The 230,686-nt window shown below is 43.8% G+C and carries 196 protein-coding genes, 1 pseudogene and 1 riboswitch (2 of these 198 running past the window's edge); of the genes and pseudogenes, 115 read left to right on the top strand and 82 right to left on the bottom strand.

Going from position 1 to position 230,686, the window contains the following annotated elements; genetic code table 11:
* Positions 1–787, top strand: the 3' portion of a protein-coding gene (locus tag L3V33_RS04130; RefSeq protein WP_237289263.1) for an autoinducer 2-binding periplasmic protein LuxP. Its footprint begins 308 nt before the window's first position; only the last 787 of its 1,095 coding nucleotides appear in the window; its start codon lies beyond the left edge, outside the window; the stop codon is at positions 785–787.
* A complete protein-coding gene (gene luxQ, locus L3V33_RS04125) occupies positions 787–3,381 on the top strand; it encodes a quorum-sensing autoinducer 2 sensor kinase/phosphatase LuxQ (protein WP_237289255.1) in 2,595 nt (864 codons plus the stop codon). The genes L3V33_RS04130 and luxQ overlap by 1 nt, the downstream gene beginning before the upstream one ends.
* A gap of 37 nt (positions 3,382–3,418) precedes the next feature.
* Here luxQ and L3V33_RS04120 read toward each other — a convergent pair whose 3' ends face one another.
* Positions 3,419–4,078, bottom strand: a complete 660-nt coding sequence (locus tag L3V33_RS04120; protein WP_054547115.1) for a PilZ domain-containing protein — start codon at positions 4,076–4,078, stop codon at positions 3,419–3,421.
* A 194-nt stretch (positions 4,079–4,272) separates the two neighbouring features.
* Between L3V33_RS04120 and L3V33_RS04115 the strand changes: the two genes are divergently transcribed.
* Entirely contained in the window at positions 4,273–4,623 is a 351-nt protein-coding gene (locus tag L3V33_RS04115) for a HopJ type III effector protein (protein WP_017082477.1), read from the top strand.
* Positions 4,624–4,743: 120 nt separating this feature from the next.
* On the opposite strand, the gene L3V33_RS04110 is transcribed toward L3V33_RS04115, so the two are convergent.
* A complete protein-coding gene (locus L3V33_RS04110) occupies positions 4,744–5,052 on the bottom strand; it encodes a DUF1289 domain-containing protein (protein WP_017079638.1) in 309 nt (102 codons plus the stop codon).
* A gap of 159 nt (positions 5,053–5,211) precedes the next feature.
* Here L3V33_RS04110 and yegD point away from each other — a divergent pair, with 159 nt between their 5' ends.
* From yegD to L3V33_RS04090, 4 genes are all read left to right on the top strand, one after another.
* Complete coding sequence (gene yegD / locus L3V33_RS04105) at positions 5,212–6,564, top strand: molecular chaperone (RefSeq protein ID WP_029405163.1); 1,353 nt, start codon at positions 5,212–5,214, stop codon at positions 6,562–6,564.
* 491 nt (positions 6,565–7,055) lie between these two features.
* Complete coding sequence (locus L3V33_RS04100; RefSeq protein WP_237289247.1) at positions 7,056–8,093, top strand: porin; 1,038 nt, start codon at positions 7,056–7,058, stop codon at positions 8,091–8,093.
* A 349-nt stretch (positions 8,094–8,442) separates the two neighbouring features.
* A complete protein-coding gene (locus L3V33_RS04095) occupies positions 8,443–9,075 on the top strand; it encodes a fumarylacetoacetate hydrolase family protein (RefSeq protein WP_102444995.1) in 633 nt (210 codons plus the stop codon).
* Positions 9,076–9,225: 150 nt separating this feature from the next.
* Entirely contained in the window at positions 9,226–9,858 is a 633-nt protein-coding gene (locus tag L3V33_RS04090) for a LysE family translocator (RefSeq protein ID WP_004730073.1), read from the top strand.
* Between the two features lie 130 nt (positions 9,859–9,988).
* On the opposite strand, the gene L3V33_RS04085 is transcribed toward L3V33_RS04090, so the two are convergent.
* Entirely contained in the window at positions 9,989–11,713 is a 1,725-nt protein-coding gene (locus tag L3V33_RS04085; protein WP_237289246.1) for a phospho-sugar mutase, read from the bottom strand.
* Positions 11,714–12,213: 500 nt separating this feature from the next.
* On the opposite strand from L3V33_RS04085, the gene coxB reads away from it, so the two are divergent.
* Genes coxB through L3V33_RS04065 form a run of 4 tightly spaced genes read left to right on the top strand, consistent with a single transcriptional unit; the run spans position 12,214 to position 16,668 of the window.
* A complete protein-coding gene (coxB, locus tag L3V33_RS04080; RefSeq protein ID WP_237289244.1) occupies positions 12,214–13,446 on the top strand; it encodes a cytochrome c oxidase subunit II in 1,233 nt (410 codons plus the stop codon).
* Positions 13,443–15,104: a cytochrome c oxidase subunit I gene (gene ctaD / locus L3V33_RS04075; RefSeq protein WP_017075835.1), complete on the top strand. Its 1,662-nt coding sequence runs from the start codon at positions 13,443–13,445 to the stop codon at positions 15,102–15,104. Before coxB ends, ctaD begins: the two co-directional genes overlap by 4 nt.
* A gap of 11 nt (positions 15,105–15,115) precedes the next feature.
* On the top strand, positions 15,116–15,745 hold the full coding sequence (locus tag L3V33_RS04070) for a cytochrome c oxidase assembly protein (protein WP_237289242.1): 630 nt from the start codon (positions 15,116–15,118) through the stop codon (positions 15,743–15,745).
* A gap of 38 nt (positions 15,746–15,783) precedes the next feature.
* Entirely contained in the window at positions 15,784–16,668 is an 885-nt protein-coding gene (locus L3V33_RS04065) for a cytochrome c oxidase subunit 3 (RefSeq protein WP_017075833.1), read from the top strand.
* 37 nt (positions 16,669–16,705) lie between these two features.
* Here L3V33_RS04065 and L3V33_RS04060 read toward each other — a convergent pair whose 3' ends face one another.
* Positions 16,706–16,936 carry a DUF2909 family protein gene (locus tag L3V33_RS04060; RefSeq protein ID WP_029225153.1) on the bottom strand — a complete coding sequence of 77 codons (231 nt, stop codon included), beginning with the start codon at positions 16,934–16,936 and terminating at the stop codon, positions 16,706–16,708.
* Between L3V33_RS04060 and L3V33_RS04055 the strand changes: the two genes are divergently transcribed.
* The 4 genes from L3V33_RS04055 (at position 16,824) to cyoE (ending at position 20,494) form a co-directional block, all read left to right on the top strand.
* The gene (locus L3V33_RS04055) at positions 16,824–17,771 is read left to right on the top strand and encodes an SURF1 family protein (RefSeq protein ID WP_346730217.1); all 948 of its coding nucleotides are present in this window, start codon (positions 16,824–16,826) and stop codon (positions 17,769–17,771) included. The two genes, L3V33_RS04060 and L3V33_RS04055, sit on opposite strands and share 113 nt — an antisense overlap.
* Complete coding sequence (locus tag L3V33_RS04050; protein WP_237289239.1) at positions 17,764–18,372, top strand: hypothetical protein; 609 nt, start codon at positions 17,764–17,766, stop codon at positions 18,370–18,372. Before L3V33_RS04055 ends, L3V33_RS04050 begins: the two co-directional genes overlap by 8 nt.
* A 102-nt stretch (positions 18,373–18,474) precedes the next feature.
* Positions 18,475–19,530 carry a COX15/CtaA family protein gene (locus L3V33_RS04045; RefSeq protein ID WP_108118094.1) on the top strand — a complete coding sequence of 352 codons (1,056 nt, stop codon included), beginning with the start codon at positions 18,475–18,477 and terminating at the stop codon, positions 19,528–19,530.
* Positions 19,520–20,494 (top strand): heme o synthase, encoded by a 975-nt coding sequence (gene cyoE, locus L3V33_RS04040; RefSeq protein ID WP_237289238.1) that lies wholly within the window; start codon positions 19,520–19,522, stop codon positions 20,492–20,494. Before L3V33_RS04045 ends, cyoE begins: the two co-directional genes overlap by 11 nt.
* Before the next feature lie 111 nt (positions 20,495–20,605).
* Here cyoE and gbpA read toward each other — a convergent pair whose 3' ends face one another.
* On the bottom strand, positions 20,606–22,072 hold the full coding sequence (gene gbpA, locus L3V33_RS04035) for an N-acetylglucosamine-binding protein GbpA (protein WP_237289236.1): 1,467 nt from the start codon (positions 22,070–22,072) through the stop codon (positions 20,606–20,608).
* Between the two features lie 72 nt (positions 22,073–22,144).
* Positions 22,145–22,234: riboswitch (cyclic di-GMP riboswitch) on the bottom strand.
* A 323-nt stretch (positions 22,235–22,557) separates the two neighbouring features.
* Between gbpA and L3V33_RS04030 the strand changes: the two genes are divergently transcribed.
* The 4 genes from L3V33_RS04030 to aroG all read left to right on the top strand — a co-directional run bounded on the left by L3V33_RS04030 (position 22,558) and on the right by aroG (position 25,275).
* On the top strand, positions 22,558–22,911 hold the full coding sequence (locus L3V33_RS04030) for a hypothetical protein (protein ID WP_054547100.1): 354 nt from the start codon (positions 22,558–22,560) through the stop codon (positions 22,909–22,911).
* A gap of 98 nt (positions 22,912–23,009) precedes the next feature.
* Positions 23,010–23,681, top strand: a complete 672-nt coding sequence (locus L3V33_RS04025; protein WP_054547099.1) for a DUF3313 domain-containing protein — start codon at positions 23,010–23,012, stop codon at positions 23,679–23,681.
* 12 nt (positions 23,682–23,693) lie between these two features.
* Entirely contained in the window at positions 23,694–23,909 is a 216-nt protein-coding gene (locus L3V33_RS04020; protein WP_004730103.1) for a DUF3820 family protein, read from the top strand.
* 313 nt (positions 23,910–24,222) lie between these two features.
* Entirely contained in the window at positions 24,223–25,275 is a 1,053-nt protein-coding gene (aroG, locus tag L3V33_RS04015) for a 3-deoxy-7-phosphoheptulonate synthase AroG (protein ID WP_237289227.1), read from the top strand.
* Positions 25,276–25,396: 121 nt separating this feature from the next.
* Here the strand turns inward: aroG and L3V33_RS04010 are convergent, their stop codons facing one another.
* The 3 genes from L3V33_RS04010 to L3V33_RS04000 all read right to left on the bottom strand — a co-directional run bounded on the left by L3V33_RS04010 (position 25,397) and on the right by L3V33_RS04000 (position 29,627).
* A complete protein-coding gene (locus L3V33_RS04010) occupies positions 25,397–26,818 on the bottom strand; it encodes a phosphomannomutase CpsG (RefSeq protein WP_237289225.1) in 1,422 nt (473 codons plus the stop codon).
* A gap of 22 nt (positions 26,819–26,840) precedes the next feature.
* Complete coding sequence (locus L3V33_RS04005; protein ID WP_171307991.1) at positions 26,841–28,370, bottom strand: mannose-1-phosphate guanylyltransferase/mannose-6-phosphate isomerase; 1,530 nt, start codon at positions 28,368–28,370, stop codon at positions 26,841–26,843.
* Positions 28,371–28,457: 87 nt separating this feature from the next.
* On the bottom strand, positions 28,458–29,627 hold the full coding sequence (locus L3V33_RS04000) for a mechanosensitive ion channel family protein (protein ID WP_017094663.1): 1,170 nt from the start codon (positions 29,625–29,627) through the stop codon (positions 28,458–28,460).
* 184 nt (positions 29,628–29,811) lie between these two features.
* Between L3V33_RS04000 and L3V33_RS03995 the strand changes: the two genes are divergently transcribed.
* Both L3V33_RS03995 and L3V33_RS03990 read left to right on the top strand, forming a co-directional pair.
* Positions 29,812–30,468 carry a TrkA family potassium uptake protein gene (locus L3V33_RS03995; protein WP_017079662.1) on the top strand — a complete coding sequence of 219 codons (657 nt, stop codon included), beginning with the start codon at positions 29,812–29,814 and terminating at the stop codon, positions 30,466–30,468.
* Positions 30,469–30,494: 26 nt separating this feature from the next.
* Positions 30,495–31,862 (top strand): TrkH family potassium uptake protein, encoded by a 1,368-nt coding sequence (locus L3V33_RS03990; RefSeq protein WP_237289223.1) that lies wholly within the window; start codon positions 30,495–30,497, stop codon positions 31,860–31,862.
* Positions 31,863–31,978: 116 nt separating this feature from the next.
* Here L3V33_RS03990 and msrB read toward each other — a convergent pair whose 3' ends face one another.
* A complete protein-coding gene (msrB, locus tag L3V33_RS03985; RefSeq protein WP_237289221.1) occupies positions 31,979–33,121 on the bottom strand; it encodes a peptide-methionine (R)-S-oxide reductase MsrB in 1,143 nt (380 codons plus the stop codon).
* Between the two features lie 363 nt (positions 33,122–33,484).
* Here msrB and L3V33_RS03980 point away from each other — a divergent pair, with 363 nt between their 5' ends.
* A complete protein-coding gene (locus tag L3V33_RS03980; protein WP_114635540.1) occupies positions 33,485–33,883 on the top strand; it encodes an OsmC family protein in 399 nt (132 codons plus the stop codon).
* A gap of 145 nt (positions 33,884–34,028) precedes the next feature.
* Here L3V33_RS03980 and L3V33_RS03975 read toward each other — a convergent pair whose 3' ends face one another.
* The 4 genes from L3V33_RS03975 to phnW form a co-directional block, all read right to left on the bottom strand.
* On the bottom strand, positions 34,029–35,099 hold the full coding sequence (locus tag L3V33_RS03975; RefSeq protein WP_146456157.1) for an OmpA family protein: 1,071 nt from the start codon (positions 35,097–35,099) through the stop codon (positions 34,029–34,031).
* A 349-nt stretch (positions 35,100–35,448) separates the two neighbouring features.
* The gene (phnX, locus tag L3V33_RS03970) at positions 35,449–36,267 is read right to left on the bottom strand and encodes a phosphonoacetaldehyde hydrolase (protein WP_237289219.1); all 819 of its coding nucleotides are present in this window, start codon (positions 36,265–36,267) and stop codon (positions 35,449–35,451) included.
* A 111-nt stretch (positions 36,268–36,378) separates the two neighbouring features.
* Entirely contained in the window at positions 36,379–37,818 is a 1,440-nt protein-coding gene (locus L3V33_RS03965) for an aspartate aminotransferase family protein (protein WP_237289217.1), read from the bottom strand.
* Positions 37,818–38,921, bottom strand: coding sequence for a 2-aminoethylphosphonate--pyruvate transaminase (gene phnW, locus L3V33_RS03960; protein WP_237289207.1), 1,104 nt, complete (start codon positions 38,919–38,921; stop codon positions 37,818–37,820). Before phnW ends, L3V33_RS03965 begins: the two co-directional genes overlap by 1 nt.
* A 325-nt stretch (positions 38,922–39,246) precedes the next feature.
* Between phnW and L3V33_RS03955 the strand changes: the two genes are divergently transcribed.
* The 12 genes from L3V33_RS03955 to gntR all read left to right on the top strand — a co-directional run bounded on the left by L3V33_RS03955 (position 39,247) and on the right by gntR (position 53,062).
* Complete coding sequence (locus tag L3V33_RS03955) at positions 39,247–40,257, top strand: putative 2-aminoethylphosphonate ABC transporter substrate-binding protein (RefSeq protein ID WP_017104203.1); 1,011 nt, start codon at positions 39,247–39,249, stop codon at positions 40,255–40,257.
* Between the two features lie 120 nt (positions 40,258–40,377).
* A complete protein-coding gene (locus L3V33_RS03950) occupies positions 40,378–41,799 on the top strand; it encodes an FAD-dependent oxidoreductase (protein ID WP_171315716.1) in 1,422 nt (473 codons plus the stop codon).
* A 209-nt stretch (positions 41,800–42,008) separates the two neighbouring features.
* Positions 42,009–43,118: a putative 2-aminoethylphosphonate ABC transporter ATP-binding protein gene (locus tag L3V33_RS03945; protein ID WP_154723729.1), complete on the top strand. Its 1,110-nt coding sequence runs from the start codon at positions 42,009–42,011 to the stop codon at positions 43,116–43,118.
* A 6-nt stretch (positions 43,119–43,124) separates the two neighbouring features.
* Positions 43,125–44,849, top strand: coding sequence for a putative 2-aminoethylphosphonate ABC transporter permease subunit (locus L3V33_RS03940; protein ID WP_171315718.1), 1,725 nt, complete (start codon positions 43,125–43,127; stop codon positions 44,847–44,849).
* A gap of 68 nt (positions 44,850–44,917) precedes the next feature.
* Positions 44,918–45,622 (top strand): phosphonate utilization transcriptional regulator PhnR, encoded by a 705-nt coding sequence (phnR, locus tag L3V33_RS03935; RefSeq protein WP_171315720.1) that lies wholly within the window; start codon positions 44,918–44,920, stop codon positions 45,620–45,622.
* Positions 45,623–45,735: 113 nt separating this feature from the next.
* Positions 45,736–46,638 carry a multidrug transporter gene (locus tag L3V33_RS03930; RefSeq protein ID WP_237289204.1) on the top strand — a complete coding sequence of 301 codons (903 nt, stop codon included), beginning with the start codon at positions 45,736–45,738 and terminating at the stop codon, positions 46,636–46,638.
* Between the two features lie 200 nt (positions 46,639–46,838).
* Positions 46,839–47,855 carry a TRAP transporter substrate-binding protein gene (locus L3V33_RS03925; RefSeq protein ID WP_009845626.1) on the top strand — a complete coding sequence of 339 codons (1,017 nt, stop codon included), beginning with the start codon at positions 46,839–46,841 and terminating at the stop codon, positions 47,853–47,855.
* 65 nt (positions 47,856–47,920) lie between these two features.
* Entirely contained in the window at positions 47,921–48,478 is a 558-nt protein-coding gene (locus L3V33_RS03920) for a TRAP transporter small permease subunit (RefSeq protein ID WP_017082453.1), read from the top strand.
* Positions 48,471–49,793 (top strand): TRAP transporter large permease subunit, encoded by a 1,323-nt coding sequence (locus L3V33_RS03915; RefSeq protein ID WP_237289202.1) that lies wholly within the window; start codon positions 48,471–48,473, stop codon positions 49,791–49,793. The genes L3V33_RS03920 and L3V33_RS03915 overlap by 8 nt, the downstream gene beginning before the upstream one ends.
* Positions 49,794–49,911: 118 nt before the next feature.
* Entirely contained in the window at positions 49,912–50,409 is a 498-nt protein-coding gene (locus L3V33_RS03910) for a gluconokinase (RefSeq protein WP_017059513.1), read from the top strand.
* Positions 50,410–50,412: 3 nt separating this feature from the next.
* On the top strand, positions 50,413–51,921 hold the full coding sequence (gene gndA, locus L3V33_RS03905; RefSeq protein ID WP_237289201.1) for an NADP-dependent phosphogluconate dehydrogenase: 1,509 nt from the start codon (positions 50,413–50,415) through the stop codon (positions 51,919–51,921).
* A 139-nt stretch (positions 51,922–52,060) separates the two neighbouring features.
* Positions 52,061–53,062 (top strand): gluconate operon transcriptional repressor GntR, encoded by a 1,002-nt coding sequence (gene gntR / locus L3V33_RS03900; RefSeq protein WP_154723734.1) that lies wholly within the window; start codon positions 52,061–52,063, stop codon positions 53,060–53,062.
* A gap of 115 nt (positions 53,063–53,177) precedes the next feature.
* Here gntR and L3V33_RS03895 read toward each other — a convergent pair whose 3' ends face one another.
* The 3 genes from L3V33_RS03895 to L3V33_RS03885 all read right to left on the bottom strand — a co-directional run bounded on the left by L3V33_RS03895 (position 53,178) and on the right by L3V33_RS03885 (position 57,576).
* On the bottom strand, positions 53,178–53,960 hold the full coding sequence (locus tag L3V33_RS03895; protein ID WP_237289198.1) for a siderophore-interacting protein: 783 nt from the start codon (positions 53,958–53,960) through the stop codon (positions 53,178–53,180).
* A 285-nt stretch (positions 53,961–54,245) separates the two neighbouring features.
* Positions 54,246–55,724 (bottom strand): peptide MFS transporter, encoded by a 1,479-nt coding sequence (locus tag L3V33_RS03890; RefSeq protein ID WP_146456130.1) that lies wholly within the window; start codon positions 55,722–55,724, stop codon positions 54,246–54,248.
* 481 nt (positions 55,725–56,205) lie between these two features.
* Entirely contained in the window at positions 56,206–57,576 is a 1,371-nt protein-coding gene (locus L3V33_RS03885; RefSeq protein ID WP_054547076.1) for an L-serine ammonia-lyase, read from the bottom strand.
* A 311-nt stretch (positions 57,577–57,887) separates the two neighbouring features.
* Between L3V33_RS03885 and L3V33_RS03880 the strand changes: the two genes are divergently transcribed.
* Positions 57,888–58,766, top strand: coding sequence for a YdcF family protein (locus tag L3V33_RS03880; protein ID WP_146456128.1), 879 nt, complete (start codon positions 57,888–57,890; stop codon positions 58,764–58,766).
* A gap of 4 nt (positions 58,767–58,770) precedes the next feature.
* Here the strand turns inward: L3V33_RS03880 and L3V33_RS03875 are convergent, their stop codons facing one another.
* Positions 58,771–59,448: a hypothetical protein gene (locus tag L3V33_RS03875; RefSeq protein WP_146456126.1), complete on the bottom strand. Its 678-nt coding sequence runs from the start codon at positions 59,446–59,448 to the stop codon at positions 58,771–58,773.
* A 230-nt stretch (positions 59,449–59,678) separates the two neighbouring features.
* Positions 59,679–59,933: a DUF333 domain-containing protein gene (locus tag L3V33_RS03870; protein WP_102442190.1), complete on the bottom strand. Its 255-nt coding sequence runs from the start codon at positions 59,931–59,933 to the stop codon at positions 59,679–59,681.
* A gap of 370 nt (positions 59,934–60,303) precedes the next feature.
* On the opposite strand from L3V33_RS03870, the gene L3V33_RS03865 reads away from it, so the two are divergent.
* The 7 genes from L3V33_RS03865 to L3V33_RS03835 all read left to right on the top strand — a co-directional run bounded on the left by L3V33_RS03865 (position 60,304) and on the right by L3V33_RS03835 (position 68,775).
* The gene (locus L3V33_RS03865; RefSeq protein WP_237289197.1) at positions 60,304–60,822 is read left to right on the top strand and encodes an NUDIX hydrolase; all 519 of its coding nucleotides are present in this window, start codon (positions 60,304–60,306) and stop codon (positions 60,820–60,822) included.
* A 500-nt stretch (positions 60,823–61,322) separates the two neighbouring features.
* Positions 61,323–63,434, top strand: a complete 2,112-nt coding sequence (locus L3V33_RS03860) for an LruC domain-containing protein (RefSeq protein ID WP_237289195.1) — start codon at positions 61,323–61,325, stop codon at positions 63,432–63,434.
* Between the two features lie 13 nt (positions 63,435–63,447).
* Positions 63,448–63,948: a hypothetical protein gene (locus tag L3V33_RS03855; RefSeq protein WP_237289194.1), complete on the top strand. Its 501-nt coding sequence runs from the start codon at positions 63,448–63,450 to the stop codon at positions 63,946–63,948.
* A gap of 216 nt (positions 63,949–64,164) precedes the next feature.
* On the top strand, positions 64,165–65,928 hold the full coding sequence (locus L3V33_RS03850; protein WP_237289192.1) for an ABC transporter ATP-binding protein: 1,764 nt from the start codon (positions 64,165–64,167) through the stop codon (positions 65,926–65,928).
* On the top strand, positions 65,922–67,706 hold the full coding sequence (locus L3V33_RS03845; RefSeq protein WP_237289190.1) for an ABC transporter ATP-binding protein: 1,785 nt from the start codon (positions 65,922–65,924) through the stop codon (positions 67,704–67,706). The genes L3V33_RS03850 and L3V33_RS03845 overlap by 7 nt, the downstream gene beginning before the upstream one ends.
* A gap of 233 nt (positions 67,707–67,939) precedes the next feature.
* On the top strand, positions 67,940–68,206 hold the full coding sequence (locus tag L3V33_RS03840; protein ID WP_054547069.1) for a hypothetical protein: 267 nt from the start codon (positions 67,940–67,942) through the stop codon (positions 68,204–68,206).
* Positions 68,207–68,340: 134 nt separating this feature from the next.
* Positions 68,341–68,775 (top strand): hypothetical protein, encoded by a 435-nt coding sequence (locus L3V33_RS03835; protein WP_054547068.1) that lies wholly within the window; start codon positions 68,341–68,343, stop codon positions 68,773–68,775.
* A gap of 138 nt (positions 68,776–68,913) precedes the next feature.
* On the opposite strand, the gene L3V33_RS03830 is transcribed toward L3V33_RS03835, so the two are convergent.
* Positions 68,914–69,405: a cytochrome b/b6 domain-containing protein gene (locus L3V33_RS03830; protein WP_081279975.1), complete on the bottom strand. Its 492-nt coding sequence runs from the start codon at positions 69,403–69,405 to the stop codon at positions 68,914–68,916.
* Positions 69,406–69,705: 300 nt separating this feature from the next.
* Between L3V33_RS03830 and L3V33_RS03825 the strand changes: the two genes are divergently transcribed.
* Positions 69,706–70,545, top strand: a complete 840-nt coding sequence (locus tag L3V33_RS03825; RefSeq protein ID WP_065205922.1) for an alkyl sulfatase dimerization domain-containing protein — start codon at positions 69,706–69,708, stop codon at positions 70,543–70,545.
* Between the two features lie 144 nt (positions 70,546–70,689).
* Positions 70,690–71,967, top strand: a complete 1,278-nt coding sequence (locus L3V33_RS03820; protein WP_237289188.1) for a peptidoglycan DD-metalloendopeptidase family protein — start codon at positions 70,690–70,692, stop codon at positions 71,965–71,967.
* 185 nt (positions 71,968–72,152) lie between these two features.
* Here L3V33_RS03820 and L3V33_RS03815 read toward each other — a convergent pair whose 3' ends face one another.
* Both L3V33_RS03815 and L3V33_RS03810 read right to left on the bottom strand, forming a co-directional pair.
* Entirely contained in the window at positions 72,153–72,473 is a 321-nt protein-coding gene (locus L3V33_RS03815) for a heavy metal-binding domain-containing protein (RefSeq protein WP_004730185.1), read from the bottom strand.
* 58 nt (positions 72,474–72,531) lie between these two features.
* Complete coding sequence (locus L3V33_RS03810) at positions 72,532–73,458, bottom strand: LysR substrate-binding domain-containing protein (RefSeq protein ID WP_114635518.1); 927 nt, start codon at positions 73,456–73,458, stop codon at positions 72,532–72,534.
* 91 nt (positions 73,459–73,549) lie between these two features.
* On the opposite strand from L3V33_RS03810, the gene L3V33_RS03805 reads away from it, so the two are divergent.
* Entirely contained in the window at positions 73,550–74,587 is a 1,038-nt protein-coding gene (locus L3V33_RS03805; RefSeq protein ID WP_237289186.1) for a DMT family transporter, read from the top strand.
* A gap of 42 nt (positions 74,588–74,629) precedes the next feature.
* Here L3V33_RS03805 and L3V33_RS03800 read toward each other — a convergent pair whose 3' ends face one another.
* A complete protein-coding gene (locus L3V33_RS03800; RefSeq protein ID WP_237289184.1) occupies positions 74,630–77,653 on the bottom strand; it encodes an HD domain-containing phosphohydrolase in 3,024 nt (1,007 codons plus the stop codon).
* Between the two features lie 346 nt (positions 77,654–77,999).
* On the opposite strand from L3V33_RS03800, the gene L3V33_RS03795 reads away from it, so the two are divergent.
* The 4 genes from L3V33_RS03795 to L3V33_RS03780 all read left to right on the top strand — a co-directional run bounded on the left by L3V33_RS03795 (position 78,000) and on the right by L3V33_RS03780 (position 81,650).
* Entirely contained in the window at positions 78,000–78,746 is a 747-nt protein-coding gene (locus L3V33_RS03795) for a phosphatase (protein WP_237289182.1), read from the top strand.
* Positions 78,747–78,912: 166 nt separating this feature from the next.
* Positions 78,913–79,308, top strand: a complete 396-nt coding sequence (locus L3V33_RS03790) for a cytochrome b562 (RefSeq protein ID WP_004730193.1) — start codon at positions 78,913–78,915, stop codon at positions 79,306–79,308.
* 344 nt (positions 79,309–79,652) lie between these two features.
* Positions 79,653–80,003 carry a hypothetical protein gene (locus L3V33_RS03785; RefSeq protein WP_017082430.1) on the top strand — a complete coding sequence of 117 codons (351 nt, stop codon included), beginning with the start codon at positions 79,653–79,655 and terminating at the stop codon, positions 80,001–80,003.
* A gap of 111 nt (positions 80,004–80,114) precedes the next feature.
* Complete coding sequence (locus tag L3V33_RS03780) at positions 80,115–81,650, top strand: PepSY domain-containing protein (RefSeq protein WP_237289180.1); 1,536 nt, start codon at positions 80,115–80,117, stop codon at positions 81,648–81,650.
* Between the two features lie 113 nt (positions 81,651–81,763).
* On the opposite strand, the gene L3V33_RS03775 is transcribed toward L3V33_RS03780, so the two are convergent.
* On the bottom strand, positions 81,764–82,147 hold the full coding sequence (locus L3V33_RS03775; protein WP_237289178.1) for a VOC family protein: 384 nt from the start codon (positions 82,145–82,147) through the stop codon (positions 81,764–81,766).
* Positions 82,147–83,079: a LysR family transcriptional regulator gene (locus L3V33_RS03770; protein ID WP_004730200.1), complete on the bottom strand. Its 933-nt coding sequence runs from the start codon at positions 83,077–83,079 to the stop codon at positions 82,147–82,149. The genes L3V33_RS03775 and L3V33_RS03770 overlap by 1 nt, the downstream gene beginning before the upstream one ends.
* 380 nt (positions 83,080–83,459) lie before the next feature.
* Between L3V33_RS03770 and L3V33_RS03765 the strand changes: the two genes are divergently transcribed.
* Together L3V33_RS03765 and L3V33_RS03760 are read left to right on the top strand one after the other, a co-directional pair.
* The gene (locus tag L3V33_RS03765) at positions 83,460–84,053 is read left to right on the top strand and encodes a cysteine dioxygenase family protein (RefSeq protein ID WP_017079740.1); all 594 of its coding nucleotides are present in this window, start codon (positions 83,460–83,462) and stop codon (positions 84,051–84,053) included.
* A 191-nt stretch (positions 84,054–84,244) separates the two neighbouring features.
* Positions 84,245–85,003: a helix-turn-helix transcriptional regulator gene (locus tag L3V33_RS03760; RefSeq protein WP_237290163.1), complete on the top strand. Its 759-nt coding sequence runs from the start codon at positions 84,245–84,247 to the stop codon at positions 85,001–85,003.
* A gap of 21 nt (positions 85,004–85,024) precedes the next feature.
* Here the strand turns inward: L3V33_RS03760 and L3V33_RS03755 are convergent, their stop codons facing one another.
* A complete protein-coding gene (locus tag L3V33_RS03755; RefSeq protein ID WP_032546067.1) occupies positions 85,025–85,756 on the bottom strand; it encodes an EAL domain-containing protein in 732 nt (243 codons plus the stop codon).
* A 383-nt stretch (positions 85,757–86,139) separates the two neighbouring features.
* On the opposite strand from L3V33_RS03755, the gene L3V33_RS03750 reads away from it, so the two are divergent.
* From L3V33_RS03750 to L3V33_RS03735, 4 genes are all read left to right on the top strand, one after another.
* Positions 86,140–87,333 carry a glycine C-acetyltransferase gene (locus L3V33_RS03750; protein ID WP_237289174.1) on the top strand — a complete coding sequence of 398 codons (1,194 nt, stop codon included), beginning with the start codon at positions 86,140–86,142 and terminating at the stop codon, positions 87,331–87,333.
* Positions 87,334–87,443: 110 nt separating this feature from the next.
* Positions 87,444–88,475 (top strand): L-threonine 3-dehydrogenase, encoded by a 1,032-nt coding sequence (gene tdh, locus L3V33_RS03745; protein ID WP_004730216.1) that lies wholly within the window; start codon positions 87,444–87,446, stop codon positions 88,473–88,475.
* Positions 88,476–88,680: 205 nt separating this feature from the next.
* Positions 88,681–93,384, top strand: a complete 4,704-nt coding sequence (locus L3V33_RS03740; protein WP_237289172.1) for a DUF3320 domain-containing protein — start codon at positions 88,681–88,683, stop codon at positions 93,382–93,384.
* Positions 93,385–93,601: 217 nt separating this feature from the next.
* Complete coding sequence (locus L3V33_RS03735; RefSeq protein WP_237289170.1) at positions 93,602–94,462, top strand: hypothetical protein; 861 nt, start codon at positions 93,602–93,604, stop codon at positions 94,460–94,462.
* Between the two features lie 99 nt (positions 94,463–94,561).
* Here the strand turns inward: L3V33_RS03735 and L3V33_RS03730 are convergent, their stop codons facing one another.
* The 3 genes from L3V33_RS03730 to L3V33_RS03720 form a co-directional block, all read right to left on the bottom strand.
* Positions 94,562–95,788: a DUF819 family protein gene (locus L3V33_RS03730; protein ID WP_171307935.1), complete on the bottom strand. Its 1,227-nt coding sequence runs from the start codon at positions 95,786–95,788 to the stop codon at positions 94,562–94,564.
* 541 nt (positions 95,789–96,329) lie between these two features.
* Positions 96,330–98,255 carry a monovalent cation:proton antiporter-2 (CPA2) family protein gene (locus L3V33_RS03725; protein WP_102571233.1) on the bottom strand — a complete coding sequence of 642 codons (1,926 nt, stop codon included), beginning with the start codon at positions 98,253–98,255 and terminating at the stop codon, positions 96,330–96,332.
* Between the two features lie 3 nt (positions 98,256–98,258).
* Positions 98,259–98,873 (bottom strand): NAD(P)H-dependent oxidoreductase, encoded by a 615-nt coding sequence (locus tag L3V33_RS03720; RefSeq protein WP_054547052.1) that lies wholly within the window; start codon positions 98,871–98,873, stop codon positions 98,259–98,261.
* A gap of 303 nt (positions 98,874–99,176) precedes the next feature.
* Between L3V33_RS03720 and L3V33_RS03715 the strand changes: the two genes are divergently transcribed.
* Positions 99,177–100,253: a beta-eliminating lyase-related protein gene (locus L3V33_RS03715; protein WP_237290162.1), complete on the top strand. Its 1,077-nt coding sequence runs from the start codon at positions 99,177–99,179 to the stop codon at positions 100,251–100,253.
* A 122-nt stretch (positions 100,254–100,375) separates the two neighbouring features.
* Here L3V33_RS03715 and L3V33_RS23160 read toward each other — a convergent pair whose 3' ends face one another.
* A complete protein-coding gene (locus L3V33_RS23160; protein ID WP_017060906.1) occupies positions 100,376–100,501 on the bottom strand; it encodes a hypothetical protein in 126 nt (41 codons plus the stop codon).
* 247 nt (positions 100,502–100,748) lie between these two features.
* Here L3V33_RS23160 and L3V33_RS03710 point away from each other — a divergent pair, with 247 nt between their 5' ends.
* Positions 100,749–101,183: a YccF domain-containing protein gene (locus L3V33_RS03710; RefSeq protein ID WP_004730224.1), complete on the top strand. Its 435-nt coding sequence runs from the start codon at positions 100,749–100,751 to the stop codon at positions 101,181–101,183.
* A gap of 162 nt (positions 101,184–101,345) precedes the next feature.
* Here L3V33_RS03710 and L3V33_RS03705 read toward each other — a convergent pair whose 3' ends face one another.
* The 3 genes from L3V33_RS03705 to L3V33_RS03695 form a co-directional block, all read right to left on the bottom strand.
* Positions 101,346–102,269, bottom strand: a complete 924-nt coding sequence (locus L3V33_RS03705; protein ID WP_154723784.1) for a hypothetical protein — start codon at positions 102,267–102,269, stop codon at positions 101,346–101,348.
* A gap of 216 nt (positions 102,270–102,485) precedes the next feature.
* Positions 102,486–103,634: an L-threonine dehydrogenase gene (gene yiaY, locus L3V33_RS03700; RefSeq protein ID WP_009845589.1), complete on the bottom strand. Its 1,149-nt coding sequence runs from the start codon at positions 103,632–103,634 to the stop codon at positions 102,486–102,488.
* 260 nt (positions 103,635–103,894) lie between these two features.
* Positions 103,895–104,047 carry a hypothetical protein gene (locus L3V33_RS03695; protein WP_171310668.1) on the bottom strand — a complete coding sequence of 51 codons (153 nt, stop codon included), beginning with the start codon at positions 104,045–104,047 and terminating at the stop codon, positions 103,895–103,897.
* A 225-nt stretch (positions 104,048–104,272) separates the two neighbouring features.
* On the opposite strand from L3V33_RS03695, the gene yjjG reads away from it, so the two are divergent.
* Entirely contained in the window at positions 104,273–104,947 is a 675-nt protein-coding gene (gene yjjG / locus L3V33_RS03690; RefSeq protein WP_065205935.1) for a pyrimidine 5'-nucleotidase, read from the top strand.
* 180 nt (positions 104,948–105,127) lie between these two features.
* Complete coding sequence (gene yddG, locus L3V33_RS03685; protein WP_019825760.1) at positions 105,128–106,057, top strand: aromatic amino acid DMT transporter YddG; 930 nt, start codon at positions 105,128–105,130, stop codon at positions 106,055–106,057.
* A gap of 50 nt (positions 106,058–106,107) precedes the next feature.
* Here the strand turns inward: yddG and L3V33_RS03680 are convergent, their stop codons facing one another.
* The gene (locus tag L3V33_RS03680; protein WP_237289168.1) at positions 106,108–107,004 is read right to left on the bottom strand and encodes a cation diffusion facilitator family transporter; all 897 of its coding nucleotides are present in this window, start codon (positions 107,002–107,004) and stop codon (positions 106,108–106,110) included.
* A 327-nt stretch (positions 107,005–107,331) separates the two neighbouring features.
* Here L3V33_RS03680 and L3V33_RS03675 point away from each other — a divergent pair, with 327 nt between their 5' ends.
* A complete protein-coding gene (locus tag L3V33_RS03675) occupies positions 107,332–107,682 on the top strand; it encodes a hypothetical protein (protein WP_004730237.1) in 351 nt (116 codons plus the stop codon).
* Positions 107,683–107,743: 61 nt separating this feature from the next.
* On the opposite strand, the gene L3V33_RS03670 is transcribed toward L3V33_RS03675, so the two are convergent.
* Positions 107,744–108,622, bottom strand: coding sequence for a LysR family transcriptional regulator (locus L3V33_RS03670; protein ID WP_004730238.1), 879 nt, complete (start codon positions 108,620–108,622; stop codon positions 107,744–107,746).
* A gap of 161 nt (positions 108,623–108,783) precedes the next feature.
* On the opposite strand from L3V33_RS03670, the gene L3V33_RS03665 reads away from it, so the two are divergent.
* The 3 genes from L3V33_RS03665 (at position 108,784) to L3V33_RS03655 (ending at position 112,277) form a co-directional block, all read left to right on the top strand.
* Positions 108,784–109,383 (top strand): methyltransferase, encoded by a 600-nt coding sequence (locus tag L3V33_RS03665; protein ID WP_065205939.1) that lies wholly within the window; start codon positions 108,784–108,786, stop codon positions 109,381–109,383.
* Positions 109,384–109,749: 366 nt separating this feature from the next.
* A complete protein-coding gene (locus L3V33_RS03660; RefSeq protein WP_237289167.1) occupies positions 109,750–111,306 on the top strand; it encodes a YjjI family glycine radical enzyme in 1,557 nt (518 codons plus the stop codon).
* A 56-nt stretch (positions 111,307–111,362) separates the two neighbouring features.
* Entirely contained in the window at positions 111,363–112,277 is a 915-nt protein-coding gene (locus L3V33_RS03655) for a YjjW family glycine radical enzyme activase (protein ID WP_171315765.1), read from the top strand.
* A 58-nt stretch (positions 112,278–112,335) separates the two neighbouring features.
* Here L3V33_RS03655 and L3V33_RS03650 read toward each other — a convergent pair whose 3' ends face one another.
* The 5 genes from L3V33_RS03650 to yccS all read right to left on the bottom strand — a co-directional run bounded on the left by L3V33_RS03650 (position 112,336) and on the right by yccS (position 117,899).
* The gene (locus L3V33_RS03650) at positions 112,336–113,247 is read right to left on the bottom strand and encodes a LysR family transcriptional regulator (RefSeq protein ID WP_237289165.1); all 912 of its coding nucleotides are present in this window, start codon (positions 113,245–113,247) and stop codon (positions 112,336–112,338) included.
* A 78-nt stretch (positions 113,248–113,325) separates the two neighbouring features.
* On the bottom strand, positions 113,326–114,585 hold the full coding sequence (locus L3V33_RS03645) for a hydroxymethylglutaryl-CoA reductase (protein WP_054547176.1): 1,260 nt from the start codon (positions 114,583–114,585) through the stop codon (positions 113,326–113,328).
* A gap of 170 nt (positions 114,586–114,755) precedes the next feature.
* Complete coding sequence (locus tag L3V33_RS03640) at positions 114,756–115,076, bottom strand: hypothetical protein (RefSeq protein ID WP_004730251.1); 321 nt, start codon at positions 115,074–115,076, stop codon at positions 114,756–114,758.
* Between the two features lie 121 nt (positions 115,077–115,197).
* Positions 115,198–115,383 carry a hypothetical protein gene (locus tag L3V33_RS03635; RefSeq protein ID WP_004730253.1) on the bottom strand — a complete coding sequence of 62 codons (186 nt, stop codon included), beginning with the start codon at positions 115,381–115,383 and terminating at the stop codon, positions 115,198–115,200.
* A gap of 332 nt (positions 115,384–115,715) precedes the next feature.
* Positions 115,716–117,899, bottom strand: a complete 2,184-nt coding sequence (gene yccS / locus L3V33_RS03630) for a YccS family putative transporter (protein ID WP_237289163.1) — start codon at positions 117,897–117,899, stop codon at positions 115,716–115,718.
* 177 nt (positions 117,900–118,076) lie between these two features.
* On the opposite strand from yccS, the gene helD reads away from it, so the two are divergent.
* Both helD and L3V33_RS03620 read left to right on the top strand, forming a co-directional pair.
* A complete protein-coding gene (gene helD, locus L3V33_RS03625) occupies positions 118,077–120,152 on the top strand; it encodes a DNA helicase IV (protein ID WP_054547042.1) in 2,076 nt (691 codons plus the stop codon).
* 152 nt (positions 120,153–120,304) lie between these two features.
* Positions 120,305–120,655, top strand: a complete 351-nt coding sequence (locus tag L3V33_RS03620) for a VOC family protein (RefSeq protein WP_237289153.1) — start codon at positions 120,305–120,307, stop codon at positions 120,653–120,655.
* A 134-nt stretch (positions 120,656–120,789) separates the two neighbouring features.
* Here L3V33_RS03620 and L3V33_RS03615 read toward each other — a convergent pair whose 3' ends face one another.
* Together L3V33_RS03615 and torT are read right to left on the bottom strand one after the other, a co-directional pair.
* A complete protein-coding gene (locus L3V33_RS03615; RefSeq protein WP_009844869.1) occupies positions 120,790–121,245 on the bottom strand; it encodes a methylglyoxal synthase in 456 nt (151 codons plus the stop codon).
* Positions 121,246–121,305: 60 nt separating this feature from the next.
* Positions 121,306–122,253, bottom strand: a complete 948-nt coding sequence (gene torT, locus L3V33_RS03610; RefSeq protein ID WP_237289151.1) for a TMAO reductase system periplasmic protein TorT — start codon at positions 122,251–122,253, stop codon at positions 121,306–121,308.
* Here torT and L3V33_RS03605 point away from each other — a divergent pair.
* Both L3V33_RS03605 and torS read left to right on the top strand, forming a co-directional pair.
* Positions 122,198–122,362: a hypothetical protein gene (locus L3V33_RS03605; protein ID WP_228010435.1), complete on the top strand. Its 165-nt coding sequence runs from the start codon at positions 122,198–122,200 to the stop codon at positions 122,360–122,362. The two genes, torT and L3V33_RS03605, sit on opposite strands and share 56 nt — an antisense overlap.
* A 64-nt stretch (positions 122,363–122,426) precedes the next feature.
* On the top strand, positions 122,427–125,444 hold the full coding sequence (gene torS / locus L3V33_RS03600) for a TMAO reductase system sensor histidine kinase/response regulator TorS (protein WP_237289142.1): 3,018 nt from the start codon (positions 122,427–122,429) through the stop codon (positions 125,442–125,444).
* 206 nt (positions 125,445–125,650) lie between these two features.
* Here torS and L3V33_RS03595 read toward each other — a convergent pair whose 3' ends face one another.
* The 3 genes from L3V33_RS03595 to L3V33_RS03585 form a co-directional block, all read right to left on the bottom strand.
* A complete protein-coding gene (locus L3V33_RS03595; RefSeq protein ID WP_237289139.1) occupies positions 125,651–128,005 on the bottom strand; it encodes a fatty acid cis/trans isomerase in 2,355 nt (784 codons plus the stop codon).
* Positions 128,006–128,162: 157 nt separating this feature from the next.
* Positions 128,163–129,827: a VRR-NUC domain-containing protein gene (locus L3V33_RS03590; protein ID WP_237289137.1), complete on the bottom strand. Its 1,665-nt coding sequence runs from the start codon at positions 129,825–129,827 to the stop codon at positions 128,163–128,165.
* Between the two features lie 57 nt (positions 129,828–129,884).
* Complete coding sequence (locus tag L3V33_RS03585; RefSeq protein ID WP_017079765.1) at positions 129,885–131,123, bottom strand: OFA family MFS transporter; 1,239 nt, start codon at positions 131,121–131,123, stop codon at positions 129,885–129,887.
* 594 nt (positions 131,124–131,717) lie between these two features.
* On the opposite strand from L3V33_RS03585, the gene L3V33_RS03580 reads away from it, so the two are divergent.
* Positions 131,718–132,098 carry a hypothetical protein gene (locus tag L3V33_RS03580; RefSeq protein ID WP_054547036.1) on the top strand — a complete coding sequence of 127 codons (381 nt, stop codon included), beginning with the start codon at positions 131,718–131,720 and terminating at the stop codon, positions 132,096–132,098.
* A gap of 189 nt (positions 132,099–132,287) precedes the next feature.
* Here the strand turns inward: L3V33_RS03580 and L3V33_RS03575 are convergent, their stop codons facing one another.
* Positions 132,288–132,632, bottom strand: a complete 345-nt coding sequence (locus L3V33_RS03575) for a YajD family HNH nuclease (RefSeq protein ID WP_004730279.1) — start codon at positions 132,630–132,632, stop codon at positions 132,288–132,290.
* Between the two features lie 275 nt (positions 132,633–132,907).
* Between L3V33_RS03575 and yghU the strand changes: the two genes are divergently transcribed.
* The 5 genes from yghU to L3V33_RS03550 all read left to right on the top strand — a co-directional run bounded on the left by yghU (position 132,908) and on the right by L3V33_RS03550 (position 137,423).
* Complete coding sequence (gene yghU, locus L3V33_RS03570) at positions 132,908–133,765, top strand: glutathione-dependent disulfide-bond oxidoreductase (RefSeq protein WP_237289135.1); 858 nt, start codon at positions 132,908–132,910, stop codon at positions 133,763–133,765.
* A gap of 316 nt (positions 133,766–134,081) precedes the next feature.
* Positions 134,082–135,212, top strand: coding sequence for a hypothetical protein (locus L3V33_RS03565; protein ID WP_237289133.1), 1,131 nt, complete (start codon positions 134,082–134,084; stop codon positions 135,210–135,212).
* Between the two features lie 16 nt (positions 135,213–135,228).
* Positions 135,229–136,134 carry a zinc ABC transporter substrate-binding protein gene (locus tag L3V33_RS03560; protein ID WP_237289130.1) on the top strand — a complete coding sequence of 302 codons (906 nt, stop codon included), beginning with the start codon at positions 135,229–135,231 and terminating at the stop codon, positions 136,132–136,134.
* 2 nt (positions 136,135–136,136) lie between these two features.
* Positions 136,137–136,934 carry a metal ABC transporter permease gene (locus L3V33_RS03555; RefSeq protein WP_237290161.1) on the top strand — a complete coding sequence of 266 codons (798 nt, stop codon included), beginning with the start codon at positions 136,137–136,139 and terminating at the stop codon, positions 136,932–136,934.
* A gap of 165 nt (positions 136,935–137,099) precedes the next feature.
* Positions 137,100–137,423, top strand: coding sequence for a DOPA 4,5-dioxygenase family protein (locus L3V33_RS03550; RefSeq protein WP_017085490.1), 324 nt, complete (start codon positions 137,100–137,102; stop codon positions 137,421–137,423).
* A 148-nt stretch (positions 137,424–137,571) separates the two neighbouring features.
* On the opposite strand, the gene fruA is transcribed toward L3V33_RS03550, so the two are convergent.
* From fruA to fruB, 3 genes are read right to left on the bottom strand one after another with little or no spacing between them, the layout of a single operon-like run.
* The gene (gene fruA, locus L3V33_RS03545; protein WP_010428980.1) at positions 137,572–139,332 is read right to left on the bottom strand and encodes a PTS fructose transporter subunit IIBC; all 1,761 of its coding nucleotides are present in this window, start codon (positions 139,330–139,332) and stop codon (positions 137,572–137,574) included.
* Positions 139,333–139,347: 15 nt separating this feature from the next.
* Positions 139,348–140,325 carry a 1-phosphofructokinase gene (gene pfkB / locus L3V33_RS03540; RefSeq protein ID WP_237289111.1) on the bottom strand — a complete coding sequence of 326 codons (978 nt, stop codon included), beginning with the start codon at positions 140,323–140,325 and terminating at the stop codon, positions 139,348–139,350.
* A gap of 9 nt (positions 140,326–140,334) precedes the next feature.
* On the bottom strand, positions 140,335–141,468 hold the full coding sequence (gene fruB, locus L3V33_RS03535; RefSeq protein WP_237289109.1) for a fused PTS fructose transporter subunit IIA/HPr protein: 1,134 nt from the start codon (positions 141,466–141,468) through the stop codon (positions 140,335–140,337).
* A gap of 373 nt (positions 141,469–141,841) precedes the next feature.
* Here fruB and cra point away from each other — a divergent pair, with 373 nt between their 5' ends.
* On the top strand, positions 141,842–142,846 hold the full coding sequence (gene cra, locus L3V33_RS03530) for a catabolite repressor/activator (protein ID WP_237289107.1): 1,005 nt from the start codon (positions 141,842–141,844) through the stop codon (positions 142,844–142,846).
* Positions 142,847–142,924: 78 nt separating this feature from the next.
* Here the strand turns inward: cra and L3V33_RS03525 are convergent, their stop codons facing one another.
* The 4 genes from L3V33_RS03525 to nirB form a co-directional block, all read right to left on the bottom strand.
* Positions 142,925–144,715, bottom strand: coding sequence for a bifunctional protein-serine/threonine kinase/phosphatase (locus tag L3V33_RS03525; protein ID WP_237289105.1), 1,791 nt, complete (start codon positions 144,713–144,715; stop codon positions 142,925–142,927).
* Positions 144,716–144,913: 198 nt separating this feature from the next.
* Positions 144,914–146,383, bottom strand: coding sequence for a NarK family nitrate/nitrite MFS transporter (locus L3V33_RS03520; protein ID WP_237289096.1), 1,470 nt, complete (start codon positions 146,381–146,383; stop codon positions 144,914–144,916).
* 142 nt (positions 146,384–146,525) lie between these two features.
* Entirely contained in the window at positions 146,526–146,870 is a 345-nt protein-coding gene (gene nirD / locus L3V33_RS03515; RefSeq protein WP_065205959.1) for a nitrite reductase small subunit NirD, read from the bottom strand.
* Between the two features lie 80 nt (positions 146,871–146,950).
* Positions 146,951–149,533 (bottom strand): nitrite reductase large subunit NirB, encoded by a 2,583-nt coding sequence (gene nirB, locus L3V33_RS03510; protein ID WP_237289084.1) that lies wholly within the window; start codon positions 149,531–149,533, stop codon positions 146,951–146,953.
* A gap of 501 nt (positions 149,534–150,034) precedes the next feature.
* Between nirB and L3V33_RS03505 the strand changes: the two genes are divergently transcribed.
* A complete protein-coding gene (locus tag L3V33_RS03505; RefSeq protein WP_237289082.1) occupies positions 150,035–152,590 on the top strand; it encodes a nitrate reductase in 2,556 nt (851 codons plus the stop codon).
* Between the two features lie 99 nt (positions 152,591–152,689).
* Here the strand turns inward: L3V33_RS03505 and L3V33_RS03500 are convergent, their stop codons facing one another.
* Positions 152,690–153,622: a LysR family transcriptional regulator gene (locus L3V33_RS03500; RefSeq protein WP_237289069.1), complete on the bottom strand. Its 933-nt coding sequence runs from the start codon at positions 153,620–153,622 to the stop codon at positions 152,690–152,692.
* Positions 153,623–153,780: 158 nt separating this feature from the next.
* On the opposite strand from L3V33_RS03500, the gene L3V33_RS03495 reads away from it, so the two are divergent.
* The 13 genes from L3V33_RS03495 (at position 153,781) to L3V33_RS03435 (ending at position 163,510) form a co-directional block, all read left to right on the top strand.
* Positions 153,781–154,791, top strand: coding sequence for a D-cysteine desulfhydrase (locus tag L3V33_RS03495; RefSeq protein ID WP_145565790.1), 1,011 nt, complete (start codon positions 153,781–153,783; stop codon positions 154,789–154,791).
* Between the two features lie 108 nt (positions 154,792–154,899).
* Positions 154,900–155,889, top strand: a complete 990-nt coding sequence (gene dctP, locus L3V33_RS03490; protein WP_145565789.1) for a TRAP transporter substrate-binding protein DctP — start codon at positions 154,900–154,902, stop codon at positions 155,887–155,889.
* Positions 155,890–155,900: 11 nt separating this feature from the next.
* Positions 155,901–156,434, top strand: a complete 534-nt coding sequence (locus L3V33_RS03485) for a TRAP transporter small permease subunit (protein WP_237289067.1) — start codon at positions 155,901–155,903, stop codon at positions 156,432–156,434.
* Between the two features lie 3 nt (positions 156,435–156,437).
* The gene (locus L3V33_RS03480; protein ID WP_145565787.1) at positions 156,438–157,742 is read left to right on the top strand and encodes a TRAP transporter large permease; all 1,305 of its coding nucleotides are present in this window, start codon (positions 156,438–156,440) and stop codon (positions 157,740–157,742) included.
* A 5-nt stretch (positions 157,743–157,747) separates the two neighbouring features.
* Positions 157,748–158,488: an alpha/beta hydrolase gene (locus L3V33_RS03475; protein ID WP_237289055.1), complete on the top strand. Its 741-nt coding sequence runs from the start codon at positions 157,748–157,750 to the stop codon at positions 158,486–158,488.
* Between the two features lie 453 nt (positions 158,489–158,941).
* Positions 158,942–159,433 carry a GNAT family N-acetyltransferase gene (locus tag L3V33_RS03470; RefSeq protein ID WP_171307906.1) on the top strand — a complete coding sequence of 164 codons (492 nt, stop codon included), beginning with the start codon at positions 158,942–158,944 and terminating at the stop codon, positions 159,431–159,433.
* Positions 159,434–159,530: 97 nt separating this feature from the next.
* Positions 159,531–159,887: a DUF6404 family protein gene (locus tag L3V33_RS03465; RefSeq protein WP_237289053.1), complete on the top strand. Its 357-nt coding sequence runs from the start codon at positions 159,531–159,533 to the stop codon at positions 159,885–159,887.
* Between the two features lie 59 nt (positions 159,888–159,946).
* Positions 159,947–160,270 carry a hypothetical protein gene (locus tag L3V33_RS03460; RefSeq protein ID WP_102442418.1) on the top strand — a complete coding sequence of 108 codons (324 nt, stop codon included), beginning with the start codon at positions 159,947–159,949 and terminating at the stop codon, positions 160,268–160,270.
* A gap of 140 nt (positions 160,271–160,410) precedes the next feature.
* Complete coding sequence (locus tag L3V33_RS03455) at positions 160,411–161,001, top strand: GNAT family protein (RefSeq protein ID WP_065681367.1); 591 nt, start codon at positions 160,411–160,413, stop codon at positions 160,999–161,001.
* A gap of 15 nt (positions 161,002–161,016) precedes the next feature.
* Positions 161,017–161,445 (top strand): VOC family protein, encoded by a 429-nt coding sequence (locus L3V33_RS03450; RefSeq protein ID WP_102446736.1) that lies wholly within the window; start codon positions 161,017–161,019, stop codon positions 161,443–161,445.
* A 222-nt stretch (positions 161,446–161,667) separates the two neighbouring features.
* On the top strand, positions 161,668–162,018 hold the full coding sequence (locus L3V33_RS03445; protein WP_171307904.1) for a cupin domain-containing protein: 351 nt from the start codon (positions 161,668–161,670) through the stop codon (positions 162,016–162,018).
* Between the two features lie 292 nt (positions 162,019–162,310).
* On the top strand, positions 162,311–163,081 hold the full coding sequence (locus tag L3V33_RS03440; protein WP_171307903.1) for an alpha/beta hydrolase: 771 nt from the start codon (positions 162,311–162,313) through the stop codon (positions 163,079–163,081).
* A gap of 111 nt (positions 163,082–163,192) precedes the next feature.
* Positions 163,193–163,510, top strand: coding sequence for a heavy metal-binding domain-containing protein (locus tag L3V33_RS03435; protein ID WP_017082406.1), 318 nt, complete (start codon positions 163,193–163,195; stop codon positions 163,508–163,510).
* A gap of 106 nt (positions 163,511–163,616) precedes the next feature.
* Here L3V33_RS03435 and L3V33_RS03430 read toward each other — a convergent pair whose 3' ends face one another.
* The 3 genes and pseudogenes from L3V33_RS03430 to L3V33_RS03415 all read right to left on the bottom strand — a co-directional run bounded on the left by L3V33_RS03430 (position 163,617) and on the right by L3V33_RS03415 (position 168,455).
* Positions 163,617–164,015 carry a hypothetical protein gene (locus L3V33_RS03430; RefSeq protein WP_237289050.1) on the bottom strand — a complete coding sequence of 133 codons (399 nt, stop codon included), beginning with the start codon at positions 164,013–164,015 and terminating at the stop codon, positions 163,617–163,619.
* A gap of 203 nt (positions 164,016–164,218) precedes the next feature.
* Positions 164,219–166,681, bottom strand: a complete 2,463-nt coding sequence (locus tag L3V33_RS03425; protein WP_237289048.1) for a CHASE3 domain-containing protein — start codon at positions 166,679–166,681, stop codon at positions 164,219–164,221.
* A gap of 193 nt (positions 166,682–166,874) precedes the next feature.
* Positions 166,875–168,455: pseudogene (locus L3V33_RS03415) on the bottom strand (EAL domain-containing protein).
* A 339-nt stretch (positions 168,456–168,794) separates the two neighbouring features.
* On the opposite strand from L3V33_RS03415, the gene L3V33_RS03410 reads away from it, so the two are divergent.
* Both L3V33_RS03410 and L3V33_RS03405 read left to right on the top strand, forming a co-directional pair.
* Entirely contained in the window at positions 168,795–169,226 is a 432-nt protein-coding gene (locus L3V33_RS03410; RefSeq protein WP_114635465.1) for a lysozyme inhibitor LprI family protein, read from the top strand.
* A gap of 155 nt (positions 169,227–169,381) precedes the next feature.
* Positions 169,382–170,185 carry a carbon-nitrogen hydrolase family protein gene (locus L3V33_RS03405; RefSeq protein WP_114635464.1) on the top strand — a complete coding sequence of 268 codons (804 nt, stop codon included), beginning with the start codon at positions 169,382–169,384 and terminating at the stop codon, positions 170,183–170,185.
* 138 nt (positions 170,186–170,323) lie between these two features.
* Here L3V33_RS03405 and L3V33_RS03400 read toward each other — a convergent pair whose 3' ends face one another.
* The 7 genes from L3V33_RS03400 to L3V33_RS03370 all read right to left on the bottom strand — a co-directional run bounded on the left by L3V33_RS03400 (position 170,324) and on the right by L3V33_RS03370 (position 177,238).
* Positions 170,324–171,325 (bottom strand): substrate-binding domain-containing protein, encoded by a 1,002-nt coding sequence (locus L3V33_RS03400; protein WP_017074037.1) that lies wholly within the window; start codon positions 171,323–171,325, stop codon positions 170,324–170,326.
* Positions 171,326–171,430: 105 nt separating this feature from the next.
* Entirely contained in the window at positions 171,431–172,375 is a 945-nt protein-coding gene (gene rbsK, locus L3V33_RS03395) for a ribokinase (protein WP_237289031.1), read from the bottom strand.
* Positions 172,376–172,567: 192 nt separating this feature from the next.
* Positions 172,568–173,446, bottom strand: a complete 879-nt coding sequence (rbsB, locus tag L3V33_RS03390) for a ribose ABC transporter substrate-binding protein RbsB (protein ID WP_054547007.1) — start codon at positions 173,444–173,446, stop codon at positions 172,568–172,570.
* Positions 173,447–173,573: 127 nt separating this feature from the next.
* Complete coding sequence (gene rbsC, locus L3V33_RS03385; RefSeq protein ID WP_237289030.1) at positions 173,574–174,566, bottom strand: ribose ABC transporter permease; 993 nt, start codon at positions 174,564–174,566, stop codon at positions 173,574–173,576.
* Positions 174,563–176,068: a ribose ABC transporter ATP-binding protein RbsA gene (rbsA, locus tag L3V33_RS03380; RefSeq protein WP_135456724.1), complete on the bottom strand. Its 1,506-nt coding sequence runs from the start codon at positions 176,066–176,068 to the stop codon at positions 174,563–174,565. The genes rbsC and rbsA overlap by 4 nt, the downstream gene beginning before the upstream one ends.
* Positions 176,069–176,182: 114 nt before the next feature.
* Positions 176,183–176,602 (bottom strand): D-ribose pyranase, encoded by a 420-nt coding sequence (rbsD, locus tag L3V33_RS03375; protein WP_065206271.1) that lies wholly within the window; start codon positions 176,600–176,602, stop codon positions 176,183–176,185.
* A 234-nt stretch (positions 176,603–176,836) separates the two neighbouring features.
* Positions 176,837–177,238 (bottom strand): winged helix-turn-helix domain-containing protein, encoded by a 402-nt coding sequence (locus tag L3V33_RS03370; RefSeq protein ID WP_114635460.1) that lies wholly within the window; start codon positions 177,236–177,238, stop codon positions 176,837–176,839.
* Between the two features lie 390 nt (positions 177,239–177,628).
* On the opposite strand from L3V33_RS03370, the gene L3V33_RS03365 reads away from it, so the two are divergent.
* Complete coding sequence (locus L3V33_RS03365; protein ID WP_237289023.1) at positions 177,629–178,261, top strand: porin family protein; 633 nt, start codon at positions 177,629–177,631, stop codon at positions 178,259–178,261.
* Positions 178,262–178,465: 204 nt separating this feature from the next.
* Here L3V33_RS03365 and L3V33_RS03360 read toward each other — a convergent pair whose 3' ends face one another.
* Positions 178,466–179,518 (bottom strand): endonuclease/exonuclease/phosphatase family protein, encoded by a 1,053-nt coding sequence (locus L3V33_RS03360; RefSeq protein ID WP_237289020.1) that lies wholly within the window; start codon positions 179,516–179,518, stop codon positions 178,466–178,468.
* A gap of 341 nt (positions 179,519–179,859) precedes the next feature.
* Here L3V33_RS03360 and L3V33_RS03355 point away from each other — a divergent pair, with 341 nt between their 5' ends.
* The 14 genes from L3V33_RS03355 (at position 179,860) to L3V33_RS03290 (ending at position 199,365) form a co-directional block, all read left to right on the top strand.
* Positions 179,860–181,755, top strand: coding sequence for an extracellular solute-binding protein (locus tag L3V33_RS03355; RefSeq protein ID WP_237289017.1), 1,896 nt, complete (start codon positions 179,860–179,862; stop codon positions 181,753–181,755).
* Between the two features lie 12 nt (positions 181,756–181,767).
* On the top strand, positions 181,768–182,856 hold the full coding sequence (locus L3V33_RS03350) for a microcin C ABC transporter permease YejB (RefSeq protein WP_004730359.1): 1,089 nt from the start codon (positions 181,768–181,770) through the stop codon (positions 182,854–182,856).
* A 31-nt stretch (positions 182,857–182,887) separates the two neighbouring features.
* Positions 182,888–183,910 carry an ABC transporter permease gene (locus L3V33_RS03345; protein WP_237289016.1) on the top strand — a complete coding sequence of 341 codons (1,023 nt, stop codon included), beginning with the start codon at positions 182,888–182,890 and terminating at the stop codon, positions 183,908–183,910.
* Between the two features lie 9 nt (positions 183,911–183,919).
* Positions 183,920–185,569 carry a microcin C ABC transporter ATP-binding protein YejF gene (gene yejF / locus L3V33_RS03340; RefSeq protein ID WP_237289013.1) on the top strand — a complete coding sequence of 550 codons (1,650 nt, stop codon included), beginning with the start codon at positions 183,920–183,922 and terminating at the stop codon, positions 185,567–185,569.
* Between the two features lie 376 nt (positions 185,570–185,945).
* Complete coding sequence (locus tag L3V33_RS03335; RefSeq protein WP_017074025.1) at positions 185,946–186,971, top strand: ABC transporter permease subunit; 1,026 nt, start codon at positions 185,946–185,948, stop codon at positions 186,969–186,971.
* Positions 186,972–186,973: 2 nt separating this feature from the next.
* Positions 186,974–188,017 carry an ABC transporter permease subunit gene (locus tag L3V33_RS03330; protein ID WP_146453876.1) on the top strand — a complete coding sequence of 348 codons (1,044 nt, stop codon included), beginning with the start codon at positions 186,974–186,976 and terminating at the stop codon, positions 188,015–188,017.
* 16 nt (positions 188,018–188,033) lie between these two features.
* Positions 188,034–189,857: an extracellular solute-binding protein gene (locus L3V33_RS03325; RefSeq protein WP_237289011.1), complete on the top strand. Its 1,824-nt coding sequence runs from the start codon at positions 188,034–188,036 to the stop codon at positions 189,855–189,857.
* A gap of 13 nt (positions 189,858–189,870) precedes the next feature.
* Positions 189,871–190,740, top strand: a complete 870-nt coding sequence (locus tag L3V33_RS03320) for an ABC transporter ATP-binding protein (protein ID WP_171310623.1) — start codon at positions 189,871–189,873, stop codon at positions 190,738–190,740.
* 2 nt (positions 190,741–190,742) lie between these two features.
* A complete protein-coding gene (locus tag L3V33_RS03315) occupies positions 190,743–191,576 on the top strand; it encodes an ATP-binding cassette domain-containing protein (protein ID WP_171330069.1) in 834 nt (277 codons plus the stop codon).
* A 55-nt stretch (positions 191,577–191,631) separates the two neighbouring features.
* A complete protein-coding gene (locus L3V33_RS03310) occupies positions 191,632–192,471 on the top strand; it encodes a hypothetical protein (protein WP_237289008.1) in 840 nt (279 codons plus the stop codon).
* 72 nt (positions 192,472–192,543) lie between these two features.
* Positions 192,544–196,488 (top strand): zinc-dependent metalloprotease, encoded by a 3,945-nt coding sequence (locus L3V33_RS03305; protein WP_237289007.1) that lies wholly within the window; start codon positions 192,544–192,546, stop codon positions 196,486–196,488.
* A gap of 236 nt (positions 196,489–196,724) precedes the next feature.
* Positions 196,725–197,429 carry a response regulator gene (locus tag L3V33_RS03300; RefSeq protein WP_145565444.1) on the top strand — a complete coding sequence of 235 codons (705 nt, stop codon included), beginning with the start codon at positions 196,725–196,727 and terminating at the stop codon, positions 197,427–197,429.
* Between the two features lie 18 nt (positions 197,430–197,447).
* A complete protein-coding gene (locus tag L3V33_RS03295; RefSeq protein ID WP_108123152.1) occupies positions 197,448–198,737 on the top strand; it encodes an ATP-binding protein in 1,290 nt (429 codons plus the stop codon).
* Positions 198,738–198,816: 79 nt separating this feature from the next.
* Positions 198,817–199,365: an RNA-binding S4 domain-containing protein gene (locus L3V33_RS03290; protein WP_237289003.1), complete on the top strand. Its 549-nt coding sequence runs from the start codon at positions 198,817–198,819 to the stop codon at positions 199,363–199,365.
* A 180-nt stretch (positions 199,366–199,545) separates the two neighbouring features.
* Here the strand turns inward: L3V33_RS03290 and L3V33_RS03285 are convergent, their stop codons facing one another.
* The gene (locus tag L3V33_RS03285; RefSeq protein WP_237289001.1) at positions 199,546–200,421 is read right to left on the bottom strand and encodes a LysR family transcriptional regulator; all 876 of its coding nucleotides are present in this window, start codon (positions 200,419–200,421) and stop codon (positions 199,546–199,548) included.
* Between the two features lie 105 nt (positions 200,422–200,526).
* Here L3V33_RS03285 and L3V33_RS03280 point away from each other — a divergent pair, with 105 nt between their 5' ends.
* Positions 200,527–201,489 (top strand): nitrilase family protein, encoded by a 963-nt coding sequence (locus L3V33_RS03280; RefSeq protein WP_237288999.1) that lies wholly within the window; start codon positions 200,527–200,529, stop codon positions 201,487–201,489.
* A 162-nt stretch (positions 201,490–201,651) separates the two neighbouring features.
* Here the strand turns inward: L3V33_RS03280 and L3V33_RS03275 are convergent, their stop codons facing one another.
* From L3V33_RS03275 to L3V33_RS03230, 10 genes are all read right to left on the bottom strand, one after another.
* Positions 201,652–202,095, bottom strand: coding sequence for a F0F1 ATP synthase subunit epsilon (locus L3V33_RS03275; RefSeq protein ID WP_004730391.1), 444 nt, complete (start codon positions 202,093–202,095; stop codon positions 201,652–201,654).
* A gap of 14 nt (positions 202,096–202,109) precedes the next feature.
* Complete coding sequence (atpD, locus tag L3V33_RS03270) at positions 202,110–203,495, bottom strand: F0F1 ATP synthase subunit beta (RefSeq protein ID WP_004730394.1); 1,386 nt, start codon at positions 203,493–203,495, stop codon at positions 202,110–202,112.
* A gap of 44 nt (positions 203,496–203,539) precedes the next feature.
* Positions 203,540–204,409 (bottom strand): F0F1 ATP synthase subunit gamma, encoded by an 870-nt coding sequence (gene atpG / locus L3V33_RS03265; protein WP_012600781.1) that lies wholly within the window; start codon positions 204,407–204,409, stop codon positions 203,540–203,542.
* Positions 204,410–204,456: 47 nt separating this feature from the next.
* Positions 204,457–205,998, bottom strand: a complete 1,542-nt coding sequence (gene atpA, locus L3V33_RS03260; RefSeq protein ID WP_009844932.1) for a F0F1 ATP synthase subunit alpha — start codon at positions 205,996–205,998, stop codon at positions 204,457–204,459.
* Positions 205,999–206,007: 9 nt separating this feature from the next.
* Complete coding sequence (locus L3V33_RS03255) at positions 206,008–206,559, bottom strand: F0F1 ATP synthase subunit delta (protein ID WP_009844933.1); 552 nt, start codon at positions 206,557–206,559, stop codon at positions 206,008–206,010.
* Between the two features lie 11 nt (positions 206,560–206,570).
* Positions 206,571–207,041, bottom strand: coding sequence for a F0F1 ATP synthase subunit B (locus L3V33_RS03250; RefSeq protein WP_004730401.1), 471 nt, complete (start codon positions 207,039–207,041; stop codon positions 206,571–206,573).
* A gap of 54 nt (positions 207,042–207,095) precedes the next feature.
* Complete coding sequence (gene atpE, locus L3V33_RS03245) at positions 207,096–207,332, bottom strand: F0F1 ATP synthase subunit C (protein ID WP_004730405.1); 237 nt, start codon at positions 207,330–207,332, stop codon at positions 207,096–207,098.
* A 46-nt stretch (positions 207,333–207,378) separates the two neighbouring features.
* Positions 207,379–208,149 carry a F0F1 ATP synthase subunit A gene (gene atpB / locus L3V33_RS03240; RefSeq protein ID WP_017082381.1) on the bottom strand — a complete coding sequence of 257 codons (771 nt, stop codon included), beginning with the start codon at positions 208,147–208,149 and terminating at the stop codon, positions 207,379–207,381.
* Position 208,150: 1 nt separating this feature from the next.
* Positions 208,151–208,552, bottom strand: coding sequence for a hypothetical protein (locus L3V33_RS03235; protein WP_004730409.1), 402 nt, complete (start codon positions 208,550–208,552; stop codon positions 208,151–208,153).
* Between the two features lie 896 nt (positions 208,553–209,448).
* On the bottom strand, positions 209,449–210,330 hold the full coding sequence (locus tag L3V33_RS03230) for a LysR family transcriptional regulator (protein WP_004730410.1): 882 nt from the start codon (positions 210,328–210,330) through the stop codon (positions 209,449–209,451).
* A gap of 157 nt (positions 210,331–210,487) precedes the next feature.
* Here L3V33_RS03230 and L3V33_RS03225 point away from each other — a divergent pair, with 157 nt between their 5' ends.
* The 7 genes from L3V33_RS03225 (at position 210,488) to L3V33_RS03195 (ending at position 220,094) form a co-directional block, all read left to right on the top strand.
* On the top strand, positions 210,488–210,886 hold the full coding sequence (locus tag L3V33_RS03225; protein ID WP_004730412.1) for a RidA family protein: 399 nt from the start codon (positions 210,488–210,490) through the stop codon (positions 210,884–210,886).
* Between the two features lie 199 nt (positions 210,887–211,085).
* Complete coding sequence (locus tag L3V33_RS03220; protein WP_065206003.1) at positions 211,086–212,546, top strand: aldehyde dehydrogenase family protein; 1,461 nt, start codon at positions 211,086–211,088, stop codon at positions 212,544–212,546.
* Between the two features lie 210 nt (positions 212,547–212,756).
* The gene (locus L3V33_RS03215) at positions 212,757–213,752 is read left to right on the top strand and encodes a membrane dipeptidase (protein ID WP_237288997.1); all 996 of its coding nucleotides are present in this window, start codon (positions 212,757–212,759) and stop codon (positions 213,750–213,752) included.
* 231 nt (positions 213,753–213,983) lie between these two features.
* Positions 213,984–215,591, top strand: coding sequence for a BCCT family transporter (locus L3V33_RS03210; RefSeq protein ID WP_054546992.1), 1,608 nt, complete (start codon positions 213,984–213,986; stop codon positions 215,589–215,591).
* 279 nt (positions 215,592–215,870) lie between these two features.
* Complete coding sequence (locus L3V33_RS03205) at positions 215,871–217,682, top strand: hypothetical protein (protein ID WP_237288995.1); 1,812 nt, start codon at positions 215,871–215,873, stop codon at positions 217,680–217,682.
* A complete protein-coding gene (locus tag L3V33_RS03200; protein WP_114635447.1) occupies positions 217,679–218,416 on the top strand; it encodes a DUF3726 domain-containing protein in 738 nt (245 codons plus the stop codon). Before L3V33_RS03205 ends, L3V33_RS03200 begins: the two co-directional genes overlap by 4 nt.
* Positions 218,417–218,801: 385 nt before the next feature.
* Complete coding sequence (locus L3V33_RS03195) at positions 218,802–220,094, top strand: alpha/beta fold hydrolase (RefSeq protein ID WP_237288992.1); 1,293 nt, start codon at positions 218,802–218,804, stop codon at positions 220,092–220,094.
* 268 nt (positions 220,095–220,362) lie between these two features.
* Here the strand turns inward: L3V33_RS03195 and L3V33_RS03190 are convergent, their stop codons facing one another.
* The 6 genes from L3V33_RS03190 to L3V33_RS03165 form a co-directional block, all read right to left on the bottom strand.
* Complete coding sequence (locus L3V33_RS03190; protein ID WP_004730424.1) at positions 220,363–220,545, bottom strand: hypothetical protein; 183 nt, start codon at positions 220,543–220,545, stop codon at positions 220,363–220,365.
* A 284-nt stretch (positions 220,546–220,829) separates the two neighbouring features.
* A complete protein-coding gene (locus L3V33_RS03185; RefSeq protein ID WP_004730426.1) occupies positions 220,830–221,057 on the bottom strand; it encodes a PAS factor family protein in 228 nt (75 codons plus the stop codon).
* A 253-nt stretch (positions 221,058–221,310) separates the two neighbouring features.
* Entirely contained in the window at positions 221,311–223,467 is a 2,157-nt protein-coding gene (locus tag L3V33_RS03180) for a cytochrome c (RefSeq protein WP_237288981.1), read from the bottom strand.
* Positions 223,464–224,078 carry a cbb3-type cytochrome c oxidase subunit II gene (locus L3V33_RS03175; protein WP_004730430.1) on the bottom strand — a complete coding sequence of 205 codons (615 nt, stop codon included), beginning with the start codon at positions 224,076–224,078 and terminating at the stop codon, positions 223,464–223,466. The genes L3V33_RS03180 and L3V33_RS03175 overlap by 4 nt, the downstream gene beginning before the upstream one ends.
* Entirely contained in the window at positions 224,079–225,503 is a 1,425-nt protein-coding gene (gene ccoN / locus L3V33_RS03170; protein ID WP_237288979.1) for a cytochrome-c oxidase, cbb3-type subunit I, read from the bottom strand.
* Positions 225,504–225,570: 67 nt separating this feature from the next.
* Positions 225,571–225,963 carry a cytochrome c gene (locus tag L3V33_RS03165; RefSeq protein WP_237288977.1) on the bottom strand — a complete coding sequence of 131 codons (393 nt, stop codon included), beginning with the start codon at positions 225,961–225,963 and terminating at the stop codon, positions 225,571–225,573.
* A gap of 487 nt (positions 225,964–226,450) precedes the next feature.
* Between L3V33_RS03165 and L3V33_RS03160 the strand changes: the two genes are divergently transcribed.
* Both L3V33_RS03160 and L3V33_RS03155 read left to right on the top strand, forming a co-directional pair.
* Positions 226,451–226,906, top strand: coding sequence for a hypothetical protein (locus L3V33_RS03160; RefSeq protein WP_065206011.1), 456 nt, complete (start codon positions 226,451–226,453; stop codon positions 226,904–226,906).
* A gap of 9 nt (positions 226,907–226,915) precedes the next feature.
* Positions 226,916–227,941, top strand: a complete 1,026-nt coding sequence (locus L3V33_RS03155; RefSeq protein ID WP_065206012.1) for a diguanylate cyclase — start codon at positions 226,916–226,918, stop codon at positions 227,939–227,941.
* Positions 227,942–228,289: 348 nt separating this feature from the next.
* Here L3V33_RS03155 and L3V33_RS03150 read toward each other — a convergent pair whose 3' ends face one another.
* Positions 228,290–230,686: the 3' portion of a bifunctional diguanylate cyclase/phosphodiesterase gene (locus L3V33_RS03150; protein WP_065206013.1), read on the bottom strand. It continues 36 nt past the right edge of the window; 2,397 of the gene's 2,433 nt are visible here — the last part of the coding sequence; its start codon lies beyond the right edge, outside the window — the gene reads right to left on this strand; its stop codon occupies positions 228,290–228,292.

The raw sequence follows: 230,686 nt of genomic DNA, 5'->3' as shown, positions 1-230,686 counted from the left end.
CCAAGTGTTTACACGTGTAAATGCAGATGTCTCTCAACAGAGCATTTCTTTGCAAGAGGCGATTGAAAACAAGACGGACTATCTGATTTTTACGTTAGATACGACGCGTCATCGCAAGTTTATTGAGCACGTGTTGAATTCTACTGACACTAAACTGATTCTTCAAAATATTACGACCCCAGTCCGAGCGTGGGCCGATAGACAGCCATTCATGTACGTGGGCTTTGATCATGCGACCGGTAGTTTGAAACTTGCAAATTATTTTAAAGAAGTTAGCCAACCAGCCAGTAAGTATTCTGTTTTATACTATTCGCAAGGTTACATCAGTGATGCGCGTGGAGATACCTTTATCCATGAAGTGAATACCGGTACTCATTTTGATCTTAAGTCTTCGTTCTACACAAGATCTGATAAAGAAAGTGGTTATCAAGCGGCTAAAATCGGCATAGCGAACGATAAGGATCTAGACTTTATCTATGCGTGTTCAACCGATGTCGCTTTGGGCGCAGTAGAAGCCATTCGTGAATCTGGTCGAGATATCTTAGTTAATGGCTGGGGAGGCGGATCCGCTGAACTTGAAGCCATTGCAAGGGGCGACCTAGATGTCACTGTTATGCGCATGAATGATGATACCGGTATCGCTATGGCAGAGGCAATAAAGTGGGATCTAGCCGGATTGAAAGTTCCTACCGTTTACTCTGGCGAATTTGAAGTAGTGACCAAGGAAGATTCTCCAGAACGTATTTCAGAACTTAAGCAGCGAGCATTTAGGTACTCAGGCCAATAATGAAGAAAAGTTACGCCAGTACACCTAGAAACACTTTAGCTAGACTCATTACGCGTATCATTATTTTAGTGATAGGTGTGATGGCACTTGGCGTGCTTATTCATACTTATGAGACCAGTAGTACCATCGTAAAGCAAGAGACGAATCGAACGGTTAAACAAACCTCAAGCCTCATCCAAAATATGTTTGATTATCGTTTGTCGGTGCTACAAATTCATCAAGACAGTAGCTCACACAGTGAAACACTAAGAGCGTATTTTGCTACTGGCAATAAAGAGGCTTTGAGTTACTTCTTTTTTGGTGTTGACCAAAGTGAACCTGATCATGCACCGGATTTGCGTTTTGTGTCTACTCATGATGGTTTGGCTTGGGACGATGGTAATGGCCAGTTTTATGGATTGGACGAGTCCAACTTAAAACATATCTCTGATGAGGTTTCATTTAGTAGTAACTGGCATTTCATTAAAGTGATAACCGATATTGGTAAGCGTCATTTGTTGGCTCGCCGAACCCCTATTGTGGATAACAAAACAGGGGAGGTTCTTGGCCAGCTCTATATCGCGATCGTACTCGATAATAACTTCTCGCTCGCAGAATCGATCCAACAGGGAAGCAATTGCGAGAACATCGTTATTGAAGCGCACGGTACACCGGTTACGTCAACATTCAGTGGCGATGAAAGTTACACAATAACGGATATTCTCAACTACAAAATGTACGAGCAATTGCCTCGCCATTTCGTCACCATCGCAACTATTAAAATCAATGCTGTTGAAACGCCTCTCATCATTCGAGCTGTCCAAAAGAACACGAACTTCATTGCGTTAGAAGAGAACTATGAGCGTGCGATCATTGTTGTGATTGTGGTGATCATATTGATGTCTTTCTTTGCGCGAACTTGGATTCAAAGAAAGGTGGCGGCTGAACTCGATAAGTTGATGGACTTTACTCGCTCAGCAAGTGACGGCGAAGAGTACAACAAGTTCGATGGCTCCAATATTTTCGAGTTTCATCATATTGGTTGTACACTTGAGGACACTTTTGAACGTTTATCCGAACAGAACCAAAAGTTCCAAGATCTCTTTAACTTTGCTCATTCACCTATCTTGGTTTGGTCTGATAAAGGTGACTTAATTCAGATGAACCCCGCTGCTCGTATGGCGCTATTTGACGCCGATGATAACTACGGAGCAGTGGCTCAAGAGTTTGAGCATCGCATGCTACCGAATATCCATATGGTGGTTCAAGGTTCAAAGCTGACGGGCATTAACGTGCCAATTGGTGGGAAGGTATTTCGTTGGAACATGTCTGCAATTCGCGTTGAACACGGCATCACAGGTGTCGTGGTACAAGGCCAAGACATTACTAAGCTCATTGAAGCCGAGAGGCAGGCCGATCGAGCAAGAGAAGAAGCTGAGCACCTTGCGAATGTACGTGCAGATTTTCTAGCTAAGATGAGCCATGAAATCCGTACACCGCTTAATGGTATTCTTGGTGTTTCTCAGTTGCTGAAGCGCTCTATACACAGTGAAGATAACCGTGAACAGGTGGATGTACTTTGCAATAGTGCGGAACATTTGCTGGCGGTACTTAACGATATCTTGGACTTCTCAAAGATAGAGCAGGGGCAGTTCAATATTCAAAAGAAAGACTTCCGTTTGGGTGCACTGGTTAATACATTAGACAGTATCTATCGTCCGCTTTGTGGCGATAAATCGATCGCATTTACTATTGTGAATCATTTGGCTGATGACATTGAAATAAACACCGACCAAGTGCGCCTGAATCAAATCATGTTTAACTTGGTGAGTAACGCTCTTAAGTTTACTCACCAAGGCGGTATTTCCGTTAGTTTTGAACTCGAAAGTATCTTTAACTCAGACCATGCGAGTTTGATCGTTCGAGTGAAAGATACCGGTATTGGTATTGATGAAAGCAAGATTGACGCTGTGTTTGAACCCTTTGTTCAAGCAGAAGAAACTACAACTCGTGAATATGGTGGGACAGGGTTGGGCTTAACGATTGTAAAAAATCTGGTCGATATGCTGGAAGGGGACATTCAAGTCCGCAGTGAGATAAATCAAGGTTCGGAGTTCATTATAGAAATTCCAGTGGAAGTGCACTCTAAGCCGCTATTGGGCGTGAAGCAACAAGCTGATATCGAACCAGAGGCGTTGTTTAGTCGATCTTTGAGCGTATTGCTGGTGGAAGACAATCACACCAATGCCTTTATTGCGCAGGCTTTCTGCAAAAAATATGGCATGGTGGTGACATGGGCAAAAGACGGTTTAGAAGCGCTAGAAAGGGCTAAGGCGACAACCTATGATCTTATTTTGATGGATAACCAACTTCCCAACCTTGGTGGCGTTGAAACTACTCAGCAACTTAGGGATGATATTGGCGTTACAGCCCCGATTTATGCGTGTACCGCTGATGCTCAAGCGTCGACAAGAGACAGCTTTATGGCTGCTGGGGCTAATTACGTGATTGTAAAACCCATTAAAGAAGAGTCGCTACACCAAGCATTTGTTCATTTTAAAAACTCACATTGGGATGTAACGAACGACTGTTCTAAACCTTTGAAAGTGCGATAGAACAAGTGCTGTGAATAAACTTTACTTGAACACGCTTTTATACAAAGCCGGCAACAAAGGCTTGCTCCAACAGCAGCGTTTTTAACTCGTCACTCATATCTAGGTGTTCAGGGAACTGAATGCCTAATAGCCAACCTTGGCCTTGTCTTTTTTTGCTCACTACGTTGTAGATTAGTTCGCTATCTAAGTACTCACTTAAGACAGAGTTTACTTGTATCTTCCAACCGACATCGATATCGGATTGCTGGGTAATATAGACGCCGCAGCCTGAGACTGAAAAATCGACCAGGGTGGCATCTAATGACAAAGTATCAAAAGTAACTTCACAGCTGAGTCGTACCTTATATCTTTCGTGTTCACGGATAGGCTTGGTCGCAAAGCTTGAAGGCGGACGAAGGAAAATAAGGTGTGCAGGCGAGGTGATATGAGCCAGTACGTTGGTTTTAAACGCGACAATGTGCCCAAGTTCGGTGTCGGTGATGGCACGAACAATAATATCCACGTTGATGAGTTTTCTTAGCGTCAGTGCTTCTGTCGCTTTTTGTGACAGCTCAAGGATAAGGTATTGTTCTTCTTTGTGTCCGATATAGAGTGTAGTGATCTGGATCGAGTCGTCTGGGCCAAATTCTAATACACCTGCTGTTTTTGTACCGGGTTTGAGGTATCTAAACAGTTCTAAGTTTTTATCTTTATGCATATTCGTTACTGAACAATGTTAATCGTCTGATAAAATAATATAACGTCCTGATAAAACTATGTCATTAGTTTCATTGAGGTAATTTGCATTGTTTGTTCAAAAAGTGAATCGCTGTCCCAAGTAAACAACGGCTTACTCTTGTCGTAAAACAAGATACACTGCTGACAGATATATACTTGATGGAGAAATTGTAAATGGAACTGGAAACCTTATTAAATACTCTGGCTGAAACCCCAGAAAGCGTGCAATTTGAAGATACAATGCAAGTGATCGAAGCTCACTATGTTTTTGCGGAGAGTGAATTTCGCAATGGTGAAGTGGTGAATACTGCAGGGCAGAATAATGGTTCGTGTAAGATTTTTGCTTTTGGTTTGGAGCAAGGTTTATCTGCGGAGCAAACACTTGCTTGTTTTGGTCAATTTTATCGTAACGACGTGCTAGGTTTTCCAGAGAACACAGACCATCAAAATATTCGTAACTTCATGGTTCATGGTTGGAACGGTATACAGTTTTCTCAGCCTGCGCTGGTTGCAAAAACGAAGTAGGCACTAACCAAATAAATCTCAGTATTTTGAAGCGAGAAAATAACCTCTCGCTTTTTTGTCTATGTTGAACCGGTACGTAACTTGCGGAATAGGTTCTAAACTACTTAACAGGTTCGAAAACTACTGAATAGGCAGTTCAGACAAGCATTTACGGCACAGACATACTCCAGCTTTTGGAATATCGCTAGTATCACGTTTTTCTAGTTCAAAACACCAACACGTCTCTTTACCCGCACTGATATCGCATTGAGCTGGCTCATTACACTGCGGACATTGGTGAGTCGAACTAACACCAGTAAGATTATCCATAACCGACGTTTGCTCTTCTTCAGATAAGCCTTTCCAGCCTATAATTTCATCCATTGTTCGAAAGCAGCCACTGCACATTCCGCCATTATTTTTACAAGCCGCTCGGCAAGGTGTTTTCATTTATCTAACCTGTGATTCATTTGGGCTGAAATGTAGCATATTTGTTTGCCTATTAAGAGCCGTTAGGCTAAGAAATTACTCAGTTAAATTTAGAAATGACCTCGTAATTTTTAGGCTTTTCATGTAGCATCTCGCCCCTTTTGTTGAGTGGGGGATATTATGTTTATTGGATTTGATTATGGAACAGCGAACTGTTCTGTCGCGGCAATGGTTGATGGAAAACCAAGCCTGTTACCGTTAGAAGGTAACAACCACTATATTCCCTCAACCGTGTTTGCTCCAACTCGAGAAAGCGTTTCTGAGCATCTATTTCGCCATTTGAATATCAAACCGAGTGATGCGGTTGGTGAGCAAGTGTTACGACGTGCTATTGCTTTGAATCGAGAAGAGAGTATCGATTTGGTGCCAGAAGATATGGCGTTTGGTCAGGCGGCGTTGGATCTTTACTTAGAAGACCCTCGCGATGTTTATTACGTAAAATCCCCCAAGTCTTTTCTTGGCGCAAGCGGGTTGCATGATGTTCAGGTGAGTTTCTTTGAAGATTTAGTGTGCGCCATGATGGCAAATATTAAACACCAAGCAGAACTCACGACTCAAGAGCAGATTAAACAAGCTGTTATCGGTCGACCAATTAACTTCCACGGTCGAGGTGGTGAAGAAGCAAACCGACAAGCTGAAGACATACTCTCACGCGCAGCTAAGCGTGCAGGCTTCCTTGATATCGCTTTTCAATTTGAACCAGTAGCCGCAGGCCTTGATTACGAAAGTACCCTGACTGAAAACCAAACGGTATTGGTTGTGGATATTGGCGGTGGTACCACCGATTGCTCATTGCTAGAAATGGGGCCAACTTGGTCGGGTAAAGCGGACCGAACCCAGAGTTTGTTGGCTCACAGCGGGCAAAGGGTAGGGGGTAATGACCTTGATATCTACCTTGCCTTCAAACAACTGATGTCACCTTTCGGTATGGGCAGCAAAGGCATTTCGGGTATCGATATGCCACTGACTCAATTCTGGAATCCAATTGCGATCAATAATGTCGAAGCTCAAAAGAACTTCTATTCTCGCGAAAACCTAGCGGCCTTGAAGTTACTTCGTAAAGAAGCGTCAGACCCTCAAAAGCTAGAGCGTTTGATGAGGGTTTATCATGACACTCTAGGCTATAGCATTGTACGCAGAGCGGAAGAAGCCAAGATTGCACTAGCAGAATCTTCTCAATATCGAGCCGCGATTAATGTTGCTTCTGAATTAGTCGAAGTGGACATTTCCGTTGAGCAGATGGTTGAAGCTATTGAATCGCCAAAGTCTAAGATGATTGAGTTGGTTAAAGAAGCCATGCAACAAGGCCAGAAAAAGCCAGACGTAATTTACATGACGGGTGGTTCAGCTCGTTCACCTATACTTCGTGAAGCCGTACAACAAGCAGTGCCGAACGTACCTATCGTGAGTGGTAATTACTTCGGTTCAGTAACTTCAGGTTTAGCTCGTTGGGCTGAGGTTTGCTTCAAATAAGAGTCCAATGATGAGTTATTAGGGTAACCAGTCGCTGATTGGTTGCCCTTTTTTTGTGTTTGGCTTTAATGAATTTTCGCTAAGGTACTTTTATCTTCTCTAAAGTGGGAATTGTTTCACACGATTAAATATTTCAATCGGATTCTCATTGTTACAAAATGTTTCAAGGTTAAGGTTTTGTCATGTAATGGTCTGACGAGTAAATTTTAATTTTGATTTTTAATGTTTATTTGATGACTAGAAAATCAAAAACACTGATAGATTTATCTCAATAAATACCAAGTTACGCTTGTGATTTTATTTGTATGATATTGTTTATAAAGTTTTTTTTGATTTTTATAGTGTGATTTTTTTTATTTTATATATTTTAATGCAACTTTTTTGTCATTCGTATATTAGTGTTTGCCTACTTGTTAAATGCAGGTAACAACTTCTCCGTAAGCACGAGGTTGTTAGTGAATAACTCACCCAGTTACATAATGGATATGACAATGAATAAGAAACTTTTAGCGCTAGCAATTTCTGGTGCAGTATTTGGTACACAGGCAGTTGCTGTAGAACTTTACAACGAAGACGGCACAACATTCTCTGTTGGTGGTCACGTATCAGTTGCAGTTGGTGACGTAAACAGCGATGACCGTCAAAACAGCGATGACATCGGTGTAGAGTCTGTTTCTCCACGTATCAACTTCGGTGCAACTCACGAGCTTGGCAACGGCTTTACTGCTGACGCTAAAGGTGAATGGGCGCTAAACATGCTTGACGGTGGTGAAGAGTCATTCACAACTCGTCTTGGCTACGTTGGTCTTTCTCACGACGATTACGGTCGTGCAGCAGTAGGTACTCAATGGGCACCTTACTACAACGTTGCTGGCGTAGCAGATATGCCAATCGCATTCGCGAATGACTTCATCTACGAAGATCACGGTAACCTAGGTACTGGTCGTGGTGAAGAGATGGTGAGCTACGGCAACGCTATCGATTTCGGTAACGCTGGCTCTCTAAGCGCAGCTGTTGCTTGGCAAGGTCGTAAGGTTGATGGCGCAACTACATACGGTAACCGTGGTCAAGTTGCATTGAACTACGCGATTGCTGACGTTACTGCAAACTACGCTTACAACACCGGTGATGTTAAGTACTTTGGTGCTGGCTCACAAACTGCTGACTCTCACGTATTGAGTGCAACTTACGGTTCATACGGCGCGGAAGGTCTTTACCTTGCTGGTGTATACGCAATGAATAACTACATGAACTCTGGTAACGGCCAGATTCTTGAAGAGTCAGTTGCAGTTGAATTGCTAGCTTCTTACGCATTATCTAACAGCCTTAACCTAAGCGTTAACTACGAAGCTGTAGAAGATGACAAGATGAGCGAAACAGTATTTGCTACAACTGCTCTACAAGCTGAATACAACTTCACATCTCAGTTCGTAGGCTTTGCTGGTTACCAGTTCGATCTACAAGGTTCTGGCGTGTACAAAGAAAAAGCTGACGACCAGTGGCTACTTGGTGCTCGTTACTACCTATAAGTCGCAGACTTATTTAGCATAGTGTTTACTCCTTAAGTTTACCTTTTAGGATACTGTCCTAGACACCATGCTAAGCCCTCTCAAGCCTTTTGGTTTGAGAGGGCTTCTTTCGTTTTAATGCTCTTCAAATTTAACTGCCTACTTTAGTTTCATTTTCTCTAATTTATGTAAGCCGATGACTCTATTTCTGGTGGGTAGGTCGAGATATACACCGATATTGACCTAAAAGTATTCAAATCAATGAATTGAGCTCAAGATCAGAATTTAGAGATCGGTAATCATCTTGTCGAAGACTCTCATTTTATGATGCGCTAAACTCTGCTCTCTAAAAATAGTTCAGGGATAAACTATGAGCAGCGTTGTAGATCAGAAACAATTGATGAATTCGAAACGAACAGCAACCCCAACAAAAGTACTGTGTGTTGGGCGTAACTATGTCGATCACATTGAAGAACTTAACAATGCGATCCCTGACTCTATGGTGGTTTTCAATAAGCCGAGCACCAGTGTTACTTCCTCTCTGTCTTCTTTTCATCAAGAAGCGCTGCACTACGAAGCAGAGATCTGTTTTATTGTTGAAAACGGTGAATATTCTGCAGTGGGATTCGGCTTAGACCTTACCAAGCGTGAGTTGCAAAGCAGTTTAAAAGCCAAAGGTTTACCTTGGGAGCGTGCCAAAGCCTTTGATGGTTCGGCTGTCTTTAGTCGCTTTGTTCCCGTTGATAATTTTGATCTCTCTGACTTAAACCTAGAATTATTTATTAACTGTGTCCGCGTTCAAAAGGGTCACGTTGAGCAGATGCTGTATTCTCCACAAACTATCCTAGAAGAGCTCTCTTCTTACACGACTTTGCTTGATGGTGATGTTGTAATGACAGGTACCCCAAAAGGTGTTGGTGAGGTCCATCGAGGTGATATCTTCCTTGGCCGTCTAAAGTGTGGTGAAACGACATTGATTGAGATCGAGTGGGTAGCAAGTTAAGTAGTCTTTTCTATTTGGTTAATAAATTTGCTTTATTGTTCATTGATGGTGTTTAATTCGAATCTTTTACTATCTTACAACTAATTGCATCTGGAATGGTGTTGGTAATTGATATAAAATCCGCCTCCGTTTTTATCAATACTGAAACCCATGATCGACTTAGCCATCCTACCTGTTTACCTGACTGCCGTTGTTGCACTTCTCCTTTTGCCGGGCCCTGATATGTTACTCATCGCGAGCTCAAGTATGAGCTATGGCCGCAAGGTTGGTGTGTTTGCAAGTTTGGGTAACGCGACTTCCGGAATTATCCTGACAGTATTGGCAGCAATGGGTGTTTCAGCATTGATTGCGATGAGTCCAGTGGCGTTAAAAGCTCTTCATCTGTTAGGCGGTACCTACTTATTAAAAATGGGGTGGGATTGTCTTCGAACAGAGCAGGGCAATGCGCCTGAGTTAAGCGACAACTTTGCTGCAAAAGCCTACTATCAACGAGCATTGATTAGTAACCTGCTTAACCCTAAAGCGTTGGTTTTCTTTGTGATGTTCTTACCACAGTTTGTGTCGACGAATATTGAAGCGACTTCTGGTGAACAGATGCTCGTTCTGGGTTTATTGTTGAATGTTCTCGGCTTAACGTTCAACTTTTTGCTGGTGGCTTTAGTGGGTACGATTGGTAAGTCTCTCGTAGAGAATGCTAAGTTTCGTACCTATCAGCAGAAAGTGATGGGCGGAGTCTTCATCGTGCTGGCTATCTGGATGTTGTCCTCTTTCTTTACTTCGTAGACGAATCAACCCAAACATCTTCTCGCGGTTAGCCGCTGAGACAAAAATGGACGCTTTGAGCGTCCATTTTTTATTCCTAGCAGTTACATATTGCACTTTATAGAACTGATGTTTTGAAAACGATGATTCACTAAGCGTTCAACTCTTGCTGGTGTTGTTCAATCAGTTTATTCATGTCTTCTTCACCGCGTAGGCGAGTGTCTTCGTATGTTTCTGTCCCTTCGAACTTTGTTACCGTCTCATAATAGACTTTCACTTTTGGTTCTGTGCCTGAAGGTCGGACGATAATGCGTGTGCCATCTTCTAGGTGATAGATGAGAACATCACTTGAAGGCAGGTTAATCGCTTCAGTATTGCCACCAATGACGAAGCGCAAAGAAGACTGCAGATCTTCAATCACAGAGATAGCAACACCGTTTATTGCTTTAGGTTGTGCCGTTCTGAGTTTAGAACCTATTGATGGTGAATCTGGGTCAAGAGCAATGCTTCGCTGCGCGTTGGTATGAACACCATGTTCAAATGAAATTTGAGCGAGAAGATCCCAAACGGTTCGGCCTTGAGATTTTAACTCCTCAACTAATTGAGCAAACACGACGATAGCCGATAGCCCATCTTTATCTCGTACCTGAGTGCCGATTGTGTAACCAAGGGCTTCTTCATAGGCGAACAAGAACTCATTCTGCTCATCCTCCAACTGCATCCCAATATTCGCCAACCATTTAAAGCCCGTTAGCGTTTGAAAGTAAGTCGCACCGTGGGATTGAGCCACTTTTTCAAGCAGAGTTGAAGACACGATGCTGTTACCAACTAACTGGTTTTTGGTATGCGGCTTCGACAACAAGTAATGTGCGAATAGCACGCCGACTTGATCGCCTGTTAGCATTTTATAGGAAGCATCATCAGTTCTAGCTGTATCGTCAGTTCTGACCGCAACGGCGAATCGATCTGCATCTGGATCGTTGGCACAAGCTATGTCGGCATCGACACTTTTTGCGAGGTTAATAACGAGATCCATTGCCCCTTTTTCTTCGGGGTTCGGGAAGTTAACGGTCGGGAAGTTACCATCAGGCTCTCTTTGTTCAGCCACACTGAATACTTTGTGGAATCCAGCATCGTGAAGAAGATCTTCCGCCATTTTTGCCCCCACCCCATGCATTGCCGTGTAGGTGATGGTGGTATTCGCCGATTCAAGAGTGTTATTCACGTACGGACTTTGATTAATAGCAGCACGGTACGTTTGATAATAACCCTCAGTTAACCACACCAGTTTACCTTGCGTTTCGGCATCACTTAGGCTCATTAATGGGATTGGCTTGGTTGAAGCGACATCGATTTCGCCGGCAATACCTGCATCGTGAGGGGGAATGATTTGAGCGCCATTCTCCCAGTATACTTTGAACCCATTGTATTCCGGCGGGTTGTGGCTCGCCGTAACAACAACAGCGGCAGCCGCATTGAAATGCTCAATACCAAAAGCAACAATAGGGGTTGCTGCGACATCGGAGGTTAGGTAAACCTTAATCCCCAAAGCTGTAAGCACAGAAGCGGTATCAATGGCGAACTGCTTTGAATCTAAGCGCCCGTCATAGCCAATAACGACGCCACGGATGGTGGCATTGGCAACATGTTCTATTAAATAGTGACCAAGCCCGGTCGCAGTTTCTTGTATCACCAAGCGGTTCATTCTATTTGGACCGCATCCGACTTTGCCTCGTAAGCCCGCCGTTCCGAATTCCAATCGTTGACTAAAGCGGTCTTCTAATTCGTCGTGCATTCCCTCATCGATGAGGTGTTGAAGCTCTTCACGAGTTCTTGGGTCTGGGTCTCTCGCTAACCAGTTCATTGCATCTTGCATAATCACTAAACCTTTTAATGTCGGTATGACTTACTGTTGAACTAATTTAAGTGATATTGATTATCATTTCCATGAAAGCAATCGTAAAACTCAATATAAAATAATTTATAACGGCGAGGGCGCGTGGATTAAGCCACTCTCAATAATTGACTGTTTAATAAGTAAACTTACCTTGAACAATTGGATATCACTAACTAGCCTTTTACATAAATATAACAAAACTTAACAAATTCGCCGTTTTTGAATCTTTCATGGAAACTTCCAACGCTTATGAGCCGTATTAGTTCTTAGGTTGAGATGAGGTCAGCAGCCCGTTTACAGGCAAGTTCCTGTGAGTTGTAGATTGAGATTCAGTCTTTCATGTGCAGCTGGAGTAACAATGAATGTTGTTCAGCTCGCAATGACATATAGCTAGTAATTAAACATAGCTCGCAACGATATATGGCTCGCACGACATTTAGGTCACAAGTATCCAATTAGGAAGGATAAGGAGAGATCTTTTGAAAAGATTACTGGTTAGGCTAGGGTGGCTTTTGAAAAGTTTTGTTGTGGTTTTGGTATCGCCTTTGGTGCATGCCAGCACTGAATACAACATGACTCAAGGTGTCACTGAGATCAGCGGTAAGGTGTATGAACTTCATATGTTGATCTTCTACATCTGTTGCGCGATCGCTTTCGTTGTTTTTGGTGTGATGTTTTATTCGATTCTGAGACACCGTAAGTCGAAGGGAGCGGTTGCAGCTCATTTTCACGAAAGTACCAAAGTCGAAATTCTTTGGACCATCATTCCTATTATCATCCTCATCGCTATGGCGATACCCGCCACTAAAACCTTGATAGCGATGGAAGACACCTCCCAATCAGATCTGACCGTTAAAATCACAGGGTCACAATGGAAATGGCATTACAGCTATTTTGGTGAAGACGTTGAGTTTTTCAGCCTCCTAGCAACCAGTGACAAAGAGATTGAAGGCATCGAAGTGAAAGGCGCGCATTACCTGCTAGAGGTTGATAAGCCGCTTGTACTGCCTATCAATCGTAAAGTCCGCTTTTTGATGACTTCCGATGATGTTATTCACTCATGGTGGGTGCCTGCTTTTGCGGTTAAGAAAGATACCATTCCCGGTTTCATTAATGAGGCGTGGACAAAGATCGATGAGCCTGGCGTATACCGAGGTCAGTGTGCTGAATTGTGTGGTCGTGCTCATGGCTTCATGCCGATTGTGGTACGTGCTATGGAAGAAGACGATTTTGACGCATGGTTAGCGGAGCAGAAAGAATTGGCGATAGCCGCACAACAAGCTGCGCAAGATGCGCTAGATGCGTCACTTTCCTTAGAAGAATTGAATGCCATCGGTGAAGAAGTTTACAAAACCCGTTGCGCCGTTTGCCATCAAGTCAACGGAGAGGGTATTCCCGGCGCATTTCCTGCCATTAAAGGAAGCCCTATAGCACTTGGTGATGTGGGTGTTCATATCGATACCATTGTTTATGGTCGCGGAGGCACCGCAATGCAGGCATTTGATAATCAATTAACCGAGAAAGAGATTGCTGCGGTAGTGACTTATCAAAGAAATGCTTGGGGTAATGACACTGGCGATGTGGTTCAGGCTTCAGATGTGAACGCTTATAAGGCGAAGCAAGAAGGAGGGTCTGACAACGAACAAAGTGAAACGAACAGTGAACAAGGCTCAACGGATGAGGCACAAAACGATGCTAAGGAGCAGTTATGAGTTCGCCAATCAATAAGCCGGTGAAATCGGCTCCCGCAGAAGATCAAGCACTGAGTCATTCAGCTGAAGGTTCATTGGACAGCCATGATTTACCTCATGATGATCACGACTCACATGCTGCTCCCAAAGGTTGGGCACGTTGGCTTTACTCAACCAACCACAAAGACATAGGTACACTTTACCTTTGGTTCAGCTTTGCCATGTTCTTAACAGGCGGCGCCATGGCGATGGTGATCCGTGCGGAGTTATTCCAACCGGGGTTACAGCTCGTTGAGCCAGACTTCTTTAATCAGATGACTACCGTACACGGTTTAATAATGGTGTTTGGTGCCGTAATGCCTGCATTCACAGGTTTGGCTAACTGGATGATCCCAATGATGATTGGTGCTCCAGACATGGCGCTGCCGAGAATGAACAATCTCAGTTTCTGGATTCTACCTTTTGCTTTCTTGATCTTAATTGGTTCTTTGTTTACTGAGGGAGGCGGCCCGAGCTTTGGTTGGACATTTTATGCGCCGCTCTCGACAACTTATGGTCCTGATAGTACGGCGCTGTTTGTGTTCTCAGTTCATATTATGGGGATCAGTTCGATCATGGGGGCGATTAACGTCATCGTAACCATAGTGAACATGCGCGCGCCGGGCATGACTTGGTTCAAGTTACCGATGTTCGTATGGACTTGGTTGATTACCGCTTTCTTATTGATAGCCGTCATGCCTGTACTCGCGGGAGCCGTAACCATGGTACTAACGGATAAGTACTTTGGGACGAGCTTTTTTGATGCTGCGGGTGGCGGGGATCCGGTGATGTTCCAGCATATATTCTGGTTCTTTGGACACCCTGAAGTATACATCATGATTTTACCGTCTTTTGGTATTGTCTCTGCCATAATCCCGGCATTCAGTGGCAAGCGTTTATTTGGTTATCACTCGATGGTGTACGCAACATGCAGTATCGCACTGCTGTCATTCTTAGTGTGGGCGCACCACATGTTCACTACCGGTATGCCAGTATTTGCCGAGCTGTTCTTCATGTATTGCACCATGTTGATCGCAGTGCCTACGGGAGTGAAGGTGTTTAACTGGGTGGCGACGATGTGGCGGGGTGCTTTGACCTTTGAAACACCAATGCTGTTTGCTATTGCCTTTATCGTTCTATTCACGATTGGTGGGCTATCTGGATTGATGCTTGCTATCGTACCTGCCGATTTCCAATACCACGATACCTACTTTGTTGTGGCTCACTTCCACTATGTTCTGGTGACAGGTGCTGTGTTCTCAATTATGGCCGCCGCCTATTATTGGTTGCCGAAATGGACAGGGCATATGTACGACCACAAGCTCAGTCTGTGGCATTTCTGGACATCGGTAGTATCGGTCAATGTGTTGTTTTTCCCAATGCACTTTTTAGGGTTAGCCGGAATGCCGCGTCGTATACCGGATTATGCGATTCAGTTTGCTGATGTTAACCAAGTCGTGTCGATAGGTGGCTTTGCCTTTGGTTTGTCTCAGCTGATCTTCTTATGGTTAGTTATCAAGTGTGTGAGAGGCGGGGAGACTGCGCCAAGCAAGCCTTGGGACCGAGCTGAAGGTCTAGAGTGGACAGTTCCTAGCCCTGCCCCTCACCACACCTTTACTCATCCACCTAAAGTTGATTAAAGGGAATAGCCATGAGTGATAAACAAAGCGACCTAAATTCAGAGAAGCAGCAGCCAAAGCACCCGTCTAAGAAGCGCTCGACTAAGAAGTTGACAGGTTATTTAGTTTTGAGTGTGGTTGCGATGTTTGGTTTCGGCTTTGCTTTGGTGCCGCTCTACGATGTGATGTGTGATGCTTTGGGGATTAATGGCAAGACTAATAGCGTTTCTGTGGTTCAACCTCAAGGAATGCAACCTGACTACTCTCGTACTGTTCGAGTGGAGTTCATGTCGCACATTAAGCCTGATATGCCTTGGCAATTTTCGCCCGAAGTTCGTGTTTTAGAGGTTCACCCCGGTGAGGTGGTTCAGACTAACTACATTGCCAAAAATCTTTCTGGATCCTCATTGGTTGGCCAAGCTGTACCATCGGTTTCTCCAGGTATGGGGGCAACTTACTTCAATAAGATGGAATGCTTTTGTTTCAATCAGCAGCCATTGGACGGACACAAAACCGCTGAAATGGGGTTGATATTTTACATTGAGCCCGACATTCCAGAATCAATACATACGCTTACGCTCTCTTACACGTTGTTTAACATCACGAGTCAGGTGAGTGGAGAGGCAAATAAGCCTGAGCCTAACGTGCTCGCAAGTAACTAGGGATTTACAGAACCAGTATCAACATAAGGAGTTGAGCGATGAGTTCTAAAAAGGAAGTTTATTTCGTTCCACATCAAAGCCACTGGCCATTAGTGGGTGCCGTTGCATTGTTTTTGGTCGCGGTTGGCGCTGGCTTGACGGTGCAAAACATGGGTACCGATTCCGCTGGTGGTGTGTTTGGAAAAGCAGTGCTGTTAGTTGGGTTTTGTGTGTTGCTTTACATGCTCGCAGGTTGGTTTAGCAATGTGATCACCGAATCGCTAAGCGGCCTCTATTCTGAGCAGATATCTCGTTCGTTTCGACAAGGTATGAGCTGGTTCATCTTCTCTGAAATTATGTTTTTCGGTGCTTTCTTTGGCGCACTTTTTTATGCTCGTATGATTTCTGTGCCTTGGATTGGTGGCGCAGGCAACAATGCAATGACTCACGAAGTGCTGTGGCCGATGTTTCAGTCGATATGGCCGCTGACCACCACACCAGATGGTGTGACGACGCAAGCAATGCCTTGGCAAGGTATCCCGCTTAAGAACACCATTATCCTACTGCTTTCCTCTGTGACGCTGCATATGGCACATATCAGTCTTGAACAAAATAAGCGTATGGCTTTGATCGTGTGGTTAGAGATAACCATTGTTCTGGCTGGCTTCTTCCTGTTCTTCCAAGTTGAAGAGTACCTTCACGCTTATCAAGAGATGGGGCTGACGCTTCAATCCGGCATCTACGGCAATACCTTCTTCTTACTGACCGGATTCCATGGTTTGCATGTGTGTTTAGGAACGATTTTTTTGATTGTGTTACTGGCGAGAGTTGCGAAGGACCACTTCACTCCGAAAGACCACTTTGCGTTCCAAGCGGGCAGTTGGTATTGGCACTTTGTCGATGTGGTTTGGTTAGGTCTGTTTGTGTTTGTTTATGTGCTCTAACGAAATATATCGGTCTAGCTGTTAGGTTTGTATGGGCTTAATAAGGGCGAGGGTTGGGAGTTATCATTCCTGAACCTAACGCCAGTAATAACAGTAGCACGACAACGGCTGACCACATGACTCGACGACCCAAGAAGTGACTCAGTCTTTTGCCATTGTGTTTACCTGAGGCGATTTGGATTAGACCTTTCATCAAATTGAAAGCGATAAAAAACAGCAAAGCGACCAATACAATTTTAAACAACAACACAAAGGTAGATGACGCCATAGTGATAACTCCAAACCGATTGATTGATGATGAACACAAGTTCCGCAGTAAAGGTTTTTGGATAGCGGTTGTTTTAACTGTGGTTTCAGTCGGCATTTTAATCAAGTTGGGTTTGTGGCAGTTAGAGCGTGGTAACGAGAAATTGCGTTATGAACAACAGCTATCAGAAAGAGCGCAGCAATCGCCGAGGTCATTGGATGCGGTTATCTCTGAATGGAAGGACTCGCGTATACAAGCGCAAGGTGCATCTGAACAGCTGTCTTTAAATGGTTTGAAGGTTGATGTGGAATTGGAAACACCAAGTGGTTTAGTGGTCTTGTTAGACAATCAGGTTAACCAAGGAGCGGTGGGGTATGTGATTTACATGTTGGGTGAGGTTCGCTTTAAAGATGAAAACGAGTCTTTAGTGGCCGAAAAGCAGTTATTGATCGATCTGGGGTTCGTTGCGGCAAGTAATGACAGAAAAGAGCTTCCACAACTAGGAAACATAACACTACCAACCAATATGTCAGGGCGTTTGTACACTCGTTCAGTGAATCCTCTAAGTCATGAGCTGGGTTTAGAAAACACAACGCCTAAAAGAATTCAAAACATCAACATCACAGCGTTATCAGAGTACACAGGACAAGCCGTTTTACCCTTTGTCTTCCAACCGCAAAGCTTAGAATCGTGGCCTTATGAGTTGTTATGGCGGCCGACGGCAATGAAATCTGAGAAGCACTTCGGTTACTCATTTCAATGGTTTGTAATGGCAGCGGTACTTTTGTTTTTGATGTTGTTAATTGGCTATCGGTACCTAAAAGCGACACCTATCACGGAGAACAACGATGGATAAGTCTCAAGCACAAGTGAACAGGGAAAGTACCGAGGCAAACATGGCTGAGCTCAGAAGCCGTCGTACTAAAGGGCGCTTGGTATTAATTGGACTTGTTTTAATTTTCGCTTTGCCAGCCATTATCGCCAAAACTGTATTGGACCAGAATTGGTATACCTCGGGTGTCACTAACTCAGGCGAATTGGTAGAACCAAGAATTACATTAGCGGATTTCGGCGTAACGGTACCCATGGCAGGAGAGGATTGGGTTGTGGGTTATATCGCACCGATGGAGTGCGAAAGCTTGTGTGAACAACAACTCCATTATTTGAATCAAAGCTACTTAGCGTTAGGGAAAAACAAAGAGCGAGTGACCGCCGTTGTTTTCGTCTCAGAAGGTAACTCGTTGTTGGGTTCGCTCAACAAGCCTGATTTGTCGTTTTTAGCTGGTGGTGATCAATTAAGTACTGAGTTTGCACCCGCTTCTATTGTCATAATTGACCCACTCGGGCAATTGGTTATGGAATACAAAAGTGTTTCTGATCCTTCGCAGCTAGTCAGCCAATCTAAAGGCATGATTCATGATCTAAGAAAGCTGCTTAAGCTGTCACGAGTTGGGTAGTTAATCAGCTTAAGTTGATAAGCTTGAGTTGATGAGCTTTAGCAGATTGCGTTAATGCTGAGTGTTGTTAGTGAAAAGGGAATAAGTATAGGGAGATAAACGATGCAGAATAAAGCCCCTGATTTGCTCATACACATGATGAGATTAACTATCTTGTTAACCCTTACCGTGATTGTGCTCGGCGCTTATACCCGTTTGTCTGATGCTGGCCTTGGCTGTCCTGACTGGCCTGGGTGCTATGGAAAGATCACCGTTCCCTCGAATACCCAAGCCGTTAATCAAGCCAATCTACAATTTCCAGAACGAGCTCTCGAAGCAGACAAAGCTTGGATAGAGATGATCCATCGCTACTTTGCAGGAACATTAGGGCTGCTTATCTTTGTCGTTGTTGCTTGGTGTATTAAAAAGAATATAACAGCTGCTGGTCTTCCGTTACTTATCTCTGCAACCGTGATATTTCAGGCTTTGCTTGGAATGTGGACGGTGACTCTCAAGTTGATGCCCGTTGTGGTTATGGCGCATTTGATGGGGGGCTTCACGTTGCTGTCACTGTTGTGTCTGCTCTACTGCCGTTTGTCTCAATTCCAAAACCGTTTCGGCGAGGCTTCCTATTCTTCACCACTTAAAGTCTCGGCACTATTCGGATTACTCATTGTGGTCGGGCAGATACTGCTCGGTGGCTGGACATCGTCAAACTATGCCGCTCTGGTGTGCACCCAATTACCCATCTGTGAGGGAAACTGGGTAACTTATCTCGATTTCAAAAATGCTTTCGATTTTGCTCAACACGGACATGATAATTATGAGTTTGGTGTGTTGGAGTATCCAGCAAGACTTACCATACATGTCATGCATCGTTTTGGTGCTATTGTTGCCACATTAACTGTGTTGATGATTGTGTATCAACTTTGGAAGTTGGGTAAAGCACCTCAACAGAAGCTGAGTATCATTGTTGCGATGGTGTTGTTTGCTCAAGTCAGTTTGGGGATTAGCAATGTCTTGTTCCACCTGCCGATATCCGTTGCGGTTTTGCATAACCTAATGGCGGCAATGTTGCTTGTGAGTATGGTTGTGACTAACTTTGTGGTGTGGCAGTACAAACCAAGCGAGTGTTTGGCTAAGAACAATGTATTACAAGGAGGTAATCATGGTCAGTAGAACGTCGACACAAAATAGAGTGGTGGTTCAAGACGCAGCTTCAAGTCAAGAGATAGCTGCCAGCGGTGAAAGTGCTCTAAAAAATGAGCTGGCCTCGAAAAGCAAAACCACTTGGAAGGTCTATTTAACACTGACCAAGCCCAAGGTGGTTGCTTTGATGCTGCTAACTGCACTGGTTGGGATGTGCTTGGCCGTGCCGAATGGATTGCCTTTACAACAAACTGTGTTCGGAATGATTGGGATAGGGTTAATGGCAGGTTCAGCGGCTGCGTTTAACCACTTGATCGATAAAAAGATCGATGGGCAAATGACTCGCACTAATCGACGACCTTTACCGTCGGGTGAACTGAGTAGTGTGCGTGTGTTCAGTTTTGCGTCTGGTATCGGCTTACTTGGGTTTGCCACGTTAGTGGTGTGGGTCAATCAACTGACCGCTTGGTTAACCTTTGCAAGCTTATTAGGTTACGCAGTGATTTATACCATGTATCTGAAGCGAGCGACGCCGCAAAACATTGTGATTGCAGGGATCGCAGGCGCAATGCCACCTCTACTAGGCTGGACGGCGGTTACCAATGAGTTGCACTCAAATGCTTGGTTGTTGGTGATGATCATCTTTATTTGGACGCCTCCGCACTTCTGGGCGTTGGCAATTCATCGTCGTGATGAGTATGCCAAAGTGAATATCCCCATGCTGCCTGTGACCCACGGAATCGAATACACTAAGACTTCTATTTTGCTCTATACCTTGTTGTTGAGCATCGTATGTATATTGCCGGTGTTAGTCGGCATGAGCAGCTGGATATATTTGAGCGCTTCATTGGTGCTCAACGCTGGGTTTGTTTACCACGCTTGGGTACTTAAGTATCGTGATGAGCCTAATATGGCGATGAAGACCTTTAAGTTCTCCATCTATCATCTCATGATCTTGTTTGTTGCTCTGTTGGCAGACCACTATCTACTTTAACAACTGGCGTTTTTACTTTTACTGAACAAGAAAACGGATGCTTTGGGCATCCGTTTTTGTTTGGTTGATGACTAAAACTCACTTAATACAAAGTAAGTATCTAGCGAGTACTTAGTCCACTTTGTTCCAAGCACTTTGCCAGTGTGAACCGACACCTGGTTCGTACTGAGTTGCTGTTGGAGCCCATTGAACACAGTAACCAGAGTATGGGAACTCTTTACACTGATAAACGCCGCCGTCGCTGCTCAGAACCTTAGTTCCTGCTGTGTAAGACTCAATGCTTTCAGGGAATATGAAGTCATAATCGCCGGCTGGTGGAGGCGTTTGCTCGTCCATTAGATGGAAATCAAGCGTATTTTGATCTACTAGGTTACCTTGGTCATCTTTCGTCACAACTACAAGCATGTGGTGGCCTGCTTCCGACTTAGATAGAGTGAGTTGAACATCTTCAACTTGTCCGTCTGATAACTCAGATTTCTGAGATGCAAGTGCTTCACGGTGATGGTTGTAAACGGTCAGTTCTGCTTGAATATCGCCAGTTGCCGCTAATGTAAGATCAAGCTGTGTAGGTTGGTTCTCATCAATAACATACTCAGACTCTAGGCCTGTGACTTCTAACTCATGATCTGGCTCTGGAGTATCAATCTTGTAACCGATTTCTACGCTCTTAAAGCCTGAACCTGATTTTAGATAAACAGGGTTAGTGCCGTACACTGGCGCGAAATCGTTTTGATCGTTTAACTGGCCCGCTTTGATTTGCGTTTGCTCTTGATTGATCTTAGAAGCAAGCGCGTAAGACCAGTTGTTTGCTTTACCTTGCTCGTTGTTCTCAATCACTAGCTCTGTACTGTATGAAGCGTTCTCACCAGATTGGTCGAAGACACGAGTGTAAACTGCGTCGCCTACATTCAGGTCTTGAGTTGGATTGATTTGACCGCCTTGATCCCAATCCGGGATAACAGGGCCATCGCCGTCAAATTTTACATCGATAACGTTGTAGAAAGCCGCTGCAGTATCACCCACATCCCATACAGCAAGAATCATTTGATAACCTTCACGCTCTGGTACATTACACAAGTGGCTGACTTGCATCGGTGGTTGTTCCATATTGCCTTCAACGACGCAGAATGGCGTTAAATCAAAAGAACTGCGTGCTAAAGGTTGGTTTGGGTTCCAGTCGGGTTGCGTAATGTAATATTTCCAATCACGGGTTTTGTGGTTCGCTGTGAACGTCCACTCAAAGTACTGAGATCCAGATTTGATAGGGCGCTTAACCCAGCGGTCTGCGGTTTGCTCATCTAGCGCTGCCGCTAAAGAAGATTGTGCACTAGCGATTTTTCCATCGGCAGGGCCGACTTCAGGGAAGCCCTCAGGGCCTTCTACACTTTGTGGTTCATATTGAATACCACCACAGCCTGTGTTTTTTTGTTGTGTATCACTCGCTGGGAATTTACACAACGCGACACGGCTTTCTGCTACGCCATTATCGTATGCCGAGACATAACCGTGACCGAAGCTTGCTCCACTGACGCTAAGTAGCGATAGCGCGATGAGCGATTTTTTTGGGAGTTGTTTCATTATTTGTCCTTACTGTATTTGGCCGACAAAAAAGAGAACACTCCGGCATGCATTTACACTTAAATTCTATTAAGTGGCGGCCCCGCTATCATAGACTGAATATATGTCGACAGACCGGTGGCTTTGCGTCCTATTCTTTCAAATAGTTTGCCAGAAGTGAGTTTGAGCAAACGAAATGTAGCCAACAGCTTTTATAAATGCGACACAATAGATTTAAATGTGGAATGCTAATCTCGAACTTATAATTCTTAATACAAATTAACTTGCCATATGTGTTCCTAGGTAACATATAAACAATTGATATAAATAAAGAAAGTAATTGCTCTAATTGTTTTTGTGAATGATTAATGGTTATTATTCTTTGTTCCGTACACCGATTGAGCGCATATCAAAACCAAACCTTTGGTTTCCACTAACCGAACGCTGACATGCTGTGTATGAAAAGCCGGACAATTGATTGGTACGAATTATATAAAGGAGTCGGTATGGAATTTACAGAGCAAGACAGAGATGCGTTGTATCAAACGTGGATGTCACAAAAGTCGCGAATGCGAATTACGCAGATGGAGTTTTCGAAGAAGCTAGGCATGAACCAGCTTGATTTCTCAAGAGTGCTAAGAGGGGAGACAGCATTGACTATGTCTTTCATTAGTCACTTTTGTCGCTTACTTCATTTAGAACCTAGGAATGTGTTCCCTTCACTCAAAGAAGGTAACCAATCTGGACCTAAAATAGTTTATTTGAAAAGTAGAATGAGTGTTGATGGTGAAATTCAAAATGCTTACATCGAAGGAAATCAAGTAATCGTAGAGTATGCACACACCGTTCAGCATGATTAATTTTAAAGCTAGCTTTGATTTTTAACTCCTTTCCTACAATCCTTTCACTTAGGGTATGGCATACTTGGTTGAAATATTGAATTTAATCTAAGTGCGCTATGAAACCTTTAAAATTTCTCTTGTTTGTCGCAACCTGCATTTTCATGTTTGGTTGTGCCGGCGGCCCGATTAAAACCGCAACCAAATTTACTACTTATGAAGATTTTCGACCTGGACCTGGTGGCGGTGTCGATTTAGTGTGGGCAAGGGTTGGGCTACGTGACGAACAACGTTTGAAATCTAAGTTGGATGACTATGACTCTGTGGTGATCGACCAAATCTTTGTTCTTGCAGAAGAAGGGACGTTGAATCAAGAAGAGATTCAAGAGCTCACTGACCATATGATTACCCGTTTGGAAGAGAAAATATCGCCTCACAAAACGATTGTTAATGGGCCTACGGGTAAAACGTTACGTTTAAGCATTGCCTTGAGCAACGTTGAAACACCAAATCCTATCCTAGCCGTAACCAGTAGTGTTCTACCATTCGGTCTTGCTATATCGACCATATCTAAGGTGGCAACTGGTGAGCACACCAATGTGGGCAGCGCTAGTGTCGAACTATTGGTAAGCGATGCTCAAGAGGGTACGCCATTATTTGCTGCCATAGATCGTGAAGCGGGTAATAAAGATTTTTCGACGATGATTGATTCGTTGGACGACGCCAAAGACGCGATCAATTATTGGGTTGAACGTTTAGGTGATACTCTACAGAACATCGACGATGTATAGAAAGAGCACGTAATGCTAGAGAAAGAGAACCTGATTAAACTTGCTAGAATGCAGATGCCATTTGGCAAATACGCTGGTCGCACATTGATCGACTTGCCTGAAGAATATTTGCTGTGGTTTGATAAAAAGGGATTCCCTAGCGGTGAGCTAGGCGACTTATTAAAATTGTGCCTTGCGTTGAAAATCGAAGGGCTTGATAGTGTCGTCAAACCTTTGAAAAGAATGTAATTTAATTGAAGCTCACGCTAATAACGTGAGCTTTTTTATTTTAGATTATCATTAGATATTACGTGTATAGTGGGATTTGAAAAACAATGGACCTTATCCCGAGATAAATTGCGCAATCGATAGCGTGTAAATAATGTTATACGGGGTGTTTTAAATATAAAACACAAAAAAAATTGCGTTTTTTTTGAATTAGTGATTGAAACTAGAGTTTTTACTAGTTAAGTTACAGGGAACAAGAAGATAAGTGCTGATGGAAAGTTACGTGAGATAACCTACATTCAGCTCAAGGATAGAAAATAGGAAGAAGTAAGCGATGTTTCAGACTGATGATGTAAGAATTAACAAAGTAAAAGAGTTATTACCACCTGTTGCTGTTTTAGAAAAGTTTCCAGCGACAGAAATTGCTTCTTCTACAACCTTTGAAAGCCGTAAAGCGATTCATAATATTTTAGAAGATAGCGACGACCGCTTACTTGTTATCGTAGGCCCATGTTCTATTCATGACACAGAAGCTGCACTTGAATATGGCAAACGCTTGAAAGTGTTACGTGATGAACTAGGCGATAACCTTGAAATCGTAATGCGTGTTTATTTTGAAAAACCACGTACAACTGTTGGTTGGAAAGGTCTGATTAACGACCCATACATGGATGATACGTTCAAGCTAAACGATGGTCTTCGTCTAGGACGTAAGCTACTGCTTGACCTAACTGATATGGGAATGCCGACGGCAAGTGAATTCCTAGATATGATCACGCCTCAATACGTTGCTGACCTAATTAGCTGGGGTGCAATTGGCGCACGTACGACTGAATCTCAGGTTCACCGTGAACTTGCTTCAGGTATTTCTTGCCCTGTAGGCTTTAAGAATGGTACTGATGGCAACATTAAGATCGCAACCGACGCGATTCGTTCAGCGAGTGCTTCTCACCACTTTTTGTCTGTAACTAAGTACGGTCACTCCGCTATCATTGAAACTGCAGGTAACCCTGATTGCCATATCATCCTACGTGGTGGTAAAGAGCCAAACTACAGTGCAGAGCATGTAAGCAAGATTAAGGAAGAACTAAAAGCTTCAGGTCTTCCAGAGAAGGTGATGATTGATTTCAGCCATGCGAATAGCTCTAAGCAGTTTAAACGCCAAATTAACGTATCTGATGACGTAAGTGCACAGATTTCAGGTGGTGATAAAGCTATTTTTGGTGTGATGATTGAATCTCACCTTGTTGAAGGTCGCCAAGACTTGGTTGACGGCAAAGCAGCGACATACGGTCAGTCTATTACCGATGCTTGTATTGGTTGGGAAGATACTGAAACAGTACTTCGCCAACTGGCAGATGCTGTTGAAGCTCGTCGTAACAAGTAAACTAATTACAGTCAGCGACTAAGCGACTGAAAATTCAAAGCCCTTATTAGCAATCGCTAGTAAGGGCTTTTTTGTGGCTCTTAGTTGAAAATTAGTTAAAAACTGGAAGTGCTTTGTATTCTTAAATGAGAAAAGACAGTAACTCGTCGACTTTAAGTGACAGTAAAGTTCTATCTTGCTTGGTTTCCACGTTGAGGCGTATCAACGGCTCTGTATTGGACTTTCGTAAGTTGAAGCGCCATGTCCCCATATTCATGCTGAGCCCGTCTGTGTGATCGATCTCAACAGCATTATCTTGATAGTGTGACAACACACAAGCCATGACTTGTTCTGAGTTTGAAACTCTGCGATTGATCTCTCCGGAAGAAGGGAATCTATCCATACTTGCGCTGGTCAATTGGTGAAGAGATTGTTGAGTTTTCGACATCAATTCAATAACCAGTAGCCAAGGAATCATTCCTGAATCGCAATAACCAAAATCACGAAAATAATGGTGCGCACTCATTTCACCACCGTACACAGCGTTTAATTCTCGCATCTTCTCTTTGATGAGCGCATGCCCTGCTTTGGCTGCAACAGCCTTCCCACCAAATTTGTTGGCGACTTCAATCGTGTTCCATGTCATACGCATATCGTGCAACACAGTCGAGTTAGGTTCTTTTAACAAGAAGGCTTCTGCTAGCAAGCCAACAATATAGTAACCCTCAATGTAGTTGCCTTTTTCGTTAAAGAAAAAGCAACGGTCAAAATCGCCATCCCATGCAATACCAAGGTCGGCCGAATGTTCTAACACAGCATTTCGAGTCGCTATTTGGTTTTTTTTAATCAATGGATTGGGAATACCATTAGGGAAGTTTCCGTCAGGAGTATGGTGAACTTTGATGAAGGTGATAGGGGCACTGAGTTCGTTAAATTTCTTCTCTAAAGCATCAATGACATGTCCTGCAACACCGTTTCCTGCGTTAACCACAATCTTCATTGGTGAAAGTTTAGAAGGTGTTATGTAGGAGAGCAGGTGGTCTACATAGGGAGCGAGAATACTGGTCGATATGCCTGAGTTATTTGATTGAACATGAAAGATCGGCAAATCGGTGTTCAGCTCTTGATTCAGTACTTTAATACGTCGTTTGATTTTATCTAAACCACTGTTTTTACTGATGGGGCTAGCATCAGCACCGACCAATTTCATTCCGTTGTAATTGATTGGGTTATGGCTGGCTGTGATTTGTATTCCGCCAATCGCTTTTAGGTGACGAGTCGCAAAGTAGACTTCTTCAGTGCCAGTCATCCCAAGATCAATGACGCTTATCCCGGACTCGATTAAGCCTGCAGTAATGGCTTCTTGCAGTGACAAAGACGTTTCACGGTTATCTCGACCAATAACGACTGGAGGCCATGCACTTGGAGTCTTGGCATTTCCTGACAGGATATATTCACCAAACGCCTTTCCAAGCAGATAGGCAAACGGCTCATTGATTTGGCTACCAATGATGCCGCGAATGTCGTTGTTCTTAAAGCAGCTAAGATCTAATGTTGGTTTCATTTGATTGAAGTCGCTTCTATTTCTATTTTTTGTTCTGAGACGAAGAAGCTTGTTCGCTTCGAACGTCTCGCCCATAGCTGTCTTGATATCGAATGATATCGTCTTCACTTAAATGGCTGCCGGTTTGAACTTCAATCATTTCAAGAGGTGTCTCGCCAGGGTTCTCTAAGCTGTGGATGTGACCTAAAGGGATGTAAGTCGATTGATCTTCTTCGACGAGATAGGTTTTCTCATCGTTGGTCACCTTCGCAGTGCCAGCTACTACTACCCAATGTTCCGCTCTATGATAATGCATCTGTAGTGAAAGCTGATGACCCGCTTTTACAGTGATACGCTTAACTTTGTCTCGCTTTCCTAAATCAATCACATCGTATTTACCCCAAGGCCTCAATACCTCACGATGATGAATATGCTCCGTTCGACCTGCTTGACTTAGTTGACTAACAATCGATTTTACACCCTGAACCTTGTCTTTATCTGCGACTAATATGGCGTCTTTGGTCTCGACAATAATCAGGTTATCGACACCGACAGTAGCAACTAGCTTGTTTTCAGCATGGATGTAGTTGTGTTGAGAGTCGACGGTTAACACGTCACCTTCAATGACGTTGTTATGCTCATCTTTGTCGCTTACATCCCAGATAGCAGACCATGAGCCAATATCATTCCAACCGACATCCATCGGGATCACAGCTGCGTGCGAGGTTTTCTCCATCACGGCATAATCGATGGAATCGCTTGGGCTACTTTTGAATGCTTCAGCGTCGATACGGATAAAGTCGAGGTCGGTATTTTGCTTTGCAAGAGCGAGTTTACAAGCCGCTAATATATCGGGGTGGTGTTCGGCGAGTTCTTCAAGATAGCGTGATGCCTTAAACATGAACATGCCACTGTTCCATAGGTACTGTTCTGAGCGGATGTATGCTTCTGCGGTTGCTTTATCGGGCTTTTCTACAAAGCACTCAATGTCGTAAGCATAATGGGTTGGTTGGTCTGTAATGTTGGTTTCTAGTTGTAGGCTAGAGATAAGAGGTTGCCCTTGTTTGATGTAGCCATAGCCAGTCTCTGGAGCATTTGGGGTTATACCGAATGTCACCAGTTTGCCTTGTTTTGCGTAATCAACACCACGGTTAATCGATTGTTGAAATTCAGAGGTTTTAGCGATGTGATGGTCGGCAGCAAGCACTAATAAGATTGGGTCAGCCGCTTCTCTTTTAGTCTCATGAGATTTGGTCAAAGCTTGCAAGGCTGCAAGTGCGATGGCTGGCGCAGTATTTCTACCGACAGGTTCTAACAGAATGCCACTGTGCAGGACGTTAGCTGAGCGAATTTGTTCAGCAGCGATAAAACGATGCTCTTCATTACAGATGATGAATGGCGCATCGCAGCTGCTATCCGTTAGGTGTGCGTCGATACCTTGCAGGCGTTGAAGTGTCTGCTGAAGCATCGACTGTTCGCCAGCAATATTCAGGAATTGCTTAGGATAGAGCTCTCGAGACAGTGGCCAGAGGCGGCTTCCAGAGCCGCCAGCTAGGATGACAGGTAAAATCATAGAGTGGTAATTGTGTGCATTAGAATACTGCCATCATATTACCACGCTTCACGCTTATTACTTATCGATAACCAAGAAGGATGCTGACTATCGATGACCTTCCGTAGGAGAGTTCAACATATCTTTGGGATCGCTAACATTCTGATTATCACCTAGGCTCTGAACGCTGTTATGACCTTGAACATTAGAAAAGTCTTGAGGGTCAATCTTGAGTGTCTGTGTTGGGAACGCGATGTCTGCATTGTGTTTATGAATAATCGCCAGAACCTGTAACAGAACGTCTTGCTTCACTTTGTGGTACCTGATCCAGTTGACCGTTTTTGTGAAGGTGTAGATAAAGAAGTTCAGTGTTGATGGTCCAAATTTGTCAAAGTTAACGATTAACGTCTGTTTGGCATCAATATCTGGGTGGGCCTCGAGCATGGTTCTTACATCATCAACAATGAGCGCCAATTTGTCTGCATCTTGATAACGAAGACCAAAGGTTTCATTGATTCTACGATTTAACATTCTCGATGGGTTCTCTACCACAATACTACTGAACACCGAATTTGGAACGTACAAAGGACGCTTATCAAAAGTGCGGATAATCGTCATGCGCCAGCCAATGCGTTCGACAGTACCTTCGATTTGACGATCGGGAGAGCGTATCCAATCTCCGACTTTAAAAGGGCGGTCGAAGTAAATCATCATGCCGCCAAAGAAATTCGACAGTAGATCTTTAGCGGCTAAACCGACGATTAAACCACCGACACCACCAAAGGTAAGCAAGCCCGATAGGCTCAGCCCAAACGCCTGCATGATGGTTAAACCGCCCATCACCATAAAGAACAGTCGAGCCACCTTTGCTATAGCTTGTACTGTGGTTTCGTCTCTGGTTTTTTGCTCTAAGACATACTCTTCAGAGTTACTGATCATTCGCAGCGTAAACCAAACAAACGTAGATATGATCAGTATGTGTTTGAGTGTTCTTAGCCAGTTGATTTCATTACCAAACTGGTCTTGAAGAATCAAGCCAACAGACACGGTAGCAGGCCAACACCAAAGCAATGTACTGACAGGTGTTTTTAAGGCCTCTAGCAGTAGGTCATCCCAATGAAATTGGGTTTTTTTGACCAAGATTTCCAGGCGATTATGGACAATTCGCCAAGCGACCCAAGCGAAAAAGCTCGCAATAGTGATGAATAGGACGCTATTTGCCCAATCGCTATGGCTCTGGTTGATGTAGGTTTGTACTTGGGTTATGAATTCATTCATTGTGTGTACTGCCGCAGAAATTATGGGTTAGAAATTAGCAGAAATCACTTTTGTTCTCTACCTTTATAAATCAATCGATTAGCTGACAATTGTATCTCTACATGGATATATAGTCGTTTTTTTGTATGAAGACAATTTTGTTATTTGTTTTCGATGCTACGTAGCTTTGTAAGTGGAGTAATAAATGAGTGACAAACAATATGCAGTTATCGGCTTAGGGCGTTTTGGGTTATCTGTATGCAAAGAGCTACAAAGTTCAGGGGCGCAGGTGCTCGCTGTCGATATTGATGAAGAGCGAGTGAAAGAAGCGGCTAATTTTGTTTCACAAGCGATTGTTGCGAACTGTACGAGCGAAGAGACAGTTAAAGAACTAAGGCTGGACGATTACGATATGGTGATGGTGTCGATTGGCTCTGATGTTAACTCCAGTATTCTAACGACGCTAGTGGTAAAAGAATCAGGCGCAAAAGCCGTTTGGGTGAAGGCGAACGATAAGTTTCACGGCAAGATCCTTTCTAAGATTGGTGCCGACCATATCATCATGCCCGAGCGAGACATGGGTATTCGAGTTGCGCGTAAAATGTTGGATAGACGCGTTCTTGAGTTTATCGACCTTGGCAGCGGTTTAGCGATGACGGAAATTGTTATTGGTTCTAATTTTTTGGGTAAGAAACTTGGTGACCTTAAGCTGTGCAAAGAAAATGGTGTTGAGGTACTTGGTTTCAAGCGAGGCCCGAACCTAACTAAAGCACCTGAACTGGATGTGAGTTTAGAAATTGGGGATGTGGTGATCATCGCTGGGCCGAAGGAGACCTTATCTAGAAAGCTACGCAATTGGTAACTGGCAATCGGAAATAAGGTAACAGTATGAATTCGTTAAAACGAAAAGGTACTTTCTACACGCTTAAGAGTGATAAAAAGCCACGTAAAGGCTCTGAACCTAAGATTATCCTTACGAGCTTCTTAGGCGTACTTATCCCTTCTGCAATATTGTTGACGCTACCCGTGTTCTCTGTGACAGGTCTAAGCTTTACGGATGCACTGTTTACTGCCACGTCGGCGATCAGTGTGACAGGCTTAGGTGTTGTTGATACCGGTCAGCATTTCACCTTGGCAGGTAAAATCTTACTGATTTTCTTGATGCAAGTCGGCGGGTTAGGGCAGATGACCCTTTCTGCGGTGCTGCTCTATATGTTTGGTGTTCGGCTAAGTTTGAAACAGCAAGCATTAGCGAAAGAAGCATTGGGGCAAGATCGTAAGATTAACCTCCGAAAATTAGTCAAGAAGATCATCATTTTTGCATTGGTGGCGGAATTTATAGGTTTCGTATTGCTCTGTTTTCGTTGGGTTCCTGAAATGGGATGGGCAACAGGGAGCTTTTACGCGTTATTTCACGCGATTTCTGCATTCAATAACGCAGGATTTGCGTTGTTCTCAGACAGTATGGCGAGCTTTGTTGACGATCCACTGGTGATCTTTACCTTAGCAGGCTTGTTCATTTTCGGCGGATTAGGTTTTACGGTCGTGGGCGACCTGTCGACTAACTGGCGGAAAGGCTTCCAACATCTGCATTTACACACCAAGATTATGCTAACGGCGACACCGACGTTATTGGCGGTGGGCACGGTGATGTTTTGGTTATTGGAGAGAAATAACTCAGCGACGATGGAGGGCTTGTCGACACAAGGGCAATGGTTGGCGGCTTTTTTCCAGTCAGCGAGTGCTCGTACTGCTGGTTTTAATAGTGTGGATTTGTCTCAATATACACAACCTGCATTATTGGTGATGATAGTACTGATGTTGATTGGTGCTGGTTCAACTTCCACTGGTGGTGGGATTAAAGTATCGACCTTTGCGGTTGCATTTGTTGCGACTTGGACATTCTTGCGTCAGAAAAAGCATGTAGTGATGTTTAAACGCACTGTGACCTGGCAAGCGGTAACAAAGTCATTGGCCATTATTGTGGTAAGTGGAGCACTGTTAACCACCGCAATGTTTTTGTTAATGCTTACTGAAAAGGCGGCGTTTGATCGAGTGATGTTTGAGGTGATTTCGGCCTTTGCGACGGTCGGACTGACTGCAGGGTTAACCGCAAACCTAACTGAACCTGGGAAATACATCATGATTGTGGTGATGGTGATTGGACGAATCGGACCTTTGACTTTGGCTTACATGTTAGCTCGCCCTGAGCCTTCGTTGTTGAAATACCCAGAAGATACGGTGTTAACGGGTTAATAAGGTTAACAGGCTAAGGTTAACCCTTCTTGTTAGTGCGTTAGAAAAACAAAGCCAGCGAATATGCTGGCTTTGTTTTTTAGAGGTTCAGAGGTTTATAGTCAGTTTCTGAATTCTTAGCCCTCGAATAATCCCACATATTCTTCGTAGCCTTCGTCTGCCAGTTTATCCGCTGGAATAAAGCGCATTGCGGCTGAGTTCATGCAGTAGCGTAAACCTGTTGGCTTTGGACCATCTTTAAATACATGTCCTAGGTGAGAGTCACCAAATTTACTGCGAACCTCTGTTCTCGGGTAAAGCAGCTTGTAGTCTGTAGTCGTTACGACATAAGCCTCGCTGATTGGCTGTGTAAAGCTCGGCCAACCTGTACCTGATTTGTATTTGTCTTTTGAAGAAAACAAAGGCTCACCCGTTACGACATCAACGTAAATACCTTCTTGCTTGTTATCCCAGTATTTGTTGTCAAATGGGCGCTCTGTCGCGTCGTCTTGTGTGACATCGTATTGCAGTGAAGTTAGAGAAGCTTTGATCTCTGCATCAGACGGCTTGCTGTATGTCTTAGTATTGGCTGTCGCATTCTTACCATCGATGATCTGACGGATCGTTTGCGGGTTTTCATTTCTATCATCGCCGAAGACTTTATCTAGGTACTGATCACGACCAGAAGCGTAGCGGTAGTAGTTATAACGAACTTTGCTCTTCTTGTAATAATCTTGGTGGTAATCTTCTGCTGGCCAGAATTTCTCAAACTTAATCAGTTCTGTTTTTAGTGGTTCACCAAAGATCTGAGCCTTGTCGATTTCCATCATGAAGTTCTGAGCGACGTCTTTTTGTTCTTGGTTATGATAGAAAACAGCAGGTCGATATTGTGGACCTCGATCAACGAATGAACCTTTGTCATCAGTTGGGTCGATGTGTCGGAAGAATTGGTCAAGCACCTGTTCATAGCTGACCACATCAGGGTTATAGGTCACATTGATTACTTCGATGTGGCCAGATTTACCCGATGAAACTTGCTTGTAGGTTGGGTTTTCTAATTCACCACCAGAATACCCAGAGATAACGTCTGTCACGCCTGTCAGTTTTTCTAGATCGGATTCTGTACACCAAAAACAACCACCAGCCAGTGTCGCGATTTCAGTTTTACCTGAATTAGTCGTTTTATCCATTGTATTGGCAGTGCCAGTCTGGCTTACAAACAGTGAAATCAGTGGTAGTGCAACCACGAGTGATACCAATATTTTAGATAATTTATTCATAGATACCTCATCTTGACGTTTTTCTCATTCGATTTTGAATGTACGAATAGAGACAGGTTTTAGATGGAAAAAATTACACTATTCATGAAAAAAATATCTCAAATAGAAAATCTTGCTCATAAATGCTGCCAGTAGTAGGGTGTAAGCATTGATATAAAATAATACCAATCACAGTAAGTAAGTGATCATAAATAGCGCAGGAAAAAAACTCGAGAACAAGGCGGAATTTTCCGATAAGTAGTTATTCTACAATCAAAAATTCTAACGAAGTTATCGAGATTTTTAACAAGCTAGGATGACCAGTTATTTACTACGATTGGTATACCAAATAATGATGACGTTTTCGTACATCTAAGGAACAACATGCAAGCAGAAGTTAAATGGGTCGAAGGCTTTAAATTCCTAGGTCACTCTCAATCAGGCCATTCTATTGTTATGGATGGAAGCGGCGGAGCTACAGCGCCAAGCCCTATGGAGATGGTGCTCATGGCCGCTGGTGGTTGTAGCTCTGTTGATGTAGTGGACGGTTTGAAATCTGCGGGTCAAAGCATCACTGGTTGTAATGCAAAGCTAGAAACGACACGTCGTGAAACAGCGCCGAAAATCTTTACTGTGATTAATATTCACTTTGAAGTGTCTGGTGACAACCTTGATCCTGAACAGGTTGCTAAGGTGTGTGCGGATTCATTAGAAAAATACTGTTCTGTATGTCTAATGCTGGGTGCTGGCGTAGAGATGACCCACAGTTGGGAAATCGTCTAGTCTTCTGATAGTACAGCTTGGCGGTAGGCTGATTTTTGCGGCTTACGGCTTATCGCTTACGGTTTATAGGCATAGCCAGACAAAGAAAAGGGCGGAGCACTTTAAAGTGCTCCGCCCTTATTATTTTAACTAAGGTAGAGTGCTATTATTCAGTAGCTTCTACGATAACTTCTTCAACTTTGACTTCTTCTTGGTATTCGAAGCCAGGGATCGTTGCGTCAACACGACGGTTTTGAGCACGGCCTTCAGCTGTATCGTTTGATGCGATTGGATTCTCTTCGCCTTCACCTGACGCTGTAATTCGGTCTGCTTCAATGCCTTGCTCTTCGATGTATGCTGCTACAGCTGCTGCACGCTTCTTAGAGATCATCATGTTGTATTCAGCTGCGCCTGTTGAGTCTGTGTGACCAACAACATCAACTGATGATTGAGGGTGAGCTTTAAGTACTTCAACTAATGGCATTAATGCAATTTTACCATCTGTAGACAGTTCAGTGCTGTTAGTTGCGAACATTTCTTGAGAGTAGCTTTCTGTTTGCGCTTTAGTCACAACGACAGTCGTTTTCTCTTCAACGACAACTGCAGGCTCTGTGATTGGCTCCGATGGCGCTTGAGTTACTGCTACTGCAGAAGTTGTTGCAGCCGCCGCTGATGCTGTTGTGTTGCCAGTACCGAAGTTGTAACTAACACCAACTGACAGTAGGTTCGAGTTCAGGTCTTGAACGTAGTTGTCGTCGAAATCATCAAAATATTGGTATTCAACACGAACTGCCCAATCAGAAGAAAGCTGCTTCTCTAGACCGATGCCAGCAGAAAGAACAACGTCATCTTCGCCACCGTGTGAAATGTAAGCAGGACCTGCTTTAAAGAATACGTCGAATTCTTGTTGTACTGCTAAGCGGTACATTGGAGTTAGCGAGATTGCGATTAGTGGGTCGCTGAACGCAGCTGTTGTGCCGTTCTTTGAAAAGCTTGTCTTGTAGTCGCCAAGGAAGTCCGAGCTTAGCTCAATACCAAACTTGTCACTAAAATTGTAACCAGAGTAGATGCCTGCACCAATTGCATCATCATCACATTTAACCCCATCGACACAGGCGCTATCTAGCCAGCCCATGCCAACTTTTGCGCCAACATAAGTGGTGGCAGCAATAGAAGGAGCTGCCGCCAAGCCCGAAGCAGCGACAACAGCACACATGATTTTAGAAAGTTTTTTCATAATCTTATCCTTGGATTAATTTTATTGTTATCTGAAGTTGGCCTATAAAGCGATAACTTACTGGCTAAGACACTGCGACCGTAAGCAAATCAAGGCGTTGATTCAGGTAGAGCTTTTAAGACACAACTAATATATTGTTAGTCTGATTGCGTATGAGAGTCAATCGGATTGTTAGGGTTTATAGTTGTTGAGGCGCTATTTATAACTTTTTTGTTGAAAAATTGTTGTCTCAAATCTTGGAAACGAAGAAACCTCGTATCATTTTTAGGTGATATGAGGTTTCATTTTGATGACTAAAGAATGTTTGGCTACATAGCCTGAGTTGTAGGGTAGAGCGGAGGTTAAGCTGTTAAGGGCGCTCTCCTGCAATTAAACGTTTTTCAATATCGGTAATGACATCTGGCAGATCTGCAATAGTATCGATCAGGTAGTGCGGGTTTGATTTGTTTAGCTTAACGCTTGCTTTTTCACGTGCAGCTGCAAGTGTTGACTCGTCTGCATCTAAATATTCTTGGTATGTTAAGCCTGCTTCGTTCCCCGATAATACAAGTCCAACTGTCCACATGCCTGCGTTGTGACCTTCATCGATGCCAGGTGCTGCATCATCCACTTTCACACATGCTGAAACGCTGGTTACGCCAAGGTCGATTACGTTTTTAAGTGCCATAAATGGAGCAGGGCGACCACCTTGTGGTAAGTCATCAGTTGCTACTACGTTATCAGGAAGGTAACCGTAATCAGCGGCTGCAGGAATTAAAACATCCATCACTTCTCGCGGATAACCTGAGCAAGAACCGATTTTTACGTTCTTCTCTTTTAAGTTATTCACGACCTCTATTGCATTCAAGATTGGTTCGGCATGGTCGGCTACTTTTGCTTTCTGAAGAGGCATGAATGCCGCGTAGATCGCATCAACGTCTTCACTGGTCATCGAGCGTCCGAATTGAGCATTCCAACGAGCGTCAACGGCAGGGATTCGACCCACCGCTTGGATGTGTTCCCATTTGCCGATACCCATAGGTTCACGTGCTTCTGCTAGGTCGATATCAAAGTCGAAACCTTGCTTGAATGCTTCAACAAAAATACTGGTTGGAGCAAATGAGCCAAAATCAACGATAGTGCCAGCCCAGTCAAAGATAACCGCTTGGATAGGTGATGTCGTGTTCATAGTAGTGTCCTATTTTTTTCTCCCAATTCAGGTAGTTCTGGGAGGTGAATAATTGTTTTAGGTTATTGGTTGCTTGAAATTATTGCTTCAAGGCATGCTTTCAACGGTGGTTCAAAGGTATTCAAAGTCTTTGCTGACTTTGGCTATCGCTTTTTCGAATACAGACAGAGCGACTTCTAGCTCGCTACGGCTGATGATCAATGGTGGGCTCAACTGAATCACGTTACCTTGTGACACCTTAAAGCTCAGGCCATCGTTCAGACATTGATAAAGTACCGCTTCTGCTTCATCGAAAGCTCGGGTCTTAGTGATATGGTCGGTGACCAACTCCACGGCCCAAAGCAGTCCGATACCGCGAACGTCGCCAATAACTGGGTATTTCTCTTTCATTTGGAGCAGTTGTTCACGCACAAATACGCTGTCTGCTTGCACTTTTTTAAGTAGCTTTTCGTGCTCTATCACTTCCATGGTTGCGAGTGCTGCCGCGCAACCAATTGGGCTTTTCTCGTGGGTGTAGTGACCAAGAGATACTTGCGCTGCCGTGTTGTATTTGTCTTTTGTGATCATGGCTGCGATTGGTACTAAGCCGCCGCCAAAGCCTTTACCGATACATAGAATGTCAGGTTCGATATCAAACGCTTGGTGTGTGAACCATTCACCGCTACGACCCATGCCATTTGGGATGTCGTCGATGATTAACATGACGTTGTGTTTGTCACAGATCTCACGAATGCGCTTCCAATAAGCCTTACTTGGCACTTGAACGTCGGTGTTACGAACCGCTTCTGCAATGAAGGCTCCAATACCGCCTTCTTTTTCAATCACGTACTCTAGGTAATCCGCATAATGCACATCACATGCAGTCTCACTCTCACAGCCTGAGTTTTGCCCGCGAAGCGATAAAGAGTCATTAAGCGGGAAAGCACCACGATAAGAGACCGCTGGTGGAATGCGTTCTACGCCAGCCATTAATGGCCCCATGCCTTCGCGGAAACACGCTTCGCCACCTACTGAAATTGCATCGAGTGACGCGCCATGGAATGAGTCCCACAAAGACACTACTTTGAAATTGTTGGTGACATGTCGAGCAAGTTTTAGCGCCATGCCGATCACTGATGTGCCACCGGGAGCAAACAATACGCGATTCAAATCACCACCGCAGATCTGTGTGAGTTTCTCTGCACATTGAACCGCAGTTTCATTGGTAAAGCGACGTGGTGAAAACGGCAATGACGCCATTTGCTGAGTCACCTTATTGATGATGTGTGGGTGGCCATAACCTAGCTGGTGAACATTATTCCCGTGAAAGTCCATGTACTTCTTGCCCGTCACATCTTGAATGTAGATGCCTTCTGCCGCTTCAAGTGTGTCTAGGCAAGGCGTTGACATCGCTTGATGAAGAAATACATCTGAGTCACGTTTTAACATCGCTTGAGTCGCATCATCGTTTAGCGACTCGTTCCATTTTTCGCGTGCTGGCGTGGTGTTCACATCGCCTTCGCTTCGAAAGTGTGTGGCCTTTAGAGTCGGCTCTTGATTGGTCGTCGTCATTATTTGATGTCCCAGTACATAGCGTTTTTCACTGCGCCAATGAGAGCTTCAATGTCTGACGGATACACTTCACCGATGTTACCGATTCGGAAGCAGTCTGCGTTTGAAACCTTGCCCGGGTAAATCACAAACCCTTGCTCTTTCAAACGGTCATAGAATTCCTTGAATTGGTAATCGCTATGAGTTGGAGAATAGAAAGAGGTGATGATAGGTGAATGAAGGTCATCATTAAGCAGTGGTTCAAAGCCAAGAGTTCGCATGCCTGCAACCAATGTGGTTTGGTTGGTTTGGTAGCGACTATGACGAGCTTCGATGCCGCCTTCTTGTTCCAATTCAAGTAGAGCTTGGTAGAAAGCGCGCACTGTATGAGTCGGAGAGGTGAAGCGCCATTTACCATGGTTGCTTTCCATGCAGTGCCACTGGTCAAACAGGTCAAGGCTTAATGAGCGAGCTTGGCCTTTGCACTTCTCGAGATCTGATTGCTTTGCAATAACAAAGCCGAACCCCGGTACACCTTGAATGCACTTGTTTGCTGAGCTGATCATGTAATCGATACCTAAGTCAGCAATATCCATAGGAATACCGCCAAAACTCGACATCGCATCAAGAATGACGGTTTTGTTGTGCTGTTTTGCCAATTTGGCAATCTCTTCGATTGGATTCAACATACCTGTAGTGGTCTCACAATGCACAATCGCAACGTGAGTAATATCTGAATCCATAGCCAATGCCGTTTCCATTTTGTTCAAGTCAGGCTGTGATGTTTCACCTGGGGAAACGACATGGCATGGAATGTTTAAATATTCTGCGATTTGAGCAATACGAGCACCATACGCACCGTTATCAACCACAAGAAGCTTACCGCTGTTAGAGATAACGCTACCGATTGTTGCTTCAACTGAAGCAGTGCCGCTGCCTTGCATTAGTACGCTTGTATAACCCGCCTGCTTAGTCGCCAGAGTAACAAGCTTGCTACGAATCACTTCAACAACGTCTTTGTTGTATTCATCATCCCACGTACACCAATCTTTTAGCATCGCTTGGCGAACGGCTTCAGAAGTAGATAGAGGACCCGGTGTCAGTAGTAGGTATTCGTTTCTCATGTTCAATTCTCGTGATTTATATTTTGGACTATACCAATGTTTTAAGTTACTTTAACAACCAATTTAAACGGCCGTAAATAGCCCAAACGTTATTTTCACAAAAGCTTCATATTCAAATTCGTCACTGGTGTTGAGAAATCTTCCGATCTTGAAACTGCCATTTTTTGTTCATTTAATCGTCATAAAAGTCGATTAGGTTAATACTCGCTATCTGGTACATACCAAATAAAAGTGTGTGCTCACAACCTAAATGAATTTATGGATATAGAAGCCTCTAGATGGAGCTTCTAACTTCTAACCTTGGCATCGGGCCTGACTGGAGAAAATGATGAAAAACCGTTTTATGAAAGGATCACTTGCAGCATTAGTTACTCTATTAGCTGGTAATGCTTATGCAGCACAGGAAGTGACGGTTTACACCGCTTTTGAAACTGACATTTTGGCGAAGTACAAGAACGCATTTGAAAGTGAAAACCCAGACATCAACATCAAGTGGGTACGTGATTCAACTGGGATCATGACGGCAAAATTATTGGCCGAAAAAAACAACCCGCGCGCAGAGGTAGTTTGGGGACTTGCTGGTTCTTCAATGGCACTGCTTAAAGAAGAGGGCATCCTGAAACCTTATACGCCTCAAGGTGTAGAAGCATTACGCGCTAACCTTAACGACCCACAGTCCACTCAAGCTTGGTACGGCAATGATGCATTCTTTAATGCAGTTTGCTTTAACGAAGTGGTGGCTAAGCAATTGAACCTACCGGCACCTAAGTCTTGGGATGACCTAACAAAACCTATCTACAAGGGCCACATTGCTATGCCAAACCCAGCATCTTCTGGTACGGGCTACATGCAGGTTTCGGCTTGGTTACAAAACATGGGTGAAGACCAAGGTTGGAACTACATGCAGAAGCTAGACCAAAACATTGCTCACTACACGCACTCTGGTTCTAAGCCATGTGTTCAAGCGGGCATGGGTGAAGTCGCTATCGGTATTTCTATGGCGAGCCGCGGCGCGAAGCTGAAGACTCAAGGCGCGCCACTTTCTGTGATTACACCGGAAGGTATCGGTTGGGAATCTGAAGCGGTAGGTCTTGTTAAGCCTTCAGATGCAGCACAGCGTGTTATCGATTGGTCTATCTCTAAAGCAGCGAATGAACTTTACATCGAAATGTACCCAGTTGTTGGCCACCAAGATGTCACAGGTAAAGCAGAAAACTTCCCGAACGTAGAGAAGAACATGGCAAAAATGGACTTCGCTCGTATGGGCAGCGAACGTGCAGATGTTCTGAAAACATGGTCTGAGAAGTTTGACGCTAAATCAGAGCCAAAATCTTAATCTGACGATCTATTCAGTTAATTAACTATTTAGTTCATTAGAAGTTAGAAATCAGTAAAGGAAGGCTTCGGTCTTCCTTTTTTAGTTTTACGCCTTTAGGTTTTAAGTAAGGTACAACAAATGACAAAGCACTACTCATATTGGTTCAAGCAAGCGTTGGAACAAGAGTTTGGCAACATCAATGCGGGGCTAGATTCGGCTAAGCCGCTCCAAAAAGACGTCAACTGTGATATCGCCATTGTTGGCGGTGGCTATACGGGTTTATGGACGGCGATTTTAATCAAACAACAGCAACCCGAAAAGCATGTTGTGGTGATTGAAAAAGGTCTATGTGGTAGCGGTGCTTCTGGTGCGAACGGCGGTTGCATGCTGACGTGGTCAACTAAGTATCCGACGCTGAAAAAGCTCTACGGAAAAGAACAAGCGAAATGGTTGGTTAAGGAATCGGAAAAGGTTATATACGAGATCGAAGCCTTCTGTAACGAACACAAGATTGACGCGCATCTATATCGAAGTGGTACTTACTACACGGCGACCAATGAAGCGCAAAAGGGTGGAATGGAGCCTGTTGTTAATGAGCTGATTAAGCAGGGTATTAATAGCTGGAAGAAGTGCGACAATTCTTTGGCTGATAAAGCGGGATCTGATCGCCACATTGAGGGTTACTACTCAGAAGCTGCGGGTAGTGTGCAGCCAGCGTTATTGGCGAGAGGCTTACGCCGCGTTGCGATCGAATTGGGTGTCGAAATTTACGAAAATACAGAGATGACTTCTCTTGATTACGGCTCACCAGTTCGCGTCCAAACTGAGGGTGGGACGATAACTTCCGATAGAGTGATCTTAGCGCTCAATGCATGGATGCTCGATCACTTTAAAGAGTTCAAACGCAGCATAGTGGTTGTCTCTTCCGATATGGTGGTGACCAAGCCTATCCCTGAAAAGCTCAAGCAGTTTGGCCCAGAGAAAGGAGCCGCAGTGGTGGACTCACGTATCTTTGTTCACTACTACCGTGATACTGAAGATGGACGACTCATGTTGGGTAAAGGCGGCAATAAATTCTCGTTTGCGAATCAGGTTGAAAGCATGTTTAACCAAACGACCAACTACCTACCGATTCTTAACCAATCCTTCCAAAAACTGTTCCCTAAATTGGAACAAAGTGAATTCGATTACAACTGGTCGGGCGGTTCAGACCGATCCGTCACCGGATTGCCATTTTTCGGTAATCTCAAAGGCCAAAACAACATCTATTATGGGCTCGGTTACTCAGGTAATGGTGTGGCTCAAACTCGCATGGGAGGGAAAATTTTGTCTTCAATGGTGTTAGGAGATGATAACGAATGGACACGTAGTGGTTTAACTAAAGGCCCGTTAGGACACTTCCCGCCAGAGCCATTCCGTTGGGTAGGTGCCATGATGGTTCGTGATGCGGTACGAAGAAAAGAGAACGCGGAAGATTCCGGTAACACGCCATTGTGGCTTGATAGGCAATTGGCAAAGTTGGCGGGTGCAGCAGGTAAAGCCGACAAGGTTGAATCGTAAACTAATCTAGCGTTTACATTTAGGCTCTCAGTGATTTATGGGCAAGTCATTGAGGGCTTTCTGAATTAACTTTCAAAGCTGAACGAGTAGCAATCTTTAATGCTTATTATTTCTGCAATATAACTGTCATTTAGCTTCTATAAATTTGTCACTCAACTGCAATATTCTCAGTTTAAATTTGGTATATACCATATAGAGAGTGCTGTAGTATGAGCAACCAAACTTATTTGAATATTGAAAACGTTGTAAAGCAATTTGGCCAATTTACAGCGTTAAAAGACATCTCCCTATCGATAGATAAAGGCGAGTTCGTCTGCTTCCTTGGCCCATCTGGTTGTGGAAAAACCACCTTATTACGTGCGATTGCTGGCCTAGATTTACCAACCTCGGGCTCTATTGAGCAGAACGGTAATGATACGACCTTTTTGCCACCAGAAAAGCGTGACTTTGGCATCGTGTTCCAGTCTTATGCTTTGTTTCCAAATCTCACCGTTGAAGAGAACATCGCGATTGGGTTGAAGAACCAAGGGATGTCGACCAAAGAAGCTCTTGAGACGGTTGAATCTTGGTTAGAGACCATCGGCTTACCAACATCTGGTCAAAAGTATCCGAATCAACTGTCTGGCGGACAACAGCAGCGTGTTGCTTTGGCTCGCGCATTGGCCTTGTCTCCAGGTTTGTTGCTACTTGATGAACCGCTGTCTGCATTGGATGCGAAGGTAAGAACACACCTGCGTGACGAGATCTGCCAATTGCAACGCAAGCTGGGTATTACCACAATTATGGTGACGCACGATCAAGATGAAGCTTTAACCATGGCTGACCGAATTGTGGTGATGAACCATGGTGTCATTGAGCAAGTTGGTGCTCCGCAAGAGATCTACCAAAAACCAGTCAGCCGTTTTGTTGCTGAGTTTGTTGGCAGCATGAACTTCATTCAAGCTTCTGTCGCAGCACAAGGCAAGATGCGTATTGCTGAGTCAATGTTACCGTTACCTCGCTTAGATAATCTCACGCCAAAACTTGGTGAGGTTTTTGATATTGCCGTTCGTCCAGAGCAAATCCAATTTGTTGATCGTTTTAGTGAATCCTTACCCGTGAGAATCGTATCAAGCGAATTCTTGGGGGCGTTTTATCGTGTTGAGTGTCAATTGCAACATGACTCAACGGCGAAAGAGATCATCGTTGATGTGTCAGTCAAAGAGTTCAATCGATTGAAACTGCGTCGCAGCGATATTCGTTACGTAGCATTTGATCAAGAAGGCCTTAGAGCTTACTCATCGAAAAGCCTGCAAGTGATGAAAGACGAGGCGGCGTAAATAATCATGGAATCGACTCAAATGATGCAATCTAAGCTGCTAGTTCAACGACGAGTACAGCCTTTTCTTGCTCGGTTAAGTAAAGACAACGTAATCCTATTCGGGCTTCTCGCTTTTTTGTCTGTGGTCATGACGCTATTCATTCTGATGCCACTGTGGGCGATGTTGAAAAAGAGTGTTCAGAACGCAGACGGTGAATTTGTAGGATTACAGAATTTCGCAACGTATTTTGCTTCGCAGAGCCTGTGGCAGTCGGTAGGCAATACGTTTACGCTTGGGCTGTTAGTAACGGTTGTCGTTGGTGTATTAGCTTTTGGTTATGCCTATGCGTTGACTCGTTCATGTATGCCTTTCAAGGGGCTTTTTCAGGTGTTGGGTTCAGCGCCGATTCTTGCTCCGTCATTGCTTCCCGCGATTAGTCTTATCTTCCTGTTTGGTAACCAAGGTATTGCTAAGGAAGTATTAGGGGGTAATTCGGTCTATGGTTTGATTGGCATATCATTGGGCTTGATATTCTGGACGTTTCCACATGCCTTAATGATTTTAACTACTTCATTGAGAACCTCTGACGCTCGTCTTTATGAAGCGGCACGAGCTTTAAACACTTCACCTTTGAAAACCTTCTTTATGGTGACGTTACCAGCAGCAAAGTATGGTTTGATCAGCACTTTGATCGTTGTGTTTACATTGGTAGTTTGTGACTTTGGCGTACCGAAGGTGATTGGTGGTAGTTACAACGTGTTATCGACCGACATATTTAAACAGGTGGTCGGGCAACAGAATTTCTCGATGGGTGCAGTGACCAGTATCATCTTGCTGTTGCCTGCATTATTGGCGTTTACCGTTGATCGCTGGGTTCAAAAGAAGCAGAAGAGCCTATTTGATACTCGCTCTGTCGCGTACCAACCAGAGCCAAGCACTATGCGTGATGGGTTGTGCTTTCTTTATTGCGCCATCATATCGGCGGCTGTAATTATTGTGTTGGGTATGGCGATATACGGGTCAATGGTCACGTTCTGGCCTTGGAACAAGGCGTTAACACTAAATAACTATAATTTTTCTGAGATGAGTACTTACGGTTGGACGCCATTCTTCAACTCTTTAACGCTAGGCGCATGGACAGCAATTGTCGGCACGGTATTGATTTTCTTGGGTGCTTATTGCATTGAGAAAGGCAGAGCATTTGGCCCTATTCGTCAGGCGATGCAGATGCTCAGTGTGGTGCCTATGGCCGTTCCGGGTATGGTGTTGGGCTTGGGTTATATCTTCTACTTCAATGATTTGAGTAATCCACTCAACTTCTTGTACGGCACGATGGCATTCTTGGTGATTAATACGGTGGTCCACTACTACACAGTCGGCCACATGACAGCGTTGACTGCATTAAAACAACTACCTGATGAAATTGAAGCGACCGCAGCCTCAGTGAACTTACCGCAATACAAGCTGTTCTTTAAGGTGACGGTGCCAGTTTGTCTGCCTGCGATTTTAGATATTGCGACATACCTGTTTATTAATGCACTTACCACGACATCTGCGGTAGTATTCTTGTATTCTACCGATACGATACCTGCGTCAGTTTCAGTACTGAATATGGACGATGCAGGGCAAACGGGTGCAGCAGCTGCCATGGCGGTGATGATCATGATATCGGCAGCGAGCGCGAAGTTGATTCATATGTTAATCAATAAGTTATTCGAGAAGCGCACCCAAGCTTGGCGTAAACGCTAGCAAACTATTTTATATTGCAGTTGGCCAAGGAGTGGCTGACGACAAGAACAAGAATAAAAGGAAATGAAGTGCAGTACGTAAAAATCAAAGACGTCATCGTAGAGCAAATAGAGTCGGGGATGTTAACGCCACGACAGAAGCTGCCTGCGGAGCGCAAACTGGCTGAATCGTTTGATACAACACGAGTAACGTTGCGTGAAGCGCTGTCTTCACTTGAAGCTGAAGGGCGTATTTATCGAGAAGACCGCCGTGGTTGGTTTATCTCTCCAGCGCCGCTGCGCTACGATCCAACGCAAACGCTGAACTTCACTAATATGGCTTTGTCGCAGAATCGTAAGCCGAAAACAGAATTAGTGGCAGCGAAAGGGATGTTAGCAACCAAGGAAGCAACTAAGCTTCTTGAGCTGCAACCTTTTTCGGATGTTTATCGAGTGGACAGAGTTCGTTACCTTGAAGACAGGCCAGTTGTGTATGTGACCAACTATATTCGACCTGAGCTGTTCCCTAACTTGCTTGACTACGACTTGTCCAAATCGTTGACGGACATCTACCGAGAGCACTTTGGTGTTGTGTATCAGAAGATCCGTTACCGCGTGAGTACAACGTCTTTGCTTGGCGAAACAGCGCAAGCATTGCGTGCGACTTCGGGTTCTCCGGCTATGGTGGTTGAGCGTGTTAACTACAATCAAGATGGTGATTTGATTGATTGCGATATTGAATATTGGCGCCACGACGCGATCAGTATCGAGTCGATAGCGGAGTTAGAACGTTAAATGTGCTAGTTACTCCTTAGTTTTTATAGATTCATTGGAAAGCCTCTTACTCGGAGGTTTTTTTATCACTTATGTTTAGCCATTCGCTGATCAATTAATAGAACAGGAACGAAATGGAAGTCTCTGCCATTGTTATCGTGATTATTTCAGCTTTGCTGCATGCGGGTTGGAATGTTCTAGGCAAGTCTAATCAAGGATCGGGCTCGTCTTTCTTTCTGGCTTCTGGCTTTGCCGCCGCAGCGATTTTGACGCCATATTTGATTTGGTATGTTTACAGTGTTGGCCTGTTAAATATCTCACTTCCATTTTGGCAACTGGTTTTCTTGAGCGGGATCTGCCAAATCGTCTATTTGATTGGGCTAGGGACTGCCTATAAACAAGCAGACATCGGCGTGATTTACCCAATGGCCCGAGCTCTTCCGGTTCTAATGGTCGGCTTGGGTACAGTGTTGATTGGTTATGAACTGTCGTCTAATGAATGGATTGGGTTCACCTTGATTACCTTGGGCTGTTTGTTTGTCCCGTTGAAGCAATTCTCTGAGTTGAGGCTTAAGGCCTACCTAAACCTTGGCGTGTTGTGGGCGCTCATCGCCGCAATCGGTACCACGGGTTACTCGATTATTGATAAAGAGGCACTTCTATTATTGGAGCCTCTAAGCACGCCTAGTATCACTAACAAGCACACCGCGATTTTCTACCTAGGTATTCAGTTTTGGGCGATTGTGATTCCGCTGAGTGTTTGGTTGCTTGTGTCGAATCAAAGAATCGAATTCCATAACGCTTGGATACTGCGTAAAAGAGCAACACTTGCTGGCATCATGATGGCTTCGACCTATGGCCTAGTATTGTTTGCGATGACCATGACAGAAAACGTCAGCTTAGTTGTTGCACTTAGACAAGTTAGCATCATCTTCGGCGTAGTGATGGGGATCTACTTTTTAAAGGAAAAGTGGCACGTTACACGTGGTGTAGGCGTCATGTTTATCATTGCTGGCTTAGTTATCTCACTGACTTAAAAAGAAATTAAATCCTACCTCCAACCTATAACGTGACTTTTCAGTCGCATTTTTATTATTGATAGCAAACGTTTTACTAATGTTAAAGATGTGATCCTTCTCATAGACAAGGCTGTAAAGTTACCGGTAACATCCATCTCAACGTTACCGGTAACATATAATTACAAACCGGACTCTGTGAAACTCATAAGGATACCCAAATGAAAGCTCTGACTAAAACGCTGATTGCTGCCTCCCTCACTGGTCTATTTGCTACTTCAGCAATGGCTGCTGACTTTAAACTTAAAATTCAATCTTCAGATCCTTCTGGTGACTTGAACTTCAAAGTTCAGCAGAAGTGGGCTGAGCGCGTAGAGACGATGTCTAACGGACGTATTGATATCGATCTTCTGCCTGTAGGCGCTGTGGTTAAGCACACAGAAACGCTAGGCGCGATCAAAATGGGTATCTTAGATGGCCACATCACAGCAACAGGTTACTTCTCTGGTAAAGATCCAGCATTCGGCCTAATTGGTAACATGGTTGGTGCATGGTCAGACACAACGCAACTGCTTCAGTACATGAACTACGGCGGCGGTAACGAGCTAATGACTGAACTGTATAAGCCTTACGGTGTTCAGTTTGTTGGTGCTTCTACGACGGGTGTTGAATCTTTCATTTCTAAAAAGCCAATCGATGGTGTTGCGGATCTTAAAGGATTGAAATTACGTGCGCCTGAAGGCCTAGTTCAACAAGTATTTGCAGCCGCGGGTGCGACTCCAGTAAACCTGCCGGGTTCTGAAGTATTTACTGGCCTGAGCAAAGGCGTAATTGATGCCGCGGACTACACAGTATTTTCAACAAACCAAAAAGCGGGCATGAACGACATTGCTACCCACCCAGTTCAACCGGGCTTCCACTCATTGCCGCTTATCGATATATCTATTTCTCAGAAGAAATGGGACAAGATGCCAGCTGATCTACAAACAATGCTGCAAACATCAGTGCGTGACTTCTCTTACGACATGACGACTCAGCTGAAAATGGCTGACCAAGCGGCATTGAAAGAAGCTCAAGCGAACCCAGAAATCACTATCCACGACTGGTCTCAAGAAGAGCGTAAGAAGTTCCGTGAAATCGCGAAAGGCCAATGGAAAGTATTTGCAGAGCGTTCTGATAATGCAGGGAAAGTTTACACCTCAGTGACTGTGTTCCTAGAAGAAAACGGCTTACTGTAATTTAAACTTAGTTTACTGACGGGGGAGGGCATTGCTCTCCCGTATTCTCCCAGGATATTTGGCCCATGACAGACAAAACTCCCCATGCCCCAGCTGAAAACGACGAGCAACCAAGAAATGCGCTTGATCGTTTTGTTATAAAGTTCAGTAATCTCGTTAGCTGGTTGTTTATTTTTACTGTATTGATTTCATTTTATGAAGTTGTGATGCGTTACGCATTCGATGCCCCGACCACATGGGTACATGAAACAGCTTCTTTCATCGGTGGTTCTTTATTCATTATTGGTGGTATCTACGCGTTTGCCGCGAATAAGCATGTACGTGTAGTTCTTATCTACGATTCAGTGTCTAACCAAGCACGTAAATATCTTAATCTCGTTCACCATATTGTGGGTTTGGCCTTTGCCGGCATGCTCGCTTATGCGGCTTACTTCACCGCAGAGGAAGCATGGTTTGCGCCATGGGGTGAATTCCGTCTTGAAACATCAGGCTCAGTATTAAACGCGCCTTATCCTGCGCTGCTGAAAGGCCTGATTTTTGTCGTTTTGTGTGTTCTTGTTGTCCAGTTTGTATTGCACCTAATCCAAGAGTTGATGGGTCTAAGGAAGAATGACGATGTTTGATTTATCTTCTATTGGTATCGCATGGGGCAGCTTGCTCATGCTGGTTATGATGATTGGCTTGCTACTGACCGGTATGCAGCTAGCGTTCGTAACAGGCTTTGTCGCGATTTTCTTCACTTTATGCTGGTTTGGCCCTGATGCCTTGCCTTTGATCGCAAGCCGTACCTACAGTTTTGCTTCTGGTTATGTGTTCTTAGCAGTACCGATGTTCGTTTTGATGGCGGCTTTATTAGACCGTTCGGGGATTGCGCGTGACCTGTTTGATGCAATGAAATCTGTCGGCCGTAAAGTTCGTGGTGGTGTTGCAGTTCAAACGCTATTAGTTGCGGTTCTATTGGCTTCCATGTCCGGTGTTATCGGTGGTGAAACGGTACTACTAGGTATTCTTGCACTGCCACAAATGCTTCGTTTAGGTTACGACCGTAAGCTTGCTATCGGTACAACCTGTGCGGGTGGCGCACTTGGTACCATGCTTCCACCAAGTATCGTACTGATCATCTACGGTATGACAGCCAGCGTATCGATTGGCGACCTGTTTAAAGCTTCTTTCTTGCCAGCGTTTATCCTTGCAGGTTGTTACATCGGCTACGTATTGATTCGCTGTAAGCTGAACCCTTCTCTTGCGCCAATTCCAAGTGATGATGAGACAGAAGAAGACATCGCAAATCAGCCTAGTTACTTCAAAGCTCTGTTCTTCCCATTGCTTTCTGTTGCAACGGTTTTGGGCAGTATCTACACAGGTATCGCTTCAGTAACAGAAGCGTCTGCTTTAGGCGTGGTTGGTATCATGATCAGTGCGCTAATCCGTGGTGAACTGAACTTCAACATGTTGAAAGAGAGTGCCATCGCAACCATGCGTACTTGCGGCATGATCATGTGGATTGGTATCAGTGCAAGCGCATTGGTTGGTATCTACAACCTGATGGGCGGTATTGATTTTGTTGAAGAAACCATCCTTGCGCTCAGTGGCGGTAACGCGACAGTAACGCTATTAATCATGATGGCTATCTTGTTGGTACTAGGCATGTTCCTTGACTGGGTAGGTGTGGCACTTCTAACAATGCCAATCTTCGTTCCAATCATTACTGGCCTTGGGTTCGACCCAGTTTGGTTCGGCGTTGTGTTCTGTCTAAACATGCAGGTGTCGTTCTTGTCACCACCATTTGGTCCAGCGGCTTTCTACCTGAAATCGGTAGCACCAAAAGACATCAGCTTAGGTGAGATTTTCTCTTCACTACTGCCGTTCATTGCACTTCAAGTATTGGTGCTGGCACTGGTTATTATCTTTCCTCAGCTCGCGCTTTGGTGGCAATAACAGCAAAGGTTCCAGAGCGAGTTTAACGTTCAGGAACCTATCAACAGCAACACAAGTTTAACTATTAGATTCGATTGTCAGCCCCTGTTTTGGTTGGGGCTTAGGGAAGACTTGCCTTATGAAAAGCAAAAAAATACTCGTGATGGGCGTATCTGGATGCGGGAAAAGCCTAATTGGTAGCCGTATCGCACAGGCTTTAGAGCTTCAATTCTTTGATGGCGATGACTTCCATCCGCAAAGCAACGTAGAAAAAATGCGTCAAGGTATTCCGCTGACTGACGAAGATCGTCAAGGATGGCTAGAAACACTGAATAAGCAATATATCGAACAGCCAAGTGCTGTGATTGCTTGTTCTGCATTGAAACCTCAATATCGCGACATTCTACGAAAGAATAATGAAGGTTTAGTTATCGTGTACCTACAGGGTAGCTTCGACACCATTTGGAACCGCCATAAAGCGCGCGAGAACCATTACTTCAATGGTCAAGAAATGTTGAAAAGCCAGTTCGCAACCTTGGTTGAACCGAATGAAGCCGATGCGTTGTTTGTTGATATCTCACAAGATGTCGAACAGGTAGTAGAAAGTGCACTCAAACAAATTAAGCAGATAGGCTAAACCATGACTCAGTTAAAAAACGACATTGCGATGATTGGTTTAGGCGTTATGGGCAAAAGCCTTGCATTCAACTTACTGGATAACGGCTTTAACGTTGCTGGCTTTGATTTGAATACAGACAACATTGATCGCGCCAGTTCAGAAGCGAAGCAGCTTAATGAATCGTTTACTGGTAAAGGTCAGTTCACTAAAGGCACTAGCCTTGAGCATGTGTTGCAAGGGCTAGCTAAGCCGCGTGTAATCGCTTTGTCGGTTCCTGCAGGAAAGCCTGTCGATATCGTAGTGAGTAATTTGCTAGAAGCCGGTTTAGAGAGCGACGATATTGTTATCGATACAGGCAACAGTTTATGGACTGACACAGAAGCCCGCGAAGCTAACTATAAAGGCAAGCTTCGTTTCTTCAGCACTGCTGTATCTGGTGGTGAAGAAGGGGCTCGTGTTGGCCCGGCGCTCATGGCCAGTGGCGACCAATCAGCTTGGCAGTATGTGAAGCCGATGTGGGAAGCTATTGCTGCAAAAGTGGATGCTAATGGACTACCGGTTGCTCAGTTTGAAGCGGGTGAAGCATGCGCGGCGTATGTTGGACCTTCGGGTACTGGGCATTACGTTAAGATGGTTCACAATGGTATTGAGTATGCCGACATGCAGCTTATCTGCGAAGTGTATCAGTTCATGCGTGATGTACTTGAAATGCCAGCTCAAGAGATTGGCCAAGTTTTCGAACAGTGGAACAACGGTGTACTTAATAGTTACCTAATGGAAATCAGCGCCGATATTCTTCAACAAGAAGATTTGGCGACGGGTAAGCCATTTGTTGATGTTGTGCTTGATAAGGCTGGCCAGAAAGGCACAGGCTTATGGACAGCAGTTAACAGTCTTCAGGAAGGCTGCCCAACTCCAACCATTGCACAGGCGGTTTATGCACGTGCGATGAGCGGTCAAAAATCACAACGTATTCAAGGGAGCAAACTGCTAAAAGGCAATGTTGCCGATGCGAGTCAGTTGGATAAAACAGAGGTTATTTCTGAGCTTCATGATGCTTTGTATTGCGCCAAGTTGTCTGTTTATGCGCAAGGTTTTGATTTGTTGAAAACAGCGTCAGACAAAGAGGAGTGGAATCTCGACTTTACTCAGATAGCTAAGATCTGGCGAGCAGGTTGTATTATTCGTGCAGCATTCTTACAAGGTATAACATCGGCTTATCAACAAAATGGTGAGCTGGCGAACCTGTTGTTTGACGAGGTTTTCATCAAACAAGTGGAAGAGCGTGAGCTTGCTTGGCGTATCGCCGTTGCTAACTCAGCTTTGTATGGTGTGCCGATGCCGGGGATCAGTTCAGCATTAAGCTACTTTGATTCTCTGCGCTGTGAAGTGTTACCAGCGAATCTATTGCAAGCGCAACGTGACTATTTTGGCTCACATACCTATTCACGAGTCGATAGAGATGAAGCTGAAAAGTTTCACGTGACTTGGAGTCAGTCTCCGAGAACTGAAGTAAAAGTAAACGCTTAAACAATCAATAACGCCCTCAACAAGAGGGCGTTTGTAATTTTGACGCTGTATCAATATTTTACTAAATTAGGCTTCAAATTCCACGTCAGTCGGATACACTGTTACCAGTAACATAACTCAAAAATAATAATTACTAATTATGTCGAATAAGAAAAAACGTCCAACATTACAAGATGTTGCCAACTTAGTTGGTGTCACCAAAATGACCGTCAGTCGCTGCCTGAGAGACTCTTCTCAAGTATCAGAAGCACTGCGAGATAAGATCAGCGCTGCAGTAGACGAGCTAGGTTATATCCCTAACCGCGCACCAGACATTCTTTCCAACGCAAAAAGCAATGCGATTGGTGTTTTGGTCCCCTCGTTAACTAACCAAGTTTTTGCTGAAGTTATTCGTGGTATTGAGCAAGTCACCGCGCCTGCGGGTTACCAAACCATGATTGCTCACTATGGCTATAGCGCAGAACTGGAAGAGCAGAGCATCGCTTCGCTGCTTTCTTACAACGTTGACGCGATTATCCTTTCAGAAAACGTGCACACTGATAGAGCGCGTAAGATGCTGCAGACTGTTTCTATACCAGTGATTGAGATTATGGATTCGGTATCGCCAAGAATTGAACAAGCCGTCGGCTTTGATAACTTCGAAGCGGCACGAGCGATGACCAAAACTATGCTCGACCGAGGGCGTACCAATATCGCTTACTTAGCGGCACGTATGGATGAGCGTACGCGCTTGAAAATGGCAGGCTATGAGCATGCGATGCAAGAAGCCGACAAAACGCCAGTAACGCTGCAAACGGAAGACGCTTCCTCGTTTACTCTTGGTGCCAAACTGATTGGCGAGTTACTTGAGAAGCACCCTGAAGTGAATGGCATTTTTTGTACTAACGATGATTTGGCCATTGGTGCTTTTTACGAATGTGTACGACGTGGTATTCAAGTACCAGAGAAGATGGCGATTGCAGGCTTCCACGGACACGACATTACGGTGGCGATGACGCCGCGTTTAGCGACTGTCGTAACACCTAGGGAGCAGATCGGTAAAGTCGCTGCAGAGCAAGTTGTAGCGCGTTTACAAGGCAACAATGAATGGGTGGCGAAGCTGGATCTTGGTTATGAGATTGAAGTAGGTGAGAGTATTTAATCTTACATTTCAGCTTTGCTCTTTATCGGATTCAAACTAAAACGCCCTTAACGATAGTGATGTCGTTAAGGGCGTTTTCTATTTATCTAGCAAGAAGATATATGTAGTGACAGGTTTAACATGCTAAAGCTTGAGCATCTTGTTGCTTCAACACTTTGTGGCCATCTTCAGTGACGCCACGTTTCCAGTAGCTGCTGATATAGATATTTTCTTTCGCGACTTCTTTATCGTTGCGGAAGTACTGTCTTAGTTCGCGCATGCTTTCAAATTCACACGCCGTCCAAATCGAAACCTGCCCCTCTAACCATTCTGTGTTGCGAACCGTTTTTGAAAGTGATTCTTCAGTTTCATCTTCAATTAACCAAGTGACCTTGATCCCTTGAGGTACTTCAAGTGTTTGCTTATCTGCTGCTGAATTAATCTGAATGACAGCGTGGCCTGCTGCGTGTTCCGGAAGCGTTTTTACTTTGGCAGAGAGCGCAGGTAGCGAAGTCATATCTGCCACCAAGAAGAACCAATCCGATTCTAGATTCAGCCCTTGAATTAATCCAGGGCCTGCCACTGAAACCGTGTCACCTACTTCTGCGTTCATTGCCCATCTTGCAGCAAAGCCACATTGCAGATCTGTGGTGATGTGGCGTACGAAATCAACCTCAATCCACTTTTCGACAGGGTTGTACTGACGAATGGTGTAAGTGCGCATGGTTGGGCGCTCACCTTCGTTCAGTTGACTTAAATCTGTGGTGCCGAGTGGCGAGAACAAAAGCTTGATGTAGCCGCCGGCACATTCGGTTGGGTACTTACTTAATCCTTCACCGCTAAGCGTTATACGCTGCATATTCGGTGTAATGGTTGAGGTTTGAGTAACGGTTAATGTGATAGGGCTAGGCTTGCTCATATAAGGCTCTCTTAGATTTTGATTTCCACATCATAATCCTGAACAAGAAAACACTCAATACTAATAATTATCATTTACTTTTATTTACACAGCGTAACGTAACTTGAATCACCTATTTAGTTACCAACCAATTCTGATATCTATATATCTATATATCTATATATCTATATATCTATATATCTATATATCTATATATATATATCTACCCTGGCATCCATACCGACAAAAAAAGCCCTTTAGAAAACTAAAGGGCTTGATGAACGAGCTTGTTGAATAAGAGTGTTATTAGCTGTTTGCTTGCTCTAGTTCAATCGTTTCATCAGCGGCTTTCGCTGCGTCTAGCATCTTACGAATAATGAACGATGCTGCCATTGCGATACCAACCATTACTACCGCTAGGATAGTTAATAGTTGGAAGTAATCACCGTAAACCGTTTGAACGATCTCTTGTGTGATCTCTTGGCCTTTCTCAAGTGCAATAGACGTTGAGAATACAGCACCAACAATGCCTGATAGTGCGATTGCGACAGAGAATAAGCTTACTGAGAAGTTCTCGATGTGCTTAGGTGCAACAGACAGAATGAATGCAACAACCATAGAACCAACAATAACCTCACCAAATGCTAGGAAGAAGTGGATTGCTAAGAACACTTCAGGGCGAATCAGAATATCTTCACCAACGGTTGTTACTGCCATCGTTAAGATACCGAAAGCGATCGCCGTCAGAATGAAAGAGAAACCTACTTTGGTTGCGGTAGAGAAATGAATGTTTTTCTTTTCTAGTTTAGAGAAGATGCCCGTAATGATAGGGCCTGCAACCATACACCAAAGTGGGTTCATTGCCATTGACGCTTCAGGGGCTACTGGGATGAAGCCGAATAGATCGCCACGCATTGTGTTGATTGCAACCATTGTCATCGACGTCATCATTTGGCCGTAGTACACGAAGAAACATGTCGTCAGGAATGTGATGATTAAGATCGTACCCATCTTCAGCATGTCTGACTTCTTCGATTTCATCATCAAAGAGACAAAGTAGATGATCGCTGCACCACCAATTGCGTACACGATGTTCTGGCCGATATCCATGTTAGAAAACATGAAGAATACCAAACCAATCATTGCAGCAGAAAGGCCAAGGAACGCAGCCCAGTGTTTAGTGCTTACTGGTTTTTGGTCTATTTCAGCACTTGCTTCAACAAGGCCTTTGCGAACAAAGAGCATCATCAGAAGTGCAGCACCTGCTAGAACAGCCGAAAGAAGGAAGCCACCGTGGAAACCAACAACAAGCACTAGCATAGGGAACAAGTACTGGCCTAAAAGCGCACCAATATTGTTGACTGAGTAGTTGATAGGGTAGCAGTTTTCGAAATCTTCCTGAGTTTTGAACGTGCGTTTGTAAAGACTTGGGTAAGAAGGGGACATCAAACCACGCGCATAACTCGCTAAAGCAATACCACATAATGCCATTGGAACATTGGTCGCCGCGGCACCGAGTACCAGTAGAGCATAACCACTTGCGAACCCTAGAAAGGCAATGGTCAACGATCGGTATGCGCCTAAAAATTTGTCGGCGATGAAGCCACCTGCAATAGCAAATAGCGGTCCGATTGCAGAGAAAGCACCAACAACCATCATTGTGTCGGCTTCATTGTAGTTAAGATCTTCAAGGAAGAAACGAGTCAAGATCACCATGACGCCATAGAACGAAAGTCCAAACATCATTTGGCAGAACATCATTGATTTGTTTAATCTATTCCACATTATTTTATTCTCACATTAGTATTAAGATGTAGTGTAATAACCTAATTATAATACCATCACTAGCAATACATAAAATGAAACATGCATCCCAAACAGAACTTTACTCGATATACCTTTTCTTATGAGTACATTGATATTTCTCATGAATGAAATTTGCAATGTTAGATTTTGATAATGGATACATAACTGTGAGAAATTTAACTACCTTCATTTGTGGCTAAGTAATGAACGGATAAAGGAAAAGTTAACATTGGTCATCTTGTAAAATGTTCAAGTGAGTGTCACTTTTTATTGGCTGTTGGATTTTAGCCAATAAAAAAGCCAGCTTGGTGGCTGGCTTTTGTTTGGATATCGAAAACTAAGTTTACAATAACGGTTCTGAGTGAGGCGATTTCTTTTCGTGCGTGTCAACGATGTATTGCGTTTCAACTATTCTCTGTATCTCGACTATTCATCGCATCTAGCTAGTCACCGCATCTAACTATTCACATGGTGGCGCCATGTGGATCACCGCTAAACCACCTAAAGACGTTTCACGGTACTTCTTGTTCATGTCTTTACCTGTTTGGTACATGGTTGCGATAACCTTGTCTAACGAGATAAGACACTTGCTGGTGCGTTTTAGAGCCATACGTGATGCGTTGATGGCTTTCATTGCACCCATTGCGTTACGCTCGATACATGGCACCTGAACAAGCCCGCCGATCGGATCGCATGTCATGCCTAGAGAGTGCTCCATAGCGATTTCAGCTGCAATACAGATTTGCTCGTTGCTACCACCGCGTAGGGCGGTTAGGCCTGCTGCTGCCATTGATGAAGATACGCCAACTTCGCCCTGACAACCCACTTCTGCACCAGAAATCGAAGCGTTGGTTTTGTACAAGATGCCAATAGCGCCAGAGACTGCTAAAAAGTCTTTCAACTGCTTGGTGTCTAGCTCTTTAATGAAACGATGGTAGTACATTAATACCGCAGGAATAACGCCAGCCGCACCATTGGTTGGAGATGTTACCACTTGGCCACCCGCTGCGTTTTCTTCGCTTACAGCAAAGGCAAATAGGTTAATCCAATCCATGATCTCCATTGGATCGTTTTCAATCGAAGCATTGGCCTCAAGCTTTTTCAAAAGAGCTGGTGCTCGACGGGTGACTTCTAGTCCGCCATCAAGAATACCTTCGGTGTCAAAGCCACGCTGCATGCACAGAGACATCACCTTCCAAATTTGGTCAGCTTTTTGGTCAATCACGTCCATGCCTTGAAAAGACACTTCATTGCGCAGGATTAAGCCACCAAGGCTAAGTCCTTGTTGTTCAGATAATTCAAGCAATTGATCGGCAGAAGTAAAAGGGAATTCAACTTGTGTTTCTGACTCTGACTTGCCGTTTTGCAGTTCATCAGCGGTCGCGATAAAGCCACCACCAATGGAGTAGTACGTTTCCATATCTAGAAGACTACCGCTTGCGTCAAAGGCAGAGATGGTCATGCCGTTTTCATGAAGTGGAAGATTGGTTTTGTGGAAGAGTAGGTCGCTTTCTACATCGAAATGAATTTCGTGGTTACCGCTAACCATTAAAGATTTATCTTCAATCGCTTTACGCATTGCTTGGTTAGCACTAGTAATCTTAATAGTGTCGGGGCGGTTACCGAGCAAACCTAACAAAGTTGCTCTGTCTGTGTGATGACCAATACCCGTCAATGATAACGAGCCGTATAAGTCGATTTGAATACGCTTCACTTGCTTAAGCTGAGCATCAATTTTTTGGGTAAAGTTAAACCCAGCGATCATTGGTCCATTTGTGTGGGAGCTGGACGGGCCAACCCCAATTTTGTAGATATCAAAAATAGACAGCATAGTAACTTCCTGTGAAGACGGTTCGATGAACGAACTCTGGTTAAAGTATATCTTTTGTTAACCTCACTTCTTTGAGTGAGCGTATTCTTTCAATGAGATTAGTGTTAACAAGCGTGTAGTTCGATGAAATACAAGACCGTGCTATTTTTGCTTTATATAGCTGCACGTTGATTCTTGTGTACCATAAGATGTTGCTATCAATAGTGAGCATTATTGCGAGCTACATTTAGGAATTTAAAAATACTTTTGTTAAGAACTATTGTATACATAATTCACTCCATCTAATCACTAAAACGAGACTTGAACATAAAATGAGCATTAATCACCTCCTTATTGTGCTAGGTAAGCGACTTAATGGGAATAAATTGACTGATGAAGGCATCAGTCGAGTTGATGCTTTGGTGGGGTATCTGGCGGGGCCTTTGGCAGAAGAGTCGAACCAGCAAACTGTAGTTGCGTTTTGTGGTGGGGTAACAAAAGGGCAAGCCAACTCAGAAGCGGATGCAATGCACCAGTATTTTAGAATTATGGAAAGCCAGCGAGAATATCCGTTTTCCTTGGGGGCGATTTTGCTTGAGCAGAAATCGACAAATACGGTTGAGAACATTCAGAACTTAGCTTCAGAGATGATTGAAAGTGGACTGTTTACCCGTGGGCAGAATGTGAAGGTGACGTTCGTTTCGAATGACTACCATTTACAACGTATTTTCGAGGTCCAATCGCTCATGGACGAACAAGGCTTGCTTAAGGTTTTGGTCGAGAAGTGCTCTGCACTTGGGGTGGAACTACAAATCGATCCTCAACTAGAAGCTCATGTTGCGGTGCCATATCCTCATCAAAATACTCAAGGGCAATTGTTTCTATTGATGGATGTGCTGACAACCTATCGAGTTTATCTTGAAGGTGTTTCCGCGGGCACATTTAAGCGAGATTTGGAGTTAGTTAGGGGGGAGCCTAAAAGACTGTCGTTGGAGGCACTGATAGCTGTAAAGGCGTTAGTAGAGGGGGCGCCTCATTTTGACATCGTCGACAGCTTACTCCCAGTATTGGAGCGCTGTATCCAGCAGACTTCAGTGGGTACCGACATAAAAAAAGTCAGGGAGTACCTAGCATTACTCGATACTAACCTGACTTTATTGAATCGTTATTTAGACCCGGAATCGGATCACACACATCGCTGGTGGCGATAGATCTTTATTTCTTTCTCGTGATGCCAATAACGGTCTTTAAGCTCGCAAACGCAATCAGGCAGTAAGCCAAAAGTTCAGTGCCTTCTTCTGCGATGTTTTTAACCACGCGAACATAATCATCGCCCATAACATTGTGCCAAAAGCTGCCCATGCCAAATAGACGAGAGAACACCAACAGTAGCATTACGCCAGTAACGAGTAAGTTCATGTGTGGGGAAGCAAGAATAAGCGCAAGCTGATCAATGGTTCTTTTACCATTCTTAATCGCATAGAAAATTGCACTGCCAGCAACCAATAGGGCAGGGACAACCCATGCACCATGCACGATCTTGTCGAACCAAAAATCCATTTCACGAATGAACAACACTGCGAAGAATGCGCTGATAAGAAGAGCTGCGTGCTTAACTTCGCGCTTCTCTCTTGCTAAATAAGCAAAAGACCCAGACGAGATAATAAGCAGTAACTGTTGCAGCATCTCGGTCGCCGAGACCTCACCAACATTGCCATTTAGCAATACAAAATCAATTCGAAGTGCAAGGTTTGCGACAATGCCTATCGCTAAAACAACGAGAGCTGTTTGGCATCGTTTGTAGATCACTTGAGATGTCGATTGGGAAAGGGTGAACTCTGGCAGTTCAAACGACATTGGAGTTTGTTCATTGGTTTTAGATTGGCTTTTCATAGTAATTCGATGTGTAAGTATTTGTAACGGGCAGGCATTCTATCGGCCTCGGTTAGGGCTATGTCAGGGAAATGTCATAAATAAAACGCCGTTCAATTGGTGTGGGAGTACGGTAAACTGCCGCTTGGTAGCGGTCAGTCTACGTAATGTAATAGGATTTGATTAGGTGGGATTCGTGACAGAATAACGTCGTTTACAGGTGTGACGTCATCAGTTCACGATGTCGCAGTTTAGCTTTCTTCTTTTTGCTCATGGTTGTTGCGGTAGTATTCCCATTGCTCGATACGTTCACCGTCATCAAACACACAATAAGTGGTGCGTTGATTGTTTTCAGTTACGGTTTCTAATTCACCATCTTGTTGAACACAATAAACCGCGGCTGGGTTAGCGACTGAAACACGTTGGCCTTCGCTATATTCTGCATAGTCGTTTGCACAACCGCCCAACACAACGGCAAATACAGCCATCAAGCCAAGTTTCTTCATGTTTATCTCCTATGTGATAACTCTATAATCGAATGCGTTAAGTTCTACAGAACCAGATTAGAAGCTCTATGAAATTAGTATATTTTAGATTTCAGAAAAGGTTGTCCTAATTTGGTCAAGATATTGAAATAGGTTGATATTTCGCTATTTTTAAGTGCTTTTTGAGTGTTTGATCAAGCTGACATCGCTGATGTTATAACAGGAACGGCCTCCGTCAATAAGGTGCTACTTGATGGTTACTTTGACTCGATAGCCGTGGGAGAACTGCGATCAAATGCAGAGGATATGTGTTCTTGTGGGGTACGGAGAACCTCGAATCTATTGATGATTATGATATGATGCCGCCAAATTCAGTAGAGCAGTCAGAATCATGAGACACCTAAAAACCACCATCCACCCTGATATCGATCATCTAGACAATAAAACGGTATACAAGCGTAATGCTGCCCGTGCCATTGTATTAGATGGTGAAGACATTCTGATGCTTTATACAGAGCGTTATCACGACTACACCATTCCTGGTGGTGGTTTGGATGAAGGTGAAGATGTGATTGCTGGTATGGTGCGTGAACTCGAAGAAGAGACAGGCGCGAAGAATATCCATAGCATTAAGCCGTTTGGCATTTTTGAAGAGTTCCGTCCTTGGTATAAAGACGATGCAGATATGATGCATATGATCTCTTACTGCTACTCATGCAAGATCGATCGTGAGCTTGGTGAAACGGCTTACGAAGATTATGAAGTGAAAAACGGGATGAAGCCGATGTGGATGAATCTCCATGAAGCAATCGCTCATAATGAAAAGACTATGGCTGAGAGTCCGAAAAAGGGCATGAGTATTGAGCGTGAAACCTTTTTGTTACATCTTATCGCAAAAGAAATGCTGTAACCCTTTTAATAAATCGAGACTGTTTAAAAGTAGAATATTTTTAAACAGTTTTGCTAACCATGAACGAACAATAATACCTACCCCTTTACTTGACCAAACACATCGTAGTTTGAGTTTTAAGCAAAACGCCTCCAGCCCTTAAACAACTTATCCGGTTTCCAAACAGCATAGAACGTTGCTGTATCTAACAGACTTTCAAGTTGACTAACCTTTCTTCAAATTGATTCTTATTTTGAAGAACAGACCGTTTTATCCTGACTGTAATTTGAAATTAGATTAATAAGTCTTATTTTTCAATGTAAAAAGATAGTTTTTAAATGGTTAGAAACTTGGCTTCTCTTTTGCTTATTAGTATTAAGCAGCTCGCTTTATCGGCACTAAAACAATAAACAAAGATGTGGATTGTTTTGAGTTAAATGAGACGTTTCTTTAATTTGCCGTTCAGAGTTTACGTACTTTTCAAGGAAATCGCAGAAGCGAAGAAGAAGTCGAGGTTTACTATGAAATACAAGCAAATTATTTATCTTGTGACGGCAGCAATCAGTGTCCCTATCTACGCAACGACGGTGGACTTGGACTTTTCAAACCATGTAGAGGTGACGAACGGTAGCAGTTCGTGGGCTGGGCCCACCTACGGTGGGGCATCAATGCATTTTCTGAACGTCGGAACACATGATGGAAAAATAATCGATGCCAAAGTATCTAGTAGTGTGTTTGGTGATGCGACATTTTTGTTTCATGCTCCTAACTACAAAGTTGGCGCGACGCAGCCTTCAGGAGATATTGGTTTTCTTTACCAAACTAACTCAGCGGGCTCTGCAGGCTTAATCTATACCTTTGAATTTTATGATGGTACAGATGGCCTCTCAGGTACGTTCTCAGTGCCTTATACACTTCCCGAATTTGACATGATTGGTTATGACATTGATGGCGAACCCGTGCAGTCGGAGCAAGTCAGAGTGTTTAAAAGCGAAGGTTTCTACAGTTACCAGCTTGGTAGTGCTAGCGCGAGTTTGACGGCGGAAGAGAGTGCCGATGGAACGTCGGTGCTATTCACCGGACCAGGTACGAACTATTCCGAAACTGACACATCCGGTGCCGTAAAATTCACCTACAAGAATACCTCGATCGTTACTCTACAATTTGAAACGGTTACGAGTAGCAGCAGTAGTTTCCCTAACCCGATTTTCTCGGCATTTGACGGTAATTGGGATTTATCTGGATTTACTACGCCAATAGAAAGCTCAGACGAATCTGATTTTGGTGACGCGCCTGACAGCTATGGAACATTACAGGCGAGCAACGGTGCTGAGCATGCGATTTCTTCCACGCTGTACTTAGGCGCTAGTATTGATGCCGATACTGATGGCCAACCTGGCGCATCATCAAACGGTGATGATTTGGATGTTGACGGAAATGATGATGACGGTATTGCATTGCTGACGAACCTTGAAATCGGCCTAGACAGTCTAATTAATGTCAACGTAGTCGGTAGTGGTTACCTACAAGCTTGGGCCGACTGGGATATGGACGGGACTTTCGATGATGACGAGCAAATACTGAAAAATTACTCTGTTGTCGACGGAAGCCAAGTCGTTCCTATTCGTGTTGGTGATGACGCCGTCGTTGGTGTTGTACAAACCCGATTCCGTTTAGCTAGCAGCCCTAATATTCCGAGCGATGGATACGTGGGTGACGGGGAAGTAGAAGACTACGTGTTCAACGTTACGGATCCTGGTACAACGGTTCAACATTCTAATTACTATACAGCGGCCTTCGAAGATAATTGGCCAGAAGTTGGTGACTTTGACTTAAATGACGTAGTGGTTTACTACCGCACTACCATTTTAAGTAAAGGTGAAGCAGTGCTTCGAATGGATATTACGGGAACCATAATGGCCTACGGTGCTTCTTATGGTAATGGACTAGGATGGAAGCTTGATGGCTTCGATGAGTCAGATGTTGATCTTCAAACGGCTCGAGTGCAAAAGAATGGCGCGACTCGAGTAAATATCTCGCCGTTTACAGGTGAGGACAAAAATGTTGCATCGCCAGGAGGAGACCTCGTTGTTGTCGCTTCGTTGAACCTAAAAAATGATCTTCCGATTCACGGTGAGTGCATGTTCCACCGCACTAATCCTTCTTGTAGCCCGACGTTAGAAGCTGACCAAATGACGTTCAGCATTTCTCTACCGTTTGCTTCTGGAAGTGAGCCGACAGTGAGTTCACTGATGCCATTAAGTGGCTTTGACCCATTCATCTTTGGAGCAGGAGAAGGTCAATACCATGGTGATAGCTTCGTTACATCTCCGGGTAAAGACTTAGAAATACACACGGCAGACCTACCACCAACGTCTCGTGGCACGTTAGTGAGTGATTTCTATGGCATCGCGCAAGACGATTCAGACCCATCTAGTGATAAATACTATCGAACTACGCAAAATATGCCTTGGGGTATCTTAATTTCATCGCCATGGAATCATCCATCAGAGTACATCGATATCAGCGAGGCATACCCAGACTTTGCTGAATGGGCGACCTCAGGAGGTTCTTCAAAACCAACCTGGTACTTGGACCCTAACGCCAACAAAACGTGGTCTACTGAAGATTAATCAAGGAGGATTTATGAATACAACTAAACTAATGCTGAGTAGTGTAACTTTGGTCTTTCTTACTGCTTGTGGCGGCGGAGGTGGTGGTGGCGGTTCAACCACTTCAACGCCAAGTTCAGTCGCCCCACCAAGTAGCGCTCCTGCTGGGGTCAGTAACGCGGTTACCTCTAGCGTTGCACCTGTACAACAAGCGCTGAAATCGGTAGAGCTATCCGTACCGGAAGGTTTTGATTTCTCTACCGAGAGAGAGGTTGTTGTGAGCGTTGACGTAGCAAGTTCACAAAGCTCTCGAGGCTTTATGAGTATCTACACTGATTTTGATGGTGAGGTTGTCGATTACACCTCACAGGTGTTGAGAACGCCGATCAATGAGGATATTGATTTTTCAACGACACTGCTTCTTCCAAATCATGTTGATAAGGTTTGGGTAGAAGTATGGTATCCATCAGCAATGGGAAGTGAAGTAAAGCGTTTAGTGGACATCAACAATGGGCAGGTAGACGTCGTCCTTTAAAGTTCATCATTTAACAAACCTAAAATATTTGCTGCCATTTTGGCGGCAAATTTTCTTTTTGTAGCCTTGAAAAACAACGGAACGATTAAAATATAAATTTGGTTGATATTGTCAACCAAGTGGTTTTAATGTATCTTTAGCTCAGTGATGACCCTAGCTAGCTGCCCGGTCATATCGCTAGTTCTCGCTGTGAGCCTGCCCTAAACAAAGAATACTATGAATAAAAGACAGTTTATTGCCCATTATCTGCGCATGAATCGCACCTCGTACTTACTGGCGATTGTGTTCATTTTTCTCGTCAACTGGTTACAAGTAGAGATCCCTCGTTATATCCAATTGGCGATAGATTTGATTGATGACGCTTCTTCAACGGGCCATCAGCAGCTGCAAAGCTATGTTTGGATTGTAGTCGGCATGTCTGTCGCCATGGTGGTGGTGAGAATTCTGTCTCGAATCTATGCGCTTAATCCGGGGCGAATTACTGAAGCAGCGCTCAAAAGTACACTTCTACAAAAGCTGAATCGTTTGCCGAGCAGCTTTCATGAACGTTTTGCTTCAGGTCGATTGATCTCCATCATCAATAATGACCTCAGTGGCATTCGTTTGCTGTTTGGTGTGGGATTTCTGCAGTTCTTCAATGCGTTGTTAGCACTGTCATTAACACCGCTCTATATGTGGCGCATATCGCCAGAACTCACACTGTATTCGATTATTCCTATCTCAATTGCTTTTGTGATTTTCCGTGTGGGCTTCAAGCGTATGAAAGCACTGCATTTAGAGCACATGAAACGTCTACAAAACTTGTCTGCTCAGCTAATGAGTTACCTGTCTGGGATTGATTTGATTAAGAGCCAGCAGATGTCACCTTGGGTGAAATCCGAAACTGAAAAACTTAACCAGTTATTGCTTGAATGCCGCCTCAAAATTACACGTATTCAAGTTTTCTTTATGCCGGTACTCGACTACGCCAATGACCTGATGAAAATCATCATTCTTGGGCTTGGTGGCTACATGTTAATGAGACAAGAGCTAACCCTCGGTGAGATTACTGCTTTCCTAACTTACTCGGTTTTACTGGCTATGCCATTGATGCAGCTTGGCAGAATCGCGACCATTTATCAGCGTGGCATGGTAGGTATTCAGAGTGCACAGACTATTCTTAATGCCAAAGTTCCCGAGCTTGATGAAGATAAGCTCACGGGGTTAGATGTTGAATCGCTGAAGGGAAAAATGTTTTCTATTCGCAACCTCAGTTTCAGCTATTTAGGTGAAGAGCGCCTGATTCTCGATGACATCAGCTTTGATATTCCTGCTGGTAAGAAAGTGGGTGTGCTAGGTGGAATCGGAGCGGGTAAAACGACATTAGTGAACTGCTTGAACCATCATTTGGATGTACCAGAAGGCTCGGTTTTCCTTGGCGAAAGGGATATCACTAGCTTCTCACGCAGTGACTTGCGCCGTTATGTAAAAACCGTGACTCAAGACCCTTTCCTGTTTTCAGCAACCGTCGAGGACAATATCCGCTTTGGCTGCTTAGATACTGACTTGGCAAAGAGTCAGGTTGATGAAGTGCTTGAGCTCAGCCAGTTGGCGAGTGACGTTACTCGTTTTGAGCATGGTGACCAAACCTTAGTCGGTGAGAAAGGGATCATGCTGTCAGGCGGCCAGAAGCAGCGCTTAAGTATTGCGCGTGCTTTATTGCAACCCACAGACCTGATCATCATGGATAACGTTCTATCGGCTGTCGACTATGAAACAGAACGTAAGATTTTGGAAGGCCTGTTTAAGCGCTTGGAAAATCAATCGGTACTTGTGGTTTCACACCGTGTTAATGCCCTTGAATATATGGAGGAAATCATCGTGTTGAACGAAGGTAAAGTGATCGCGAAGGGTGACCATGCGACGTTATTGAAAACATGTGATTACTATTACGATACATGGCAGTTACAGCAGAATGAAACGGAGGCAGCAGCATGTTAAAAGGTGTTGATCTTAAGTACCTCAAGCACTTTTTTAAGTTTGCTAAGAAATACAAACGCTCTGCGATTCTGGGCATCGCTATGCTTCCGCTCTCTGTCATTACAAGCTTATTGTTTCCTTGGCTGATCATTCAAGTGATTGATGTACATCTGAGCCATGGGGATATGGATGGACTGCTCGAGTACGTCTTCTATCTAGTCGCAGTTCTGGTGGCTAGTTATGTGGTGGATACTATCTATTCATATAACCTGCGTAAAACGGGTCAATATACGATAACCGACATGCGTTCAGTGTTGTTTGCTCGCGTGCTTAAATTGCCACGCAGCTATTTTGATAACACACCGATTGGCGTCACGCTTTCACGATTAACCAGTGACTTGGAAACCATCGGCGAGACATTTGTTCAGTCGGTTGTAGGTCTAGTTAAAGACAGCATCAATACCATTGCTCTGTTGGTGATGATGTTCTTCATTGACTGGCAGTTAACGATGATTGTATTGATTATCATGCCGCCAGTGATGTACTTGACGGTGTATGTGAGAAACCGACTTCGTGCTTTGTATAAGGTGACTCGTTCTTCGCTCGCTCGTGGTATTGGCTTTTTACAAGAAGTCTTATTTGGTATGAAAACGGTTCAGATGTATCGAGCTGAAGAGCAAGTCGAACAACGCTACCAAGGCTATACTGATGAGTTTCTGAGAGCACAGAAGAAAATCAATAAATACGATGCGATTTTGTTCTCGTTTATCTCGGGCATTACCTCAATCACGATCGCAATTATGATCTGGTATGGCTCTGAGCAAGTGATAGAAGGGGCACTCACCTTGGGTGTGCTAATTGCGTTCATCAACACCTTAGAAAAAGTGTTTGTTCCGATCCGTGACTTTACGTCGCAGATTGCTTCGATTCAGAGTTCATTTGCAGCGTTTGACCATATTGAAGAGCTGTTTGTTGAGTCGACTGAAGAGGAAGGGCGTAACCTGCTGCCATCGAGCAAGGTTGAAAAACAGCTCGAACAGTTTGTGAGCCTGGAGTTTAAGAACGTGAGCTTCCGTTACAAAGACGACTCTCCCTACGTTCTAAAGAATGTTTCGTTTGTATTGGAGAAAGGGCATCAAATCGCGCTTGTGGGTTCTACGGGATCGGGTAAGTCTACAATTCTGCGTCTAATCTCTAAAACCTACCAAGACTATGAAGGCAGCATTCTACTGAATGGAATAGAGCTGTCGCAGATCTCTAGTGAAGACTCTGCTCATTTGTTCTCAATGATGATGCAAGACGTGCACTTATTTGAAGAGACAATCCAATTCAATATCGCGCTGGGTAAAACGCATTTATCTAGAACTGAGGTTGAGCAGGCAGCGCGCTATGTTTATGCCGATAAGTTTATTGAACAATTGCCACAAGGCTATGACTTCCACTTGGAAAAGAACGGCTCCAATTTGTCTGTGGGGCAAACGCAGCTTATTTCGTTCGCACGAGCGGTTGCACAGGGTGGTCAATTGATGATGCTTGATGAGGCGACCAGTTCGGTAGATTCAATCACCGAAGACCTCATCCAAAAAGCGATGCAGCGTCTGTTTAAGGAAAAAACCGTGATTGCGATTGCGCACCGTTTGAGTACCGTTCGTCACTCGGATACGATTCTGGTATTGGAAAAGGGTGAAATTGTTGAGCAAGGTAATCATCAACAGCTGGTGGCATACAATGGAATTTACGCAGGGTTGTTGAATGAATCGATTGTCGAAACGGGCGATTCCCAAGTTACGGTAGCCTGATTGCCTCAAATCAGGCTGTTGCTTTCGATGAGATAAATTGGCCTTGTCTATGCTTCACCAGTTTCTATTGTTTTCTAATACTCCCAAGAGGTTAGGGAAATTAAACATATTTTTCGATTATTAATATGTTATGATCTCCCTACTACTAAAGGGGTGTCTTCGTACATCGGGATGTATGCGAGCAAAACGTAAGTGCTTGTGTCAGTCACTTTCTGGCGAATATGGAATCGAAAATGTTGTTGGAAGAAGTTGTAGAAATTATCGAATTAACCGACTCAGACCATTTATCTCAAGCAATGGAACTGTTTAACGAGCATGGTTTTGTTGATGCTGAGTCTTTACCTTTTATGGATGTTGTTTTTGAAACAGCACCGGATCACCTTGCGAAGAAGTTGTCGCAGGTTGGTTTTAAAGGTTTAGTGCAAGTCGAAAAGAATGAAGATGCATCGGGCTTCACCATTATTGATGCTGACCGCGTTCTGCTAAAAGACTCTGCTTAGCTGTAAGACTTTGCTTAGATACAAGACTCTGCTTAACTGTAAGATTCTTCTTAATTACAAGAATAAGATTCAGCGTAATGAAAAGGCTCTATCCAGTTCAGTAACACCCGTTATGATTATTTGAGGTTAACACAGTGACAACAGCAACCGCTTCATCAACAGAGCAACACATTTCCAATGAACATGCGCTTTTAGGAGCATCGTTATTAGCGTCTCAAAAAGTTGAGTTGGCTCTGTTCAGTGTTATCTCTAAATTAGCTAAAGCACTGCCAAAGGAACAACAGCAGCCACTAGGCTTGGATTTGGATACCTTTTTAAGGGAAAAGCCAAGTGAGCAAGCCTCTATGCTGAGCCTATACGAACAGACGTTTGGTGAGCAACTTCCTTTGAAGGCCAATGAACTCAACGATTTTATTTACCACCGAAACTTGGTCACTCGTGGCTTTTGGCGTGTGACTGGGGCTGATGTTAAAGGTGGTGAGAAGCTTGCGAACCCAGAGCTATATTTAAAAGAGTTCTTGGCCAAATGTGAATACTGGCAAGTGATGCTTGATACTCAAACCAAGTAATCAAATTGAAATAAGAAAGCCATAGCGAAACATGCTATGGCTTTTTTGTTTGTGTAAACCATGCTGAATTTTTTAAAGCAGATGATTACCTCGAATACTGAGAACATCACTTATATTACTTAAATATCCCTCCAAAATTTAAATCATCATCTTCAATACATAGTTCCTAGAGACAAAGTGGTGTTTAAGTGCAGCACAAACATGAAGAACAACTAAACAGGCTAGGGCAATACAACTGGCACGATGTAAATAGAAAAAGAAGCCGTTGATTGCAGGATCGGTAATTGGGTTATTCACGATCACTAACCAGAATAACGAATAAGGTTCTTTTAGCATCAAATAACCGGTGCTGAAAACCATAAACATCACTAGATACATCAGGGAGTGAGCAAGTTTAGCAACGCATTTTTGCCCTTCAGGTACAGACAGTGGCATGGTTGGTGATGACCGGAAGTGGCTCCAGACATAACGAACCACGAATAATGGCGTCGCAATGGTCGCCAATGACATGTTGAGCACTGACAGAAAAGAAAATAGCTCTGGATGACTGGTGACATAGTGCATCACATACCCTGCGACTGTTGCATAGATGATGACAGATGCCATGACCCAGTGCAGCACTCGGCTCATTAAATCGTATCGTGGATTGTTCAAATTAACCTCGCTCTGATCGTTATTAATATAAGATTCATCTCGATGCAATAAATCAATTCTTGGTATATTCGCATCGCGAATTAATTATATAGAACAGTATTACGCGGTATTTTTATAATTTAGAAATTAATGATGTTGCTTCAGGTGTTTTATAATAATCAATGATGTTTTAGAGTGTTAATTCCAATAAGGAGAAGGCAGAATTGCCAACTTTCTAGCTTGTCTTGCGATTAAGAGATACAGTTAACAAAGATTAAATATATAAGGAATGTATAAATGCTTCGAACCCTATTGATTGCAGTGTTATCACTGGTCACGACCATGAGCTTTGCAAGCGAGGAGGTTAAATACTCAGAGAAAGAGTATGTAGACCGACCATTGATGGAACGCTACATCTTAGATGAGTTGAAGCAGTTGCGAATGGAACAGCAAGATCTGGAAAGGCGCTTGACCATTCAGATGACCGATCGTGAGCTTACAGTCGCCGATAAGTCATTGAATTATGCCAATGTCACGGTCACGTATTTCTTCTATATTATTGCGGGTGTTGCTTCTCTTATTGCATTGGTTGGTTGGCAATCACTGAAAGACCTCAAACACACCACCAAAGAAATGGCTGACCAGCGACTTAATTCGATTGCTCAAGACTACGAGAAGAAATTCAATGTTCTTGAAAGGGATCTTAAGCGTAAGACCAGAATTATCTCAGAGAACAACCGAGAAATCGAAATCATCAATGAGATTCACAATTTATGGCTCAGAGCGCAAAACGCTCAAACCGCCGAGCAGAAGATTGAAATTTACGATGAGATATTGAAGGTTCGTCCGGGTGATTTAGAAGCGTTGACCTATAAAGCGGATGCTGCGATGGATATGCAGGAATACCACTGGGCAATGAGCCTATGTAACCGCGTGTTAGAAGTGGATGACCAAAATGCCCACGCCTTGTATCAACGTGCTTGTTCGTATGCAAGGTTAGGAGCAGAAGGTCAGGCTATCGATGACTTAGAGCGCTCTATTGAAGCGAGTGGTTCAATGAGAGAGTTGCTAGCTGAAGAGCCAGACTTTGAGATGCTGCGCGGCTTAGATCGTTTTGAAGCGCTTTGTGAAGAGTAATGTCACTTAAGGTGGTGGGCTTCACACGCCCACCATATTTTGGCAACTTTTGTTGAACGGTTTCTTACATTTCGTTTATTCTTTTGAATTAATTGTTATGTTATAACACTTGCCAAGTTCCTTGTTATAACCGCTAAGTATTTTATGAAGTTCCTCCCTATTGGCCTGATCGTGATCGCTATCAGTGCATTCTCGCTTTCCGTTTTGCTCCATTTTCAATCCGAAGCACCAGAAGAAATCTCAATTCAAGTCACCCCTTATAAAGATTTATTAACTCATCAAGAGGGGGCATCAAACTCATATACAGATTCAGAGGCAAGCTCAAGAACGTTGATAAAAGTTCATTATTTCGTGAAGGTTGGAGATACGCTCAGCAACATATTTTCGTCATGGAAACTGCCTTATGAGACAGTTCAAAAAGTGATGGAAGCGGATCTTGAGTCTTTGAAGCTCGATACAATAAAGCCTGGCGATCATCTAGAGTTGCTTTTGGATAGTGACTCTAAACAACTCGTAGAGCTGATTTTCCATGAAAGTCTCGTAGAGCAAGCTGTCTTCACTAAAAATGATGATGGAAGCTTTAATTACCAATTCCATGAAATGCCTGGCGAATGGAAAGAAAAGCTCTATAAGGGCACCGTTCATGGCAGTTTTTCAACGTCAGCATACAAAGCGGGATTAACAACCGCCCAGATAGCCAATATTACTCGAACGTTAAGAGACAAGATTAACTTCTCAAAGCAGTTAAGAGCGGGCGATGAGTTTAATGTGTTGGTTAAGGAGCAATACACAGGCGACCATCTAACAGGAAAAACAGAGGTCCAAGGCATATCGATTACGTTACGAGGTAAGGAAGTGGCCGCGTTTCTTGCTCCAGATGGACGCTTCTACGACAGAGAGGGTAACAGCCTTGAGCAAGCGTTCAATCGCTACCCAATAGACAAACAATTCCGAAGAATTACTTCGCCATTTAACCCGTACCGTAAGCACCCAGTGACCGGACGTATATCTCCACATAATGGTACTGACTTCGCAACACCTGTAGGTTCGCCAGTTTATTCAACCGGTGACGGTCGAGTTATTGCTATTCGTAACCACCCGTATGCGGGGAAATACATAGTGATTGAACATAACAGTGTTTACAAAACTCGCTATCTGCATTTGAGCCGATTCTTGGTTAAGAAGGGGCAACAGGTTAAGCGTGGGCAGAAAATTGCGTTGTCAGGCACGACTGGTCGCGTAACCGGGCCGCATTTGCATTTTGAAGTACTGGTGCGAGGAAGAGCTGTGGATTCGATGAAAGCGAACTTACCTTTAGCGAGTTCTATCTTACCTGAAAATAAAGGTGCATTCTTGGCGAGAGTTGCCTCGTTTGATGACATGCTCTCCGGGCAAAAGGTTACACGAGTAACATCAAGCTAAGTGTCAGCTTATAACTGTTCTAACCCTTTGTCGGCTAATCATCAAAGGGTTGGAATGAGTTTTCATTAGGCTGCCTGATTGCTCAGTATCCTAATCGCTTAAGTGCTTAAGTGCTTAAGTGCTTAAGTGCTCAAGTTTTGAGATCTTAAGTGACTAAGTGGCTAAGCGATTGAGCGACTAGGCGATTAAGCGACGACAACCGCTGTACCGCTCGCCGATACCATTAGCATGCCATTACCCGTTCCTAGTACCTCGTAATCGATATCTACGCCCACAACCGCGTTCGCGCCTGCTTCAATGGCTTTTTGTTCTAGCTCTTTGAAGGCGTAGTTGCGTGCTTTTTCTAATTCTTTCTCGTAGGTGCCAGAACGTCCACCCACAAAGTCACGAATTCCTGAAAACATATCTTTGAAAACATTCACCCCTAGAATGGCTTCTCCGGCGATAACCCCTTTGTAATCGACAATGCGTTTGCCTTCAACCGATTGAGTGGTGGTAATAATCATAATGGCCTCTTGTAAGCTTGATGAGCTGTTACTCGCTGTATGGATTGATAGTTTGGTCTTACTCTTGAATAACATCGCTCAGTGTTGTCTCTGAGCGTGTGAATTCATGCCTCAACCATGTTCTCAGTTTTAGCACACTTTCTTGTTTTAATTTGTTTTTTGGGCAAACAAAATAGAAATCTTGGTGTGGATTCGCGACGGGTTCGCCCAACTCCACTAGCATCCCATGGCTGATGTCATCTTTCACAAACAAGCGATGCGTGACCAATACGCCTAACGAACGAATTGCAGCTTGAACCGCTTGAATAGAGACATCAAACGTTAGATTGCTATGGAATGTGGGCATTGGGATTTGGTAATTGTCGCACCAGACTTGCCAGTCGTGTTGTCGCCTGAGGTTAAAAACGCCAATAGTCGGGTTTTGTTTGACGAGTTGCTGGACGTTTAATCCGGTCTGGTTTTTCAATAGAGCAGGGCTGCACACCAAGACCAGGTCATCGTCGCCGAGCTTTTCGCTGTAATATTGTTCCCACTCGTTTGGCTTGCCATGTACGAGGGCAATATCGACACCTTCTTGTTCGATATCGAAAGGGCCGGTTAATGTCGAAATACGGATATCAAGTGAGGGAGCAAATGCTTGGAATTCGGGGACTCGAGGGATCCACCAGTGCATCGCGAGTGAGTTCACCATGTTAAGAGTGATACGGTGATCGTTAGGCGTTCTGGCAAGCTCTTCGGTGGCTTCTATCACTTGCTCAAGTGCGGGCGCGACCTTTCGATAATATCGCTTACCGGCGGCATTAAGAACAACACGACGACCTACTCGCTGAAATAACGGTTTATTAACCAGTTGCTCTAGTGATTTGATGGCTTGGCTTACTGCAGAATGACTGACAAACAACACTCGAGCAGCGTCGGTCATACTGCCGGTTTCAGCAACAGCAATGAAAGCATAAACGGATTTAAGCGGGACGAGTTTCTTCATTGGTAAGTTTTCCTTACAGTTATGGTTAATATTACTCGCTATTTTTCATCACGTCACGCTTCTAAAATAGGTGTCATAGGAGGTGATAATTATGTCTGATATTACCAAGGCGACGACTTTCATGTTGTTGTCGACGTTCAGTTTGTCTTTGAGTGGCTTGATGGCCAAGTATCTATCTGAAGTGATGCCAATCTCGTTACTCAGTTTTGTGCGTTTTTTGTTACCCAGTCTGTTCTTATTCTTATTCTTGATGTTCTACAAAATAACGAAACCTTCACTCGATATGTGGAAACCTTTAGTGATGCGGGCGATCTTTATGGTGGCGTGTCAGTGGTGTTTCCTTACTTCACTACAAACCTTAACGCTGGTTGAAGGTGTGGTGTTATTCAGTACGGGGCCTCTGTTTATTCCATTGTTAGAAAAATTAATATTCGGAACCAAGATTCATACAACGATTATCGCATGTTTAGCAATTACATTCTTCGGCGTAGTGATGATGGCAGGGGATTGGTCGCAGTTTGAGTTTGGTTCGGAGTTCTTTAGACCTGCACTATTGCTTGGACTTCTAGCGGGTGTGTTTAATTCTGGCTCGCAAGTGAGTCTGTACCGAGCATCTAAAACCAGCCTGACACCAGCAGAGCTTAACGCATGGACCTTTTTAGTCGCAGCAATACTCGTTATACCTATGCTCGTGTTTACTTCTGTTTCTGCTGTACCAGATATACTTAAGGGGGACAGTGTGTATGGAGCTTTAACGACTTTGCTGTCGTTTGATGGCTTGTGTTGGATTGGACTTGGTGCATTTGGACTCGCACTGTTTACCATCAATACTCAAATTTTTCGCTCCAAGGCTTATAAGCTTGCAGATAGCGGTTCCCAGTTGGCACCACTGATTTTTACTAACATGCTGTTTAGCGCCTTATGGCAGGGCTTGTTCTTTGATGATGTGTTTTCTACTCAGCAGATGATTGGCATTAACCTGATTGTTGTGGCGAGCATTACCAACACGCTATTAGCGAAGAGACACAGCAAAGCAAAAGCCAAGCAAACACCGCGAGTCACAGTGGCTGTAGCGACGGTAGCCACTGTAGTGGACGTTGCGGTGCTGGATTCTGCGGCTAAAAGCTAATCATTGATCTTATAGCCTAAAGACTAAATGGTTAGCTCAAACTTAAAATAATGAGCGTATGTACTCTTTTACTCGGTCGATGTGTTCGTTTGGTTCAATTTCGCAACGTTGTTTAGTCTCTAGGAATCGCTCAGCGTATTTGTCGTAGATTTTGTTTTCTAAGAACAGCAAATACAGCTTGGGATCGATATGACCGCTGGTGGCCATGTTGGTCATGATATTGAGTGATTCGCTTAGGAGTTTGCCTTTCTTATACGGGCGATCACTGGAGGTGAGCGCTTCGAATACATCAGCAATGGCCATCGCTCTGGACGGCAGAGGTAATTGGTCTTCGCTTAAGCCTCTTGGGTAGCCCTTGCCGTCGATACGCTCGTGGTGTCCGCTGGCGATATCCGGAATATTCTGGAGGTAAGACGGATAAGGCAGCTTGTTAAGCATGGTGAAGGTTTGAATAATATGATCGTTGATCATGAAACGTTCTTCATCGTTTAACGTACCACGACGAACTTTCAAATTGTGCAGTTCACCTTGGTTGTATTTGACCTCTCCTGGCTTAAGCACAAACGCTTCCTGCCATACATCAGCAGGGCTAAAGCCATTATCCCACGGTATTTTATGCTCAGGCTTATCGGCAAGTAGCGGTTCCATCACCGGTAGTATTTGGTTTTTTCTTGCTGGCTCAGCTTCACTCTTCTCTGTCGTGTCTTGTTGTTCATTGAATCTCTCTTTTTCAGACCAAGATAACCCTAGCTGATCGTCGAGTGTTCGTTTCCATTGGCGCTTGGCTATTCGGTCTAAGCGTTCTAGCTGTTCGTCCGTCATCGACTCTCCACCAAGGTTGCACTCAGCAACAAAGGCAAATTCTTCATCCAATTCTGACAAGCTTTGTTCGAGGACCCTAAGCTGATCCTCTTGAAGCGCTCCGTTCGCTATGGCTTTCCAGTAGTCGGTTTCAGCCTGTTGTTTTAACAGTTCGAAACGCATTCGCACTTCGTGGATTCGGTCGTAAATGGTTTCAAGTTTAGTCGCTTTGTCTACGACATACTCGGGTGTGGTTACCTTGCCGCAGTCATGAAGCCAAGCGGCGAGCATTAACTCTTCCCACTGTTTACTATCCAATGAGAATTGCGGGTAATAACGGTCATCATCAATGGTTGCTTGAGTCAGCCATTTGGTGAGTTCAGGCACTCTCTGGCAATGCCCACCCGTGTAAGGTGATTTGGTATCAATAGCTGATGCAATCAACTCGATAAAGGCATTAAGCATGTCTTTCTGTTGCTGCATTTGGTCAATGTTATCTTTGGCTATTTCCGCAAAGCTGAGCAGTTCTCGTAAGAAGGCGTGCTTGTCTGCCTGCATCTTGGTAATCGGTCTTTCATAGCCAATTGCGACGATACCCACCAACAACTTCTCACGATTTAATAGTGGAAACAGGTACAGATCTGAATTGAAGATCGAATCTTGGTAATAGTTGAGAACATTGTCTTCTCGGTTTAAGTGGATGGTTTCTCCAGATTTAAGTTGGCACAGCAACCAAGGCGTGTGCTTGATGAAGTCATTGATGTCGGCCTTAAAGGGAAGAATGGCGAGGTTCGCGGCTGTATCAAACACATCTTTCTCTTTTGATTGAGTGAAGAGGACAATGGTTTCTGCTTTAGTAATTAAATAGCTTTGATGAGCAATATTTTTGGCTAAGATCGAAAATTCCTGATTACCTGCCGTGTCTCGAAGTAGCGTAATAAGATCATGAAGTGTGTGTTCCATCAGCTCAATTGAGTGGGCGAGGTTAGCCACTTCTTGAATCATGCTTTTGGGATAATGAGTTCGCCTGAAGTCAAATCGTGCGATGTTGTCGGTGAGTTGCATCAGCGTATTGAGAGGCTGAGACAGTCTATTAGCAACAAACCATACGATAGCGAAGCAGATGAACAACATCCCAATCGCGACGGCGACTTGCTTGTCACGCATCGAGATAAGATCAGAGAGCAACTCATTGTGTGGCGTAGCCTCTGCCAAATATAAAGTGACATTCTGAGTGAGCTCAACAGGCGTTAGCGTCAATGCCCAAGTGTTTAAGTTGTACTCAACGTTTTTTAGGTTGAGGTTTAATTTCTCTTCGTCGGAGATAAGTGGTGCTATGACGGATGCTTTCAATGCTTCCATCTGTTCACGCTTAGGCACATTAAAAAAGCTTAGGTCTTGTTCACTGCCAGAGAGTTTCCCTGTCGTTTGGTTATTCGTTTTCTCAGTTTTACTTGTGTCATTAGGCTGGGAGGTAAGCTTGGGGATTGATAAATCAAGTTGATGTTGGCCGAGAAGATTGAAATGTTGATCGAACAGAGCGAGTCGGGTTTGTGGAGAGTAAGCCAATTCACTGATCTGGGAAGAGAGAGATTTCAACGTGAAGTCGGCACCAACGACATGCTTGCCATCCAAAGAACGTCTAGAAAGCGTGATGCCATTGGTTTGCAGGAAGTAGAACAGGTAGGGCTCAGAGAGTTGTATTGAGCCGTCAGGCTTTGCGTTACGAAACCAAGGTCGAGTCGTGGGGTTGAACTTACTCTCGGCTTGTCGGGTACTGATCACTTGGTGTGCGCCATCGAGAAAGGTAATAAAGTTTTCACCATCTAGATTGGTGCTGCTGACCATCATGGTCGCTTTAGCGGGAGCGTTGTTATCGGCTCTCTGTTTAATGGAACTCAGAGGGCGAAAGATTCTGAAATCACCATCTTCAGAGCCATAGAACAGAGCGACTAAGTTAGTATTTTGTTTGAAGATGATATCGACCGAAGCAAGCCAAGATTCTTTTTCGACGGAGGAGGTTTGATGAGCAACAAACGGGCTCACTGCCATCACGTTTAAGGTTGTGATGACTGGGGCAATAGCTTGTTTAAATACCGATTCCAACTTATCGCGATGTTCATTACTGACTTCGCGCACGGTGCCTAAAAGCAGTTCTTGAGAGTGCCGATAACTTATCGAAATCAGTACGGTACCGACAAGAGTGGTCAAAATTAAGAAAAGGCTAGTGATGTGGATACTCAGCGGATATCGTCTTCTTCTCATCTAACACTCCAGTTTGTAGACTGGTTTAAGTATTGACGAACTTGGGTAGGTTGCAAAAAATTGGCGTAATTACCGAGTATGTTCGATTTTACTCAGATAAGAAAAGCGTTAGTGTCTTCTGGTTAGCCACGTATTATCGTGCTGTGTAAATGAACTCGCAAGAAACCCTTATGTTTAGGTGCTAATTGTCACTTTCAGCTGATAAACTGGTCGAATTGTTGCCATTAAGCATTCCTTTTCCGAAGCACTCCTTTTCAGAAAAAGGTGCAGGCACTCCTTTCCAGAAAGAGACTCAGAGTTACTTTCTGAAAAACGTTTTTTGACCAAGCGAAGAGAGCATTGATTCATGGAACTCAAAGTAGATACCCACACCCACACATACGCAAGTGGCCATGCTTACAGCACGCTGATCGAAAACGCTAAATCGGCGAAGCAAAACGGTTTAGCCATGTTTTGTACTACTGATCATTCTGAGTCCATGCCGGGCGCGCCACACTATTGGTTTTTCAGCAATCAGCGTGTGCTCCCTCGTTTTATTGAAGATGTCGCAATTATTCGAGGTGTCGAGTCAAACATCATGAATACACAGGGTGAAATCGACATTCATCCGAGTGTGGATAAGAACTTGGATTGGGTGATCGCGAGTTTTCATGAGCCAGTATTTCGTCCATCGGATGTCGCTACCCATACAGAAGCATTGTTGAATGTGATTAAAGGTGGTCGAATTGATGCACTTGGTCATTTAGGAAACCCAAATTTTGATTTCGATTTTGAAGCTGTGATTCAATGTGCGGCGGAACATAACGTTGCGATCGAAATTAATAACACCACACTCAAAGGCAATAGTCGCGTTGGCAGTGTTGACCGCTGTTATGAAATTGCAAGAATAGCGAAAGCGAAAGGTGCGTTTATTACGACAGGTAGCGATGCGCATTTCTGCGTAGATGTGGGCGGGTTGGATCTCGTGTCTTCATTACTTGATGAGGTGGGAGTAGATTCGAGCAAGGTTATTACCCATTCACCACAGCAATTCTTAGCCTTTTTGACATTGCGTGGTCGTCAATCGATTGCCGAGTTTTCGGTATTTGAGTGATGGTTTGCCCGGCACTTGTCAGTAATTAGCTAGCTAGTTTGCATTTCGACACAATCAATTTTTGTACCCGACGGATTTTTGTATACACTAGCCGAAAATAATAAAGTCGAAGTGCCACAATAACGATGGCGCTATCTTCAAAGACATCGCTTCACCTGGAGAAACAATGAAAACTCGCTCAATCCTTTTATCTGGCTTAATCGCTGCTTCGCTATTGTCTGGCAACGCTTTTGCTAATGTTGACCTTAAGAAAAACATGCAAGAAATGAAGCTTGCGTTCAAACAAGCGGCAGAAGCTCAAAACATTGAAGAGATGCAAAAGCCTATCGTACGTATCGACACGCTAGTTGCTGAGCTCAAAACGGGTGTTTACCCAATTGAGAAAGAAGAACACTTCATGGAAGGTTTCAAAAAGATCAGTGCATCGATTGATAGCATTGAGAAGAAGCTAGACCAAGGTGAATTTGAATCTGCACAGCAAGAGCTTCGTACTATCGATGGCCTTCGTGAAGAGTATCACGAGAAGCGTAATCCAAGCATTTGGAGCAAGATCTTCGGTTAATTTGCTAATCAATTGAGTTTGCTTTTTAGATACGTATCAAAGAGCTACGTAACAAAGAGCAAAGCCTCAAGATTCGATTTCTAAAACGCTGTCTTACATTACCCTCTCTAGAGGAAGGTGTAAGGCGGCGTTTTTTATTGTCTTTTTTCTAAACAGTTTACTGCTATTTTCTAGACATGTTACTGCTAATAGGTGCGTAACATTCTTTTGGCTCTTTGGTTGTAACCAGTTTTTAACTAAAAAGAGTGTGCGTTAGCTTCAATTTTTTAACCTGATGTTAATCTTTACGTTTACCTATATAACAAGTGCCTCATAATAAGGAAAATTTATAAAGATTAGGAATAATGCGCCGAACTTCGTTCAACTTCTCCATGTTACTTGCTACAGCATTAAGCTGGGTGCTAGTGACATTAATGCCTGTTATCAATGCTCATGGTAATAGTGCGGGAGTATGGGCGTCGTTATGTACGGTCAACGGCTTTGAACTGGTTCAAATTGAGGAAGGCGAGCCCAATACTCACAAAGGAAAGCCGTGTCCATTTAGCCATTTTTCCACGTTTCACCAAGACGAACTTCCAACTACACTACTGACAACTCGACTGAGTTCTATTGTCTCAGACAGCTACGCTTTTTTGGCTCTAAGCGAACGCTACACGAGGCAAGCCCCGCGCGGCCCTCCCTTTGATATTGCTTAAACCTAACCTTCTAAAATAATTAAAAAACAAAGTATTAAGTAAAGTTAAACATGCTCAGATTACTTTCTGATTCTTCAGAAGGTATGTTTGCGTGTGTCAAAGGAAATAATAATGTTGAGAAATGAATCTCAAAGCTCTGCGAAAGCACAAGCGACTTCGCAGTCTACAAGCAGTGCAACAACCGGTTCGAGAACCAATATAAAAAACAAAGACCGCAATAAAACTCTCTACTTCCTCACTTGGCGCTGGCACTTCTATGCCGGGCTATTCGTTATCCCATTCATGTTGATGTTGAGTATTACTGGTTTGGTGATGTTGTTTGATGATGAAATTGAACTCGCTTTCCATCAAGACGCGATTGAAATTGTTGCATCGGGCGAACCGATCAAGGTGTCGCAACAATTAGCTGCCGTACAGCATCAATACCCACAAGGTACGGTGACACAGTTTGTACCGAGTAAAGTCCCTGATCTTGCGAACCGATTTTCTGTATCGCTTGAAGATGGCACTTCCGTTTTCGCCACGGTGAATCAATACACTGGTGAAGTGGTAGGAGAAATCCCGCGCAGCGATAGCCTGTACCAACTGGCGAATGACATTCACGGCACTTTGTTGATTGGTGATTGGGGTGATTACCTAATTGAAGTCGCAATAAGCTTGTCTATTCTGTTACTCATCAGTGGCATTTACTTATGGCTTCCTCGAGATAACGCTAGCCGCGCTGGTTTTCTTAAGCTTCGATTTGGTTCAGGAACGCGTATTTTAATGCGTGATCTGCATGCGAACATCGGTGGAACACTGTCATTCATTCTTCTGTTATTTATTCTTTCGGGATTGTCATGGACAGGTTTTTGGGGCGGTAAGCTAGTGCAAGCATGGAGTACTTTTCCTGCTCAAATGTGGGACGACATTCCTCTGTCTAACGAAACGCATGCTTCTTTAAATCACGGGTCTGAGGAGGAAATGCCTTGGAACCTAGAGCAAACGCCACTGCCTTTGTCTCAAGATAAGCCAGCAGAACACGTCCACCAAGTAGAAGAAGCGTCTGAAGCTCATGATCATTCTAAGATGGGTGAGGATCATTCTCAGCATGTATTATCTGCGAGTAATTTCTCGATTGATGATGTGATAGCAAAAGCTCAAGCTCTTGGTTTTACGCAATATAAAGTCAATTTCCCGCGCTCAGAAACGGGCGTTTACACCGTGGCTGCAAATACCATGGGCGGTGACATTATCGATCCAACCCAAGATCGCACTACTCACCTCGACCAATATTCAGGGCGCATCCTAGGAGAGGTGACGTGGCAAGATTACAATTTATTCGCCAAAACCTTAGCCGTCGGTATTTCTCTGCACCAAGGTGACATCAGCATCATCAACAAGCTTCTAAATGCGTTGTTCTGTTTGGCATTCATTTTGGTGTCAGTGACTGGTGGAGTATTGTGGTGGATGCGCAGACCTTCAGGCCAGAGAAAGTTGGGAACGCCACCGAAGTTTGGCGATGCAGGCTTATGGAAAGCGGGTTTAGTGACTGTGGTTATTATTTCGATATTGTTTCCACTCGCGGGTGCAACGATTGTGATTGCAATGCTATTGGATTGGTTACTGTTTTCACGCGTTGAGAGATTCAAGACCGCGTTGAGTTAATTGACATGCAAACGGACTTTCTTGACTTGAGAAAGTCCGTTTTATTAATCAGATGGGCGATTCTTTTGTGAGGAAGACTTTAGACTAGATACAGCGCTAGATTTGATAAAGCTTTAGATCTGATAAAGCTCAAGCGGCAGGCCGTCTGGGTCTGCGAAAAACGTAAATGATTTCCCCGTAAACTCATCAACTCGAATCGGTTCGACTTCAATGCCTTGCCCTTCCAAATAGCTTTTGGCATGTTGAACGTCATCAACACAAAAAGCCAAATGTCTCAGCCCTTGAGCTTCCGGAAAGCTTGGTCTTTCAGGTGAGTCAGGGAAGCTGAATAATTCTATTTGAGCGCCAGTAGGCAGTGCCAAGTCAAGCTTATACGACTTACGCGCTTCACGATAATTCTCTGCAATCACTTCAAGCTTTAAAACTTCCGTATAAAAGTGTTTAGAAACTTCGTAGTCTGAGCAAATAATGGCGGCGTGGTGTATTCCTTTCAGCATCAGTTTATTTCTCCTGCCAGTTTGTCACCTAAGTGCTCCATCGCGTAATCAATGAATACACGCAATCGGGCAGGCATGTACTTGGTTTGAGCAAACTGCATCGCGATAGCACCATGGTAATTACTCTTGATGGTCCAATCTTCCAATACTTGCACTACAGAGCCTTCAGCCAATGCATCTTGAATTACAAAGTCATGGAAAATACCCACGCCAAGCCCTTCTTTAACGCCTTTCAATCGCATCTGAGAGTGGTTCACAGCGTAACGTCCGCTGACGGGGACTGTATAAAACTCATCATCTTTAAGGAAGTCCCAAATGTGGTCTTTATCTGTTTCTGCAAGGTATAAGCAGTCGTGCTCAGAAAGCTCGGTAGGGTGGTGGGGGATTCCTTTGGCATCTAAATAGTCGGGGCTCGCACAAAGTACAAGGTTCGTTTTTCCGAGTTCTTTCAATACCAAACTCTCGTCAGGTTTGTCGGTAAGGCGAAAGGCAATGTCGATGCCTTGGCGCAATATGTCGATGTCGCCATCGGCGGCTCTTAATTTGAGTTGAATCTCAGGGTACTGATTCAAGAATGGAACAACGAAAGGCTGTAGCACGGAGTTCAAGAAGGCTTCTGGCGCCGCTACCGTTATAGATCCTGCAGGTTCAGTATGGTCAGAGGTAGAAAGCTCAACCGCTTGTTGCGCCGCATTAATCATGACCACGCTTTGGTCGTATACCAACTGGCCTGCTTGCGTGATGATCAATGTACGAGTGGTTCGCTCGAACAGCTTTACTGAGAGCGCTTTTTCTAAACGTGTGATCAATTTACTCAACGCTGAAGGTGTAACGCCTAGCTGCTTTGCTGCAGCGGTAAAGCTACCTTCATTCACAACTAAGATAAACGAGGCGAGATCGGGAAGTAGGGCGATGAGTTTTGGGTTAATCATAAGTATCCAGTTGGGCTAGTTTCATCTGTGACCATAACCTTGATTGTGATTGATCTCTTCTGATTTGTGAATCAATTTCATTAATTGATACGCGTAATCGCAACCGCGATAGAAGCCGTTCTTTTGTTGTTCCTATTTCATATTACCCAGTTATTCAGAGCTCAAGTCAATATGGCGATTCCGTTGCTTCAAATTGGTTGTTAGATGCTTTTGTTATATGAATGTAAATACTTGTAGTTGCTTGTTAAATTTAATTTAAACAGTGTTAGTATCCTCCCAACTTGTGCTGATTCGAATCAGCTATATTTCAACGTTCGAAGAGAGCTTTCAACTTCAACTTCGAGTTCGGAAGAGCGAAAACATAGTCAGAGGTAAGTATTTTGCAACGTACTGATATCACCCCAACGCAATCTCCCGCGTTAGCCGCGTTAATTAATAACGATTATGAGCTTAATTTCCAAGAGTTTATGGACCAAATACAACTGGCGAATAAACCCATGTCTCTGGCTTCTATTCGGTTCATATTGGATAACATCGAGCTGAGTAAAGAAGAGATCAAGTCGTTGGCGAGTTTTGATAAAGAAACATACTGCCGACAAAGACTTTTCAAGAATGACCACTGCGAAGTTTTAATTTTGAGTTGGCTAAATGGGCAAAGAAGTAAAATACACGATCATTTGAATACGTCTTGTGGCGTAAAGGTTCTACATGGGCAAGCAACGGAAACCTTGTTTGAAACGGCAGCTAATGGTCATATTTTTGCTTCTCAGTCGACTCATTTCCAAGAGGGCAGTGTGACCGTCAGTAAAGATAATGATATCCATCAGATATCGAATCTACAGGCTGGAGATGAACCGCTCATTACGTTACATGTGTATTCGCCCCCTTTAAGCCAGTTTCACCTCTATCAGTTAGAGAGTGGGAAGTCCGAGTTGCTCGACATACAACAAGAGTGCTGGGCCTACGAGATTTAGCATTTATCTGTAGCGACCTGCCTACAAATACCAACCAAGTTCTGGGGGAGTTTTGTTTAAACGAGGTTATGCTCAATGCATCATGTCATAGTAGAGATAAGTAAACTACACTAGTTAAAAAGCTAGGTAAGTGACAGATGAATAAAGACAATTTCCCAATTTAGCTAAAACGACTTCGTGAATCAGCGTCCATTTCACAGGAAGAATTTTCAGAATTACTTTCCAATTCTCATCGAGCATTTTTTGGTGTCAATCAGGTGATGGTCAGCCAGTGGGAAAGGGCAAAGACGCTGCCTAGTTTTGTTCGTCGCCTTGGTATCGCGAGTTTCTTTCAGGTCGACTATGATTTTTCGGTAGAAGAAATGGTGCAAGTCAAAGCCGCAACAAAGAATATGGAACGTCCGTCTAATGCCGATATTGGCTACGACTATGAGGTCACAAGCGTAGAGTCATACAACATGGGTTCGCTTCCTGCGAAAAGGCTTAAGTCGATTCAAGGGATGCACCTCAAAACTTATGGCAAAGACTTTATCGAGGTAGCTCAGTATCTTGGCGTGAGAAAAGACGATATGCAGGTGCTTTGCTTCTTGTTCGAGGGAGTCATTATTGGTCATGTGGTTTACGATGGCCTCAGTAAGATGCTTTGCAGTGTTGGCGCGGTTAGCATCGTGATTCGACGCAAGATCTTCGATTACATGGCAGATAATTTGGCAGGCATTGAATTTCGCTTTCCGACTCTTGATCCTGCAATGTCCCAGTTCCTCTATGATCTTTACTTAGAGCCATACATGAGCAAGCTCGGCATGCCGTTTTTCAAGGCTGATATAAAGAAATTAGTGAATAATCCGTTCTCTCAAAACATCCAAAACAAACACGATATCTACTTCAAGTACATTCGATATCACGACCTTAAGCAGAAGAAAAAAAGCGTCGAGTTTGTTTTAAGCTAACGTTACTTGAGTTCCAACTATCTACATGACAAATCTAAGATCAGTTAAAGGCAGTGGCTTTGAGTATAGAAAGCCTTGATAGCTGTCAAAACCTAGCTGGTGGATTAGTTGACGTGTATCTGTGTCTTCAACGCCTTCCGCAACGGTTTCGATTCCAGACTCTTTGCAGTACGCCAGAGTGCGCTTAACCAAGTCGGAGCTTGCTGGCTCAATACTGTTCACAATCGATTTATCGAACTTCACTTCATCGACATTAAGGCCCATCACCTTATTTATGTCTGAATAGCCAATGCCAAAATCGTCGATAGAGATTCTGACGCCCAGAGACTTAAAGCGCTTAATTTGCTCACAAAGCTGCTCATCCAACTGATCATTTTCACTTAGCTCAAAGGTAAGCTGTTCTGCCTTGAAAGACGCATTCCAAAGTAACTCACGAACTTTCTGCACGTTATCAGGGTTTGCCAGTACTTTCTTACTGATGTTCACGGCTAAGTTCAGGTGAACAGAAAGCGATTTTACCTCTGTTAATGATTGCTCAAGCACACTAAAAAAGATCTCTTCTTCATAACCCAATGCAAACGCACGATCGATAAATACGCCCGGAGAGAAAATCCCTTCTTCTGGAATGTCTAGGCGAAATAGCGCTTCAACCCCAGTCACTTTCTCGACACTAGGCTGAACCTTTGGCTGATAAAAGCAGGTGTGCCAGTCATTCTTGAAAGCTTCTTGTATGGTGTTGTCAGATAGGGTCATTTGCTTGTTTCTCATCTTGTCTCATTTGCATCGCGGCGTAACGGTCGCACATTCTGAGAGAATCGGAGAATCATCACTATATCGTTCTGAGATGAAAAATTGATATTTGATATGAATGTGAAATTAGACAGAGACGGAAGGTAATTTGACGTTAAAAAGAACAGGCAAGAAGCGTTTATGTGCCCTGCGTCACTGGGATGAACTATTATTCGTGCCTGTGATTCATTAATGTTTTTCCAACTAAAGGGATAATCGAGAAGGAGATGTTCAACTAGAATAGGGGTATAAGTTTTACAGTGTAAATGATCGAATTGAAATCGTTTACATCCCCTACATAATGCGGCGCACGATGCTGCTGAATAATAATTAGGAAGGAATAGACAATGTCTTCTGCATTTTACCAACAGATTCAAAATCAAATCGAAGAAGTTAAAGAAGAAGGTCTTTACAAGTCTGAGCGCATTATCACTTCTGCTCAAAAAGCAGCGGTTTCTATCTCGACTGGTGAAGAAGTACTAAACTTCTGTGCAAACAACTACTTAGGCCTTGCTAACCACCCTGACCTTATCGAAGCTGCTAAAGACGGTATGGATCAACACGGTTTTGGTATGGCTTCTGTTCGTTTCATCTGTGGTACTCAAGACTCTCACAAAGAACTAGAGCAAAAGCTATCTACGTTCCTTGGCAAAGAAGACACTATTCTTTACACATCTTGTTTTGATGCAAACGCTGGCCTGTTCGAAACGATCCTAGGCAAAGAAGACGCAATCATTTCTGACGCTCTAAACCACGCATCTATCATTGATGGTGTTCGTTTGTGTAAAGCAATGCGCTTCCGTTACTCGAACAACAACATGGAAGAGCTAGAGCAACAACTTATCGCAGCTAAAGAAGCGGGCGCTCGTCATACGCTTATCGTAACTGACGGTGTGTTCTCAATGGACGGCGTAGTTGCTAACCTTCCTGCTATCTGTGACCTTGCTGACAAGTACGGCGCACTCGTTATGGTTGATGACTCTCACGCAGTTGGCTTCATGGGCGAAAACGGCGCAGGTACTCACGAGTTCCACAATGTTGTAGACCGTATCGACATCATCACAGGTACGCTTGGTAAAGCAATGGGTGGCGCTTCAGGCGGTTACACTTCTGGTAAGAAAGAAGTGATCGACTGGCTACGTCAGCGTTCTCGTCCATACCTATTCTCTAACTCTGTTGCACCTGCAATCGTATCTGCGTCTATCCGCGTTCTAGATCTTCTAGCGGAGTCTGGCGACCTACGTACTCAACTATGGGAAAACTCTGCTCACTTCCGTACTCGCATGGAAGCAGCTGGTTTCACTATGGGCGGCGCTGATCACGCAATCATACCAATCATGCTTGGTGATGCAAAAGTAGCAGCTGAATTCGCAGAGCGCGCACTAGAGAAAGGCATCTACGTTGTAGGCTTCTCTTTCCCTGTAGTACCAAAAGGCCAAGCTCGTATCCGTACGCAAATGTCTGCAGCACACTCTCGTGAGCAACTGGATCGCGCAATTGATGCGTTCATCCAAGTTGGTAAAGACATGGCTATCATCTAATTTTAAAGGGGTGCCTTGTGCATCCTTTGATTAGATAGAACAACACGCAATAGAACATATAGATTTTTGATTCTCGCCTTACAGTTAGGCGAGATGAACTGGATAACATTATGAAAATTAAAGCACTTTCTAAGCTTAAGCCTGAAGAAGGCATCTGGATGACCGAGGTTGAAAAACCTGAAATGGGTCATAATGATCTTCTTATCCGTATAAAGAAAACCGCAATTTGTGGTACAGACGTACATATCTACAACTGGGATGAATGGTCACAAAACACAATCCCAGTACCTATGGTAGTAGGTCACGAATACGTGGGTGAAGTTGTTGGCATCGGCCAAGAAGTTCGTGGTTTCGAAATCGGCGACCGTGTCTCTGGCGAAGGTCACATCACATGTGGTCACTGTCGTAACTGTCGTGGCGGTCGTACTCACCTTTGTCGTAACACAACAGGTGTTGGTGTAAACCGTACTGGTGCGTTCTCTGAGTTCCTTGTGATCCCTGCGTTCAACGCATTTAAGATCCCTGCAGAAATCTCTGACGATCTAGCATCAATCTTTGACCCGTTTGGTAACGCAGTACACACAGCGCTTTCTTTCGACCTAGTAGGCGAAGACGTGCTAATTACTGGTGCTGGTCCAATCGGTATCATGGCTGCTGCTGTTGCTAAGCACGTTGGTGCTCGTCATGTTGTAATCACTGACGTAAACGAATACCGCCTAGACCTTGCTCGTCAAATGGGTGTAACTCGCGCAGTAAACGTAATGGAAGAGAAGCTTGAAGACGTAATGGCTGATCTTGGCATGACTGAGGGCTTCGATGTAGGTCTAGAAATGTCTGGTAATCCATCTGCGTTTAACAGCATGCTGACTAACATGAATCACGGCGGTAAGATCTCTCTACTAGGTATTCCACCATCAGACATGGCAGTAGACTGGAACCAAGTAATCTTTAAAGGTTTGGTTATCAAAGGTATCTACGGTCGTGAGATGTTTGAAACTTGGTACAAGATGGCTTCACTAATTCAGTCAGGTCTAGATCTAACACCAATCATTACTCACCACTACAAAGTGGACGACTTCCAGAAAGGCTTCGACATGATGCGCTCTGGTATGTCAGGTAAAGTAATCCTAGATTGGGAATAATCTTTAACTGAGTAGCAAAATATTAGAAAGGCGACAGTTATTACTGTTGCCTTTTTTGTGTCTAAATTTTATCTCAAGCTGTCCATCCAACCTCATGTCATATCCATCCCTAACATTTATAAAAATTAAATTGATCCAGCTTATATAAATCACTTTGTCATTTGGTATAGAATTCGGTTAATACAATTGCGAGTTTTAATACGATATGAATTCAAACCTTAAAGATATATTCGATAAAAGCCGTCAAGAACTCCTTGATATGGGGCTTAGAGGGAATACATTACTTAATGTCGGCAAGGGAGCCAAGATTCTAGACATTGTTGACGAAAAGTCTGAGCAGGTGTTTGAGCACTTGGTTGATGAGTCAAAAATGATGTCATTCCTACCAGCTCCTGACTCTCTGGATACAGAGGACAGCAAGTCGATATCTTTAACTGATTTGACTACTCATCTTGAAGAACAGAATGGTGACAAGAGGCACTCAGATAATGCCTTACAAACTCAGTTATTTAGAAAGCCATTAGACACTCGATTACTAAAACTAAGCACAGAAGCCACCATATTTGTGCAAGAACAAGGGGTTGATCTTCTTTATCTTGCGATGGGGTTTGTTAAGTGGTTTGAAGATGATAATTCAGACAAGTCTAGATACGCTCCTTTAGTGCTAGTTCCTGTCGAAATTTTTCGAGAAGATGCGGGTGATTCATACAAAATTAGCTATACAGAAAATGAGCTAGGAACAAACCTAACCCTTGCAGCCAAACTGAAGATGGAGTTTGGTATTGCTCTACCCGAATTTGAAGAGGGAGAGAATGGCTATGATTTCCAAGGGTACTTAGATCTGGTTGCTGCGGCTATTGCAGGAGAAAAGCGTTGGTTAGTCGAGAGCAATAAAATCGTACTGAGCTTCTTCTCGTTTGGTAAATTCCAGATGTATCAAGACTTATCAGATGATGTTTGGCCTGAGGGTAAGAAACCATCGGAAAATAGCTTGATCCAAAAGCTGTTCACCGAAGGTTTTGAGCGTGATGCAACCTTGCTTGATTCAACACCAATGGACGTAAACCGTGTTGAAGAAGTTCAACTTGTTTTAGATTCTGACTCAAGTCAAACAGAGGCGGTTCTAGCTGCGAAGTCAGGGGCGAATCTTGTGATTCAAGGGCCTCCAGGTACAGGTAAATCTCAAACCATCACCAACATCATCTCTCAAGCTTTAGCTGACAATAAAAAGGTGCTGTTTGTTGCTGAGAAAATGGCAGCGCTTGATGTCGTTAAACGCCGATTAGATAACTGTCACATTGGTGATTCAGTTTTAGAGCTTCACTCACACAAGGCGAACAAGAAGGCAGTTCTTTCTTCATTAGAAAATACACTGATGCAGCATGCTCCTGTTACCCCTGAGAGGAGTGAAGATATTGACCGCTTGGTTTCTCTTCGTAATAAATTGGATGATTACTGCCAGTCGGTGAATGAGAGCATCGGCAATACAGATGTCAGCTATCATGATGCTCTAGGTTATAGCTCACAGTTAGAGCGAATCATTACCGATGCTTCAATCGAGTTAGATGAACTGCCTCGTATCGACTTTGATTTAAACGTTTGGGATAAGAGTTACTACCTGTCAGCTCTTGTTAAGATCACGGAGGTCGTTGATTACTTAACTGAGCACGCTGCACCAAGCCTGAATCTGTTTTCATCTACTAATCTTAAAGATTATTCGCCATCAGATGACAAGTCGGCACAAAAGCTTGTTGCTGAAGTCGTGCAAACACAGCAAGAGATCATTGACCAAGTTAAAGCTCTTCATGCCTGTGCTGGTTACGTCTCACCGATCGCTACCTATACAGATTGTATTTCAGTGCTTGGTGGCCTATCCCTTATTGCAGATAGACCCGAGCTTGAGAGTGTTGATGGAAACGCTCCTGCTTGGGAGTCGAAAGGCGATACGATACTCGATTTTGCGCTTCAAGGTGCAACGCTACAAGATCAAAAATCCGAGCTTTCAGAGCACTTTGTCGATATTGCATTAGATTATGATTGGATGCCAATTCGTGGCTCGTTGCTTACAACAGGTCAAAAGTGGTGGCGATTCCTATCTGGCGATTACGGTAAAGCAAAAAGCACCTATACAGGCATGTGTAAACATGGGCTTGCTGGTGGCGCAAGTGAATGGATTGAGAAGATTGATGCGATACTGGAGTATCGCTCGACTCAAAAAAGCTTTATTGAATCTGCACAACTGGCAATTGATACTATCGGCAGTCATTTTAAAAATGAGAGTACCGATTGGAAAGCGATACTAAAGCCGCTTCAATGGGTGCAGCAGTGCCACTCAGGCATTAAGTCGGGAACGTTAGACCACAGTGCAGCGCAATACCTAGACCCATCAAAGGAAATTTCTTTTACTACCACAGAGCTTGATAAGGTTAATGCACTTATCGAAAAGCGCACGAACGTAATCAATGAACTCGCATCACTGCTGGAATTGGACCTCAGTTCCTTTGTTGAACGATGTGATGCCCTGCAATGTGAGGAAGTTGAAACGATTGAGAGTGATATTCAGAAGTTCTACCCATTAACACGTTTTAATCGTTTAGGCTCAGATCTTGATGCCGTTGGACTTTCTGATTGGAGACAACAGGCATTCACTTGGACGCAAGAGTCCACACTTATTCAAGATTGCTTTAAATTCACGTACTACAGTTCGCTTGTCGATTACCAATATGATGCACGAGATGAAATTCGCTACTTTGATCGTGTTGAGCATGAAAAACAAATTGAACAGTTCAGTGATATTGACGGTCAATTGTTCCATTTTTCGCAAGAATCTTTGGTCAAACAGCTTTACGATAATCTACCGAACCCATCAGCAAGAGGTGAGGTAGAAACGCTAAGACGTGAGTTTAATAAGAAACGCCGCCAAATGCCGATTAGACGTCTGCTCAATAAGTCGGGTCGAGTGATCCAGCAGATCAAACCTGTCTTTATGATGAGTCCTATGTCGATTGCAACCTATCTAGAGCCAGGCGTTGTTGATTTCGACTTGGTTATCTTTGACGAAGCGTCACAGGTTAAAGTTGCCGATGCACTTGGAGCCATTCTGCGTGGTAAACAGGTCATCGTTGTTGGTGATACGAAACAGATGCCACCAACCAGCTTCTTTGGCAAGCAGTTAGTCCTTGACGATGATGAGGCTGAAGAGAGCTTAACGGCTGATATGGAAAGTATTTTGGGGATGTTCTTAGCGTCAGGTACGCCAGAAAAAATGCTTAAATGGCACTACCGTAGTCGCCATGAGTCGTTAATCGCGGTGTCAAACCAAGAATTTTATGACAACAAACTGATGATTTTCCCGTCATCTGGAATTAACCCTAATGCAAAAGGCTTGAGCCTCAATTACTTGCCGAGTACCACTTATGACCGAGGTGGTTCAAGAAGCAACATAGATGAAGCCGCAGCCGTTGCAGAGACGGTAATTAAACACGCTAAAACAACACCAAACCAAACACTGGGCGTTGTTGCATTCAGTACAGCCCAACGTGATGCAATCTTGCTAGAAGTTGAACGATTGAGAAAGGCGAACCCAGATCTCGAACACTTCTTTGGAGAGCATGAAGAAGGAGAGGACTTCTTCGTTAAGAACCTTGAAAACGTACAAGGTGACGAACGTGACACTATCTACATAAGCATCGGTTATGGCAAGACGAATGAAGGGCGTTTACCAATGAGTTTTGGGCCACTTAATGGTGAAGGTGGCGAGCGAAGACTTAACGTTCTTATTTCACGTGCTCGTATGTGCATGGAAGTATTCAGCAACTTTAAAGGTGAGGAGATGCCAACCACTGACGCATCTCCATTTGGTGTACGAGCGCTGAAAAACTTCTTACATTACGCTGAGACAGGTGACTTGGTTAAGAGAGAAGAAACAGGTAAAGGGCCTGATTCGCCATTTGAAGAAGAAGTTATCTCTTCAATTCGTTCGTTAGGCTATCAAGTTCAACCACAAGTCGGTTGTGCAGGTTTCTATATTGATATTGCAGTGAGAGATCCACATAAACCTGGTCGCTATATGCTTGCAGTCGAGTGTGATGGCGCAACTTATCACAGCTCTAAGAGTGCGCGAGACAGAGATCGCATCCGTCAGAGTGTGCTTGAAGGGTTAGGTTGGCGTTTCCACCGTATCTGGAGTACTGATTGGTTCCGCAATCGCCACAAAGAGACTGAAAGGCTAGGTGATTCTATCAAGTCGGCTATCGCTTATTATGAAGCCTATGACTCTGAGCTTGTTGCTGAAGAGGTGACAAAATCAAAACCTAAGGCAGCCATTGAAAGGGTAGAGATCGAACATCAAGCATCTGCTGCTGTTTATCAAGTTTTACCAACAGAAAAATTGTACCTAGGGCTTGGTGATGCGATCCCGGATGTCAGCACGGCAACCTTGGCGGAAGATATTTTGAAAGTGATCGATTTTGAATCTCCTATCCACGTTAAACAACTAAGCATTCGTCTGTTGTCAGCGGTTGGCAGTTCACGAAGTGGCGCACGTATCAATCGAGCAATTCTAGATGGGGTTGGCTTACTCAATAGACAAGGTAAAGTCGAATTAGATGGTGAGTTCATTGTTGCCAAAAGCCAAGACGAAATTACGATTCGTAGCCGAGTTGATTTGCCATCAAATGAACGTAAGTATGACCTCATCTATGACGGAGAGATTGCGAAAGCCGCAATAGATACCGTTAAAGATACTTTCTCAATATCAAGCGATGATTTAGTAAAGTCAGTCACAGAAGTTTTAGGCTTCTCGAGTACAAGTAAGGCTATGAAAGCCCGAACTGAATCAATATTGTTGGAGCTAGTTAACTCAGGTACTTTGAGCATTCAAGGTGATGTAATTCAGGCTTCGACATGATGCGATCGGGTATGTCAGGCAAAGTAACCCTAGATTGGGAATAAACGAATAGGGGAGACCCTTAGTTTATTCCAAAATGAAATGCCCCAAAGAAATTTGGGGCATTTTTTGTTTTCTGGACATCGATTAATTATTGATGTCACTGAATGGCCATTTTGTCTCTCATTAGTCTTTAAAATACGCGCAATACACTGCGTTTAATTTTTAAAGAGGGCTCATGGCTTGTAAACCACTTGCACTGATAATAACTGGAATATTATTAACGCCGAATTTTGCTAGCGCTAATGTCGACATTTCGAAAGCCGAAAGTGATCAAGCAGCAGAACAGGCAGCAAAGGAACTTGCAAACCCAAACACAGCTTACGCTAGCCTCAATCTAAAGCTTCAGTATTCAGGTGGTTACGATGGAGGAGGAGATGCTTTCGCGACCGTCTTACAGCCGACATTGCCGTTTCCAATGGATAATGGTGATAAAGTGATTTTCCGCCCGGCTATCTCTTATGTACAGAACGATTTCCATATGGATACACCAGCAAGCTCGCAGCATATAGATCAGTCCGGCGTTACAGACATCTCATTTGATTTAGCTTATGCGCCTAAAATGGAGGGCGGTACTATTGTCGCTTTCGGTCTCTTTGCTTCTTTGCCAACGGGCAGTAATGAATTAACGGCTGATCAATTTGCTGTCGGGCCTGAGTTTATGTTCGGTAAGGCAAGCAGCGAGCGAGTTGTAGGTGTTTTCCCAAACCACTTGTATGGTATTTCTGGAGACGGAGCCGACCATTCTGATACTCGAATCAACAAGACATCGACACAAGTCTTTTGGGTGGAGATATTAGGAGGAGGTTGGACGATAGGTTCTGCGCCGACATTCTCGTATGACTGGAATAAGGATCAGGCGGAAATTCCGTTAAATATAAGTGTAAGTAAAACAACGGTTTTGAATGGGCGTCCTTGGAAGTTTGGAATTGAAGCGAATTATTACCTTGAGAAAGACGAAGAAACGCGTCCAGATTTTATGTTGAGCTTTAATATCAGCCCAGTTGTGGAAAATAAGCTGGCGTCTTTGTTCGATTAAGCCGTTATTTGAAATACAGTTTTAGAAACGAAAAAGGCTGAACGATCATCGTTCAGCCTTTCTTGTTGTTGCTTTAGCCATCTTTGTTTTAGAGGCTTATTAACCTAGTGCAGCAGCCTGCATGATTAGGCCACAGATGTAAGCGCCGTATGTACCCAGTGCATAACCAAGTACAGCCATTAGAATACCTACTGGAGCTAATGCTGGATGGAATGCAGCAGCTACGATAGGAGCCGATGCAGCACCGCCTACGTTCGCTTGGCTACCTACTGCCATGAAGAACAGTGGTGCACGGATTAGCTTTGCCATCACAATCATGATAATCGCGTGAATAGTTAACCAAGTGATACCGATGAAGAAGTAACCAGGGTTATCCAAAATAGCCGTGATATCCATTTGCATACCAATGGTTGCAACTAAGATGTAGATGAATGCTGAGCCTACTTTAGATGCACCACTGTGCTCAAGGCTACGTGTTGATTTGAAGCATGAAGCGATCAGCGCAAACGTAGTCACCATTACGATTAACCAAAAGAACCCAGAAGTCAGGCTGTATTGCGCTAGCTCAGGAGCGTTAGTTGAGATCCATGGTGCGATCATGTCACTGAAAAAGTGTGCTAAGCCCGTAAGACCGAATGCAATGCCCGTGATCTTCATTAGATCAGTCGTCGTCGTCGGGCGAGCATTTTCTTCTTGGTACTTAGAAACGGTTTCTTTTAGGTCTTCGATAGATGAAGTATCGGCTTTTAACCACGCATCAATCTTCTTCTGACGGCCAGCCATGATAAGTAATATTGCCATCCAAATGTTGGCACAGATTACGTCTACAGTAATCATCGCAGAGAACAATTGGTCGTCTACTTCAAACACTTCTTTCATTGCGGCTTGGTTTGCACCACCACCAATCCAAGAACCTGCAACCGTTGTTAGGCCACGCCATACATCACCAGATACAAGGTCAGGGTTAATTTGGTCGATGATCAAGATAGCCAATGGGCCACCAATGATAATACCGACAGTACCTGTCAGGAACATGATGACGGCTTTTGAACCTAGCCCAAAGATTTTACGTAGGTCTGCTGAGATGATCAGTAGAACGAGTGCGCTCGGTAAGAGGTAGCGACTTGCAACGAAGTATAACTTAGAGTTTGATGCGTCGATGATGCCTAAACTGTTCAGTAGAGAAGGAACAAAGTAACAGAGCAATAGACCCGGAACGAACGAGTAGAATTTTTTCAGTGCGCTATTTTGGCTACTTTCCGTGATAAAAACACCGCCAAGAATAACAGCTAACATGCCCATTATTACAGCATCATTAGTAATCATTATTATATCTCCTTTAAGGTGAGCGCAAAGGTCTCACTTTTTGAATTGCAGGACTATACCGATAACCGCTATTCGTTACAAATTGTAACGATAGACATATTTTGAAATGTTTATGTTAATTTTAACGGGTTGAATTTGTGAATGTAGCACGCTACTTATTTACGTGGTGAATGGTTTGGTTGGGGCTTGTGCAGCGTATTTAGATATATGCAATGTAACTCAAGCCTTGGAGGGTGGTCGCTATGAATTGGGGCGATGATTGAATGACCTAAATGAGTGCATATATAGCCATGTTTATGGTGTGGTTTATGCGAGGTTGGAATGTTTCAATAATGTAAAAAGTGAATTCACTTTTGCCATGTGGTCAGAAATTAAAAATTTTAGCTAGATCACATAAATCTTTTGGATTACGAGTTTTAGCACCCGCTACTCATGCTCATTTGACGTTTTGTAGGGGGGCAATGAAAGAAAAAGCGGCCTAAATAGCCGCTTTTGATGGTTGCCTAGTATGGTTATCTAGCGCCGTTATTTAGAGTTGTGCTTAGGACTCTTCTTCCTCAAAGCCATCTGCATAGCCTTTCGGTGGCGGTGTCCAACCTCGCTCAGATCGAGAGTGCTTGTCTGAACGGTCTTTTTTCATATCTTCTTTCATTGCTTCTTCAAGGTGAATGAAGATTTGTCGGTAGTTGTTGTCGTAGCGCGGGTTCTCTTCTGCCTCAGACCAAGCTTGGTAGAGCTTTTCAGACTTACGGCTTTCAACACGTTGATACGTCGATTTTTGTTGTTCAACAAAGAATGGGTGATGACCCAAAGAACGCAAGGCTTCTGCGCCCATTTCAAGAGCTGAATGGTAGGTCTCTGATTCCACAAAGTCTGCACCTGCTTCTCTTAAACGGTAGCTATGACCACGGTCGAATGCACGCGCTAAGATTTTCACTTTAGGGTAGTTGTGTTTAACGTATTTGACCAATTCAACGCTTGAGTCTTGGTTGTCGATAGCCACAACCAACATTGCGGCTTCTTCGATACCAGCGGTATGTAATAAGTCATGACGAGTCGCATCACCAAAGTAAGATTTGATGTTGATTGAACGTAGTAAGTCGACTTGATTAGCTTGATGATCCAAAACCACAGTATTGACGTCATTAGATACCAATAAGCGGTTAACAATCTGACCGAATCGGCCAATACCAGCAATGATCACCGTACCTTTCTCTTCGATGGTATCTTCTTCGCGATCGTTAGACTTTTGCTCATAACGAGGAAGTATCACTTTATCAAATAGAATGAATAATCCTGGCGTTAGGAACATTGAAAGTGCAACAACCAGCGACAGTGTTTGAACAATATCGGCTGGCAGTACATGGTTTTGGGATGAGAAGCTCAGTAGGACAAAACCGAATTCACCGGCTTGCGCCAAGCTCAACGTAAACAACCATCGGTCGCTATTTCTGATTTTAAAGATCAGAGCTAGTGTGAATAGCACCAAAGCTTTGAGCAGCATAACGCCAAGGGTTAGGCCAATGATCAAACCAAAGTCGTTGAATAGAACATCAAAGTTGATGCCTGCACCTACGGTAATAAAGAACAAGCCAAGTAGAAGCCCTTTAAACGGGTCGATATTAGACTCAAGTTCGTGGCGGAATTCACTGTTCGCCAATACCACACCCGCAAGGAAGGTACCCAAAGCCGGTGATAGGCCGACTAGGCTCATCAGTGCAGCAATACCAATCACCAACATTAGTGCGGTTGCAGTGAAGATTTCACGCAGGCCTGAGCTTGCAACAAAGCGGAACAGTGGACGACTCAAGAAGTGCCCGCCGACAACAACAATCGCAATAGATGCCGTGATCACAAGGCCATAAGCCCAACCGGGTAGGCCAGCAACGAGACTTAACTCTTCATGGTGATCAGAAGCTGAAGCGACTGCGCTTTGTGCTGCTTCAATTAATTCTGGCAACGCTAATAGAGGAATGAACGCCAACATAGGGATGACGGCAATATCTTGGAAAAGTAGAACAGAGAAAGCGTTCTTGCCCCCTTCGGTTTTGGACAACCCTTTTTCATTGAATGTTTGTAGAACAATCGCGGTAGATGACAGTGCGAAGATCAAACCGATAGTCAGCGCGATCGTCCAAGGTTGCCCGAAGAACAGAGCAATCCCCATTACAATCGCGGTAGTACCACCAACTTGCAAGCCACCCAATCCCATAAGGCGGTTTCTCATTGCCCAAAGCATCTTCGGCTCAAGCTCAAGCCCGACCAAGAACAGCATCATAACCACGCCGAATTCGGCAAAGTGTTGAATGGTTGTCGTCTCTTCGCCAACCAAACCGATAATTGGGCCAATCACAACACCTGCAATGAGGTAACCAAGCACAGAACCAAGACCAAGCCTCTTGGCGATAGGGACCGCGATGACTGCGGCAAGCAAATAGATAAATGCTTGTAGAAAATATCCTGTCATGATTTAACCTCTGCTCATCAGTTCATCAACGTAATGGTTTAGCTTTTCAGCCTTGCTTGCCTTTTTAAGGTCGACTTCGCCCGTAACAAAAGCTTCTAAAAGCACTTTATAGCTATTTACGTGATCTTGAATTCGGCCTTCTTCCAACGCAGTACGTGAACCAAATAAAGCCAATGGAGCCAAGTAGTTCATGCCGCACAAAGAAGCGGTTTGTTCGATTGGGTGAAGCAGTTCACGTATGGTGAAGTGGTTATAGCCATCAGTTTGATAAGCATCTTTCTTGCCACCAGCGGTGATACTGCATAACAAGCTTTTACCTTGCAGTTCATTACCGTCGGTGCCATAAGCAAAGCCATATTCGAGAACAAGGTCTTGCCATTCTTTAAGAATCGCGGGTGTTGAGTACCAATATAGTGGGAACTGAAAAATGATGATGTCATGGTCCAACAGGCGTTTCTGTTCACGGTCGATATTGATCTTGAAGGTTGGGTACTCAGCATAGAGGTCGACACAGGTAACCCCGTTAATGCGTTTGGCTTGCTCAAATAAGGGTTTATTAGCTTCAGAGCGATGCTGAGAAGGGTGGGCGAATAGCACCAAGACTCGATTTTTCGACATATAGCCCTCTTTGTCCATTAACGAATAATATTTATTGGAATTATAGATATACAATAATAGAAGAATGGTTGAACAACAACGAATTAGCCCATACTTATCTATTTAGATGCGTGTGTTTTTAGGGACTTAATTATATAAAACATCCGTCAATTTGAGTATTTCCGGCACAAGCCGCCGATGACTAAGTAAAACTAATTATTCGCTAATAATAAAAGCGAATAGGTGCACTTTATGTCACCGTTGGCGTGTAACGTAAATAATCCAATAACCCTACATAGAACAACAATGAATAAAGGAAAAACTATGAGCATGGACTTGCGTCAACAATGTGATTTGTTGCTTTCCGGTCACCTAGAACCGACTCCAGCACAAACATTCGCTCAGATGGCTGAATGGTGTGAGACACACAATGTGAGCCATGATAGCTATGGCGATGGTGAGTTTATCGAGAGCTTCGAAAACAAAGTCGCGGAACTGCTAGGTTATGAAGCGGCTGTATTTGTGATTACCGGCACCATGAATCAACCAACAGCATTAGAAATTGCGTGCCAAGAGAAGAGAAACCCAGTAGTGGCGATGCATGAATCGAGTCATATTATGCGCCATGAACGTCAAGGGTATCAGCTCCAGAACCGTTTCAATGTACTTCCGGTTGGTAATGTATTTCGCACTTGGAATGTCGACGACTTAAAGGCTTGGCCTGATGAGATTGCCGCGGCATTGTATGAACTACCGATGCGAGAGATTGGTGGTCAGTTGCCTGAGTGGGAAGAGCTTGAAACGATAAAGCAGTATTGCAAAGAACAATCAATTCACCTTCATATGGATGGTGCTCGTTTGTGGGAGTGCGGCGCGTATTATCAAAAGCCATATAGCGAGATTGCTAAGGGGTTCGATACGGCTTATGTTTCGCTCTATAAAGGGTTAAATGGTCTTGGTGGGTCACTCTTATTAGGTGACAAGGCTTTCGTAGCAAAAGCTTCAGCGTGGATGAAGCGTCAGGGCGGAAATATTTATCATCGCACGCCTTACGTGGTTTCGGCAGCAATGCAGTTTGATCAACGGATCGAGTTGATGCCAGCATTGTATGAGCGTACCAAGCAAATCTATCAAATCTTACAAGATTACCCGCAGTTCAAAGTGAACCCGCAGCAACCCCAAGTAAACATGCTTCACCTCTATTTACCGGTGAGTTTTGAGGATGGTATTATCCTGCGCGACAATATAGCTAAGAAACACAAGATTTGGATAGGAAACCCAGCGATCAGTGAGTTGCCAAACCAATGTAAGATTGAATGGTATGTAGGGGATAACCTACTAAATTTGCCAGATCATGAGCTGATCGACATTCTAGATTTTATTAGCGAAGAGCTGATTTGATTAACGAAGAGCTGAGTTGATTACAGAAGAGCTGACTGAAGAAAAACTGATCTAATTGGAACTGAAATGGATACAGGAAAGGGTTCTTATATCCATTTATATAGCTAGGATGTCCGGCTCTGTTACATATACTGGTTGATGTACACGTCGACTAAGAACATGAACACTGGGACTGTGCTGAGAAGTCCGAAGAAGACGATTGGCACCCAGTTTTTCATTTTCTTTTTAGGTTGCTCAGTGTTGTTCATAAATTCGGCCTTCAATTAGTTGTTGTAGCTGTTTAGCTTTGTGGTACTAAAAATCTAAGAGCATGGTATCAAATAAAATCGATGAGCCCTATGTGGATTTGGCGTTTCGTGGCGTGTATCAATCACATAAAATGTAAGTGATTCATAAACGGTTCATAAAGGTTCAACAATAATGAACCTATTAGAACAAGTATTGCCTTACTCGGCATATGAAATAAACAGTATTACAAGATTTGGAGAATACAGAATGAAAACAATAGGAAACATCATTTGGTTTCTGTTCGGTGGCGTATTTATGGGACTAGCTTGGTGGTTCTTCGGACTGCTCGCATTCCTTACCATCGTTGGTATTCCATGGGGTAGAGCGTGTTTTGTTATGGGTAACTTTTCATTCTTCCCATTTGGTCAGGAAGCCATATCTCGTGATGAGCTGACCAATGAAATGGACATAGGTACGAGCCCGCTAGGCGTGATTGGTAACGTGATTTGGTTCTTATTTGCGGGTATCTGGCTAGCAATCGGCCACATCATGTCAGCTGTGGCGTGTTTCATTACCATCATTGGTATTCCGTTCGCGATTCAACATCTTAAGCTCGCGGTTATCTCCCTAGCGCCAATCGGTAAGACAGTTGTCGATAAACGTGAAGCAGAAGCGGCGCGAGTAAGAAATTACAAAGGTTAAGATTACAGTTTAAGCCTTGATCGAACTGAAAAAGCACATCGTATGATGTGCTTTTTTTGTGCCTCTGTTCTTATCTCTCGATGCTTATATATCAAACACTAACTAGGCGTTGTTGAGCTAGAGACTGTTGAACTATACGTTGTTGAACTAAACATTATAGAGCTACACATTATTGAACAGGACTTCAAGCCGAAGGGTGATGTTGGCTTCTTCGGTATGTTTCTCATGGGGTTCTCGTTCCCATTGATAACGAGGAATGAGTTCGTAGAACAGCCACTCTTTCCATACGTTTTGTCGGTAAGTAACCGAAACCTGAGCGTATTCGTAATGATTATGAGGCTCATCCGTTGCATTAATTGTAGCGCTATATTGAAGTGCTTGGTCTTGGGCAAGGTAGTGATACAAGGTTAATCCCGTACCATAGTTCCAACCTTTGAGATCGTCGTTATACCCCGCAAAGCTTGACCATCGAGCCAAGAAATCATCACTTAAAGAAAGATCAAAATCGACGTCAGTGATCTCGCCAGTTTCTTGTTTTTCTTGATATACCCGCTGGGTAAGTCTGAATACCACATCGGTTGTGAGAGGGTAGGTAAAACGATAGCGAGCTTCAATGCGTGGTCGTAATGTTGCCTTAATATTGAAGCTACTATATCCCTTGGCATAGGCGTCGTAGCGCAGGCCTAACGCACTTTCCAATTCATCTGAATCATTCGGAAAAAAATCCAAGAACTCTTCATCGCTGACAGACTCGTAGATCAACTTTAGGCGTTTACTCACAAAGGGAAGATGCAGACGCGCCTTGAGTTTTGTTGAGTAGTCGACATCGCCACCTTCCGAGTAAATAAAATCGTTATACCAACGGACGGACGTGCCAGCTCTGGCATCTTCGGTAATGCGGTCATCAACAAAAAAGCTGTCAAACCACAGAGCAGGTTGGCAAAATTTACTGTTTAGGAAATGGTAAGCTTTTTCGACAGGGACGTCTTCTAACGGCTGACTGTGGCACTCATTTTGCTCCTCTGCTTGAGCGGAGTATGCAAGAAGTGATGCTAATAATGAGGTGCTAGCTATCTTACGACTCAATGGAACCTGTTTGTCATTCTATATATCAATAGTTTAACTATAACTAAGCGATTGCAACAATGCGACTTTTTCGTGATTAGTGATTAGTGATTAGTGATTAGTGATTAGTGGCTAGTGGAAAAGGAAAAGATTTGAAAGGCATCGTACAGAAATAAGAAAGCGGGCTCAGAAGATGAGCCCGTTTGTGTTAGCTATAAGAAGTGACTTGTATCTAGATTACATTGCCGCTTCGAAGATTGCTGAGATCTCTTCGTGTGTTGCTTGTTTAGGGTTAGTGAAACCACAAGCATCTTTTAGTGCGTTGTCAGACAGAGTTGGGATATCTTCTAGCTTCGCACCAAGTTGAGCGATACCTGTTGGGATGTTCACGTCGTTTGCAAGTTGAACAATCGCGTTGATTGCTGCTTCTGCGCCTTGTTCTGCAGTCATGCCTTCAACATTTACACCCATTGCTTTTGCCACATCACGTAGACGCTCAGGACAAACTTGTGCGTTGTAGCGTTGAACGTGTGGAAGCAAGATAGCGTTACATACACCGTGTGGAAGGTCGTAGAAACCGCCCAGTTGGTGCGCCATTGCGTGAACATAGCCCAGTGAAGCATTGTTGAAAGCCATACCCGCCATGAATTGTGCGTAAGCCATTTGTTCACGAGCTTCAATGTCTTCGCCGTGCGCTACCGCGGTTCTTAGGTGTGCTTGCACAAGCTCGATTGCTTTAATTGCTACAGCGTCTGTAATTGGCGTTGCTGCGATAGAAACGTAAGCTTCGATTGCGTGCGTCAACGCGTCCATGCCTGTTGCAGCCGTTAGTGATGCAGGTTTAGCAAGCATCAACTCAGGGTCGTTTACTGAGATAAGCGGTGTTGTGTGCTTATCAACGATAGCCATTTTAATGTGACGAGCTTCGTCGGTAATGATGCAGAAACGCGTCATTTCAGAAGCTGTACCTGCTGTTGTGTTGATAGCAATTAGAGGCATCATTGGTTTTTCTGACTGATCTACGCCTTCGTAATCAGCAATCTTGCCACCGTTAGAAGCAACCAGAGCGATACCTTTTGCACAATCGTGTGGAGAACCGCCACCTAGAGAAACAACGAAATCACAATCGTTGTCAGTCAGTAATTCAAGACCATCGTTCACGTTCGTGATGGTTGGGTTTGGTTGAGTGCCGTCGAATACAACTGCGTCTACGCCACGTTGGCTAAGTAGGTCTTGTACCTGTTTAACCACGCCAATTTGGTTAAGGATCTTATCCGTAACGATCAGACCTTTTTTGAAGCCTTGAGACTGAATGCTATCAGCAGCATCTTTCAAACAGCCAGTACCCATGAAGTTGATTGTAGGGATATAAAATGCAGTAGACATTGGAAAACTCCGTTAATTATGATTTTTAATTTCCTATATGTTGTCGGCAATCAACTGGTCGACCATTGATCTGGAACAACTTTGATTCCGAACTACCACTTTGTGACTATGCGTTGTGATAGGGCTCATATAGCAATCGTTTTTATGGTTTTCTTATGTGTTTATTGTCAGTAATGGAAAGCGAACTATTGATTGATTTAAGAACGGAATGGCGCTCTATAACCATGAAAAGTAAGGTTTTTCATTGAAAGCTGCTCTAGTTAGGCTTGTGTCGACTTTTTATCTGAGTTGTCACTGTATTCAATTTGAGGTTCTTGTGACTCTTCAGAATCAAGCGTGTCTTCTGGCTCCTCGTCATAGTATTTGACAAGAAAAGGGGTGAGCATGACAGACGACGGTAAAAAGTGCTTCATAGTACCTCCCGGTACCTAAGTGTATTTCTTGTATGGTATTGGTTTAATATGTGGCAAAATTTGCGATACATCATGACTTGTGACTTGTTTTCTATAAATTATTAGATTTATATACAGGCTCACAAAATTGAGGGTAAAGTGATGCTCCGCCCTTTGAGGCAACGATCAAAACAACGACAAAAACAGTGCATGCACTGCTCAACAGCGCGAATAATAGGACATAAAATGAAGTACGATTGGATATTCTTTGATGCAGATGAAACTTTGTTCCATTTTGATGCTTATCAAGGAATGAAGCTTATGTTTTCTCGCTTTGGTGTGGATTTCAGCGAGCAAGATTATTCGGCTTATCAAAAGGTTAACTTACCACTTTGGGTCGATTACCAAGATGGCCGCATTACTGCAGATCAACTGAAACATACGCGCTTCGAAAGCTGGGCTGAAAAACTTGAAACAACAACCGCTGCTTTAAACAGTGCATTTTTAACGGCAATGGCGGATATCTGTTCTTTGTTACCGGGTGCACAAGAGTTGATGGAGTCTTTAAAAGGCAAAGTGAATATGGGCATCATTACTAACGGTTTTACAGAGCTTCAGTCTATCCGTTTAGAGCGTACCGGAATGACGAACTACTTTGACCATGTGATCATTTCTGAGGAAGTCGGTGTTGCTAAACCAGACGCGGAAATTTTTGAACATGCACATAAGCTGATTGGATTGCCATCGAAACAAAGAATATTGATGGTCGGGGATAACCCACATTCTGATATTTTAGGTGGCTTGGATTTTGGTATTGAGACCTGTTGGTTGAACAGCCAAGAGAAAGCGACGCCAGCAGGAATTAACCCTCATTATCAGGTTAAGTCTCTGGCTGACCTGCAAGCACTTTTGTTGGCATAACTGCTAACTGCTAACTGCTAACTGCTTTTCGATTTTTGAGTGAATGATTGATAGCCGAGTACAGTTATGTGCTCGGCTACTTATTTTTACTTACTGCAACTTATCGATAGTGGTGTTTAAGCTTATCTTTGCTTTAAGCTCATTTTGATTACCCAATTACAATAGAGAGAAGGAAAAGGCGTGCTGAAATCTCATCGTTATAGCTGCTACGGTATTATCGCCATTTTATTATGGAGCTGTTTGATTGCTCTGTCTCGTAGTGTCTCAGAACAGCTAGGTCCAATTGGTGGTGCTGCCAGTCTTTACACGGTGAGTGCACTGTTGTTGGTCTGTGTTATGGGTTTACCAAAGTTGTCACGCTTCTCTAAGTCTTACTTGCTGATTGGCGGCGCCTTGTTCGTTTGTTATGAGATTTTCCTGGCTCTGGCATTGGGAATGGCGAACAGCCGACATCAAGCCATAGAGATGGCAGTAATCAACTACCTGTGGCCGGCACTGACGGTGTTGTTTGCGGTGTTGCTGAGCGACAAGAAGATTAACTGGTTGGTTTATCCAAGTATCTTTTTGGCATTCTTCGGTGTGGCTTGGAGCATCAGTGGTGATCAAGGTCTATCTGTTGATCAAATTGCTGCCAACATTGCGACTAATCCTAAAACCTATTCGATGGCGTTTTTTGGTGCGATTATTTGGGCCGTTTACTGCAACTACACCCAGCGCGTTGCTAAAGGACAGAATGCGATTGTGCTTTTCTTTATCGCTACGGCGATCACTCTGTGGATCAAATACGCATTGAGTGATGAAACAGGCATGGTGATGACAACGAGTGCGGCGATTGACTTAGCGTTAGCTGGCGCTTGTATGGGCGCAGGCTATGCGCTTTGGAACACGGCGATTCTGGGGGGGAATATGGTGTTTCTTGCAACCATGTCTTACTTTACGCCAATCTTCGCAACCGTACTATCTTCGTTGATTTTAGGCTTGTCGTTGACCATGACATTTTGGCAGGGCGTTTGTATGGTAACCGTTGGTTCACTCGCTTGCTGGTGGGTAACAAGAGAAAAGCCGACGGTAAAGGCGTCGGCTTCTAAAAAGGTTCAATCTCACTCTTAATTTGAGTTTATGTACTCGGGTGAGGTGTGTCCTCGTTTGCTATGGAAAACTTAACTCGCAACATTGAGATTCAATTGAAGCTCATAAGGCATCTTAGATAGGCGTCGCTTAAGCTGTCGGCGCGTTCGTTCAATATCATCGACCGCAATGGCTTGTTGGTCGTTGGTATGAATATCAACGTTAATTCTTAGTTCTGGGCCAACCTTAGTCACACCCATTAGCTCCAAATCTTGATCCGCTTCTTTGTCTACCGCGACAACGTTCTTATCTACCGCGTCACAAATATCTTTGTTTGCCGACATCATAAGCAGTTCGCGCATTGCTTCACGTAACATGTCGAAAGGCACTTTGATGAAGTAGAAAGACATTAACAACATCATCATTGGGTCGGCATATACCGCGTATTCAGAAAACGGAGAGTAAGCCACCAACCAAGCAACAACGAAACCTGCCGTAACTGCCACACTCAAAAGAGTATCCATTTGCCACTGTTTTGACTCAGCTTGAATCAAACCTGAAGAAATACGTTTGCTCTTGTTAGCGATGTACCACCAAGCGTAACCACAACCCAGTACGTTGAAAATACCAAACAGAGTTGCGATAGAAGCATCAACTTCACGACCACCCGTCATCAACGCACCAATCGCAGAGTAAAGTGAATAGCTAACCACTAGCAGAATCACAATTGCTTTAATTGCAATCACAATTGGTTCAATGATGGCTCGACCAAACGGGAACTCCCTATCTGATGGGCGATTAATGTATTTCGAGGCAGCTAGTGACAATAAAGTTAGCAGTAAGCTGATAAGAGAATAGACACCGTCAAATACTATGACCAGAGAGCCAACGAGAAGACCCAACACCAATCCGCCAACTGCGAAGCCTGATGCTAAAAGGGCTGAGAACAATAGTACTCGATTTTCGTTTTGGCTTTTCCCGTCACACATAAAATTTTCCAGATGTTTTTGATAACTTCATTGTTCTAATATTGAGCTAACTTTACAAACTTTATCTGATGATGTTTATATTTCAGTAACTCGTTTTATAATCAAGTTGTTATTATTCAGTCACTTATTGGTAAATTTCAGTGTCAGTAAAATTGACGTTGAGTGTTTCTTGGGGATGGTGTGCAACTGAAATAGGATCGTTTATGATTAATAAAACACATTAGTCGCTAGGGTCTCATTGATTTCCTAGACTCTGCTGAGACTGAGACTGAGACTGAGACTGAGACTGAGACTGCACGGATTGGAATGGACAAGGAATGGATCAATATGAAGTTTGACGATATCAGTGATAACGAACTGTGGGTGATTGCTAACCCGATCATGGATAACTTGATGGACGGTTCAACTAAGGTTGATCATGCTCAGCACTGTCGAGACTTTACCCAAAGGATGAAAGACATTGTTACGCCGGAATATTTAGAAAAGGTATGTCACCATTATCAACACAGCAATGGTTTTTTTGCTGAACGAAAGCAGGTCGCACTATTTAGACGCTCAGATTCTATCGCCTTTGTGTGGAAGCAAGCGTATACCATTGCGAAAGGCGAGTTTGTGGCTGAAATGGTGTTGGTTGAAGAAGACGGACGCTATTTAGTTGATCACGTGATGGTCTTTTAAAGAGAGGGCTCTCTATCTGTTAGATGATTTAAAGTGTCGAGATAGAACATTATCTGACACTTTAAAAATCAAACAAGTAATCGCTGATCTGATCCGCTAACCAATTCATACCTGGGTGTTCAGCCATCCCAGCGGCGGTAAACATACAATAGTCTTCTTGTGTTAAGCCGTACGTGTGTTTGATCACTGCTAGCTCTTGTTCACGCAATAAATGGCGAATCAATGGTTCTGGCATTACGCCCCACGCCTCTTCACGCAAAATTGTATCCAACATGAAGTCAAAGCTAGAGAAACCAATATAACGGCGAGAGAAGGGCTCAAGCTCAGGATTATCCTTCTCATTGAGATAAACCATGGTCGCTTGCATCGAATTTCTCAATACTTCATCCGACACTCGTCGCATCGCACTTAGATCATGTCCTTTCTTACACACAGACATCATTCGAATCTTACCAAGTGGATTGTAGATAATTCTTGGGTCATCGACACGTTCGTAATCGACGCCAAATGCGAAGTCGACTTGCTGAGTTTCAACCAAGTTAGCTAAGTCGCCGCTCGACGCGAGAACGAAGTTGAATGAGGTAGAAGGGTACTTGTTATTTAAGGCGTGAGATAAATCCTGCCACATTCCATCGGGTAGGGAGTCATCTCGTGCAATCCAAATTTCCGCGTTAAATTCACCTGAAACATGCAAGCAGGTCTGTTTAATACGCGCTGCTGTCACCAACAAGCCTTCGCAATCTTTGTAAATGGCTTTGCCCGCTTCAGAAAGTTCAACGTGGTTTCCGCTGCGCACGAACAGCTCGACATCTAACTCTTTTTCCAAGGCTTTAATCGACATGCTGAGTTTGGTTCGATTGCATTCTAGCTGGCGTGCAGCTTCAGACACTGATCCTAAATCAGCAACGGAACAAAAGGCTTGGACTTGAGAAAGGTTCATTTCATTTCCATATTGAGCGGGGGTCGGTGCATATTATCTGAATATTGTGCTGACTATCTTAGAAATAGTCCATCTTTGCATGATAACTCTATGACGAATTGACTAATTTGGTTTATTCTGGGGAAGTTCCGAACCTACAAGAAGTAAAGATGGAGGCCATGATGGCGAAACAATGGGACGAGTACGCCGTTGATTGGGATAAAGATCCCGCGACCGCAGTATTCGCACAGTCCGTATTTGACCAGTTAACACCGCTCGTTGATTTAAACGGAACCCGTGTCCTTGATTTTGGTTGTGGTACAGGACTACTCAGCCAGAAAATATCTCCTTTAGCAAAAGAGATCATCGCACTTGATATCTCTGAAGGGATGATTGAAGAGTTAGATAAGAAAGAGTTACCCAACGTTGAACCTGTTGTTGATCTTTTATCGCGCGGGCTTGCAGCGCAGCATCCAGCATTCAGAAACCAGTTTGACCTAGTGGTAGCTTCTTCGGTGTGTGGTTTTATCCCGAACCTACAAGACACAGTCAGTCTGATTTACACGCTGCTTGAAAACGACGGCACGTTTGTACACTGGGATTGGTACTTAGAGAACGACAGCGAAGACTACGGTGTAAGCCAACAGCGCTCAGAGAATGTATTGAGTGCAGCTGGCTTTGCAGTGGTTGAAGTGTCAACGCCGTTCTCGATCAACACTCCACAAGGAGAGTTAAAGGTATTGATGGGTGTTGGACGTAAACAAGTGCTTCCTTATCTGTAATCGTGTGTATGCCTAGAGCTAGCCTCGGTAATGCTCATCTAAAATAACGAAACCCACATCAACGATCTTAAGGTCAGTTATGTGGGTTTTCTATTTTTAGTCGTTTGTGTTTCAAACAGGCGAGCCATTGAGTGCTTTTAATATCTTCACTATCACTATCACTATCACTATCACTATCACTATCACTATCACTACCAGCGCCAACACTGGCTTCTTTCTTTCCATTTCGTTCATAGATAAGCAAATTTCAGGCAATTAACAAATTACTCATTTCCATTTGGGAAATATAGTCTTGCATACATTTCATTAGTGGAAATGTAACAGTGAGATATAAAATAAGCCCATAATAATATTAAGGGTTTCATCATGAGCCACCAATCTGCTTCTCCACAACTTTCAGAGCAACAACAACGCTTTAGCAATATCATTTCAGATGCCCACCTGTCTCCAAAGCAGAAGTCGAGTTATCTTGCCTTAGAAGCTGAAGCCAGCCTACCGTATATGCCGGTTAGCAATGAAGTAGAGCAAGCCCTACAACAAGGTGTGCTATGTGACATGTTTGAAGGGCATGCACCATTTAAGCCGCGCTATGTACTTCCAGACTATTCTAAATACTTACATCAAGGCTCAAAGTATTTAGAGCTTAGCGCGGCCACTAATTTCGATGAAGCATTGAACATGCTGACCATCCTTTACCACCATGTTCCGTCTGTGACATCAATTCCGGTATACCTAGGTCAGTTGGATGATGTGTTGATGCCATTTGTTGGCGACTTGACGGATGAGCAGGTATATCAAAAGCTTAAGCTGTTCTGGATTATGCTGGACCGCACACTGCCAGATGCCTTTATGCATGTGAATATCGGCCCGACCGACAACATTGTGTGTCGTACGATTTTGCGCGTAGATGCTGAACTGAAGCAGATCGCACCAAACCTAACCTTTATGTATGACCCTGCTGTGACACCTGATGATCTACTTCGTCATGCGGCAAGCAATATCTGTGAGTGCAGTAAACCACATATCGCAAACTATCCAGCGCATGCCGAGGCTTACGGCGACAAGCGTTTTGGTATTGTGAGCTGCTATAACTCTTTGCCTTTAGCGGGTGGTTCAAACACCTTGGTGCGTATGAACCTTAAGCAAGTGGCTCTAAAATCTGAGGACAGCGTAGATTTCTTGCAGCAAGTGTTGCCTAACTACAGCAACATCATGATCGAACTGATGAACGCACGTAGCCGCTTCTTGCATGAAGAGTCTAACTTCTTTGAAGGCTTCTTAACTAAAGAAGGTTTGATTGAAGAAGATCGCTTTGCGCCCATGTTTGGTATTTACGGCATGGCGGAAGCCGTTAACATTTTGATGAAAAAAGAAGGCCAAGCATGGCGCTATGGTCACGATGAACAGGCGAATCAACTCGGTCACCGTATCTCTGAAAAGCTGGCTGAGATCGTCGAAAGCTCTGAAGTGAAATATGGGCTGGAAGGTAAGGCTCTGCTGCATGCTCAAGGCGGTATTAGCCTAGATGAAGATGTGACTCCGGGTGTCCGTATTCCTTATGGCACCGAACCAGATCCAGTCTCTTACGTTCGTGCTACCGCGGGTCACCATAAGTTCTACACCTCGGGTATCAGTGACATTCTAACCATCGACGAAACAGTGAAATCAAATCCTGAAGCGATGTTTAACCTGTGTAAAGGCGCGATTCAGGCGGGTTACCGTGAGTTCACGGCTAACGTTGCATCAAACGATTTGGTTCGTGTGACGGGTTACATGATTAAGCTGTCTGATATTGCTAAATATGACGAGCAAGGTTCACGCACCAATACTACTTTTCTTGGTGCTGAAGCCGCTAAAAATACGGGCATTCTAGAGCGTAAGCCACGCGTGGCAAGCTTAGAGATGTCGCCGACATACGAATAGCTCTAACGTGCGTGTGTTATGTGTGTGAGGCGTTTCGAATACGAACAATGTGAATTATGAAAGTTTCTGATCTAACAACTCAAATGGCTAGGGTTAAAAATAATAAGACAGAAAAACAAGCGAAGGTCAGCCGTGTGCTGACCTTTTCTTGTGTTGACGGCCCGGGAAACCGCTTGGTGCTGTTTCTTCAGGGCTGCAATTTTGACTGCATTACTTGCCATAACCCTCATACAATTAATCACTGTAACCATTGTGGAGACTGCGTTAGTGGCTGTCCAAGCAATGCTTTAAGCATGATTGATGGCAAAGTTAAGTGGGACCCAGAAGTTTGCACCAACTGCGATCAGTGCATTGATGTCTGCGATCATAAGTCGAGCCCGAAAATTACCACGATGACGGTCTCAGAGGTGCTTGAACTCGTCAGGCATAACCAATTTTTCTTAAGCGGAATCACTATTTCAGGTGGCGAGGCGACCATGCAGTTGCCGTTTATCATTGAGCTATTTCAAGCGATTAAAAGTGATCCGCAGCTAGCGCACCTTACGTGCTTTATTGATAGTAACGGTTCGTTGTCACAGCAAGGCTGGGACAAGGTGTTGCCTTACCTTGATGGCGCGATGATTGACCTAAAATCATGGCAATCTGAAACGCACCAATGGCTGGTGGGCAGAGGAAACCATCGAGTGTTTGAAACCATCAATTATCTTGCAGGCAAAGGAAAGCTGCATGAAGTTAGGTTGCTGCATATTCCGAATAAAAGCGATCTTGAAGATGAAATTGAACAAGTGGGGCGTTACTTGAAGACGCTACCAAATGATGTTCGAATTCGACTGAATGCGTTTCAACATCATGGTGTGATTGGTGAAGCGTTAGATTGGCCTAAATGCACCGAACAACAGATGCAGAGCTTTCACGATAAGCTCTACACGATCGTTAAAAGGCCAATGCAAACCCCAGAGGTTTATACTTAACCTCTAAGTTTCTTCTGCGGTCAATCAGGTTTCTAAGAACGTAAAGTCTCTAAAAATATCAAGCCTCTAAAAATAGGTCACACAACCATTTGATCGCTTGATCATTCATGTTGGGCTTGTTCCACACCAAGCTATACGCCACTTTGCCGTAATCAAAAGGCAAGGGTTTGCTCACTAAGCCCTGAGCTTGCTTAGCATGTTCAGCCCACTGTTTAGAGCTGGTGAATAGGAAAGGCGTGTGGTGACACAGTACAGCCGCTGCACCGAAGTCCGCTACCGATATTGCCATATCTCTTGGCTTATGACATTGAACTAAGTTTTGCTCAAAGTAAGGCTGAGACAGTTCGTTATCTAAAATCCCAATGTGCTTGTAATCTAAGTAGCCTTCAATCGTCAGTTCTTGCTGAGCAAGAGGGTGGTCTGCGCCCATCAAACAAACCATTTCGTCTGGAAGAATCGTTTCCCAAACCAGCTCCTTATTATCGGTCGGTGGCTGGGAAATATCATGGGGCAATAAGATCAAGTTGATCTTACCGCTAAGCAAAGCATCAAAACCCAGCTGTTGCTTCGAATAGATGTTGAGTTTGGCTTTGGGTGCGAGTTCAGTGGTAATTTTGCTGAGCTTGGACGCGAATACTTCAAAGGTACTTTCGCGCATCGAAAGTGAAAAGCTGCCTTGGTATTCTTGAGGGGTAAAACTCTTCTGATGAAGCAGTCCGTTCATGCTTGAAAGAATCGCGTGAACAGTCGGAGCTACCTGCAAGGCAAATGGCGTCGGGATCAGCTTGGTGCCGTCCCGATAGAAAAGCTCGTCATTAAGTATGTCACGCAGCTGAGATAATGTCTTACTCACACTCGAAGGGCTGACAAAGAGTTGCTCTGAGGTTTGAGTAACGCTGTGGGTGCTCAGCATAATATGAAGCGCAGTGAGGTGCTTAAGGCTCACTCTAGATAAGTGTAAGTAATCCATTTATGACTCACGCATTCAGAGTGGCTTGTGCTCTTGTGCAATCCACAAAATCTCACAAGCCAAATTGGATAAAGGTTATTAACGAGCTAATTTGTGATGAGCTCGCGAAAAGTGACCTGCGCAAAACGCGCCTACAATCGACAGTTCACCCGCTAAACATAATGCAGCACATACCTCAGCTAAGGCTTGCGATTTACCATTGCCGTGAAGGCCAAGTAAATCTAGACATGCCTTTTGGCTTGGTAGACCAGTGCCGCCGCCTACTGTACCTAGCATTAAATTAGGCAGTGTTACGCTAGCGTATAGGCCACCTTCTTTGTTGAGCTCCATACGAGTCATACCAATCGCCGATTCAGCCACACAGGCTGCATCTTGGCCGCACGCAATGTAGAGCGCAGCAAGTGCATTTGCATAATGAGCATTGATACCAATCGTGCCGCTCAAAGCCCCACCGACTGTGGTCATTTGTCCGAACTGCACCATTTTCTCTGGTGTAGTGTGGAGGTACTTAGCGACAAGCTCGGCAGAGATATTAACCTCGGCTGTGACCTTTTTACCACGAACGCTGCGCAAGGTTTGAGTATTGGCTTTTTTATCGCCTGACAAGTTACCATCTAGGAAAGCATGATCGGGCTTAACCGGCGTATTTTCTATGATGTACTCAAAGACTGCATTGGTGGCGATGGTCACCATGTTTTGACCAGAAGCATCACCAGTTAGAAATTCAAACACCAAATAAACATGGTTACCTTCTATGTTGATATTGATGTCGGTAAGCTTGCCGTGTGATGTTGTTGATTCTGCCAAGATCTTGAACTGGTCATACTGAGTCACAGCCCAAGCCACAAACTGTCCGGCTTCAACTAATCCTTGGAATGCGAAACCAGGAGTACGTGTGACACCTTCATTGAGCAACATAGCACTTGCGCCACCACATGCCGTAATCAACTTAGAACCACGATTGTAAGACGCAACAAGCGCTGCTTCTGTAGTTGCGAGTGGGACGAGGTAATCGCCCGTAGCAAATAGGCCATTGACTCTTAAAGGGCCAGATATTCCCACAGGGACTTTAACTGTGCCAATAAAGTGCTCAATGTTTTTCTCATAAGCTTGGACCTGACTTTGTGTATGAGGGTCGAGGAGCTCTTGTTGAGAATCTAAATTGTCGAGAGCTGTCCAGCGACGTGCTAGATTTTTTTCTGTCAGATAGGGGCTAGGTGTCAGCTTATTTACTGGCTTTTCAAAATGAGGCTGAAGCTTTTTTTCTAATGCGTCTGCGGAGATGTCGCCTCCTAAAATAGAAACATAGTCACGGCGATGCAGATTTAGTTTTGGCATAAATAGTATGAAGTAAAGTTTGTGCAGCAAATTGGTTTGCGCTGATTCTACCGAGTAATAAGCCAGAAACAAGCGCCTGATATAATGAGTTACAGTTTGTATGGGTTTAGCAGCAATTTGTTCGCCTAAGCAAGACAACTTCGTCAAAAAATGCTCACTATGAGATTGAACTAGATATGGATATCGAGAAGGCTGCCGATGGCTTCGTTTTGACGATCAATCACACTCGCACCAACGCGGTTATAACTTGCGCTTTGAGTCAGTTTTATAAGTGCATCAGTTGAGGATGAAGATGGTTCCGGTTCTTTCTCTTTAAACGAAATGGATTGTTCAGGTTCTATTTGGTTAAAGCTGAAATCGCTAGTTTGGAAAGCGTCATCGGATTCTAGAGAGTGTTTGGAGGCTTGGTTGAGCTCGATTGCGGCTTCTTCAGCCATGTTGGTTGACTGCTGAATAATGGCGTAACCAGATTGAATACCAGATATCGACATAGCAGAACCTTTTATTGACGTATTGAATGAGTCTAGGCGGACGATATTTTGAGCGCAATGGTGAACAGGTGAAATTTACGGTGAAACGGTGAACTTAAGCTAAAATAGTGACGTCTGTCTATTAATTAAACAGGTCATTTAGTGCGTTTAACTCTTCATCAGTAAGCAGAGAAGGCTGGTCCGTTTCAAGGTTGCCGTCGATTTCACCTTGAAGTGCTTTCAATTGCTGTGGGCTAAGAAGCTGTATTTGCTGCTTAAATACTTCAAATTGCTGTGTATTCATAATGTGACCTTTGTTCAAATCCATATGCTCTATAGAGCATAGCCTACTGATTCAGGAAATCAAACAAGATTAAGTGAATAGTAAATGAAGTTTGAAGTTTCCTAAAACTAAGACAACTATAAATTTCTGTGGTTGTTTTTTGTCCGAGAAATGTTAGGCAAAGTTATGGTTGGGTCAATCAAAGTCAGAGAATTCCTACAATGTAAAAATCCCCGCATCCCTTGTAATGAAAGGGTAGGTAAGCAATTGCTCTACCCAGTTTGGGGTATGGATAGAGCAATGTATAAATACACTCAATGATCAAAAGGTGAGCGATTGGCGGTATCTTTTTGTTTTTACAGTATTTTGTTTGTTGTTCAAGAAGCTTCTGTTTCAAACGGCTTATCTATCTTTACCTTAACCGCAAACTTGGTCGCTAAGGTATGCAATTCTGGAAGCATTCGATAGATCAAATGCAGCTGTTGTAGAACCATTCTGACAGAACTCTCGTCTTCTTCTCGCCACTCACTCAGACGTTTATCCAGTTCAGGGTCGTAAGCGTTTTTCACTTCACAATGTTCTTGGTGGGAGTAGAGTTGATCATTTAGAGCGTCGAGATGTTCGTGTATTACTCTGTGTGCATCTAATACTAGTTTATGTGTTGCTTCATCATCGATACGCGTTCTGTGAGCACCTAGAGCAGAGATATAACTGAGTAGAGCATGATTAAGGGTTAGGAATCGGAAACTCTCATCTTCAGAGGTACGATACTTACCTGGTTCAACCAACATGCTACTGATGGCCGCAGTCAGGTTGGCATCGTTATTGTGTGCACTGCGGCGCGCAATACGGTAATTAAGGGTGTCTTTTTTACCCACGCGATACTGGCCAATGATCTGAGCGAGATAGTTCTTATTGGAATCGAGCGCATCTGCCATGACTTTGTGCAATCGCTTTGATTGCCAATCAGGCAACACGTAAATGACAGCAAGTACGGCGAGGGCACAACCGATAAAGGTATCCGCTAGTCTTGGCAACACCACCGCGTAGCCTTCCCCTAATTGGTTAAAGCAGAAGAGTACAAGCAGCGTTATAAAGCCGGTCGCAAATCCGTAGTTATTGATTCTGAATGCAAAGAACATCACGCCACTGATGACAATGAAAACTAACTGGCTCTCTTGAGACGGGAAGAAGGTCAGTAGTGGTACTCCAATCAACAAGCCTGCAACGGTGCCAATGACACGAGCCGTCAGCTTTTGTCGTGTTGCACTGTAGTTTGGCTGGCATACAAACAGTGTCGTTAACAAGATCCAATAGCCACGCTCTATGTCAAAACCTTGAATGATCCCGTAGCCGAGCGTCAATGTGATTGCCATACGAATCGCATGACGAAACAGCATCGAGTCGGTATTCAGGTTGGCTTTGATCTTGTGCCACATTGCCGTCAAAGTATGAGGGTTGGTATCGTCCAATACGTCTTCTTCCAACTTTTCCGCATCCGGGTTACTGATATTCGAGAGCTGCTTTTCGACGGTAGCGAGGTTATTGAATAAGTAATCCAATTGGTTGAGCAGTGATTTCCACTCGGGCTTGTTCTGTTGGTTAAGATGGTTAAGCGAAGACATTAACTCATCAAGTGCTAATACAGATTTATCGCCATGCTGGTATTCAGCTCCGACTTTCAATGAGCTCGCCACTTCTTTACAGGCTGTGGCTTGGGCTTCGAGTAGATACTTGAATCGAAACAACACATCAGAGCGTTCAAAGTGCTTTGCCAGCTCTTGATAGCGGTAGTGGGTAGAGCTCACGCGCTCATGAATGTCTTGTGCGATGAAATAGGTATTTAGGAATCGGTCACTCGGACCATCAATGTGCCCGCGCTTAGACCGGTTAAGCAGTGTTGCTTTACACATGTTGAGTGCATTAACGGTACTGGCGTTTAACTTAGCTTCAATAATACGATGTGGCTGAGGAATAAGGTCAGATACAGGGTAGAAGAGTTCCGCTTTTGATCCGATGTAATTGCCGATTTGGTCGAACACCGTGGCTAGGTTTTGCTGTACGGGCTGCATCGGCCAGACAATCTGCCAAATCATCGACATGAAGTAGTACCAAGCGGCGCCGGTTAAAAGTAGAAGCGGTTGAAACCAAAGGTTGGTGCTCTCATGGGCGCCGAGCATGGTATAGATAGCAACAAGCAGCGAACCAAACGCGATACTGGCGTATTTAGGGCCAATTGCACCGAGTATAATAAAAGAGAAGGTTGAAACGAAAAGCCCTATCGCGAACAGCCACGGTGTATCGAACAGGATCTCAATTGAGAAAGCGGCCACAGCGAAACAGATAAAGGTTAGCGTGAGTGCTTTCAAACGCCCGGTAAAGCTGTCGTCACTTTCAGCAAGAGCCGCAGCAATAACACCTAAGATCAAAGGTGTGATGAGTGTGTTTTGTCCATAATACCAAGCAGGAACCACAACACCGAGTAGAGTGATGAGAATTAGTACGCTGTAATTTATGGTTTTATTCGCCCAATAGAGGCGCAATTTGGCTGAGAAGTCCACAGTCGCTCACTTGACACACTAAAACCATAATCCTAACAGAAATCAAGCACAAGAATTTGATACTTATCCATAATTGCCCCTAGATGGTCATGAAAGCATCGATAAGATGTGAGACATTATTAATTCTCACAGCATCATGATATAAATTCAATATTCCCAATTAGAGAGCACACTCCAATGCAGCTAAGCGCTAACAAGACTGCACAGTTTTTTATTCAAAATGAATATCATCAAGTCGAACTTGATGGTCCACGCCTGCTGTTATCTTCAGTAGGCAGTGAAGAACGAATCCCGTTTACTATTTGGAGTGGCAAGATCGCGATAAAACGCGGATTGTTTTGGGGATCGTTACAGTTCTTTGCTAATCAACAAGATGGCAAACAGCGCAGCTGGTTAGTACAAGGTCTACCTTGGGAACAATGCCGTCAATTTGCACGCGCATCGGTTGCTGCTTATCAGAAGTGGCATGACACTCAATGTGAACAATTGGCTGAACACGTTCCTCAATGGGAAGCTGAATTGACACGTCTTGAGCAACTTCCTGCTTTCCTAGCGCATTCTAAAGTTAAGACTTGGGTCGACATGGTTAACTCAAGTTTAGAAAACATGACGATGACTTTAGAAGAAGCGGCGCAGCGTATGCCAAACCGCATTGCTCGAATGCAGCCATGGTTGTCTGAGACGGAAATTAAGCAAGCCGAAAGAAATCAGCAGTGGTTAGAAACAGAAAGACAAAACTGGGAAGTATTGTTTGCTCAATGTGAATCGTCACCACTCAATTTATCTCAGCAATATGCGGTCTTGATGAATGATGATCACAACCTTATATTAGCGGGCGCTGGCTCGGGTAAAACCAGTGTTCTTACAGCTCGCGTCGCGTATTTACTGCAAAGTCATCAAGCTCAAGCTGAAGAGTTGTTATTGCTCGCATTTGGTCGCGAAGCCGCGGAAGAGATGAAACAGCGCCTTAACAGCAAAATTGGTTTATCAGCAGAGAAGGTGCAAGTGAGTACTTTCCACCAGTTGGGTCTAAAGATCCTTAATCAGGTTGAACCTGAACGTGTGGTTATCTCTCCGTTAGCGCTCGATGACAATCAACGCCAAGCATGGTGCATTGATTGGTTGAAAAAGCACTGGATGACGCCGACTAACTTCAAACGCTGGCAAAAGCACCTGTCTAAGTGGCCAATCGCTTATTTAACAGGTGATGACGAACTTGGTAGTCATGTTTCAAACCTCAAGTTGATTGGTTGGCTTGAAAAGCAGCTTGAGCAGTTGAATGCATCGGGTTTATCGAAGAAGGAAGTACAACAGCAGTTGATTGATCACAGAGACTACACGCGTCTCAACAGCGAGCTTTCACTGTGTTGGCCATGCGTGACAGCATGGCAAAAAGAACTGAAAGAACAGAATCACATCGACTTCTCAATCATGATCAGCCGAGCGACTCAGTATGTCGAAAAAGGCAAGTTTATCTCGCCTTGGAAGTTCATCATGATCGATGAGTATCAAGACATTTCGCCAGATCGCCTTGCCTTGGTTGAGGCACTGTGTAATCAGTCGAAAGCGCAACACCAAGCTTCTATTTTTGCGGTAGGTGATGATTGGCAGTCGATTTACCAGTTTGCGGGCGCAGATGTTGATTTAACGACGGGCTTTAAGGATCGTTTTGAGAGCTCGACGATTCATCACCTAGATACGACTTACCGATTTAACAATCAGTTAGGTGCAGTTGCCAATCGTTTTGTGCAGGAAAACCCGATTCAGCTTCCGAAAGAACTGAACAGCTTCAAACAACAGAAGCAGAAGGCGGTGTACAGTGCGCCAAGCAAAGAAGTTGAGAAGATCCTGGATCAGATTAATAGGCAAGTAAAAGGTAAAGCCAGCAAGTCAGTATTGCTACTTGGACGTAACCATTACCACAAACCAGAATTGCTGGAAGATTGGAAAAAAATCTTCACATCCATCAACATTAATTTTATGACTTGCCACGCCAGTAAAGGCAAAGAAGCAGATTTTGTGATTATTCTTTGTGTTGATGAAGGGCAGTTCCCGACGAAGAAGAAACAGCTGCATATTGATGGCGCATTGACTGAATCATCAGACGCCTTCCCTTATGCAGAAGAGCGTCGTTTATTTTACGTGGCAATGACGCGAGCAAAAGAGAAAGTATGGATCACACACAGTGGCGACGGTTCTGGTTTTGTACAAGAACTGCATGGATCTGATTACCCCGTCGTTCGTAAAAAGTGATGTCACTTGGGGTAATTGTCTAAGATTAGATCTTCAAGCCCGCTACCTATTCTTATTAGGGCATAAGCAATTATCATCAGCGTGCTAGCTATTTTAATTAGGGCGTAAGATATTATCATTAGGAAAAAGGCATAAAGCAGAAGGAATCCGCTATGGAACACGGCTCTATTAACTACATTGAATTTGCTGCGAAAGACATCGCTGCAACTAAGGCGTTTTTCAGCCAAGTGTTTGGTTGGACCTTTGAAGACTATGGCCCTGAGTATTTTGCTTTTGAAGGGAAAGGCTTAATGGGTGGGTTCTATTTAGCGGATCTGGCGTCGAATGCTGAAAGTGGCGCAGCGCTGATGGTTTTCTATAGCGAAGATCTTGAGCAAACCGAGCGTGACGTGCTTGATGCTGGTGGCGAGGTAAATCGTGAGATATTTAGTTTCCCCGGCGGGCGACGTTTCCACTTTAGAGAGCCAAGTGGCAACGAAATGGCGGTATGGAGTGACAAGTAGCGAGTTAAGGTTCTAGTGAACAAAAAGCCTGCGATGAAGCAGGCTTTTTAGTCTTTGACGTTATTTTGGTTCTTAACGAAGCGTTTTTCTTAGTTCATATCGAAGCGTTCTGCTTAGTTAAGAGCGCTGAACCATTAAGTTCGCTCAGCTAGGTACGCTTCGTAGTCTGGGATCTCAATGATCACTTCTTCTTCAAGCAGTGAAGAGTTAAATAGGAAGTTAGCGGTAGCACGGTTGGTTGCCACTGGGATGTTCCAAACACTTGCGATACGAAGCAGTGCTTTTACATCTGGGTCATGTGGTACGGCATTCAGTGGATCCCAGAAGAAAATCATCATATCGATCTTGCCTTCAGAGATAAGCGCACCAAGTTGTTGGTCACCGCCCATTGGGCCGCTGATCATGCTCTTAATTGCTAGGCCTGTTTCTTTACTGAGTAGAGAACCCGTTGTGCCCGTTGCATAAAGGAAGTGCTTTTGTAGTTTTTCTTTGTTCTCTTTGACCCATCTAAGTAGCTCAGGTTTGAAATGGTCATGAGCGACCAAAGCGATATTCTTATGCGTTGGCATAGTACGCGTCGTTTTTTGCATGAATGTTCCCTAAATGATTGTTTCGTTTTTATTGTTTTGAGTTCTTCAGCCAATATAGCACTAAGGATTCACACTGAATACCGGACGAAACTCAGAAGGTGACAATGAGTCGGCGATAATTTGATCTTTGAGTGTTGCAGGTGTCAGTGCTTCAATCATGGGTGCACTGTGTTTCTCATAAGGTTGACCGCGTAAGTAACTGGTGGCTTGTTTTACCGATAAGCGACCTTGCTCAACCATTTTATCTGTTGGTGCAAAAAGCACCTTGTTACGAAGCAAGCCGCGGTAGGTTCCGTGACTTAGGTAACTTGAAATTAATCCAATTTCTTTGGTTTTACCGGCTGCTCTCAGCTCACTTATCGCAGCTTCAATCGCGACTGCGCTTCCGACAATATATTGAATACCTGGCTGCTCGATGACTTGTTGTACCAAGTTTCTTTGCAGTTCTTTATCGTTGTCTGCCCAATAGCTTATCGCAATTTTGATATCGCTCGATTTGATTGCATCATAAAACCCCAGTGCTACAGGCTTAGTACCGCCACTTGCTTGAGGGCCAAGTAACAAGGCGATAGGTGTTTCGCCTGATCCTTTCGGATGTCGTTTCGACAAAAACTCTCCGACTTGAAATCCCATTTGATACCAGTCGACACCGACCGTGCCTTTCAATACCTTTTGTTGTTCTTCATTGACGGTCAACTCATTCACAGTAGCAAACACAGGCGTCGAGCCAACCCAATCCGTAAGATTGTCATGGTAAGCATCGGGTGAAACTGTGCCTAAAATAATGGCGTCGGCTCCCCATTGTGTGCAAAGCACCAGCTGTGACGCTTGCTTACCAATGTTTGGGTATCCGCCGGCTTCTAATACTCTTAGCTCAACTTGCTGCTTTTCTGCTTCAGAGACCATGCCGTAGTTAACAGACAACCAGTAAGAATCCTTTAGGTGCGGATAAATGGCACAAATTTTCTCTTTATGTGATGTGGCTTCGGCAGGTTTTATTGGGCTCAAAGGCTCGCTAGCACTCGCGACAGAGGTTACTGAGGCCAGTAGTGAGAGAATGATTTTTGAAGCTAAAGGTCTAGATAGCATGAATTGCCGTTTTATTGGTTTTAGATAAGAAACACTGCAAAATATAGCGTATTCTGCATGGGTAAAGAAGAACGTTTTAAGGTTTAAAGTTTATGTTGTTAGCCTCAGCGAGTATTGGACGCAAGCTACTGGCCTCATTCTTAGTGATGGCACTGTTGGTTCTATTGTCTGCATTGATCGGTGTTTCTGGTTTTAGCTTTGTAGCAAAAACGGAAAGAAACGTCGTCGATTCAGCGCTTCCTGCTATGATCGAAGCTCGTCAAGTTTCTGAGTTGAGTAACCGTATTATTTCGTCGGTACAAACGCTTTCTAATGCGAGAAACGAGGCCGAACGAAAAGAGGCTGGCACTGTGTTGTTTGGCCAGCTTGAAGCACTTCTTCAGCATATCAAAGAGCTTGGTGTCGACAGTTTTGATTCCCAACTTCTCAATAAACTCGAAAACAATGTTCAAAGCGTTATTAACACACTGGCTGAACTGGGTGTCTCGGTCGAACGTAAGCTTTGGTTAAGCAAGGAATTGACGTCTCGTGTTGAAGAGATGCGTCTACTCGCAGAAGAGTTAGAGCAGCTCACGCGAACCCAAGTGCTGAATACTGCCACCATTGCGGTTGCTAACGTAACGCACATCTACGACCTGCTAGAAACCAAAGAAACCGATAGAGCCTACCAAGCTTTAGACGCACTTGTTGAAGTTGATCTTGATTTGTCTGAGCGTCTGCACGAATTGCATTTGTTGGCGTTCAAGATGCTCAATCAAATTGAAGAAACTCAGACCGTCACCAACGTTGAACGTATTCATCAAATCCAGTCTGAGTTCGAATCCAACCTAAGAATCATGGCGCGCCGCGTTAAAGCGGTGGAAGATCCGACTCGTTCTGCGCAGATGTCTCAGTTGCTTGAAGAGTTGAGAAAACGCCAGGTCGTGTTCGATATCTCGCTAGAACAATATGAGAACACCAAAAAGTCAGAGTTTCTGATGCAAAATACGTTGGAGCTGTTCTCTCAGCTGAATACAACGGTTAACCAACTGGTTGATGATTCAAACCGAAGCACAAAAAAAGCGGTTGATGAGCTGACGTCAACCTTGAACTTGGCTCAATGGTCGCTGTCTGTGATTTCGGTTATTGGTTTGGTTATCGTCGCATTTATCGTTTGGCGAGTGGTGTATATCTCGGTTGTTAAACGCCTTACTGAATACTCATCGGCCTTGATGTCTATCGCACAAGGTCGCCTGAATATTGATATCTCGGTTAAGGGTAATGATGAGTTAGCTCATATGGGCGAGGCAATCATCACCGCCAGAAACACTGCGCAAGCACTACAAGTGGTCGCGGTTGGCGAAGCTAAGGCAAAACGTGAGCTCGAAGAGCACAAAGAGCACTTAGAAGAGTTGGTCACAGACCGAACCTATCAACTGCAAAAGACCAATGAGAAGTTGAATGTCGAGGTGGGTAACCACGCTAAAGCTCGCAATGCGGCAGAACAAGCAAGCCGTGCCAAGTCTGCTTTCCTTGCGACGATGAGCCATGAAATACGAACGCCAATGAATGGCGTATTAGGTACCGCAAGATTGCTTAAAGATACCGGCTTAGACCCGCTGCAATCAGGCTATGCGGACATCATTAACCGCAGTGGTAAGAATCTACTCGCGATTTTGAATGACGTACTGGATTATTCAAAGATCGAAGCGGGACATCTAGAAATACGCGCGGCTTCTTTTGACCTTTACCAGATGGTTCAAGATACCTATCAGTTAATGGAAGGGCGCGCCGCTGAGAAGAAGCTTAATTTTGATTTTCATATCGAAAGTGACGTGCAACGCTATTGGCGTGGTGACGTCACTCGAATCAGTCAAATATTGAATAACTTGGTCGGTAACGCGATTAAGTTTACTGAAAGTGGCTCGGTCGATATCTTCATTAGTTTAGATATCGAAGATGAAAATCGAGTGATGTTTGAAGTGTCAGATACCGGTGTCGGTATTGACGCTAGCGAACAAGCTTGTCTGTTTGATGCCTTTACCCAAACCGATAGCGGTCGCAACAAAACCGGTGGCACAGGGCTTGGATTAGCGATCAGTAAAAGCATCATGTTGGCAATGAATGGTGACATTGGTGTTCATTCCGAAGAAGGCGAGGGCAGTCAGTTTTGGTTCTCATTGCCACTTGAAGTAGGTGAGAAAATTGAAACGAAAGCAACGGTTATTGAAGCTTGTATCCGAGCGAAGGTACTTCTGATTGAAGACAACCCTGTGAACTGTATTGTTGCCGAAGGCTTTTTGAATAACCTGGGCCACGATGTTGTGATAGCGACAACCGGACAAGAAGCGAGAGTAATATTCAGTGGACAAGAGTTTGATATTGCGCTGGTGGACATCAATTTACCTGACTGCGATGGCGTAGAGCTGATTCAACATCTCAAAGACGATGCGCTTCAGCATGAGAATGAAGAAAACGTAACACGCAAAGTACCACCAATGATCGCAGTATCGGCTCACGTGTTTAACGAGGAAGTGGAAAGCTACTTGTCGTCTGGCTTTGATGGCTTCTTGCCTAAGCCGCTAGAAAAAGAGGCTCTTTCTCAGCTCATTGTTGCTCAACTCGATGGTAAAACACTATTGTTGCCACAGCCCGATCCAAACGATGCTGTTTGTAAGCAAAATGGTAATCGTATGATTAATGGTAACAGTGATGAGTGCTCGACACAGATGGTAGATGTTTTAGCCAAGTACACGACGACAACGGATTCCCAAGATGAAGGAGACACTCCAGTGAAACTGATTGATTCCAAAGTGATAGAGGGTGACCTATCGATTCTTGGATTGGATAAAATGAAACAGATCGTTGTGCTGTTCGAGGAGAGCAGTAACCTTACCTTGAATGAATTAGTCGAGGCAAGCGAAGCCGATAACGGACGAGAAGTGAAGTCTTTGGCGCACAAGCTGAAAGGCTCGGCGGGCAGTTTGGGTTTATTAGCGCTGTACAATTTGTGTCAGAGTATTGAAGCTAGCGAACAACCATTATTGCAGTACCGAGATAACGACCACGCTTTATCTGAATTGGTTAAAGACTCGTTAGAGGCGTTACTAATTTATGTTTCTGCCCAATGACGTGAGCTTGCTTTAAACTTGATCTAATCAACAAGTCAAAAAAATCCTCTGAACGAATATTCGTCAGAGGATTTTTTATACCGTGCAAGTCAGCTCTCTTTATGAAAGGCTAACCATTCAAAGCTAACCATTCAAAGCTAACCATTCAAAGCTAACCATTCAAAGCTAACCAAGGCTCAAGAGCTCGAACTAAGGCTTATCGCTTACTACCTATTCTCAAAGCGATTGTAATCCAACAAGCCAAACTCGATCGGTTGGTCTTGTTGATACCAACGATGAACTCGGTCACTGAACGGCCAGAACTCGTTAGAACTGCGTCGTACCGCAAACTTATCCAGCAGCGCCACGTAATCTTCTTCTGTGTTTAAATTTTGCAGAGTTTTCACCAGAGTCGGTATCTCGCTTTCGGTTAAAGACAGGTAGGCGGCAGGGTAGCTACCGACAACGCCTCGTACGAGCGTTAAGTCATCATTGGCGTAATCTCTGTTACCTTCTTCATTAAACAAGCTTGAAATGTTGCTGTGAGCGTTATTGTGAATCATGGTGAACAGCTGCTCTTCGCCATTTTCGCCTTCAATCATGATCATCACTAACTGAGGAACATGACGCAGGCCGACTCCCTTTATCAGATTCACTTGGTTAAGCAGTGCTTCGTTCTTTCGACCAAAACCTGTTTCGACAATATCAAAACGACTATCGAGGACAGGCGCGAGCTTATCTTTGATCATATTGAGCAGTTCACGCTTAGGATCGGCCGTTTTGTAAACCACACTTGTTGGTTGGTCGAAAGGGGCGATATTGCGTTGCAAGTAATCGCTCAGTTGTGCACTTTGGTTTTTGTACCAGCTTGAGTGTTCAATATGGCGAACATCTTTAGGAAGAAGGGTTAAGAAGTTACTCTCGCCCTCAAGGCGCAAGAAGTCCATAAACATACGCGTAATCAGCTGGTGGCCGAAGTTTCCGTACACATCGAAACCTGCTACAAGAAGGTAATGAATGCGCTCTAGTAAGGCGTAATCAAGGATCCATGCTGTCTTAGGCTGTGAACCGACTAAACCCTGAACAACCGAAGCGCTATCGAAGTGTCTAAAGATGGTGAGAGCGGCATTTTGGTTGATGCCATCGCCATCCCAAATTATACCGGTGTCTAGGTTCACGCCACTATCGAACCATTGGTTGGTGAAGTCTGATTTCGCATTTAGGTATCGAGCCTGTTGCTTAGAGTAACGTACCCAGTTAGTCGCTGGTACGGTGTTACTTTTTAGCTCGCTAGGTAGTTTTAAGTTTTTCTTCTGACTGGCGTAGAAAGCGTTTATTTCTGGTAAATCGGCTTTCTCTGGATCAATGAAGAAAACCCAAAAACGGTCGTTAATCACATTCAAGGCAAGTTGACCACGACACACCGGCCCTTTGATAAAAGCCATGATGGTGTTTTGCGCATTGTCCAACATGAAATGGAAACGAGAGTTCACTGGCAGTGATTCAAACGAAGTCATAGGGTTAGCTGCGACATCAATGTTGTAGCTAGGGAGTTGTTTCACAGAGTAATTAGCATCGACAAACCAAGTGTTCCACTTTTGTAGTCGTTCTTTATTGAGTGCGAAAGGCATGTGCGTTTTGTCGACGATGGTGCCTTGTTCTGGAATCAGGCGGTAGTAAACACGTTCTACTTTTGGATCGTCGTATGGGCGACGAGTCGTGATGCGTTGCACCGCTTCACCTGGAGGCGTTGCAGAGCGAACAAGTGTGAAGAAACGCGTTGGCTGCGCCAAATCAGAGAAGTAGACATGCGATAGAAACAGGTGCTCATAGATGTAACGTGCTGAAAGTTGGCTTTTATTGTCACTCTTATTGAGAAAGCTTTCGTAGACATTAACGAGCTCTTGTTCCGCATCATTCAGTGGAATGTGGTCGTTCATTAACGCGCCATTTTCTAACCAACTCATTAAAGTCGCGTATTCTGTTTTATCTAAGTTCGGCATCCCATAAGGCATCCCCCAAGTCGGGTAATCTCTCTCGTATTGGGCATACTCTTCAATCGTTGGGCACTGTTGGTCGCGATCGGTTGAAAAGTCGAAACCTTCAAGCTGGGTTTGATCTGGAAGTGGGTGGTTCTCTTTTTGGATCAACATTCGAGAAACAAGACCAGCATCCAGGTTAGCCGTTGAGTTCTGCATACGTTCGTTGAGAACTGGATGGAAATCCGCATCGCGCCACTCTTGTGTGGTTAAAGCATCTTCAAACAAGCGAGTAGGGGCTGAGGCGGTTAAACGGGTGCCTTGATAAACGAGTGCTTTGCTCGTACCTCGGTCTATACCTTCTACCGAAGACATTTTGAGCTGGCAAGGTGCGTCATAGCAAGCGTGACAAACCACACATCGGTTATCAATGATGGGCTTTACTTCATCAATGAAGTGCTGTGCTTGAGCCGACAGAATAGGCGCTTGGCGATCGCGAACTTGTTGTTTACCAAACAGTTCGTCGAAGTTTAAACCCGCGTAGACGGCACAACCTGAGAAGACGCTAACAAAAGCTAAAATGAAGAGTTTTTTCAAATTCATACGTATTTATATATTAAGCATTTTCTCTAATTATATCGAAAATGATTGAAAATGCTCATGTTCTAACAATCTTATAGATAAGATCTTGATGGGACTGAGCAACTTATCGAGGTGAGTCACTCACCCTAGGTTGGAATTTATAGTGTCGACTTAAGGCTTACTGGTTGACGTAACAAACAGAGAAAGGGACAGATAATCGCTCAAACTCTTTGATCCAGCGCCATTGGTTGTCTTGCAGCTTGTCTCCGGGGCCTTTGACTTCAACCCAATGAAACTCTTTGTCCTTGAATGCAATCAAATCGGGCATCCCAGTTCTAAATAGCTTCAAATCACTCAATATCACTTTGAAAAGATCAACAATCAAGGCGTTGGGAATAGCCTCCATACTGTGCTCGACGAGTGATCTGGGGAAGTAGTTCCAATTAACAAATGGATTGGCGATACCGCGCTTCTGGTCATATATATTGAGTAAGTGGTTCAGCCCATGCTTGAATATAGTCTGAAACACCGCTTCGACCTGTTCGGCTCGCTTGTCTACAAAATCGGAATGGTACAGATCTAGAGGTCGATGTTGGTATCGATTGATAAAGGCGCCTTCAACATCTGCAAAAATGACCTCCCAAAAGGCTAAACCAAATAAGCCACATAGAAAACTGTTTTCAGAGAAGTAAATATCCCAACCTTGGCTTTCAAAATGTTGCTTTACTGCAAGCTCAACTCGCGTTTGGCTGAGGTCTAATTTCAGCTTTATCTCTTTGCAGATCGGTTTTATGGTTCGTGAAACTTTGTGCCCCTGTTTCCGCAGTAGCCTGTCTTCAAGCTTAATAGCGACTTCCAACTCTGACACATCCGATGGAGCAGTTTTCATTTGCGTGACAATGTCACACATTAAGTCTAGCTCACTTTGTTTGTCGTAGATGCGAGCAAGTCGCTCTCTGCTGGGTGGAAGTATAGATTGCTTGAACCAAAAGACAGCTTGGTCGTTTAGGTTAAGCCTTTCAAGATCGCGAGCAATATCATTGATCAAACGCGATCGTTTTCTGGCAATGCTTCTGTGTTCTGATTCGGCAGGTATCGACTGTAAAAGCTGCTCAAGAAACTCACTGTCTTTGCGGTCTCCTTCTGAATACAAGCGTTGAACATCGCGCATCTGGAGCAATTGATTGAGTTGCTCTCTGGAAGTGAAGAAGCGGCGCTGCTTGCTTAATGAATAGTTCTCAAAGGTATTGAGCCCAAGATCGCTTAAGACGAATTGGCTTAAGTCTTGATAGGTGTTGGCAAAGAACAGCAACAGTAATACATCGATAACTTCAGATTCGACAACGTAAATACAATCGAATGCTAGGCTTTGGAACTGATCAAAAGGTTGGTGATCGAGCAACGCCAAGAGTTCGTCTTTCTTCGCAGTTTTGTTGCTCTTAAAGGCAGGGAATAAATTCAACAGCTCTGGTTTGGTGAGCAAGTGCAATCCGAGTTCGACATTGCTAACGACAAGGTCATGTCGCTCGGCGGGATGACTCAACGCAATAAAGCCTGCGGTGCTTAGCTCTTGTAGTGCGGTATTCAAATCAGAAATCTCAACATAGTTGAGTTTATCGCTGCGAAACCAACGGCCTTTACGAGAAAGTAAACGAACCATCAAACATTGGCTAGGTTCAGAAAGACGTGTGTATTCAGATAACCAACGACATTCATCGTCACTCAGAAGATCGGGATAGAGTGTTTGAGCGTGTTCAATCAGTCGATTGAAGTTGTCGAGATAATAAGTAGGGGAGAGCTGAGGAGTGGTTTCTATCGTCAATGGGTTAGTCGCTTGATACAAAAAGAGCCTAACCCTAAGGTTAAGCTCTTCAGTAACAAATTCAATCTTTTCTGACGATTAAGCTTGAGATGCTTTTAGTTCAGAAACTTTAGCTTCAGAGATTGGCTTGGTGACGATTGCAAGAACAATACACACTGCCATCATAGCTGCAGAGATTGTGTAAGCTAGGCCGTAACCTTCGCCGTTTGTCATTGAGTAACCAACAACTGCTGCACCGATAGCGCCGCCGATACCCCATGCCGTGTAAAGCACGCCGTAGTTAGTACCGTAGTTTTTCAGGCCGTAGAACTCAGCAGTAAGTGTTGGGAATACTGCTAGAAGCGTACCGTAACCAACAGCTGCGATAGCTGTGCCAATGATTAGCGTGAATTCAGAGTTGAACGTAGCGAATAGAGCCATGTTCGCGCCTTGAAGGATGAACGCTAGAAGTAGAGTACGTACGCCACCGATTTTATCTGCAAGCATACCTGCAGCAACACGGCCGCCTGAGTTGAATACAGCAAGGATAGACGCTAGGTAAACTGCGTTTGGTAGGTTCGCTTGAACGCTAGCAATCGTAGTGATGTTACCGATGATCATAAGACCAACAGAAGCTGCAAATGCGTACATGATCCATAGAGAGTAGAACTGAGGAGTCTTCAGCATTACTTTCCACGTTAGGTCTTCAGTCTTCTTTACTGCCTTAGGTGCTTGGCCTGCTTTTACTTTAGGCTCAGCTGGCGTGTAATCCGCTGGTGGGTTGTTGATTGTTGCTGCTAGAGGTACTGCAATCGCAAGTACGCCGGCACCAAGAATCATAAAGCTTGTTTGAATACCCATGCTGTCGATTAGCGCAGAAGTGAGTGGTGCTAGGTAAATAGCAGCAAGACCAAAACCTGCAGCGATTAGACCGTTAACCATACCTTTCTTAGAAGAATGGAACCATTTCATTGCTGATGGCGAAAGACATGCGTAGCCAAAGCCGATACCAGCACCTGTCATCACACCAAACGTTAGATTTAGCATCATAGGAGTCGTAGCGAAACCAGAAGCAATCATACCGAGGCCAGTAAGCGCTGTACCTAAGATAAGGATCTTACGTGGACCCATACGGTCTTGTAGGATGCCCGCAACAAGAAGACAAACAGAGAATGTGATAGTTGCAATAGCGTAAGGTGCAGATGCTTCAGCAGCACTCCAACCAGCTTCGGTGACTAGCGCCTTGTTAAATACACTCCAAGCATACAGGATGCCAAGACAAAGGTTGATACAGAAGCCTGCTAGCAGGATACGTGATGCTTTATCAATCTTGCTCATTTTTATTCTCAGTTTTGTCGTTGGTTAGTGGTGAGCCACTTAACTAAAGACGGGTTATTGTGATTGTTTCTTCAAAATTAGTTTGCGTTTATCAACAGACAGCGCAAAAGAGCGCGGATTATAACCAATAAAAATGTGATTGGAATCTCTTTTTCTATTTTTGGTAAATAAACTCAAACTTGTTAATGAGTTGTTTTTTATTAGTTTTGCAATTGTATTTAATACCTTTCTGTTTTGTTCTTTTTAACGTAGCGAGCCTATTTTTTAAGGTGTTCTTCGATAAATATTTCTGAATTGCCACGTATTCCGTGCGGATATCACAGAGTTACGAATTATTTTAATTATTTTCTAAGGTTAATTTTGTGTAACAAAATAAATCGAAGTGGAGCTTTATCCATATGAGACAAGGAGTAACGGAGTTCTATTAAAAACAAAATGTTAACCAGTTGTTACAGTTGGTTTTTGTTAGCACCTTTGCTTACATTTTGTTCGATTTGAGGGGTTGTGTTGTCCGTGAAAAGTGGGAAAATAGCACGCAAACAAAGATTCCAAATTTGAAAGGATGCGTTTCCAACTTATGGTGAGGCGAGCATTATGAAACTGTTTTTAATTCTATTGATGTCAATTTCTGGTGGTTTAGCGGCAGCTGACCATATTCACTCTTTCTTATTCGGCTTCTATATCGCTGCGTTAGCGGTGGGTAGTTGTTACTGGCTTGCATTCCGCAGCACACGCTTCCCACAGTTGGCTTTGATGCTATTAATGTGTGGCTTCTTCGCGAAAATTGCAGTGACAGTTGTCGGTGTTTCTTGGGGGATCTCGAACGATATCATTCAATCGCCGTTCATTTTCTCATTGTCATACCTGTTCTTCTTAGTGGTTGTGTCTTACGTTTGGTTTGCATACCGCGATAAGTTGACGCTAAAAAAACGCGCTAAGCAGGTAGAAGAGTCCCGCAAGCAAGCGGCTGCATAATTGCAGACCTAATACAGAATTCTAAAAAGAGCCTTCTTCGGAAGGCTCTTTTTGATCTGGCCTTAACTCGAGTGAACTCTAGCTATAAGGCAGGTAAAAGAAACCCCAGTATGGTGACATACTGGGGTTTCTTGTTATTTATCTAATATCTAGCCGCTATCATCTAGCAAATACAGTTCTTAACGCGTGTTACTTCTTCATCAACTTCGCTAGATCGGCAAAGGGATTGTGCGTTGCTGATTGATGGTCGTCTAAACGGGCTTTTGCATCAACGCCATAACGGTCATGATCTGTATATTTTGAGTGCTCATGATCGTGACAGTACAAGCACAGTAGCTCCCAGTTACTGCCATCTTCAGGGTTGTTTGTATGGTCGTGATCCACGTGGTGAACGGTCAACTCTCTTAAGTTTGAGTAAACAAATTCACGTGCACATTTACCGCAAACCCAAGGGTACAGTTTCAGTGCTTTTTCGCGGTAGCCTTTCTCTTGGCGAGCGTACGCTGCACTCGAGCCAGTGTAATCTGAAGACATTGCCTAATCCTTATCAATTGTAATGTCCCGATTTTATCACAGCTTTCTTTAACCTGTAGGCATGTCGTGACTAAATCATGTTTCGTACTAACCGTTATGTGGCTTAGGTTTGATTGGGCACTTATCTTTTACGTGTGCTATCTCATAAAGAAGGTTATGTCTTTCTGGAATAAGCCATGCTTAACAGTTTGAAAAGAAATTGTATTTAGGGGTTTTAACCAAGGGAGCGTGACCTAATATCAGTTAAAGCTACCCTATATTAATAAGGAAATATCATGTCAGAACAATACACACCGCCAAAAGTTTGGGTTAACGATGCTGATGGTGGTAACAAGTGGGCAAATATCAATAGTCCTGAATCTGGCGCTCGCTTTGATAAAGAGCTTCCTGTTGGTGACCATGCTTTTCAATTGTATTCCCTTGGTACACCTAACGGTCAAAAAGTCACCATCTTGCTGGAAGAGTTGTTAGCTGCGGGTGTTAAAGAAGCTGAATATGATGCGTACTTGATCAACATTGGTGAAGCTGAACAGTTCTCTTCTGGCTTTGTTGGTGTAAACCCGAATTCGAAAATACCAGCGCTTGTTGATAAGTCTGGTGACGAAGATGTGAATGTCTTTGAATCGGCATCCATCTTGATGCACTTAGCTGAAAAATTTGGTCACTTCTTACCAAAAGAAGGGGCAGCGAGAACACAAACCATTAACTGGTTGTTCTGGGCTCAAGGTTCAGCACCATTCTTAGGTGGTGGTTTTGGCCACTTCTACTCTTACGCTGATGAAAAGCAAGAGTACCCAATTAACCGCTTTGCGATGGAAGCGAAGCGTCAACTAGACGTGCTAGACAAGCAACTTGCAAATAGCACTTTTGTGGCGGGCGAAGAGCTAAGCATTGCAGATATCGCGATTTGGCCTTGGTATGGCAACCTTGTATTAGGCAAAATTTACGATGCAGCCGAGTTCCTACAAGTTGAGTCTTACACCAACGTAGTGCGCTGGGCGAAGCAACTTGAAGCGCGTGAAGGTTTTCAGCGCGGTCGAGTGGTTAACCGTTCATTTGGCGAAGAGTGGGAGCAAGTACCAGAGCGCCATTCCGCAGAAGACATTGACCGAGTTTTAAAGCTACGCCCGTAGTGATTTTAAAACGATAGTCGACATCAGTATCTCTAGAGTTTGTTTTAGCGGCCAACGTTAACTCAAACTCTAGTTTTTTGTTCCATCGAATCATTCCTTCCTTATATCAGTCTTTCGATAAATACAGTTACTATTCGCTTTCACTTGTCAATTGCTGTTTTTTTATGTAATTGAATATTAATGATTTTTACCCTGTTTAATGCCCTGTTATTAGAGCTATTTCATACTTTGTTACATTTCAACGATTAACTATTTATTGTAATGTTATAACATAACAATAAATTAATTGGTGATGTATCTTAGAAAGGAAAAAGTTGTGAATAAAAAATTGGTTTCTCTAGCGGTTGGTAGCATTCTCGTTTCCCCTGTTTTTGCCGACACGTTGTCGAACCCTCAAATCGGTGTCGTTCTTGATGGGTATTATCAAGACGGTCAACGTAATAACTCAGAGCGCGGCGAAGGTTTTGGTCTTGGTCATACAGAACTGAACATGTCGGCGAATATTGATGATAAGTTCCATGGCTCTTTGACTACGGTTATTGAAACTCACGATGATGAGACTGAATTACTACTCGAAGAAGCTTTCATTGAAACACTGACGATGCCTTACGGCTTAAGCATTCGAGGTGGTCGTTTCTTGTCTGATTTCGGCTACCTAAATAACCAACATATTCATACCGATAGCTTTGTCGAGCGTCCTGCCGCTTACCGTACATTTTTAGGCTCTCATTATTACGATGATGGTGTTCGTGCGAACATCGTTCTTCCTACAGATCTGTATGTGAAGTTCGGTGTTGAAGCGCTAAGTGGTAGCAAGATGTCTTCTGTTGATGATGGCTCTGACGTTGGTGTTTACACTACAACTCTTAAGCTGGGTGACGACTTTTCAGAGTCATCAAGCTGGCAGTTTGGTTTGAGCTACTTACGCAATGAAAACGGTAAAGTTCGTGAGTTTGGAGAACATGATCACGGGCATGACCATGATCATAGCCACGGCGCGGCGATAACGGGCTCAAACTTATACGGTGCTGATTTTGTATGGAAGTGGGCTCCGAACGGTAACTACAAATACCAAAACTTCACGCTTGCAGCTGAGTACATGCTGTTAGACGGCATCGTTGATGATAAGTACAAAAATGACGCAGAATCACCAGATACGCTAGCAGGCTATTATGTATCGGGTGTTTACCGATTTAGCCCAAACTGGTCTGCAGGCCTGCGCTACGGTGAAGCGGAAAGTTATGATGGACACGCACATGGTGACCACATGCACTTTACTGCAATGAACGACAAAGAAGCAGATGCAATGATCGCTTGGGATTCATCTCATTTTGGTACAGTTAGAGCGCAATACTCTCGCGTTGAAAACCAAAGTAAAGAGACAGATAACGTATTTACCCTTCAGTATGTGATGACCTTTGGGGCGCACGGTGCTCATGCATTCTAGGAAACTCCGACTTACAATGGCAGCAGGTGTTGCCATTGTATCTTCATCTATAATTGTATCTTCGCCTGCGATGGCGTTGAACATCTTCGTGTGTGAGCCTGAGTGGCAAGCACTTATCCATAGCCATGCTCCTGACGCTAAGATCTACTCAGCCACCACTGCGAAGCAAGATCCTCACTATGTGCAAGCTCGACCTTCACTGATTGCCAAGATGCGACAGGCTGATATGGTGATGTGTTCTGGCTCAGAACTGGAAGTAGGATGGCTGCCAATGCTGCAAGCACGCAGCGGTAACCCTGTGGTTCAAAATAGCTCATCAGGCATGTTATACGCGAGTGATTTGGTGGGTATGCTCGATACTCATGCTCATGTAGATCGAAGCATGGGAGATATCCACGCCCATGGTAATCCTCATGTTCAGTTTGCTGCTGAGTATATGATTCCTATCTCTAGAGAAGTCACCAAGCGTTTACAACTGGTTGATCCTGACAATGCACATATCTACATGCGAAATGGTATGAAGTTTCGTGCCAACTGGCGTAATAAATTGGCAGAGTGGGAAACGAAAGCAGAGCCGTTACAAGGTAAAAAAGTGGTCGGGTATCATGCTACATATCGTTACCTCTTTGACTGGTTAGATATGGCGCAAATTGCTGATTTAGAACCTAAGCCTGGGATATCACCGACTACGTCACATTTGCAGTCATTGACCAAGTTGGATCCTGCTTCGTTTGATGCGATTGTGTATTCATCACACCAAGACCAGCGTCCTGCTCATTGGCTTAACCAGCAAATCAACAAGCCTACGATACAGCTACCATTGACGGTTGCAGAAGGTCAGAGCCTTGATCAAATGTACGATCAAGTCATTGATGAGTTGCTGAGAACGCTCGTTAACCCAGAAACATCAACGAGGTCGTAATGTTGAATGAATATGGTTGGCTAGCACCTGCGGTATTGTGTGGATTAATTGCATTACTCGGGAACATCGTGCTTGGAGAGCAAGTCCTCAAGCGCCAGATCATCTTTATTGATCTCGCTGTCGCGCAAGTGGCTGCCCTTGGCGCTGCTTTGAGTCAGTATTGGTTGAGCCGATATACACTGTTTAGCGGTTCTTGGTTTGCAGAGATGGTTGGCCCGTGGGTTATGTCATTACTGCTTTGTGGATTAATCGCACTCATGGAAAAGCATTACAAAGAACACTTAGAACCAATGATAGGCAGTTTGTTTGTGGTGTCTGCTTCGTTGGCTATTCTATTGGTTAGCAAAGATCCGCATGGCGCCGACTTTATTCAAGGCATTCTCAACGGGCAGCTGTTGTGGTCTACCTGGGATGATGTCTGGCCATTGGCAATAATCACGACCGCGGTGTTGGTGTTGATTAGCGTAAAGCCTGAATTTATGCAGGGTAGTGGCTTTTATCTTATCTTCGCTATATTGATGCCGATCACCGTAAAGCTGACTGGGATATATTTGGAGTTTGCGTTACTGGTGATTCCTGCGTTATGTGCAGCTGCGTATAAAGGCGTTCGCTTCTTTATCGCGAGTATTGGGATTGGCACTGTCGGTATTTTATCGGGCTTAGCAGTGTCGGCTTACTACGATTTACCGAGTGGCGCGAGTATTGTCATCACGCTGTTTTTGGTAGGGGTGATGTTCAATATTGTATCCCAGTTGATTAGAAGTACTTGTGCCGATAGTTCGACACGAGCTTGTGGTTAGGGAAGGCCTCTAAGGTTTAACTTGGAGGCAACGAACCTGACGTTAAAAAGGTCATGGCGCTATCGCTATTTAGAACCGATAGCGATGGCATATTATATTTAGATTTAGCTATTAAAGGCGGTTTAGGTATAAAATCGCGACATCATAATTCTAAAGGATGGTGCCATGTACCACGGTCATATATATTTTCCTCTGCGCTTTGCAGAGCAGGCAGAAACACTGCGTCAGAAAATTCTATCGGAACGTAAAGATGTGTTAGAGACTTTCCCATTAATACAGCGTTTGGTTGGCCCACATAAGATGCCAATGTTTGAGATTCATTTTGCTAACAAAGAGTCGGGTATTGTTGAGTGGTTGGAGCAAGAGCGCGGTGATATGTCGGTTCTAATTCACCCAGTAACAGGTGGTGAAGAAACTTTGGATCACACAGTACGAGCGACATGGCTTGGTCGTGAGTTGGGTGTATTTGAAGAAACGCTAAGTAGCTAATCAAATATACCAATATTGTACTTAACTCATTCCGACCGGAAAATGCACGAATAATAAAAAGGCTCCTCAAATGAGGAGCCTTTGTTTTATTTGTTGCATTTAAATTATCAGTGCATCAGAAGCGCTCTAAATTAAAGAGCTTGGGGGATTAAGCCTCTGCTGTCACTTTATCGCTGCTCATCTTTTTAAGAGCTGCGTAACCAAAACCTGTTACTGCTGTACCTGCTGCAATCGCCACTAGGTACATAAGAACTGGAGAGATAGCGCCAGGAATCAGTAGTACGAACAAGCCGCCGTGTGGAGCCATTAGCTGTGCGCCAAACATCATTGATAGTGCGCCAGTTAGTGCACCACCTGCCATACAAGCTGGGATAACACGCATTGGATCTTTCGCTGCGAATGGGATTGCACCTTCAGAGATGAAACATAGGCCAAGAACGAATGATGCTTTACCCGCTTCACGCTCGCCTGCTTCAAACTTGTCTTTCACTAGGAAAGTTGCAAGGCCCATACCTAGAGCTGGAACCATACCTGCTGCCATGATTGCTGCCATTGGTGCGTAAGTTTGTGAAGCCAGTAGACCAACACCAAATGTGTAAGCTGCTTTGTTTACAGGGCCACCAAGGTCGAAACACATCATTGCGCCTAGAATCACACCCAGAAGAATCGCGTTAGACGTTCCCATGTTGTTTAGGAAAGTTGTCATTGCGCTCATCACGCCAGAAACAGGGCCACCTACGATGTAAACCATCACAAGACCAGTAAACAAACTCGCGATAAACGGAATGATCAGGATTGGCTTGAGGGCTTCCATGGATTGTGGAAGTTGAACCTTGTCGGCAATGAATTTCGCTGCGTAACCGGCAATGAAACCTGCTGCGATACCACCTAGGAAACCTGCGCCCGTTGAGCTAGCCAACATACCGCCGATTAGACCTGGAGCCAGACCCGGACGGTCAGCAATCGAGAATGCAATGAAACCAGCAAGAACAGGAATCATTAGAGCGAATGCAGAACCACCACCGATAGTCATCAGTGCTGCTGCTAATGTGCCTTCTTCTTTAAACGCTTCGATACCGAATACGAAAGAGAGTGCGATGATCAAACCACCCGCAACCACCACTGGAAGCATGTGAGAAACACCTGTCATTAGGTGCTTGTACACGCCTTTCTTCTCGTCAGCAGGCGCTGAATTTGAAGAAGCAGTGTGTTGGTATGGTTTAGCTTCTGCGAACGCTTTTTCCATCTCTTGCTTTGTTTTCTTAAGCGCAGGACCCGTTGTCGTTTTGTATAGCGCTTTGCCGTTAAAACGATCTAGAGGAACGTCGATGTCGGCAGCGATGATAACAAGATCAGCGTCTGCGATTTCTTGGTCTGTCAGTTGGTTCTTCGCACCTACAGAGCCGCGAGTTTCCACTTTAATTTGGTGACCTAGGCGTTTGCCTTCTGCTTCAAGCGCTTCAGCTGCCATAAAGGTATGTGCAACACCAGTCGGGCAAGCCGTAATCGCTACGATCTTTTTGCTGCCTGTGCTTGCTGTTGTAGAAGAGTTTACTGAGGTACCAGTCACTTCCACTGTAGTCTCAACTTGAGAAGCGTCTAGTACTGTTGCTTCTGCTACCGCTTTCTCAAGAAATGCTTTTGCATCTGCAGTGCATTCAGAGATAGCCGCTTGGTACACTTTCTTACCGACAAAGCGCGCTTTATCAACGTTTGTGTTGGCTGCGATAACCACAACGTCGCTGCTGTCGATAGTGTCTTGCGATACGGTTGAGTCAGGTAGCACGCTTGATTGACATTCAATAGCGGCGTTCCAACCCAGTGCTTTTGTCGCTTGCTCTAACAAGCCTGCGGCGATGATGCTGTTTGCTACGCCACTAGGGCAAGCTGTGATAATGGTAATATTCATAATAAACCTTTTGTCCTATTTGCTTGTGTCTAACTGGCTAGTTGGAGCACTAAGCGACTGTAATTGGATATTTTGTAGTACTGAATCCAGCTCTTGTTGGCTGGTGATGCCCACGCCTACCTGTGAAACTGCTAGAGCAGATAGGGCGGTTGCGAATTTAATAAGTTCTGGTTTTGGCATCTGTTGCATGTGACCCCAACATAGGCCTGCAACCAATGTGTCACCTGCGCCTACCGTGCTCACCACTTGCATACGCGGCGGTTGAGCATGTAACCATTCACCTTGGTTAAGCCACATCACGCCTTCTGCGCCAAGTGATACCACGATGTTATCGATGCCTTTTTCACTTAGGGCTTGGCCTGCGTGTTGGCATTGGTCACGTGTTGTCAGTTCTGCGTTGAAAAGCTGAGACAGCTCTTCATCATTTGGCTTAATTAACCAAGGCTGTGCATTGATACCGGCTTTAAGTGCGTCACGGCTGCTGTCGAACAGCACCTTTTTACCTAGGTCACGCAAGCGTTGTACCCAAGAAGCGCAAAGCTCAGGGGAGATACCTTGTGGCAAGCTGCCTGCAATCACGAAGTAATCGTGCGTTTCAGCCAGTTCTAACAAGGTTTCTTCAAACGCTTTAATCGCGTCTGTATCAACAGGAACACCTGGGAAATTGATGTCGCTTACTTGGCCTGAGTTCTCTACCAGTTTTACGTTGATGCGGGTTGCGCCATCTACACGGATGAAGCGGTCAGTTGCGCCCATCTGTTCGAACAGTTGGCAGAACGCTTCTTCGTTATTGCGGCCAAGGAAGCCTGTCACGGTCACTTTAGCGCCAAGCTCTGAAAGTACTTTTGCTACGTTTACGCCTTTGCCTGCTGCATGAAGAGAGCCTTTGTTTACTAGGCTCACTGAACCTACATTTAGTGCGTCGATAGCACCAGTCAGATCGAGAGCAGGGTTTAGCGTAACGGTAACGGCTTTGATTTGTTTATCAGACATATCGATTCCTTAACCTTCGCCAAGGCCTGAAGCGATAGCTTTACCAATCGATTCAAGTGCTTGTGCTGCATCTTCACCTTCAGCAACAAACTGAAGCTGGTGGCCGTGTTTAACGCCAAGTGCGATTACTTTCATCAAGCTCTTCGCGTTCACTTCTTTTCCGTCGCCATCTAGGTTTGAAACGCGGATTGTTGATTCAAATTTCTTCGCTTCAGCAACCAGCATTGCACCCGGACGAGCATGTAGGCCGTGCGCGTTTTTGATTTTGAAGACTGCACAGTTATCATCGTCTTGAGACGCTGTAGAAACCGCTTCACCTTTTAGAAGGCCAATCACTTGTGCAATGTCAGCGGTTAACAGTTGTTGCTGTTTACCTTCGAAAACCATCTTGCTTAGGTTTGCCAGAATAGATTGGTGTGCGCTGTTACAAGCTGCGAATGCGACCAATGCTTTCACTGGTGTGCCTTCGTACTCACAATGGTTTGCTGTTGAAACAAACGATACGCCAGTGCGAGTCACGCCTTTATCGCTGCCCAACAACCACAGGCCTTGGCCTAGGTGAGTTGGAGTTTTTGTTACTAGGTCAGCAACGAATACGTTGTCAGTGCAACCTGTGTTCTTAAGTAGGCCGCCAGCTACAGCAGACATTTGGACCATGTCGCTCGCAGGGAACAGTAGCTGAACTAAAGAAGCGTCTAGGTCTGCTTCTAGTTGAACTTCGCCATTAAGTAGGGCGATGATTTCGTCTTCTGATTTCGCTTGCTTTAATTTCTCTTCAACACCGTCTGCCGCTAGCACTTTCGTTAGCTGCTTAAGAATGCCTAAGTGCTCGTCAGATTTCGCTGCAATACCAATGGCTACGTAAACACGGTTACCGTCTGCCCAATCAATGCCTTCAGGAAAGTGGTGAACCGCTACGCCTGTCTCTTTTACTAGGTTACGTGTGTCAGTGGTGCCGTGAGGAATCGCGATGCCGTTACCTAGGAACGTTGAGTTCTGGTTTTCACGGTTCAGCATTCCTTCAACGTAGCCAGAATCCACTAAGCCTTTCGCGGTTAGGTCGCCAGCAATGTTCTGGATAGCTTTGAATTTGTCTTCGGCCGTTTGACCAAGAGTGATGTCAGATTTTGATAATTTAAGCATGGTGCCTCTTTAGCGTATCGCTTGAGAATTTGTGTATCGCTACGATTCAGTCTAGAGCAAGATTTATGGAGCTTAACTCTTTGCCTTATGCTTGCTGAATCGGTTCAGCATTCAGTGTAAAAAAATTCAGCAAAGCCGATTTTGGTTTTCAAAATAGTTTTGCTGCGCGTCGTAATTTCAGTTTCGTTAATAACGAGAAGTTGAATCACAACAAATGACGCTCAATCCATATAAAAGGATGATTGAAGTCACTTTTCAGATTTTGCTGAATCCTTTCAGCTTTTATACTGAATCGATTCAGCATATAATTCAACTAATCCGAGGATCAGATCATTGGTTATATGATCCTACGCACAAAATACAGGTCACCCATATGACACTTGATGAAATTGCTAAATTGGCTGGTGTGTCGAAAACCACGGCCAGTTATGTCATCAACGGCAAGGCGCAGAAATACAGAATCAGTGAAAAGACACAGCAGAAAGTCATGGCAGTCGTGGAAGAGTATAACTACCGACCAGACCATGCTGCTTCGTCGCTGCGTGCTGGTAATAGCCGTTCATTTGGTTTGATTATTCCTGATCTGGAAAACAGCAGTTACGCGCGTTTAGCTAAATTGATAGAGCAGAACTCACGTAAAGTGGGTTATCAAATCCTGATTGGATGTTCTGATGATGATGCTGAAACTGAGCGAAAGGTGGCTGAAGCTTTGGTGAGCCGTCGTATAGATGCCTTGTTGGTTGCCAGTTCAATGCCAGACGCCAACGAGTTCTACTTGAAACTGCAAAATTCAGGTACCCCCGTAATCGCGATTGACCGTCCGTTAGATGATGAGCATTTTGCTTGCGTGATCAGTGAAGATTTCGAAGCTGCGTTTGAGCTGACCCATTCGATTCTGGATGAAAGTATTCATAGCGTTGGCTTGATAGGTGCATTGCCAGACCTAAATATCTCACGTGAACGCCAACTGGGTTTTGAAGCAGCCAATAAAGCGTATGCTCAGCAGGTTGGACTCTCAGAAAGCAAATCTACAATTGTGGGCTATGGTGAACACTTTGACAGAGAGTCTGGGCGTGCGGTTTTTGAAGAGTGGATTGCTAAAGGCACGGTTCCTGATGCGATTGTCACTATGTCTTACACCTTACTAGAAGGTGTACTGGATGTGATGGTTGAAAAACCAGAATTAGTTAATCAAGTGAAGTTGGCGACTTTTGGTGATAACCGACTGCTCGACTTCTTGCCCTTTAAGGTCCATTCACTTCCGCAGCAGTTTGAGGTGATTGCGGATAGTGCCTTTGCTCTTGCTTTGAATGCTTCTGCTAAACGTTATCAAGCGGGTATTGAATTAGTGTCAAGAAGCTTAGTTAGACGAGGCTAAGTGCTATTAGTTTATACTAGGCTAGACTCGTTTTGTTTAGATTAAGCTAGGTTCGATTAAGCTAATTTGTAAACGTATCTAGCTTGGGTTTAACAATAAACCCAGTTCTACGACCGCAACAATGCCGAGCAACAAAGCCAACACTTTCCAAAACTGGATTGGATTTCGGTTTATCAAAGGTTGCTTGGCTTTGCTTTTCACCAAGCTTTGGTTTGGCGTGTAAAGGTCGGCCACAAAATCCCCTAACACTTGATGGCGTTCGCTCGGCGATTCGGCACAGGCTTTTTGCAAAACCAAATCGACCCAAGCTGGTATGTCAGTGCGCTTTTGAGTCAGCGGTTGGTATTCCCATTGATGGTGACGAGATTGCTTGAGCGATTGTACAGACATCTCAGGATAGGGCAGTTCGTCTGTGAGCATTTCATACCCGATGACCGCGATAGAGAACAGATCCGAACTTGTGGTCGCGGTATTGTGCTTTATGGTTTCCGGGGCAATGTAATTAACGGCACCCAACGGTACTGAGTCTTGCTCTGATTTACTTCCTTCTTCAATACCTCTTACTAACACAGCCCCAAGGTCGATGATTTTAATCTCGCCATCACGTTGAATCATGATGTTTTCAGGTTTTAAGTCTCTGTGCACCATATCCGCACGTTGTAGCACTCGGATACCTTGTGTGATTTTATCGAGTATATCGCGCACCTGTTTGAGTGAAGGTTTGGGATTGTCGTACATCCACTGTCTCAGCGTGATGCCTTCTATCCATTCGCAGATTTGATATAGGAATTGCGAGTGTTCTGGAGTCGGGTAGACCTTCATTACTTTCTTGTTGTTTAGCAGGATTCCTGCCCATTGTTCGTTAAAAAAGGTGCTCAATTGTGCTGGGTTATCGTGGTATTGAACCGAGGGTACTTTCAAGACGAATTCGGTTTGTGTCTCTTTCTGCATCACACGGTATACATGGCTTCTTGAACCTGCATACAACACCTCGAGTACCATATAGTTGTCGATGCTTTGCCCAAGCTTTAAAGCGGGTGGGATAGCGCGCTTGGCAAGCTTTTCATGGAATTCAATAAGTGATGGTTTAGGAAGGTGACTGACTTGGACAATCAAGCAGCTCACGTTGTCTGAGCTATTGTGGCTTAAAGCAGTGTTACAGATCGTTTGTGCCGCGTATTCGAAATCCGCTCCTGGTTTGTCGATGTGATCCTTGAATGTGTTGGGCGAGACAAACTCGTGTACGCCGTCAGATGTCAGGATGAAGCAGTCGTCTTTCTTGATAGGCAGGGTTTGATAGTCAACGTTGAGTTGGTTGTCCATGCCTAAGGCGCGAGTTAGATAATGCTTCTGCCCCATATTTTTACGCGTGTGGTCGCGGGTCAGTTGGCGTAATTCTCCATCTCTTAGTAAGTAAATGCGACTGTCGCCAATGTGGAATATATGCGCGGTGTTGGATTTTAGAATGACGCTGCTAAAAGTGGAAACGAGCGCATTGTGGTTCACTTGTTGTGCGGGATGAATATTAGAAACAGACGTGTTGAAGAGCCAAGAATTGAGCGAGGTTAAGACCTTTTGCGCCGAGCGCTGAATGCTCCAGCTTTTTGGAGTGGCGTAGTAGTCATCAATGAATTGCATCACGCTGGTATGGCTGGCTTTTTGGCCATGTTCACTGCAACTGGCACCATCGGCTATGCAGGCAACACTGCCTTTTAACTCTTGCTCAGCGCGAGTTTTTGGGTGTTTTACAATGATGGCATCTTGGTTTTCATCACGAATGCCTTTATTTGAGTAACCACCAAACTTCAGCGTCATTTGGTTGTTTGACTCTGGCGTGGTGACTTGTCCTTGGCTGAATGAAATTGTCATAACTGTTCTTCTTCTTAACTGCCGTCTTCTTAACTGCCGTCTTCTTAACTGGCCGTTTTCTCATCTGCTTGAGAGCACATCTGAGAAAGAACAAAAGCTCTAGTGAACTTAGAGCCTTTGAACGAAGCACCTAGCGTTGATGTATCTGCTAAGGTGCTTCTCCCGATTCAATAATATCAATGCTTCATAGTACTGAGACTAGTTTGAAACATTAATCAGCGTGACACTGCCATCGTCGTTCACTTCGGCAATTTGACCGTTAGGCTCTTCCATGAATAGTAGAGTCACAAAGCCAAGTATCGCGGTCGCAGCAATCACTAAGAAGAAGGTTTGGTAGCTCACGAAAGACAGTACTGTTAAGTAAACTACTGCACCCACATTACCGTAAGCACCCGTCATACCTGCAATCTGACCTGTCATGCGTCGTTTGATTAGAGGAACTGTCGCAAATACCGCACCTTCACCCGCTTGCACGAAGAAAGAACACGCCATCGCAGCCACAACCGCTAGCCATACTGGCCATGTGCTGTCGACTTGACCCATTGCAAAGTAACCCACAGCAAGACCAATCGTAAGAATAAGCAGTGTTGGTTTACGACCGAATTTATCTGAAATCCAACCGCCACCTGGACGAGACATCAAGTTCATAAAGGCATAAGCTGATGCAACCATACCGGCAAGAACGGGTGTTAATTCAAAGGTTTCAGAGAAGAACAGTGGCAACATAGAAACAACGGCCAGCTCAGAACCAAATGTCGCGAAGTACAGTACGTTAAGTACCGCAACTTGCTTAAATTTGTACTGGTGAATCTCTGGCACTTCTTCTTTAAATACGTTTTTGTTCACTTTCCAAACTTGCGACACTTCGTACACGTAAAGCGCAGCTAAACCTGCATACACAGAGTAAACCGCCATGTCAGACAGCATGTTGATGTTGGTTGGCGATAGCTTCCATGTCAGTAACGCTAAAGCGGCATACATCGGGATCTTCATAATAAGTAAGAAGAAAAAGTCACCCTTTGATGTTACTTCCATCGCTGTTACTTGAGCAGGCTTGAAGTAAGTCGAACCTTTTGGTGTATCCGTTACGTTTTTGTAGAAGACAAACGAGAACGCTAAGCTCATAAGGCCAGTAATACCGACCGCATAACGCCAACCGTCTTCGCCACCAAATGCTAGAGCCAGAGTTGGAAGCGTGAATGCTGCCGCTGCTGAACCGAAGTTACCCCAACCGCCGTAAATACCTTCTGCGGTACCCAGTTCATTGTATGGGAACCACTCAGACACAAGGCGAATACCAACGACGAAGCCAGCGCCAATGAAGCCAAGTAGGAAACGTGCAATAGCCGCTTGAATGAAAGAGTCTGCCATCGCAAACATAAAACAAGGGATTGAACAGACAGCAAGTAATGAAGAGTAGACCAACCTTGGGCCATATCTGTCGGTTAACATACCCACTGCGACACGAGCAGGAATGGTTAACGCAACGTTGAGAATAAGCAGTGTTTTGATCTCTTCAGTAGAAAGACCAAGCGTAGTTTTCACCATTTGCAGTAGCGGGGCAAAGTTGAACCACACAACAAAGGTGATAAAAAAGGCCATCCAGCTTAGGTGTAAGGTTTTCATCTTACCCTTAAATGAAAGCAGCGAAAATTTTGTGTTATCCATGGTTTAAATCCTTTAAATCTGGAAAATTACCCGGTTTTAGCTCGTGCGTTACTTCCGAAATTCGAACGCATTCATGTGGCTAAACCTTATGCCGAAATTGCTCACGCCTATAAAGCGTTTGCAGGATGATGTCGGCTGTTTATTAACTGGCGATAGCAAGAGGTGCGAGAACTTGTACGTGTTCACCTTGCTTACGAACTTCAAATTTAACGAGCTTGAGTTCGGGTTGTTCAAGGCATGCGCCAGTTTCTAAGTGGTAATGCTGCTTGTATAAGGGCGAAGCTACGTAAGGCTCACCGCTTAATGAACCAATGATACCACGTGACATCACATTCGCTTTGCCGACAGGGTCGTAATTAGAGAGCCCATAAAGCGTGTCGCTGCGCTTGCAGTAAAAGATAGCCACTTGGTTATCTTCAACTTTGGCGCAAATGCCACCATTTGGGGTTAAATCTCTAGTGCTGCATACGGTTGTCCAATTTTTCATGACTTTCTCCTAGTCAAAAGATGAGCTTTATAATCATTATTCGGTTAAGTGGCGTAGTTGCGATGACAGACGAAAGGCATCTACGACACTTCGGTAACTTCAATTTGTTCAGAATTGGTGAGGGCTTCATTTCGAACTTTCTCAGATGAATCGCTCAAGCTCGGCTTAGGGAAACGCTGCTCTCGTTCTTTGATAAATGAAAGGCTAGTGTCCATCTCTTCGCTGTTGATGTAGTGCTGGAAGCGTTTCATCTTTTCAGGGTTTTCGATGGTGGTTTTCCACTCACACTGATATTTTTCGATATTGAGGGCGATATCTGCTTCAAGTTCTTCAACAACATTGAGTTTGTCTTCAATCACGACTTGTTTGAGGTATTCAATGCCGCCTTCAAGGTTTTCCATCCATACTGATGTACGTTGTAGGCGATCTGCGGTACGTGTGTAGAACATCAGAATGCGGTCTATGTATTGCAGAAGGGTGGTTTCATCAAGGTCGGTAGCGAAAAGGTCACCATGGCGAGGGCGCATACCGCCGTTACCACAGATGTAGAGGTTCCAACCTTTGTCGGTCGCGATAATGCCGAAGTCTTTCGATTGCGCTTCTGCACATTCACGAGTACAGCCAGAAACTGCAAACTTGGTTTTATGTGGCGAACGCAGCCCTTTGTAGCGGTTCTCTAGTCGAATCGCTAAGCCTACGCTGTCGTCGATACCGTATCGGCACCAAGTGCTACCCACACACGACTTAACAGTACGAACCGACTTACCGTAGGCGTGGCCTGTTTCGAAACCTGCGTCAATCAGCTTTTTCCAGATGATAGGCAGTTCGTTAAGCTGTGCACCAAACAAATCGACACGCTGACCACCGGTGATTTTGGTGTAAAGGTCGAACTCTTTCGCGACTTCGCCAAGCACGATCAATTTGTCAGGGGTGATTTCACCGCCTGCAATACGTGGCACAACTGAATAAGTGCCGTCTTTTTGCATGTTGCCGAGGTAGATATCGTTGGTGTCTTGCAGTTCAATGTGTTGATCTTCTAGGATGTAATCATTCCAGTAAGAAGCCAGAATAGAACCAACAGCCGGTTTACACACGGTACAGCCCAATCCATTGCCATGAGAATCCAATAGCTCATCGAATGTCTTGATTTTGTTGACGCGGATAATGTCGGTAAGTTCTTGACGAGAATACGCAAAGTGCTCACAGATATCGTTTGAGACTTCCACACCAAGGTTGCTTAGTTCACTGTCTAAAACTTGTTTAGCAAGCGCAGAACAACCACCACAACCTGTTGAAGCATTGGTTGTTTCTTTTAATGCAGCCATGGTGGTGCAGCCAGCAGATACGGCGTCCTTGATATCGCCTTTGGTCACATCAAAACATGAACAAATCACGGCGCTATCAGGCAGAGCTTCAACGCCCATTGCCGAGCCAGAATCGTCCGCGAGGTTTGGCAGAATAAGCACGGATGGATTTTCAGGAAGAGGCATATCATTTTGTTTGATTTGCAGTAGTGACCCGTAAGCCTCTGCGTCGCCCACCAATACTGCACCAACAATCTTTTTACCGTCAGCTGAGATGATAAGACGCTTGTAAACTTGCTCGATTTCGTCGTTATAAGTATACGATTGAGCACCTTCTGTTTGGCCGTGTACTTCACCAATACTTGCTACATCAACACCAAGCAGTTTGAGCTTTGTGCTCATGTCGGCACCAGTAAACGAAGTGTCGCTCGCTCCATCAGAGATGATATGCGCTGCGGCGACTTTCGCCATTGAATAGCCAGGCGCCACTAAGCCGAAGATCTTGTTGTCCCAAAGGGCACATTCACCAATCGCATACACATTGTCGATGTTGGTTTGGCAATGATCGTTAATCACGATGCCGCCACGTTCACCAATGGCAATATCAGAGCTACGAGCTAGGGCATCTTGAGGGCGAATACCCGCAGAGAACACGATCATATCGGTTTCGAGATGAGTGCCGTCGGCAAAGTTCATACGGTAGCGAGCGTTCTCACCCGCGACTATCTCAGAGGTCGCCTTCTCGGTGTGAACTTGGACGCCAAGGTCTTCAATTTTTCTGCGTAAAAGTGCACCGCCACCGTCATCTAACTGCACGGCCATTAGGCGAGGCGCGAATTCAACCACATGGGTTTCTAAGTCAAGGTTTTTGACTGCGTTTGCGGCTTCTAAGCCAAGCAGACCTCCACCAATCACCACGCCAGATTTGCTGCCTTTGCTTGATAATTCAATGGCGTGTAAATCTTCGATGGTGCGATAAACATGGCAGTGTTCTTGGTCGTTACCGGGAATAGGGGGAACAAAAGGGAATGAACCAGTTGCCAGAATTAATGTGTCATAACTCTCGGTATGTCCTGATTCCGTCACAACGCATTTATTGTCAGTATCTAGTTGAGCGACTTTCGCGTTTAAAAGGTAATTAACGCCATTGCTTTGGTAATACTCTTCGCTGGCTAATGCCAAATCTTCGGCATTTCCGCGCTTGAAGTAAGCTGTAAGCTGAACTCGGTCGTAGGCCAACCTAGGTTCTTCGCTGAAAGTAATCACATCAAACTCATCACTTTCTGACTGCAATATGTTGTCGATAAATTTGTGTCCAACCATACCGTTACCAACGACGACGATCTTCTTCTTGCTCATAATCCATTCCTTATTCTCGGCTTCATTGTTTATAGCGTTAACGTTTATAGCGTTTAACTTCTAATGGTTAACAAATGAATACCGGGTTGAGATTCCACTCAATTCATCATTATCAAGAAAACAAAAATTGTTTTTCTAACTCTTGGTTTCTAGTGGAGCAAGGAGGATGCCAAATTATAATTTAGCAAAATAAATAAAATTTAATTCATATTTTTCAATCGATTAAAATTTTAGGGTGGCACGTAATTACCCCTAAAGTGGTATGTAATTTTTTTGTTAAATTTATGGAAATGAGCGTTTGTGGTGCAACATTCAGCAAGATGGTGCAAAAAATAAGTTTTTCATATCAAGCATTTCTTGGTAACTGAGTTTTAATTGTTTTTGTTTTATTAAGTTGTTGTTTTTATTTGTGTTTTGTTGTGTTCGTGATTCTTTGATTTAATGGCGTGTTATTTGCTTGATCTAAATAAATACAATTATGGATAATTGAGCGAGAAACGGATGAGTGATTCAAACAGTGGCTGGATAAAATCGACATGTGCCTATTGTGGTGTTGGCTGCGGAATAGAAGCGAGGCCCACTGCATTAGGTAAGCTTGAAGTGCGCGGTGACAAAGAACACCCGTCGAATTATGGAAAGTTATGTACTAAAGGCATTGCTCTAGGTGAAACCGTAACGCCTTTAGGTCGTCTTACTCAGCCTACTCATATTCAGAATCAACAAAAACATGAACTCGCATGGGATGACGCCACTCAATTGGTCGCTGATAGGTTTAACCAAACCATTGAAGAGTTCGGCCCTGATTCGGTTGCGTTCTATGTCTCTGGCCAACTGTTAACAGAAGACTATTATGTTGCCAATAAGTTGATGAAAGGCTTTATTGGCAGCGGAAACATCGACAGCAACTCAAGGCTTTGCATGGCATCGAGCGTTGTTGGACATAAACGTGCATTTGGTAGCGACACGGTGCCTATTTGTTATGAAGATTTAGAGCAAACCGACTTGGTCGTGATTACAGGCTCAAACTTAGCATGGTGTCATCCGGTTCTTTTTCAAAGGTTAAGAGCGGCTAAGCAAGCGAATCCCAAACTGCAAGTGATCGTCATAGATCCTCGTTATACCGACACATGTGAAATAGCAGATCAACATTTAGCGATTGAATCGGGCTCTGATGTGGCCTTGTTCAACGGATTGCTTTCATACCTAGCAGATAATGATGCACTTGATGAAGCCTATATAAGCAAGAACACAGAAGGCTTCCAACAAGCGATCGAGTCAGCAAAGAAGTATGTTTACCACTCTGATTCAAACATCAATTCTGAGCAAGGCGTCAGCCAGTTGACCGGGCTAACGGAACAAGAGGTTGAGCGCTTCTATCGTGCGTTCGCATCAAACAAAAAAGTAATCACTATCTATTCGCAGGGCGTGAATCAGTCGAGCCAAGGCTGCGATAAGGTGAATGCCATCATTAATTGCCATTTAGCCACCGGAAAAATCGGACAAGCAGGTATGGGGCCTTTCTCTGTGACAGGGCAGCCCAACGCAATGGGCGGTCGCGAAGTGGGTGGTTTAGCGAATACGCTAGCGGCGCACTTTGAGTTTGGGGATGAGAAATCACACCAAACGGTGAGTGATTTTTGGCAAACCGATAACTTAGCAACCAAACCCGGCTTGAAAGCAGTCGAGTTGTTTGACGACATGCTTGAAGGCAAGATCAAAGCGGTTTGGATTATGGCGACCAACCCTGTAGTCAGCCTTCCAGACAGTGCGAGAGTGAAAGCAGCGCTAGAAAACTGTCCATTTGTGGTGGTGTCAGATTGCATTGCCGATACTGAAACCACGCGCTTGGCCGATGTTGTGTTACCTGCGCAAGGCTGGAGTGAAAAATCGGGTACCGTGACCAACTCCGAGCGCCGTATATCAAGGCAGCGCCGCATATTACCAAGCCCAGGTGAAGCTAAACCTGATTGGTGGATGATTAAAGAAGTGGCGCAGAAAATGGGTCATCAACATGCTTTTGACTATCGTCATGAAGGGCAGATATTTGAAGAATACTGTCAAATGACGGGTCTTGATAATACTGACGGTAAAACGCGAGACCTGTGTTTAATTGGTCTAACCAAATTGGACGATAAGGGTTATAGCGAGCTAAAACCCCAGCAATGGCCCGTACTAGAGTTACAGCAAGATATCGTAAATAAACGAATGTTCACCGATGGCGAGTTTTTCACTAAGTCAGGAAAAGCCCAATTTGTTGCGGTTGAACATGCTTTGCCATTAACGACGTCTTCACCAGACTATCCGCTTATTATGAACAGCGGACGAGTGCGCGATCAATGGCACACTATGAGTAGAACAGGGCTTGCCTCATCACTTGGAGACCACACTCCCGAACCGTTCATTGCTGTTCACCCTGAAACCGCCAGGAAATTTGGATTGGAAACGAGCACAAACCAAACCAACCAGGTTGTTAAAGTGAAAAGTGCTCAAGGTGAGTCTCAAGCGCGTTTGGTATTAACCCAAGAGATGCGTAAAGAGCAGGTGTTTATGCCGATCCACTGGAACGGCACCACGGCCAAAGACAGCAAGCCGTGTGACCTGATTTTACCTAACACCGATTCCAATTCAGGACAGCCAGAGTTTAAACACACACCTGTGATGTTAGAAGCATGTGCTTATCGCAGCGAAGCGGCACTGGTCAGCGACAAGGTGATGGACTGCAGCAGTTTTGATTACTGGGTTAGGCAGAAAGTAGAGGGCGGTTTTTTGTATCGTATCTCGTCATCTAAGAATCCGATGGAGCTAGTGATTCAGCTTGCCAACACACTGGATGAATTACCTGAACCCAACGCAGAGGCGGTTAAATCACTCCATTATCACGGCAATAAATCGTTCAAGAACTATGGTTCAGCCAAGCTTGGTGAGTTTGGCGTGAAACAGGCGTTCGTGGTGAACAGTAACCTAGATCATGAAAGCATCAGCTGGCTGGTGGAGTGCCTAACCCGAGAAGCCGATGAAGAATTCGAAGCCGAATTTTTGAGTACCATGGCGAAGTAGGTAACTTGATATAAAAGATAAGTCGGAGTTGGCTGACTTATCTTTTGTAAACTAGCAAATAAATTGTGTTAATGACGTTGAACCCTTAGGCTCCCTAGTTTAGTGACAAGGTGCTATTTCGGGTTTTGTTTCACCATTCGATGTTTTGAAGTTGTGCCACAGCGTCGACATTTCAGCTGTCATTTCTTCAGTCGAGAAGCGATACAGCTTTATTTTGGCAGTAATAGGTGAAATGGTTTCTGAGAACCTAACCAATAAACCTTGTTCTAATTCTTCTTGAACAAATCCCTCCGGCAACCACGCCACTCCGTGGCCTGATAACGCCATTGATTTAAGAGAGTGTGTGACGGCGTTTTCGTACACGATATTAAAATTACAACGGCTTTGGGCTATTGAGCCGTGTTTCTCTAATACTTGTGCAAAAAAAGTATTCGATGGGTAACTGAGTAAAGGTACGTTCGAGTTTTTGCAATCTTTATACAGCGCCGCGCCATCACTTTTGGTAGCGACTACCGGGATTAGACGTTCACGCCCAATAGTGACCGACTCGACCTCAGGGTTCGGTACATAGAGGCGACTTCCCTTGAAAGAGAGACCGATAAGAAAGTCCGAACGATTATCGATAAAGGCTTGCACTGAATCATGTAAGTTATTTGGGCTCACGTAGACTAAGACTGTTTTAAACGCATCGGTGTACTCATTAATCATCTTATTCACTACATATTCCGACAGTGAATGCTGGGTGTGAAATGTGACTTTTGTTTCATTATTGTTAACTTGTCTAACGGTTTCTAACCGAGCGTAGTCTATCTGTTGCTTGAGATCATTCGCGTGTTTTAGAAAGCGAAATCCTGCTTTGGTGAATGTGGCGGGGTAGGTGTTTCTATTTACAAGGTCAGTGCCAACCCATTCTTCTAATAGCTTGATTCTTCTGCCAAAAGCGGGTTGAGTTATATTTCTGGCCTTTGCTGCTTTTGCGAAACTTCCGTACTGAGAAAGGTGCAAAAAATCCTCAATCCACTTTAAGTCCATGTGTCGAATCCTTGTCCAGAAATTATTAATACCGATGTTTTGTTAAACAAAAGTTAACACCCCTGTTAACAAAAAGCATTATCTTTCGAGCGATATCACGGGCTAGTGTAATTGGGTGTTAAACAGACAACTAACGAAACACTGATTGGAGAATAGAGATGCATTTATCGCGTTATCCTCGTTTAAATTTTGCCCACTTGAACACCCCATTAGAGCTAATGGAAAATCTGAGTGAAGCGTTAGGAGGCCCAAACATCTGGATTAAGAGAGATGATTGTACAGGCCTTGCTGGTGGAGGTAATAAAACTCGCAAACTGGAATTTTTGATGGCGGACGCCGTTGAGCAAGGTGCTGACACCATCATTACTCAAGGGGCTACTCAGTCGAATCATGCACGTCAAACAGCGGCGATCGCAACCAAACTGAACATGGATTGTTTGGTTTTACTTGAAGACCGTACTGCCAGTGATGATCCTGATTATAAGTTCAACGGCAACGTAATGCTGGACCAACTCTTCAACGCTCAATTATCTAAGTACCCAGGCGGCACGGATATGAACGCTGCAATGGAAGATGTGGCTGCGACACTGCGCACTCAAGGTAAAAAGCCGTACATAGTACCTGGCGGTGGCTCCAATCATATTGGCGCTCTTGGTTATGTAGATTGTGCATTAGAAATCCTAAAACAAAGCAATGACCAGAACCTTAAGGTTGATCATGTCGTACATGCGACGGGCAGTGCGGGGACTCAAGCGGGTTTGGTTACCGGTTTTGCTTTGACCAACAGCCAAATCCCAGTTCTTGGTATCGGGGTACGCGTTGATAAACCAACGCAAGAAGGAAATGTCTTCAAATTGGCTCAACGTACCGCTGAGCACTTGGGCGCTGCAGATGCAGTAAAGCGCGAAGATGTTGTGGCGAATTGTGACTATGTTGGCGAAGGCTATGGGATTCCTGCACCTTCAACGATCGAAGCGATCAACATGTTCTCTCGTTTTGAAGGTATTTTGCTTGATCCAGTGTATTCGGGCAAAGGGGCCGCGGGTCTTATTGACCTAGTTCGAAATGGTCACTTTAAGAAGGGCGAGAACATTGTCTTTGTGCATACCGGAGGCGCTCAAGCGTTATTTGGTTATCGTGACAGCTTCGACTTTCCTAATTACGAGTAATGGACAGGAGTGAGACTTTTCAATCAGACCTTACCCATGAATCGTGACTGTTAGTACAGAGATACTAACAGTAAGAAGATTTAATGAAATGTTGTAAATGGAGATTACATGAAAAAATCAATCAAATTAGCCAGTTTAATTATTGGTGGATTACTGTCTTTCAATGCAATGAGCAAAGAAGTAATTAGGCTTTCTACTTATGTGAATGAATCGGACATCAGGTATGAAGGGTTTAAAAAATTTGCGGAAATAGCAGAAGCAAAATCCAACGGAAATCTGAAAGTCAGAATCTATCCATCCTCCACGCTACATGGTTGGAGTGAAGGCGTTGATGCTGTTCAAGGCGGGGTTGCGGACATCAGTTGGATCAGTGCTGATAATCGACTTTCATGTTATCGAACAACTTCGTTATATCCGTCAGCGGTTGATTTGAGCGGGCAGTTAGACATGGATTCTCAATATCGTGATCTAATTACTCCGGAGGCGAATCAGAACGGCTTGGTTCCTCTCATGAACTCTAACTACTCTTATGACCAAGAGTGGTGGTTCAACGAGCAGGTAAATTCTGTTGAAGAGTTTTCCAATCTAAACGGCAAGTTGGTTCGTTCTGTTGGACCGTTAGTGAGCAAGATGATTGAAGGTTGGGGAGGCAAGCCAGTCTTTATCTCTCCTAAAGAAGTGTTTCAGTCTGCGGAACGTGGTGTTGTTGATGGCATCAATATGGGTGTAGCAACCTATAGCTCATGGAAGCTTTGGAATGTGATGCCACACATGGTGGATGCGGGAATATTTTACGGCAACATCATGTACATGATGAATAAAGAGCGATTTGATTCGCTTTCCGAAACGGATCAGCAAGCGCTATTAGAGGCAGCAAAAGAGACTGAAGCTTGGTTAAAACCTCAATATGAAAAGTGGGTAGATGCGAGGATTGCAGAAGCCAAACAAGAAGGCGGTACGGTTCTTGAGCTGACCTCAGAGCAAAAGCTTAAGTTAGTTTCTGATATTTCCACGTCTTGGGAAAGCGAACTGAAGAATGATTGTGGAACAGAGCTTTCAATTAAGATGAAAGACCTCTTTGCTGCGAACTCAATCTAGGGATAGAAACTATGGAAGGTAAATTCAGAAAAGCTTTGGATACTTCAACGAATGTACTGCTGTATTGCGGTGGTGTAATCGTTATTGTCCAAGCTTTCTGGATTACCTATGGCGTATTCATGCGATACGTAATAGGTAGTCCTGATGGGATGGTTACAGAAGCAACGGCTTTGATGCTAGTACCATTAGCGTTCGTTGGCCTCTCATACGCACTCAAGGCAGATGCCTTTCCCAAGGTGACGATTTTTATCGATCAACTGTCTAAAGGGAAAAGAGACTATCTGGAAATTGCGAATAACTCACTGATGATGATTATCTCTGTTTTCTTCGCTTTGGCTGCCTTTAAAGGGCTATCTAAGTCATATGTGTCGCTTGCTGCCTCAGAGATATTGTTGTGGCCTAAGTACTATTTTTGGGCCGGAGTTTTTGTTTCATTACTCAATTTATCTTTGGTTTCTATTTTAAAATTCTATGACTCGATAATGCATAAACTTGAGTCAATTCGTGGCATGACTTCTGTGCCTCAAGTAAAGCTTGGAGAATAATATATGCTTGAGTGGTATGAAGTTGGTCTCGGCTTGATGGGGCTATTAATTTTATTTATTGTGATGGGTTTACCAATCCCATTTGCATTGGCGGGCGCATCCGTTCCGTTTCTTCTTTCAATTCAGTCTTTTTCTACAACACTTGTTACAGCCGAGCTTAAAATGTGGGGTGTGTGGGTAGATTACGTTTTACTGTCGGTTCCGCTGTTTGTGTTATTAGGGGAGTTGATTGGCCGGTCGAACATAGGGCCCAATCTGTATTGGTTTATGCACAGCAAGGTACCAATCACAGGTTCTGCTGCATACGGGAGTGTTGGTGCCTGCGCTGGGTTTGGTGCTGTATGTGGTTCGAGTATGGTTGGCTCGTTGACCATTGGTGGCGTCGCTCTTCCTGCAATGTTAGACCTTGGTTACGACAAAAAACTAGCCAGTGGGGTGCTCGCGGCTGGAGGAACACTCAGCGTTCTGTTACCGCCAAGTTTGATTCTTCTCTTTTACGGAATAGTGACAGATCAGTCGATCGGGCAATTGTTTATTGCAGGTGTTGTACCGGGCTTAATTTTGGTTTCTTTTTTCTTCCTTATCATTAAAGGATGGAGCGTCTTACAAAAAGGATCCGTACCAAAAGCTGACGATAGTGAAAGTATCCCTTGGGGGTTAGCATTGAGCGCGATAATTCCAGTGATGGTTATCGGCCTTATTATTACAGTCTCCATCTATGCGGGTATCGCGACCCCTACTGAAGCGGCAGGTGTATCTTGTGTGATTACCTTGCTACTTGCTATTACTGTTGGGGGAATGGATCTCAAAGGGTTCTTTGAATCAATCAAAGCGACCATGAAGACGATGGGTTATTTAGGCTTATTACTTTCTTCTGGTGTGCTTTTTGGTTTTGTGATGACTTACTATCAAGTGCCACAAGAGTTTACTAGCTTGTTTACTTCTCTGGAACTATCGCCATACACGACGCTTGCACTGATTATTTTATTCTACATTATTTTAGGCATGTTCTTAGAGCCTGTTTCGATGACATTCATAACTCTGCCAACCTTGTTTCCTCTGATTCAAGCTTCAGGCTTTGACTTGATTTGGTTCGGTGTCATTTACACCATAACGATGGAAGTCGCTGTATTGACTCCTCCTGTTGGCCTAAATTTGTATGTTATTCAATCTATTGAGAAAGATCGTCTGACTATTGTCGATGTCATTAAAGGCTGCTTGCCTTTTATTGGTGCTCTCATATTTTTGATTGTACTGATGGTTATCTTTCCTCAGCTTGCCGTGTGGCTACCAAATGTTATGGGGTAATATGAATGAACGTTAACGTACCACTAGTGATGATCCATGGATTTTTAAGTGGCCCAGAATATTGGAGTGCTCAAGTACCTTTTTTAGAGAAAAACATGCAAGTAGTCCCTGTTTGTTTGAAAGGCTTTGGTGATCGTTCTGATGAGACAGCTTTTGAAACGATTCAAGAGATGGCCCAAGATGTGATGTCAGAACTTGCACTGCTTGGAATAAAGCGTTTTCACCTAATAGGGCACTCAATGGGAGGAATGGTCGCCCAGCAGATTGGGCATAAATGGGCTGAACAAGTCGTCAGTTTGACCTTGTACGGAACAGGACCGAAAGGCGACTTGCCTGGTAGGTTTGAACCATTACAAGAGAGCATCAAGAATGCATCCTCTTTTACCTATGGCGACAGCAAACAGAGGGCTGTGTCTAGTTGGTTTAAAAATGAATTAGCCCCTCAGGTACTCAAGCAATCGATGCAGCTTGCAGACAAGGTTTCGCTTCAGTCCTATCTAAACGGACTCATCGCAATGAACAGTTGGAATGGTGAACCCTATATTTCTCAATACAGAATACCAGTATTAATTATATGGGCGGACTCAGATAAAACTTATCCATGGGATGAGCAGGTATCAGTATTGTGGAAGGGTATTGAGCACAGCTCTCTGTGTGTGATCAATGATTGTGCGCACAATGCCCACATTGAGAAACCATTGCACTTCAACGTAGCTTTTGGGGAGTTTTTGCAAAGCGTACGTTAGCTTCTCTGCTAGCAGTTCAAAGGGAGCAGGAAAGGTGACCTTCAGCGGGAACATTTTGAGTACTTTATTTACAGCTTATATCCAAACGAAAAGCCGACAATCATGTCGGTTTTTTTTTTGCAAATCCGGTAGAAATTATATCAACGATCACGTCATCCATAATTTACTAACCATCACGCCTCATACAGATCTAGGCCAACAATCTTTGTTTGGATGAAGAAGTACATGAGGGAAATGATAAGTAATACACACATTCACATAATTTCTTCATTCAATTTTAGCTATACGGAATACTTCTGCTTTTCGTCATGTATGATACGGTTATATTGGTAAGATGCTGTTATTAAATGAGTTATTTAACTAAGTATGAGATGGTTAAATTATTAGACAGAAATGCGCTAGTGATAAAAATCATAATTATTCAGTTTAATAACTGCTGTGCTTGGAGAGGAAATGGTCAGGGAAGCGACAAAAGACGACTGTGTAAAATTAGCGGCATTGTCCATTAAAGTCTGGCTAGACACATATGCGAGAGAAGGGGGCAAAACTGAATACGCTGAGTATGCCTTGTCTACTTTCACGGCAGCCTACTTCTTTGAAATATTGAATACCACTAAATATCGTGTGTTTGTAAGTGAAGAAAATGAGGTTATTCAAGGCTACGTAATGGTTAACCTTGAATCGCACTACCAGACGTCTGGCAATGGCTTTGAAGTAGAAAAACTTTATGTAGATAACATTTTCAAAGGTAAAGGGATCGGTCGAAAGCTTTTGAATGGAATCGAGAATCAGTTTGGTAATAAATACTGGCTGTACACGTGGGTAGAAAATGAATCGAATGGCTTTTATGAACATTTAGGTTTTAGTCGAATAGGTTTACTGACTTTTGAGTTTTCCGGATCGTTGATAGAAAACAACGTGTATCAATCAGCTCACACACATTGAATCTAGTTAGTCCTTTAGTGGGTAACACTGAACAACCCTTCTCGATAAATCGTCGCATAGTCATAGAATTCGAGTGGCATAGCATAGTGAGGTAAAGATGGAAAAGGCGAAATTCATTCAGCAGCACCTTATTGAAAAGGGTGTCCCTGCAGACCTAACGAGGCCAAATGCCTTTATTTGGTCAAAGTATACTAACGTGTCTCAAACGCCTCTGGTGTTTCAATCGCTTCAAAAAGTATTCTTGACGTATGGATTATCGATGGCGGTAATTTGGGGGTCTTTGATGTGGATGTTTACTTGGCACTCAGAGCCCGAATATTGGAAAACTTACCTTATTTCATCTGCTATTTTCGGTTTCTTTATGGGGCTTGTTAATGCGTTCAGAATCGTCAAAGCACGAAAAAAATTGGGTGAGAAGAGTTGGGAAAATTGGTGTAAGAAAAACTACGGATAAGCGCGATAACAAGCAGTTAAAATGATTCGTAATACTTGGTATTTAGGAGTTTAAATTAGATGTATAAACTAGAGATTTTTTGTACGCCTGAGCAACAAGATCTAGTTTTGAGCACCTTACATGAGTCGGGTGTCGATAGAATTGGAAACTATGATCACTGTTGGGCTATTGGTTCTGTTATCGGTTCTCACCGAGCTCTTGATGGCTCTGCGCCTGTGTTTGGGTGCAACGGGAAAGTCGAAAACTACCCGTTATTAAAAGTTGAAATCAACGTGGCAAAGAGCCAAGTGAAACCAATCGTTGATCAGCTTAGAGTTTGTCTCGGCTGGGAAGAGCCTTTGGTCAATGTTTTCAAAGTTTGTAATTCGGAGTTTGCTCTTTGAGGTATATCTTCTTGATATTTACAATAGCGCTATAGCCAAAGATTTGCCAGACGAATACGTTACGCCTTGCATTTTGGTGAAATGGCAAACGTTACACAACACTTAACACCGCGTTGGCGATAAAAGGTAAATTGAGAGTTATGTGGATAGAACAGAGCCTGATTGAAGGTGAGCATGTTGCTCTTGAGCCTCTTACTATGGGGCATGTATCTGAATTAATCGAGGCCGTGAAAGATGGAGAGCATTGGAAGCTATGGTTCGCTAATGTACCGAGCCCAGAAAAAATGGAGCAATACGTTGTTGATGCTATCGCTCAAATGCATCTAGGTAATATAGCTTATGCCGTGCGAGCTAAAACCACCAATCAAGTAGTAGGGACTACCCGTTACTATGGCGTTGATAGACCAAATAGACGTGCTTTGATTGGTTATACCTGGTATTCAAATGTGGCTAGGGGAACACTGATAAATAAAGAGTGTAAATACCTTCTTCTAAAACAAATATTTGAGCGCTATGAAGCCATTGCAGTCGAGTTTCGCACTCATATTGGGAATGCCGTCTCTCGAAGAGCGATTGAAGGGCTTGGTGCAAACCTCGACGGTATCTTGCGTAATCATCAAATCTTAAAGGATGGCTCGGTAAGAGATACGGTTGTGTATTCAATTATTGACTCGGAGTGGCCAGAGGTTAAGCAAGGCTTTCTGAAAAAACTGAGTCAACAAGAGCCTTAATACAAGGAAGTAAGTATGGAAAATTATTGGAATCCGATGGTTCCTGAACTATCCGTTAGCAACTTTGAGCGCTCGCTTGCCTTTTATGTTGATGTACTTGGTTTTTCTATTCGCATAAGGCGTGAAACCCCTGATTTTGTGTATCTCGAACAAGAGCATGTGCAGATGATGTTAGAGCAAATCAGTGATGAAGGATGGATTACTGGTGAGCTTGAGGCTCCCTTGGGGCGAGGTGTGAACTTTCAGATTGAATTAAGTGACTTAGAACCTCTAGTAAAACGTCTCCAAACCCACAAAGTGTCCCTGTTTCGTGAGATGAAAGAAACTTGGTATGACATTGGTGAAAAGTTGTCTGGGGAGCGTGAGCTTCTTCTCCAAGATCCGGATGGTTATCTGTTAAGGTTCACTCAACACCTCGGAGAAAAACCGAAGACTTTAGTGTGAACTCATTCATTGTTTTCCAGACTAGCCAAATCGACCATCAAACCTAATCGCGGATTCATCAGGCGCGCTAAAGGTAAACCTGTAAGACTCAGGATTACAGTGCTAACAACGGCTTAGAGTGATTCTAAACACGTGGCATTCAACCATGCAGTGCCACTTCTTACCGTAGCGTTTTATTGTTTAACAGAATATCGGAAACTAGTCAGAGAGATACAGAGAGTTATGATACGTAATTTTTATACTTGCGATAAAGAAACAGATGAAAGCAGTCATGATGGAGAGGGGTCGATAGACATCTATCGTGCGTTCAGACGTAAAGACTTTGATGGTGCTTGGGATTTTGCCATCCGTGTTGTCATGCCACCGGGAAGTTCTATGGGGGAGCACTCTCATGGAGACGATGAAGAAATGTATATTATTCTGAAAGGTGAAGGCACGATGATCATTGAAGGTGTCGAGACAAAAGTGAATGCGGGAGACATGATAGTAAATAAACGTTTTGGTACCCATGGCTTGGCTAATACATCAAAAAATGACATTGAGTTGTTAATCATTCAAGCCAGCCTGAAGTAAAGCGTCAAGCTAGAAATGTTGGTACGGCCGCAGTGCCGTACCGTCCCGATTAGGCGCTAGGCAATGAGGCATTCATAAGGAGTAAAGAGTGAATCATCAAGTTCGTGTAGGTGTGGCTGCGGTCATTTTTCGAGAAGGGCGTATTTTACTTGAGCTGAAAGATGATGAAAGCAAAGAACGTATTGTGTTTTCAGTGGCTTAATTGGCACATCTATAACAAGCGATTCGACACGCTTGACATGTGAAGTATGCATAAATTTATTAGCGTGTTCAGTTGGTTTCAGAGGAACAAATGAAAGAGTTTAAGGTAAAGGGGAGTAATGCGATACTCAGGTATCATGATCTTCCCGGTTCGGAAATGCCTATTGTGTTTATACACGGTATTGGTTGTGCTTCCTCGTTTGATTATCCGGTCGTTGCGGCCAGTGATTGGTTACTTCCTCATCGGCGCATTCTTGTTGATTTATTAGGTTCTGGGTTTAGTGATAAACCTTTGGATTTCGATTACTCCATCGGTAGCCACGCGGCTTATCTTGAGGCGTTTATTCAATCTTTGGGTTTGGATAAATTTGTTATCTATGGTCACAGCATGGGTGGCGCCGTGTCGGTTGTGTTGGCTGAAAAAGTTCAACCACAACTACAGGCCTTGGTGTTGAGTGAGGCTAACCTTGATTCTGGCGGAGGGTTCTTTAGCAAAAAGATTGCGAGCTTCACCGAGCTTGAATATATGAATCACGGTCACGCACAGATAGTGCAACACAGCATCGATGAGCAAAATACCCAATGGGCTGCCAGCTTAGCCGTGAATTCAGCGGTAGGTACTCACAGGCAAGCCGTATCCTTGATAGAAGGGCAGCGCCCGAGTTGGCGTGATAGGTTGTATTCTCTGAACGTAAACAGAACCTACCTATTTGGTAGTGAATCTTTGCCTGACAGCGATACAGAAGAGCTAAGTAACCACGATATAGCGATCAGCGTTGTTTCTGATGTTGGGCATTCAATGGCGTGGGAAAACGCCGATGGGCTAGCTGAAGCCATTAAGCGCGCGATACCAATAGCTTAGCCTGCAATTCAAGTTGATATGGTGTGTCCGGTGCGAATAAGCACCACATAAATGTGGCAGATTCTCGGTAGGGGGAATCCATCTCATTCGTTATCTTCTAAAGGAAAAATTATGATTTTTACTACGACAGAAAGTGTTCCAAACCGTGAGATTGAGGAGATTCTGGGTGTTGTAACTGGAAATGTTGTCCAAACAAAGCATGTTGGTCGAGACATTATGGCGGGTTTTAAAAGCCTTGTTGGTGGTGAACTAAAAGGCTATACGGAAATGCTTTCAGAGGCTAGGGATACAGCTATTCAACGTTTAGTTTCTGAAGCGACTGACTTAGGTGCTGACGCAATTGTGGGCATTCGGTTCTCTACTAGTGCAATAATGGACGGCTCGTCTGAAATCATGGCTTTCGGAACTGCGGTAAAGTTAAGAACATAACAAGCCTTCATGAATCAAAACCGACACTTGGTATTTCTTCGGTGTTGGGTCTATTGTTTTCTTGAAAGCTAAACAAACAGGGCGCCAATAACAGGCGCCCTTTGCGTTAGTTGGAAACGCTGTAAGTGTCGTAGTCACGCAGTAAGAAGAGTGCGATACAGGCTGCGAACATTGGCCAAGAGGCAAAGAACAGTAGGTTGTTGAACGGGTCCATATATTTACTAAAAGAGGCGAAGGTGGAACCTGCGTGCAAGATTAAAATTGCGCCATAGGTATACTTTTTCCACATGCCTACAACAAACGCGCCTAAGAACCCTAGTTGCGCGACACCCATAGCCATTATCGCATTATCCGAGATGTCGATTCCGTAAAAGCCAGAGAGTACTTTTGTTGCATGTTCAGGTACAAGGATCTTATCCAAGCCCCAGAACAAGAAGACGATAAAAATGCCGATTCTCAGCAACAGTAGGCTAGTCGCCAGTTTGGTTTGAAGTTTCTTTTCCATGATATCCCTTGTGATGCACTCAACGATGCGATGAAATTAAATATTCTTCAAATAAGACCCATCGTATTCGCGTTTTCTTTCGTTATTTTTGAGCGCCTTATGTAACAAGGAGTGTCTGTTTAGTGGGTTTGATGGTGGGTAGCGTTAATGGAGACCTAGGTAGAGTTTGTATGCTACGGGAAGTCAGGCTTAGATTCTTGATTTTAGCGTACTTGGCCGTGTATATAAGTTACTGGCGCAGCATAAGCCATTATCATTCGTTGAGCCTGATGCTCGTTAACTAAGATGCGGTTGATGAGCTTTTGAAGTTGCTCTATTTCGGGCAACTGCTGATGCTTTATTTGTTTTTCTAGAGCGAGCACTTGTTGTGCCAACATGTTTAGCCCGAGGTTCAAAGCCATCCCTTTTAAGGAGTGTAAAGTCTTCCTTATAGATTTTAGATCTTGCTGAATGTAGGCCTCGATGAGTTGATCGATGGACTCTTCAAGCTCTTTCGATGTTGATTTCAAAAGCACGATCAAGTCGTGGTGGTTTTCTTTAAACGATTGAATAACCTCTGATTGACTGATCTCTTCTTCTGTTAGGCTGAGCTTATCAATGGGTTCTCTGTGAAGTTCGATAACATTGCTTGTTATATCAGTCGTGGATTCGTCGTTAGCGTGCTTAGGAAGGCGTGAAGAAAACTGCTGTAGGGCATCGAAGAAACTCTCTTGCTGCAACGGCTTTGTTAAAACGTGGTCTGCACCCGCTTCAATAAAGCTGTCATGAGCCTCGCGAAACACATCGGCGGTATAAGCAAATATCAGAGTGTTTAAGCCAAGCTGTTGTCTAATAAATTGCGTTGCCTCAATTCCGTTCATTTCAGGCATGTGATTGTCCATTAAGATGAGGTCATATTCTGCTGTCTTCAGATATTCCGTCGCGATTCTTCCATTTTCTGCCTGTTCAACATGGTATCCGAGGTTTTCACAAAAACCTTTAGCAACAATGGCGTTAATGCGGTTGTCTTCTACTAACAACACATTCAACGGATTATGGAATGGCTCGTCAATGCTAATGAGAACTGGGTTGGTCTCTGTCGATTTGTGTTCTTGCCAGGTGATAGGTAATGAAACTTGGAACTTGGTCCCGAGACCAACGGCACTGTTTAGAGTTATCTCACCTCTCATCAACTCCACGAGCTTTTTAACGATAGCTAACCCAAGGCCTGTACCACCAAATTTTCTTGTTGTGGATGCATCCGCTTGTTCGAACGGGTTGAATATATGCAGGTGCTTATCTTTCGGGATCCCGACGCCAGTATCCGTTATTGATAAAAGGAGCTTATTGTCTTGATGATTAAGGGCTAATTGAATCAGCACGTGGCCTTCATTGGTAAACTTTATCGCGTTGCCCCCTAAATTAAACAAGATTTGGCGTAACCTCGCGCAGTCACCAATAAGGTCTATGTTATTGGGCACCTCGTTATCGACGATTAAACGGATACTCTTTTCATCTGCCATCGGTTTAATTGCACTGCAGACAGGTCGAATAACTTGTTCAAAGTTGAAGGGAGCAATATCCAGTTCGAGTTTGTTTTCCTCCACTTTAGAGAAATCTAGGATGTCATTGAGTATTGTCATCAGGTGTTGACCCGAATCGAGGATGACTTCGATGTTCTCTTTGGTGGCCGGTTCTTTAGTCTGAGAAGCTATGATCTGCGATATGCCAAGCACGCCATTCATCGGGGTGCGTATTTCATGACTCATCGTTGAAAGAAATTCACTTTTCGCTTTAACGGCGGCTTCGGCTTTTTTACGCTCAGCAATGAGATCACGATTTGACGCGTGCATTTGGTTGTTACTTTTAACCAGAGTCGTCGCCATTTTCTGGAAACTGTGGGTGAGTTGAGCAACCTCATCGTTACCGCTCATTGAGGGGCTTCGGTCAAGCATGGAAGCGACTTGCTTTAAATGACCCGCCGCCACTTGATTGGCCGCGTTAAGGAGTAGGTGAATACGTTTCTTAATGCGGTTTGATGACCATGCTGCGACGAGCAGAGAAATAAACGTTGAAAAAAGTGTTCCTAGAAACAGCACATAACTGGTTTGGTTGGCGGAGTGATCGGATTCTTTTACTCGAATTTGAATAAGCTTTTGTTCGATTGAAATAAACTCGGCTATCTCGTTACGAATTTTATCGATAAGTTGTTTACCCGTTTGTTTTTGGGTTAAAGCAATCACATTTTGCATCGTAGTTGTGTCATTGCCGACCAAGCTACGCTGGGCGATTTCTTTTTCACCTGCTTCCTTAAGCCATTGCTTATGAAGTGCATCGATCTTTCGGAGGCGTTCGACTTGGCTGGGGCTATCGCTTACTTGTTCACAAAGGGTATGAACTTTTTGGTTCCATACATCAAGTGCAAGGTGATAAGGCTCTAGGAATACAGGGTCACCCGTGATGAGGTAGCCCCTTTGACCCGTTTCCATATCAATGGTTAGGTTTAGAAGCTCCTGAGCGCGAGCAATCGCCTTATGAGTGTGAACAACCCAGTGGTTGTCTTCGACTATTGATTGGGTGTTTTGATGGACAGAGAATGAGACAAGAACCATTAATGCAATAGGGATGGAAAAGCTAACTAATAGTTTTCTCTGTAGAGAAATATCATCAAACCAACTCGCAAACATAAAAACGCGTATTCCACACAATCGAAACCTATTGTTATTGTAGGTTAGATTGTTAGGTGTACAAATGCATAGTGTGTGGTTGGGTAGGTTTTGACCCTGAAAAGATGGCTAAAGCTCTAAAAGTAGAGCTCTAACAACCTTTGCGTTACGAATGGTGACATAACACGGTGTGACAAAAGCGTATTAGTTTGATTTAGGAATGATCTAATTCTGGTGAAGAGGGTTCAGATTCATGATATTCATGATTAGATTCGATATGTTGCTGCTTGAGTAAGCTGATGGTTAGGCTTATCGGCATCGGCTTATAAAAATAGAAGCCTTGGATGTAATCGACGCCTAATTTTGACAAGATTTTCACTTGCGACTCATACTCGACTCCTTCAACGATCACTTACATGCCTAATGTGCGTGATAGCTGGAGCATGGATTCTAATAGTGGAATGCCAAGGCTTGATTCGTCTGAAATGTTTTTCACAAACACGCGATCAATTTTTAGAATGCTAAATGGAAATTGTCTCACAAAATCTAAGCCTGCATAGCCAGTACCAAAGTCATCAATCGCGACTCTTACGCCCATATTCGATAGTTTAGTCAGGTTGTCTTTAATCTTAACCATATCGGCATCAGAACATTCACCATCCTCTGTGACTTCAAATACCACCTGCTTGAGAATGTCTGGGTTCTTCTTGTATATATGACTCACCTTGCTCGCGAAGTTGCTATTTGATAGCACATTCCGGCTTATGTTGACGCTGACATACCTTGATTGAAACAGGTGTTGGTTGCTATTGAGCATGGTTAATACTTCACGTAACACGAAGTACGTGAGGTCTTCTATTAACCCTAAGCTTTCTGCAAGAGGGATGAATATTGCGGGAGAGACGTTACCTTCGATTGGGTCATGCCACCTCAACAGAGACTCACAGCCGACTATTTCATGAGTATTATGGTTAACGATAGGCTGCAAGTGGACATGCAAGTGATCGTTTCTTAATGCATCAGATAATGAATACTCTAAGCTTCTGTGGTTTTGTTTATTGTGCCTGATAGACACGGCGATAATTGTTGCGATTCCTGCAAATAGGAAGCCGAACCAAGAGTAACGTAAGAGGTAATTAAAGTAATATTGATACCCAATATATGAGGTCACGGTTAGTGGGTATTTATCAGAAACAATGACTACTTTCTGTAAATGTGCCCCTTCGTTTGGCTGGGATATGTTTTTATCAATTACTTTTACTTTTGATTCGATACCAAAATTGGATAGATTTCGATTTACTATGTCGTACAGGAAATGAGGAGGGATCATTAAGCTAATTCCCGCATTATCTTCGTTAGAAGAAATGAGCATGATGGAATTGACTTTAGTGATCGCAGCATTGGTATAAGACAACGTGGTCATGTTTGGATCGGAATTCAAGCGCTCTCTGATGGATTTAAAGAGACGGAATGAGACGTCACCTTCTGTTGTTGAACAATAAAATTGGTCATTTTTATTAAACAACGCCGCTTCTTTAATCCAGTCGGTATCAAAAACCGTTTGTCTCAGCCGAGTAACCACGGACTCGCATGATTGCCCGTGCTCAACCTCAGTCAAAAAGTAATCGAATTGAGATTGAATGTGCCTCAGTTTTTGCTCGAGTTGTTTGGATGAGTCTTCAGTCAACGTTTGGTAATGAAAAGGCGTAGCCGGAATGAGCATTGCCATCGATATACAAAAGGAAACAACGAAGCATAAAGATGTTTTAGCAATATTCGGGTAATTGATATCCATAGTTGGAGTAAGACTACCGATCTAAGTGAGCATTCGATTTAATTTATAAATTTAACGATTAGGTAGCAAGGAAAATAATAAATATTGTGAATGAGCGCATGAATTATTGATAAATATAATTTTTTTTCGATTTTACCAGTAACATATTGATGTTTAGCCGATTTTTCTTTGTAGATTTTACTTAGTTTTGCAGTACTAATACGAATAAAAGATATTTATAACCCTATAAAGATTAGAGTTATATACGATTGGGATATTGAAGGAAATTGACTCAATAACCTGTGTTTCAGTTAATCGAAACATGTCGAGAATTTATTGATGACAGAATCAAGGATTTTTATGAAAAGAGTGATAGCACTGTTCGGTTTGGCTTACTTCTCGTGCTCTGTGCTCGCAGTTGAAAAGACAGTCGATTGCGAAAATGCGATGACAACAATAGAGATTAATCATTGTGCGTCTATTAAGTTGGAATCGGCACAAATGGAACTCGATAAATACCTTACCGCGAGTTTTGAGCACAATGCTTATGATGCGGAGTTGGTCAGTTCAATCAAGGTGGCTCAGGAGAGTTGGCAAACTTACCAATCAGCGCATTGTGATTCTGTATATACGCAATGGCGTGATGGTTCGATTCGAGGCCTCATGGCGCTTTCTTGCAAAACTAAACTGACTAAACAAAGAACGCATGAGGTGTGGGAAAACTTCTTAACCTATATGGACAGCACTCCTCCTGTCTTGCCAGAGCCAGTGTTAGAAGTAGAACCTAAATAGTGGAATAACCGAGCGAAAATGCTTTTTTGAGTGTGCACTCGCTTCAACCTTTGGCGTGTTAATAAGAAAGCGATAGGGGATTGTCTTACTCTGTCGTTCTCAGTCTCTAGTTTGAAGTAATACAGTTCGAAGTGTTACCTAGCAAGGATTCAATTGTGAATAATGTCAGCATCACCCTCGTTCAGCTTGAAGTTGAATACAAAAATAAACAAAAGAACATCTCGCGAGTCTCTGAGCTTTTAGAAGCAGAGGCGTCAGTGGGTGATATCACGTTACTGCCTGAACTGTTCTCTACTGGGTATATCTTTAACGAGGCTGCAGAAATTCATGAACTGTGCGAAAACTTCAATAACAGCCCTACCATTGATTCGTTAACTCTGCTCGCCGCGAAACATCAGACATTAATCGTTGCCGGTATCGCAGAGAAAGATGATGGCCAGTATTACAACAGTGTCGTTGTTGTGGGTGCTTGTGGCTTACGCAACAAATATCGAAAAGTCAGCCAAACGAAGTTCGACAAAGAATACTTTTCTAGAGGGAGCGAGCTCCTTACTTTTGAACATAAAGGCTTAAAGTTTGGCGTCGCAATTTGCTTTGATATCTGGTTCCCAGAGATCATCAGAGGGTATCAGTCGGTCGACGTTATTCTTCATCCTGCGAATTTTGGTGGTCATCATAGCTTTGCCATTGCCCAAGCAAGAGCTTTGGAGGAAGGGTGCCATATCGTCACTTGTAATCGTGTTGGGCAAGATGTAGTCGATGCCTTTACCGCAACGTATTGTGGTAGTAGCAGAGTTTATTCCCCTAAAGGTGAAGTAATGCTTCAACTCTCGGAAAATCAGGCCGTTGAGACGGTAGAGGTTGAAGATTTGTCTATTGCGCCTCAGTACAATGGTATTGATGTGTTAGACGAAATACAGCAGATATCGTCTGTGTTGAGTCGTTACCAAGCCAAGTAAAATGCAATAGGATCGAAAAGGGCAAGGTTAGATAACCTTGCCCTTTGTTATTTTGGTTTGTTGCTCGCTTTGCTGCTTTGTTTGGCTGCTTAGGCTTGTTGCTTAGGTTTGTTGGAAATGGGTTTGCTAGAAAGCGCTCTAAATCGCTTTAACACTGCTTCGTTCTACTAATGTCGGCTCAAGTTCGACAACTTGCGGGTCAGAGTCAGGTGCTTGTAGTCTGTTTAAAAGTGTATCTACAGCGGCTTGGCCTAAGCGATGTTTTGGCTGGTGGACCGTACTTAACGCTGGTGTCATGTATTTCGACAAGTGGATGTCATCGTAGCCAATGATAGAAAGATCGTTAGGGATCGATGTACCATCTTGCGCCGCTGCGTGAATCACACCCATTGCCATCATGTCATTACTTACAAACAGCGCTGAAGGCATTTCGCCACGGGTTTTTAATGTTTGATAAGAGTCAAAGCCGCCATCACATTCGAAGTTTGATTCAACAATCCATTTAGGATTGATCTCGAAGTTCGCTTCTTCCATCGCCTGTTTGAAACCTTGATAACGAGATGAAGCTTGGTTGCGGTGTAATGGGCCGGTGATACAACCGATTTGAGAGTGTCCATTATCAATCAAGTGCTTAGTCGCCATGTAGCCACCTTGATGAGAGTTATCTTGAATCTTATCACTCGCAAATAACATCGGGCCCCAGTCCATTACTACGACAGGTAACTCAGGGTATCGATCAAAGACATCGATATGTTGACCTTCAAGGGTTGAACACATCAACATTAAGCCATCGACACGCTTTTGCAGCAAAGTATCGATAGAGGATTTCATGCGTTCACTGTCGCCTTCGGTATTACATAAAATAAGGTTGTAGCCTTTTTCATAGCAACGACGTTCAACACCTTTTACTACTTCCCCAAAGAATGGGTTAGTGGACGTGGTAACCAACATACCCAAAGTTTTGGTTTGCTTCATTTTCAAGCTACGTGCCAATGCAGACGGTGCGTAGTTGAGTTCTTTAGCCGCACTGTTAACACGCTCAGCGATCTCTTCACTGACAAAACGCGATTTGTTGATCACATGACTCACGGTAGAAGTCGAAACCTTTGCGATCCGAGCGACATCTTTCATTGTTGCCATAAAAAATCCTTGCGGGAAACTTGTCCACGTTGCGCGATATTTTGCCTGAAAACAGAGGCTTATGCTTGGGTATTTGTTCGGTCTAATTAAAGACCAGACAATACATTAAGCCCAAAGCTGTTCTGATAGAAAAGCATCCGTTTCAGCTCGGCTTGGAATTGACGTTTGAGCGCCAAAGCGAGTCACAGAAATTGCAGCTGCAGCATGAGCAAATTTAATTGCGCGTTCTAATGGCATATCTTCAAGCAGTCCTGTAACTAATGCGCCATTGAATGTGTCACCTGCTGCGGTTGTATCCGTTGCTTCAACGCGAAAACCTGCGATTAGCTCGCCTTTGCTTTCTTCATCACCTTGACCTTCATGACTAATCCAAACGCCTTTGGCGCCTAGAGTGATCATCACCGTTTCAATGCCTTTCGCATGTAAAGCCAATGCTGCAGTATGAGCCGATTCGTTGTCCGTTACTGTAATACCCGTTAACACTTCCGCTTCTGTTTCGTTGGGTGTAATCACATCAACACAAGCCAATAACGCATCTGAGAGTGGACGAGCCGGGGCTGGATTTAAGATAACTTTAGTGCCATTTTCTTTTGCAATTTTCGCTGCGTATTCAATGCCTTCGATTGGCGTTTCAAGTTGAGTTAACAAATACTTAGCGTCGCGAATTTTAGCCAAATGCGGTTCGATTTGGTCGCAAGTCAGCTTGTTGTTTGCTTCAGCTGAAAGACAAATGCTGTTTTCGCCTGTTGCTGATACTTGGATCATCGCGATGCCCGTAGGGGTGTTGTCTGCAACGATCACACCGTCGATGTTGATGCCGTCTTTGGCGAAGTCTTGACGAATATTGATCCCAAATGGGTCGTCACCAACACAGGCGATAAAGCCAATGTCTGCGTTTAATCTTGCTGCTGCTACGGCTTGGTTTGCGCCTTTTCCGCCAGGGATGACCTGATAGTTACCGCCAATCAAGGTTTCACCCGGACGAGGGAACGAAGGAACTTGCAGTACGTGGTCAGCGTTAACGCTACCTAAAACAATCAGTTGAGTCATGATACGAGCCTTATGATATATCGTATTTGAAAATGCATGGGTCTTTCTCATTACGTTAATTACAAGTCTTTTTAGACGACTTATGAGAAACAGCGATACACTATCTGGGTTGGGCAAATAAGGCAGGGATAGGGGAATCCCTGCCTGTGTGTAGCTCTATTTTTTGCTTTATTTAATCGATGTTGGATTCAATTACTTAGCAACAATTTTTAGAGGTACTGGTACGTACTCGTCTACTGTCTCGCCTTTCAGTACTTTGTCTGCCATTTCAACACCTAAAGAACCGATTAGGTCAGGTTGTTGTGCAACCGTTGCGCCAAGTAGGCCACGGTTAACAGCAGCAATACCATCGTCAGTGCCATCAAAGCCAACGATCATTACGTCTTTACCTGAAGCTTGAACTGCGCGAAGTGCACCTAGTGCCATTTCATCGTTTTGAGCGAATACTGCTTGTACGTCTGGGTTAGCTGCAAGCAAGTTTTCCATTACGTTCAGACCTTTAGTACGGTCGAAATCAGCAGGTTGGCTTGCTAGAAGCTCTAGGTCGCTGCCGTTTACTGCGTTCATGAAGCCTTCACCACGTTCGCGAGCAGCAGATGTACCAGCAATACCTTCAAGTTGGATTACTTTCGCTTTTTCGCCGACTTTTTCCATGATGAAGTGACCCGCCATTTCACCACCGATAACGTTATCAGAAGCGATATGACTAACTACGTCACCACGGCTTGCGCCACGGTCTAGCGTTAGTACTGGGATGTTTGAACGGTTAGCAATGCGAATCGCGTTAGATACTGCATCTGAATCTGTAGGATTAATCAGAATTGCTTTAACACCACGAATGGTTAGATCTTCAATGTTCGAAAGCTCTTTGCTTGGGTCGTTTTGAGAATCAAGAACGATAAGCTTGTAGCCTAGCTCTTCAGCTTTCGCTTCTGCGCCATCTTTCATGGTTACGAAGAATGGGTTGTTCAATGTAGACAGAACGATTGCCATTGTATCTTGCGCCTGTGCAGACACAGATACCGTTGTAGAAAGAAGAGCAGCAGAAATAAGAGTCGCTAATTTTTTCATGGTGTAAGTCCTTTATGTAGGGTGAGCTAGGTTGGATAATCCTAGCTCGTTGTTACGTTATTTATTGATTTAATTGTTACGTCTTGTTTTTAATAGGTGTTGCGTTTACTGAATAAATTAATTTGTGTTACTTGTTTTTGTTGTCGACCAATACCGCCAGAAGAATAACCACTGCTTTTGCAATCATCTGGTAGTAAGAAGATACGTCTAGTAGGTTTAGGGCGTTATTTAGGAAGCCGATAATCAGAGCACCAATCAATGTACCCATGATGCGACCACGACCGCCAGCTAAGCTTGTGCCGCCAAGAACTACGGCTGCGATGGCGTCTAGCTCATAACCCATACCTGCGGTTGGTTGAGCAGAAGATAAACGAGATGCCACGATGATGCCTGCCACTGCTGCTAACAGGCCACAGATTGCGTAAACGCCAATTTTTACTTTGTCTACGTCGATGCCTGATAGGCGAGTTGCTGATTCGTTGCCACCCAGTGCGTAAACGTAGCGACCAAAGCGTGTGTGGTTCAGTAGGTACCATACTGCAGCGAATACCACGGCCATGATCCATACTGGAACTGGGATGCCCATTGCGTAGCCTGTACCGAACCAAGCGAACGCGTCTGCTGTTTCAGTGAAGCCTGTTGAGATCGGACGACCGTCGGTGTAAACCATGGTTACGCCGCGCAATAGAGTCATGGTTACTAGCGTTGCGATGAAAGCTTGGACTTTACCCTTGGCGATAATCACACCACTGATAGCACCCAGTGCTGCACCTGCTACTAGAGCGGTTGGAACGGCGATCATGACCGGGATTTCCATGCCAATCATGCTGGCAGCGAAAGCACCACAAAGTGCAAGTACAGAGCCGACACTCAAGTCGATACCCGCAGTTAAGATAACCAGTGTCATACCCACTGCGATAATTGCATTCACAGAGGTTTGACGCAGAATGTTCAGGATGTTATCGACGGTAAAAAAGTTTGGATTTAAGAAAGAAACGACAACAATCAGGAAGATCAAAGCAATCAATGATTTTTGATCAATCAGCCATTCTTTGCTGATTAACGGCTTCTTCTTTGGCGCTTCAGTTTCAGTTGTTTTGCTCATGGTTTTAGTACTCATGCTGCGTCCTCGTTGATCTTTTTACCGACCGCACATGCCAGTAATAATTCTTGGTTTGCTTCTTTAGCATCAAATTCACCGCTGATGCGGCCTTCATGCATCACCATGATGCGGTCACTCATTCCTAACACTTCTGGCATTTCAGATGAGACCAAAATAATGCTCATGCCATCGGCTTTGAATTTATTAATGAGTTGGTAAATCTCTTTTTTCGCACCAACATCGACACCACGAGTGGGTTCGTCGAGAATCAGTACTTTTGGTTTAGTCATCAAGCCTTTAGCAATGGCCACTTTCTGTTGATTACCACCAGAAAGGTTACCAATGATTTGCTCGCGAGTCGGGGTCTTGATGTTGAAAAGCTTGATGAAGTCATCAACTGCAATCACTTCGTCTTTATGTTGGATTTGACCTTTCTTAGTCAGCAGATCCAGCGCACATAACGACATGTTTTCTTTCACTGAAAGCCCTAGCACAAGGCCATCACCTTTACGGTCTTCAGAGATGTAAGCAATGCCATTGGCCAAGCCATCTTTCGGGCTTACAGGGTTAATGGTTTTGTTTTCTAAGTTGATGACGCCGCGCTCACTCGGAAGTGCACCGTAAATCACCTTCATCAGTTCAGTTCGGCCAGCACCCATTAGGCCAGATACGCCAAGGATTTCACCGCGTTTTAGCGTAAAGCTCACGTCATGAACACCAGAACCGGTCAGGCCAATCACTTCAAGGCAGGTTTCACCGTGACTCTGGCCGATACGTGGATATTGCTCGTCTAATTTACGACCTACCATCATTTCGATGAGGCCGTCTTCGTCTGTGTCTTTTACTTCACACTGTCCAATGAACTTACCGTCACGAAGTACCGTGATGTCATCGCAAATCTCAAAGATCTCTTTTAAGCGGTGAGAGATGTAAACAATGCCACAGCCTTCAGCGCGCAGTTCGTTAATTACTTTAAACAGAGATTCAGTTTCGGTATCGGTAAGCGCATCTGTTGGTTCATCCATGATGATGACCTTAGACTCAAATGATAGAGCTTTTGCGATCTCTACCATTTGTTGTTCACCAAGGCTTAACTGACCCAAAGGTGTTTTTGAACTGTGTTTAACGTTAAGGCGCTTAAGTAACTTGTCCGCTTCTTGGTACATTTCGTTCCAAAGAATGCGACCCATGGTGCCCGTGATTTCACGACCTAAGAAGATGTTCTCTGCAATGGTTAGCTCTGGTATTAGGTTCAACTCTTGGTGAATGATACTAATGCCGGCTTGTTGAGAGTCACGCGGTCCTTTAAATGCAGCCGGTTTTCCTTGATAAGCGATAGTGCCGCTGTCCAAGTGGTAGATACCCGTAAGCACTTTCATAAGCGTTGATTTACCTGCACCGTTTTCACCCATTAACGCCATTACGCGTCCTGGGTAAACGTTGAGGCTTGCCTTATCCAGTGCTTTAACACCAGGGAAGGCTTTCTCAATTGAACTAAGTTCTAAAATGGCTTGAGTCATGTCGGTTCCTTTACTCGGGGCCAGTTGTATTTGATTGTTCTGTATATGCATTGTTTTTGGTTCAGTGATGACACTGAGCTGTCGTTGCGCTTAGGTTCAAACGCTGAGCTTGAATTAAAACGTTACGCCAGTTTGGAAAATAACATTTGCGTATGGTGTGCATTCACCAGTGCGAATAACCGCGCGGCTTTCATGCGTTCGCTCTTTGAATTCTTCATGAGTGATGTAAGTAATCGAAAGCGGTTTGCCGCAACGCGCTTCTTCTGTCTTGATCAAATCAATCAGCGCAGCGTGGTGCTCTGGGCTTACTTTCGCAAACTCTTCTGCGATTACAACGCCTTCAATTTGAGATTCATCCAGCATGGTTTTTACTGTCTGCTGAAAACTTGGAACACCGTGAGTCAAAGCAAGGTCTATGCGAGTCACATGATCCGGAATCGGCAACCCTGCATCACAAATCGTGATTTCATCTGTATGGCCAAGAGTCGCCACTAGGTAAGAGAGCTCAGAGTTTATTAGGGTACTTTTTTTCATATCACGACCTATCGAAAAATAACGCTTAATGGGTTGAGAACAACTCAAGAAAAAGCCATCGAAACGTTTCGATAGTGATAATAGTGTGTGATTTATCATTTGCACGTTTGATTGTTTTAGAGTGTGACAACGATCATCGAAACGTTTCGATGGGGCGTTTTTTGGTGATCGCAATCACTTTCATCGACAATTAAGAAGGTAAGGCAACGTAACGTTAACTTAAGGAAAAGGGAGCTAAGGTTTACTCACCGGAACATTTAGAACAGATTCTGTAGGGGATGTTTTAAGAGGGTTTTCTGATGCTACATAACCGGCTTCATTGGTATTGGGTATGACGAACAAGGTATAGCCATATCGAGGAATCGTAACAATTTTGATGTTAGATGCTCTCAAGCGAACAAAAACATTCCTTAAGCAATAAATGACATTGGTTAGTGCTTGTGTCGGCACCGTTTCGTTTCCCCAACATGCATTCACGATGTCTTTTCTAGGGATGGGTTGTCCGGCGCTTTTCGACAGTAGACAAAGCACGGAAAACAAGTGGTGACGTAAATAGATCTTGTTCCCCTGTTTGTTAGTGATGTTTCGAGTATCTACATTAAGAGTTAGGTCGCCAAAGTGGATTTCGTTATTCATTGTTTTTCGATCTTTCTCATTCTTCATTGTGGAGGAGTGGGTTGGGATAGCAGATAAAGCGCGCGGATTATGCAAAATAACGTCACTGTTGAAAGTAAGCCTTCGTAAGTCCTTACCAATAAAATATAAAAATCGGATAGTTTGAAAAATAAGGGGAGGTCTGGTCTAGAAATGGATTGATTTTTATTTGCTTATTATTCAGATGTTTATTTTGTTTTAACTGATTGTGTTGTTTGAAATTACAAAGTGATTATATTTTTATTTATTTTTTTGTTTTCTGTGAGATTAACCTCCTTGCCAATTCGACGGGGTGTCGGATAATTCTAACAAGATTGTGCAGCAGTGGAAGGCGTAACAATCTTGATTTGCAATAAGTAAGGTCAAGCAGTAATGAACAACAAACTAATTTTCAGCATCGCGATGATGTCAGCATTTGCAGCAAACAATGTAATAGCAGCAGACAGTGGTTTCTATCTAGGCGGCGCAATCGGTAGCTCTGGTATTGATGATGGTGGTTTAGTTTCATCAACTACAGCTCCAGTGACCTTTGAAGCCGAAGATAATTCTTACCGCCTGATTGCAGGATACAAGTTTAATCGAATCGTATCACTTGAACTGCAGTACACAGACTTTGGTGATGTAGTAGCTAAAAACCCGCTAAGTGGTGATGGCTTTACCTGGACTCCTCAAATCGCTTCAGTAGCAGCGAACGTTGGTTACACATTCGATAATGGCGTGCGCCCATTTGGCACCATTGGCCTTTCTTCAATCGATTTAGATATGAAATATTCAGATGGTTCACGTCCTTCGAGTTCAGATTTCGATGATACAGGTACAGGTCTACGTTTGGGAGTCGGTGTTGAATACACGCCGCCAAAATTCTCTGAGTTTAGCTTAAGACTTGGTTATGAAGCCGATGCCTTTACTATAGAAACTTACGAGGGTGCTTTTGCTCAAAAAAGAAAAGTTGAAAGAGACATTGTATTGGACTCATTTTATGTTGGTGCAACATACAACTTTTAAGTTTCACACTTTGCTAAACGATAAATCGGTTTCTAAATGGGGCGTCGGTTGGCTCAACTCGTTTAGCTAAAGTGGAAAGCCGCAGTTTTTAACTGCGGCTTTTTTCTATCTGTTTTGTTAGGCCTTACGTTGAGTTAAGTTGATTTGAGTTGCTTTAGCAAGAGCGGGTGAGACGTCTGTTTAAAGCGAATATCAATTGGGCAGCTAGGCTTCACGGATATGAGCGGTGACAGCAACGATGGCATGGTCAGTACTGAATTGGTCGTGTTCAAAGCTGGGATTGATGAGGTGATGGTCGAGCACTGTGTAGCGAGAGATCTCCATCAAGCTTGATGAGTTCTGACAATCGAACTCATTGGACATCAAAATGTAGTCCAGTACAGAACCAGAGGCACCATAATAGTGCGTTGGTTTGCGTTGCTCTAGTAAGTCTTCTTCGTGCAGTTGATGATAGAGATCCCAACTGTCTTTCAAGCGAAAGTGGGAAAGCCAATGCTTGCTGCTTTCGTCTCGATTTATTGAATAACTTAGTAGCCCTTTGAACTCATCGTGAAACAGTGGTTTGTTAAAATCACCCATTAACACTACAGGCTGATCGGTTTGGTAACGCTGATTGGTGATGTATTGATGGAGCATCTGTGCTTCTAGGCCGCGCTGGACACTTGATAACCAAGAACCAAGTTGCTCTTGGTGAAGTCTAGTCAACGTGTCACTTTTCGGCTTGTGTTTGCCCGAGGCTTTAGAGCTATCAGCGTTATCTGGAGTTTGCCCTTTTGGTTCAGTAGGTCGCTGAGATTTGAAGTGCACCACATAACAATCAGTCGAGCCTAAATGGGGTAAGGTAATTGTGGCGTGTACTGGCGTTCGGTTGAATGAAAAACTGTCATTAAGATTGAAGGCTGAAAGCAACTCTAAATCGGGTTTAACCGGCTGCACTTTTTCAATCGGGTAGCGAGAGGCGATACCCACGACAGGCGAGGTATACAGGTAATCATCTTCAACATGTGCGCTATCGACGACAGCAAAGTACGGGTAACCAAGCTCCTTCATCAATTGCTCTAAAGACTGCGGGCTAAATATCTCTTGAAAGCCAATCACATCGCAATCTATTGAACCAATCGTTTCCGCCATCCAATGTTGCTTCTTCTGCCATTCTTCGAAGCTGTAGATATTCTCGAAATCATAATAAGCATTCGGTGGTTCGAGGTAGTTCAAAAGGTTGAACGTTGCGAATGTTATGTGGTTTGGTTTGTTCAAAGTGTCATTCCCTTTAGACCTAGGCAGCAAGGATACTCCAGTAAAGTATAGTTTGTTGATTATTTGGGGGTTAAGTTTGATTAATTAGGCCAATCAAAGTCAGCGACGCTTCTGTCATTTACGTTAGTGAGACTATTGTGATGCAGTTTTAACCTGCGTCATCAAATAAATTCGAGTAGTGACGAGTTAATTGTAAATAAACGGTAAGAGTTAGGGTGCTGATGGTTTTATTAGTTATTACATGATGTTAGATTTGAACCTATACTTGATTTAACGGCATGCATTCAAAGCCGATTAATCAACTTGAATATCGAATTCATGACATTTGAAGGGAGAGTCAAATGGGAACAGATTTCCGAAGCAAAGCCTCGCAGCGCACTCAGTTTTTCAGGTTAAATTTAACTTCATGTGCAGTCATGCTGCCGCTTATTGCTCTATATCCCTCCGTTACACACGCTTCTGATACCGAATTTACTCCAGCCGTCACCGTTATTGAAACCACTCAACTGGTTGGTTTTGGTGAAGCAAAATATCCTGTCGACTTCACTCACTTCGATTACGTTAATCCTGATGCGCCAAAGCAGGGCAAAGTGACTTATGGCAGCATTGGTACGTACGATAGCTTTAATCGATTCGGTTCCCGCGGCGTTGCAGCTAGCTACACAGGGGAAATCTACGATACCTTGATGTTTTCTCCGAGCGACGAGATTGATGCGTACTATCCATTGATCGCTTCCAAAATTCGTTACGCAAGCGACTTCTCTTGGATGGAAATCGACATCAACCCAGATGCTAAATTCCAAGACGGCAAGCCAATCACAGCTCACGATGTTGCCTTCACCTTTGATAAGTTTTCAAAAGAAGGTGTGCCTCAATATCGCGTGTATTACAAAGAAATTGAATCAGTAACCGCTGTCTCTGATTTGGTTGTGCGTATTGAGATGAGCAAGCCAAACCGTGAGAAGCTATTTAGCTTTGCCCAAAGCACTCGTGTATTACCAAAACATTTCTGGAAAGACAGAAAACTGTCTGAGCCGCTAAGTGAACCGCCTGTGGGCAGTGGCCCTTATAAGATCATCAGCTATAAATCGGGTCAAAGCGTGACCTACGGTTTAGATGAAAATTACTGGGCTGCGGATCTGCCTGTTAACGTGGGTCGCAACAACTTCAAGCAAGTGCAGTACGATTACTATCGCGATGACACGGTAATGCTGGAAGCCTTCAAAGCAGGGGAGTTCGATCTTCGAACCGAAAACTCGGCTAAGTTCTGGGCCAATTCATATACGGGCGCAAACTTCGACAAAGGCTACATCATTAAAGAAGAGATCAACCATGAGAAGCCAGAGACGACTCAAGGTTTTGTCTTCAATATTCAATCTCCGGTGTTCTCTGATCCTAAAGTTCGAGAAGCGTTAACCTACGCGATGGACTTTGAGTGGATGAACAAGAATATGTTCTATGGTCAGTACAAACGGACTCGTAGTTACTTCCAAAACACCGACTATGAAGCGAAAGGCTTACCAAGCGAAGCTGAAGTTGAGTTGTTGTCTCAGTACAAAGATCAAATCCCGCCAAGAGTTTTCACCGAAGAATTCCAGCCATCAGTAACCGATGGCAGTGGCCGTATCCGTAGCCAAATGCGTACCGCTTTCAAACTGCTGAAAGAAGCGGGTTGGGTATTGAAAGACAAAGTGATGACCAATGAAAAGACTGGCAAGCCGATGTCGTTTGAGTTGTTGATTTACAGCCCAACCACAGAGCGTATCGCAACACCGGTTCAAAAGAACCTCAAGCGTATGGGTATCGAAATGAAGATTCGTACTATCGATACGACTCAGTACATCAAGCGACTGCGTGATCGCGATTTCGATATGGTGTCTTCATCGTTTTCTGCAAACCCTTATCCTAGCCCGAACTTAATGATTGTTTGGAACTCTAACTACATTGATTCTACTTACAATACTGCAGGTGTGATGGATCCGGTGGTTGATGCGTTAACAGAAGAAATTGCGCGTAACCAACAGCATCCTGAAAAACTTCTTACGCTTGGTCGTTCGCTAGACCGTGTACTGCAGTGGAATTTCTACAACATCCCTCAATGGCACGTCGGTGAATATCGCGTAGCAATGTGGGACAAGTTCGAGCGTCCAGATGTATTACCTAAATACGATTTAGGCATTGATACATGGTGGATTTCAGAAGAGAAGGCAGCTTTGCTTCCTGAAAAACGTCGCTAGGAGTTAGTTAGCATGGCCGCGTATATATTTCGGCGTTTACTGTTGGTGATCCCCACGCTGTGGGCGATCATCACCATCAATTTTTTCATTATTCAGATCGCGCCTGGTGGTCCGGTAGAACAAGCCGTTGCACAATTAGAAGGGCATAACTCTGGCATCATGGAGCGTTTTTCTGGTGGTGGACAAGAAGTTGATTTAAGCGAAAGTGACCAAGCTTCTGCCAGTGGCTATAAAGGGTCTCGCGGACTTGATCCTGAAGTGGTTGAAGAGATCAAAAAGCAGTTCGGTTTTGATAAGCCAATTCATGTTCGTTACTTCGACATGTTGAAAAACTACGCAACCTTTAACTTTGGCGAAAGCCTGTTCAAGGGCGGTAACGTTATTGATTTAATCATCGAGCGGCTGCCTGTTTCCATCTCCTTAGGGTTATGGAGTACCTTAATCATCTACGTGATTTCGATACCTTTAGGCATCATGAAGGCGATACATCACGGCTCTCGCTTTGATATTTGGTCGAGCGCGGTGGTGATTGTCGGTTACGCGGTGCCGGGCTTCCTGTTTGCGATCATCCTGATTATTTTGTTCGCCAGTGGTAACTACTTCAGTTGGTTCCCATTGCGTGGACTCGTGTCGAGTAACTTCGACCAGCTCAATTGGTATCAGCAAATTGGCGACTACTTCTGGCACTTAGCGTTGCCTATTTTTGCGATGGTCATCGGTGGCTTTGCAACACTCAGCATGCTGACCAAAAACTCCTTTCTTGATGAGATCAATAAGCAATATGTGGTGACCGCCCGAGCGAAAGGTTTGGACGAGAGCAGCATTCTCTACAAGCACGTTTTCCGTAATGCGATGTTGATCATTATTGCCGGTTTCCCGAGTGCATTTATTAGTATTTTCTTCACGGGTTCTATGTTGATTGAAGTGATGTTTTCACTCGAGGGCATTGGTCTGCTTGGCTTTGAGTCGACCATTCAGAGAGATTACCCAGTGGTGTTCAGTTCTCTCTATATCATGACCTTGCTTGGCTTGGTGCTGAGCATTATCTCCGACCTGACGTATACCTGGGTTGATCCTCGAATTGATTTTGAAGCGCGTTAATGGCGAATGAATAACAAGGTATTGATAATAAATGTTTAACAACCCTTTAGCTGAAGCTCGTTGGTTACGTTTTAAAGCAAACAAGCGTGGTTTTATTTCCCTTTGGATATTTACCATCTTGTTTGGATTGAGCCTGTTCGCTGAGATTATCGCCAACGACAAGCCACTCTTGGTTTCTTATGATAATCAGTGGTTTGTGCCTGTTATCAATGAGTATGCCGAGACCGAATTTGGTGGCGAGTTTGAAACCGAAGCCGACTATAAAGACCCATATGTTATCGAACTCATCGAAGACAATGGATACATCGTGTGGCCAATCATTCCGTTTAGCTACGACACGATAAACTTCGATATTTCTGGCGCTGTGCCTTCGGAACCTGATTCCGTTAACTGGTTAGGAACCGATGATAAAGGGCGAGATGTGTTAGCTCGCATTATTTATGGGTTCCGTATTTCCGTGTTATTTGGTTTTATTCTGACGATTGTATCGAGTGTTGTCGGTGTAGTGGTTGGCGCGACACAAGGCTATTACGGTGGTTGGATCGATTTGCTCGGGCAGCGTTTTATCGAAGTCTGGTCTGGCATGCCGACTTTGTTCTTGCTGATTATTTTGTCTAGCTTTATCGAGCCTAATTTCTGGTGGTTGCTCGGGATTATGGTGTTGTTCAGTTGGATGAGTCTAGTGGGCATCGTGCGAGCTGAATTCCTACGCTGTCGAAACTTTGATTACGTAAGAGCCGCGCAAGCGATGGGCGTTGATGACAAACGCATTATGCTTCGTCATATGCTGCCAAATGCGATGGTGGCGTCGTTAACCATGATGCCATTTATCCTTTCTGGCTCTGTCACCACATTAACCTCATTAGATTTCTTGGGCTTTGGTCTTCCTGCTGGTTCGCCTTCTTTAGGTGAGCTTTTGGCGCAAGGTAAAGCTAATTTACAAGCGCCTTGGCTTGGTATTTCTGCCTTTGTCGTACTTTCTCTGATGCTTACGTTACTCGTCTTCGTTGGTGAAGCGGTGCGTGATGCCTTCGACCCACATCAACAGAAGTAAGGATAAGTTATGACTTCAAATACAGTTCCTACTTCAGGGTCAACAGCAGAGGCTTCTAATGCATCTCCAGTTCTGACCATAGATAAACTGTCTGTCGGTTTCGGCCGAAAAGATTCGATAGAGCAAGTGACGCAAGATGTCTCTTTAGAAATATACAAAGGTGAGACATTGGCGCTGGTGGGCGAGAGTGGTTCAGGTAAATCTGTTACAGCCAACTCGATTTTAAAACTGCTGCCTAAAGGCTCATCGCACTACTTAAACGGTAAGATTAACTTCTCTGGTACCGATATCCTGAGTTGCTCTGAAAGACAGCTGCGCGGGATTCGTGGTGGCCGCATTGGTATGATCTTCCAAGAGCCTATGGTTTCATTGAATCCGCTTCATCGAGTCGGTAAGCAACTGGTTGAAACTCTATCTATTCACCGAGGGATGCGAACCAACAAAGCGCAAGCCTTGGCTATAGAATGGCTATCAAAGGTTGGGATTCGTTACCCGGAACAAAAAATATCGGCTTACCCTCATGAATTATCGGGTGGTGAACGTCAACGTGTAATGATAGCGATGGCATTAATCAACGAACCAGAGCTACTTATCGCAGATGAACCTACAACTGCGTTGGATGTTTCGGTGCAAGCGCAAATCCTCGATCTTCTGAATGATCTTCAACAAGAGCTGGGTATGGCGATGCTTTTTATCACCCATGATTTGAGTATTGTTCGTAAAATTGCTGACAGAGTAGCGGTAATGAAAGATGGCCGCTTAGTTGAAAGTAATGACTGTAAAACACTCTTCAACACGCCTGCGCACCCTTATACTCAAAAACTTATTAACTCAGATCCTAAAGGCTTACCTGTTCCAGTATCACCGGAAAGTAAACCCCTGCTCAACGTCGACCAACTGCGTGTTTGGTTCCCAATTACAGGAGGCTTATTCAAGCGGACTATTTCGCATGTTAAAGCCGTCACCGACATGGAGTTCAGCTTGAAAAAAGGGCACTCAATCGGTTTAGTTGGAGAGAGTGGCTCTGGTAAATCAACAACCGGTATGGCGATATTGAAGTTGGTGGAGAGTGAAGGTTCAATTACCTACGCTGACGAACAAATTCAAGGCTTAAACCGCCAGCAGATGCTACCGTTTCGAAGCCGTATGCAAGTGGTCTTTCAAGACCCATTCTCTGCCTTGAACCCAAGAATGTCAGTTGCTCAAGTTATTGGTGAGGGTTTATTGGTACATCAGCAATTGGACGACACTGAACTCGACCAACGCATCTGTGACGTAATGAAAGAGGTCGACCTCGACCCTGAAACTCGTCACCGTTACCCCAACGAATTTTCTGGCGGGCAGAGGCAACGTATCGCGATTGCACGTGCTTTGATTTTAAAGCCAGAGTTTATCTTGCTAGATGAACCAACATCTTCGTTAGACAGAACCGTCCAAGCGCAGGTGTTGGATTTGCTGAAGTCACTTCAAGAAAAGTATGGCCTGACTTACCTATTTATTAGCCATGACCTCAACGTGGTGAAGTCTCTATGTCACTACACCATTGTGATGAAAGCTGGAGAGGTGATAGAGAAGGGCGACACGGAAACTTTGTTTGGCAATCCACAGCATGAGTACACCAAGCAACTTGTGAGTCTTTCGAATGTCGGTGTTGTATAGGTTAGTGGATTACCCATCGAATTAGCACCTATCTTGTGAATATCAATAAATCGCTTCTGTTCTGCAGAGGCGATTTTTCTTTGTAGACACTGAATTTCGTTAAGTCTTCAGATCTACATAACTTACAAACATGTTCGAATTGCCGTGATGGTTCTATTCCTAGGTTACAAATTAATCTTTTCTACATTTCCCCAATCAAAACTTCTTTCTTGTATTGTCATTAATACTTTGATTTTAAGTACTAAAATCAAAATTTGAGATGGTTTTAGGTTAAATGTATTTGTAAGCAAATGTAGGTGAATGTAACCATTTGACTACTTTATTTTATTGATTAAATTGATGGAATATTGCTTTAAATGGAATTTGGCTAGTTAGAATGATTGCATATTTACTGAAACGTTTTGCTTTAGTCGTACCTACGTTTCTTGGTATTACGATTTTGATATTCGCGATCACGCGTTTTGTCCCTGGTGGTCCTGTTGAGAGGATGCTGGCAAACATGCAGCCTCAGGGGGACGGTGGTGGCGCGTCTAGTCTCGTTGGCCAAAACTCAGCTCTGTCTGAAGATCAGCTTGCTGATCTAAATAAATTTTATGGATTAGATAAACCGGTAACGGAAGCGTATCTCGAATGGTTAGTTCGACTTGTTCATTTTGATCTAGGCGAGTCGACGCGCTACTACGAACCTGTCAGTGACATGATTTTTGAGCGCCTGCCAGTCTCTGTTATGTATGGTGGTGTTACCTTTTTCATCAGTTATTTTATCTCTATTCCTCTTGGTTATTTTAAGGCGATGAAGCACGGCAGCGTTTTTGATTCTGTTTCATCAATCATGATTTTTGTCGGCTATGCCTTACCGGGATATGTGGTCGGCGTGCTTCTTATTACGTTTTTCAGTTATCACCTAGAGTGGTTCCCAATGGGAGGCTTTGTTGATGATGACTTCGACGACTTCAATACTTTCTCAGAGCAAATTACTGACATTTTGTGGCATGCGGTCTTACCTTTGCTTTGTTACCTGATAGGTGACTTTGCGACGTTAACCATGACCATGAAGAATAATTTGATGGAAAACTTATCGTCAGATTACATTCGCACCGCTATCGCTAAAGGTTTGCCTTTCAGAGAGGCGATTCGTAAACACGCACTACGCAATAGTTTAATTCCAATCGCTAGCCACTTTGGCAACTCTCTTCTTTTCTTCATGACGGGCTCTTTCTTAATTGAGGTCATATTCGATATAAATGGCATAGGCCTGCTTGGTTATGAATCAATTGTAGAAAGAGATTACCCAGTGGTTATGGGTATTGTCGCAATCAACGCCTGCATATTGCTACTTGGCAATATCTTGTCTGATGTTTGCGTTGCATTGGTCGATCCTAGAGTGAAATTTGGAGCTTGATGATGATTAAATTAAATCCGCTGACGCTAAAGCAGATCAAGCGATTCAAACAAATAAAGCGTGGATACTGGTCGCTGATAATTCTATCCGTAATGTTGTTACTGTCTCTTTTTGCTGAAGCGTTGATCAACAGTAAGGCTTTGGTGGTGCGTTATCAGGGGGAATATTACTTTCCAATGGTATCTGATGTTTACTCAGGTAAGACCTTTGGTTTGGAGTCTTCGGGAGAGGCAAACTATCGACTACTTCAATTAGCGCTTAAAGATAAAAACAATGGTGACTTTGCGATTCTACCTTTAGTGCCTTGGAATCCGTATGAACAAGACTTCTCCGGCGAATATCCACCACATGCTCCAAGTGCCTACTCAAAACACTATTTGGGAACAGATGTAATCGGCCGGGACATTTTAGCCAGACTGGTTTATGGATTCAGAACTGCAATGGGATTTGCTCTGATAACAATGGTCATTGCATACAGCATTGGTGTAACAGTTGGTTGTGCAATGGGTTTCTTTGGTGGCAAGTTTGATCTGATTGTTCAAAGAATCATTGAAACTTGGTCTATGGTTCCGTTCCTTTACGTGATCATGATTTTGGTTTCGATAGCGCAACCAACGTTTATGCTTTTCGTGTTAATTAATGTGACTTTTGGGTGGATGGGTATTACTTGGTATATGCGGACGATGACCTACAGAGAATCGGCCCGAGAGTATGTCTTAGCAGCAAAGGCTTTAGGCGCATCAACAGCAAGGATCATCTTTCACCATATTTTACCCAACACAATGGTAATGATCGTTACTTTGGCCCCTTTCACTATTGCTGCAAACATTACAGCTCTTACCGCATTGGATTATTTAGGTTTAGGTCTTATTCCACCTACCCCTAGCTGGGGGGAGCTTCTTCAGCAAGGTAAGTCAAACTTAGATTCCCCATGGATTGTTGGTTCCGTTGTGACCGCAATAGTCGGTGTGTTGGTCATGGTTACATTCATTGGTGAAGCGATAAGAACAGCCTTTGATCCGAAAAAATACACAGTTTATAGATAAGCACTAGGAAGTGATGATGTACAGATATGGACTATTCGCTTTGTTGTTGAGTTTTCTAGCTCAAGCACAGCAAACACCAGACAATTTGGAATGGCATAGTAACTGGGTTGATCCAGTATTTGCGTCTGATGAAGCTAAGCGCGGAGGCACATTACGCAGCTATATGCCTAGCTTTCCACAAACACTGCGTTCAGTTGGCCCAGACGCGAACTCTGGCATCCGTTTCTATTTAATGGATGGCACACCAAAATTGTCGCAACGACATCCAAATACAGACAGTTGGATTCCTCAACTGGCTAATGAATGGGCATTTGGGGATGATCACAAGACAGTTTATTTCAAACTGAATCCTGATGCGAAATGGTCTGACGGAGAGAGCGTAACGGCTGACGACTATCTATTTATGCTGACGTATTACCGTTCGAAAGACATTATTGATCCTTGGTATAACGACTTTTTCCGCAACAGCATCAAGGCCGTTGAAAAATTCGATGACTATACGATCAGTATTACGATGGCCGAGCCTAAAAGTAATGATGAACTTATGGCTCTTATCAATATGCCGAGTCATGGCGTTCAACCTCGCCCACAGCACCATTTTGTTGATATTAATGACGAAAATCAGGATGGCATGGATGATAACTTCGTCCGTAAATACAACTTCAAATCAGAACCAACAACGTCGCCGTATTACATTTCCAAAGTAAATAAAGGCCGAAGCATAACGTTTTCGCATGTTGGTGATAACTGGTGGGGCTACGGGAATAAATACTATAAGAATCGCTTTAATGTGGAGAAGCTTCGCATCAAGGTTATTCGCGATAGTGATATAGCCAGAAAGCACTTTGAAAAAGGAAAATTAGACACGTTTACGATGGTTCAACCTCAACTATGGCATGAGAAAACAAATTCAGAACCCTTTGCCAACGGCTATATTCAGAAATTTTGGGGTTTTAATCAAAGGCCACAAGGCGCTGGCGGTTTATGGATAAATACATCCATGCCACTGCTGAGCAACATTAATGTTCGAAAAGGCATTACTTACGCTACTGATTTTGATGGCATGATCAAAAACGTGTTGCGAGGCGATTACTCTAGAAAACCTCATGCTATGGGGTTTGGACACGGTAAATACGATTTAGAGGGTGTAGAGGCTCCACCGTTTAGACCTGAACTTGCGATTGGCTATTTCGAATCTGCAGGTTTCGATAGTATCGGTTCTGATGGTATTCGCATGAATGCCAGTGGGGTTCGTTTGAGTTTCAAAATTACATATGGCTACAACATTTGGACACCAAGAGTTGCCTATCTAAAAGAGCAAGCGAAGTTAGCTGGTCTAGAGCTCAACTTAAACCTTGTCGATGGCTCTGCTGCATTCAAATTTATTATCGAGAAAAAACACCAGCTTGCTTTTCTTAATATGGGCGGAGGGGAGATACCAGCATACAAAGAGTATTTTCACTCGACAAATGCCAACCGTCCTCAAACTAATAATCATACAAATTTTAGTTCACCAGAGCTAGATCAGAAAATTGAGGCGTTTATTTCTGAGTTTGATATGGAAAGAAAACAGCAGCTATCTCAGAGCATCCAAAGAAAAATAAAGGATGCGTATGTCATTGTGCCTGGCTATATGGTGCCTTATACACGAGATGCCTACTGGCGTTGGATTAAGTTCCCAAAGAACCCAATGACGAAGAAGACTGGCGCGATGTTTAATATTTTAGATACCAGTAATTTCTGGATTGATACAGACTTAAAAGAAGAAACTCAGTTGGCTTCTAAAGAAGGTAAGGCATATCCACCCATCACCATCATTGATGACAGATATAAGCTCTAAGGATGACCGTGGAATGAACCAAAATATTGTATTAAAAGTTCGTGACTTAGAAGCAGAGTTCAGTACTGATGAGGGCATTGTCAAGATACTAAAAGGTGTGTCCTTTGACGTGAAATCAGGCCAAACACTCGGTTTGGTTGGGGAGTCGGGCAGTGGGAAGAGCGTAACTTCCATGTCTATTATGGGACTACTTCCTAAGCCTTATGGAAAGGTCACGGCTGGAAAAATAATTTATCGTGATACAGACCTTACAGAGGTGCCTGAACATGAGATGCATAAGATGCGTGGGAATCGTATCTCAATCATTTTCCAAGACCCTATGACTGCTTTGAACCCTGTTCAGACAATTGGCAAGCAGATTGTCGAGGTTCTGGATTTGCACCATAGCCAGATGTCTAAGTCTGAAAAGATAGAGTACGCAATTGGTTTGCTTGAAAAAGTTGAAATTCCAATGCCGAAACTACGTTTCAAAGAATACCCTCATAGCCTGTCAGGGGGGATGCGACAAAGGGTAATGATTGCGATAGCTCTTGCATGTAAGCCTGACATCTTGATATGCGATGAGCCGACGACTGCATTAGATGTAACGGTTCAAGCATCCATTTTGGAGTTAATAAGAGAGCTTCAAGAAGAGACCGGGATGGCAGTGATCTTTATCACTCATGATCTAGGCGTTGTTGCGGAAATTTGCGATGAAGTCGCTGTGATGTATGACGGACGTATTGTTGAGCATGCAGAAATTTTCGAACTTTTTGATCACCCACAACATCCGTATACAAAAAGACTCTTGAGCTTAATTCCAGATCTCAATGTAGAACCGAAACAAACCATTCAAATTAACCCAATTGATTTGAATGAATTCCCAGAATATAAGGGGAATTGATTATGTCAGAAGTCATTAGAATTGAAGGGCTAAAGCAGCATTTTCTATCAGGTAAGAATCTATTTAAGAAAGGTTATTTAATCAAGGCTGTTGACGGCGTTTCATTTTCAGTGAAACAAGGTGAGACGTTAGGTTTGGTTGGAGAGTCTGGCTGTGGAAAAAGTACGCTTGGTAGAACATTACTCAAACTGTATGAGCCATCCGCTGGGAAGATCTTTTTTGAAGGCGAAGACATCACCCATTACAGCACAAAAAGAATGCGTCCACTTCGTCGAGATATGCAGATTGTATTTCAGGATCCTCTCGAATCATTGAATCAGAGGCATACAGTAGGCGGCATACTTGAAGAACCTTTTATTATTCATGGGATTGGTTCGAAGAAAGACCGAAAGCAATGGGTTTTAGATCTACTCGATAAGATCGGATTACCTCACTCCGCCGTAACCCGTTATCCGCACGAGTTTTCTGGAGGGCAGAGGCAGCGTATAGGCATAGCAAGAGCAATAGCATTAAAGCCAAAGTTATTGATTTGCGATGAGTCAGTATCGGCATTAGATGTTTCTGTGCAAGCACAGATATTGAATTTATTACTAAAAATACAAAAAGAGATGAACCTTTCCATTATTTTTATTTCACACGATCTCTCTGTCGTTAAGCACATTTCAGATAATGTGGTCGTAATGAAAAAAGGTAAAATAATTGAGTTTGGAAGTGTGGAAGATGTTTATAAAAACCCAAAAGAAGAATATACAAAAACTCTATTAGCGTCGATTCCAATAACGCATCCATCTCAAAGGAATAAAATAAAAACAACGAGGTCAGCTAAACAGGCTTAAAACTGGAAAAAGAAAATGTAGATATAATACGGAAGTGTAATACAAGAAGGAAAATATGAATAAACTACTTATGTTGCCAGCGTTCATGCTGGTGGCGCCTTCGCTCGCCCTAGCAAATAATTTGCAAGATGAGTGGGAGTCCAAAAACAATGAAAATCCTTGGTCTGGATACATTAGCGCTGACTATTCTCGAAACGGTTATGAAGACAGTGCGTCTTTAGCAAATCGTTCGGCTTCTGCAACGGGCGTTGTCCGATATTCGTTTTCAGACAAATCTCGACTCCAAGTCGTGGCGTCAGGTTACCATTTGTCCGACGGTGATGAATATGGGACTAGGGGACAATTCTGGAATGATACGTCCATCTCGTTGGGGCGCAATGGATTATTCAAACCAACTGATGGTTCATCACTGAGTGGCGAGGTGAGAGTAATATTGCCGACGTCCAAATGGTCAAGGAGGAACGATTTAACGTTAGGAACTAGATTGAAAGTCAGGTGGAGTGCTCCATTCGATAATTGGATTGAAGGGCTTTCATTGAGTAATACGTTATTACTTAGAAAAAACTTTCACGAATATAAAACAGCCGGTGGTAATCAGCTTATTGAATACCAATTGAGTAGCCAATTTTCTCTTGATTATGTTTTTGCAGAAGACTTCTATTTTAACATTTTCGTAATGCCTAGACAGTCATGGAATTATAGCGGGAACACATTTGATCCAACTCTATTACATGGGGGAGAGGTGGGCTACCAAATAACTAAGAGTATTTCTATTTCTTCTGGACTGACTAATGGCATTAGTTATTACAATCCAGAAAGAGGTTCAAACCCTCTTAATGATTTAGTCGATTTAAAGAAAACAACTTATTACGCAGTGATTAACTATCAATTCTAATATTGCTCCGTTCGCATTGAATTTAGGTAGTTAGAAATAAAAATGTAATATAATTGTAAATATAGGTAAATTATGTTTAAACACGCAATTATCGCAGCAAGTATTGCCGCAATCCTCAGCGGGTGTGGGGCCGAAGATCGTGCCTATGACACCTATGAAAAACCAACCGAAGAGATTTCTGTTCAATCTTTAGATACAGAATCACTTTGGATGTACATGCCGTCGACTGGTGAAGCTCCTCGCTATGCTATGACTCAGCGTGGCTTTTTCCAAGGCGATCCAAAGCTAGTTAAACTGCGCTTTGACAAAACTAACGGTATTTATGTTGAAGCATTGGATCGCGATAAAGTAGATTCACTGGAGCCAAGTCGTTGGGGTTCTGAGATCAACCGAGTGCCAGTATTGAAAATTCCTGGCGAATTCCGTCAGTATCGCTGTGCCGAAAATGGTTACGGTGAGTGTACGAACAAAGAAGAGATCAACAGTGATGAAAACGTGGATTGGACTAACGCGACGCACTTCATCCCTGACTACGAAAACATCGAACCGCTATCGAAAGATACATTAAGCACGTGGTATACGGCTAGCAATGTAACCGAAAGTGCAGAACCTCGAGTTGTTTCATACGAATACAACCCAGAAGGAGGGGTGATAAACGTAGAAATCGAGCGTACGTTTACCGCTGACCCAGATGATAGATACCAATTCGACCCGTCTGGCAGTTTAGAGAATCTGTCATTCAAAACTCGTTTTTTCTATTCACTTGTGAAATTAGATAAACTTGCAAGCTCAAACTACGAGCCTGTTTATTATCAGGGACAAGACAGCGCATATTATGGCTTTTTTAATGACAGCAAAGCGGTGAAAACCCACACAGGTGAGAGCGATGTACAAGGTTCACGCTTCGCTTACATCAACCGTTTCAATCCGAACTTAGAGTCGATTGATTACCATCTAAGTGATAGCTATTTTGACGAAGGCAATGAAGCGTATCGCCAATTGACGATCGACACCATGAAAGAGGTAAATGAGTCACTTGAAGGTACTGGCGTGCCGGCAATTAAAATTGTAAATACTGATGCGAAAGCAGGTATTCAATCTGGTGACCTTCGTTACAACGTGTTTAACCTTATCGCAGACCCTGTAGATAATGGTCTGTTGGGTTACGGGCCTTCCGCAACTAACCCACTCACGGGTGAGATTATTCACGCACACGTCAACCAATACCTTGGTGTGATTCGTACCACGACTCGTCGCTACTGGAATGATTTAGCGTTGCGTTATAACCGTCAGGAAATTGCGAAACTAGAACCTGTTTCTGAAGAAACTCAAAATGTTGATGCTGGAGATGATGACGCAGCACCGGTTGCAGAGCCACGAACTGACATTGATGTCTTTACAGACATGATCGCAAGTGATCGTGGGCCAGATCAGTTTGTTCCTGCTGTAACTGAAGGTGAAATGGCGTTTGTAGGACAAGGTAAATTTGTCAATGAAAACCCGAAAGCTGACCTTGATCATCAGTTTGATGTGAACAGCAAAGACTTGGCACTTCAAACTTTCTACAAGCGTCAAGATATGCTTAAGCGTTTCTCTGAGCAGAACGTTTACAGCGAAGATGCAATGTGGCTGAGCACCAAAGCGAAAGGTTTGATCACAGGTATTGACTACACTAATGGTGGATTCTTTGCTGATGACGAGCAGAACACCATGAAAACGTGGAACGACCTCGATCTTGATCAGCAGAAACTCGCAAGCGAAGCAATCTCTATGCATATGTTTAAGTCGACTTTGATTCATGAATTAGGCCACAACTTAGGTTTACGTCATAACTTCATGGGTTCGACAGACAAAGCGCATTTTTACACAGAAGAAGAGTTAGCACGCAGCACATTGGGTCACCAAGCAAAACCCGCTGCTTACAGTTCAATTATGGACTATGGCGCATCGATTTTTGATGAGTTACTTGTGTTCGGTAAATATGATAAAGCTGCACTTAAATTTGCTTATGCTCGTGAAATAGAAACCAATGAATTTGTTGGTGATTCAGTTAATGACAAAACAGGTGCTCAACTCCGTAAAACTTATTCCCTTTCTAAGTACGACCGAGAGTTGACAGAAGATTACAATGCTTACCCTACTGGCGTGATTGCACACCTTCGCGCCAATGCGGGTACAGATGATATCCCAGAACTGGCGAGTTACCGTTTCTGTACCGATGAACATACCTATACAAGCTTAAACTGTGATCGCTTTGATGAAGGTACGTCTCTCACTGAAATCACAGAGTTCCGTATCCAACGCTACTACGATAGTTACGAAACGGCAAACCGCAGAAACGGTCGTGATTGGTTTACTCAGTACAAGCAGTATGAGTACTTCTGGATGCGTATGAATGAGTTCCAGAAAATTCGTGACATTGTTGAAAACGTTGGTGAAATTGATTTTGTATTTGCGCGTTACATCGGCGCAGACACAACCAATAATAAAGGACAAGTCTTTGAAGAAATCGCAGAGAATAACTGTCTAGATTGGCGTGGTAATCCAGTACCACTTGATAATATGTCGGCAGGCCTTCGTCCAATTTGTGACACTTACAACGCCGCAAATATGGCTGCAGACTTCTTCCTTGACGTGTTAACGGCACCCGACAAAGTATGTGAGTTGGAAGAGCTAAGTGGTGTTGATGGGGTACCAAACCGTTATCGTTTCGCAACGCTTTCTGATCTGTGGTTAACATACCAAAGTGGTATGTCGTCAAATCGGGATGTTCCAACAAGCTGTTTTGATGAAGAGCTTGTTCAAACGTTGAAAGGTCAAAGCAACGAAGTTGTTATGCGTTCGGAGACTCGTGACGGTCATATCTGGGCTAGCTTGAAGGCGAACAACCCGTATCAAACAGCCTCTAACTCCATGGATTTGCTTGGTGTGTGGCCTGATAAATTGCTAGCAGCACAAATGTTGGTGCGTCGTGATTCGCCGTATATTTCAACAGAGAACTCAAGCTTAGCACTGATCGACCTATCGGATAAGATAACGAAGCTATATACACACTTGTCTGATCTAGCGGGCCGACCAGAAGCACGTCAAGCGATTTTCGTTGATGGCAATGGCGATTACGTTGAAACTGTTTTGCGCTACCAACAAAGCCTAACTAAAACGATTGAAGCTGTGCCGTCATACTTGTGGCCGATGAAACGCTATTTTGTGATGGGCGGGCAAGAAGCGTTTGAATACTGGACGGAAGGTTCACCGCAAGATACAACAGTCCCTTACTTTGGTACGCTTCTAGAAAACCTGAACAAATACAACCGTGCAAATGAGTATGGCTTGAGTGACTCGGTGAGAGGTTTAAGCGACTCGATCCATATCAATTTGGCAAACAGCAGTTCTGCTGACCCTGATGGCGTCAAGTTTACATGGAAAGGCGTTAACTACTCGTTGAACTCACGTAATACGCTTGCCAATGCTGTGGCGTCACGTGCCCTGTATCAAGAAGATCAAAAGGCTCGAGTCGAGAAGCTAAATGGCTTGCCTTACCGTGTTCGCAATGCTCTGTCAGTGTTTAGAAATACACGTGATCGCAATGAAGCCCGTATTATTGCAATCGGTGACAAGGATGCGTTGGTTGCACTTCGAGACACAACTGGGTTTGCGCGTTGGACTATGTTTGACCGTATGTTCGAAGAGTATGAAGAAGAGGGCAACAAGTGTCTGCGTTTCAAAGTGGATGGTGAGTCAGATGAAGATCATATGAAGCGCAAGTGTAACTCTTTAGCTCGCCTACAAACGGCACAAAACAGTGCGATTGGCAAGTTTGAAGGCGATGAGTTAGATAATATGTTTAACGTGGCACAGATCTTTGGTGACCAAATTACTGAGAATAATACAAGTTCTCTCAATGCATCTCACAAAGAAGTGTATGACTACGACCCAGAGGAGCTTCGTCTGTGGAGTTCAAATGAGTACGTATCATTCCGCCGCGCATTTGAGCAGCTCCCTATTTATGATGATTAAATATAAAATGTTCAAATAAACTTATAAATAGAACCGGTTGCCTTGTTTAGGTGGCCGGTTTTTTTGAGTATAAAATTAAGAGCTTTTGGTCTATTTTTAGCTGCATTACCTTTTATTTATATGTTATATAGATACTTTTGTTATTTTTATAAATAGAAGCTATGTAAAAGAATGTGCTGAATTTTTAGATAAATAAGCAGTTCGCAAGTTAGCAGAAGGCATGGTGAAAAGGATTTATGACCAACCCGAAACTCGTGATCGTAGAAGACGACCCCATTTTAAGAGAGATGTTACAGGAGTACTTTGAAAGCCAATCTTTTGAAGTCGTCACTATTTCTGATGGAGCATTAGCGTGTGAGCAAATTTTAACTATTCAGCCCGATATTGTTCTACTTGATCTCATGTTGCCAGAAGTTGATGGACTGACTATTTGCCGACAAGTGCGAAGTCAGTTTAATGGAAAAATATTGATTCTAACGGCGAGTGATGATGATTTCGATCATGTAGCCGCTCTAGAAACTGGCGCCGATGACTTTATTAGTAAACCCATTCGTCAACGAGTGTTATTGGCGAGAGTACGAATGCTATTACGTCGAGGCCCTGAAAGTTCGATGAATGCTGAGGTGAATAAAAATGAATTGGTTTTTGGCAAACTAAATCTAAATCGAACAACTAAGGCCTGTACGCATGTTGGACAAGATATATCGATAGCTGAGAGTGAATTTGAATTGCTTTGGTTATTAGCTTCTTCCCCCGAACAAGTGTTATCACGTAATTTCCTTACTCAACAATTGAGAGGAGTCGATTACGATGGCATTGATCGTTTTATCGACAATAAAATTGTCATTTTGCGTAAGAAGCTTAACGATATAACCGTTCCACCTAAAAAGATCATCACTGTAAGGGGTAAAGGCTACCTGTTTGTACCCGAGCGTTGGTAACGGTGGCTGATAAATAACATGCGACGTATCTATTTTGAATACCTAGCGGGACTGACTGTCATCTTCTTAGTGAGTATATATTCCTATGCTTTTATTGTTTACAAGTTAAGCACTGACTACGAATACATATTACGAGACCATGAAGCAGAAGCTTATCAAGAATTGATTGATGTGGTTTACCGCGAAAAAGGTTTGCTTGAAACGCAGAATCTATTAAAAAGTTATGCAAATAAGACTCGGCAGAACCTGCGAATCATCCCTTTTGATAACGCTCCAGAATTAGTGAGAAAAGCGTTTCAGCAACAAGGCCGAAATGTCTACTACCATGACGAATACTTCCTTTGGTTAAGGTTGGTTGGAAGTGATGAGTTATATGAGTTATCTAAGAACAAAGATTCTTACCTGAGGAAGCAAATCAAGTTTGAAAACCGGCTTATTTGGGTTTTTGCCATAACTGGTTTTGCATTTAGTGGCCTGTTTTTAGTTTGGAGAATAAAGCGCCGATTAAACAACCTTGAAATGGCGACAGTGGCTTTTTCTCATGGTGATCTATTAGAGCGAGCATCTGAGAAGAACAGCATAAAGTTGGGGACGTTGAACCGCAGCTTTAATGTTATGGCAGACAAGATAAGAGATTTAATCAATAGTAATAAGTCTTTGACTAATGCGGTAGCACATGAGCTAAGAACCCCTATATTCCGGATTCAATGGCAAGCTGAGTTGTTGAGTGATTTAGCGCCAACGAAGCAGCAGTCTAAGGCTATAGCTCGTATTCTTGCGGATACCGAAGAAATGGAAGATATGGTCGATGAGTTGTTGTATTACGCCCGCTTGGAAAGGGGAGGTTTTGAGTTACTTAAGCAACCTATTGATGCTAATGAATGGCTAAATGAGCGTTTTACTATTTGGGAGAAAGAGACAACCCTCGATCTCATTAAGGTGCCATTAAAAATTCCAGCCTCTTTTTATGTCGATCTAAAATTATTCAATCGGGCGGTGGATAACATCGTAAGGAATGCGTTTAAGTTTGCTGATACTAAGATCGTTATTGAGTTATGGTATACCGACAATGAATTTGTTATTGAGGTTCATGATGACGGCAAAGGCGTTGAAGCGGAGCATTGGCCTTTTTTGTTTGATCCTTTCTACAGCGCTAATGCAGCGAGGAACAAGGGGAAAACGGGCCATGGTTTAGGGTTAGCTATTGTTAAACAGGTGTGTGACCGTCACCAAGCACATGTCACTGTTGGTGAAAGTTACTTGGATGGTGCGTGTTTTGCCTTGTCGTTTCCTCGGCTTGAGTTATAAATTCAACATGGTCATTTAGTTGTTTTAAGATTACACTGCGCCCAATATTTCAGAAGTACATATTTAGGTAGAGGTCACCATGGACCAAGAACATTACGAAGACGCTGACTACGAAGGCCAAGAGCTGGGCGAAGAAGGCGAAGAGATTGAGATTGAAGCAATTGGTATCGATGTTTCATCACAGCCAATCGAGCTCTACAAGGTGTTTAAAATTGCTAACCTAGTGAGTGGTGGCGGTGAGGCTAAACACATCATTTCTGAAGGTTATGTTGCGGTAAATGGTGAATTAGAAACTCGTAAACGTCGTAAAATGTACGATGGCGACTTCTTTGAATTCAACCAAGAGTATTATGTAGTGGTGTGTGATCAGCCAGTACAAGAAGAATCAGAAAAAACGAAAAAGAAAGAAGCGCCTAAAAAAGACAACAAGGCGAAGAAAGCTCAGTCTAAAAAGGATTCTAAGAAGAAAGAATCTAAGAAAAGCAAAGCAGAAATGCTAAGCGCAACGGCTGAACCAAAGAAAGAGAAAAAAGAGAAGAAGAAAGAAAACAAACCGAAAAAGAAAGCGGATGCGCCAAAGGCAACACGTGATGATAAAAGCGGCCGTAATTCTATCGAATTCTTCTAAACTACAGATCTAAACGGCTGCTCTAAAACTATTTTTTTAACCATTTGTTTAAAAAACAAGCAACGTTAAACCTCGGTTTTGCGTTAAGCAGATATCAAAAGGCTCACTATCTAGTGAGCCTTTTTTGTGCCATTAAGCCTGACTTATTCACTGACTTTTTATCTCATTTTTTCTTTGTTGTTATCTCTGTTCGACAACAAACTCTACAAATCGATCACGGAGTGTATTTTCGCTATTTCTATTCCATATCAGGCCGACTGGCCAAGTGGCGTATTCACCTTCTAACGCAATGAATTCCACATCGGTATTACTAATGAACTGCGCACTGCTGGGTACAATGGTGAAACCGATATTGGCAGAAACCAAGGCAAGCAGGGTCAGAATATCATCGGCTTCTTGCGTCTTTGATAAGTCGATTTTATTGGCAAGACAATATTGTTGAATCTGTCTGTCTAATCCGGGGCCACGGTGCTGGGTGAGCTTTAGGTAAGGCCATTCCGATAACTCAGAGACGACGAGGTTTTTGCTTGGCGCTTGCTTGAGAAGATCTTTGTGTATCGCGACCACAAGCGAATCATTGAACAGTGTTAGGCTTTCTAAATCCGATGATTCTGGTATCCGATTGAAGCTGATATCGAGATCATGGTTTAACAGTTCATCTGTTTGTTGCTTGGAAGGCGTGTCATTTAAGGTGATATGAACGTCTGAGTATTGTTGTTTATAAGCCGCAATAAGCTTGGGTGCTTCATGATAAGTAGACACGCCAAAGGCAATGTTCAAATGTCCCTGAGTCCCTTTCACCACAGAGCCTGACAGTTGTTCAAACGCTTGCATTGAATGAACCAAACGTTGGGCTTCTGCCAGTAACGTTTTCCCCGCGTGCGTGAGCTCTGCGCCATTCCTGCCACGAGAAAACAAAGATGCCCCAATGTTGGATTCAAGTCGTTGAATCTTTTTAGTGAGTGCCGATTGAGTGATGTAGAGCTGCTCTGACGCCAAACGGTAATTGCCCGATTTAGCGAGCTGACAAAATGCCTTCAGTAGATCAAATTCCATTCCAAATGCTCATTGAATTGAGAATATGTTTCATTATATGGAATTGAATTGATTTTTTATACTAGGTTCATACCAATCAGATAAAGCAAAGCTTGAGGACCAATCATGAAGAAAGACATCAAAGTAGCGTCGGTTCAATTTAACCACCACGCAGGTGATAAGGCGTATAACTTATCCGTTATAGAGCAATATGTTCAAAAGGCTGCGGACAGTGGCGTGGAGATCGTCAGTTTCCCAGAGATGTGCATTACCGGTTATTGGCATGTGTCTGCTTTGTCTCGCGATGAAATTGAAGTGCTAGCGGAACCTGTACCGAGCGGTGAATCCGCTCAAAAGTTAGTTTCACTGGCAACGCAATTTGGCATGAGCGTTGGCGCAGGCTTGATAGAGCAGGGCACTGATGGCGAGTTATACAACACCTACGTATTCGCCATGCCAAATGGAGAAGTTCAGAAACATCGAAAACTGCACACCTTTGTTAGCTCTCACATGAGCAGTGGCGACCAATACACAGTGTTCGATACGCCGCATGGCTGCAAAGTGGGTATCTTGATTTGTTGGGATAACAACTTGGTTGAAAATGTCAGGATCACTGCTTTGAAAGGGGCAGATATATTGATTGCACCACACCAAACGGGCGGTTGTCATTCACGAAGCCCGAACGCGATGAAGCGAATTGACCCTGAGTTATGGTTTAACCGAGATGAAAACCCGGATGCGATTCGTGCTGAAATGCAGGGTAAGAATGGCCGTGAATGGCTAATGCGTTGGTTGCCTGCAAGAGCGCACGACAACGGTATGTTTGTGGTGTTTAGTAATGGTGTCGGCGTTGATATGGATGAAGTAAGAACAGGCAATGCGATGATCCTCAGCCCTTATGGTGAAATCATTGCTGAGACCGATAGTGTTGATAACGACATGGTGATTGCAGAGCTAAAAGCAGAAGAGTTAGACATGTGTACTGGTAGACGCTGGATTCGTGGCCGTAAGCCAGAGTTATATCATTCACTCACACAACCTCTTGGTCATGAACTTGATCCGCACCAAGCGCGTTTTGCTGAGAAATAATGGTGTAAGCGCTGGTGAAAAGGATGTATTAGGGACGGTTGAAAGGGCGGGGAAGCAGGAAGGGAGAAGGGTTCCTGATGTAGTCTACCCACTTAAACTGTTTTTAAGTGGGTAGACTATTTACACATCAAGCATCAAGCATCAAACGTCTAAGTTCTATTCTCAATGTCGAGTGCGAGAAGACGTCAGTTCTGATGCGCGAAGCTGAGCAACGGCTTTTGCTAGTTCAAGCTGAGCTTGTGCAAAGTTGATGTCTACATTGCCCTTATTGATATTCTCTAGGGCTGCATATTTCGCTTCTTCTGCGCGAGCGCGGTCAATATCTTGGCCGTGCAAGGCAGTATCGGCTAACACCGTTACCACATCCGGCTGAACTTCTAGCATCCCGCCAGAAACATAAAGCACTTGTCCCTCTGACTTAGGGTCGGTGACAAACACTGTCACGCCTGGCTTTATTTTACTGAGAAGCGGGGAGTGACCGGGGCGGATCCCCAGCTCACCATCAGCGCCAGAAACGGCTAGGGCATACGCTGGACCTGAAAACAGCGTACCTTCCGCACTTACAATATTAAGTTGAAATGTATTATCTGTAATTCCGATAGCCATGGTGCACCTGCCTCTTAGAGTGATTTTGCTTTGTTAAGCACTTCGTCGATAGAACCACAGTACAAGAATGCTTGCTCTGGGATATCGTCATATTCGCCGCCTAACAGGCCTTTAAAGCCTCTTAGTGTTTCGCTTAGCGGTACAAACACACCTTTCTGACCGGTAAACACTTCGGCTACGTGGTAAGGCTGAGTTAAGAAACGTTCAATCTTACGAGCGCGAGATACGGTCTGTTTGTCTTCAGTAGACAGCTCATCCATACCAAGAATCGCGATGATGTCTTTTAGCTCTTTGTAACGTTGCAGCGTTGTTTGTACTTTTTGTGCAATGTCGTAGTGCTCTTGGCCAACCACAAGCGGGTCCAATTGGCGAGAGGTCGAATCCAATGGGTCGATTGCAGGGTAGAGGCCCAATGCCGCGATGTTACGCGACAGTACAACGGTTGCATCTAAGTGAGCAAAGGTTGTTGCTGGCGATGGATCGGTCAAGTCATCCGCAGGTACGTATACCGCTTGAATAGACGTGATCGAACCTTGTCTGGTTGATGTGATACGTTCTTGTAGAACACCCATCTCTTCAGCCAGCGTTGGTTGGTAACCTACTGCTGAAGGCATACGACCTAGCAGTGCCGATACTTCTGTTCCCGCAAGCGTGTAACGGTAGATGTTATCAATGAACAACAGTACGTCACGACCTTCATCACGGAAGCGCTCAGCCATAGTCAGGCCTGTCAGTGCAACACGCAGACGGTTTCCCGGTGGCTCGTTCATTTGGCCGTAAACCATGGCTACTTTGTCTAGTACACCCGCTTCTTTCATCTCGTAGTAGAAGTCGTTACCTTCACGAGTACGCTCACCAACACCGGTAAATACAGAGAGACCTGAGTGGGCTTTTGCGATGTTGTTGATAAGCTCCATCATGTTGACGGTTTTACCTACGCCAGCACCACCAAACAGACCGATTTTACCGCCCTTTGCGAACGGACAAATAAGGTCGATAACTTTAACGCCTGTTTCTAGAAGTTCAGTACTGTTTGCTTGCTCTTCATAAGAGGGTGCTTCACGGTGAATTTCGTAGCTTTCTTTCTGGCCGATTTCACCACATTCATCAATAGGCTGACCAAGAACGTTCATGATACGGCCTAAGGTTTCTTCGCCCACAGGAACGGTGATCGGAGAACCTGTGTTTTCAACAGTTAGGCCGCGGCGCAAGCCATCTGACGTACCCATTGCAATACAACGAACGATACTGCCACCCAGTTGTTGCTGAACTTCCAATACGAGAGAGCTTGCTTCCTCGCTCGTCACTTTCAATGCATCATAAACGCGTGGGCTGTTGCCGCCGCTGAACTCGACGTCTACCACCGCGCCGATAACTTTAACTATTTTTCCAACACTCATCTCTAAATCCTCAAATTCTATTCTTAACCCACTCTTTTCTGCCCTTAGACAGCTTGAGCTCCTGAGACTATTTCACTCAGTTCTTGGGTAATGGCAGCCTGTCGCGCTTTGTTGTATACCAACTGCAAATCATCGATGAGTTGGCCTGCGTTATCGGTCGCCGCTTTCATGGCCACCATTCGGGCTGCTTGCTCACAGGCAATGCTCTCTACGATGCCTTGATACACTTGTGATTCAATGTATCGATGTAACAGCTCAGAGAGGATGTCTCTTGGTGCTTGTTCATAGATGTAGTCCCAACGACGTGCTTTTTTCGCACCTCCATCGGCCTCAGAGTCTGAAGGGTGGGGCAGCAACTGCAAGGTCGTTGGTTCTTGAACCATGGTGTTGATGAACTGGTTATACACGAGATACAAACTGTCGATTTTTTCGTCGTCGTAATGCCCTAGCATCGCGTTAACTGTACCTAAGATGTCTTCTAATTTAGGCGCGTCACCAAGACCTGACGTTTGCGCGATAACATTGCCGCTGCGTTGGAAAAATGAGATAGCTTTTGAACCAATTAGGGTCGTTTCTACTTCAACGCCTTTGGTACGCCACATCTCCATTTCTTCTAACACTTTCTTGAACAAGTTCGAGTTCAAGCCACCACATAAGCCTCGATCGGACGAAATAATGATGTAAGCAACGCGTTTTGGTTCACGCTGTTGAAGGTAGGGGTGCTGGTATTCCAGCGACCCTGATGCGACATGAGAGATAACTTTACGCATGTTCTCGGCATATGGACGTGTTAGCGTCATATTGTCTTGAACTTTACGCATCTTACTTGCCGCAACCATCTCCATTGCACTGGTGATTTTCTGAGTGTTACTAACACTGCCTATCTTGGTGCGAATTTCTTTAGTATTTGCCATTATCTGCTCCTAATTTGTTTTGATTTCCAGCCAACAAACCGGAGCGTTTACCAAGCTTTCAACGCTACAAAGTCACCGAGAAGCTTTGCAAGAGCGCCATCAATTTCATCGTTGTAGTCACCATTAGCGTTGATGGTGTCGAACAACTCTGGGTTTTGACCTTTCGCGTAAGCAATCAATTCTTCTTCAAAACGCGCAATCTTGTTCAACTCTACGTCAGCCAAATAGCCTTTTTCTGCTGCGTAGATAACCGTTGCTTGCTCAGCGACAGACATTGGAGAGTATTGCTTTTGTTTCATCAGTTCGGTTACACGCTCACCATGGTCAAGCTGCTTACGAGTCATGTCATCTAAGTCAGAAGAGAACTGAGCAAATGCGGCTAATTCGCGGTATTGAGCTAATGATGTACGGATACCACCAGACAGTTTCTTGATGATCTTGCACTGAGCCGCGCCACCCACACGAGATACCGAGATACCTGGGTCAACTGCAGGACGTAGGCCTGAGTTGAACAGTTGGGTTTGTAGGAAAACCTGACCATCAGTAATTGAGATTACGTTGGTTGGTACAAACGCAGATACGTCACCCGCTTGAGTTTCAATGATAGGAAGCGCGGTTAATGAGCCTGTTTGGCCTTTTACTTCACCGTTCGTGAATTTCTCAACGTATTCCGCATTCACTCGTGCTGCACGTTCTAGTAGGCGTGAGTGGAGGTAGAATACGTCGCCAGGGAAGGCTTCACGACCCGGTGGACGCTTAAGTAGCAATGAGATTTGACGGTAAGCGACGGCTTGCTTTGATAGGTCATCATAGATGATCAGTGCATCTTCACCGCGGTCACGGAAGTATTCGCCCATTGTGCAACCTGCATAGGGTGCTAGGTATTGAAGCGCGGCTGATTCTGATGCTGACGCCACAACAACGATGGTATTTTTAAGCGCATCATGGTCTTCGAGTTTACGAACAACGTTTGCGATAGTGGAGGCTTTCTGGCCAATAGCCACATATACACATTTGATGCCAGAATCTTTCTGATTGATGATCGCATCGATAGCTAATGCTGTTTTACCCGTCTGACGGTCACCGATGATAAGTTCACGTTGACCACGGCCGATAGGCACCATAGTATCAACGGCTTTATAACCGGTTTGAATTGGCTGATCGACGGACTTACGCTCGATTACGCCGGGTGCAATTACTTCTACAGGGTCGAGTCGGTCACAACTCACTGGGCCTTTGCCATCGATTGGCTCGCCTAATGTGTTCACTACACGGCCAAGCAGTCCGTTACCGACAGGCACTTCCAAGATACGGCCAGTACCTTTCACTTTCATACCTTCAGATAGGTCAGTGTAGGGGCCCATAACTACGGCACCGACTGAGTGCGTGTCAAGGTTAAGTGCAAGAGCGTACTTGCCACCTGGAAGCTCGATCATCTCACCCTGCATGACATCCGCAAGGCCATTAATAGTAATGATGCCATCACGAACCGAGACGATGGTGCCTTCGTTGCGAGCTTCGGTGCTCACATTAAATTTCGAGATGCGATCTTTAATCAGGTCGCTGATTTCATTTGAATTTAATTGCATAATTGTTACCTATCTCGCGTGAAGTTGATGAGCTAATCGGTTAATTGATGTGTTCAAAGAACCATCGATGACGGTTTCACCCGCCTTGATTACGATCCCGCCAACCAGCGAGTCATCAATAACCTGTTCCATTTCAACCTGACGCTCTAATTTCTTCTCAAGTGCAGCAGTGAGTGATGTAACTTGATCTTGTGTAAGCAATTCCGAACTGGTGACAGTGACAGGGATTACACGTTCATGTTCGTCCTTTAGGTCGCTGAACAAGTTAAACAAGTCTCTGATCACGGCAAGACGGCCATTCTCAGCCAAGACTTTAATGAGATTAATGACGTGGTCATCAACGAGCCCTTGGCAAACGTGAATGATGAGATTGACCAGTTCTTCAGATTGCTGTGTGTGAACACCTTCTGCTGATGAAATCTGCTTAGCGATCGTTTCTTCTTCCGCTACCGTCACAAGAATGGACAGCATTGAGTGCCACTCTTGTAACTTGTTTTCACCTAAAGCAAAGTCGAACGATGCTTTAGCGTAGGGATGAGCAATATTGGTGTAATCTGACATATTGCCTCCGTTTAGAGTTCGCTTATCATTTGATCAACTAACGCTCGGTTCGTTTCAGAATCTAGGTTTTTGCTGATCAATTTCTGTGCACTTTGAATAACAGCATCTGCCATATCCGCCTGAAGTTCACGGCGTAACTTTTGACGTTCGCCTTCTAGCTCAGCTCTACCTTGCTCTAAGATGCGCGCTTTTTCTTGCTCACCTTCTTGGTGAGCTAAGGTGATGATTTCGTTGCGGCGTTTTTTGCCTTGCTCAATCAGTTCGGTCACATTTTTTTTCGCATCTGCGACGAGTTGTGCGCCATTTGATTTTGCTAGTTCTAGCTCTTTCGCTGCATTCTCTGAGTGGCGTAAACCATCAGCGATTTCTTTTTGGCGCTCGTCTAACATCGCGGTGAGAGGGGGCCATACATATTTCATGCATAGCCAAACAAAAATCACGAATGAGATTGCTTGACCAAACATGCTGGCATTTAAATTCATACCTTCCTCACTAAATCTTGATTATTTACAAATCGATCTTTTCAAAGCTTTCAATTAAGCAACGGCAAAGATGATGTATAGACCGATACCAACACCGATCATCGGTACAGCATCAACAAGGCCCATCATGATGAAGAATTGAGTACGAAGCATTGGAGTAAGGTCTGGTTGACGAGCAACACCTTCAAGGTATTTACCTGCTAAGTTACCAATACCAGATGCTGCACCTGCTGCACCTAAACCGATCAGTAATGCACCTGCTACATATAAAACTGCGCTTACGATATCCATTTGTATCTCCGATAAATAATGTGTTAGTTAATTTTTTAGTTATTAATTAGTGGTGTTCTTCTGTTGCCATTGCTAAGTAAACAACGGTCAGTACCATAAATATAAATGCTTGTAAGAATACGATTAATATGTGGAATAAGGCCCATGGTACACTTAGTGCCCATTGCATCCACCAAGGCATTAGTGCGATAAGGATGAATATCATCTCGCCTGCATACATATTTCCGAATAATCGTAAGCCTAGCGATATTGGCTTTGAAATTAATGTTATTAATTCAAGAACAAAGTTAACAGGATATAAAAGAGGGTTATCAAATGGCTGAGTAGTGAGCTCTTTGATAAAGCCTTTCAAACCTTTATTTTTGAACGTATAAGTTAACAATAAAATAAACACACCGAGTGCCATCGACATTGGGATATTTACATCCGCTGTCGGTAGGTCTCTAAAGTGCTCTAAACCCATTACACGAGTTAACCCTGGTATTAAATCTATAGGCAATAGGTCGACTGCATTCATTAACAACACCCAAACAAAAGTGGTTAATGCCAGTGGCCCTATTAATTTATCCTCCGCTTGAAAAATCTCTTTGACTAGGTTGTTAACGAAATCAAAGATAAGCTCGATAAAACATTGAAAACGACCTGGAACACCGCTAGTGCCCTTGGTCACTACATATCGAAAAGCTCCAATAAACAGTAAACCCGTGATCCAAGATACCAACATTGAGTCAATGTTGAACGCCCAGAAACCATCACCTGTAGTTAAGAAGGTTAAGTGATGCTCTATGTATTCGTGAGCGGTAGTGACTTGATCCATACTACACGTACTCCGATCTTGTAGAGGCAGTAATAAATGGTGTTAAGAAGTACCCAATCATTGTGAAAATATACGCGTATAATATTACTGGGTTATCCAATTTAAAAAACTGGAATGCCAAGATAAACATTAAGAACGTATAGGTTATTTTCACGACACGACTCATTTGCATTAAGTCACGTAAACTATAATTAGGGTTCTTGTGCACCTTAAGGCTTGCATATATAAAACCAAACAGCGGTGGTAACATCGCGATTACGACACCCAAAGCTGAAGACTCCATATCTACTTTATTACCAAAAAACACTTCATATAAAACTACACCGACGGCTAATACTATTTGGCAGAGAACAACTCTTTTAGCAGCAACAAGGATGTCGCTACTTATCCCATTAAGCCTCATAATAAAACCTTATATTTAACAGTGTAAGTCAATATAAAACACAGTTTGAATATGTTTTGTTACTAGCACTTACTTGTTAATAGCAATTTGACTTGTTAATAAACCTTTACTTGTTAACAAAGAAATAATCTTTCTGGCTTTATATCTCCTGACGAAATTAAACGTTAAAAACTAACTCGCTATCGTTTCGACAAAATATAAACTACGCCTAAAATTATGTGATCAAAACGACAAATATCGGCATCAATAATTCCATTTTTGAAATGAGTGTTTTTCATTTATGAAAGTAATAGTTCTATTATTAAATCCATGAATATTTAAAATGCTTTGTTTATAGCGAGAAAAGGGAGGTTTTACCCAGAAAATTAGAGAGAAAAAATATCAGGATATAATGTTATCAAGTAAGTATATTCAATGACTTAGAGTCTTTTCTAAATGTGATGGCGGGTTGGTATTCGAAGCGGGGTATAACCAAGGTTTTGTTGATATTGGAAGGTTTCGTTTGTGTAGTGAAATAGCAGTATGGTGCTCCTTATCATTAAGCTAATACTTTTCAATATCGTTATCATATTTTCATTATTGATGTATTGGAACGCGAATCAACACGCCCAACACCGGGTTCAAGATGAAAATTTGCTGAAAAATTCAGCATCCAACCGCTGATGCAACAAGATCTAGGGTCAATGATAAGGGCGAGGAAACATACATACAGATGAAAAGTACGGGTTAATTGACTCAAAAATAGAGGTATCGCTGAGGTTGGGTCGAATTATTATCGGACGAATTCGCAGAGCATCGACCCAAAAATCACAGTTTCAATACAGAAATAATCGGAATCTAAAGATGTTTGTCGTATCAATAGGCCTATAGGAAGCGCCTTCATTCATGTTCCTTTATTACTCTTCATAGCTTAGGTATTGAATGCACAAGTCATGAAAGGCTTGTGCTTGTGGCGAGATCGTACGGTCAGCCAATCTGAAAATACCGATCTGACGTTGTAAGGGCGGGTCAATCAATGGAATCCACACCAAGCGGGTTTCATTGGTTGGGAAAGCCAGTTTAGGTAGCGTGGTCACGCCTATCCCGAGCTCTAACACCGAAAACAAAGAAGTAATGTTCTCTACTGAATACAGAGCTTGTTCGCTGAGCATTCGTGCAGGTGTTGGGTCAAGTAGCGTACAAGTACCGTTGCGAATGAAGGGTTGTTTTAACAAAGTTTGCCACTCTATTCCCTCTCGTTGGGAGGCGATAGGGTTGTCTTTCAGGCAGACCACACCAATAGGATCTGAAAGCAAAGGGGTGAAATCAATGCTCTCTTCTTCTAAATGGGAGCTATTTCCGAGGGCAACATCCACCTCTCCAGAGAGTAATCTCGCTTCCACACCTGCCGCATTATCGTCAATTAAGCTGACCTCAACATTGGGGTACTTTTCGCAAAAAGCCCCTAAAACACTAGGGATTAGTTTTGCGGCCACTGAAGGAACGCTCGCTATTCGAACTCGCCCTTGTTGTCCAGCTGCTGCAGCACGAAGGTCGTTATCTAATGCTTTGTAAACATTCAAGAATTGAATGATTTTCGGTAAACATATTTCGCCAAAAGGTGTCAGTGTCGATTTGTTGCCTGTTTCAAACAATGGTTGGCCGAGAATTTTTTCTAGCTCTTTTATCGATGTTGAGAGTGCCGCTTGCGAGCGATTTGCTCGGTGAGATGCCGCTCTAAATCCGCCTTCTTCGACCACTAAAACAAAATGTTTTAATTGTTGTAGCTTAATACTCATGACAGGAATCCTTCTCTAGGCCTTGCTATACCTTACTTTTTCAAAGGTGATAGGTTTTATTTATCAAATGCACAAAATTTACCGTTAGATTTATCAGCCGTCAAGGTGCAGTATTTAACCATCTTGAAACATAGTTGTTACAAAGTTGGATGGAATCGTGAACGCACAAACTAAAAAACACCCAGTAAAAACCGAGCTTTTCGCTTCAAAAGCACCACTAGAGTGGGCAATCGTTAATAACGGCACTCTATACACAGCGCAGATTCCAATTGATGAAACTGGCGCAGTAGTAGAGGGCGGTATTGAAGCGCAAACGCGTCAGACTTTTAACAACCTTGTTCATACGTTGGAGTGTGCAGGCGAATCTATGGATTCAGTGCTGCAAGTTCTGATTTACGTGACAGACCGTGAATATCTAAAAACGGTAAATAGCGTATACGGAGAATACTTCAATGCACCTTATCCAAACCGTGCTGCGGTCGTCGTTGCAGGGTTAGCAAGAGAAGAGATGCTGGTCGAGTTCGTGGTTTATGCATCGGCCTCTCAACCTGAATAATTTGACTGTGAACTACAGCTATTTGCGGATCAAAACTCTTTTGAATTGAAGCAGTTTATTGATACAAGCGACGTGGTTTACTTTAGATACAAAATTTACGACTTATTTTAGCAATTAATTACCTGAATATTAACAGTTTATTAATTAACCAGATGGTTGCCAGACTCAACCGCAACCTAACCGTTACAAGGACAGAATGATGACTCTATTACAGAATGTTCAAGCAGAAAACGCACTTTACATTGGCGGCGAATGGCAAGCGGGTGTAAGCACCGTTGCGAACATTAACCCATCAGATATTTCTGAAAACATCGGTAACTTCGCACAAGCAAGTGCTGACCAAGTTCAACAGGCGATTTCAGCGGCAAAGCACGCTCAACCAGAGTGGGAAAAAACGCCGATTGAACGTAAGCAAGCAGTACTTCAAGCAATTGGTGATGAGCTGATTGCACGTTGTGATGAGCTAGGTACGTTGCTTTCTCGTGAAGAAGGTAAGCCTTTTGCTGAAGGTCGCGGTGAGATTTACCGTGCAGGTCAGTTCTTCCAGTACTTTGCAGCTGAAGTGCTTCGTCAAATTGGCGACAACGCAGAATCAGTACGCCCTGGCGTTTCTGTAGAAGTGACTCGTGAAGCGGTGGGTGTTATCGGCATCATCTCTCCTTGGAACTTCCCAACAGCAACAGCAGCTTGGAAAATCGCTCCAGCATTGGCTTTCGGTAACAGCGTTATCTGGAAACCAGCAAACTTAACACCAGCAAGTGCGGTTGCGTTAACTGAGATTATCCACCGCCAAGGCATGCCAGCAGGCACGTTCAACCTTGTGCTAGGTAGTGGTTCAAAAGTAGGTGATGCACTGATCAACTCTAAAGAAGTGAACGGTGTGAGCTTTACCGGTTCTGTTGATACAGGTCGTAAGGTTGCGGCGGCTACAGCGCCAAACTTCGTTCGTTGCCAATTAGAAATGGGTAGTAAGAACGCACTTGTGGTTGCTGATGATGCTGATATCCAAACAGCTGTTGATGCGACTATCGCAGGTTCGTTCTCTGGCGCAGGTCAAAAATGTACAGCATCTTCTCGTCTAGTGGTTATGGATGGCATTCACGACCAATACGTTGAAGCACTGATCAAGCGTATGAGCGAGCTTAAAGTGGGTCATGCACTAGAAGACGGCGTATTCATGGGCCCTGTTGTTGACGGCAACCAACTTGAAGCAAACCTTGGTTGGGTTGAGAAAGCACGTCAAAGCGGCGGTGAGCTAGCATTTGGTGGCGAACGCCTAAGCATGAAACACGAAGGTTTCTACATGTCTCCAACGCTGTTCTTGAATACTAAGAACGATTGGGAAGTGAACCAAGAAGAAGTGTTTGCACCAATGGCAAGCGTGATTCGTGTAGCTGACCTAGAAGAAGCTATCGCGACAACAAACGATACTCGCTTTGGTCTAACGGGCGGCATCATTACTCAAAGCCTACGCACTAGCGCAATGTTCAAGCAACAAGCGCAAACAGGTTGTGTGATGGTGAACCTACCAACAGCAGGCACCGATTACCACGTACCGTTTGGTGGTCGTAAAGAGTCTAGCTTCGGTCCTCGTGAGCAAGGTCAGTACGCGAAAGAGTTCTACACAGTAGTGAAGACAGCTTACCAGCGTCCTTACTAATCAACTTTCTATATAAGAATTGGATAGCTGAGGATATAAAGTCCCAAGCTATCCTGCTATCGAATTGGCCTGATTCACAGAGTCAGGCCAACACCCAAACCAAAGCAGCAAACGAAATTAGACAAGTGATTTAACCCATTTTTGAAAACATGTTATTTGAGCGTGTTTTCAAAACCGAGCTAGAACACTGAGCTTTCAATAGGAGTGGTTATGTACCAGCAACGGATTGTTATAGATGGATTGCAATACTGCAATTGGAACAGAGAATATTTCCAAACACTAAAGGCGAGCGGCATTACAGCAGTTCACGCTACCGCGGTTTACCACGAGACAGCTCGTGAAACCTTATCTCGCTTTGCAGAATGGAACTTAAGATTCGAGCAGAATGCAGACATTATCATGCCGATTCATTCAATGGCTGATGTTGAAACTGCAAAAGCGACGGGCAAAGTCGGCATTTTTCTAGGTGCTCAAAACTGTTCTCCAATCGATGATGAGATTGGTCTTATCGAAGTAATGCGTCAGCAAGGTCTTTTGATCATGCAGCTTACTTACAACAACCAGAGTTTATTGGCGACGGGTTGCTACGAAAAGAACGACACAGGCATCACGCGCTTTGGTAAGCAAGCAATCGAAGAGATGAACCGAGTGGGCATGATCATCGATATGTCTCACAGTGCCGAGCGTTCAACGCTTGAGGCGATTGACCTGTCTTCTCGTCCTATTTGTATCAGCCATGCGAACCCAACGTTTGCTCATGATGCACTACGAAATAAATCAAATGATGTGATTAAAGCCCTAACCGCACGCGGTGGCTTGATCGGATTTAGCTTGTACCCATTCCACCTACCAAATGGCAGCCAATGTACGTTGGAAGATTTCTGCCAAATGGTTGCAACGACTGCTGACATGGTTGGCGTAGAGCACCTAGGTATTGGTAGTGACCTATGCTTAAACCAACCTCAAGCCGTTCTTGAATGGATGAGAAATGGTCGTTGGTCTAAAGCAATGGACTACGGTGAAGGCTCTGCGAACAACTCAGGTTGGCCAGATGCGCTGCCTTGGTTCTGTGGTAGTGCGGGTATGGAAAACATCTATAACGGATTGATGCGTCACGGTTTCAGCGAATCTGAATCTGGGCAAGTCTTGGGAGAAAACTGGTTTAATTTCTTGAAAGATGGCCTAGAGCCTCAAAGCAAGGGTTAAGTGCTTTCTCACTAGTAATCATCGAATTAGCAGCCTTCTAATTGACCTTCATTTAGAAGTGCTGTTGTAACCAATTTAACTATTCAAAAGGAACAACGGTCTATTTCGCAACGCGGTAACCCAAACATGGATTAGCCTGCCCAACACAAAAAACAATAGGGCAGGTGTTAAATACACCTCTTGTAGTCATCATTAAAATGACAGCTGCAAAGAAACCTCTGGAGTCAGAGTATGTCTGATTTAACCAATAGCGTGAAATCTTCAAACGTAAATGCGGGTCAAACACACACAGCAAGTAATACAACAAGCCAAAATACACAGTCTGAATCTACTTCAGACAAATTAGGACTAACCAACCCAGCACTATGGTACAGCGGCGGCTTTATTGCTCTGTTCGTGGCACTGGCTCTATTTGATGGCGAGCTGTTATCAAGCCTTGTAAATACGGGTTTTGCTTGGTCTGTAAAAGTGTTCGGTCCTTATTGGCAAATGCTTCTTCTTCTGACTTTTCTTATTGGTCTTGGCCTAGCGGCAGGGCGAACAGGCAAGGTTATCCTAGGTGGCATCGATAAGCCTGAGATGGATGGCTTCCGCTGGATGGCAATCATCTTCTGTACACTACTGGCGGGTGGCGGCGTATTTTGGGCAGCAGCAGAGCCTATCGCACACTATGTGAGTCCACCACCGTTGTATGGCGCACAAGAAAATGCACAACAAGGCGCGGTGAATGCTCTATCACAATCATTCATGCACTGGGGTTTTCTTGCATGGGCAATCGTTGGTAGCTTAACGTCTATCGTGGTTATGCATCTTCACTACGACAAAGGCTTACCGCTTAAACCTCGTATTCTTCTTTACCCTGTATTAGGTGAAAGAGCTCTGAAAGGCCATACAGGCGCACTGATTGATGCATGTTGTATTGTTGCAGTAGCAGCGGGAACCATCGGTCCGATTGGCTTCTTAGGCCTGCAAGTGAGCTATGCCCTGAACGAACTGTTTGGTATTCCAGATGGCTTCACGACACAGCTGATCATCATCTTGTTCGCTATCGTTCTTTACACATTGTCTGCATTAAGTGGTCTTAACCGCGGGATGCAAATGCTAAGCCGTTACAACGTAATTTTAGCAATGGCATTGATGGTCTACATCCTGATCTTCGGCCCAACAAACTTCATTTTCAATGGCTACATCCAAGGTGTAGGCAGCATGATAGATAACTTCATCCCAATGGCAACATACCGTGGTGACGAAGGTTGGTTGAGCTGGTGGACAGTATTCTTCTGGGGTTGGTTCTTAGGTTACGGCCCAATGATGGCAATCTTCATCGCACGTATTTCACGTGGTCGTAGTATTCGCCAGTTGGTATCAACCATCAGTCTTATTGCGCCGTTTGTAACATGTTTCTGGTTCACCATTGTTGGTGGTTCTGGTTTAGCGTTTGAAATTGCAGACCCAGGCAGCGTAAGTAAAGCGTTCGAAGGCTTTAATTTACCTGGCGCGCTACTGGCAGTAACTCAGCAATTACCAATGCCAATGCTTATCTCTATTCTGTTCTTGATCTTGACGACGATCTTCATCGTAACGACAGGTGACTCAATGACTTACACCATCAGTGTGGTAGTCAGTGGTGAGACAGAGCCTAACGCAATTATTCGTACTTTCTGGGGTGTGATGATGGGGGTAACAGCATTGATTCTGATTTCCCTAGGTTCAGGCGGAATCTCTGCGCTGCAATCGTTCATTGTAATCACAGCGGTACCGGTGTCCATAATCTTACTGCCATCGCTTTGGAATGCGCCTCAAATCGCAATCAAGATGGCGAAAGAGCAGGGTTTTTAAAGAACAGGCTTTTTAAAGAGCAGATTTTGTAAAGAAAAGGGCTCTGTAAGACAAGAGCTCTGTAAAACAAGAAACTGATTAAATAAGAAAAAATCAGCCTTCGAAAGAAGGCTGATGCAAAAATTCCGAAAGGAACAGCAAAACCGTACTGGTGAAGATACACCGGACGGCAACGTATTTAGGTCAATCGATCTAGTCAGGACAAATAATAAGGGGCGAGCTCGCTTGCCCCACATAACGTGAAAGCTAACCAGCATACAGTAATAACGAATGCTTCAAATGACGGCAACGATCGGTTCTGAATGGCTAGCAAAATCCTATAACTATAAGGTGGTGAGCAAAATGGATGCACATCGTTCTACCTACACTGAATCAGCATTACGTGACGCAACGGTCGTCATGGCACCGGAAAGGCTAGGTGCGATGCACCAAACACGTATCAGCTTTGTAAGAACTCTGATTCGTAAAATGGCGCAGCAAGAATGGAAAGTGACGAAACATGAATGGCAATTAGACGCTCAGGGTTTTGGTCATGTTATCTATAAGCTAGCGACGCCAAACCATGTTTATCATTTGGTTGTTTTTTGCGATGAAATTGCAGATGACGAACGAAATGACCGTGTAATTGCTGAAAAGTGGGACGTAACGTTTGCGCTTGTTCTTGGTGATGTTGATGTCACCCTACTTGAAAGACTTCGTGCGAATGTACCGCTTCAAGAAGCCGGCCGTAATCCAAATAACGTACTTGTTTTAGCGCGTGCAAACAAAAGTGTACGTGTGTTTGAACACATCGTGAGTCACTTGGCGAAAGGTGTTCAACCAACGCCAAAAGAACTCGCTGAAGTAGGCTACATCCTAAGAACCACTGCCGTTTATGGTAATGGCAAATTTGGCATTGCAGACTTTAAAATCTTGGAGAAAAATGAAGATTTTAATCAGTCATTTAGTGCGCAAATGTGTGCAGTTTATATGCTACGTGAGTTCAGCCTAGATTGGGTTCATTACCTAGCCGAACAACAGGGCGGTGAACAAGCGATTACCTTGCATCGAGGATTACAACGTTACCTTGGTGTTGGCAATGCGACTGGCTTGGGTATGGCGCCATACCTTATTAACCACCCTAGTATTGTCGATCAGTGGATGACAACCCGTGAACATGCATTGGCGGACGTGTTGTCCAGTCAGACTGATACGGCGTTGATCGAGCCACTACGTACCTTAGTTAAAAAAGCGATTTGTCATTTAGAACAAGTCGTTACCATCAATGAAACACAGCAAGAGCTGAACAAAGCCGCTGTTGATGATTTGAAAGCAGCAGAGCAATCGCTAGAAACGTCTGTCAGCCAGTGTGATACATGGTCGCAGTTAGTCGAACAATCTAAGCAAATGAGTATGGAAGCCCAAGAAATCCTTATCTCATGTTTGATGGAATTGTACCCAGAGTTAGTGGACGCCCATCAAGAGCAAATGAATTGCAGCGAAACACTGTCGCTTCCTAGCGGCAAAAAGATTCAAGATCTTCTTGTTGTACTAGAAGAGAAGTATCGTTGGGCGATCACGACTGACTTTACTAAAGCAGAGAACAACTATTGGTTCTGGTATCGCTCTCAAGACAAAGAAGAACCAAGACTCGGAGTTCGAGGCGAAGAGCTAGGTGAAGAGCGTGAATTGCCTTTAGATATCGGCCGTCAAGCTTACCGTTTGTACCACGCTTTATTGCAATTCGCGCCTGAGCTTTCATTGGCTGAATTCCTTGTTAAACAGCCGCAGCATCGTGCAATCGCGCGCCGTGTGTGGACGCTAGGTAACAAAGCGATGGGCGACATTCAAATGAATGTGTTGCATCAAGATTCACCACCAATGCACTTGTTGCGCTGTAAGCTTGCGATGTTTGGTGCAACAAAATTTGATCCTCGCTCAGATCGCTGGGTACGAGTGACGTTTTTCCAAGGTGCACCATTGCTTGATGAAATTCATCAGGACGAATGGGTGTTCCCAATATTACCAAGTGCAGCTGAACTGTCTGGTTCGCAAAATGTTTCTACTCACAGCACAAATGCGAAAGGCCAACATGGAGGTAAATCGTTATGATCGTTTCTCACAATGAACTGGTAGCGGCCGTCAATAAAGCCTTTTTAGGTATGCGTCGTACATGTGGTGAAGCTGATGTGATAGCGAACATGGTGGCAGATTTACAAATGGTCGGTTTGGATGGTGTTCGTCATTTTAACAATGCGAGCAACTTTATGGGTCTTGAAGACGATTGCCCTGTAGACATTCAAGTGCGCAGCGATAATACCGTTGAAGTTGACCTACACAAGGCGAGCTTAGCCTGTCATCTTCCTGTGATTATGGACTATTCGATTGAAAAAATGGTTGGTAAGAAGACGCTGAAAATTGAGCTAAATAACTGCCACAACCGTTGGTTGGCGTATAGCGAGCTTGTAAAACTGGCTGCGAAAGGCATCGCGTGCATGGCACGTTGGGATAACGGCTCTAGTCCTAAGAGCACTTTGTATGTGCTTAATCGTGGTTGCGTTGCACCAGAACTGTTTTTATCAGATTTGCCACTGGCATCGGTCGAACATATCCACAATATGACCATCGAACTTTCCGTCCAGGATTTCGATATCGAACGTTTGTCAGATGGCTACCAAACACACATTGAATCAGAAGCGCTTTTTAAAACTCAAGAGAAAGCATGGAACGATGGCATTGAGGTGGATGATGGAGAGTGGGCGGCACTGAAAGAGACCGCTACCGCAATCCTAGTTCAGAGCAGCGAACGCTCGACTCAAGGTGCCGGTGAACTGACGGCTTCGTAGTCGCTAGATTTATTAGGATCATTAGAACTAACAGGTTCGATAGATTAACGGCAAATAAGCGAGTTAGTTTATCAACACAGATAAAACCAAAGAGCTTAACGTATCCTCACCTCGTTAAGCTCTTTTTATTTGCCTCGCGCTTTGGATTTTCTTTACCTCATTCTTTTGCTCTCTCGCTGGATCAGCCTCTTCTAAGCCGACTGTTTTGACACACGTTGTTACCCGTTGAGAGGTAATTGAACAATTAAACGAAGCACGTTCACATTCATGTTAAACAAACGGTTTCATTTACAAGCTACTATGCGTATCTTGCTCATATGGGTGTCAAAGGGCGCCATTTTTATTCGTACCAATGACTTTAGAATCAGATAAAAAGGAATGAAGCGTGCAAGCTAACTTTATTGATGGAACCACCCTGTATCGTCAGCACTCTTTCGAGTTGCCACTTGATTATCAAGCCAAAGATGGACAACAGATCCAAGTCTTCGCACGTGAGTTGGTTGATGTTACAAAAGACGCACAAGAACTGCCGTGGTTGATCTATTTTCAAGGTGGGCCAGGCTTTCCTTCTCCACGAGTAAGCGGTCAATCAGGCTGGCTAAAGCGTGCATTGCAAAACTATCGTGTTCTGCTTCTTGACCAACGCGGCACAGGCAACAGCACGGTTATCAGTCATGAAACGTTGGCGCACCTTTCTCCAGAACAACAAGTCGAGTACTTAACGCATTTCAGAGCCGACAATATCGTTCGTGACGCTGAAGCGATTCGTGAGCAGTTTGGTGTTAAACAATGGTCGACGATTGGTCAAAGCTTTGGTGGCTTCTGTACACTGAGCTATTTGTCACTGTTCCCACAAAGTCTACAGCGCTGTTATGTAACGGGTGGTATTCCGTCTATTGAGCGTGAAGCTGATGATGTTTATCGTGCGACTTACAAGCGTGTAGAAGACAAAAACAGAGCTTTCTTTGCTCAGTTCCCGCAAGCACAAGCTATGTGTCGCGAGATCTCTGATTACCTGCTTAACAATGATGTGAGACTGCCAAACGGTCAGGTGTTTACAGTTGAACAGTTCCAGTTGATCGGCATTAATCTTGGTGGCGGCGAAGCAAACCTTCCAATGTATTTCACACTGGAAAGTGCCTTTGTTGAAGTGAACGGTAACAAGCAGCTGAGTTATAGCTTCCTAAATCAAATGCAGCAAGAGCAGGGCTACCTAACGAACCCAATCTACGCTATTTTGCATGAATCGATTTACTGCCAAGGTGCAGCGTCTAACTGGTCAGCACACCGAGTACGCGAGCAGTACCCACACTTTAACTACCAATCAGGTAGCGAGTTCTGGTTTACCGGAGAAATGGTGTACCCATGGATGTTCGACCAACTAGAAACGTTGAAGCCATTACGTGAAGCGGCAAATTTGTTGGCTGAAAAATCGGATTGGGGCAAGTTGTATAATGCAGAGCAGCTAAGCAAGAATACCGTTCCAATGGCATGTGCAGTTTACGCTGACGACATGTACGTAGAACTGGATTACAGCCGTGAAACACTGGCGAATATTCCAAATTCGAAAGCGTGGATCACCAACGAGTACGAACACAATGGCTTGCGAGTTGATGGCGAAAGAATTGTCGATAAATTAATGACGATGGTTGAAGCGTTAGAAAACCTGCCAAAATAATTAGACGGTTTACGTTAGAAGCTGTTTACGTTAAAGCTGTCTACGTTAAGAGCTATGTGAGTTAGAGGCTATCTAAGTCAACGTTAAAAGCTATCTACGTCAAAAGCTATCTACGTTAGAAATAAGATACTCTAGAAACAAGAAAACGCTGCATCCGTGCAGCGTTTTTTTTATGTCATCAAACTCTGTTTTTACTCAGTATCGTATTGATTACTAAAGCGAGTAAAACAGAGAGTTTAAGAACCGGGAGGGATAGTTCCTAAACTCATTATGGTTGGATGACTATATCTTGATTTTCAGTAGTCGATAAGCTGGCGCGGTTCTGTTCGATAAGTTGAGCCGCATAAGAGGGAGTCACAGCTTGAATTTCGCCTTTCGAACGAATAGTTAGTGCTTCCCACGCATGATCACGGTATTTGCCTGTTTGTGTATATTCAATAAGTACTCTCATGATTCTTCCATCCGATGTGTGGTTAACGTGCTACTAACATTAGCGCCATTGTTGAGGTTGCACACCTGTTAAAAATGGAACATAAGATTAACCAAATGAGAATGCGTGTAACTTGAAAAACAGGCCTACCTGCACTTATCTTACTTAACCGTACTTAACCGTACTTAACCGTACTTATCGTAACTAACGGCGTTTATCGTAACCAACCGTCCTTATCGTAAATAGCGTCCATAAAAAAACGCTGCACAATGGCAGCGTTAAAGTTGAGATAGGTTGAAGGTTGTTTAGCTGTTTTCTAAGCCAACAATCTTGCGTGCAGACATCACTGCACTATCCAAGTCGGTCAATCTACCAGCACTTGCTGGACCAAGAACTGATGAATATAAAGCCAACTGCTTCTCAAATGATAAATCTAATTGGTTATATAGATTCTGGCGGATTTGAGCGTGTTGCTGTGGCTTTGCGCTCGACAGGCCTTCCAACGTATCGTAGATGAGTGTAGTTGTATCCATAACTGTCCTTAGTACATCTTTAGAAAATTTTGCGTATTATGCACTTGGTGTCATCTTTGTTCTGCGAGATTGATCGCATTATGTGCAGCTCTGCTTAATTGTGTAATCAGTTAGTTACAATTGTGTTGTGCGGCAAAGTGTCGAAAACTCGGGTTATGGTAAAAGAAAAGGAGACGCACTGGTCTCCTTTGGGTTTATTAATCAATATAAAACTTACTTATTACTTGCTGAGCTACTCGAATACGTCGAGAACCTAGCGAATGTTAATGTTCTTATCTCGATTTTCGTACATCTCAGGTGTGGTGTGTAATCCTCCAGCGTAACCTGCTGCTTCAAGTGTTTCTCTTACCTCTCGTACGTGTTCCGCTGTGACGGGTTCCTCTCTATCTCCAAGATGCAATCGCACGAAGGTGATCAACTCAGCCAACCTTTGATCCGACAGCACATCTTCAAAGCTTGCCATTGGCATGAAGTTTCTGTCTTTGTCGAGATAGGTGGGTTGTAGGCCGCGCACAGTCACCGCAATAGTGTTGAATGGGTCGCTGTGCATGATAATGCCGTTATTCAATAGCGTAGGGGCAATTGGGTCTCGTCCTTTACCATCGTCACCATGACAAGCTCCACATGTCTGGCGATACGTAGTGTAAATGTCAGTGGCGTAAGCGTCTTCATCAAACCCTTTAGGCTGTAACTGAACCGCGTCACTGGCAATGGTGTTGTTGATGTCACCGCTGAGTAGGTAATAAGACATCGACTCTATATCTTCACGTGTCATCAAGCTGAGGCTGTTTTTCACTACGTCTGCCATGCCCGCAAAAGCAGTACCTTTGTCTGAGTGACCCGTGTGTAAGAAATCGGTCAGTGTCGCTTCATCCCAACCATCGACATACAGCTCGTTGGCCGTGATATCGGGCGCATTCCAACCGTCAATCAAGTTACCTTGGAAAATACGTTCAGGTATCAGAGCTTGAGCAATGTTTCGCGGGGTATGGCACTCAGAGCAATGTCCAAGACCAGCAACCCAATATTTCCCTTGTTGCCATTTCTCAACGTTTTCGACTTCCGATTTAAGTTCGTCAGGCACTTGATAGTCAATCGGGTCGGTATCCATGAACACAATGTTCCACCCGAGCAGACCTAGACGTATATTCGATGGGAACATCATGCTGTTGTCGTCATTGCGGCGAGGCACCGCGGTGATTGACTGCATGTATTCCCACAAATCGACCATGTCTTGGTCGGTGAGGTATTGATAAGAGGTGTAAGGCATTGCAGGGTACAGGTAACCATTCTTACCTTTACCTGCAACTAACGCGGCTCGGAAATCATCAAAGTCATAAGTACCAATACCTTCGGTGGTGTGTGGCGTAATATTGGTTGAATAGACGGTGCCAAAAGGTGTCACAAAAGGCAGTCCGCCGGCAAAAGGTTCGCCACCTTCGGCACTATGACACGCGACACAGTCACCGGCATAAGCGAGGTATTCACCACGTTCAACAGACTGAGCTTCTAGGTTCGCGAGTCTTTGCTGCTGCTCTGATCCCGCATGTCGGATGTAAGCACCCAGTGCGAGTATCTCGTTTTCCGTAAGCTGTTTATCAAACGCAGGCATCAGGTTGTTCAAGCCTTTATTAATAGTGTGTTGTATCTCTTCAATACTCCCTCCGTGCAGCCAGATATCATCTGAAAGATCAGGGACGCCAATCGCCGGATTCGCGATAGAACCATCGGCGTGACAAGACGAACAGTATTTTGCAAACAGCTCTTTGCCGACTTTGACTTTCACTTCTGGAACATCGGTATGGCGTTGATTGAGCGAAGCTAAGTAGTAAGAAACCTTAGCCACTTCATCGGGTCGCATTAACTCGCTCCAACCCGGCATCGCGCCATTTCGCCCTTTGGCGATCGAATGAATGATCGCTTCATCACTACCACCATATAGCCATTCTTGGTCAATAAGGTTAGGGAAGTGCTTCTGACCTTGAGCGTTGTCACGATGACAAGCCGCGCAGTGAGTTTGGAACAGAATCCTACCGCTGTTCACGATCTCTGGGACTGCAGCTAATCCCTCTAACGTAGTTTCACTGGTTTGTGCAAATTGCTCATTGAGAGTGGTGGATGGTGAACTGAGCTTATCATCGCTTTGTTCCCAATCGACTAATCCTTCCCATTCGCCAAGCCCGGGGTAGAGCACCAAATAACCAGCAGACAAAAGAAATGCGACCGCATAGCTTACAAATAACAGCTTAGGTGGAGGCGCATCTTTCTCTTCAATACCATCAAAGGTGCCAATGGTGTGGTCGTGATCGGCCTTGTGATTGCTACGCCAGTATTTAACGACAACAGACACCATCAGAATAAAGAATATTAAGGTTAAGAGTACCGCCCATAGATTCCAGAATGTGCTCATTGTGATACCTCCTGTGACGTATCTTTACCCAGGCTTTGTAAATAGCGAATCAGCGCTTCACCTTTGGTTTTGCCTCTTACTTGCAATCGGGCGTCACCAATTTCTTGATCGGTATAAGGCACACCTAAGGTACGTAACACTTCCATTTTTGCGCTGATATCATCGCCTGTAAGCGTTTGTTCAAACAGCCACGGGTAAGAGGGCATGATCGATGTCGGTACGACTTTTCTAGGATCGGTTAGGTGAATAACATGCCACTGGTCAGAATACTTTCTACCTAAGTTAGTGAGGTCAGGACCAGTACGTTTAGAGCCCCACAAGTTAGGAAATTCGTAAATATCGTCGGCTTCTTTATTTGGGCGACCATTACGTTTCACTTCTGGCTCTAGAGGGCGAACCATTTGGGTGTGACACACATGGCAGCCTTCACTGATGTAGATGTCTCGCCCTGCCAACTCAATCGGTGTGAGTGGCATTGCTAAACTGCCTTTGGCAATATCGTCTCCGCGGACAATGCTTGGCACTACCCAAACCAACAAAGAGAAGGAGGCAACAACAACGGTGGTCAAAATTAAAATGACGATTGAATGTGTAAAGTCTTTACTCATCATTTAAGCCCCCTCATTAACGGTATGTTTAGCGTCGTGTACTACTGGCATACGAACCGTTTTGTACAAGTTGAATGCCATTAAGAACAATCCAAGTACAAACAGTGCACCACCAAAGAAACGCATGAATAGCCAAGGTGCTTTAAAGTCCATCGCTTCTACAAAACTGTAAATCAGTTCGCCATTTTCATTTTGAGCGAGCCACATATAACCCTCACCGATGCCTGCGATCCAAAGTGCTATCGCATAAATGGCGACGCCAGCATGAGCGAGCCAAAAGTGCCATTTAATCAGTCGTCGTGACCAAAGATCGGTTTGGCCCCATAAGCGCGGAATGAAATAGTAAAAAACCGCTATCCCTGACATTCCAACCCATCCGAGAGCTGCGGAATGTACGTGACCGATGATCCATTCGGTGTTGTGTGCCACCATGTTGAACCAGCGAATAGCGAGTAGGGGACCTTCGAATGTCGCCAAGCAGTAGTAAAGAATTGCTGAGAAAAAGAATAAAAGAATGTAGTCTGACTTCAGCTTTTCTTTGTTTTGTAGAAGGGTCATTGCGCTATTGAACGCACCGGCCCAAGAAGGGAGCCACAGGATCAAAGACATTACAATGCCGATGTTCTGAATCCAGATAGGAACGGAAGAATAAACCAAATGGTGCGTTCCGGCCCACGTATAAAAGCCGACTAAGCCCCAGAAATGGATCACAGATAAGCGGTACGAATAGATAGGTCGATCTGCCGCTTTAGGTATGAAATAGTAATTCATACCAATCACACCAGCGGTCAGTAAGAAACCAACGGCATTATGTCCCCACCACCATTGAACAATCGCATCTTGAGCACCTGCGAATACAGAGTAGGACTTCATGGCCGAGACCGGCATCGCGAGGTTGTTCACAATGAAAATCATTGCAACGACGATAATGAATGCAGCAAAGAACCAGTTAGCTACGAAGATGTGGCTGACCTTTCGTTTAGCAAGGGTGCCAAAGAACAACACCGCATAAAGCACCCAAACCAGCACGATCATTAAATCGATTGGCCATTCAAGTTCCGCATACTCTTTTGAGCTGGTGTGGCCTGCGGGTAAGGAAATGACCGCAAGCAATAGAATAAATTGCCATCCCCAAAATACCATCCATGAAAGGCTTTTATTGAACAACTCACAATGGCCAGTTCGCTGAGCAATATAGAGTGAAGTCCCCATTAAAATGTTCACCACAAACCCATAAATAACGCCTGAGGTATGCAGAGGGCGAAGACGACCAAATTGGAAATATTGAGAATCGAAGTTTAAGACTGGCCAATACAACTGCGCGGCAAGAATCACCCCGATGATCATACCTACAATAGCCCAAATCAAAGACGCGATGATGAAGTATTTAACGACCTTAATGTTGTACTGCGTTGTCACTTGTTCCATAACAAGGCTCCTTGCCTAAAGTTTTGAATCGTCGTCTAGTTGTTCTTTAATACTGGTCTGTGCATCTTTATTGAGATTCGTGGCCTAGTTGAGAGTCGTTATCCATTTGTGCTTCGTGACCTAATTGAGAGTAGAAATACGAAATATCTCGGATGTCTTGATCGGAAAGCGTGTCGGCTTGTTGCTGCATAAGTATCGCCAAACCGCTGGTTCTTTCTCTGGTCTGGTAGTCTTTTAAAGAAGAAATGAGATAACCGACCTTCTGACCTCGAAGGTTAGGGTAGGGATCTTGTGTCGAGATACCATCTTCGCCATGACAGGTCATGCATACCTTGGCTTTTTGTTTTCCCAATTCGAATTTTTCATTATCGGCTTCCGCATAAACTGGATGCGTTACGAGTGTCATTAAAAGGACGGAAAGTGCGGTTATGGGGTTAAACTTGTGTGTATTTAAACTCATTACTGGTTCCCTTGGTTCTAAAGTTAACAAGCGATTTTTGGTTTAAGAACTGTGTTGCTTGGCTGTGACAACCTGAACGAAAGCTATTGGAAAGGCTCTAAATATAGATTCGTTCGATTAAAGGTTATGCAGCGTTGAGCATTCCCGCTACTTGTTGAGCCATATTTATTATTAAATTTATAACTTGATACGTATTTAACTGGGCAATTGGATTACTTACCGAGTTCGAAAAGTAATGTTTTGATAATAAACATCGTTAAACAGAGAATGTTTGAAGGGTAAGAAGCGTCGCACTGCGGATTTGAATACGGTGTTGATGAAAAAGCAGAGGAGAGTCTTCAATTAATGTGAAAGCTATACGATTAACGTGAAAGCTATATGATTAACATGAAAGTTATGTGATTGAAAAATTAGCTAATAGCGAGGCAAGTCAAATGCTCAATATAGGCTAGACTGAATTTAGTGACCTTTTTAAATGGAGTTTAGAATGAGAACTGTACTTTTGTTTGCCCTCTCGCTTTTTTCGTTTTCCAATTTTGCCGCTTCAGAGTTAACGGTTTTCGATCACTTAGGTCAAAAACATGAGTTAAGTAGGGACCAACTTCTTTTAATGCCTCAAAAAGAAATCACCACTTTGCTGCCTTGGGTTGATGGTAAGTCGGTTTATAGTGGTGTGACGCTACAAACGATTCTTGAAACCATTGATTTACCAATATCGTCGCAAGTGACGTTTGTGGCATTGAACGATTATAAAATTACCGTACCTAAAGAAGATTTTGATGATTATCATCCGATTATCGCTATCAAACAAAATGGTGAGTTTATGTCAGTAAGAGATAAAGGTCCTTATTGGTTGATCTATCCACTTTCTTCAAATCCAAGCATCAACAATACGGATTTCCATGCCAAGATGATTTGGCAGATACGAGATATTCATTTGTAAGGGATTACTATGAAAAAGCTGCTGTCATTGGCTGCCATTAAAATTGTCGTGTTATCTTTAGCGGCGGTGGTGCTCGCCGTAAATATCTACAGTGTCACGCGTATTAACGACATCAATAAGAGTTTTTCGAGTCGACAAAATGAAGCAACGTGGTTCGTTTTTCAGTTAGTAAAAGAATACGCCAACTTCTTGATGGTCAGTCGCTCTGACACCATCGATTATGATGAATTATGGTTAGCGTACGATATTACTTGGAGTCGTTTTGATATTTTAATAAACAGCACTGAATCGTCTAACTTCATTAAGTCAGCCAACTTTAGACCTTACTTTACAACAGAGTTTGAAAAGTTTAAGGCGTTAGAGTCTTCAATTAAGCTAGTCAACGAAGGCGTCCTTCCTAAAGAGTCGTTACAGAAAAAAATCGATATTTGTTATCATACGTTAGTGGGCTTTATTAATGAAAAATTTCGCCTACAAAGCCCAGTGATAGAGGAAAACACCTCCATGGTCGATAAATTGGTCATGGTCCATCAAATCAGTAGCGCGTTTCTTGTTTTAATATTGATGATGACGGGAGCTATTTTTTATATCGATTTTTCCGCTAAACGAAAACTCCGTTCGACCGATTGTATTACAGGATTTCATAATAGAGTCTCGCTAATGAAATTTGTAAAAAATAATTACTCGAGAGACAACAACTTCGATCTGTACTTCGTGCGAATCAGAAATCTTAGCGAGATTAATCAAAAGTATGGGCTTGAATATGGCGACTTAGTCGTGAGTTCAGCCGCTAAGTCTCTTACGGCAAAGATCCCTGAAAGTGCTATTTCGTTTCGTAGCAGTGGTAGTCAGTTTTTGTTCTTTATCCCTGATCACTTACATGCGAGTGGTGAAATACAGGAGAAATTTAACGAGGTGCTCAGTGATTATATTTCGGCAGGTAATTTAGAATTGATGATTGACGCTGTAGTGAGACATAAGAAAAATATAAGTTCTAAAGACATGATGGAGTTGGTCACCACCATGCAAGGTTAATGCTCTTTCATGTGAGAGCATTATTGAGTTTACCTGAGCTGTTTAATTCATTCTCCCCATTCATTAATCGCTTTGCTCGGTTCCTCTTCGTTCAGCCGCGTTTAGGTTGAGCAATGTATCGCTCGTGTCCAATCTTTTATTTAGTCGTTTTACGTTTCTATTGACTACTTGATATCGCTTTAATTAGATTCTTCGTTCGTTTAATTTTCACCATAAGAGCAACGTCAGAACTGATTTGTTCACTTCGGACCTTATCTTGGATGAGATGGATGAGATGGCGAACTCTCTGCGCTGCGGATAATAGTGGCAACCAATACGAATTCGAAAATATGAAGCGATGTATTGAGGTTATTTTTTCTGAGTTAGAGAAACAATTCTTTCGTCAGGACTAGAATCTACAGTGGATTGAGGGTCTAAGATTTCCTGAGGATTATGGTCTCGAACAAACTCGATAAATTGAAGGTATGTTAATGGTTGGCTGAATAAGTAACCTTGTATCAAATCGCAATTCGCCTCTTTGAGATGTCGATATTGCTCTATTGATTCCACACCCTCACCGACAACTAAAGTGTCACAAGAATGGCCTAAGTTAATCATTGATTCGACCATCTTGCGGCCGGCTTTGTCGTTTACGATATTATCGATAAAACTCTTATCCACCTTTAACTCATCCACAGGGTAGTGGAGAAGTTGATTAAATGCGGTGTAGCCAGTACCAAAATCATCGAGGGACACTTTTAGTCCTAAGCCTCTGAGGTTTTCAATAGTTTGAACCGTAAGTTTTGTACTTTTGACATAACTGGTCTCGGTAATTTCGATAATAATCTTGGCCGGAGGTACTTGATATCGTTCAAGAACTTTACGAATGTTATTTGCAAAATTGCGGTTATATAACTCCATTGCTGAAATGTTGATGGATAAGGTACCTTCGTATTTGTGAACCTCTGACAGCTCTTTATAGCTCTTGATTGCGGTACTAATCACCCACATGTCGAGTTTTGAAATTAGATTACTTTTTTCAGCGACAGGAATGAATTCATCGGGTCCGGCATTAATACTAAACAAAGCAGGGCAACGGATAAGGCACTCTGCGCCATCGATGTGAAGTGTTTGGGCATTGAGAATAGGCATGAAACGGAGTTCAAAATTGTCACTTTCACAACATTCCAAAAGCCTTTTCTCGATGACATCATGTCTCTCTAATGTGTGTAATAACTCTTCGCCGTAAATAACGCGACTTTCGCCATCACTGTGAGACTTAGCATTGATCAACATCTCATCAATACATCGATGCCAAATCTCTTCAAATTTTGGTGTGTCGACAGGCAATACGCCTGTTGCAACCGAGAGCCTAAATCCATAGTAATCAAGGAAAGTGGTTCCGGTCAGTGTGTTGTTGATGTTCTCAATTTCTTCGCTTATCGATTGATGTTCATCGATTTCCAATATGGCAATAAACTGGTTTCCCCCGAGCCTTGCAAGAGAATAATCACTACAACTAAAGCCCAAAGACGATTGTTGGTTCTGTAGCGTTTCTCTCAACGCTTTAGCTAGGCTAATTAGCACATTATCACCTACTTTTGCACCGTATAAATCATTGATTTTTCTGAAATCGATGATATCCCAACAAACCAAATAGCAACGTGAGTTCATTGAACTTTTTAAACGTACATCAAGGTGACGTATGAACGAACGTCGGTTGGCTAACTTAGTGAGTTGATCAAACTCAGCCTCGAATTTTAATTCCGTCAACGAGTCAATGTACGCGTTCTTTAAGCCATCAATTTCACTTTGCCCAGACGAGCGCTTGAAATAACGAAGCTTTAACCCACCGATAGATATCTCGTGCAATAAGCCTTTGAGGGGCCGCACAAGTTGGTATCGCACAACCAGGTGGACAATTAACATGATTATAAAGAGAGTAGCTAAGCAGCCAAGTAGGGTCTGTTTGGCGATGATGGCTTTCTCATGATTAAACTTTTTCTCGCGAATGTTAACTTGAGCAATGAGATGACGGCTTGTCATCTGTACATTGATGCTTTCGTTAGTTTGTTCAATGGACTTGATGACGAACTGAGTATTTTCGATGTTGGCAACGTCTGATGAAGGTTCAATCAATAGCTGCATATTGTCATCATCGTTGTATTTGATTAACAAGCTAGAGAGTTGCTTTAAGGGCCCGTCGGCAATCAATATGTATCGATTTAAACTGTTATTTGCACGTTTATCCTGAGGGAGTAAATAAGGATCAATTGCAGCAACATAAGCGTACCTAAGCTCACCACTGACTGAGATATAAGAAAAACCTTCGTTTGATAGTTCATTCTTATTTATCAATGAAGTATATATGTCGAAGATTTTTTCATAAATATTATCGGGAATTTTTAACCCTTCGAAAGGGTCGGCTCTCAATGTAGACAGTGTTAATTTAAACTTGGGATCTATGATGTAGATATTACGTTGTCCAAATTGGCTAACGTGGTTCTGGTTTATTACGCGCAGTACTCGTTTTTCAAGGAGAGACAGGGTGGTGTAATCACTAGGGTTTTGAATGTAGCGAAGAAACTGTAACGACGACCCGATATCTTTAACTAACAAAGACAAACCGAGTTGTTCATACTCAGCAGCAACTAACGCAGTGTTAACGTCAGATTGTACTTTGTCGAGGTACATGTGTTTCGCATGGTTTGATGCGAAATTATAGGTGACCATTCCCGCTATCGTAAAGACAAATAGCAGTGTTGG

This window comes from Vibrio sp. A2-1 (genome assembly GCF_021728355.1).
Classification (GTDB): domain Bacteria; phylum Pseudomonadota; class Gammaproteobacteria; order Enterobacterales; family Vibrionaceae; genus Vibrio; species Vibrio splendidus_K.
This window is presented reverse-complemented; position numbering and strand designations above follow the sequence as displayed.

Coding starts and splice junctions, on each gene's coding strand:
- luxQ (WP_237289255.1), top strand. CDS start 787: ATGAAGAAAAGTTACGCCAGTACACCTAGAAACACTTTAGCTAGACTC.
- L3V33_RS04120 (WP_054547115.1), bottom strand. CDS start 4,078: ATGCATAAAGATAAAAACTTAGAACTGTTTAGATACCTCAAACCCGGT.
- L3V33_RS04115 (WP_017082477.1), top strand. CDS start 4,273: ATGGAACTGGAAACCTTATTAAATACTCTGGCTGAAACCCCAGAAAGC.
- L3V33_RS04110 (WP_017079638.1), bottom strand. CDS start 5,052: ATGAAAACACCTTGCCGAGCGGCTTGTAAAAATAATGGCGGAATGTGC.
- yegD (WP_029405163.1), top strand. CDS start 5,212: ATGTTTATTGGATTTGATTATGGAACAGCGAACTGTTCTGTCGCGGCA.
- L3V33_RS04100 (WP_237289247.1), top strand. CDS start 7,056: ATGAATAAGAAACTTTTAGCGCTAGCAATTTCTGGTGCAGTATTTGGT.
- L3V33_RS04095 (WP_102444995.1), top strand. CDS start 8,443: ATGAGCAGCGTTGTAGATCAGAAACAATTGATGAATTCGAAACGAACA.
- L3V33_RS04090 (WP_004730073.1), top strand. CDS start 9,226: ATGATCGACTTAGCCATCCTACCTGTTTACCTGACTGCCGTTGTTGCA.
- L3V33_RS04085 (WP_237289246.1), bottom strand. CDS start 11,713: ATGCAAGATGCAATGAACTGGTTAGCGAGAGACCCAGACCCAAGAACT.
- ctaD (WP_017075835.1), top strand. CDS start 13,443: ATGAGTTCGCCAATCAATAAGCCGGTGAAATCGGCTCCCGCAGAAGAT.
- L3V33_RS04070 (WP_237289242.1), top strand. CDS start 15,116: ATGAGTGATAAACAAAGCGACCTAAATTCAGAGAAGCAGCAGCCAAAG.
- L3V33_RS04065 (WP_017075833.1), top strand. CDS start 15,784: ATGAGTTCTAAAAAGGAAGTTTATTTCGTTCCACATCAAAGCCACTGG.
- L3V33_RS04060 (WP_029225153.1), bottom strand. CDS start 16,936: ATGGCGTCATCTACCTTTGTGTTGTTGTTTAAAATTGTATTGGTCGCT.
- L3V33_RS04050 (WP_237289239.1), top strand. CDS start 17,764: ATGGATAAGTCTCAAGCACAAGTGAACAGGGAAAGTACCGAGGCAAAC.
- L3V33_RS04045 (WP_108118094.1), top strand. CDS start 18,475: ATGCAGAATAAAGCCCCTGATTTGCTCATACACATGATGAGATTAACT.
- cyoE (WP_237289238.1), top strand. CDS start 19,520: ATGGTCAGTAGAACGTCGACACAAAATAGAGTGGTGGTTCAAGACGCA.
- gbpA (WP_237289236.1), bottom strand. CDS start 22,072: ATGAAACAACTCCCAAAAAAATCGCTCATCGCGCTATCGCTACTTAGC.
- L3V33_RS04030 (WP_054547100.1), top strand. CDS start 22,558: ATGGAATTTACAGAGCAAGACAGAGATGCGTTGTATCAAACGTGGATG.
- L3V33_RS04025 (WP_054547099.1), top strand. CDS start 23,010: ATGAAACCTTTAAAATTTCTCTTGTTTGTCGCAACCTGCATTTTCATG.
- L3V33_RS04020 (WP_004730103.1), top strand. CDS start 23,694: ATGCTAGAGAAAGAGAACCTGATTAAACTTGCTAGAATGCAGATGCCA.
- aroG (WP_237289227.1), top strand. CDS start 24,223: ATGTTTCAGACTGATGATGTAAGAATTAACAAAGTAAAAGAGTTATTA.
- L3V33_RS04010 (WP_237289225.1), bottom strand. CDS start 26,818: ATGAAACCAACATTAGATCTTAGCTGCTTTAAGAACAACGACATTCGC.
- L3V33_RS04005 (WP_171307991.1), bottom strand. CDS start 28,370: ATGATTTTACCTGTCATCCTAGCTGGCGGCTCTGGAAGCCGCCTCTGG.
- L3V33_RS04000 (WP_017094663.1), bottom strand. CDS start 29,627: ATGAATGAATTCATAACCCAAGTACAAACCTACATCAACCAGAGCCAT.
- L3V33_RS03995 (WP_017079662.1), top strand. CDS start 29,812: ATGAGTGACAAACAATATGCAGTTATCGGCTTAGGGCGTTTTGGGTTA.
- L3V33_RS03990 (WP_237289223.1), top strand. CDS start 30,495: ATGAATTCGTTAAAACGAAAAGGTACTTTCTACACGCTTAAGAGTGAT.
- msrB (WP_237289221.1), bottom strand. CDS start 33,121: ATGAATAAATTATCTAAAATATTGGTATCACTCGTGGTTGCACTACCA.
- L3V33_RS03980 (WP_114635540.1), top strand. CDS start 33,485: ATGCAAGCAGAAGTTAAATGGGTCGAAGGCTTTAAATTCCTAGGTCAC.
- L3V33_RS03975 (WP_146456157.1), bottom strand. CDS start 35,099: ATGAAAAAACTTTCTAAAATCATGTGTGCTGTTGTCGCTGCTTCGGGC.
- phnX (WP_237289219.1), bottom strand. CDS start 36,267: ATGAACACGACATCACCTATCCAAGCGGTTATCTTTGACTGGGCTGGC.
- L3V33_RS03965 (WP_237289217.1), bottom strand. CDS start 37,818: ATGACGACGACCAATCAAGAGCCGACTCTAAAGGCCACACACTTTCGA.
- phnW (WP_237289207.1), bottom strand. CDS start 38,921: ATGAGAAACGAATACCTACTACTGACACCGGGTCCTCTATCTACTTCT.
- L3V33_RS03955 (WP_017104203.1), top strand. CDS start 39,247: ATGATGAAAAACCGTTTTATGAAAGGATCACTTGCAGCATTAGTTACT.
- L3V33_RS03950 (WP_171315716.1), top strand. CDS start 40,378: ATGACAAAGCACTACTCATATTGGTTCAAGCAAGCGTTGGAACAAGAG.
- L3V33_RS03945 (WP_154723729.1), top strand. CDS start 42,009: ATGAGCAACCAAACTTATTTGAATATTGAAAACGTTGTAAAGCAATTT.
- L3V33_RS03940 (WP_171315718.1), top strand. CDS start 43,125: ATGGAATCGACTCAAATGATGCAATCTAAGCTGCTAGTTCAACGACGA.
- L3V33_RS03930 (WP_237289204.1), top strand. CDS start 45,736: ATGGAAGTCTCTGCCATTGTTATCGTGATTATTTCAGCTTTGCTGCAT.
- L3V33_RS03925 (WP_009845626.1), top strand. CDS start 46,839: ATGAAAGCTCTGACTAAAACGCTGATTGCTGCCTCCCTCACTGGTCTA.
- L3V33_RS03920 (WP_017082453.1), top strand. CDS start 47,921: ATGACAGACAAAACTCCCCATGCCCCAGCTGAAAACGACGAGCAACCA.
- L3V33_RS03915 (WP_237289202.1), top strand. CDS start 48,471: ATGTTTGATTTATCTTCTATTGGTATCGCATGGGGCAGCTTGCTCATG.
- L3V33_RS03910 (WP_017059513.1), top strand. CDS start 49,912: ATGAAAAGCAAAAAAATACTCGTGATGGGCGTATCTGGATGCGGGAAA.
- gndA (WP_237289201.1), top strand. CDS start 50,413: ATGACTCAGTTAAAAAACGACATTGCGATGATTGGTTTAGGCGTTATG.
- gntR (WP_154723734.1), top strand. CDS start 52,061: ATGTCGAATAAGAAAAAACGTCCAACATTACAAGATGTTGCCAACTTA.
- L3V33_RS03895 (WP_237289198.1), bottom strand. CDS start 53,960: ATGAGCAAGCCTAGCCCTATCACATTAACCGTTACTCAAACCTCAACC.
- L3V33_RS03890 (WP_146456130.1), bottom strand. CDS start 55,724: ATGTGGAATAGATTAAACAAATCAATGATGTTCTGCCAAATGATGTTT.
- L3V33_RS03885 (WP_054547076.1), bottom strand. CDS start 57,576: ATGCTGTCTATTTTTGATATCTACAAAATTGGGGTTGGCCCGTCCAGC.
- L3V33_RS03880 (WP_146456128.1), top strand. CDS start 57,888: ATGAGCATTAATCACCTCCTTATTGTGCTAGGTAAGCGACTTAATGGG.
- L3V33_RS03875 (WP_146456126.1), bottom strand. CDS start 59,448: ATGAAAAGCCAATCTAAAACCAATGAACAAACTCCAATGTCGTTTGAA.
- L3V33_RS03870 (WP_102442190.1), bottom strand. CDS start 59,933: ATGAAGAAACTTGGCTTGATGGCTGTATTTGCCGTTGTGTTGGGCGGT.
- L3V33_RS03865 (WP_237289197.1), top strand. CDS start 60,304: ATGAGACACCTAAAAACCACCATCCACCCTGATATCGATCATCTAGAC.
- L3V33_RS03860 (WP_237289195.1), top strand. CDS start 61,323: ATGAAATACAAGCAAATTATTTATCTTGTGACGGCAGCAATCAGTGTC.
- L3V33_RS03855 (WP_237289194.1), top strand. CDS start 63,448: ATGAATACAACTAAACTAATGCTGAGTAGTGTAACTTTGGTCTTTCTT.
- L3V33_RS03850 (WP_237289192.1), top strand. CDS start 64,165: ATGAATAAAAGACAGTTTATTGCCCATTATCTGCGCATGAATCGCACC.
- L3V33_RS03845 (WP_237289190.1), top strand. CDS start 65,922: ATGTTAAAAGGTGTTGATCTTAAGTACCTCAAGCACTTTTTTAAGTTT.
- L3V33_RS03840 (WP_054547069.1), top strand. CDS start 67,940: ATGTTGTTGGAAGAAGTTGTAGAAATTATCGAATTAACCGACTCAGAC.
- L3V33_RS03830 (WP_081279975.1), bottom strand. CDS start 69,405: ATGAGCCGAGTGCTGCACTGGGTCATGGCATCTGTCATCATCTATGCA.
- L3V33_RS03825 (WP_065205922.1), top strand. CDS start 69,706: ATGCTTCGAACCCTATTGATTGCAGTGTTATCACTGGTCACGACCATG.
- L3V33_RS03820 (WP_237289188.1), top strand. CDS start 70,690: ATGAAGTTCCTCCCTATTGGCCTGATCGTGATCGCTATCAGTGCATTC.
- L3V33_RS03815 (WP_004730185.1), bottom strand. CDS start 72,473: ATGATTATTACCACCACTCAATCGGTTGAAGGCAAACGCATTGTCGAT.
- L3V33_RS03810 (WP_114635518.1), bottom strand. CDS start 73,458: ATGAAGAAACTCGTCCCGCTTAAATCCGTTTATGCTTTCATTGCTGTT.
- L3V33_RS03805 (WP_237289186.1), top strand. CDS start 73,550: ATGTCTGATATTACCAAGGCGACGACTTTCATGTTGTTGTCGACGTTC.
- L3V33_RS03800 (WP_237289184.1), bottom strand. CDS start 77,653: ATGAGAAGAAGACGATATCCGCTGAGTATCCACATCACTAGCCTTTTC.
- L3V33_RS03795 (WP_237289182.1), top strand. CDS start 78,000: ATGGAACTCAAAGTAGATACCCACACCCACACATACGCAAGTGGCCAT.
- L3V33_RS03790 (WP_004730193.1), top strand. CDS start 78,913: ATGAAAACTCGCTCAATCCTTTTATCTGGCTTAATCGCTGCTTCGCTA.
- L3V33_RS03785 (WP_017082430.1), top strand. CDS start 79,653: ATGCGCCGAACTTCGTTCAACTTCTCCATGTTACTTGCTACAGCATTA.
- L3V33_RS03780 (WP_237289180.1), top strand. CDS start 80,115: ATGTTGAGAAATGAATCTCAAAGCTCTGCGAAAGCACAAGCGACTTCG.
- L3V33_RS03775 (WP_237289178.1), bottom strand. CDS start 82,147: ATGCTGAAAGGAATACACCACGCCGCCATTATTTGCTCAGACTACGAA.
- L3V33_RS03770 (WP_004730200.1), bottom strand. CDS start 83,079: ATGATTAACCCAAAACTCATCGCCCTACTTCCCGATCTCGCCTCGTTT.
- L3V33_RS03755 (WP_032546067.1), bottom strand. CDS start 85,756: ATGACCCTATCTGACAACACCATACAAGAAGCTTTCAAGAATGACTGG.
- L3V33_RS03750 (WP_237289174.1), top strand. CDS start 86,140: ATGTCTTCTGCATTTTACCAACAGATTCAAAATCAAATCGAAGAAGTT.
- tdh (WP_004730216.1), top strand. CDS start 87,444: ATGAAAATTAAAGCACTTTCTAAGCTTAAGCCTGAAGAAGGCATCTGG.
- L3V33_RS03740 (WP_237289172.1), top strand. CDS start 88,681: ATGAATTCAAACCTTAAAGATATATTCGATAAAAGCCGTCAAGAACTC.
- L3V33_RS03735 (WP_237289170.1), top strand. CDS start 93,602: ATGGCTTGTAAACCACTTGCACTGATAATAACTGGAATATTATTAACG.
- L3V33_RS03730 (WP_171307935.1), bottom strand. CDS start 95,788: ATGATTACTAATGATGCTGTAATAATGGGCATGTTAGCTGTTATTCTT.
- L3V33_RS03725 (WP_102571233.1), bottom strand. CDS start 98,255: ATGACAGGATATTTTCTACAAGCATTTATCTATTTGCTTGCCGCAGTC.
- L3V33_RS03720 (WP_054547052.1), bottom strand. CDS start 98,873: ATGTCGAAAAATCGAGTCTTGGTGCTATTCGCCCACCCTTCTCAGCAT.
- L3V33_RS03715 (WP_237290162.1), top strand. CDS start 99,177: ATGAGCATGGACTTGCGTCAACAATGTGATTTGTTGCTTTCCGGTCAC.
- L3V33_RS23160 (WP_017060906.1), bottom strand. CDS start 100,501: ATGAACAACACTGAGCAACCTAAAAAGAAAATGAAAAACTGGGTGCCA.
- L3V33_RS03710 (WP_004730224.1), top strand. CDS start 100,749: ATGAAAACAATAGGAAACATCATTTGGTTTCTGTTCGGTGGCGTATTT.
- yiaY (WP_009845589.1), bottom strand. CDS start 103,634: ATGTCTACTGCATTTTATATCCCTACAATCAACTTCATGGGTACTGGC.
- L3V33_RS03695 (WP_171310668.1), bottom strand. CDS start 104,047: ATGAAGCACTTTTTACCGTCGTCTGTCATGCTCACCCCTTTTCTTGTC.
- yjjG (WP_065205935.1), top strand. CDS start 104,273: ATGAAGTACGATTGGATATTCTTTGATGCAGATGAAACTTTGTTCCAT.
- L3V33_RS03680 (WP_237289168.1), bottom strand. CDS start 107,004: ATGTGTGACGGGAAAAGCCAAAACGAAAATCGAGTACTATTGTTCTCA.
- L3V33_RS03675 (WP_004730237.1), top strand. CDS start 107,332: ATGAAGTTTGACGATATCAGTGATAACGAACTGTGGGTGATTGCTAAC.
- L3V33_RS03670 (WP_004730238.1), bottom strand. CDS start 108,622: ATGAACCTTTCTCAAGTCCAAGCCTTTTGTTCCGTTGCTGATTTAGGA.
- L3V33_RS03665 (WP_065205939.1), top strand. CDS start 108,784: ATGGCGAAACAATGGGACGAGTACGCCGTTGATTGGGATAAAGATCCC.
- L3V33_RS03660 (WP_237289167.1), top strand. CDS start 109,750: ATGAGCCACCAATCTGCTTCTCCACAACTTTCAGAGCAACAACAACGC.
- L3V33_RS03655 (WP_171315765.1), top strand. CDS start 111,363: ATGAAAGTTTCTGATCTAACAACTCAAATGGCTAGGGTTAAAAATAAT.
- L3V33_RS03650 (WP_237289165.1), bottom strand. CDS start 113,247: ATGGATTACTTACACTTATCTAGAGTGAGCCTTAAGCACCTCACTGCG.
- L3V33_RS03645 (WP_054547176.1), bottom strand. CDS start 114,585: ATGCCAAAACTAAATCTGCATCGCCGTGACTATGTTTCTATTTTAGGA.
- L3V33_RS03640 (WP_004730251.1), bottom strand. CDS start 115,076: ATGTCGATATCTGGTATTCAATCTGGTTACGCCATTATTCAGCAGTCA.
- L3V33_RS03635 (WP_004730253.1), bottom strand. CDS start 115,383: ATGGATTTGAACAAAGGTCACATTATGAATACACAGCAATTTGAAGTA.
- helD (WP_054547042.1), top strand. CDS start 118,077: ATGCAGCTAAGCGCTAACAAGACTGCACAGTTTTTTATTCAAAATGAA.
- L3V33_RS03620 (WP_237289153.1), top strand. CDS start 120,305: ATGGAACACGGCTCTATTAACTACATTGAATTTGCTGCGAAAGACATC.
- L3V33_RS03615 (WP_009844869.1), bottom strand. CDS start 121,245: ATGCAAAAAACGACGCGTACTATGCCAACGCATAAGAATATCGCTTTG.
- L3V33_RS03605 (WP_228010435.1), top strand. CDS start 122,198: ATGGCACAAATTTTCTCTTTATGTGATGTGGCTTCGGCAGGTTTTATT.
- torS (WP_237289142.1), top strand. CDS start 122,427: ATGTTGTTAGCCTCAGCGAGTATTGGACGCAAGCTACTGGCCTCATTC.
- L3V33_RS03595 (WP_237289139.1), bottom strand. CDS start 128,005: ATGAATTTGAAAAAACTCTTCATTTTAGCTTTTGTTAGCGTCTTCTCA.
- L3V33_RS03585 (WP_017079765.1), bottom strand. CDS start 131,123: ATGAGCAAGATTGATAAAGCATCACGTATCCTGCTAGCAGGCTTCTGT.
- L3V33_RS03580 (WP_054547036.1), top strand. CDS start 131,718: ATGAAACTGTTTTTAATTCTATTGATGTCAATTTCTGGTGGTTTAGCG.
- L3V33_RS03575 (WP_004730279.1), bottom strand. CDS start 132,632: ATGTCTTCAGATTACACTGGCTCGAGTGCAGCGTACGCTCGCCAAGAG.
- yghU (WP_237289135.1), top strand. CDS start 132,908: ATGTCAGAACAATACACACCGCCAAAAGTTTGGGTTAACGATGCTGAT.
- L3V33_RS03560 (WP_237289130.1), top strand. CDS start 135,229: ATGGCAGCAGGTGTTGCCATTGTATCTTCATCTATAATTGTATCTTCG.
- L3V33_RS03550 (WP_017085490.1), top strand. CDS start 137,100: ATGTACCACGGTCATATATATTTTCCTCTGCGCTTTGCAGAGCAGGCA.
- fruA (WP_010428980.1), bottom strand. CDS start 139,332: ATGAATATTACCATTATCACAGCTTGCCCTAGTGGCGTAGCAAACAGC.
- pfkB (WP_237289111.1), bottom strand. CDS start 140,325: ATGTCTGATAAACAAATCAAAGCCGTTACCGTTACGCTAAACCCTGCT.
- fruB (WP_237289109.1), bottom strand. CDS start 141,468: ATGCTTAAATTATCAAAATCTGACATCACTCTTGGTCAAACGGCCGAA.
- cra (WP_237289107.1), top strand. CDS start 141,842: ATGACACTTGATGAAATTGCTAAATTGGCTGGTGTGTCGAAAACCACG.
- L3V33_RS03525 (WP_237289105.1), bottom strand. CDS start 144,715: ATGACAATTTCATTCAGCCAAGGACAAGTCACCACGCCAGAGTCAAAC.
- L3V33_RS03520 (WP_237289096.1), bottom strand. CDS start 146,383: ATGGATAACACAAAATTTTCGCTGCTTTCATTTAAGGGTAAGATGAAA.
- nirD (WP_065205959.1), bottom strand. CDS start 146,870: ATGAAAAATTGGACAACCGTATGCAGCACTAGAGATTTAACCCCAAAT.
- nirB (WP_237289084.1), bottom strand. CDS start 149,533: ATGAGCAAGAAGAAGATCGTCGTCGTTGGTAACGGTATGGTTGGACAC.
- L3V33_RS03505 (WP_237289082.1), top strand. CDS start 150,035: ATGAGTGATTCAAACAGTGGCTGGATAAAATCGACATGTGCCTATTGT.
- L3V33_RS03500 (WP_237289069.1), bottom strand. CDS start 153,622: ATGGACTTAAAGTGGATTGAGGATTTTTTGCACCTTTCTCAGTACGGA.
- L3V33_RS03495 (WP_145565790.1), top strand. CDS start 153,781: ATGCATTTATCGCGTTATCCTCGTTTAAATTTTGCCCACTTGAACACC.
- dctP (WP_145565789.1), top strand. CDS start 154,900: ATGAAAAAATCAATCAAATTAGCCAGTTTAATTATTGGTGGATTACTG.
- L3V33_RS03485 (WP_237289067.1), top strand. CDS start 155,901: ATGGAAGGTAAATTCAGAAAAGCTTTGGATACTTCAACGAATGTACTG.
- L3V33_RS03480 (WP_145565787.1), top strand. CDS start 156,438: ATGCTTGAGTGGTATGAAGTTGGTCTCGGCTTGATGGGGCTATTAATT.
- L3V33_RS03475 (WP_237289055.1), top strand. CDS start 157,748: ATGAACGTTAACGTACCACTAGTGATGATCCATGGATTTTTAAGTGGC.
- L3V33_RS03470 (WP_171307906.1), top strand. CDS start 158,942: ATGGTCAGGGAAGCGACAAAAGACGACTGTGTAAAATTAGCGGCATTG.
- L3V33_RS03465 (WP_237289053.1), top strand. CDS start 159,531: ATGGAAAAGGCGAAATTCATTCAGCAGCACCTTATTGAAAAGGGTGTC.
- L3V33_RS03460 (WP_102442418.1), top strand. CDS start 159,947: ATGTATAAACTAGAGATTTTTTGTACGCCTGAGCAACAAGATCTAGTT.
- L3V33_RS03455 (WP_065681367.1), top strand. CDS start 160,411: ATGTGGATAGAACAGAGCCTGATTGAAGGTGAGCATGTTGCTCTTGAG.
- L3V33_RS03450 (WP_102446736.1), top strand. CDS start 161,017: ATGGAAAATTATTGGAATCCGATGGTTCCTGAACTATCCGTTAGCAAC.
- L3V33_RS03445 (WP_171307904.1), top strand. CDS start 161,668: ATGATACGTAATTTTTATACTTGCGATAAAGAAACAGATGAAAGCAGT.
- L3V33_RS03440 (WP_171307903.1), top strand. CDS start 162,311: ATGAAAGAGTTTAAGGTAAAGGGGAGTAATGCGATACTCAGGTATCAT.
- L3V33_RS03435 (WP_017082406.1), top strand. CDS start 163,193: ATGATTTTTACTACGACAGAAAGTGTTCCAAACCGTGAGATTGAGGAG.
- L3V33_RS03430 (WP_237289050.1), bottom strand. CDS start 164,015: ATGGAAAAGAAACTTCAAACCAAACTGGCGACTAGCCTACTGTTGCTG.
- L3V33_RS03425 (WP_237289048.1), bottom strand. CDS start 166,681: ATGTTTGCGAGTTGGTTTGATGATATTTCTCTACAGAGAAAACTATTA.
- L3V33_RS03410 (WP_114635465.1), top strand. CDS start 168,795: ATGAAAAGAGTGATAGCACTGTTCGGTTTGGCTTACTTCTCGTGCTCT.
- L3V33_RS03400 (WP_017074037.1), bottom strand. CDS start 171,325: ATGGCAACAATGAAAGATGTCGCTCGGATCGCAAAGGTTTCGACTTCT.
- rbsK (WP_237289031.1), bottom strand. CDS start 172,375: ATGACTCAACTGATTGTTTTAGGTAGCGTTAACGCTGACCACGTACTG.
- rbsB (WP_054547007.1), bottom strand. CDS start 173,446: ATGAAAAAATTAGCGACTCTTATTTCTGCTGCTCTTCTTTCTACAACG.
- rbsC (WP_237289030.1), bottom strand. CDS start 174,566: ATGAGTACTAAAACCATGAGCAAAACAACTGAAACTGAAGCGCCAAAG.
- rbsA (WP_135456724.1), bottom strand. CDS start 176,068: ATGACTCAAGCCATTTTAGAACTTAGTTCAATTGAGAAAGCCTTCCCT.
- rbsD (WP_065206271.1), bottom strand. CDS start 176,602: ATGAAAAAAAGTACCCTAATAAACTCTGAGCTCTCTTACCTAGTGGCG.
- L3V33_RS03370 (WP_114635460.1), bottom strand. CDS start 177,238: ATGAATAACGAAATCCACTTTGGCGACCTAACTCTTAATGTAGATACT.
- L3V33_RS03365 (WP_237289023.1), top strand. CDS start 177,629: ATGAACAACAAACTAATTTTCAGCATCGCGATGATGTCAGCATTTGCA.
- L3V33_RS03355 (WP_237289017.1), top strand. CDS start 179,860: ATGGGAACAGATTTCCGAAGCAAAGCCTCGCAGCGCACTCAGTTTTTC.
- L3V33_RS03350 (WP_004730359.1), top strand. CDS start 181,768: ATGGCCGCGTATATATTTCGGCGTTTACTGTTGGTGATCCCCACGCTG.
- L3V33_RS03345 (WP_237289016.1), top strand. CDS start 182,888: ATGTTTAACAACCCTTTAGCTGAAGCTCGTTGGTTACGTTTTAAAGCA.
- yejF (WP_237289013.1), top strand. CDS start 183,920: ATGACTTCAAATACAGTTCCTACTTCAGGGTCAACAGCAGAGGCTTCT.
- L3V33_RS03335 (WP_017074025.1), top strand. CDS start 185,946: ATGATTGCATATTTACTGAAACGTTTTGCTTTAGTCGTACCTACGTTT.
- L3V33_RS03330 (WP_146453876.1), top strand. CDS start 186,974: ATGATTAAATTAAATCCGCTGACGCTAAAGCAGATCAAGCGATTCAAA.
- L3V33_RS03325 (WP_237289011.1), top strand. CDS start 188,034: ATGTACAGATATGGACTATTCGCTTTGTTGTTGAGTTTTCTAGCTCAA.
- L3V33_RS03320 (WP_171310623.1), top strand. CDS start 189,871: ATGAACCAAAATATTGTATTAAAAGTTCGTGACTTAGAAGCAGAGTTC.
- L3V33_RS03315 (WP_171330069.1), top strand. CDS start 190,743: ATGTCAGAAGTCATTAGAATTGAAGGGCTAAAGCAGCATTTTCTATCA.
- L3V33_RS03310 (WP_237289008.1), top strand. CDS start 191,632: ATGAATAAACTACTTATGTTGCCAGCGTTCATGCTGGTGGCGCCTTCG.
- L3V33_RS03305 (WP_237289007.1), top strand. CDS start 192,544: ATGTTTAAACACGCAATTATCGCAGCAAGTATTGCCGCAATCCTCAGC.
- L3V33_RS03300 (WP_145565444.1), top strand. CDS start 196,725: ATGACCAACCCGAAACTCGTGATCGTAGAAGACGACCCCATTTTAAGA.
- L3V33_RS03295 (WP_108123152.1), top strand. CDS start 197,448: ATGCGACGTATCTATTTTGAATACCTAGCGGGACTGACTGTCATCTTC.
- L3V33_RS03290 (WP_237289003.1), top strand. CDS start 198,817: ATGGACCAAGAACATTACGAAGACGCTGACTACGAAGGCCAAGAGCTG.
- L3V33_RS03285 (WP_237289001.1), bottom strand. CDS start 200,421: ATGGAATTTGATCTACTGAAGGCATTTTGTCAGCTCGCTAAATCGGGC.
- L3V33_RS03280 (WP_237288999.1), top strand. CDS start 200,527: ATGAAGAAAGACATCAAAGTAGCGTCGGTTCAATTTAACCACCACGCA.
- L3V33_RS03275 (WP_004730391.1), bottom strand. CDS start 202,095: ATGGCTATCGGAATTACAGATAATACATTTCAACTTAATATTGTAAGT.
- atpD (WP_004730394.1), bottom strand. CDS start 203,495: ATGAGTGTTGGAAAAATAGTTAAAGTTATCGGCGCGGTGGTAGACGTC.
- atpG (WP_012600781.1), bottom strand. CDS start 204,409: ATGGCAAATACTAAAGAAATTCGCACCAAGATAGGCAGTGTTAGTAAC.
- atpA (WP_009844932.1), bottom strand. CDS start 205,998: ATGCAATTAAATTCAAATGAAATCAGCGACCTGATTAAAGATCGCATC.
- L3V33_RS03255 (WP_009844933.1), bottom strand. CDS start 206,559: ATGTCAGATTACACCAATATTGCTCATCCCTACGCTAAAGCATCGTTC.
- L3V33_RS03250 (WP_004730401.1), bottom strand. CDS start 207,041: ATGAATTTAAATGCCAGCATGTTTGGTCAAGCAATCTCATTCGTGATT.
- atpE (WP_004730405.1), bottom strand. CDS start 207,332: ATGGATATCGTAAGCGCAGTTTTATATGTAGCAGGTGCATTACTGATC.
- atpB (WP_017082381.1), bottom strand. CDS start 208,149: ATGGATCAAGTCACTACCGCTCACGAATACATAGAGCATCACTTAACC.
- L3V33_RS03235 (WP_004730409.1), bottom strand. CDS start 208,552: ATGAGGCTTAATGGGATAAGTAGCGACATCCTTGTTGCTGCTAAAAGA.
- L3V33_RS03230 (WP_004730410.1), bottom strand. CDS start 210,330: ATGAGTATTAAGCTACAACAATTAAAACATTTTGTTTTAGTGGTCGAA.
- L3V33_RS03220 (WP_065206003.1), top strand. CDS start 211,086: ATGACTCTATTACAGAATGTTCAAGCAGAAAACGCACTTTACATTGGC.
- L3V33_RS03215 (WP_237288997.1), top strand. CDS start 212,757: ATGTACCAGCAACGGATTGTTATAGATGGATTGCAATACTGCAATTGG.
- L3V33_RS03210 (WP_054546992.1), top strand. CDS start 213,984: ATGTCTGATTTAACCAATAGCGTGAAATCTTCAAACGTAAATGCGGGT.
- L3V33_RS03205 (WP_237288995.1), top strand. CDS start 215,871: ATGACGGCAACGATCGGTTCTGAATGGCTAGCAAAATCCTATAACTAT.
- L3V33_RS03200 (WP_114635447.1), top strand. CDS start 217,679: ATGATCGTTTCTCACAATGAACTGGTAGCGGCCGTCAATAAAGCCTTT.
- L3V33_RS03190 (WP_004730424.1), bottom strand. CDS start 220,545: ATGAGAGTACTTATTGAATATACACAAACAGGCAAATACCGTGATCAT.
- L3V33_RS03185 (WP_004730426.1), bottom strand. CDS start 221,057: ATGGATACAACTACACTCATCTACGATACGTTGGAAGGCCTGTCGAGC.
- L3V33_RS03180 (WP_237288981.1), bottom strand. CDS start 223,467: ATGAGCACATTCTGGAATCTATGGGCGGTACTCTTAACCTTAATATTC.
- L3V33_RS03175 (WP_004730430.1), bottom strand. CDS start 224,078: ATGATGAGTAAAGACTTTACACATTCAATCGTCATTTTAATTTTGACC.
- ccoN (WP_237288979.1), bottom strand. CDS start 225,503: ATGGAACAAGTGACAACGCAGTACAACATTAAGGTCGTTAAATACTTC.
- L3V33_RS03165 (WP_237288977.1), bottom strand. CDS start 225,963: ATGAGTTTAAATACACACAAGTTTAACCCCATAACCGCACTTTCCGTC.
- L3V33_RS03160 (WP_065206011.1), top strand. CDS start 226,451: ATGAGAACTGTACTTTTGTTTGCCCTCTCGCTTTTTTCGTTTTCCAAT.
- L3V33_RS03155 (WP_065206012.1), top strand. CDS start 226,916: ATGAAAAAGCTGCTGTCATTGGCTGCCATTAAAATTGTCGTGTTATCT.